The following is a 226,256-nucleotide window of genomic DNA, read 5'->3' as shown; positions in this document are numbered from 1 at the left end:
CCAGAAGCCGAACCCTTTCCCGAAAACCATCTACGAAAACGTGGTTTACGGCCTGCGCATCCAGGGCATCAACAAGAAGCGCGTCCTCGACGAAGCCGTCGAGTGGGCGTTGAAAGGCGCGGCACTGTGGGACGAGGTCAAGGACCGTCTGCACGAGTCGGCACTGGGTCTGTCCGGTGGTCAGCAGCAACGTCTGGTGATCGCCCGCACCATTGCTGTGGAACCGGAAGTACTGTTGCTCGACGAACCGTGCTCGGCACTCGACCCGATCTCCACGCTGAAAGTCGAAGAGCTGATCTACGAACTGAAATCCAAGTTCACCATCGTGATCGTGACCCACAACATGCAACAGGCCGCGCGGGTGTCCGACTACACCGCGTTCATGTACATGGGCAAGCTGGTCGAGTTTGGCGACACCGATACCCTGTTCACCAATCCGGCGAAGAAGCAGACCGAAGACTACATCACTGGTCGGTATGGCTAGTTGAGGCCGCCGCGAGCTACAAGCTGCATGCGGCAAGAAAGAAGCGGTGCGATTCCAGGACTTGTACATAACTGCTTGAAGCTTGCAGCTTGAAGCTTGCAACTTTCGCGGAGCGAAAAAGATGATTAGTAAAGAAGGCCTTACCCACCACATTTCCGCGCAATTCAACGCCGAGCTTGAAGAGGTGCGCAGCCACCTCCTGGCCATGGGCGGGCTGGTGGAAAAGCAAGTCAACGACGCGGTGACCGCGCTGATCGAGGCCGACTCCGGCCTGGCCCAGCAGGTGCGCGAGATCGACGACCAGATCAACCAGATGGAACGCAACATCGACGAAGAATGCCTGCGCATTCTGGCCCGTCGTCAGCCGGCTGCGTCCGACCTGCGCCTGATCATCAGCATTTCCAAATCGGTGATCGACCTGGAGCGCATCGGTGACGAAGCGACCAAGATCGCCCGTCGTGCCATCCAGCTGTGCGAAGAAGGCGAAGCGCCGCGCGGTTACGTCGAAGTGCGTCACATCGGCGACCAGGTGCGCAACATGGTCCGCGATGCACTGGACGCCTTTGCCCGTTTCGACGCCGAACTGGCCTTGTCGGTGGCGCAGTACGACAAGATCATCGACCGCGAATACAAGACTGCCCTGCGTGAGCTGGCTACCTACATGATGGAAGATCCGCGTTCCATTTCGCGGGTTCTGAGCATTATCTGGGTGCTGCGTTCGCTGGAGCGTATCGGCGACCACGCGCGCAATATCTCGGAGCTGGTGATCTACCTGGTACGCGGCACCGACGTGCGGCACCTGGGTCTCAAGCGCATGAAAGAAGAAGTCGAAGGAACAACCGGCGAAAGCGCTAATGTTCCGGGCAAAACTGACGATAAGTAAGGTTGCCCAAGTAAAGCGCCCGGCCTTTTGGCCGGGCGTTTTTGTTTGAGCTTCACGAATTCGAAAAGCAGCACCCCGCGAACGAAAAGTCCGGCGTGACTGAAGGTTTTTGGCAATGTGCCATCAGCAAGGCGGTATGCTGGCCGGGATTTTTTAAAGGGGTTTTGGATGAGTAAGGTCAATGTGTTGGTCGTGGACGACGCGTCGTTCATTCGTGACCTGGTCAAGAAGTGCCTGCGCAACTATTTCCCGGGCATGCGGATTGAAGACGCGATCAATGGCAGAAAGGCCCAGGCCATGCTGGCCAAGGAAGCCTTCGACCTGGTCCTGTGCGACTGGGAAATGCCGGAAATGTCCGGCCTGGAACTGCTGACCTGGTGCCGCGAGCAAGACACCCTCAAAACAATGCCCTTCGTGATGGTCACCAGCCGTGGCGACAAGGAGAACGTTGTCCAGGCGATCCAGGCCGGAGTTTCCGGTTACGTCAGCAAACCGTTCACCAACGAGCAACTGATCACCAAGGTCAAGCAGGCGCTGCACAAGGTCGGCAAACTCGACGCCTTGATCAACGTAGCCGCAACCAAAACCAGCCCTGCCTTCGGTAACGACTCCCTTGCCGCCTTGACCGCTGGCAAGGCACCCGTAGCGACACCAACGGCCGCACCCGCACCGTCCAAAGGCTTGCTCAACAGTCCACCGGTCAAGACGCCTGCGACCTCCTCGGCACCCACCAGTGGCCGTGGCCAGGGTCAACTGCGTTTGCCGAACGGCATCGCGCAATGTGTGATCAAGGCCTTGAGCCTCAAGGAAGCCCTGTTGGTGGTCAAACGCACCGAGACCCTGCCGCAGATCCTCGACAGCGCCGTGCTGGATCTTGAGCAGGGCGACAACGCCGAAATCGCCCGCCTCAACGGTTACCTGCACGCCGTCGTGGCCCACGAACCGAAGCCCGACAGCGACTGGCTGCAACTGACCTTCCGTTTTGTCGACCAGGATGCGCAGAAGCTCGATTACATCTCCCGCCTGATTGCACGGGGTACGGCGCAGAAGCACTTTATTCCTGGCGCTTGATATAGGGCCGCCTGACAGTCCGCTTTCGCGAGCAGGCTCGCTTCCACATTTGTAATGCGTTCTCTTGTGGGAGCGAGCTTGCTCCGGGCGGCGATCCGACGATGGGGTCATCACTTTTACCGCACATCTGCTGAACACCTTTTCTGAAACATCTGCCGGCTACCCGGGTCCATTGCAGCTGCTAGGCTCAATCCCAGATCTCACTCGACAGAATCCTTGCTCATGTTCACGCGCCTGCTGTTTTTATGTGGCTTGTTCATGGTCGCCACCTCGGCCGTGGCCATGACCATCTACAAGTCCAAGGACGCCTATGGCGTGGTTTCCTACAGCGACCGCCCCAGCAAAGGCGCCCATGTGTTCGTTTTTCGCGATGGCATGGTCGAGCACCTTGAGCGTCAGGTGCGCCTCATCATCATGAAGAAGAACGGCGTGCACAGCGTGTACGTGCGCAATGACCTGTATGCGCCAGTAGAAGTCGAATTGAGTTTTGCCGGGGTGAAGAACGCCAGCGGCGTGCCGGGCGGGACGATTCGGCGGGTGATACCGCTACGCAGCAGCGTTCGTCTGGCGCGGCTCACGGCGACTAAAGGCGGGAGGCCCCTCGCATACGTCCCGAAGTTCAAATACTCCCTGGGCGACCCCTCTGGGCCCACGGTGGGCTATCGGTACCCGTTGCCCTGGCGTGGTGGACCATTCCGGATCAGTCAGGGCGCCAATGGCCCCTACAGCCACTTCGGGCCCAAGAGCCGATATGCCATAGACATCGCAATGCCTGAGGGCACGCCGATCATTGCCGCGCGAGGCGGGGTGGTGGTGAAAACCGAGAACAGGCAGAGCGGGCGCGGCACCGACGCTTCCGGCAATTTCGTGCGGGTGCTGCACGATGACGGGACCATGGGTGTTTACCTGCACCTCAAGAAAGGTTCGGTCTGCGTTCGGGAAGGTCAGCGAGTAACGGTAGGTAGTGCGTTGGCGTTGTCCGGCAACACCGGCAACAGTACCGGGCCGCACTTGCACTTTGTGGTGCAGCGCAATACCGGGCTGGGGCTGGTCTCGATTCCGTACCAGTTCAACCAGCCGGTGGGTGCGCTGCCCAACTTTGCGTTGGGCGGGAAGTGAAGTTTTCGGTGATCAACTGTGGCGAGGGGGCTTGTCGGAACGCCGCACTGCCCCGTTCGGCTGCGCAGCAGTCGTAAACCCAACTGCGCGGTATATGGATAATCGAGCTGACTGAATTCAGGGCCGCTTCGCAGCCCAACGGGGGCAAGCCCCCTCGCCACAAAAGGCCCTTCAGCCGCAGATCAATCCAGCATCAACACCTTGGCCAGAACGATCTTCGGCCCTTTCATCTTCTTGATGATGATCCGCAGGCCTTCGACTTCCAGCACTTCTTCCTCTTCCGGAACGCGCTTGAGGCTCTCATAGACCAGCCCGGCAAGGGTTTCGGCTTCGACGTGGTCGAGGTCGATGCCCAGCAACCTTTCAACCTTGAAAAGTGGCGTATCGCCCCGCACCAGCAGCTTGCCCGGCTGATACGCGAGGATCCCGCGTTCGGCCTTGCGGTGTTCGTCCTGGATGTCGCCGACCAGCACTTCCAGCACGTCTTCCATGGTCAGGTAGCCGATGATGTTGCCGTCGGCCTCTTCGACCACGGCGAAGTGCGAGCCGCCCTTGCGGAACTGCTCCAGCAACTGCGACAGCGGCATGTGCCGCGACACGCGCTCCAGCGGGCGGGTCAGTTCGGCCAGGTTGAACGACTCGGGAATGTGGTCCAGCGCCGCCAGTTCCAGCAGCAGATCCTTGATGTGCAGCAGGCCGACGAACTCCTGGCGCTCGCTGTCGTACACCGGGTAGCGGCTGAACTTGTGGCGACGGAACATCGCCAGGATCTGCTTGAGTGGTGCGTTGAACTCCAGGGTCACCAGATCTTCGCGGGAGTTGGCCCAGTCGACCACTTCCAGTTCACCCATTTCCACTGCCGAGGCCAGCACGCGCATGCCTTGGTCGCTCGGGTCCTGGCCACGGCTGGAGTGCAGGATCAGTTTCAGTTCTTCCCGGCTGTAGTGGTGCTCGTGATGCGGGCCGGGTTCACCTTGCCCCGCAATGCGCAGGATAGTGTTGGCGCTGGCGTTGAGCAGGTAGATGGCCGGGTACATGGCCCAATAGAACAGGTACAGCGGCACGGCGGTCCACAGCGACAGCAACTCGGGTTTGCGGATGGCCCAGGATTTGGGGGCCAGTTCGCCGACCACGATGTGCAGGTACGAAATGATGAAGAAGGCGGTGAAGAACGAGATGCCTTTGACCACTTCGGCCGACTCGACGCCGACTGCGCTCAACACCGGCTCAAGAATGTGGGCAAACGCGGGTTCACCGACCCAACCCAGGCCCAGGGACGCGAGGGTGATACCCAATTGGCAAGCCGACAGGTAAGCATCGAGCTGACTGTGCACGGTGCGCAGGATGTGCCCGCGCCAGCCGTTTTTGTCAGCGATGGCCTCGACCCGGGTCGAGCGCAATTTGACCATGGCGAATTCCGCCGCAACGAAAAATCCGTTGAGCAAAACCAGGATCAGAGCAAAAAGAATCATGCCGAAGTCGGCGAAAATTGTAGCGAGGGTCAAGCCAGGGGAAGGGTCCATGATGGAGTTTTGCGGGTTCCGTATATTCGAGAGGGAAGTAAAAAACCGCGCCTGAAAGGCAGGCACAAGTCAGCCAATGTAGCGGCTGACCGGCCCGTTGCCTAGTGGCGCGTGCTGGCCGGTATCAGTCAGCGGTGCTGATAACCCGAGATTTGGTGACCTGGGCCGGGGCAAAGTGGCAGGTAAAGGTACTGCCGTGGCCCGGCACGCTGCTGATTTCCATGCGTGCCCGATGTCGTAACAAGACGTGTTTGACGATCGCCAGCCCCAGGCCGGTGCCCCCGGTGTTGGAGTTGCGGCTGGAGTCGACGCGATAGAAGCGTTCGGTCAGGCGCGGCAGATGTTTGGCATCGATGCCGATCCCGGAATCCTGCACGCTCAGGTGCGCCCCTTGGTCATCGCCCCACCAGCGAATGCGGATATTGCCTTCGGCCGGGGTGTACTTCACCGCGTTGAACACCAGGTTGGAAAACGCGCTGCGCAACTCCGCTTCGCTGCCCTTGAGCAGAATCGTCGGGTCGGCTTCCAGGGTGATTTTCTGGTTTTTCTGGCCAGACAACTGCTGCGCGTCACTCTTGATCGATTGCAGCAAGCCGTCGATCGGTACCGGCTGGTTGTCCGACGGATAATCGGTGGCTTCCAGCTTGGCCAGCAACAACAGGTCGTTGAGCAGGGTCTGCATGCGTCCGCCTTGTTGCTGCATCTGCTGCAAGGCACGACCCCAGCGCGGGTTCACCTCGTCGACGTTATCGAGCAAGGTTTCCAGGTAACCGCAGATCACCGTCAACGGCGTGCGCAGTTCATGGGAAACGTTGGCGATGAAGTCTTTGCGCATTTGCTCAAGCTGATGGATGCGCGTCACATCGCGCACCAGCATCAAGTGCTCGTTGTTGCCGTAACGGGTGATGTACAGCTGGATTCGTACACGGTCGTTGGTCGGCGAAGGGATTTCCAGCGGCTCAGCGTAGCTGTCTTGCTCGAAGTATTCCTTGAAGCGCGGATGACGCACCAGGTTGGTCACCGGTTGGCCGCTGTCCTGTGGCGTCTTGAGGCCCAACAGGGTTTCGGCGGCGCGGTTCCACCATTCCAGGTTGCCGTCGGTGTCGAGCATGATCACCGCGTCTTTCAGCGCGGCGGTGGACTCCTGAACCCGGTCGATCACCGCTTGCAGGCGCCCGCGTACCCGTTGGTCGCGGCGTTGCAGGTGGTAGATGCTGTCGAACACCTCGCCCCACAGGCCGTAGCCGTCGGGTGGTGCTTCATCGGGTTTGTGCAGGCGCAGCCACTCGTGCAGACGCAGCAATTGCTTGAGGGTCCAGGCCAGGTAAAGACCCAGGCCTGCGGCGAGGCTCCAGCCGTAATAGCCGGTGATCAGGCCGATCACCAGGCAGGCGGTGACCAGCAGCAGCATGTGGCGAATCAGGGTGCCATGCCAGTTTTGGTTCACTTGACGCGCGTCCTTGTCAGCTTGTCGGGCGGTAAAGGTCCGGGTCAGGCTTTGGTAGAAAAGCGGTAACCGGTGCCGCGCACGGTTTGTACCAGATTTTCGTAAGCATCGCCGAGGGCTTTGCGCAGGCGACGAATGTGCACGTCGACGGTACGCTCTTCAACGTAGACGTTGCCGCCCCAGACCTGATCCAGCAACTGGCCACGCGTGTAGGCGCGCTCCTGGTGGGTCATGAAAAATTGCAGCAGGCGGTATTCGGTCGGGCCCATCTCGGCAGGACGGCCGTCGATGGTCACGCGGTGGCTGATCGGGTCCAGCAGCAGGCCGCCGACTTCGATTGGCGCCTCGCCATCGGTCGGGCCGGCACGGCGCAGCACGGCCTTCAGGCGCGCTACCAGCTCACGGGGGGAAAACGGCTTGGTGATGTAGTCGTCGGCGCCGACTTCCAGGCCCTGGATCTTGTTGTCCTCTTCACCTTTGGCGGTGAGCATGATGATCGGGATGTCCCCGGTCAATTCATCACGCTTGAGACGACGGGCCAGCTCGATGCCGGACGTGCCGGGCAGCATCCAGTCGAGCAGGATCAGGTCCGGTTTGCGGTCGACGATAATGGCGTGGGCCTGCTGGGAGTTTTCAGCCTCCAGGCAGTCATAGCCGGCCATTTCCAACGCAACGGCGATCATTTCGCGAATAGGCGCTTCGTCGTCGACGATCAGAATGCTCCTGCCAACCATGCCCTTAATCCTCTTGTCATTTAACTGTCTTGCGCCGCATTAGATAACGGAATTATTGCAGTCGTGTGACAGTATTTTAGTCGGTCGGCGATTGGCTGGATCCTGGGCTAAGCTTTAAGTCCGAATCCTGACAACCACAAAAGGAAGGTTTCCATGAAGCAAATCTCGCAATCCTTCAAGGCTCTGCTACTGGTTGCGGCGTTTTCCTTGCCGACCATGGCCTTCGCAGCTGAGCCGGCGATGATGAAAGACGGCATGATGGTCGACCATAAGGGCATGACCTTGTACACGTTCGACAAGGACACTGGCGGCACGTCGGTATGCACCGGTGAGTGCGCAAAACACTGGCCGCCGCTCAAGGCTGAAGCGGGTGCCAAGGCTGAAGGTAAATGGACAGTCGTCCAGCGTGACGATGGCACGATGCAATGGGCCTACGACGGCAAGCCGCTGTACTACTACGACGACGACAAGAAACCCGGAGACAAGACGGGCGACATGAAGAACAAGGTCTGGCACGTCCTCCAAGGGCCGAAGATGTAAGACATCTCATGTAGGAGCGAGCTTGCTCGCGATGAGCGTGAACGATTATGCGGGCCGTCTGGATAACCGCGTCGTCTTCAAATTCATCGCGAGCGGGCTCGCCCCTACACACGATATGGCGTTAACGCACTGCGTAATCCAAAACAATCCCCACAAAAATCGCCAACCCTGCCCAATGGTTGTGTAAAAACGCCTTGAAGCAACGCATGCGGTCCCTGTCGCGGGTGTACCAGAACTCCCAGGCAAAGCAGCCCGCGGCCGCCAGTAATCCAAGGTGGAACCAGCCACCGAGGTCGAACTTCGAACCCGCCAGCAACAGGCAACCCAGCGCCAGCCCTTGCAGGGTCAGGACGATCGCCCGGTCCGCGTCGCCGAACAGAATCGCCGTGGATTTCACGCCGATCTTCAGGTCGTCATCGCGGTCGGTCATCGCGTAATACGTGTCGTAACCCACGGTCCACATCAGGTTGGCGATCCACAGCAGCCATGCGACAGCCGGCAATTCACCGGTTTCTGCGGTGAACGCCATCGGCATCCCCCACGAAAATGCAGCGCCCAGCACCACTTGCGGGTAATAGGTGTAGCGCTTCATGAATGGGTAACTGAACGCCAGTGCCAGGCCGCCCAACGACAACCAAATGGTCGCGGCATTGGTGCACAGCACCAGCAGGAAACTCACGCCCATCAGCAGTGCGAAGAATACCAGTGCCTCTTTGGAGCTGATCTTGCCGCTCACCAGCGGCCGCTGCTCGGTACGCTTCACATGACCATCGACCTTGCGGTCCGCCCAGTCGTTGATCACGCAGCCGCCAGCGCGAGTCAGTACCACGCCAAGGACGAAAATCACAATGTTGGCCAGGGAGGGCGAACCCTTGCCGGCAATCCATAGCGCCCACAGCGTAGGCCAGAGCAGCAGGTAAATGCCGATCGGCTTGTCCATGCGGGTCAGCTGAATGAAATCCCAGGCCCGAGGGTTCAAGCGGTTCAAGGACTTGAGCAGGCTTTGGTACATCAACGGTTCTCCGATTGGGCGCAGGCGGCGTCCCACAGGGAAGGCAGGAAAATTTCGGCCACCAAAACGCTCAAGGCGCCGCGGTCGAAGCGCGAGCGGCGGCCCCACAGTCCAGGCGATTGCACCTCGGCGGGCAGCCACGCTTGCGGATAATGGCAAACCTCGATGGCCCGGCGCTGGAAGGCCTGATCGCAAAACAGCAATTCGCCCAGCGAGCGGCTGCCCAGTTCGTCCATGTGCAAGCCGTCGCCTTGCAATGCACTGCGTGACGCCACGCTGCGCGCAAACACCCACGCCTGGCCATGACCACGCAAATACACCTCGCGGACCCAGCCCTCACTGCCATCGGCCAGGTCCAGTGCTGCGCATTCGTCGGCACGCAGGGGCTGCCAGCCTTCGAACATCGGCGAGACGCTGAAGGCGTCATTCGACAGATGAATCAGACGTCTGGTCAGCGAGCCTTCGTCGAACAGCCAGTCGAGGGTGGAGGCATCGGGGAGGGGCGCCAGTTCGCTGCGCGAGAGCCAGAGAGGAGCTGGAGAGGGGGATTCTGTGTGATGCACAATGAGTCATTATTGGCAGCAAATGAGGCGGCGAGCTTAACATGTCAGCCGCCGATATCGATTGAAATGGCCTGCCGTTGCGCCGAACAGGCTTGCATCCGATGGCTCCGATCAGTACAAAACGCGCTGAGTTGGACGGCAGTGCTACAACCATCGACCGTCCGGCCGGCAAAACGCCTGAACCCTGAGGAAGTACCTGATGAAAAAGTGGCAATGTATCGTCTGCGGCCTGATCTACAACGAAGCCGACGGTTGGCCGGATGACGGCATTGCGCCGGGCACCCGTTGGGAAGACGTCCCGGCAGACTGGCTGTGCCCGGACTGCGGTGTGGGCAAAATGGATTTTGAAATGATCGAAATCGCTGCCTGAATAATTGAGGAGTAAGGAATGAACGCACCTGTCGTAATCATTGGCACCGGCCTGGCTGGCTACAACGTGGCCCGCGAGTTTCGCAAACTCGATAGCGAAACCCCGCTGCTGCTGATTACCGCCGATGACGGGCGCTCCTACTCCAAGCCGATGCTCTCCACCGGCTTCGGCAAAAACAAGGATGCCGACGGCCTGAGCATGGCCGAACCCGGCGCCATGGCCGAACAGCTCAAGGCTGAAATACGCACCCACACGCGCATCAGCGGCATCGACCCGGGCCACAAGCGCTTGTGGATCGGTGAAGAAGCGGTGATCTACCGCGACCTGATCCTGGCCTGGGGCGCCGAAACCGTGCGTGTACCCATTGAAGGCGACGCGGCGGACTGCGTGTTCCCGATCAACGACCTGGAAGACTACGCACGCTTCCGTGCGGCGGCGGCTGGCAAGCGCCGCGTGCTGCTGCTCGGCGCCGGCCTGATCGGCTGCGAGTTCGCCAACGACCTGACCCTGGGTGGCTACGAAGTGCAGCTGGTTGCGCCGTGCGAACAGGTCATGCCGACCCTTTTGCACCCGGCCGCCGCCGCTGCGGTGCAGGCAGGCCTCGAAAGCCTTGGCGCTCGCTTCCACCTCGGGCCGGTGCTCAACCGCCTGCAGTGCGTGGCTGACGGCCTGGAAGCGCACCTGTCCGATGGCCAGGTGATCCCGTGCGACGTGGTGGTCTCGGCCATTGGCCTGCGACCGCGCGTCGACCTGGCGGCTGCGGCCGGTCTGCAGGTCAACCGCGGCATCATGGTCGACCGGCACCTGAAGACTTCCCACGCCAACATCTACGCCCTGGGCGACTGCGCCGAGGTCGACGGGCTGAACCTGCTGTACGTGATGCCCCTGATGAGCTGTGCGCGAGCGCTGGCGCAAACCCTGGCCGGCAACCCGACCGCCGTCACCTATGGCCCGATGCCGATCACCGTCAAGACCCCGGTCTGCCCGTTGGTGGTGTCCCCGCCGCCACGGGGCGCAGAGGGCATCTGGACAGTCGAAGGGCAGGGCGCCGACATCAAGGTTTTATGCCGCGATGCCGCGGGCAAGCTGCTCGGTTACGCCCTCACCGGTGCCGCCGTGATGGAAAAACTGGCCCTGAACAAAGAGCTTCCGGCCCTGTTGGCATAAATACCGGTCGTTCTGTCGGAATCACCCCCCTTTTGCCCTAACAATGGCCGCGCCGATACTGGCGCGGGGCCTCACTGCGTGCCATCCTCACTCCCGTCTGCCGCAGAGTAGAGCACCTGCGGCGCTTTGGGCGCTGCTCCATAGAGAGCAGCACGGACATAACAACAACAAACCGTCAAAGGGGCTTCACTCACATGCGTAAACCAGACCTCGCTGCAGCCATTGCTGAAAAAGCAGACCTCACCAAAGAACAAGCCAACCGCGTTCTCAACGCCGTTCTTGAAGAAATCACCGGTGCCCTGCACCGCAAAGACAGCGTGACGCTGGTGGGCTTCGGCACCTTCCTGCAACGCCATCGCGGTGCCCGCACCGGCAAAAACCCGCAAACCGGTGAACCCGTCAAAATCAAGGCCAGCAACACCGTTGCTTTCAAGCCTGGGAAATCGTTGAAAGACAGCGTTAATCCGTAATCCGTTTTCACCTCCCGCGTAGCGGGGGAGTGGAATAAAAAATGGGCACGCCAACCAGGGTTGGGTGCCCATTTTTTGTGGGTGACGAATCAGCCGAGCCCGCTTTGTTGCTTGGCGAGAATCGCCGCCATTTCCGGCTCATCCAGATGATCCAGTGCCCGCTCTACCAGCAAATGCGCCCCCTCAGCCACGCGACTGATCGCCAGGGCTACTGAGCGGCGTGAGCCGTCTACATCATCGGCCAGGTCAGCGGCGATGGCGCTGATGGACAGCAGATCTTCCGAGGCGTTGGCCAGGAGTGCTTCGGTGTTGATGTCCGGGCAGACGCTGAAGAGTTGGCCGCTGCGTTTCGTTGGTGTTTGTTTTGGTGGGGCGAGATAGTGATCTAGAGCGCGTTCGGCGGCTTCGTGGAGTTTTTTGGAATCGAGGGATTCGTAAGGTGATGCAGCCGGATCTTCTGGCGGATTAGGTGTTGGCTTAGTCATTGGTATATCCCGATATGTGTAGGTGAGGGACTGGCACCGTTTCGCTTGCATTCGAATGTGGTGGCAGCCGTACGCAGGTGTGCAAGACCGGGCATATCGGACCCCGGCAGACCCCAAAGGGACCTCCCACGCACAGCCGCCATATAGCGATCCAAAAAGCTTGTTTATGCTCAAAGGATTGCGAGGCAGTTGCGCGGCGATATGTACCGGACTTGCACGTCCGTGTCACCGTTTTTTGCGGTGGCTGGCAGAGGTTGGCGGTGGGTGTGGAGGGTGCCTAGTTCATGGAGGGCTCGGCATTTCGAAGGAAATGTCTGAGAAGGTTGAGGGGATTAAGGGCGAAGTCGCACTTTCCTTAAACACCCATCGCTGGGAATCAAATCGAGTTCGACCGTCATGCTCCGTATTCTTGATCGACAATGAACTTCACACTGCTGCAGTGATATAAACAGGCAGCAATCGGCCAAATTCTGCCGGTAGAAGCATCCCGCCGGGAGTGACGGCATCACTCTATTTGTTTCGTGACTTGGTAGTCATCAGCGTCAAAAATAACATCATCTCCCGCTAACGATACACAACAGTGGCGTTCTCGTTCGAAGCCGTTAAACTGCCCCAGCCGTTCATTTTTCTTCTGAGGCTTACGCATGAAATTTCGTTTTCTGCTGTGGATGCTGGGTTTGTTGATGGGTAAGGCCAGCCGGACCAATCCGGCGTTTCAGCAGCAGTTGGGTGACAAGGACCTGGTGTTTCAACTGCAGACCCTGGACGGGAAAGTGGCGCGGCATTTCCGCGTGAAGGACCAGCGCATCACCAGTCAATCGGGTGTGCATGCCGAGCCTGCGTTTGCGATTGCCTTTAAAGACGCCGCGTATGGCTTTGCCACGATGCAGGCGAAGAACAAGCAGCTGGCGTTCATGACGGGGATTCAGGACAAGTCGATTCAGATCAAGGGCAACCCGGCGCTGGTGATCTGGTTCCAGGGGCTGACGAAGTATTTGAAGCCGAAGAAGGTGTAGGAGCGAGCTTGCTCGCGAGAAACTCAAGGCCCCCGCGGTTATCCAGGATGCACGCGTCATCGTTGACGACTTTCGCGAGCAGGCTCGCTCCTACAAGGTTTTGGTGATCCTTGTGGGAGCGAGCTTGCTCGCGATGTTTTTCAGCCCTGCGTGAACTGCGACGCCAGTTCACGCAGCAACACTTCAGCTTCCAGCACTTTGCTTACCACGTCGTTGGCTTTTTCGCGGCTCAGGCCGAGGCGTTCAAGCAGGGCGTCGGGGATGTCTTCGTCGGGGCCGGAGCCGATGTTGCGGCTGCGCAGCAGGCGCACGGCCAGGCAGACCAGGTTCGGGTACTCGGCGTAGGCGCCGTCGTAGGCCGGGTCGTGCTGGAAGCGCAGCGCCGTGGACAGTTCTTCGGGCATGTCCCAGTGGCGCATCAGCCATGCGCCGATCTGTTCGCGGCTGATGCCCAGCAGGTGTTGCTCGATGTAGCTGTGGCACAGGTGCGGGTTGACCTCCAGGTGACGGCAGATCAGCGAGAAGTGCGGCGGGAACACATGGGCCAGCAGCAGGTAGCCGAAGTTGTGCAGCAGGCCGGCGAGGTAGGTCAGGCCGGCTTCCGGACGCTGGGCGCGCGGCATGGCGCGGGTCAGGCCTTCGATGACGGCGGCGGTGTAGATCGATTGCTGCCAGTACGGGGTGGAGTGTTGCGGGTGGTCCTTGGGCAGGCTCAGGGTTTTGCCCAGGGCCAGGCCCAGCGCCAGGTTGATCACCAGGTCGAAGCCCAGCACGCGCACGATGGCGTCTTCAACGGAGCGGATCTTGCCCGGCGACGCGTAGTAGGGCGATGCCGCCCAGCTCACCACTTGTGCGGCCAGCGCCGGGTCGGTTTCGACCACGCCAGTGATGTCGTCGATGGTGGCGTTGGGGTCGACGCGCAGCTTGATGATTTTTTGCGCGGTTTCGGCCAGCGGCGGAATTTCGATGGTCGCTTCCAGACGCTGCTGGATACGCCGTGCGGTGAACGCCTGGACGGCCTGGGTGATTTCCTCGCGGTCGTCATCGGGGCGGTCGAGGTTGGGACGGATGCTGGTCAGGTTTTCGCCGAAGTTGGCGGCGCTGGCCTTGGTCAGCATGGTCGCCTTGAAGTCTTCGCTGGTGATTTCCAGCAGCACGCCCGGCTCACCGGAGTTGATCAGCAACTTCGGCTCGCGCAGCAGGCTTTCGTCATACAGGCACGGTGAACTGGTCAGCGCCGGCAAGCCCGGCAGCAAGCTGAGATTGTGCTTGCCGAGCATTTTTGTCAGGCGTTCGGTGGGTACGGCGGCGAGGCGGCGACCGGTGAGCTCGGTCAGGCGATTGAGGTCCAGCAATTGGCTCTGCGGGAACAGCACCATCAATACGCCAATGCTGTCATCCAGGAGAACAGCCTGCACTTTGCGCGCGGCATTGAGACCGTGACGGTCCAGCACCTCTTCGTAGGCAATGCCCAGCTTGCCCAGCATCAGCCGAATAACCGACGGAGCGTGCGGGGTGTCGGGTGCGAAGGCAACGTCGGTCATGGTCTGTATCCGGACTTAAACAATTGCAGGAGTATAACCAGCTTGCTTGGGGCCACGCCTCAGAAACCGTGACGGTTGTCACACTTGGCCGTATTGTTGGCCATGACGCAGCCATCGATCGAGTAGCGGGCTGACGTGGGTCGGCCAGCGCTCGAGCAATGCCTGGGCGGCATCCCGCACGGCGGGCAGCAAATCGGCATCGCGCATCAGGTCGGCGACCTTGAATTGAAGTAAACCTGTCTGCCGGGTGCCGAGCATTTCGCCGGGGCCGCGCAGTTCCAGATCCTTTTCGGCGATGACGAAACCATCGTTGGTTTCACGCATGATGCCCAGGCGCTGGCGGCCGATCTGCGACAGCGGCGGATGGTAGAGCAGCACGCAATGGCTGACGGCGCTGCCCCGGCCGACGCGGCCGCGCAACTGGTGCAATTGCGCCAGGCCCAGGCGTTCAGGGTTCTCGATGATCATCAGGCTGGCGTTGGGCACGTCCACGCCGACTTCGATCACCGTGGTCGCGACCAGCAATTGCAGGTTGCCGGCCTTGAATTCGGCCATCACCGCGGCTTTTTCCGCAGGCTTCATGCGGCCGTGGATCAGCCCGACTTTCAGTTCGCCGAGGGCGGCGGTAAGGTCCTCAAACGTGGTTTCGGCGGCCTGGCAGGTCAGCTCTTCCGACTCTTCGATCAGCGTGCACACCCAATAGGCCTGACGCCCTTCTGCGCAAGCGCTGCGCACTCGCTCGATGACTTCGACCCGCCGGGTGTCGGTGATCAGCACGGTGTTGACCGGGGTTCGGCCGGGGGGCAGTTCGTCGAGGATCGAGGTGTCGAGGTCGGCGTAGGCACTCATGGCCAGCGTGCGCGGAATCGGCGTGGCGGTCATGATCAGCTGGTGCGGGCACATGCGCCCGCCGACGCCTTTCTGCCGCAGGGCCAGACGCTGCTGTACGCCGAAACGGTGCTGTTCGTCGATGATCACCAGTGCCAGGTTCTTGAATTGCACTTCGTCCTGGAACAGCGCGTGGGTGCCGACCACCATCGGCGTGCCGTTGGCGATTTGCTCCAGTGCGGCGACGCGGTTCTTGCCCTTGAGCTTGCCGGCCAACCATGCGACTTCGATGCCCAGCGGTTCGAGCCAGCGCTTGAAGGTGATGAAGTGCTGCTCGGCGAGAATCTCGGTGGGCGCCATCAGCGCAACCTGATAACCGGCCTCCAGCGCTTGCAGCGCGGCAAGGGCGGCGACCACGGTTTTGCCGGCGCCGACATCGCCCTGGATCAGCCGCAGCATCGGTTCGTGCTGGCTGAGGTCATAGGCGATTTCGTTGCCAACCCGCTGCTGGGCACCGGTCGGGCTGAAGCCGAGGTTGGCCAGGTATTTGGCTGGCAGCTTCGTTGCCTTGGGCATCGCTGGAGCACGCAGGGCGCGCATGCTTTCACGAAGGCGCTGTTGCGACAGTTGATGGGTCAGCAGTTCTTCGAAAGCCAGACGGTGCTGCGCCCAGTGGTGACCGAGGGCCAGTTCATCGACGTCGGCATCGGCGGGCGGGTTGTGCAGGTAGCGGATCGCATCGGCCAGCGGCGCCAGTTGGTAGTCGCGGGCCAGTTCGCTCGGCAGCCAGTCGGGCAGGCTGCTGGGGCCGAGCAGGGTGAGGGTCTGCATGCACAACTGGCGCAAGCGCTGTTGGGTCAGGCCCTCGGTGAGCGGGTAGACCGGGGTCAGGGTTTCATCCACTGGCGGCGGTTCGTCGCCGGTGATGGCGCGGTATTCCGGGTGGTAGATCTCCAGCCCCGAAGCACCGGGCCGCGCTTCGCCGTAGCAGCGAATCCGCGTGCCGCGTTTGAGGCCTTCCTTTTGCGCGTTGCTGAAATGGTAGAAGCGCAGGCTGAGTCCGCCGGTGCCATCCTGCAACCGGACCACCAGGCTGCGCCGACGCCCCATGACCACATCGGCACCGCTGACAGTGCCTTCGATGACCGCATCCTGACCGGGCCGCAGTGCGCCGATCGGCACCACGCGAGTGCGGTCCTGATAACGCAGGGGCAGGTGAAACAACACGTCCTGGAGGTTTTCCAGGCCGACCTTGGCCAGTTTCTCGGCCATGGCTTCACCGACACCCTTGAGTGCCGTCACCGACACTTGCGACAACTCGCTCATGACCGTTGCTTAGCCCGCAGCGACTTGCGCCGCTGGCTTGGCCACCGAGCACAGGCGAATGGAGTCGGCGAGGATTTCAATCGCTTTCGGGCGCGGGAAGCTGGCGCGCCAGGCAATGGCCACGGTGCGGAACGGTACGGGTGCCGACAACGGACGCACCTCGATTACGCCGGGGGCGTAGTGATGGCTGTCGACCGCCGACAACGGCAGGATCGAAATCCCGAGACCCGAGGCGACCATGTGGCGAATGGTTTCCAGGGAGCTGGATTCCACCGTGGTGTGCTTGGCGCCGTCGTTGCCTTTGGTCAGGGTCGGGCAGGCTTCCAATACCTGATCGCGGAAGCAGTGGCCTTCGCCGAGCAGCAACAGGCTCTTGTCATTGAGCAGGCTGGCGTCGATGGATTCCTTTTGTGTCCACGGGTGCTGCGCCGGCATCAGCACGTAGAACGGCTCGTCGTAGAGCTGCAGGGTCAGCACGTCGGCTTCATTGAACGGCAGGGCGATGATGATCGCGTCGAGCTCGCCGTTGCGCAGTTTGTCGCGCAGCACGTGGGTGAAGTTTTCTTCGATGTACAACGGCATCTGCGGGGCGACCCGGTGCAGTTGTGGAATCAGATGCGGAAACAGGTACGGCCCGACGGTGTAGATCGCGCCGACTTTGAGTGGGGCGGTCAGCTGGTTCTTGCCGGCCTGGGCCAGTTCGCGGATGCCTTGGGCTTGTTCCAATACCTTTTGGGCCTGGGCCACGATGCCTTCGCCGACCGGCGTCAGGCGCACGGCGCTTTTGCTGCGCTCGAAAATCAGCACACCGAGTTCGTCTTCAAGCTTTTTCACACCCACCGACAGGGTCGGCTGGCTGACGTGGCAACGCTCGGCCGCGTGGCCGAAGTGCTGCTCTTGGGCGAGGGTAACGATGTAGCGTAATTCTGTGAGGGTCATAGCAAGCGTCCATGTAGTTGCGGGCCAAGCATACCGGCTGCAATCGATAGACGCACGTTATCAGACTGAGACTGTCGCGTGACACCGGGTTATACCGGTTTGCCGCTGGCAGATAAGCGAAAGGCACCTTTCGGTGCCTTTTATCGTTGAAGCGTGATCATGGGGGGCGGGCTTGCTCGCGAAAGCGGTGTGCCAATCAACATGGATGTTGAATGTGTCGGCCTCTTCGCGAGCAAGCCCGCTCCCACATTTACCGCCGGCGTTTTTCCAGCGAATAAACAAACGGTGCAACGATTTCGATGGAGCCATTGGTCAGCATGTCGGCCGGTGGCTTGGGCAGCGGTTGGGCGCGACGGATCATTTCCAGAGTGGCCCGGTCCAGATCGGCAGTGCCCGAGGCGCCTACCAGCTCAAACGACAACACATTGCCTTCGGCATCCACGACGAAACGCAGACGGTTCATGCCTTCCTTGCCCCGCGCCTGGGCACTTGCAGGGTACTTTTTGTACTTCTGCAGGTGTGCCAACAGCGTGCCTTGCCAACTGGCCTTGGCCGCCAATTGAGCAGGCGATGGGCCCGGCGCAGGCTGGGCGGATTTCTCCGTTGGTGCCTGAGTCTGTTGCGTTTCGGCAGGCTTTTCCTCGGCCGGTTTTTCCTTCGGCGGTTCGGGTTTTTTCTCTACCGGCTTGGGCGGTTGCGGCTTCGGCTTGGGTTTGACCGGCTTGGGCACGGCAATTTCAGCTTTCGGCGCTTCAGCGAGCTTGGGTATCGGCAGTTCTTCAACCGGAGCCGGTGGCTGCGGCGGGGTGACGACCTTCGGCGGGGCAGGCGGTGGCGGGGCAGGAACCGGTGCCAGTTCGACCATCATTGCCTGAGGGGGCAATTCGATGGGCGGACGGGCGGACCAGTTCAACGCCAGCGCGATGGCCAGCGCGTGAACGCCCAGCACCACGGCCAGGCTACCGCTGTAACGCGTCAGCTTATGGCGCGTCGTGATCATTTCTTGGCTGCCGTCTCGAGTCCGACCAGACCTACCTTCAGGTAACCGGCGGAACGCAGGTTGTCCATCACGCTCATCAGGTCGCCGTAATCCACGCCTTTGTCGGCCTGGAAGAAGATTGTCGTGTCTTTCTTGCCCTGGGTCTTGGCGTCGAGGGTGGCGCCGAGTGCTTCGGCCTTCACTTCGTCTTCACCAAGGAACAGGCGCTGGTCAGCCTTGACGCTGAGGAACACCGGTTTCTCTGGCCGCGGAGCCGGCTTGGCGGTCGAGGCGGGCAGGTCGACCTTGATGTCCACGGTGGCCAGCGGAGCCGCCACCATGAAAATGATCAACAGCACCAACATCACGTCAATGAACGGCGTAACGTTGATTTCGTGGTTTTCGGCCAGATCGTCGTCTGCCCCTTCTTTCAAATGCAGGCCCATGGCCGATTACCCCACTTTCACCATGTGCGGTTGCGAGCTGCGCTCAGGCTGGTGGTCGAGGTCGCGGCTGACCAACAGCAGGACCTGTGCCGACGCATCGGACACCTGAGCCTTGTAACCGGCGATGGAGCGGGCAAAGACGTTGTAGATCACGACCGCAGGGATAGCTGCAACCAGGCCCAGCGCGGTAGCCAGCAAGGCTTCGGCGATACCGGGGGCGACGACGGCGAGGTTGGTGGTCTGGGTCTTGGCGATGCCGATGAAGCTGTTCATGATGCCCCATACGGTACCGAACAGGCCGACGAACGGCGCGGTGGAACCGATGGTGGCCAGCACGCCGGTGCCGCTGCTCATGTTGCGACCGCAGGCCGCGACCAGGCGCTCAAGACGGAAGCTGACGCGTTCCTTGATGCCTTCTTTCTCACGGCTGTTGACCGACAGGCGCATCTCTTCAAGGGCATCATGTACCAGCAGGTTGGCCAGGGTGCCTTCCTTCGCCGCGGTGGCGCTGGCTTCCTTGAGGGAGGTGGATTTTTTCAGTTGAGCGATTTCACCGCGCAGACGACGCTTGGCGCCCATCAGCTCAAGACCCTTGGCGATCCAGATGGTCCAGGTGATGATCGAGGCGATGGCCAGGCCGATCATCACGATTTTCACGATGATGTCGGCGTTCTTGTACATGCCCCACGGCGACAGGTCGTGGGCCATGCCCAGGGTGTTGTCGGCTTCGAGGACTTCAGGGACGTCTTCACCCAACGCTTCTGTCGGTGCGGCCTGGGCAGGATCGGTCGCGACCGGAGCAACGGCCGGGGCGGCGTGATCGGCCGGCGCAGGCGCGGTGGCGGCTGGTGTGGCTGGCGCCTGGGCATCGGCGAAAGCGGCGACTGGCGCGAGCATCAGGCTGAAGAACAGGGCGGCCACCGCGCTCCAGGCGCGAGGTCGTTTGGTTGGCGAAGCGGAGAATTGATTGCGTGTCATGCTGGCCGGACCTGAGAGAAAAAACGGGTGATGTTCTTCCAGGCCTCGAAGGCCGAGAACAAAAGTGGGGAGGCATTATTGCAAGTAATTCTTGTTAACAGAAGTAATAGCGTCTCTTTTTTTCCTGCATTACTAGCCGCCTGTCTGTTGCCGGCGCTAGTCTGTGGCTTTCCGATGGGAGTTTTCTGATGTCTGCGCCTACTGTTTTGATCGCCGGCTGCGGTGATGTCGGCAGCCGCCTGGCCACACAATTGCTGGCGGCGGGATGGGAGGTCCATGGCCTGCGACGCGACGTTTCACGCCTGCCCAAGGGCGTCATCGGCGTGGCCGGTGACCTGTTCAACAAAGACTGCCCGGACACTTGGCCAATCGGCGCCGTGGATTACCTGGTGTATTGCGCGGCGGCCACCGATCACGACGAAGCCGGTTACCGCGCTGCGTATGTTCAGGGTCTGGAGCATGTGCTGGAGTGGCTGGACGACTACGGGCAGATGCCCAATCGCCTGTTGTTCGTTTCCAGCAGCAGTGTCTACGGTCAGCAGAATGGCGAATGGGTCGACGAGGCTTCACCGGCCGTGGCGGCGGGCTATTCCGGACGTGTGATGCTCGAAGCCGAGCAACTTGCCCTCAAGAGCGGCATTCCGGCCAGTATCGTGCGCCTGACCGGCATTTACGGTCCCGGCCGTGAATGGCTGCTGACCCAGGTGCGCCGGGGTTATCGCGTGGCGGTCGAGCCACCGTTGTATGCCAATCGGATTCATGCCGACGATGCCGCAGGGTTGATCGCGTGCCTGCTTGAGGCGGATCGGCGAGGCGTGGCGCTGGATGATGTCTACATCGGCGTCGATGACGCGCCGGCAGCGCTGGCCGATGTGGTGGGCTGGTTGCGCGAATATCTGGGTGTGACCGAATGGGCCGATGACGACAGCGTGCGTCGCACTGGCAGCAAGCGCTGCAGCAATGCGCGGGCCAAAGCGTTGGGCTGGACGCCGAAGTATCCGAGTTTTCGCGAGGGGTATGCGGCGATCATTGAAGGGCGCTGCTGACATTCAGTCACCAGAAACCAAAATGTGGGAGCGGGCTTGCTCGCGAAAGCGGTGTATCAGTCAACATCAACGTTGAATGATAGATAGCCTTCGCGAGCAAGCCCGCTCCCACATTAAAACTTCTTTGCAGCTAGATCCGGGTTATTGCTTCTCCAGCAACCACTTGCGATCACCCGGCGTGTATTGAGGCATCTCGTCCGCCTGCGCCGTGTTCACGGTCTGGAAAATCTCCAGCTCTTTGCCCTTGCGCGCAAAGATCCAGGCGTTGCCCTGGCCATTGAGTTGCAGCCAAATGTTGTCATTGCCGCCGCTCATGGATGCGCAATCGCCGGCCAGGCACAACGCATAGCGGTCGCTGCCCGGCAGGCCGGTCACCTGGCCGTCGGCCTGGAATTGAACCGTGTTGCCTTCGCCCGGGCCGTTGACGATTGTCCAGCCGCCACCCATGTAGGCTGAATACAGGGCACGCTCGAAGGTGGCACCCATCGGTGCGCCATCCGGTACCTGGATCTGTACGCGGTCGAAGACTTGCTCAGGCTCATTGTCGCTGGCGGACTGGCTCAGTTGCTTGCCGTCACGCTTCAGCTCACTGGCCGAGCTGCCATAAAAGTCGACTTTCCAGGCGCCGGAGTCTTCACCCAGCAGCTTGCCATCGACATTTTCAAAACCGTTGGTGTAGCGGGCCTGACCGGCCTTGGTGTTGATGTCCCATTCCAGGTTCGGGCCATAGGCCTGGAGCGCTTCACGCAGGGGGACGCCTTTGGCGGCAGCATCGATCGCCACCTGGTTGATCCAGGTGCCGCTGATGTCACGGTCGGCAGGGTTGCTGGCACATCCGCCCAGGAACAGGGCAAGCAGCGAGAGAACAAGCGCGTTGCGCATGGTGGAATCCTTTCAAGCTTTCTTTACAGCAGAGCAGTCGGCGCAGCCCGAGGCTGCGCCGTACGCATTACTCGATGACCAGGATGGCATCCATTTCGACCTGCGAACCCTTTGGCAGGGCGGCTACGCCGATGGCGGCGCGTGCAGGGTAAGGCTGGTCGAAGTACTTGCCCATGATCTCGTTGACCTTGGCGAAGTGGCTCAGGTCGGTGAGGAAGATGTTCAGCTTGACGATGTCCTTGAACGAACCGCCGGCAGCTTCAGCCACGGCCTTGAGGTTCTCGAATACCTGGACGGTCTGGGCTTCGAAGCCTTCAACCAGTTCCATGGTTTTTGGGTCCAGGGGAATCTGACCCGACATGTAAACGGTGTTGCCAGCCTTGATCGCCTGGGAGTAAGTACCGATGGCGGCCGGGGCCTTGTCGCTGGTGATAACAGTCTTGGTCATGTAGGACTCCTTGTAATTAGGGGCTTAGGCGCGCATGCGGGTGATGCGAATCACCCCGGTCAAGGCGCGCAGTTTCTTGATCACGCGGGCCAGGTGCACGCGGTCGTGCACGCTGACCACCAACTGGACCACGCTGATGCGCCCATCGCGTTCGTCCATGCTGATTTTCTCGATGTTGCCGTCGGCGGCGTTGACGCTGCTGGCCAGCAGGGCGATCAGGCCGCGCTGGTGCTCCAGCTCGACGCGCAGCTCGACGTTGAATTCGCCGGTGACATCCTTGGCCCACGAGAGCTGGATGCATTTTTCCGGGTTGTGGCGGATTTCGCTGATATTGCGGCAGTTGTCCAGGTGCACGACCATGCCTTTGCCGGCGGACAGGTGGCCGACAATCGGGTCACCCGGGATCGGCGTGCAACACTTGGCGTAGCTGAGCACCAGGCCTTCGGTGCCGCGAATCGCCAGCGGGCCTTCAGGGCTTGGCAACTGTTCGCCTTCGCCCAGCAACCGGCGGGCCACTACATAGGCCATGCGATTGCCCAGGCCGATATCTTCCAGCAGGTCTTCGATCAGTTCCAGGCGGTACTCGACCAGCATGGCCTTGATGCGCTCGGCCGGGATTTTCTCCAGCGAGCTGTCGAACCCGTTGAGGACCTTGTTCAGCAGGCGCTCGCCGAGGCTGATGGATTCGGAGCGGCGTTGCAGCTTCAGTGCGTGGCGTATGTGTGTGCGCGCCTTGCCGGTGACCACGAAGTTGAGCCAGGCCGGGTTCGGCCGTGCGCCGGGAGCGCTGACGATCTCGACCGTGGAGCCGCTTTGCAGCGGTTCGGACAGAGGCGCGAGTCGACGGTTGATCCGGCAGGCGATGCAGCTGTTGCCGACGTCGGTGTGCACCGCGTAAGCGAAGTCGACCGCCGTGGAGCCCTTGGGCAGCTCCATGATCCGGCCTTTGGGCGTGAACACGTAGACCTCGTCCGGGAACAGGTCGATCTTCACGCTTTCGATGAATTCCAGCGAGTTGCCGGCGCGTTGCTGCATTTCCAGCACGCCCTTGACCCACTGGCGGGCGCGGGCATGGGTGCCTTTTGGCTGCTCGTCGCCGCTGGATTTGTACAGCCAATGGGCGGCGATGCCGTTGTTGGCCATCTCTTCCATTTCGCGGGTGCGGATCTGGATCTCGATCGGCACACCGTGCATGCCAAACAGCGTGGTGTGCAGCGACTGATAGCCGTTGGCCTTGGGGATCGCGATGTAATCCTTGAAGCGCCCCGGCAGCGGTTTATATAAGTTATGTACAGCACCCAGCACGCGGTAGCAGGTATCGACCTTGTCGACGATGATCCGGAACGCGTAGACGTCCATGATCTCGTTGAAGGCCCGACGCTTGCCGCGCATTTTCTTGTAGATGCCGTAGAGGTGTTTCTGGCGACCGCTGACCTCGCCCTGGATGCCATCGATGGCCAGGCAGTGGCTTAAGGATTCTTCGATCTTGTTGACGATTTCCTTGCGGTTGCCCCGGGCGCGTTTGACGGCCTGGTAGATCCGCGCGGAACGCATCGGGTGCATGGCCTTGAAACCGAGGTCTTCGAACTCTATGCGGATGGCGTGCATGCCCAGCCGGTTGGCGATGGGCGCATAGATTTCCAGGGTTTCCTTGGCGATGCGCCGGCGTTTTTCGCCGGACAGCACTTCCAGCGTGCGCATGTTGTGCAGGCGGTCGGCCAGCTTGACCAGGATCACGCGAATGTCGCGGGCCATGGCCATGGCCATTTTCTGGAAGTTTTCGGCTTGGGCCTCGGCCTTGGTCTCGAAATTCATCTGGGTCAGTTTGCTGACCCCGTCGACGAGTTCCGCCACGGTTTCGCCGAACTGCGCTTGCAGCGCTTCCTTGGCAATACCGGTGTCTTCGATCACGTCATGCAGCATCGCGGCCATCAGGCTCTGATGGTCCATGTGCATGTCGGCAAGAATATTCGCAACCGCGAGTGGGTGCGTGACGTACGCCTCGCCGCTACGGCGGCGTTGGCCGTCGTGGGCTTGTTCGGCGTAGAAATACGCTCGGCGGACCAGGTTGACCTGGTCCTTGCCGAGGTAGGTCGATAAGCGATCGGCGAGGGCGTCTATGCTCGGCATGATGTCTCCTGCCGTAAGCTTTTATCCCGCGCCGTGCTACGTCGACCAGGCATAGGCTTAGACGGCCTCGTTGGACTCGTCCTCGAATGCAGCAAAAAGCGGTTCATCTTCAACGATTTCGGCTTCGGCGATAGCTGCGTAGTCGATCAGGCCTTCAGCGATTTCGCGCAGGGCAACGACGGTAGGCTTGTCGTTTTCCCATGCTACTTTCGGCTCTTTGCCGCCGGTGGCCAGTTGACGGGCACGCTTGGTAGAGAGCATGACCAGCTCAAAGCGGTTATCCACGTGTTCTAGGCAGTCTTCAACGGTTACGCGGGCCATGGTCTTCCTCGTAGCAAATGCAATATGCGCGCTGCCCGGATGGGCGAGCGGACTCGACAGTTTAAAAAATCACCAGCGTTTAGGGAAGCGCTGATTTTTTGACCAAGCCCTTCAACGCGCTGCAAGTACCAATGTAAAGCCCTTGCAGCGGTTTTGGGAAGAGCTGATTAACCGAGCAATTCAGCCAGCAATTTGCCGTGACGCTGTTGCTGACGCTTTTGAATCAGCTGATTGGCGCGGAAAATCGCCTTCAGATCGTGCAGCGCGTGGGCGAAATCGTCGTTGATGATCAGGTAGTCGTAGTCGACGTAGTGGCTCATTTCGCTGACGGCTTCGCGCATCCGGCCGTCGATGACTTCGTCACTGTCCTGGCCGCGATTGGTCAGGCGCTGGTGCAGGGCCTGCAATGACGGCGGCAGAATGAAGATCGAGCGGGCCTGAGGCATCAGCTTGCGCACTTGCTCGGCACCTTGCCAGTCGATTTCCAGAATCAGGTCGTGGCCTTCGTCCAGGGTTTGCTGCAGGTGGCTTTGCGAGGTGCCGTAGAGGTTGCCGAACACTTCGGCGCGCTCGAGGAAGTCCCCGTGCTCGATCATCTTCACGAACTCGCTGCGGTCGACGAAGTGATAGTTCACGCCATTCACTTCACCGGGGCGCATGGCGCGGGTGGTGTGGGAGACCGAGACGCGGATCTCCGGATTTGCGTCGGTCAAAGCCTTGACCAGACTGCTCTTGCCCGCGCCCGAAGGAGCGGAAATGATGTACAGGGTGCCGGTGCTGTGTGTCATGTCGGGGTAGCCTTACTCAATATTCTGCACTTGTTCGCGCATCTGCTCGATCAACACCTTGAGGTTGACCGCAGCCTGGGTGCTGCGCGGGTCGAAGGCTTTGGAGCCCAGTGTATTGGCTTCGCGGTTGAGTTCCTGCATCAGGAAGTCCAGGCGCCGACCGGCGGCACCGCCGGATTTGAGCACCCGGCGAACTTCGATGATGTGAGTGCTCAGGCGATCCAGTTCTTCGGCGACGTCACTTTTTTGCGCGAGCATGACCATTTCCTGCTCCAGGCGCTGCGGATCCATCTCGGCCTTCATGTCGGCGAAACGGTCGAGGACTTTCTGGCGCTGGGTGGCGAGCATTTGCGGGACCAGTTCGCGCAAGGTCACCACGTCTTCTTCGATGGCGCTCAGGCGCTCGTTGATCAGCCGCGCCAGCTCCGCGCCTTCGCGCTCGCGGCCGGCCTTCAGCTCCTTGAGGCCCTGATTGAACAGTGCCAGCGCTTCGGCGTTCAAGGCTTGCGGGTCGGTGGCGTCGCCTACCAGTACGCCGGGCCAGGCAAGGACCTCCAGCGGGTTCAGCGCTGCCGGATTCTTGATCAGGCTGGCGATGGTCTCGGCGGCGGCGACCAGTTGCGCGGCGCGCTCCTGATCGATTTGCAGCGCCTTGCCGGTGTTTTCTTCGGTGAAGCGCAGGGTGCATTCAAGCTTGCCCCGCGATACACCCTGGCGCAGGGCTTCACGAACAGCGCCCTCGAGGTCGCGAAAGGACTCCGGCAGACGCAGATGGGGTTCCAGGTAGCGGCTGTTGACCGAGCGCAGTTCCCAGCTCAGGGTGCCCTGGACGCCGGCTTTCTCGACGCGGGCGAAGGCGGTCATGCTGTGCACCATGGAGGTACCTCGCAAGGCAGATCGGCACAGAACCAAGGTTCCGGGAATCCGATATCAATGAATTAAAGCCGACTGGCAGCAAAGGCGCAGGATTGTAGCGCAGTGGCGCGGATGCGCCCAAACACACAGTGTGACAAAGAGCGGCAGGCCTGCAGCGGCGTGCGGTACAGAGCCCTCGGTCGTCGGCGGATTTTTTTAGAAGTGCCCAGTGGCGGCCGTCGGCTCTATAATGCTCCGCAGTTTTCCGTCCCCAGTACAGGTACTCCCTATGATACGTCCAAGTGGTCGCGCTGCCGATCAGCTCCGCTCGATCCGCATCACCCGCAACTACACCAAACACGCCGAGGGTTCTGTGCTGGTCGAGTTCGGTGATACCAAGGTCATCTGCACCGTCAGCGTTGAACCGGGCGTACCGCGTTTCCTGAAAGGACAGGGCCAGGGTTGGTTGACTGCCGAGTACGGCATGCTGCCGCGTGCTACCGGCGAGCGTAACCAGCGTGAAGCCAGCCGTGGCAAGCAAGGCGGCCGCACCCTGGAAATCCAGCGTCTGATCGGTCGCTCCCTGCGCGCTGCGCTGGACATGTCCAAACTGGGCGACATCACCCTGTACGTCGACTGCGATGTGATCCAGGCTGATGGCGGCACCCGCACGGCTTCGATCACCGGCTCCATGGTGGCGCTGATCGATGCCTTGAAAGTCATCAAGAAGCGTGGCGGCCTGAAGGGCGGCGACCCGGTCAAACAGATGATCGCCGCTGTTTCCGTGGGCATGTACAAGGGTGAACCGGTGCTCGACCTCGATTACCTGGAAGACTCGGCCGCCGAGACTGACCTGAACGTGGTAATGACCAGCGCTGGCGGCTTCATCGAAGTCCAGGGCACTGCCGAAGGCGCGCCGTTCCAGCCTGAAGAGCTGAACGCCATGCTCGAACTGGCCAAGAAAGGCATGAACGAGATCTTCGAACTGCAAAAGGCCGCCCTGGCCGACTGACCGGGCTGCTCCAGACAAGGAGGACACCATGAGTGACGAGCAACTGCCGCTGCCCACGCCGAGCCAAGAGGCGCGTCAGTGGGCCATGTTTTGCCACTTGTCCGCCTTGCTGGGGATCTGGATTCCGTTCGGTACGATCATCGGCCCGCTGATTCTCTGGCAGATCAAGCGCGAGATGGACCCGTTCATCGATGCCCAGGGCAAGGAAGCGCTGAACTTTCAGATAACGGTGGCGATCGCCTCGGCTATCTGCTTCTTGCTGATGCTGGTGATTATCGGGTTCTTCCTGTTTGGCCTGATCGCGATCGGTGCGCTGGTGCTAACGATCATTGCCGGGGTGAAGGCCAATGAAGGGCAGCCTTATCGGTATCCGTTCACATGGCGGTTGATCAAGTAAGCCAAGACACTGCTGTTGTTTGACGCACACTTCAGCGCAATTCAAAACAAATGCCCCGACATGTCGGGGCATTTGTTTTTTTGCAATCAGATTAATCTCTATTATTGCGTGTTTTGTTGCTCGCTATTCAAACTAAGTTAATTCGTGCGCATAATATTTTTTACACGTTTAGACACAAACTGCAAAGCTCAGTGCCGCTTGTAGGCTTGGCAATTGGACTTGGCGGTTGATAAGGTTGGCCCAAGCAATATTTATCAAGAAATATTTCGATATATTCAGACCATTGACGGCTCCTGAATCTAATACCAATCAGTGTTGAGATCCATCAACCTGTTCAAGAGGCGTGTCCAGGTAAAAAGTTCGCCCCTGAATATATAAGCAAGAATATCCAGAATGCTTCAGCTCGATTTTTATGGAACATTAGTAGCGGCCTCTTTAGTACTTTTGCTGGGGCGCGGACTTGTCACGCGTGTCGGTTTTTTACGCGCCTACAATATCCCCGAACCTGTAGCAGGTGGCCTGGTGGTTGCCTTGGTTCTCCTGGTTTTGCGCGGCTTTGATGCTGAGGTCCGGTTCGACACTTCGTTGCAGACACCCTTGATGTTGGCGTTTTTCGCCACCATTGGCTTGAGTGCAGATTTCGCCAGCCTGAAGAAGGGCGGGCGGGTGGTGGGTGTTTTCATACTGGCGGTCACCGGGCTTTTACTGGTCCAGAATGCCATGGGTATCGGTCTTGCGAGTCTCTTGGGGCTCGATCCCTTGATGGGCCTGCTGACAGGCTCGGTTACGTTGGCCGGCGGCCACGGTACGGGTGCTGCATGGGGGGCTACGTTCAGTGAGAAGTACGGTCTGGCATCTGCCTCCGAGCTTGCGATGGCCTCTGCGACGTTTGGATTGGTGCTGGGCGGATTGATCGGTGGGCCAGTTGCTCGCCACCTCATCAAGCGCGTACAAGTACCCGGCTGCGTTGATCAAGAAAAACCACGGGTGCCAAAAGGCTTTGAACAGCCAAACAAAGAGCGCTCGATCACACCCTTTTCGTTTATCGAGACGCTCGCGCTGATCGCCGTCAGCCTGCTGGCAGGTACTCTTCTGAACGAGATGCTCCACGGAAGCGCATTCGAGTTGCCGACGTTCGTTTGTGTCTTGTTCGTGGGTGTACTTTTGCGAAACGGGCTTTCAGCGCTTGGCTTGTATCAAGTGTTTGAGCGTGAAGTCTCCGTGCTTGGGAATGTCAGCTTGTCGCTGTTTCTGGCAATTGCTCTCATGTCACTCAAACTCTGGGATCTGGCCGCATTGGCTTTGCCGATCTTCATCATCCTTGCGGCGCAAACGCTGGTCATGGCACTGTTTGCGATTTTCGTGACGTTCAGGGTCATGGGTAGTAACTACGATGCGGCTGTACTGGCGGCAGGACACTGCGGTTTTGGACTGGGGGCCACGCCAACTGCCATCGCTAACATGCAAGCGGTGACGCAGCGCTACGGGCCTTCGCAGATAGCGTTCCTGGTGGTGCCCATGGTGGGCGCTTTCTTCATCGACATCATTAATGTCATTGTGATCAAGTTGTATCTCGCTCTGCCGTTTTTCGCCGCGGCTTGAAGTTCTGGTCGATGGGAACCTCTGGATAGAGTGCATAAAAAAATGCCCGTATCTTGCGATACGGGCATTTTTTCGACCATCCGTCATACTGCTCAGTGAAAAATCACTTAGATCGTCAGCGTCCAGTCGTAGTCCACGATCAGCGGCGCGTGTTGCGAGAACCGCGGCTGGCGTGGCAGGCGTGCGCTGCGTACGAAGCGGCGCAGGCCCGGGGTCAGCAGTTGATAGTCGAAGCGCCAACCGAGGTTGAGCATCTCCGCCTGTTCGTTGTCCGGCCACCAGCTGTACTGGTCGCCTTCCCGGCTGACTTCCCGCAGGGCGTCGACATAACCCATGTTGCCGACAATCTCGTCCATCCAGGCACGTTCAGGTGCCAGGAAGCCCGGAGATTGCTGGCTGTCGCGCCAGTTCTTGATGTCGAGCTTCTGCTGCGCCACGTACAGCGAGCCACAATAAATGTACTCGCGGCGTTTGCGCCGCTGCTTGTCCAGGTACTTGCCGAAGTCGTCCATGAGCTTGAACTTCTGGTTCAAATCCTCATCGCCGTTCATCCCCGAAGGAAGCAGCAAGGTGGCAATACTGACTTTGTCGAAATCTGCTTGCAGGTAGCGCCCGTAGCGGTCGGCCGTCTCGAAACCGAGACCGCTGATGACAGCCTTCGGTTGCAGCCGCGAATACAAAGCCACGCCACCTTGGGCGGGGACTTCAGCATCGCAGGCATAAAGGAAGTAGCCATCCAGTTGGAAGGCTGGGTCATCCAGTTCAAAGGCGGAGGCACGGGTGTCCTGCAGGCAGATGACGTCGGCATTCTGTGCTTGCAGCCAACTGAGCAAACCACGCTCGACTGCAGCCTGAATACCATTGACGTTCACACTGATGATCCGCATAAATGGCCCCAAAAATCGCGTGCGTGTATGATACACGGCGTCAAGCTAATTAGCTAAATCCGTGGTATTTGGGGTTTTTTCATGCAAGCGTATCAGCGCGATTTCATCCGTTTTGCCATCGATCGCGGCGTTTTGCGCTTCGGTGAGTTCACCCTGAAGTCCGGGCGCACCAGTCCTTACTTCTTCAATGCCGGCCTGTTCAACTCGGGTTCGGCCCTGGCGCAGCTGGGTCGTTTCTACGCCGCCGCCATTGCCGAGAGCGGCATTTCGTTCGACGTGCTGTTTGGCCCTGCCTACAAAGGCATCCCGCTGGCGGCGACTACCGCCGTGGCCCTGGCCGAGCATCACAACCGTGACCTGCCATGGTGCTTCAACCGCAAGGAAGCCAAGGCCCACGGCGAAGGCGGCAGCCTGGTTGGCGCACCGCTGACCGGTGAAGTGCTGATCATCGACGACGTGATCACCGCCGGCACCGCCATCCGTGAAGTGATGCAGATCATCGCCTCCCAGGACGGCGCCAAGGCCGCTGGCGTGCTGATCGCCCTGAACCGTCAGGAGCGTGGCAACGGTGAGTTGTCGGCGATCCAGGAAGTCGAGCGTGACTTCGGCATCCCGGTCATCAGCATCGTTTCGCTGAACCAGGTGCTGGAATTCCTGGCGGACGATCCGCAGCTCAAGCAGCATCTGCCAGCTGTGGAAGCCTACCGCGCCCAGTTCGGCGTTTAATACGCCGACCCTGTAGGAGCGAGCCTGCTCGCGATGGACGTCCCAACAACGCGGGTTGTCAGGCACCCCCGCGTTATCGTTGACGTTTTTCGCGAGCGTGCTCGCTCCTACAACGGTCTTTTTGTTTGTGCTGTCAGTGCAGTCTTCGCCATTTTCCTATCAGTTTTAGTGCCAATCCCAGATTGAATAGCGCGAACACCAGCAGTGCCACGACGACTAGAACGTAAAGCGTGCGGTCCACATCGAAATCCCACAGATCCAGTCTGCTGCCACGCATGATTCGAGCGGCGGCCGGCAGGTTGACGTAAAAAAGTGCTGTGAAGGCGCAGGTCAGGGGCAGGGCGCAACCGAGCAGAACGCCTGAAACCTTCTCTCGGCTACGTTTTCTGGCCAGTGGGCCTGGTTGTTTTTCATCCAGTTCCAACGCTTCATGCAATTTTGGCCATGCCAGGTTGAACATGAAGGTGGTCAGGGTCAGCAGCAAACCACTGACCGCGACGATGTCACTGAACGGCATTCAGGCCCAGTGTCCGGCACAGCAGCGCGTGGGAATCCTCGCTGATTTCGAACTGCCCGGCACTGCCTTTGCGTTTGATGATGGGTTTGAAAGTCGGCTCGTTCTGGGTGATCAGCATGTTCAGTTCATCGCGGATGACGTCCGAGCTGATCACCACCAGATACACGGTCTGCGCGTGCTCCGCAGACTCGATCACGGCTCGCATGCTGTGCTGCAGGATCTCGTCCAATTGATTGCGGAAGCGTGAAACCGTGTTTTTCAGCAAGGTTTTGCTTTGGCTCTGAGTCAGCTGGAAAATCGTCGATATCTGCGATTCGGTTGGCAGGGTCTGCCCGAAGTAGCTTTGAATCAGATACAGCAAACGGTCCTGTTTTGCTTCATCGGCCCGGCTCGGCATGCCGCCCTCAACCAGCATTTTCAAGTATTCAGTCAGGCTCGCCTTGGCTATACGCTGTAAGGCATGAGCAATTTCCGTGTCGGAAATCTTCAGGGTTTTCTTGACCGGTTCCTTCTGCTCCTGCTCGAAAGCCTGGGCGTCGATAGTGAACGAGATCTGCATGGCTCAGTGCCTCCGTGGCTATTTTTTGCTCGCAGGGCTGGTTGTCTCGGCCTTTTTGTTCTCGACGGATTTGTCGGTTTTTTCCGGATACGGGTCATTCGGGGCGTCGCCCTGGCCGGTCAATACTTTCCAGGCTTTGCGCGTGTGAGGGGTCTTTTTGAAATCAGGGCAGGGTGGCATTGATGTTTGCGACGGGCCTGAATACTCAAATCCGCAGTCTACGCAGGCGTAGGTGCCTGCTGAAATGTCACTGCCGTATGGAACATGGTCTTTTTGCATGGGTAGATCTCCTGTGGATGCAGGGAAAATCCTATGCAGATTGATTCCTTAATGATGTCGGACGTTTCGTTATCTGAAGTGAGGCATTTCCTGCACGCATAAAAAAGATCGCAGACTTCGTCAGCACCTACGGAAAATTCATACTTCCGTAGGTGCCGCTGAAGGTTGCGATCTTTATGACGTTCTTGAATCAGTGACGCTTGCGATTGCTGATCAGGGTGCCCACGCCGGTATCGGTGAAAATTTCCAGCAGGATCGCGTTCGGCACGCGACCGTCGATGATCAGCGAGCTGCCCACGCCGCCCTGGACCGCTTCCAGTGCGCAACGGATCTTCGGCAGCATGCCGCCATAGATGGTGCCATCGGCGATCAGGTCGTCGACTTGCTGGGTTGTCAGGCCGGTCAGGACCGTGCCCGACTTGTCCATCAGGCCGGCGATGTTGGTCAGCAGCATCAACTTCTCGGCTTTCAATGCCTCGGCGACTTTACCGGCCACCAGGTCAGCGTTGATGTTGTACGACTCGCCGTTGGCGCCGACGCCGATGGGCGCGATCACCGGGATGAAATCGCCCTTGACCAACAGGTTCAGCAGGTCGGTATTGATGCCGACTACTTCGCCCACGTGGCCGATGTCGATGATTTCCGGGGTGGTCATTTCCGGCGTCTGACGGGTAACGGTGAGCTTCTTCGCGCGAATCAGCTCGGCGTCTTTACCGGTCAGGCCGATGGCGCTGCCGCCATGACGGTTGATCAGGTTGACGATGTCCTTGTTGACCTGGCCGCCGAGGACCATTTCAACCACGTCCATGGTCGCGGCGTCGGTGACGCGCATGCCGTCGACGAAATGGCTCTCGATCGACAGGCGCTTGAGCAGGTCACCGATTTGCGGGCCGCCACCGTGAACCACCACCGGGTTGATGCCCACGGCCTTCATCAGCACGATGTCGCGGGCGAAGCCGGTTTTCAGCTCCTCGCTTTCCATCGCGTTGCCGCCGTATTTGATCACCAGTGTCTTGCCGACATAACGGCGGATGTAAGGCAGCGCTTCGGACAGGACCTTGGCGGTGTTGGCGGCGGCTTCGCGTTCGAGGGTCATTCAGGGCTCCGGGTGAATCAGAACGGTAGTTGGAGATCAGGTGCAACACGCTTCAACTGGGCGTGGAAAACGTCCTTGATGCGCTGCAATTCAGCCTCGTCATCGGCCTCGAAACGCAGCACCAGCACCGGTGTGGTGTTGGATGCGCGTACCAGGCCCCAGCCTTTGGCATAGTCGACTCGCACGCCGTCAATGGTGGTCAGGTCGGCGCCTTCGCCCCACTGCGCATCGTGCAATGCATCAATGATGCTGAATTTGCTCTCTTCGGTCACATGGATATTGATTTCCGGCGTAGAAATATCGTTCGGGAAGGTCGCGAACAACTCTTCGGCCGAGGATTTTTCCTTGCTGAGGATCTCCAGCAACCGCGCGGCGCTGTAAATGCCGTCGTCGAAACCGAACCAGCGCTCCTTGAAGAAGATGTGCCCGCTCATTTCGCCAGCTAGCAGGGCGCCGGATTGTTTCATTTTCTTTTTGATCAACGAGTGACCGGTCTTCCACATTAACGACCGGCCACCGTATTCCTTGATCAGCGGAATCAGGCGGCGGGTGCATTTGACGTCGAAGATGATTTCGGCGCCCGGGTTGCGCGCCACAACGTCGCGGGCGAACAGCATCAGCAACCGGTCTGGGTAGACGATGCTGCCGGTGTTGGTCACCACGCCGACGCGGTCGCCATCGCCGTCGAAGGCCAGGCCGATGTCAGCGTTGGTTTCCTTGACCTTGGCGATCAGGTCCACGAGGTTTTCAGGCTTGCCCGGGTCCGGGTGGTGGTTCGGGAAGTTGCCGTCCACTTCGCAGAACAGCGGGATGACTTCGCAGTTCAGCGCTTCGATCAGTTGCGGAGCGATCACACCGGCCGCGCCGTTACCGCAATCGACGACCACTTTCAGGCGACGGGCCAGCTTGATGTCCTGGACGATTTCGGTGGTGTAGCGGTCGAGGATCTCGACCTGGGTGATGCTGCCCTGGCCGCTGCTCAGGTTGTTGGTCTTGAGGCGGTCGTGCAGGGCCTGGATCTGTTCGTTGGCCAGGGTGTCACCGGCGATGACGATCTTGAAACCGTTGTAGTTCGACGGGTTGTGGCTGCCGGTGAGCATCACGCCGGATTTGCCGGCCAGTACGTTGGCGGCGTAGTAAAGCGCCGGAGTCGGGACCAGGCCGACATCACTGACGTGGCAGCCGCTGTCGGCGATGCCTTTGATCAGTTGCGCGACCAGCTCCGGGCCGGACAAACGGCCATCGCGGCCGACGGACACGTTTGGCTCGCCCTGGGCCAGGCTTTGGGAGCCGACGGCGCGGCCGATCCAGTAAGCGGTTTCGGCGTTCAGGAATTCCGGGACGGTGCCGCGGATGTCGTAGGCGCGGAAGATGCTGTCAGGGAACTTGGGTGCGATTTTGGCCGGGGTGTTCATCTGTGGAAATGCTCCATCTCGAAAGTGGCTGGACAGGCCGCCGATTCATTCGGTGGCAGGTTCAAACTGAAAGGTATGACGGCGTTTTCCACAGAGAGTTCGTGGTGTGAAAGGGCCATGACGCCCCTGACGACAAGGGTTTGACCGGGCAATGCCTTGATTTTCGGAGCTAAACCTTGCAGATGACAATTTGAATTTTGTGGCGAGGGAGCCAGATCCCCCCGCCACAAGAAGAGCAAGGCCGGATCAGCGGGTGCCGGTATGGCCGAAGCCGCCGGTGCCGCGCTCGGTTTCAACAAACTCTTCAACCATCTCGAAGTGAGCCTGCACCACCGGTACCAGCACCAGTTGCGCCAGGCGCTCGCCAACCGGCATGGTGAACTCGGTCTGACCACGGTTCCAGCAGGAAACCATCAATGGGCCTTGGTAGTCGGAGTCGATCAGCCCCACCAGGTTGCCCAGCACGATGCCGTGCTTATGGCCCATCCCCGAGCGCGGCAGAATCAGCGCCGCCAGGTTCGGGTCGCCGATATAGACCGACAGGCCGGTGGGGATCAGCACGGTTTCACCCGGCTTGATCACGGTGTCCTGTTCCAGCATGGCGCGCAGGTCGAGGCCGGCGGAGCCCGGTGTGGCGTATTGCGGCAGCGGGAATTCGGTACCGATGCGGGGGTCGAGGATCTTGGCTTGCAAAGCGTGCATGTAAATTAAACCTGGTTCAGACGTTCGGCGATAAAAGTGATCAGCTGGCGAGCAATCTTGCTCTTGCTGGTCTGGGCGAAAAGTGTGGCGTGAAGCTCGCGGTCGATGACGCTGCAGGCGTTTTCTTCGCTGTTGAAGCCAATGCTCGGGTTGGCGACGTCGTTGGCGACGATCAGATCGAGGTTCTTGTCTTTCAACTTGCGTGCAGCGTAATCGAGCAGGTGTTCGGTCTCGGCAGCGAAACCGACACTGAACGGGCGGTCGGGGCGGGTGGCGATGGTGGCCAGGATGTCCGGGTTACGCACCATCTGTAGCAACAAGCCGTCGCCGTTCGTAGGATCTTTCTTGAGTTTCTGTGGGGCGACGACTTCCGGACGGTAATCAGCGACCGCTGCCGAGGCGATGAACAGGTCGCAAGGGATCGCCGCTTCACACGCGGCCAGCATGTCGCGGGCGCTGACCACGTCGATACGGTTGACGCGATCCGGAGTCGGCAGGTGCACGGGGCCGGTGATCAGGGTTACGCGGGCACCAGCCTCCACAGCGGCTTCGGCCAGGGCAAAGCCCATTTTTCCGGAGCTGTGGTTGGTGATGTAGCGCACCGGGTCGATGTTTTCCTGGGTCGGGCCGGCCGTAATCAGCACGTGTTTGCCGGTCAATGCCTGACGCTGGAAGCAGTCGGCGGCGCACTGGGCCAGTTCAAGGGCTTCGAGCATGCGTCCCAAGCCGACGTCGCCGCAGGCCTGGCTGCCGGAGGCTGGGCCGAAAACCTTGATGTCGCGGCTTTCGAGGGTTTGCAGGTTGGCCTGGGTCGCCGGATCGCGCCACATCGCCTGGTTCATTGCCGGCGCGACGGCGACCACTGCGTCGGTGGCCAGCACCAGCGTGGTCAGCAGATCGTCGGCGATGCCTTGGGCCAGGCGGGCGATCAGGTCCGCCGTGGCGGGGGCGATCAGCACCAGATCGGCCCATTTGGCCAGTTCGATATGGCCCATGGCCGCCTCGGCCGCCGGGTCCAGCAGGTCCAGGTGGACCGGGTGTCCGGACAGGGCCTGCATGGTCAACGGGGTGATGAACTCTGCGCCGCCACGGGTCATGACCACGCGCACTTCGGCGCCCTGATCGATCAGGCGGCGAACCAGGTCGGCGCTCTTGTAGGCAGCGATACCGCCGCCGACGCCCAGAACAATGCGTTTCCGATACAGCCGCTGCATAGGCCTGCCTTTCAATTCGTTGGTGACATACGTGGCGAAACCCCCTCCCCAGGGTGAATTCGCCCGCAAAAAAGATGGGCTACGATATCACAGCGACCGCTACGGAACAGCGGTGCCCACAGACAGGGAGGTGCTATGAGTATTCGTGATTGGCCGGCGGCGGAACGGCCGCGGGAGAGGTTGCTTGAGCGGGGCGCGGGAAGCCTTTCGGATGCCGAATTGCTGGCGATCTTTTTACGCACCGGCGTGGTGGGTAAAAGTGCGGTAGATCTGGCGCGACACCTGTTGAATCAGTTTGGCAGCCTGCGTTTGTTGCTTGAAGCCGATCAGGAAGCGTTCAGCAAGCAGTTGGGACTTGGGCCGGCGAAATTTGCGCAGTTACAGGCTGCGCAAGAAATGAGCAGGCGTCATCTGGCCGAGCGTGCGCGCCATAAATCGGCACTGGAGAGCCCGCACGCGGTTCGCGAGTATCTGAAATCGATGCTGCGCCACGAGCCACACGAGGTGTTTGGTTGCCTGTTTCTCGATTCCAGGCATCAGGTACTGGCGTTCGAGACGCTGTTCCGCGGCTCCATCGACAACACCAGCGTTCATCCGCGAGAGGTGGTCAAGCGCGCCCTGGCCAACAACGCAGCGGCATTGATCCTCTGTCACAACCATCCTTCGGGCAACACCGACCCAAGTCAGTCTGACCGGGTGCTGACCAAGCGCCTGCAAAAGGCGCTGGAGTTGATTGACGTGCGGGTGCTCGACCATTTCATCATCGGCGATGGCGACCCGTTGTCGATGGCGGAGTATGGCTGGATGTAGGCAGGATGTGAGAAGCACGCTTTCCATGTGGGAGCGAGCTTGCTCGCGATGGCGTCGGCACATTCAGCATTGATGTTGCCTGAAAGTCCGCTATCGCGAGCAAGCTCGCTCCCACAGGTTTTGTGTTGTGTCAGATTATTTGAGGTTGACCTTGGAGTAATCCTGCCGGCCGAACGGGCTGACCGAATACCCCTCGACATCCTTGCGCGTCAGCGCGAAGGCTGTCGGGTGAGCCAGTGGTAGCCACAGCGCTTGCTGCTGGATCTGAGCCTGGGCCTGTTCGTAGAGTTTGCTACGCACACCTTGCTCACCGGTGGTCTTGCCGGCGCTGATCAGCTTGTCCAGGTCCTGATTGCAGTAGCGGGCGAAGTTGGTGCCGGACTTGACCGCCGCGCAGGAAAACTGCGGCGTGAGGAAGTTGTCCGGGTCACCGTTGTCACCGGCCCAGCCCATGAAAAGCAAGTCGTGCTCACCGGCCTTGGCGCGGCGGATCAGTTCGCCCCATTCGATCACGCGGATTTCGGCCTGAATGCCGATTTCGGCGAGGTCAGACTGCAGCAGTTGGGCGCCAAGGCTTGGATTGGGGTTAAGCAGGCTGCCGGAAGGGCGGGTCCAGATCGTGGTCTGGAAGCCGTCCTTGAGTCCGGCCTTGGCCATCAAGCCCTTGGCCTTGGCGATGTCGTGAGGGTAACCCGGCAGACCTTTCGCGTAGCTCCAGGTGTTGGGCGGATACGGACCGTTGGCCGCCTCGGCAGTGTCTTCGAACACGGCTTTGACATAGTTGGCCTTGTCGAAGGCAAGGTTGATGGCCTGGCGGACTTCAGGCTTGTCCAGTGGCGGATGCTGACTGTTGATGCCGACGAATGCGGTCATGAACGCGTCAGTCTTTTCGACTTTCAGCGTCGGCTCTTTCAGCGCTTCCTGTACGTCCAGAGGCTTGGGCGACAGGGCGATCTGGCATTCGTTGCGGCGCAATTTCTGCAGGCGCACGTTGGCGTCCGGGGTGATGGCAAAGATCAGCGGATCTACAGAGGGTTTGCCACCGAAGTAGTCGGGGTTGGCTTTGTAGCGAACCGAGGCGTCCTTCTGGAAGCGAGTGAAAACGAACGGCCCTGTGCCGATCGGCTGGCTGTTGAGCTTCTCGGGTGTGCCGGCCTTCATCAGTTTGTCGGCGTATTCGGCCGAATAGATCGAGGCGAAGCCCATGCTCAGGGTCGCCAGGAAGGTCGAGTCCGGGTGGTCGAGGGTGAAACGCACGGTCTGGGGATCGAGGGCGTCGATCTTCTTGATCAGTGCAGGCAACTGCATCGATTGCGCATGCGGGAAGCCGCTCTGGGCGACTTTGTGCCACGCATTGGCCGGATCGAGCATGCGGTCGAAGCTGAAAATCACGTCCTCAGCGCTCAGGTCACGCGTCGGGGTGAAGTACTCGGTGCGATGGAATTTCACCTGCGGGTGCAACTTGAACACGTAGATCAGGCCATCGGGGCTGACTTCCCAGCTGTCGGCGAGGCTGGCGACCACCTTGCCACTGGCTGTGTCAAAGTCCACCAGGCGATTCATCAACACATCGGCCGAGGCATTGGTGGTGGTCAGCGAGTTGTACTGCACCACGTCGAACCCTTCAGGGCTGGCCTCGGTGCAGACGCTCAGGGCGGCGGCAAATGCCTGTGGGCTCAGCAGAAGCGGGGCGAGCAACAGCGGTAGGGCAGCAAGGCGCATGGTCGGCTTCCTATACAGGTCGAAGGCCCATCTGCAAGTGCAGTCTGGAAAAGGCCTACCCTAGTGGGCTCTTTTGCAAATGACTATCCCCTTTTTCATTTTAAGGGGACTATAGGCGACTGATTTTGCTGTGCAGCGGTTGAGCAAACCCCTTGGATGGCTCGCTGAACGATTTTCTGCGACGAGCGGTCGCCATCGACGATAGCCTTTGTCCAAGGCGCTCGGAGCCAGAAAAACGGGGTTTTTGTGAATTCAACGCACACTGAATGTTGTTGCTCTCTAGTCTTTCTGGTATAAAGCAGCGCTCTTTTCTAGGGGCCCGGTTCCTTCACTGTAGGTGTAGCCGGTAAGACCTCTAAAGAAACGCGGCGCCTGGCGCCAAATGACTGAGAGATTAAGCGGCCAACCCATGCCGGGTTGGGCATGTGGTTTTAGAGGGCTGAGGCATGTCTAGAGTCTGTCAAGTTACCGGTAAGGGTCCGGTGACTGGGAATAACATTTCCCACGCAAACAACAAAACCCGTCGTCGTTTCCTGCCGAACCTGCAGCATCACCGCTTCTGGGTTGAAGAAGAGAAACGTTTTGTGCGTCTGCGCGTATCTGCCAAAGGCATGCGTATCATCGACAAGCGTGGCATCACTGTCGTGCTGGCCGAACTTCGCCGCGATGGCAAGGTTTAAGGGAGCTAATCATGCGTGAATTGATTCGTTTGATTTCGAGCGCCGGTACTGGTCACTTCTACACTACCGACAAGAACAAGCGTACTACTCCGGACAAAATCGAGATCAAGAAATATGATCCGGTTGTTCGCAAGCACGTGATCTACAAAGAAGGCAAAATCAAGTAATTGATTTTTCCCTCTTACGAAAAAGGCCCGTATCGCGAGATACGGGCCTTTTTTGTTGCCTGTGGGTTATGCAGTGCCTGTCAGGGCCCTTTCGCGAGCAAGCCCGCTCCCACACTTGATTGTCGCCGGACACAAATGTGGTGTTCACTGAAGCTCGAATGTGGGAGCGGGCTTGCTCGCGAAGGGGCCAGCCCTGACAACGCAAGTCCTCAAGCCTTCTGTTCAAACGCCACATAGATCTTGCGGCATGGCTCCAGCACTTCCCAGGTGCCGCGAAAGCCTGCCGGGATCACGAAGCGATCACCCACACGCAGCGTCTTGGCGTTGCCGTCGAGGTCACGTATCACGGAAACCCCCTGCACGATTTCGCAGTATTCGTGCTCGGTGAAGTTTACCGTCCACTGGCCGACAGCCCCTTCCCACACGCCGGCGTTCAATTGGCCGCAAGGGCTGTTGTAGTGGTTGTACACCACTTGCTCAGGATCACCCTTCAGTACTTTGGTCGGATCCGGGCGATAGCGTTCGGCGGCGGTGGTGGCCTGGCTGAAGTCGACGATATTCTGGATGCTCATTGTTGTATTCCCCCGTCATTGCGTTGGTGTTGCCAAAGTCTATGTTTATTAAAATGAACATCGCAAGGCCGTTTGCCGGCGTTATGTCAAATATATTGAAACTTCACCTGCCGCTGGTTTAGGGTGGTGGTTGCCTTGGGCCGACAAGCAGGCTGGCCGGGCAGAATTCCTGACAGCGCCCGCGAAGAACGCGGGTGTCGTATCAATAAGAGGAGGACACTCGCATGACCACCCTGACCCGTGCCGACTGGGAACAACGTGCCCGCGACCTGAAAATCGAAGGCCGCGCCTATATCAATGGCGAATACACCGACGCCGTTTCCGGCGAGACATTCGAGTGCGTCAGCCCGGTCGATGGCCGTCTGCTCGGCAAGATTGCCAGTTGTGACGCCGCCGATGCCCAGCGCGCCGTGGAAAACGCTCGCGCCACGTTCAATTCCGGTGTCTGGTCGCGTCTGGCGCCGACCAAACGCAAGTCCACCATGATCCGTTTTGCCGGCCTGCTCAAACAGCACGCCGAAGAGCTGGCCCTGCTTGAAACCCTGGACATGGGCAAGCCGATCAGCGATTCCCTGTACATCGACGTTCCCGGCGCGGCGCAAGCCTTGAGCTGGAGCGGCGAAGCCATCGACAAGATCTACGACGAAGTGGCAGCCACTCCGCACGATCAGTTGGGCCTTGTGACCCGTGAGCCGGTGGGTGTGGTGGGCGCCATCGTGCCGTGGAACTTCCCGCTGATGATGGCGTGCTGGAAACTCGGTCCTGCGCTGTCCACCGGTAACTCGGTGATCCTCAAGCCGTCCGAAAAATCCCCGCTGACCGCCATCCGCATCGCTGAACTGGCTGTCGAAGCCGGCATCCCGAAAGGCGTGCTGAACGTGCTGCCGGGTTACGGTCACACCGTCGGCAAGGCCTTGGCCCTGCACAACGACGTCGACACCCTGGTATTCACCGGCTCGACCAAAATCGCCAAGCAATTGCTGATCTACTCCGGCGAGTCGAACATGAAGCGAGTCTGGCTCGAAGCCGGCGGCAAGAGCCCGAATATCGTGTTCGCCGATGCGCCGAATCTGCAGGATGCTGCCGAAGCCGCTGCTGGTGCCATCGCCTTCAACCAGGGCGAAGTCTGCACCGCCGGTTCGCGCCTGCTGGTGGAGCGTTCGATCAAGGATAAATTCCTGCCGCTGGTGATCGAGGCGCTGAAGGCCTGGAAGCCGGGCAATCCGCTGGATCCGGCGACCAATGTTGGCGCGCTGGTCGATACCCAACAGATGAATACCGTACTGTCTTACATCGAGTCCGGTCATGCCGACGGCGCCAAGCTGGTGGCCGGTGGCAAGCGTACGCTCCAGGAAACTGGCGGCACTTACGTTGAGCCGACGATTTTCGATGGCGTAAGCAACGCGATGAAAATCGCCCAGGAAGAAATCTTCGGGCCGGTACTGTCGGTCATCGCATTCGACAGCGCCGAAGAAGCCATCGCGATTGCCAACGACACACCGTACGGCCTGGCCGCTGCGGTCTGGACGGCCGACATTTCCAAGGCCCACCTCACCGCCCGCGCACTGCGTGCCGGTAGCGTGTGGGTCAACCAGTACGATGGCGGCGACATGACCGCTCCGTTCGGTGGCTTCAAGCAATCCGGCAACGGCCGCGACAAGTCCCTGCACGCGTTCGACAAATACACCGAGCTGAAGGCGACCTGGATCAAGTTGTAAGCCGTTAAGGGAGGTCTGTTGTAGAGCAGGCCTCCCGAACGACACAGATCCCTTGTGGGAGCGAGCTTGCTCGCGATAGCGGTGTAACAGTCGACTTCAATGTTGAATGTTGCTCCGTCATCGCAAGCAAGCTCGCTCCCACAATGTTTTGTGTTGTACATAAAAATATCCACAGGAGCGTGGAACATGCGTTGGGCGACTTATTTCGCCGTTTTGGCATCTGTCCTGAGTGTCGGCCTGGCCCTGGGTGTCAGCATGCCGCTGGTGTCGTTTCGCCTGGAAAGCTGGGGCTACGGCTCGTTTGCCATTGGCGTGATGGCCGCGATGCCAGCCATCGGCGTCCTGCTGGGGGCGAAAATCTCCAGCCATCTGGCGGCGCGATTCGGCACGGCCAATCTGATGCGCCTGTGCCTGTGGGCCGGGGCGGTTTCGATCGGTTTGCTGGCGCTGTTGCCGAGCTATCCGATCTGGTTGGTGCTGCGGCTGATGATCGGGGTGATCCTGACCCTTGTATTCATCATCGGTGAAAGCTGGATCAACCAACTGGTGGTCGAGCAATGGCGCGGGCGGCTGGTGGCGCTGTATGGCAGCAGCTACGCATTGAGTCAGCTGGCGGGGCCGGTGTTGTTGGGCTTCCTCGGTACCGAGCATGACTATGGCTTTTGGGTGGGCGTCGGCTTGCTGATGGGGGCTCCGTTCCTGTTGCTGGGCCGCAGTGGCGCGCCGAGCAGTGAAGCCAGCAGCGTGACCCTGCGTGATTTGCTTGAGTTTTGTCGTGGCCTGCCGGCGATTGCCTGGGCGGTGTCGCTGTTCGCCGCGTTCGAGGCGATGATTTTGACGCTGTTGCCGGTTTACTGCCTGCGCCAGGGCTTCACCACGGAGATTGCTCTGGCGATGGTCAGTACGGTGGTCGTCGGCGATGCGGTGCTGCAATTGCCGATTGGTGCGTTGGCCGATCGTTTGTCGCGACGGGCGTTGTTCACCGGCTGCGCAGTCGTCTTGCTGGTGTCGAGCCTGGCGATTCCGATGCTGATCGACACGCTGCTTATCTGGCCGCTGTGGGTCTTGTTTGGCGCCAGTGCCGGTGGCTTGTTCACCTTGTCACTGATCCTGATCGGCGAGCGTTATCGCGACGATGCACTGGTGCGGGCCAACGCGCATATTGCACAGCTGTGGGGGATTGGTTGTCTGGTCGGGCCGCTGCTGGCGGGTGCCGGCAGCCAGTGGATCAACGGCCATGCGTTGCCGTTGCTGATGGCAGTGGGGGCCTTGGGCGTGCTGATTGTGGTGTCGCGGCAAGGGGCGTTTGGCGCCGCTCAGCCAGCCTGATTAGCATCGCAGGACTGTGGCGGTCGAGTCTTACAACATCGTCCCCAGCCAACCGAATTGCTCAGCCAGGCATTGAAGCGCCGCCACCAACTCCGTTTGGCGGCGCAGATAGGCATATGTACGCTGATTCCCGAAGAAAGCTCAGTCGCTGAGCTGATCGTTTTCCGCCAGCAGTCTGATCGCTGTCGTACCGACCTTGCGTACTGCGTCTTCGATCTGCGGTGTTGGCTTGGCAGCGTAGTTCATGCGCAGGCAATTGCGGTACTTGCCCGAGGCGGAAAAAATACTGCCCACGGCAATCTGTACGCCCTGGTCGTGCAATGCACGATTCAGTTTCAGGGTGTCGAAACCTTCCGGTAGTTCGACCCACAGCATGAAGCTGCCCTGTGGGCGACTGGCGCGGGTGCCGGCCGGGAAGTAGCGGGTCACCCAATCAATCATCATGTCGCGATTGCGCTGGTATTGCGTACGCATCCGCCGCAAATGCGGTTCAAAGTGGCCACCTTTCAGAAATTCGGCGATGGCGATCTGTGGTTGTGGCGCGGTGGATCCGGTGCTGATGTATTTCATGTGCAGTACCCGTTCCAGATAGCGACCGGGCGCGACCCAGCCGATGCGCAGGCCGGGTGCCAGGGTCTTGGAAAACGAACTGCACAACAGGACGCGACCGTCCTCGTCGAAGGACTTGATCGTGCGCGGACGCGGGTAGGTGTAGGCGAGCTCGCCATACACATCGTCCTCGATGATCGCCACGTCATAGCGCTGTGCAAGCGTCAACAACGCGCGTTTGCGCGACTCCGGCATGATGTAGCCCAACGGGTTGTTGCAGTTGGGGGTCAACTGTATGACCTTGATCGGCCACTGTTCCAGGGCCAGTTCCAGCGCTTCGAGGCTGATGCCGGTCAGTGGATCGGTGGGGATTTCCAGGGCCTTCATGCCCAGGCCCTTGAGGGTCTGCATCGCGCCGTGAAAGCTCGGCGAGTCCACCGCGACAATGTCGCCGGGCTCGCAGATCGCGCGAACGCTGGTGGACAGCGCTTCATGGCATCCAGTGGTGACCACCAGCTCGCTGGCGCTCAACTGGCAGCCGGAGTCGAGCATCAGGCGAGCGATCTGTTCGCGCAGTTCGAGGTTGCCATGGATATTGTCGTAATACAGGCCGGGCATGTCCTGCCGCCGGCTGATTCGCGCCAGGTCACGCAGCAGCGGTTTCATGGTCGCACTGGTGATGTCCGGCATGCCGCGACCCAGTTGCACCACGTCTTTGCGCGGAACGGCGCGAATCAACTCCAGCACTTGATCCCATTGGGAAATGTCCACCGGCCGTTGGGCCGGGCGGCCGACTGCCGGCAAATCCGGCAGTTCGCGGCTGGCCGGGACGAAGTACCCGGACTTGGGCCGAGGCATGGCCAGCCCGCTGTCCTCCAGCACCCGATAGGCCTGCTGCACTGTGCTCAGGCTGACGCCGTGCTCGACGCTCAGCGCCCGAACCGAAGGCAGCCGGTCACCGGGGCGATAGAAGCCCTGCTCGATACGTGTGCCGAGCAATTCGGCGAGGTTGACGTAAAGGGTCATGGTGCAGCCTCGATAAGGGTGATTTGGTTAACCAGTACAGATCGGGCAAAAAATCGGGATTCAGTGGCGGAATCGGCAAAACTGTATGGAGTTAATACAGCTGTTTTGAATCTGTAATGCTTTTGCGCGCCCACGCATCATGGAACCTCTGGCTACCCAAGTAAACAGGAGCATCCAAGATGAACGGTTTGAGCGATGTGCGGCTGACGTTACACAGTCAGGAGCTGGCGACCGGGCAGAACAACGGCACGCGGGAGGGGGGCATGGGCAATGCGTCGTCCGACCTTAGTCGCTGGGATCGGTTCTGGCGTCGCCTGCACACGCGCAAGGCGTTGCTGGCCCTGACGGTTGACCAGCTCAAGGACGTCGGGCTGACACGGGAGCAGGCGCGAGAGGAGGGGCTGAAGCCTTTCTGGCGGATCTGAGTTTTGCGGTGTTCTTCAGGGCCTCATCGCGAGCAAGCTCGCTCCCACAAGGAACGGTGGTGAACACAAATTTTGTGAACACTGCCAAACACTGTGGGAGCGAGCTTGCTCGCGATGGCGTCGGTACAGGCCCAGCTAAACCTTCAGACCAACTCTTTAAACCGATGCCACAACATCCCCAATGCCAGCAACGGTGAACGCAAATGCTTGCCACCCGGGAATGTGATGTGCGGCACCTTGGCAAACAGATCGAAGCCGCCGCTGTGCTGGCCGCTGATGGCTTCGGCCAGCAGCTTGCCGGCCAGGTGTGTGGCGTTCACGCCATGACCGGAATAGGCCTGGGCGTAATACACATTCGGCTGGTCCTTGAGTCGCCCGATCTGCGGCAGGCGGTTGGCGCCGATACCGATCATGCCGCCCCATTGGTAATCGATCTTCACTGCACTCAGTTGCGGGAAGACCTCCAGCATTTTCGGACGCATGTACGCAGCGATGTCTTTCGGGTCGCGGCCGGAGTAATGGCAGGCGCCGCCAAACAGCAGGCGCCGGTCCGCCGAGAGCCGGTAGTAGTCCAGCGCCACTCGCTGGTCACAGACCGCCATGTTCTGCGGCAACAGGGCGTGGGCCTGTTCTTCGCTCAGTGGTTCGGTGGCGATGATGTAGCTACCGGCGGGCAGGACTTTGCCGCTGAGTTCCGGGTTGAGGTCATTGAGGTAGGCATTGCAACCCAGTACCAGGGTCTTGGCGCGCACCGAGCCCTCGGCGGCATGGACCTTGACCTCTGGGCCATAGTCGATGCGGGTCACGGCCGAGTGCTCGAACAACTGGACCCCCAGTCGTTGTGCCGCGGATGCTTCGCCCAAGGCCAGGTTCAGTGGATGCAGGTGCCCCGAGCCCATGTCGATCAGGCCGCCGACGTAACGCGTAGAGCCGACCACGGTGTGCATCTCGTTGGCTTGCAGCAAGCGGGTCTCGTAGCGATAACCGAGGCTGCGCAGCTCTTCGGCATCCTCGGCGAAACCTTCAAGGTCACGGGGCTTGTTGGCGAGGTCGCAGTAACCCCAGGTCAGGTCACAGGGGATCTGGAAGTGCTCGACCCGTTGCCGGACGATTTCCACGGCTTCCAGGCCCATGAGTTTCATTTGTCGCACGCCTTCGACGCCGATGATGTTGGTGAACTGATCGAGGCCGTGGCCGACGCCGCGAATCAGTTGCCCGCCATTTCGACCGCTGGCGCCCCAGCCGATTCTATGGGCTTCAAGCAACACTACACTGAGGCCGCGTTCGGCCAGCTCAAGCGCCGTGTTCAACCCCGAAAACCCACCGCCCACTACACAGACATCGGCCAGCACTTCGCCTTTGAGCGCCGGAAGTTCGGGCTGCGGCAGGCTGCTGGCGGCGTAGTAGGAGGCGATGTGGTCCGGAGCAGGCTGCTGAGCACGAGGGTTCATGTGCGTGATCCTGGTGTTGATGTTTAGAAAACTTGACGGAGCATAAGCCGGACCTTCCCGGACGGGCAACATTGGTCGGCTGCTGCTGTCTGGATCGGGGCTTTTGCGTCAGAATCGCGCTCTATTCCGCTATTGGTCACCGCTTCAATGAGCTGCAACAGCCAGACAATCCGCACATTGCGACAGCAGATTCCCTCGTTCGAGTGCGTTCCCGGCTGCCATGACTGCTGCGGCCCGGTGACCACCTCGCCGGAAGAAATGTCACGCCTGCCGCGCAAGACCCGCGCCGAGCAGGATGCCGCCATGGAAGAACTCAACTGTGTGCATCTGGGGCCCAATGGTTGCACGGTGTATGACGAGCGGCCGCTGATCTGCCGGTTGTTCGGCACCACCAAGACCCTGCCGTGCCCCAATGGGCGGGGGCCAGTGGAGTTGATTCATCCGCGGGTGGAGAAGCAGGTGTTCGAGTACATGGCCTCGAACCGGCAGGTGTTGGTTTAAGAGAGACCGAGTCGCCTGCATTCGCGAGCAAGCCCGCTCCCACATTCGATCTTCAGTGAACACAGAGTTTGTGTTTGACACTGATCCACTGTGGGAGCGGGCTTGCTCGCGAAAGCGGCCGAATAGACACCGCAATACTCAATCCGGAATCGGCAGAGTCAGGCTCTCTTTCACCTCTTCCATCACGATGTAACTCTTGGACTCGCGCACGTGGGGCAGCTTGAGCAGGATGTCGCCCAGCAATTTGCGGTACGAGGCCATCTCGGAAATCCGCGCCTTCACCAGGTAGTCGAAATCCCCTGACACCAGGTGACACTCCAGCACATGGGGCAATTTCAGCACCGCACGCCGGAACTCTTCGAAAGTATCGCCGGATTTGTAGTCCAGGCTGATCTCGACGAACACCAGCAGACTACCCTTCAGATGCTGCGGATTGAGCCTGGCGTTGTAGCCCATGATGATCCCTTCGCGCTCCAGACGCCGGACCCGCTCGGTACAGGGCGTGGTCGAGAGCCCGACCTTTTCCCCAAGCTCGGTAAAGGAAATCCGCCCGTCCGCTTGCAGGATCCGCAGGATGTTGCGGTCGATCTTGTCCAGCTCACGTTTGGTCTGAGTGTTGGTACGCATAGGGGATGCGCCTCCGTGAAAAGGGTTTTTGCCGAGAATTGTCGCCAAATATAGGCGCTTATATAGTGAAATGCACTGGCAAATCTTTTTTACACTGCGCACATCTGAAGCTCTGAATAACAAACGTCAGCGGTTAGCCGCGATGAGGGATATGAAAATGCGCGTCATGGTCTTGGGTAGCGGCGTCATCGGTACCACCAGTGCTTATTATCTGGCCCGTGCCGGGTTTGAAGTGGTGGTTGTGGACCGGCAGCCGGCCGCTGCCATGGAGACCAGTTTCGCCAATGCCGGGCAGGTCTCGCCGGGTTATGCCTCGCCGTGGGCCGCGCCGGGCGTGCCTCTCAAGGCCATCAAGTGGCTGTTGCAGCGCCACGCGCCGCTGGCGATCAAGGCCACGGCCGACATCGACCAGTACCTGTGGATGGCACAGATGCTGCGCAATTGCACTGCCAGCCGTTACGCGGTGAACAAGGAGCGCATGGTCCGTCTGTCCGAGTACAGCCGTGACTGCCTCGATGAACTGCGTGCCGAAACCGGCATTGCCTACGAAGGCCGTAGCCTTGGTACGACCCAACTGTTCCGCACCCAGGCTCAACTGGACGGCGCCGCGAAAGATATCGCCGTGCTGAAAGAGTCCGGCGTGCCGTTCGAATTGCTCGACCGCGAAGGCATTGCCCGCGTTGAGCCGGCCTTGGCCAGCGTCACCGATATCCTCGCCGGTGCCCTGCGCCTGCCGAACGACCAAACCGGCGACTGCCAGATGTTCACCACCAAGCTCGCCGAGATGGCCGCGAACCTCGGTGTGCAATTCCGTTTCGGCCAGGACATTCAGCGCCTCGACTTCGCCGGTGACCGCATCAACGGCGTATGGATCGACGGCAAGCTGGAAACCGCCGACCGCTACGTGCTGGCCCTCGGCAGCTACTCGCCGCAACTGCTCAAACCACTGGGGATCAAGGCGCCGGTGTACCCGCTCAAGGGCTACTCCCTGACCGTGCCGATCACCAACCCGGCAATGGCCCCGACTTCGACCATTCTCGACGAGACCTACAAGGTCGCGATCACCCGTTTCGACAACCGCATCCGCGTTGGCGGCATGGCGGAGATCGCCGGTTTTGACCTGTCGCTGAATCCGCGCCGGCGCGAAACCCTGGAGATGATCGTCAACGACCTTTATCCTCAGGGCGGCAATCTGGCCGAAGCGAGCTTCTGGACCGGCCTGCGTCCGACCACTCCAGATGGCACGCCAATCGTAGGCGCCACACCGTTCAAGAACCTGTTCCTGAACACCGGTCACGGCACGCTGGGCTGGACCATGGCCTGTGGCTCCGGTCGCTTGCTGGCGGACCTGATGGCCAAGAGAAAGCCGCAGATCAGCGCCGAAGGCCTCGATATTTCCCGTTATGGCAACAAAACCCAGGAGTCTGCTAAGCATGTCAGTCCAGCGCCAGCTCACCAATGAGCGCATGAGTCAGATCGTCACCCATAACGGCACGGTTTACCTGGCCGGACAGGTGGGCGACGACATGAACGCCGGGATTGAACAGCAGACCCGCGAAACACTGGCCAACATCGAGCGGTTGCTCGATCTGGCCGGCACCGACAAGCACAATCTGCTGTCGGTGACGATTTACCTGAAGGACATCGACGCGCATTTCGAAGGCATGAACGCGGTGTGGGACAAGTGGTTGCCAAAAGGCGTCGCTCCCGCCCGAGCCACCGTTGAATCGAAATTGTGCGAACCGGAAATCCTGGTCGAGTTGTCGGTTGTCGCCGCTCTGCCATAAGCCTGTCAGAAAAGATCCCTCTCCCGGTGCTGTTGGTGGTTAACGCTGTCAGCCAGCACCGGTTTTTCTTCCCGATAACCCGACCAGAAGTCTGCCGCCATGCGTCCTGCCCGTGCCCTGATCGACCTTCAAGCCCTGCGTCACAACTACCGGATCGCCCGTGAACTCACGGGGGCTCGTGCCCTCGCGGTGATCAAGGCCGATGCCTATGGCCATGGCGCGGTGCGTTGCGCCCAGGCGCTGGAAGCCGAGGCGGACGGGTTTGCCGTGGCCTGCATCGAAGAGGCGTTGGAGTTGCGGGCGGCGGGAATTCGCGCGCCGATCCTGCTGTTGGAAGGCTTTTTCGAAGCCGATGAGCTGGCGCTGATCGTCGAGCATGATTTCTGGTGCGTGGTGCATTCGCTGTGGCAGCTCGAAGCCATCGAGAAAGCAGCGTTGAGCAAGCCGATCACCGTGTGGCTGAAGCTCGATTCGGGTATGCATCGCGTGGGGCTGCACCCGGCGGATTATCAAGCGGCCTATCAACGGCTGCTGGCCAGCGGCAAGGTCGCAAAAGTGGTACTGATGAGCCACTTTGCGCGTGCCGACGAACTGCACGAACAGGCCAGCGCGGAGCAGGTGGCGGTATTTGAAGCGGCGCGCAAGGGCTTGTCCGCCGAGGTCAGCCTGCGCAACTCGCCGGCGGTGCTCGGTTGGCCGCAGATACCGAGTGACTGGGTGCGCCCAGGCATCATGCTGTATGGCGCCACGCCCTTCGAAGAAGCCAACGAAGTAGCATCGCGGCTGCAACCGGTCATGACCCTGGAATCGAAGGTGATCAGTGTGCGCGAGTTGCCGGCTGGCGAGCCCGTCGGTTACGGCGCCAAATTCATCACCCCCAAACCGATGCGTATTGGCGTGGTGGCCATGGGTTACGCCGACGGCTACCCACGTCTGGCACCAACCGGCACCCCCGTGCTGGTTGCCGGGCAGCGCAGCCAGTTGATCGGCCGGGTATCGATGGACATGCTCTGCATCGACCTGACCGATGTACCGCAGGCCGGTCTCGGTTCGACCGTCGAGTTGTGGGGCAAGAACATTCTCGCCAGTGATGTGGCCATGGCTGCCGGCACGATTCCTTACCAGATCTTCTGCAACCTGCGCCGAGTGCCACTGCTCTATTCCGGGGCTTAGTGAGCAGGGCTCCAGACCGGAAGTCGCCTCGCTGAGCAGGATTCAGGTCAAGGTGTTGTAAATACTGAACGCTGTCGCCATGATAACGCTCACTATTCCAACATTTCTGAATCCTGGAGGCGCTAGCTTTGGACGTCGGTGAACGACTGCAATCCATCCGTAGGCTCAAAGGCCTTTCCCAGCGTGAACTCGCCAAACGGGCGGGGGTCACCAACAGCACGATTTCGATGATCGAAAAGAACAGCGTGAGCCCTTCGATCAGTTCGCTGCGTAAAGTGCTGGGCGGGATTCCCATGTCCATGGTCGAGTTCTTTTCCGAAGAAATCCTGCAGGAAAAACCGACTCAGATCGTCTACAAGGCCAATGAGCTGATCGACATTTCCGATGGCGCAGTGACCATGAAACTGGTCGGCCGGGCGCACCCGAGCCGGGCCATCGCATTCCTCAATGAAATCTATCCGCCAGGCGCCGACACCGGTGACGAGATGCTCACCCATGAGGGCGAGGAAACCGGCATCCTGGTCGAAGGAAAACTGGAACTGGTGGTCGGTCTCGAAACTTTTGTCCTCGAAGCCGGCGATAGCTACTACTTTGAAAGTACCAAGCCACACCGTTTCCGTAATCCGTTCGATGTGCCAGCGCGACTAATCAGCGCAGCCACACCAGCGAATTTCTAAGAAAAGAGGCGTCCTGCCAGCATCGCAGAGGCGCCCGGGCTGTTTTTCCGTCGCGGCCTAAGACCCCTCCGACTTTGGGGTTGTTTCAGTGCGGCGGGCTTACCGCTATACTTGCGCCCGCCTGCGAACCGTGGCCGTAGGCGTGACTAGCCACCATTGAGGGTGAACGCGTGAACCTAATTATGAAAATGCTGGCTGCACCAGCAACCGTATTGGCCCTATGGGCTGTCAGTGTCAGCGCTCAGGCTGCGACCAACGACGATATTGCCAAACGCCTTGAGCCAGTCGGCCAGGTTTGTGTTCAGGGTAAAGAGTGCAAGGGCATGGAAGTGGCCGCTTCCGCTGGCGGCGGTGGTGGAGCGAAAACCCCGGATGAAGTGATTGCAAAACATTGCAACGCTTGCCACGGTTCAGGCCTGTTGGGCGCGCCGAAAATCGGTGATGCCGCCGCTTGGGGCGAGCGTGCCAAGAAAGAAGGTGGTGTTGACGGCTTGCTCGCCAAGGCGATCTCCGGCATCAACGCGATGCCGCCAAAAGGCACCTGCGCCGATTGTGCAGACGCCGAGCTCAAAGGCGCCATCCAGAAGATGTCCGGCCTGAAATAAGGCGCCGCATCGTTCGCAAAAAACCGTCCCAGGACGGTTTTTTTGTGCCTGCAATTCCGCGCTGACCCTTGTAGGCGCGAGCTCGCTCGCGATGGTCGTCAACGATAACGCTGGAAACCTGGCACCCCGCGGTGCTCTCAGGTTCTTCGCGAGCGAGCTCGCTCCTACAAGGTCTTTGTGGCAGCCGATTGGCATTAACGGGCTGTTCATCACAGCGAATCCCCGGCAAGCTCGGTCCAACCCCACGTCATGGAATGTAAGGGAGGACCTGATGGTGCAGCTGTGTTCAATCGAGCAAGCGGTCGATGACGTGTTGGCGAGATTGCCGACGCATATTCACATGGGCTTGCCTCTGGGGTTGGGTAAACCCAATCACTTCGTCAACGCGCTGTATCAACGAATCGCACAGTTGCCCGAGCGACGACTGACGATCTACACCGCGTTGTGTCTGGGGCGTCCACCCTTGGGCGATGGTTTGCAAAAGCGATTTCTAGAACCCTTTGTCGAACGTGTGTTCGGCGATTATCCGGAGCTGGAGTTTCTCGCCGACCTGCGTCGCGAGGGTTTACCGGGCAACATCCACATCCAGCAGTTCTTCATGCAGCCTGGCAGCCTGCTCAACAGTGCTACGGCGCAACAGGATTACGTCAGCAGCAACTACAGCCATGCGGCCCGGGACATCAACGCCGCCGGGTTGAATCTGGTGGCGCAACTGGTGGCCAGCCATGCCGAGCATCCCGACCGCTTGAGCCTCAGTTGCAACCCGGACATCACCCTCGACCTATTGCCGATGATCGCCAAGCGCCGCGCCGCCGGAGAAACCATCCTGATGGTCGGCCAAGTACACAACGATCTGCCTTACATGCCCGGCGATGCGGAACTGGACATCGACACCTTTGACCTGCTGATCGATGAGAAGGACAACACCACGCTGTTTTCCACGCCAAACATGCCGGTGGGCTTTCAGGACCATTTCATCGGCCTGCACGCCAGCACTCTGGTGCGTGACGGCGGCACCTTGCAGATCGGCATCGGTTCCATGGGTGATGCGCTGACGGCGGCGCTGCTGGCGCGGCAAGCCGACAACGACGGATACAGGGCTTTGCTGGCAGACGTAAACCTCAGCCACTGGGCGCAACTGATCGAGCGCGAAGGCGGCATCGAGCCCTTCGCCAAAGGCCTGTATGGCTGCAGCGAAATGTTCGTCAACGGCTTGTTGGTGCTGGCCGATGCCGGGATCGTGCGGCGCAAGGTTTATCCGGACGCGGCGACCCAACAGCAGGCGAATGCCGGCACCCTCGACGAGGCTGCGCAAACCGATGGCATCTCGGTGCACGGCGGATTCTTCCTTGGGCCGCGCAGCTACTATGAACGCTTGCGTGAGTTGCCGCAGAGCAAGCGGCTTGAATTCAACATGACCCGCATCAGCTACATCAACGAGCTCTACGGCCAGGAAGAACTCAAGCGCTTGCAACGTCTCGATGCGAGGTTCATCAACACCGCGTTCACCGTGACCCTGCTCGGTTCCGCGGTGGCGGATCAGCTCGAAGACGGACGTGTGCTCAGCGGCGTAGGCGGGCAATACAACTTCGTGGTGCAGGGGCATGCGTTGCAAGGCGCGCGTTCGGTGTTGCTGCTGCGCAGCTGGCGTGAGTCTGGAGGCGACGTCAACTCGAACATCGTCTGGGAGTATGGTCACTGCACGATTCCGCGGCATCTGCGGGACATCGTGGTCACCGAGTACGGCATCGCCGACCTGCGGGGCAAGACCGATGCGGCGGTGATTGAAGCACTGTTGAATATCAGCGACTCACGTTTCCAGTCGGGGCTGATCGCGCAGGCACAGAAAGTCGGCAAACTGCCCAAGGACTTCCGTCTCGATCCGCGCTTTACCGATAACAGCCCGCAGCGTTTGCAGGAGATTCAGGCGCGGCATCCGCAGCTATTTCCAGAGTACCCACTGGGTTGTGATTTCACCGAGGTCGAGCGGGATGTGTTGCGGGCGCTGAACTGGCTCAAGAGCAAGTTCAAGCTGAGCGAGGTGCTGGAGTTGGGCAAGGCAGCGCTGGATGCGCCGGAGCCTGCGTTGTTTCCAGAGCATCTGGAGCGGATGCAATTGACCGATCCGGAAGGCCTCAAGGAAGATTTGTTTCAGCGGCTGTTGCTCACGGGCCTGAAAGCCACTGCGCAATAACAGCCAACACAAAACAAATGTGGGAGCGGGCTTGCTCGCGAAAGCGATGTGTCAGTCGACATCAACTTTGACTGACACATCGCTTTCGCGAGCAAGCCCGCTCCCACACTGGTTTTGCGGTGTGGCGGATCAGTCGATGAACGTCACGACACCACCGGCCAGCGACTTCACACGGGCCAGGGACTCTACGCGATAACCCTGCGAGTCCAGCTCTGCACGACCACCCTGGAACGACTTCTCGATAACGATACCCAGGCCCGCCACGGTGGCGCCGGCCTGTTTGATGATCGAAATCAGTGCCTGGGACGCCTTACCGTTGGCCAGGAAGTCATCGATGATCAGCACGCGGTCGCTGCTGGTCAGGTGGCGCGGAGAGATGGCCACGGTGCTTTCGGTCTGCTTGGTGAACGAGTACACGGTCGCCGACAGCAGGTTTTCGGTCAGGGTCAGGGACTGGTGCTTGCGGGCGAAGATCACCGGCACGCCCAGGTTCAGACCGGTCATGATCGCCGGGGCGATGCCCGAGGCTTCGATGGTGACGATCTTGGTGATGCCCGAATCCTTGAACAGCGTGGCGAATTCGTCGCCGATCAGCTTCATCAGGGCCGGGTCGATCTGGTGGTTCAGAAAGGCGTCGACTTTCAGGACCTGGTCGGAAAGCACGATGCCTTCTTCGCGAATTTTCTTGTGCAGGGCTTCCATGAAGCTGTCCTCTGTTGGCGCCTTGTGCGCCCTAAGGTTTTAAAAAAGTGGTCAATTCTAGCGCTTTAACATCGCGCGTATATCCGCCAATGCGTTGTTGCCTCGCACGGCTTTGACTTCGGTCGGTGTGTCGTCGTTGCCTTCCCAGGCCAGGTCGTCCGGCGGCAACTCATCGAGGAAGCGGCTCGGCGCGCAATCGATGATCTCGCCGTACTGCTTGCGCTTGGCGGCGAAGGTGAAGGCCAGGGTCTGGCGCGCACGGGTAATGCCCACGTAGGCCAGGCGACGCTCTTCTTCGATGGTGTCGGCTTCGATGCTGGAGCGGTGCGGGAGGATTTCCTCCTCCATGCCCATGATGAACACGTAGGGGAATTCCAGGCCCTTGGACGCATGCAAGGTCATCATCTGCACGCCTTCGGCGCCGTCTTCCTCTTCCTGCTGGCGCTCGAGCATGTCGCGCAGGACGAGTTTGCCGATGGCGTCCTCGACGGTCATCTCGCCTTCTTCGTCTTTTTCCAGGGTGTTCTTCAGCGCCTCGATCAGGAACCAGACGTTACCCATGCGGTAATCGGCGGCCTTGTCGCTGGAGCTGTTGGTGCGCAGCCAGTTCTCGTAGTCGATGTCCATGACCATGCTGCGCAGGGCCGAGATCGGGTCTTCGCCGGCACACTGCTCGCGCACCCTGTCCATGAAGCGCTTGAAGCGCGACAGGCGATCGGTGAAGCGGCTGTCGAGATGCTCGCCCAGGCCGATTTCGTCGGTGGCGGCGTACATCGAGATCTTGCGCTCGGTGGCGTAGTTGCCCAGCTTCTCCAGCGTGGTCGAGCCGATCTCGCGGCGCGGCACGTTGATCACCCGCAGGAACGCGTTGTCGTCGTCCGGGTTCACGATCAGGCGGAAGTAGGCCATCAGGTCCTTTACTTCCTGGCGACCGAAAAAGCTGTTGCCGCCGGACAGGCGATACGGCACCTGGTGGTGCTGCAATTTCAGCTCGATCAGCTTGGCCTGGTAGTTGCCGCGATACAGGATCGCGAAATCGCTGTACGGGCGGTCGGTGCGCAAGTGCAGGCTGAGGATTTCCATGGCCACGCGCTCGGCTTCGGCGTCCTCGTTGCGGCACCGGATCACGCGGATCTCGTCGCCGTGGCCCATTTCACTCCACAACTGCTTTTCGAATTCGTGGGGGTTGTTCGAGATCAGCACGTTGGCGCAGCGCAGGATGCGGCTGGTGGAGCGATAGTTCTGCTCCAGCATCACCACTTTCAAGGACGGGTAGTCGTCCTTGAGCAGCATCAGGTTTTCCGGGCGCGCGCCGCGCCAGGCGTAGATCGACTGGTCGTCGTCGCCCACCACGGTGAACTGGTTGCGTTTGCCGATGAGCATTTTCACCAGCAAATATTGGCTGGCGTTGGTGTCCTGGTATTCGTCCACCAGCAGGTAGCGCACCTTGTTCTGCCACTTTTCCAGGATGTCGGCGTGTTCTTCGAACAGCTTCACCGGCAGCAGGATCAGGTCGTCGAAATCCACCGCGTTGAACGCCTTGAGCGTGCGCTGGTAGTGGGTGTAGACGATGGCAGCGGTCTGTTCCTTGGGGTTGCGCGCGTTTTCCAGGGCCTGGGCCGGCAGGATCAGGTCGTTTTTCCAGGCGCCGATCATGTTCTTGATCTCGTCGACGCCGTCGTCGCCCGAGTATTCCTTCTGCATGATGTCGGTCATCAGGGCCTTGACGTCGGTCTCGTCGAAGATCGAGAAGCCCGGTTTGTAGCCCAGCCGCACGTGTTCCTTGCGGATGATGTTCAGGCCCAGGTTGTGGAAGGTGCAGACCGTCAGGCCACGACCTTCGCCGGCGCGCAGCAGGGTGCCGACCCGTTCCTTCATCTCGCGGGCGGCCTTGTTGGTAAAGGTCATGGCGACGATGTACTGGGCGCGGATGCCGCAGTTCTGGATCAGGTGCGCGATTTTGCGCGTGATCACGCTGGTCTTGCCGGAGCCAGCACCGGCGAGCACCAAAAGAGGGCCGCCGACGTAGCTCACGGCTTCTTGCTGCCGGGGATTGAGTCGGGACATAGGTAAATTCAGGAGTCAGTCACGAAATGGGCCGGCATTTTAACAGGCTCAGCGAATTGTGCTGCTCTGTCCGACTTGTGACGTACCACGCTATCTGTAATTGCCGGTTTTGTTACTTTCACGCAGGATGCGCAACGAATTTGCGGCTAATGTTCGTATTTCCGGATACAAAGGTCTCGTTTTGCTCACCGATGTCATTGTCATTGGTCATCGGAACGGCATAATGCCCGTCGCCTACATCTTTGCAGAGTCTAGGGAGCTAGCTTGTCTACGCCTGTCGAACCCTTGCGTTTGCTGCTACTGGCCGAAGAGCCAGCGTGGGCAGCGTTGTTGCGCGAGTGTCTGGCTCCTATGGGGAGCTCGGCCGTGCTCATCAGCGCGCCGAGTTGGGAGTCGGTCAGCAGCCTGTTCGATGACAACCGCAGCGCGGTGTTATTGACCATCCCGCAACTTCAGCCGGCGCCGGGTCGTTGCAGCCTGCCGACGGTGTTGTTGCTCGACCATGAGCCGCTGATCCCGCCCGACGGCGTGAGTGACTGGCTGGTGCGCGATCATCTCGATCCCGGCATGTTGCGCCGTTGCCTACGCCATGTGCGCGAACGTGGCGTTCTGGAAAACACCCTTCAACGTCTGGCCGAGCAAGATCCGCTGACCGGCATCGCTAACCGCCAGGGCTTCCAGACTCTGCTGACGGCGCGCCTGGCGGAAAACGACGGTCGCGGTCTGGCCCTCGGTCATCTCGACCTCGACAACTTTCGTTATGCCAACGACGCCCTCGGCCATCAGGCCGGTGATCGCCTGATCCTGCAAGTGGTGGCGCGGCTCAAGAGTCAGCTTGAGGCCGGCGATCAACTGGCGCGCCTGGGCAGTGATGAATTCGCTCTGCTGATCGACACCCGTCGTGCTCCCCAGCGTGCCGAGTGGATGGCCGAGCGCATCAGCGAAATACTGGCCGAGCCTTATTGGGTCGATGGCGAAAGCCTGTTGATCGGTTCCAGCCTGGGCATTGCCTACGCCCGGGCCCAGGCCGGTGCGGATCCGCTGATGTGGCATGCACATATCGCCATGCAGCAGGCCAAAAGCACCCAGGGCTGCACCTTTCACATTTTCAACGAGCGCATCAATCGCAATGCCCGCAGCATCGCCGACCTCGAAACCGAGCTGCGTCGGGCACTGCGCCGCGATGAGCTGGAGCTGCATTACCAGCCACGGCTGAACCTCGAAGACGGGCAGATCGTCGGCCTTGAAGCCCTGGTGCGCTGGCGCCATGCCGAGCGCGGTTTGTTGCCTCCGAGCGAGTTCGTGCCACTGGCTGAGCAGAGCGGTCTGATCGTGCCGTTGGGGTACTGGGTAATTTCCCGGGCCTTGCGCGACATGCAGGCGCTGCTCGAGCTGGGATTGCCACCGTTGCACATGGCGATCAACCTGTCATTCCGGCAATTCCAGGACAGCCAGTTGCTTTCGACTCTCAGTCGCCTGATTGCCGAGCGCGGTGTCGAGGCGCAGTGGCTGGAGTTCGAACTGACCGAAACCGCCGTGATGCGTCGCAGCGATCTGGTGAAGCAGACCATGGACGCCCTCGGGCGCCTCGGTGTGCGCTTCTCCCTCGACGACTTCGGCACCGGGTTCTCGTCGTTCGTGCACCTCAACAGCCTGCCGATCACCTTGCTGAAGATCGACAAGAGCTTTGTCGGCGGCATGGAGCAGCGTGAGGAAAACCGCAAACTGGTGCATGCGATGATCAACCTGGCGCACAACCTCAACCTCGAGGTGGTCGCAGAAGGCGTGGAAACGCCGGAGCAACTGGATCTGCTGCGTGGGTTTGAATGCGATCAGGTGCAGGGGTATTTGATCAGCAGGCCTTTGCCGCTGGCCGAACTGGTGGAGTATCTGACGTTTGGCAGCAATCAGCAGCCGATGCTGGAAATCGTGGGCTGAGGTTGCCACAGAGCCCTGTAGGAGCGAGCTTGCTCGCGATAAACCTGAGAACCCCGCGGGGCACCTGCCAACCAGCGTTATCGTTGACGACCATCGCGAGCGAGCTCGCTCCTACAGGGGGCTCAGTCAGGCTGAGCAATCTCGAAACGCTGCACTGACGTCGTGTCGCGCTTGATCATCCGCTTCATCTTCCACTCAAATCCCAGCGTCAGGCTCACCGCCGCACACGCCAGCCCCAGCGCCAGGCCCCACCAGACGCCCGTTGGCCCCCAGTCCAGGTGGAACGCCATCCACCACGCCGCCGGTGCGCCAATCAGCCAATAGCAACCCAGGCCGACCAGGAAAGTGGTCTTGGCATCCTTGAGTCCGCGGATGCAGCCCATGGCAATGGTTTGCGTGCCGTCGAACAGTTCGAACCATGCCGCCACCGCCAACAGGCTCACGGCAAGGTTGATGACATCGCGAAACGCCGGGTCGTTGTGGTCGAGAAACAAACCGACCAACTGGTTTGGCAATAGCCAGAAGACCATGGCGAAACACAGCATCGCCACCGCCCCGAAGGCAATACCGACCCTCCCGGCCAGCCGCGCATCCAGCAATTGCCCGGCGCCGTAGTGCTGGCCGATGCGCATGGTGATTGCATAAGAAATCCCTGCCGGGACCATGAACGCCACCGAAACGATTTGCAGGGCAATCTGATGAGCCCCCAGCTGTGTGCTGCCCATGGTGCCCATGCACAGCGCGGCGAAGGCAAACAGCCCGACTTCCACCGCGTAGGTACCGCCAATCGGCAGCCCCAGACGCCACAGCTCCTTCAGGTACTGGCGGTTCAGCCGCGACAGGCCCTGGCGCAGCGGATAAGCCTCATAAGCCGGATGCCGACGAATGTGCCACGCCAGCGCAAGTGCCATCAGGTTGGCGACAATCGCCGTGACCAGCCCGATGCCCGTCAGCCCCAGTTTCGGCAGGCCGAACATGCCGGTAATCAGCGCATAGTTGAGCAGGAAGTTGGCGACCGTACCGCCAACACTGATGACCATCACTGGCGTTGCACGGCCAATGGCGCTGGTGAACCCGCGCAGGGCCATGAAGCTCAGGTAGCCGGGCAGGGCGAACGGCAGGAAGATCAAAAACTGCCCGGCTGCGTTGACGTTGCTTTCAGTCTGGCCGAACAGCAGCAGCACCGGTTTGAGGTTCCACAACAGCAAACCGGCGACCAGCGCCATCAGCCACGCCAGCCACAACCCGGCCTGGGTCAGTCGAGTGGCCCCGACAATATCGCCGGCACCCTGACGGATCGCCACCAGGGTGCCGACCGCCGCAATCACGCCGATGCAGAAAATCGACACGAACGAATAGGTCGCCGCACCGAGCCCGCCACCGGCCAGGGCCTCGGGACTCAGGCGCGCCATCATCAGAGTGTCGGTGAGGACCATCAGCATGTGCGCCAACTGCGAGGCAATCAACGGCCCCGCCAGCCGCAGGATGGCCCAGAGTTCAGTACGTGCTGGATGCTGCATGGTCATCACGCTCGATTATCAAAAGGGAACAGGAAAGCACCGATTCTCGGCGCTCTGCACGGTTTTCACAAAGGGATAAAAAGGATGGATGGCATGATTCAAACTCATGCTGGAGAGTTTCTGCTAGGGTAGGCGAACCCCGCAGTAGGAGCTTTCCCAATGTCCCGTCGTCTTCCTCCCTTGTATGCCCTGCGCGCATTCGAAGCGGCGGCGCGGCACAGTTCGTTTACCCGCGCGGCCGAAGAGCTGTCGATTACCCAAAGTGCGGTCAGCCGGCATATTCGTACGCTCGAAGAGCACTTTGCCTGCCGCTTGTTTCATCGCAGTGGCCGCAACCTGCAACTGACCGAGTCGGCCCGGTTGCTGTTGCCGGGCATTCGCGAAGGCTTCACCGCGCTTGAACGCGCCTGCAATACCTTGCGCGCCGAAGACGACATCCTGCGCATGAAAGCCCCGTCGACCCTGACCATGCGTTGGTTGCTGGCGCGCCTCAGCCGCTTCCGTCATCTGCAGCCGGGCAACGAAGTGCAATTGACCAGTGCGTGGATGGACGTCGATTCAGTGGATTTCAATGACGAACCGTTCGACTGCGCCGTCATCCTCAGCAATGGGCATTTTCCACCGGACTGGGAGGCGACTCTCCTGTTCCCCGAAGAGCTGATTCCGGTGGGCGCGCCGAATCTTCTGAAGGATCAACCATGGGACGTCGCGCGCCTGGCCAGTACCGAGCTGCTGCACCCGACACCGGACCGCCGTGACTGGCGCAACTGGCTGGAGCGCATGGGCCTGACCGATCAGGTCTCGCTCAAGGGAGGTCAGGTGTTCGACACGCTGGAACTGGGCATGATTGCAGCCGCCCGTGGCTACGGCGTGTCCATGGGCGATTTGCTGATGGTCGCGGAGGATGTCGCGCAGGGACGTCTGAGTTTGCCGTGGCCGACAGCCGTCGCCAGCGGTGAGAATTATTTCCTGGTCTGGCCGAAAACCCGCCCCGGAGGCGAGCGTTTGCGCCGCCTCAGCGATTTTCTTTTGGGTGAGGTTCGGGCCATGGAGTTACCGGCGGTCGAGCACTTGAGATGAATCATCGCGGGCAAGTCGGAACAGTCCCCAAGCTAATCGCACTTGGCATTGCTGGATACTTCCTTGCTCGCCTGTTTCAACAGGTTACTCAACTCAGCCGCATTGGTGCTGTTGTAAACCCGACCTCCGGTGTTTTCAGCGATACAGCGTGACGGGCCGCCAGCACCGATTTTCACCACGTTGACCCGCAGGCGCGGTTGTTCCCTGGCGATTCGACGGGATACCGCGCAAACGTCCTGCCCGCAACCGTCTTCACCGTCGACGAACATCACGATCACCGCATCGTTATTGCGCCCGTCGACGGTACTCGCCGCGTGGGCCAGGCTGTCGGCCAGCGGTGTGCCGTCGTCGGGAACCAGGCCTCGAATCCCGTTGATCAGCCGCGGGCGGTCGCCGAACTTGAACAAACCCTGGTCCGGTGTTCTTTCGCAGCCGGCGAAGGTGATCAGGCGTGTGTCGATCTTCGGGTCCAGCCCGTTGATCATGCCGGCCAGCGAGTCCTTGGCGACGTCCATGCGGCTGGGTTTGGCGGTAAGCCGCATGGTGCGGTTCGGGTCCAGGAGCTTGTTGATGTCAGGACCGAAGAACCAGTCCTCGTCGGATTTCACTGACTTGATGTTCAAATCCATCGAACCCGAGGTGTCGAGCACCACCACGAACTGCGGGACCTCTGACTTCGGCGCTGTTTTGCGGCATGCGAAGTTGTCCAGCGTCGGGGCGGGTGGCGGGGCAGCCACTACCGGTTTTGGTGGTGGAACCGGTTTGGGTGGCGGGGTCGGCTTGGGTTCCGGTGCCGGTGCCGGCTTTGGTGGCGGGACCGGCTTGGGTTCCGCTACCGGCTCTGGCGTGGGTTCTGGTGCCGGAACAGGTTTCGGTTCCGGTTCCACGACAGGCTCGGGGACAGGTTCAACCGGTTTCTCAACAGGCGTCACTACCGGTGCCACAGGCGCTACAGGCGGAACCACGACAACCGGCTCACGGTGCAGGAACCACCAGAGCCAGAGCGCCAGAAGCAGCAACAGCAGCGCGAGCAAGGCTGCCGCGATCCACCAGCCACGACGCGACGGCGGTAGGACGGGCACCACTGGCGGCACGATCGGTTTGGGCGGACGCTGGTTCCACCGCACCACCAAAGGCTCACCGTTGAGGCTGTAGAGTTTGTCCAGCTCAGGCGTACCGAGCAGGCTGCGCAGGTCATTCGCTTCCGTCGTTTGACCACGTTTTTGCAGTTCATCCGCCAGCTGTCCGAGGGACGTCTGACGCACTTCATAGGTTTCCAGCAAACGTCGTTGCGCGTCCTCGTTGAGATCGGCATAAGGCGTGGGTTGGCCACCCAGTTCGGTCCACCATTCCAGCACGTCGCCGCTGCCCATCCGCGGGATAGCAAACAGACTGGCGACGGTCGGCGGAAAGTGTTTCTGGATGAGGGCGACTTTGGCTTGCAGCGCACTCATCCCCTCCGATGTGGCTTGCGCATCCCTGATGACCCGCTGCATGACGACGATTCCTGAAAAAGTGCAGGCATCCATCGGGACGCTTGCGGGGTGAAAAGTTACTCTTCGTAGCCGAGGCTGAATTGCAGCTGATTGACCTTCTTCTGCAACGTTTTCAGCTCTTGCTGCTTGGCCGCGAGTGTCGCGGGTGTTGATTTGGCCGTTGGCGCCGCTTGCGAAGCCTTGAGCTGCTTCTCGAGGTCGGCAATCTGCTTCTGCACCTGGGCCTCATTGCCACGCCGAGCCTTGAGCGAGGTCAGCAGTTGCGCCAGCGACTGATTCAGCGCCGCCTGGGATTTCTGCTGGCTGGCCAGATCGGTCTTGGTGCTGAGCTGCTGGGCCTGAATGTTCTCGTACACCTGACGGAACATTGCGTTTTGCTGTCGGGACTCGCTCAGGGCCAGTTCCTTCTGCTTGACCTGATCGCTGTAACCACCGGAGTAGTCACAGTTCATCTTGGTTAGCAGGCTGCTGTCGCGATTGGTTGCATCGCATTCGCCGGGCGGGGTCGCGCAACCGCTCAGGGCCAGGACGGCAGTGATGACCATTAGTTGTCGTAGCGTCATGTGCTTAACCCAGGGTGATTGCGGAGCGTTGGCTGTACAGAGCGTCGACTTCCTTCTGCAGGCTGACGACTTTCTGGTTCATTCTCTGAATGTTCATGTCCACCTGTCGGATCTCGGCGCTGGTGCCTTGCGAACGCTCGGCGTCTGCCACTTTTCTGTACTCGGTGACCTTGGTACGCATGTTGGCAAGGTCTTTGCGCAGGCGTGCGATGTCCGAGTCGATCCCGGCGATTTGCGCCTGAGCCCTGCTCTTGTCGACTTTCTTGTTGGCGATGTCCTTTTTGATCTGGGCAATTTGCGCATTGTCATCATTGATCACTTGCTGAGCGGTCGCAGTCCGGGCGATCACGTTCTGTGTGTCTTGTTCGACGTCGCTGTTCATCTTCGCCAAGCGGGTGGTGGTGTCGGCGTATTGGGCGCGACGTTGATCCAGGTAATAGTTCGCGCCCATGGCCACGCCACACGCGGTAATACCGGCGGCGATGACGCACACGGTTTTGTTGCTGCTGTTGGACAGCGCGCAAGCGAGGATGCCGACACCGGCGCCGACGGCGCAGGCCTGGTAACCGGACTTGCTGAAGAACTCTGCGTCATTGCCCTGGGTCAGGCGCGGGTCGGCACCGTCGCCTTCGCCTTCGCCCAACATGGAGCTGCCGGTGTTGGCGCAACCGCTCATTAGCAGGCTGCCGGCGACTACGAAAGCGATCTGTAGCTTGAAGCGAGTCCAAAGGCTGCGCGACATGGTGAAACTCCTACGTAACGGTGTTGACGCGTTGTTATTGAGTGACGGTTTTGCAGCTGGTCAGCCAGGCTTCAGTGTCGATTTTCTGCTTTTGCAGGAACGCCTTCTGATTGGCCCAGTGGGTGCGCAAGTAAGGTTTGAGGTCTTGCAGCTGTTTGTTGCGGGTGATGATTTCTTCCATCACCGGGACTTGCGATTCAAGCAGTGGCTGGCCGTACAAGGTAGCCGATTCCACCAGGCTGCTGGCGTAGTAGCGGCTGAGTTTGTGCAGGCGATCCTTTTGCTCGTTGAGCTTGCCTTTACGCATGTCGCAACTGGCATCTTTGTCTGCGCTTTCGCAGTTGAGCTTGTAGTTCTTTTGCAGGAAGTCGACGTACTGGCCGTCGTCGAGCATCTTGGTGCACAGGAACGCACCCAGGTTGAGGCTGGCGCGGATCGCCTGGTCGCGGGTTTCTTCCTGCTGCTGGTTGCTGGCGCGCAGCTGGTTCTCCAGGGCCTGGAGCTTTTCCTTGAGCGCTTGGTCTTCGACACCCGAGGCGAGGCTGTTCAGCGATTGTACGGTGCCTTTGTCGGCGGATTCGGTTTCCTTGCTGCCGGTGCCGAGTTTCTTCCAGCTGCTTTCGATGCTGGCGACCCGTTCGCGAGAGGTTAGGGTCGGGGAGACCAGCACCAGTCGCAGGCCGGTGGTCTTGTTTTTCACCTGGCCTTCGGCGTTGTAATACGCTTCTTCCTTACGCAATGCCGTACGCAGGTCGGCCTGGGCGGTCAGGTAGTTGCCGCCACGGACGACATAGCCGCCGGCCTGACCGTGCTGGCGGTCGAGTTTGTTCAGGCGAAACGGCTCGAACATCATTTCGTCGACGTTACCGAGCATGTCATGCAGGCCCAGCGGGTTGGGCTTTTGCAGGCCGGTCAATTGCACTTTGCCGTTGGACGATTGCGCCCCGGCGAACCACTCGTAGGCGTTGATGCCTTCTGGCATCGGGTAGTGCGTGTCGCGGAATTCAGCAGCACCGACTTCCAGCCCGCCGCGCGCGGCGAACTCCCACTCGACCTCGGTCGGCAGGCGCAGGAATCCCAGGGCGCCGTCTTCCTTTGGCAGCTTGCCGGCGGCGTTTTTGCGCAGCCACAGGTTGTACTTGTCGGCGGCGTCGATGGCTTGCACCCAGCTCACCGCCGTTTGCGGCAAGCGCATTTTGGTGGCAGCGGTGGGGCAGGTCGCTTCGGTCAGCGCGGCGTATTGCAACTGACTCATCTCGTACTTGGCCATCAGGTAGTAGCGGGACTTGTCGTTCCTGGCCCCGGTAAAACTGCCGGCGATAAAGGTCGGGCGGGTCTGCTCGACATAGCCGTATTCCGCGCCGTCCTGACCGATGTTGATCGGGTAGTCATCCAAGGGACCTGCGACCGGAATGAACACTTTGCGAAACACCATCGAACCTTCGCAGGGCATCGGCAGCACGACGTCGCCAGCCTCGGGCATCGGGTTGTAATACTTCTCTTCCCAGCCCGCCGCCGAGGCGTCGAGCAAGTAGCCGAGGCTCAGGGGTAACAGCAAGCCAAAACGTTTATAGCTCACGCAGACTCTCCGCAGGTTGGATGTTGATGGCTCTCAGCGCGCCGATCATGGCCACCAGGGCAGCGACCAGAAAGGTCAGGAGCAGGGCGGCAACGCCGTGCCAGACCGTGATGTGGCAAACGAAGGTACCGGTGGCCTGGCTGCTGCCGAGCAGGGAGTCGAACAAATGACTGCCCACGGTATAAAACCCCAGCCCGCCCACGTAGCCGGCCAAACTCAGCACCAGCGCTTGCAGGACCACGAAACCGCCGACGGACCTGCGCTTGAAGCCCAGCAGACGCAGGACCGCCAGGCTTTTGCGTTTACGATCGATGTTGGCCAGGAACGCGCCAACCATGGACGCCACGCAGCCGATCAGTGCCGCCATGGCGATCACACCGAAGATCAACCCCAGCACATGGTTGATGGCTTTGACGTTGTCGATGTCGGCCAGTCGGCTCGACGTTTCGATGTGTTGTTCGTTGAGCCAGTGTTCCAGCGGCGCGACCTGGTCGATGTCGCGCGCATACACGCGGGCGCGGGCATACAGCGGTTGTAGATTCCCCTGAGGCTTGCCGGTGGTAACGCCGAACTCACTGACCTGATAACCGTCGCGAAAGCGCTCCAGATCCAGTAGCAGCGGCGGGGCGACGAACCCGGCCGCGCGACCGAAGCGGGCACCGTCGAGCACGGCCAGTACCGTCAGCGTCATCTCGCCGCGTTCATTGACACCTTCCAGGCGGCGCAAGGCCCGTAGCTGCACGCTGTCGCCGGCCTTGGCCTGCAAGCGTTGCGCTGCGCTGGCGCTGAGGATCACCTGATTGCCGACGGGGTTGAGGGACGCCAGATTCAGCTGTGGGTCGCCGGGCTCGGTGGCGATGATTTCCGCGCCTTCGACAAAGCGTTGCATGCCGATCAGCAGGTCCGCCTGGGTATTGAGCGAGCGGGTCTGGCCGAGGGCAAAGCCGGTCTCGGGGCGCAGGCGCAAACGCTCGATCCAGGCTGCGTCGTAGTTACCGTTGCTGAGCATCTTCACTTCAAGGTTGCGCGGGTCGCGCAGCAGTTCGTCCTGCAGCTGGCTGACCACCCCGTGTTTGAGCCCGAACAGCAACAACAACGGCGCGATCACCGCCACCAGGGAAGCGGCGATACACAGCGAGACCTTGCGGTCGTGCCAGAGGTCTTGCAGTGCCAGTGAGCCCAGCAGGCGCAAGCGATCAGTCCATCGGTTCAAACAGAGTCTCTCCCAGATGGTTGATAGCACCGAGTCGCGGCAACCCGAAATCCTTCAGCAGGGCCCAGTCATGGGATACAACGAGCGCACTCAGACCCATGCTCGACACCAGGCTCAGGAGCAACTCGAACAAACGCCGGGCACTGTGAGGGTCGAGCGCGGCGGTCGGCTCGTCGGCCAACAGCAGCAGCGGTTCATGGGCAATTGCCCGAACGCAGGCGACGCGCTGGCGCTCGCCAATCGACAAGGCCTGGGGTTGTTTGTCCAACAAGCCTTGCAGGCGCAATACGTCAACGGCGTGGTCGATGTGATCGCTCTTCGCCTGCATCCCGAGCAAACGGCGCGGCAGGCTGATGTTGTCTCTCACGCTCAGGAACGGCAGCAAGCCGCCGCTCTGCAAAATGAATCCCAAGTGCCGTGAACGCACCGCTGCAAGCGCAGGCTGATCGTCAGTGGCCAGCAGTTGGGCGATATCCTGAGCGTGCGTCGGGCCCAACCGGAAGCGCTCGAGTTCTACCGGTGCGAGCAACAGACCGATGGCTTCGAGCAACGTGCTTTTGCCGCTGCCGCTCTCACCGGTGATGGCGAGGATTTCCCCGGCGCGGACCTGCAAGTGCGGCAGTCGCACATGATGAGCCTGTGCGCCTTCACCACGGCGCACCAGCAGGTTCTTGATATCGAGCATCGGCGTCTCGTTAAGGCATCATTTCCAGCGGGACGGGGTAGACGTTGTCCCGCGCATCGCTGTCTTTGGCTAAGGCTACCCAACGGTCGACATCGGCGTTGTAACGCTGGTAATGCCGCAGTTTGGTGTTCAGCGTGCGGATGAATTTTTCTTGTGCCAGACCATCCCAGCTCTTCCAGGTCTCTTCATCCAGGTTCAGCACTTCACTCTGATAAGGCAGGTCTTCAAGGTATTCACCGAGCACGCCCATGTCCGCCAGTTTGGCGTTGCTGTTCTGTTTGAGCTGATTGGGATCGGCGCCCATGGTCGCCGCCACCGAGCGCAGGCGATTGAACATGTCCGTTGGCGAAATCAGGCCCTCGTTGGCGGCATCGAGAATCTGCTTCATCACGTCGCTCAAGTCGCTGAGCTGTGACTTGGTCAGCAGCACCCGCACGTCGGTGGTCGGAATGTTCTGCTTGATCAGGTCGCGGTCGGTGATCCATGCCTTGAACACTGGCGGGGCCTTGCTGTTGGTCCTCTCGCCGAGATAGGCGAGTTGCATGGCGTGGCCGATCAGCGCCGCGTCTTCGAGCATTTTTTTCTCGGCCGGGTCCTGCTTGGCGTTCGCCGCGCTGCCGATGGCGTCTTCGCCCATGTAGGCGGCTTTGACTTGTGTAGTGATCGCTGCGGCCAGTGTGTCGACCTTGCGCCCGAATTCTTGCACATCGCCTGCGTTTACCGGGTAGTACAGCGAAGTGTTGGTACCCGGGTAGGTCGACAGATTCCGGTATTGCGCCTCGGCCTTGGCATGGTCCTTGGCACCGGCCGGGGTTTTCAGGTGCAGCGTGTAAATCGCCACACCCGGGTTGGCGGCTTCGATACGTACCTGTGCAGCGCTCAAGCCGGTCTTCGACAGCTTGTCGTCGCCTTCGATGGCGCCCGCATCGGTGATCAGCACCACGTAGCGTGCGCCGAACTGGCTCCAGTCGACCTTGTCGATGCTCTCCATGACCCCGGCAAACGAGTCTTCATCGAAGCTGCTGCTCGACACGTTAGCCTGTTTGAGGTCTTTGATCCTGGCGAAAAAGTCGGCGCTGTCTTTCACCTTGGTAGGGTCGGCGTACATCTTGGTGGTGTATTCCAGCCCCGGTACTGCCTGGGTGTTGGAGCGGAAAGCCACCAGGCCGAACTTGACCTGCTTGCCGAGGTTCTGCGCTTCGATCTTCTGGTAAACCTTGCGGATCGCCTCGCGGGTGCGGTCGATATAGGGGTCCATCGAGATCGTCGAGTCGATGACAAATACCACGGCCGCGCTGAATTCCTTCAGCTGGTTGGCCTTTTTCTCTTCGGCTTCCTTGCTGCCGGCAGGGCTGTTTGCAGCCCCGCCCTTGGCGTTCTTGTCATCCGGCTTGCTGACGGAGGCCACATTTAGCAGGCGCGTGCGGAAACCGCTTTCGGTCATGACTTCTTCGCCACTGAGCACTGGCAGCAGGTAGAACTGCTTTTGCAGGTCGACGAAGTATTCAGGTTCTTCAGCCAGTACGCCCGGTGCTTGCAGGCCCTTTTTCAGCGTGGCCCGCAGCGGCGCGACTTTGCTGACCGGGTCCGGTGCATCGAGGATGCCTTCGACGGTGGCGCGGTCCTTGAAGAACAGCAGCCGGTCGCGGTTGGCCGGGTTAGTGAAGGCCAGCGTCAGCTGCATCTTCCAGTCGGTGGTGCAGCTGGCAGGCAGCCAGCCAATGGTTTTGCCATAACTGTCGGGACCGACTTTCAGCCATTCGGCATTGTTCGCTTGCGCACGTTCGTACACATAGAAGCGGCTGAAGACCGGTTGTGCTTCACCTTCGGCACCGCCCGCCGTCGAGCTGATTTTGCAGCCCGGTGTGGTCAGCACGCGTTGGAACAGGGTCTTTTTACCGGCCTGGATCAGCGGTTTGTCATCGGCCTGGGACAGCGGGCTGATGCACAGCGCGAGCAAGGCGGCACCGCTCAGCAGGAGTCGACTCATGGGTGAACGCATCACTTCTGCAACTCCTCGAAACGCTGCTTGGCTTCGGCATTGTTCGGGTCCTGGGTGAGGATGGTTTCATACCAGTAGGCGGCGGTGGCGTTGTCCGCAGCCGGGAAGCACTCGCTGGCCTTCAGGTATTTAGGGTCGTATTCACGGGCATAGGCGTTGGCGATCAGCACGTCACCAGCCTGGGCACGGTTGGCGTACAGGCGCTGGGCGACGCCGCAGTGTTTACTGGCCTTGGCCTGGTCGATGATCTCCAACAACCTGGCACTGTCGGGTGCCGCCTTGATGCAGGTCTGGACGAAGGTCAACTCGGGCAGGCTGTTCATACTGTCGAGGGTGCAGGCTTGAGCATTGGCGCCGGCAGGTGCGCTGGCAGTGGCTGCAACCGCAGGCGCTGGGGTGCGTTTGTAGAACCAGAATCCGGCGCCCGCCGCCAGCAACAACACCACAATCAACAGGCCGATCAGACCTTTGTTGCTTTTCTTCACCGGTGCGGGAGGCGGTGTATAGGCGCGCTCGGTGAGTACCGATTCCAACTCCACTTCTGGCTCGGCGGTGGACAGGGTCAGTTCAGGCAAATCCGGGATCTCCGGTGCCGGTGCGCTCGGCGCCGTCAGTTCGGCACCGCCGTAAGTCGAGCGTGTCTGGCCGCCGGCCGTGGACGGCAGCAAGCCGACGCCTGGCCGAACCACGCCTTTGTCGGCGTGGCCTTGGCTCTGTTCACGCAGTTCGATCTGGAATTGCGAGTTGGCGCCGCCTTCCAGCAGTGGGTCAACCACGTCCGGTCCGACCTGGGTTTCCAAAGCTTCGCCGTTGGCCGCGAGGTTGAAACGCGAGACCTTGAACCAGAATGGATTGTTGCTCCAGGCCTTGTGGTCCTGAAGGTAAAAACCGTCCTGGTTGCGCTGAATGGAAAACTCCAGCTGTTCCTCGTCACCCTGCCATTTCTTCACAGTGAGGCGAGCCTGGCCAGGCACATTGGGCTCTAACGCGAGCAGGTCGACACGAATTGGCATTGCTTATCTCGCTGCGAAGGCTGTGAGCACTTGGCCCAGCCGTTCGTTCTGTTCAGGGGTGATTTCACGTCCAGCACCATGGCCAGCATTGTCCTGCGTGATGTAGGCCAGGCCCGAAAGCCAGTCGCCCAGGTACCGTTGCGCCTGATTCGCCGGTTGCGCCGGCAGTACAGGCACTTGTCCAGGGCCAATGTCGGTGTAGAACGAAAACAAGGGCTCCTTGGCACCGGCGCGGCTGTTCGGACGCTCGCTTACCGGTTTCTGGAGGTAGCCGAACCAGGACACGAAATCGCGCAGCACGCGCTGCACTTCCAGCACCTGGCGCTCAACCAGTTGATCGCGCCGCGCGCCACTTTGTGCGCGCTTGAGGACGGCGCGGCTCAGTTGCCCCGGCAAATCCTGGCGATAGCCGGCGGTGATCAGTTCATCGACCACCGCTTCCAGCAAGGCCTTTTCCAGCCCCAGCAGGTTGAGCAGGCTTTGCCGGGTGGTCAGTTCACGCAAGTGCGCGATCCAGGCCTTGAACGCTGCTTTGGCGAAACGGTGCTCGTTGCTTTGCGGTTCGGGCGCCGGGGTGCCGGTTTTGCTGCTGACTGGCGCGTCGTGGCCCGGGTCGTCACTGAAATCGAAATTGAAACCGGTGTCATTGCCGTAGAGGCTCTGGCTCGGTGTCGGGGTGACCGGCTCGTCGTTCACGGCCGGCTCGTCATCGGTTTCGTACACGCCGCTGAGGTACAGGTCGCGCACCTCTTCGCTCGGTATGTCGAGTTGATCGATCAATTCGCCAAGTACCGCCGGGCGACGGCCCAAGCCCGTCAGAATCATTTGCGCTTTGGCTTTCTTGGCGGCTGCGGCGCCGTCGTCGTCAGCGTGGTACCAGGTGCTCAGGCCGTGAGTGGTCAGGCCTTCGAGGCATTCGCTCAATTGCTCGCGGATACGCTGCAATTTAAATTCGATATTGGCCACGCCTTTGAAACTGCCGCTGAAGTGGCTGATGCCACCGTCATCGTTGCGCAGCATTTCTGTCCAGGCGTTGACCGGATTCTTGATGTGTTTGCACACCAGAGCGTTGCTGGCGAAGCTGGTGCCCAGCGCGCTGACACGTTCCTGATAAATGGCATTGAGGCCGGTTTCCGCACCGGTTGCGTCTTGCCCGATGAACGCCGCATCCATACGCGGCTTGCGCACCAGGTAGGTGTTCTGGAACGGTGTACCGGCCCAGTCGTTCATCCAGCTCAGGCTACCGAAACGCTCCAGCATGGTCAGCTTGACCATGCCGTTCCAGCTCTCGTCGTACTGATCGGGTGTCAGACTCAGGGAGTTGGTAATGCGCAGGTCGAGCATGGTCAGCGCCCAGATCAGGCCGGTATCGCGCTTGCTGCGAGCAGCCGAGTCGGCGCCCTGGGTTTTTTCGATCCAGCTGGTCAGCACCGGACCCACGTCGTTGACGTCGCTCTGCTTGGTCGAACTGGTGCAGACCACCAGTGCGTTCATTTCCTGGTTGTCGGTGTAGCGTTCGAACAGGTAGGCGACCTTGCCGCGCAGGATCAGCTGGGAAACGGAGTTGTCCTTGGTACTGGATTGCGGGTCGTTGGAATCGGCGATCTCGTGCAGTTTCTGGCGCCCGCGATAACCGGGGAAATCCAGCAGGTCGACCTGATTGACGATGTCATCCACCGGCGCTTCGATCAGGCGGAAGGTCATTTCGGCGGTCAGTGCCGCCAGTTGCGCGACCGCAATCGCCTGACTGTTTTGCAGGCGATCGCCAACCAGCGGTCGAACATCGATCGGTAAGTCCAGCGGGCTGCCGAAGCGTTCGAGGATGTCGACGTTCATGATGCTGTCGCGCTGGCTGTAGGTGTCGTTGTCGAAACTCACCAAGGCCTTCAACGGTGCGAACACGGTCTCGGGCAGCCCCAGCTTGTGCAGCGCGCCGGCCAGTTTCTGGTACACGCGTGTCAACTCGCTTTGCTCACCCCAGAGGATCGAAAACAGCTCGGCCCGTTCCTGGAAATTCAGGCGTGGCGCCAGCTGCAACGCTTTGGGCCAGAACAGGTGCTCAAGCTTCTTCACCGAGTTGCGAAAATTGTCGCGCAGGTAATCCCACAGCGACACTAGATCGTCGGCGTTGACGCCCGTTTGCAGCGGCCCGGTTTCGCGACCTTCGAACGGTTTGAGCACGCGCTGGATGCGCTCCTCGTCGATCTCGTAGGAAATCCGCTCAAGGTCGAAATCCTTGAACCAGGCGTTGGCGAGAATCTTCGCCAGCTCGATTTCCTTGAACAACGTAAGTTCTACCGGGAAGTCCTTGTCCTGACTTTCCGTCGCCCGACGGCTGAAGCGCGTTACCAGGCCGGTGGCTTCCTTGCCACCACCCACCGGGTTGATGTGCTTGATGAAGTCCAGGCGATGATCGCCGAACTCGGTTTCCAGCTTACCGTTCTGACCGGCGGCGAGGGCCGAAATCAGGTAGGACTTGCCGGCCTGGGACAAGCCGAAAAAGCCAATGGTCATCGGCGTGCAGGCCACGCGACCGAGGCTTTGAGCCAGGTTGCGGGCGCGGTGCAGGCGGATGTTCAGGTTGTCGGCTTCGCTGTCCAGGCGCGGCGCATTGCCGCGCGTCTGGTCAATCCAGTCCAGCGCCTGACCGGCGCCTTCATAAACAGCGGCCCAACTGGCAGAGAGCTGAGTTTGATCGGGGGTCAGGTCTTTCATTTGCGTTTCACACTTCCACTGTCGAGCCAGTACTTGGTCTCGCTCAGGCCGGCGTCGAGCATGGTGTTGAGTTCCAGCTCGAGGTCGCTGCGCGGGTTGAAGTTGACGTTGTTACTGTTGGATTCGATGTCGCGAACCGAGAGGCGGTCGCTGACCAGATCCTGCTTGCGCGTGTATTTGTCCGCCGGTTTGACCTCGAACCGCACCTTGAGCAGCGGGGCGCTGCCGTTTTCACCGGTTGCCCGGGAAAACTTCTCCCGACCCGCCTTGGTGAACCGCAAGGTATACAACGGCGAAGCAGCCCAGCGGTCAGCGGCCAACTGGCGGAAACCGAGGCGCAGGTCGCCGCGCATTTCCAGCTGCGGCGTGTCGGCGGCGTCGCCAACGCCAATTTCCGGTAGCTTGATTTTGTAGTCTTCGGACTGGATGTCGCGGTACAGCACGTCGGCATCCTTGATCACGTTGTTCAGATCGATGACGCCGATGTGCTTGACCGTTGAATACGGCTTGAGCGCCGATGCCCGGAAGTAGAAGTTCGGCACGCTGTGGTTGGCGCACAACAGGCAGAGCATGGCGCCGACCGAGGCGGTGCTTTTCGGGTCGTCGATCCGGCCGTTCTTGTGAAACGGATACCAGCCGCCGGTGCGGTAGTTTTGCAGCGCCAGAATACGCCCCGGTGGCAGCGGCAACAGCTTGCGAATGAACGCCTGGATGCCGGGCAGGCGCGAAGGGCGGCCGGTCAGCAGCAAGACATCACAGGGGTAATGCGCGACCACTTCACACAGCGCACCAAGGATCTTGGTGATGTTGATCTGGTCGTTGAGAAACGCGGCATGGAGCTTTTGCAGGTCGAAGCTGATCGGCGCGTCATACAGGTCGAAACCGCTCTGAGCGCCGACATCGCGACGCACGGCGACATTGACGTAGTCGAGCACGGTCTGGCTGATGGCATTGTCACCGAGCAATTGGCGGTAGCTTTGCGGGATGACTTCTTGCGGGACCTGCGGATCGTAATGCTCATACGCCTTGAGCAGCGCCAGGCCCAGCGGGGCGAACACCTGGAGGTTCAATTGTTGACGCAAGATCATGTCCTGGGCGCTGACCGATTCATCGCCACACAGCCGTGACATCAGTGAATTCGGGGCCTTTACGCCGGCGTTCTGCAAGGCTTTTTCGAAACTCGGCAGGATGAAGTCCTGGATCACGTCCAGCAGGATGTCGTCGCCGGCCACTTTGAAGCCATCGCGAAAACGCTGTTCCGGCACGATGTGCACGTTGCTGCCGCTGCCGGTATTGCCCGCACGGTCGAGGCGATAGTCGGTGATCACCAGGTCGGTGGTGCCACCGCCGATGTCGATGGTCGCGAGGGTGATGCGTTGGCGGTCGACCTTGTCCGGCCGGGCGATGGTGTCAAAAAACTCTTCCGGGTGACCGGCGAAGTTCTCGTTGACCTCAGTGTACAGGTACACCAACTGGCCGCAGGACGCTTCGTCCCATTCCACGCGGATACTCGGGATCGGCGTGCGCGGGCTGACGGCCTGATCCTGATGTGGATCTTCCTCGCCGGCATGCCAGCCGAGGCTTTTCCACACCAGGCCGATGGCTTGCAGCATGCGTTCGTTGAGGATGCTGCGCTCGGCCTGTGGCATGCCCGGTGGCACAGTCAGGGTAATGCTGTTGAGCTGGCGCGGCACGCGGGTGTGACCCTGGCGCGAACGCTGGGCCGGGCTGTTGATTTGCGACAGCGCCTGGGCCAGTACTTCGGCGAGCATGAAGGTCATTAGCGAGCTGCGTGAGTAACGCGGCATGAACACCGGCAGACGATCGTCTTCTTCGAGGCTGTAAAGCGCCTCGCCGGTTTCGTTGATCAGGTGCGAGAACGGCGCGGCGGTGGCGTACGGCTCATTGTCGGTCTTTATATACGAGCAGTTGAAACGCCAGCCGTGGCCATAGGCGTTTTCGTCCCACAGATAGCGTTTCGGGCTGGACAGGCCAGTGGAGCCTTCGGTGCCGCGACGACGACTGGCCAGACGACTGGCCTCATTGCCGACACGGGCAATCGTCGCCCATTGGAACGCGTCGTGGCGACCGCTCTTGACCGAGCAGTGGTCCTTGCCGAAGTACGCCTGGGAGAACTCCACGCGGCTTTCAAACGGCAGGTTATAGGTGTGTTCCGGGGTGATCAGGTCACGCAGTTCCAGCACATAATTCTGCTTCAGTCCGGAGCCGGCCTGACCGTGGTTTTCGATCAGGATGCCGCAGGTGCGCGAGTTGCCGACGTCCAGCACCAGGTCCACCGGTATGGGTTTGACCAGGCCATTGCTGTCGTTTGCGACCACTTTCAGCTCGGGGATTTCAACTTTCGCCCGGGCCTTCGACTCCTGGGCGGCTGACGGTTTGCTCAACAGGCTGAGCAAGTTGAGGTAGTGCGCCAGGTGATGGTTGGCGCGAATATCGATGTCCAGCTCTGCGCGCGAACGGTGGGCATTGCCCTCATTGAACACTTCCAGCAACCACTCGTTGACCCACGGCTGCGCCAGGAACCAGCGGGTTTCGCTAGCCTTGGTCGCCAGTTTGAAAGACACGCCGGAGCTGATGTCTTCATCGTTCGGCGCCAGATAGGCAGTGCCGTCACGTTTGGGCATCACACGGCTGTCGAACGCCATCGTCAGGCGGTGGGTATTACCGTCGATGTCAGGAGTTGCCAATTTCACCAAACGCATGCGCGACCAGTTGGTCGGACCTTCGTCGAAGCGATGCGGCGGCATGAAGCGGAAAAACGGGATCGGCAGCCAGATACCGTCGAGCAAATCGAGGCTGCTTTTCATGTCGACGCTGAACGCAGGTTTGGCTTTTTCGACCTTTTCCGGTTCGGGTTCGTAGAAAAAGAAGTCTTTCTCTTCGTTGTACGCCAGGCGGCAGATCAGCCCGCTGATCATCGGTGCGAACTCGCCCGCCGGTTCCTTGCGGGGATCCAGGCGCAGGGCGAAATCCATGAACTGGATGCCGGTGTCGCTGACCAGTGTGACGGTGTCTTCGAATTGAGTGACTTCAGGCAACATGTCGGGTTATTCCGTTTTTATTCGGCCACTTGCCGCATGGACATGGGGAATTGTTCTTTTCCGTAACCACCGGTGCAGTCTGCGATCGTGGTCGCCCCTGGGCGGCAGCTGACCTTGGGCATGTCGTAAGTGCTGCCATCGCCGCAAACGGCCTGGCCCTGGCTGTCGATGGCCAGGCTGCCACCCTTCATAGTAGCGCTCACCGGCCCGCTGCATTTCGAGCCGTCGGCCTGATGTACGGTGACTTGGCCCTTACCGTCCTTGAGTTGGTACTCCAGACGTAGCGGTTTGCCGGTTCGGCGATCCTGAATCCCGGCGCCTGCGCTGTACTGTCCATCGAGAAACTTGGCGGCACCGTCGGCGGCGTCTGGCGGGATGCTCAGGGGCGGGCCGGGTTTGGCAGCGGCGGGTTTTTCTGCCTCGGGCGATGTGACATCCGGCGGCGCGGTTTTGTTTTCTGGTGGCTCAGTTTTGTTTTCGGGTGGCGCAGTTTTGTTTTCAGCTGCCGGGTCTATGGCCGGGTCTATGGCCGGGTCTTTGGTCAAGTCGGCGGGTGCCATGTCAGCCTCGTTACCCTCGACGGCCGGCGTTTCCACACCATGCGTTCCAGTCACGGCGGTGCCGGTTCCAGTGGTCGAGCCTATAACGGTGCCTGTCACCGGAACGTTGTTGAGTGTCGTGACATTTCCGGTCAGTGGCGGCTCTTCCAGTCGTTTTTCTACTGGCACAACGCCGTCAGGCAGCAAATCTACCGCCACCAGCGGAATCGGTACGCACCCTCGCAGGCCGAGCAACAGCCACAAAAGCAGCAGCAGGAGCGGCAGCAGCAACAGCCACCACCAACGACGCCACCACGGACGAGCAACCACCGGCACAACGGGCGGAACAACAGGCGCTTCGACCTCGGGTGGCAGCGTGAACGCGGGTGGTACCTGATAGAGGCAGTGCAGGGGATCGCCATTGCCGGTGCCGGCATGCTCGAAACCCCAGAAAGTCAGCACCGGTTTGCCTTGCACCAGGTAGACGAAGTTTTCGTCCGGGAAATGAATCACGCGCTTGAGTAGCTTACCGAACACGGCTTTGTCGCCTTGCGGCTGTTCGGCGGAGTCCGTACCCAGGAAACGCTGGCTCAATTCTTCGAGCGCGGTCTTCAGCGCTTCAAGCTGGCGGCGGGCAGGGGCACGTTCTTCTTCGGTCGCGCTGCTCCACGGAATCACATCGCCGTCGAGAGCGCTGTACCAATCGATCTGGTTCCCGAGTTCATCGCTTTGAGGGATGGCCAGATGATCGACCAACTCGGGGTTCTTGCGGCGAATGGCTTCGCGCAATTGCAGGGCTGCTCGGTAGACCGGTTGACCTGTTTCGCCGAGGGCAGTGAATGACCCGCTCTTACCGCTGCGTAATAGTGCCCCGCGCATTCAAACTCCATACGATCCGTTGCGCAAAAATGACAGACAAATGTGTCTGTACTTGCTCCTGCATTTAGCGGGCGACATTAGTGTCATAATGATATCGCCGTCAATCTGCCGGAGGTTCAAACCTTATGAGACTAACGTAAGCGTGCGGAGGTTGCATAAGGTCAAATTTAATTAGCTTGGGAAGGCTCGGGCGTAAGCTTTTTTATGCTTGCTGAATCGTTTCATCAGCGCTATAAAAAATGCACAACTCCAAGAAAGGCTTTCCCCATGTCCCCGCTCAAACTCCTCGTTGTCCTTGGCGCGCTGTCCGCCTCCCACGCCATGGCCTGGGATTACGTCCTGCTCGACACCGACAAAGCCGCGCAAAACTGGCAGATCACCAGCCAGCAACTCGGTGTGAAAACCGACCAACCCTTCTCCGTGACACTTCGTACCTTGCACGGCGGTCGGCAAGAGGGCGTCAGCATCGTCGACATCGATAACGGCACGATGAAACTCTCGGTGGTGCCGACTCGCGGCATGAACGTCTTGCAGGCCTCGGTCGGCAATGTGCGCATGGGCTGGGATTCGCCGGTCAAGGAAGTGGTCAACCCGTCCTTCATCGAACTCAATGGTCGCGGTGGCTTGGGCTGGCTGGAAGGTTTCAATGAGCTGGTCACCCGCTGCGGCTACGAATGGGTCGGCCATCCCGGCATGGACAACGGTGAACTGCTGACCCTGCACGGCCGCGCCGCCAACATTCCGGCCAACAAAGTCACCCTGCACATCGATGAAAAACCGCCATACGCCATCAGCCTGCGTGGCGAGCTGAAAGAGCAGGCGTTCAAGAAAGTCGACTTCTCCGTGGCGACCGAATTGGTCACCGAACCCGGCAGCGTAACGTTCGCCCTCAACGACACCCTGACCAACAACGGTGACTATCCGAAGGAATACCAGGCGCTGTATCACAGCAACTTCAGCACGCCGTTCTTGGAACAGGGCGCCCGCTTCGCCGCGCCGGTGAAACAGGTCTCACCGTTCAACGACAAAGCCAAAGGCGATCTGCCGGACTGGCAAACCTACCGTGCACCGACCAAGGACTACGACGAGACGGTTTATAACGTGGTGCCGTATGCCGATGCCAAGGGCGATACGTTGACCGTGTTACATAACAAGGCCGGCAGCCTGGGGGTTTCGGTCGGCTTCAATACTCAAACACTGCCCGTGTTCTCCCTGTGGAAAAACACCGATACCCAGGGGCAGGGCTATGTCACGGGGCTGGAACCGGGGACGAGTTTTTCCTACAACCGCCGGTATCAGCGCCCATTGAACCTGGTGCCGACGATTGGCCCGAAGGAACACAAGCAGTTCCGCATCAGCTACAGCTTGTTGGCGGATAAGGCAGCTGTGGATAAGGCCTTGAAACAGGTGAGCGAGATTCAGGGTGGGCGGGAGACTGAGGTGCGGCAGACGCCGTTGGTTGACCTCAACAAGGGGTGATGCTGACTAGAGTGTTGTCGGCCGATATTGCAGCGCCTCGGCCAAGTGTTCACGGGTGATGCCATCGACTTGCTCAAGGTCCGCCAAGGTGCGAGCAACCTTGAGCAGTCGATGGGCCGCTCGCAGCGACAAGGTCAGCCGTTCACACGCCGTTTCCAGCCAGGTTTCGTCAACTGTGGACAACTTGCAATGTCTGCGCAGGCCCGGCAAATCGAGGAATGCATTGGCACAGCCTTGGCGCTTTTGTTGCCGTTCTCGTGCATCGGCAACCAACTCGGCGGCGGTGGCAGTATCGTCGCCGGGTTTCAACGCAGGATTTAACGCCGTGGCTTCGCGAGCAACCGTAAGGTGCAGATCGATACGATCCAGCAGCGGCCCCGACAATTTGTTGCGATAGCGCTGAACCATGTCCGGCGTACAGGAGCAACGGCCGCTCGGCTCGCCAAGATATCCACAGGGGCAGGGATTCATCGCTGCGACCAGTTGAAAGCGCGCCGGGAAGCGTACGCGGTCCTTGGCACGAGAGATCACGATGTGGCCGGATTCCAGTGGCTCCCGGAGCACCTCCAAAACCTTGCGATCAAACTCCGGTAGTTCGTCCAGAAACAGGACGCCGTGATGGGCGAGGGTGATTTCGCCGGGCTGCGGTTTCGAGCCGCCCCCCACCAGCGCGGGGCCGGACGCCGAGTGATGCGGTTGGCGAAACGGCCGCTGCGGCCAATGGCTCAACGGCGAGCAACTGACGACCGACTGAATCGCCGCCACTTCCAGCGCTTCATTTTCGGCCAGCGGCGGCAGCAATCCCGGCAAGCGGCTCGCCAACAGGGTTTTCCCCGTTCCCGGCGGCCCGCTGAACAACAGGTTGTGAGCACCAGCGGCAGCGATCAGCAGCGCACGCTTGGCCGCGAGTTGCCCCTGCACTTCATTCAAGTCGGGGTAGGGTTTGCTGGCGTAGAGCAGGCCATTGGAGACATAAGGCTCAATCGGTGTATGCCCATTGAAGTGCGCAACGGCCTCAAGCAGATGATCCACCGCAATTACTTTCAGTCCCGAGGCCAGGCACGCCTCTTCAGCGTTAGCTCGCGGCACCATCAACCAGCGCCCGGCCTTGCGCGCCGCCAGCGCCGCTGGCAAGACCCCACGAACCGCCCGCACGGCACCTGATAACGCCAACTCCCCAAGGCATTCCGCATCATCGAGCGTCAACGTAGGCACCTGCACACTGGCCGAGAGAATCCCCAGGGCAATCGCCAGATCGAACCGCCCGCCATCCTTGGGTAAATCCGCCGGCGCCAGATTCAACGTGATCCGCCGCGCCGGAAATTGCAGCCCCGAATTGATGATCGCGCTGCGCACCCGGTCCTTGCTTTCCTTTACCGCCGCCTCGGGCAGGCCGACCATCGTCAGCGACGGCAAACCATTGGCCAGGTGGACTTCAACGGTGACAGCGGGCGCATCCACGCCAATCTGGGCGCGGCTGTGGACGATGGAGAGGGACATGGTCGTTCCTTGAGATGACGGGAGCCGCTTCCTGCGGGTTTTTGAAGGGTAGTCGTGGAGTCCGGTCGGATAGGAGGGAAACTTTCGCAGAATGTTGCTGAAGCCACGCACTGTAACATCAGCCAAACGCTGAGTTCGGCTGCGCAGCTGTCGTAAAACCTGCTGGCAAAGTCAGCCTGACACACCCCTGCGCATTTATTTCGCGTGTAAATCAAGCAACTTATGTTGAGGCAGCTTGTTTGGAAGAGGTTGTGTCGTCAAACAAGCTATTATCGCCGTCCAGGATTTTGCTGGCGAAGATCTCGGCAATCATCTTCTTTTTACCTTCTGCGACATTCGTAAAGTAGTTGAAGTCTAAATCTATCCAGTGCTTAAGTTTGGCTTCATAGTTGTTTGGATACTGTGCTTGCAGCACCGGGGGCAAACCCTTGTAATGGTCAAGGACACTTTGGGAGAAGTTTGTGAGTTTTCCAGTGCTGTTATATTCAAACTCTGCTTCGGCCACCACTTTCTGTCGCCATGCAAATTCTTGTTTGGCTGACTCTTCCAGTGCTGCCCGCCTTTCATTCACGGTAAAGGTGCCGCTGTCATCGTAAGTAATTAAAGCCAGCTGATCCATGGGCATCCCCGAAAACGGATTTTTGCCGAGTCCGTTTGTATACTGTGTCGCACTTTTGGCGCGCGCTAGTAATGTGGCACTATCTGTGTCGGGAACTTCAGAGTCGTATTTTGATTTGTTGGTAGTATAATTAGTGCCCTCCAATTCGTTGAATGTGTTATTAGCCATCGAACTCAGTTCCGTTCTAGTTAGGCGTGCATCCCGGGCCTGTGCGCGTACTGAGGCTTCGCTCAATTGGCTCGCTAGCGTGGAAACGGTACTGCTATCTCGTGCGTTGCCAAATGGGACTTGGGGTGTGCTTTGGTTGACGCCTGGGTTTTTGCCGGGAGTCGCTGTCAATTTTTTTGTTTCAGCCAGCGCTTGGCCGCTGTTAGCTGCAAAATTGTTTAGTGAGTTAACCATTTTTTGCCACTCCCTGTTCGATGACATAAAATATAATATGTTGCCTAATAAATGTTGATGTTTTGGCAAGATCTTATAAGCCGATTAAGGCGCTACATGCTTTATTTCATGGTGATTACTATTGACCAGGCATAGGTGGACGGATTTGCTTTAGTTACCTTGATAGTGCAGGCGGCCCCACCACTAGGCGTGGCCGTATTATTCCATTTTGGAATTTTACTCGCACCAAAGCCAGGAGTAGTCACAAATGTAGCTAAATAAATACATTTCTTGTTGCCAATTTGATATCGCAAATTAGCATGATTGTAATCAGGTGATATCTGGCTTTGTATGACGTACGTATCTGAGCCATTTGCAATCACGGACGCTTGTGGAGTAGGTGATGCGTTTGCTTTCGTTATAGCTTCGTTGTTTGTTATGGGGGTATACGTAGCAGTCTGTGTTCCAAGGTTCTTGAATGTGACTGTAACAGACGGCCCAGCGACCGCTGAACTTATGTGAAATGCAGTCAATGCGGAAAGCGGCAATTAAAGACTTGGATATTTTCATGGGTGTTGCTCCTTGTGGTGTTGCTAACAGTATTCCATTTAAAAAGTTGTGCTCATCACAAACTATTATCTAAGCCATGTAACATGGGCTTAAACTTTTTCGAGCGAATTGGCGAACCGTAGCCTGCGGAAATACCGGCAGGCCCGAAGGTCTTCCATGCACGGCCGTAATTCGAGAAAGGAATAAATCTCTGGTTCGAACGTGGTCACGGTGCGTCGGGTGCTGTTCGAGTCGCTAAACCCATTGCTGGCTAATCAGTTGGGAGTGAGCTTAGGAACCGGAGCTTTGCGGCGCAATCGGAAGGGGAGTGAGATCTTCGTAGGAAGTTGCCGGGATTCTTGCGGGCTTGAAGAGCGCAGGTTGCGGCAATTCCTACAGGTGAGTCTGAAGGTCGTGGCGACCATTTCGCGAGCAGGCTCGCTCCCACAGTGGATTGGGTTCCACAGTGAGCATTTGCGGTGTTATTCGGTTGGTGGGTTCAGTTTCGCTTCCAGCTCGGCGACTTTCGCTTCGAGGCTTTCGAGGCGAGCGCGGGTGCGTGCCAGTACGACCATCTGGCTATCGAACTCTTCCCGACTCACCAGATCCAGTTTACTGAAGCCGCTCTGCAGCAACATTTTGAACTGGCTTTCGATTTCGGCTTTCGGCAGAGGCGTGTCGCCGCTGAAAAGGCGGGAGGCGGTGCCGGTGAGGGCGTCGAGGAAGTCTTTTGGCGCGAGCATGGGCAATGTCCTGGAAACAATGACGGGCAGTGTATCACGCAGTGTCTATAGTCATTTGCGCGGGCAAGGGATGCACGATTTTCGCGCATGGGGACGGACGCTGTCGCACCGTTGTAGTGCGTATCGCGTCGGGTATTGTTGCGAAGTAGCAGTCATTTGCGGGTAAAGGCTTGAAAACAGTAGTTTTTATGGAGATGGCAAGCTTTCTGCTTAGACCCTGATGACCCATGCACTGATGCAGTCACTGTGACGAACGCAGTGCGCCAAGCGAAGCGGGGGAGTGTTTCGTGAGGGGCGTCGGACGGGCAGGTCAGGGCCGACGATGCGTTACAAAGCCAGGCACTGCGCTTAGACTTGAGACGGGTTTGTTTTCCTGGGGCAAGTCCACCAAATTCGGGAGAGAGTTTTCATGAAGCTAGTCACTGCCATCATCAAGCCGTTCAAGCTGGACGACGTACGCGAGTCGCTGTCCGAGATCGGCGTGCAGGGCATTACCGTCACCGAAGTCAAAGGCTTTGGTCGGCAGAAGGGTCACACCGAGCTGTATCGCGGCGCGGAATACGTGGTCGATTTCCTGCCCAAGGTGAAGATCGACGTCGCCATCGACGACAAGGATCTGGACCGGGTAATCGAGGCCATCACCAAGGCTGCCAACACCGGCAAGATCGGTGACGGCAAGATCTTCGTGGTCAATCTGGAACAGGCGATTCGCATCCGTACCGGCGAAACCGATACCGACGCTATCTAAGCCGCCACAAACCCAACGCCCCAGGAGAAAACAATATGACTCTGCGTAAATTCGCAGGGCTAGGAGCCCTGTTGTCCATCGTAATGCCCAGCCTTGCTCTGGCGGCAGACGAAGTGGCGGCCCCAGTCCTCAACTCCGGCGACACCGCCTGGATGTTGACCTCGACAGCTCTCGTGCTGTTCATGACCATTCCCGGCCTCGCGCTGTTCTACGGCGGCATGGTTCGGTCGAAAAACATTCTTTCCGTGATGATGCAGTGCTTCGCCATTACCGGTCTGATCAGCGTCCTGTGGGTCATTTATGGCTACAGCATCGCGTTCGACACCACGGGCATGGAGCAGGGCGTCGTCAACTTCAACTCGTTCTTCGGCGGCATGGGCAAGGCGTTCCTTGCGGGTGTCACGCCAGCGAGCCTCACCGGCCCGGCAGCGCTGTTCCCCGAGGCGGTGTTCATCACCTTCCAGATGACTTTCGCGATCATCACCCCGGCGCTGATCGTCGGTGCGTTCGCCGAGCGGATGAAGTTCTCCGCGATGCTGATTTTCATGGGTATCTGGTTCACCCTGGTGTATGCGCCGATTGCGCACATGGTCTGGTCCGGCAACGGTGGCCTGATGTGGGACTGGGGCGTTCTGGACTTCGCCGGCGGCACCGTGGTGCACATCAACGCCGGTGTAGCAGGCCTGGTTGCTTGCCTGGTGCTGGGCAAGCGCAAGGGTTTCCCGACCACGCCGATGGCGCCGCACAACCTCGGTTACACCCTGATGGGCGCGGCCATGCTGTGGGTTGGCTGGTTCGGTTTCAACGCCGGTTCCGCCGCTGCGGCCAACGGTACCGCCGGCATGGCGATGCTGGTGACGCAAATCGCTACCGCTGCTGCTGCACTGGGCTGGATGTTTGCCGAGTGGCTCACCCACGGCAAGCCTAGCGCACTGGGCATCGCTTCGGGCGTGGTTGCCGGTCTGGTGGCAATCACCCCGGCTGCCGGCACCGTTGGCCCGATGGGCGCATTGGTAATCGGTCTGGCGGCTGGCGTGGTGTGCTTCTTCTGCGCCACCACCCTCAAGCGCAAGCTCGGCTATGACGATTCCCTGGACGCCTTCGGCGTGCACGGTATCGGCGGTATCCTCGGCGCAATCCTGACCGGTGTGTTCGCTGCTCCGTCCCTGGGTGGCTTCGGCACCGTGACCGACATCGCCGCACAAGTGTGGATTCAGTGCAAAGGCGTGGGCTTCACGGTGATCTACACCGCGATCGCTACATACATCATCCTCAAGGTGCTGGATGCGGTCATGGGCCTGCGTATCAACGAAGAAGAAGAAGCGGTCGGCATCGATCTGGCGCTTCACAACGAACGCGGCTACAACTTGTAAGCAAGCGCGTAAAAAACTGCCCGGCTTGCCGGGCATTTTTTTGTCTGGAATTTGTCGTTGAAGGCCGAGCTGAAAGGTTTTTTCCTACAGGTTTTATGATGTTTACGTCGGGTGTTTTTGTGCAGCCAAAGGCTTACAGGATTGAAGGAATATTAGGGCCTTTGTTTTTTCACAGAGCGCGCTAGAATGCGCCCCGAACGTGCGGAGAACTGTATGTGGCAACAGACTCTGATTACCTTGCGGGCGAGGCCCCGGGGCTTTCATCTGGTAACGGACGAGTTACTCGCCGGCCTGCCTGAACTCAAGGCGTGTCGGGTCGGTCTGTTGCACTTGTGGCTGCAGCATACCTCGGCGTCGTTGACTATCAACGAGAACGCCGATCCGGCGGTACGTCGCGACTTCGAACGATTTTTCAATCGTCTGATCCCACAAGGAACAGACGGCTATGAGCATAACGACGAAGGCCTGGACGACCTCCCGGCGCACTTCAAGGCCAGCGTGCTTGGCTGTCAGCTCAGTTTGCCGATTGCGGCAGGCCGGTTGGCGTTGGGGGCCTGGCAAGGCGTTTATCTGGGCGAGCACCGTGATCATGGCGGTGCCCGTAAAGTCCTCGCCACCGTGCACGGTGAAGGGGCATAACCGCTGGTCAGCAGCGGCTGTTGATTTTTTTCCGGCAGCCTTCGACAGAGGGCAAAGCTGGGCTATAACTAATCTGCTTTTCGCAAGTCATGAGGTAGAACATGAGCGACGATGATCTGGAAAACGACGACCTCGAAGTAGGCGACGACGACGAAACCGAAGAAGGTCTGGAAGCAGCGGCGGAAGACGTCGCTGAAGACGACGGTGGTGATGCGCCGGTTCCGACCGCCAAAGGCAAGGCCAAGGCAGCGGTATCGGTCGATGAGCTGCCGAGTGTCGAAGCCAAGAACAAGGAACGCGATGCCCTGGCCAAGGCCATGGAAGAGTTCCTGGCTCGTGGTGGCAAGGTGCAGGAAGTGGAGGCCAATGTGGTCGCAGATCCTCCCAAGAAGCCTGACAACAAGTACGGCAGCCGGCCTATCTGAGCCTGCTACCCGCTTGCTGAAAAAGCCCGCCGTCGCTGCGGGCTTTTTCATGCCTGAAAAAAAACATGAAACCTGTGGTGATCCCTGTGGGAGCGAGCTTGCTCGCGATGGCGGAGTGTCAGGCAACATTTATTTTGAATGTTAAGCCCTCATCGCGAGCAAGCTCGCTCCCACGGGTTTTTTGTCAGGTCGATACCGAATTCCACCGCGCCAGCAATGCCGGCAAATCGCTCAGGCTGCGAATCTCTGCATCCGGCAACCGTTCGGCTTCCCAGACCTTGCCCGCCGGGTTGAACCAGATCGCCCGCATTCCCGCCTGCTGCGCACCGGCAATGTCATCACCTGGATGATCGCCAATGTGCACCGCCGATTCAGCGGTCGCGCCACCGCGTTGCAAGGCCTCCTGGAACAATCGCGCATCGGGTTTGGCAATGCCGATGTCTTCGGCGCAAAGCGCAAACTTGAAGTAATCCGCCAGGCCCAGCCGACGCACATCGGCGTTGCCATTGGTGACCACGCCGAGGGCGTAATGATTGGCGAGGATTTCCAGGGTCGGTTCGACCTCCGGAAACACTTCGATCTGATGCCGGGCATGCAGGAATACTTCAAAACTCTTGTCCGCCAGGTCCGAGGCTTCGTCATGCCCATAACCGGACTCTTCCAGTGCGTGGAACAGCACCCGCCGACGCAGGGCGCTGATGCGGTGCTTGAGGCCAGGCTCGTTGCTCAATACGCGCTCACGAATGGCCCACAAATGTTCCACCGGCACTGCTCCCAGGTTGGGCGCGTGCTCGGTCAGCCATTCACGCAAAACGGCTTCGGCGCTGACGATCACCGGGGCGGTGTCCCACAGGGTGTCGTCGAGATCGAAGGTGATCAACTGAATACTCATGAATCGTCGCCTTTCATGCGTTTGGCCCGTGGGTGGGCGCTGTCGTAGACGGCTGCCAGATGCTGGAAGTCCAGGTGGGTGTAGATCTGTGTGGTCTTGATGTCCGAGTGTCCGAGCAGTTCCTGCACCGCGCGCAGGTCCTGGGACGATTCCAGCAAATGGCTGGCGAAGGAGTGTCGCAACATGTGCGGATGCAGGTTCTGCCCCAGTTCGCGCTCGCCGGCAGCCTTGACCCGCACCTGGATCGCCCGGGGGCCGAGGCGGCGGCCTTGCTGGCTGACGAACACCGCATCGTCCGCCGGGTTGGCCATGGCTCGCAATGGCAGCCACTGCTCCAGCGCTTCGCGGGCCTTTTTTCCTACCGGCAGCAGGCGGGTCTTGCTGCCTTTGCCGAGCACCTGGACCATGCCGTCAGCCAGATCGAGCTGATCGAGATTGAGCCCCGTCAGCTCCGAAAGCCGCAAGCCGGAGGAATAGAACAGCTCGAGAATCGCTTGGTCCCGACGTGCCAGAAAGTCATCCTCGACCCCACCTTCCAGCAGTTGCAGGGCGCGGTCGGTGTCGAGGGTTTTCGGCAGGCGGCGTTCGCCTTTGGGCGGCGCGAGGCCATTGGCCGGATCGTGGTCGCACAGGCCTTCGCGGTTCAGGTAGTGATAGAGCCCGCGAACGGCTGACAGTAATCGCGCCAGGCTGCGGGACGATTGGCCTTGGGCATGCAGACGGGCAACCAGGCTACGCAGGCGCTGGATATCCAGCGCCGCCCAGCTGCCGATATTCTGTTTGACGCACCAGCCCAGAACTTTATCGAGGTCGCGGCGGTAGGCCGACAGTGTGTGCGGCGACACCTGCCGCTCACTGCGCAGGTGTTCGCAGTAAGCGTCCAGTTGTCGTTCCATGTTCAGCGTACCGAGCGCAGGGAATTGTTGACCCGTGGCAGCACGCGACCCATGACTTCAGCGATGTAGCTCAGGAACAAGGTGCCCACCGAGCTTTTGTAGTGCTGCGGATCACGGCTGGCGATGGCCAGGATGCCGTGGATGCCTTGGTGGCTGATGGCGACAACTGCGGTGGAGCCGATCTGCTTGCGCTGTTCTTCGCCGAACAGGAAGTCCAGTTCATGCTCGCGCAGGCTGCCGCTGACGCTTTTGTCTTCCGAGAGCAAACCGCCGATGGCCACTTGAGCTTCGGCGTGGGTGACCCAGCGGCCCACCGGCATGGCGTTGTCGCCGAGCAGGATGAGGCTGACGAAGGGCACCTGGAACTCCTGGCGCAGGCTGTCTTCGACGCACATCACCACGTCTTCCAGGCTGGCAGCATCCATCAATGCCAGGATCAGGCGACGGGTCTTTTCGAACAGGCGGTCGTTGTCCCGGGCCACGTCCATCAAATGCGACAGGCGATGACGCAGTTCAATGTTGCGGTCGCGCAGGATGGTCATCTGACGCTCGACCAGCGACACGGTATCGCCGCGCCGATGGGGGATACGCAGGGACGGGAGCAGTTCTTCGTGCTCGACGAAGAAGTCCGGATGAGCCTCCAGGTACGCGGCTACAGCCGCCGCCTCGAGGCTTTCGGACGGTGATTCGTCAGCTTGTCGTGCGGGTACCTGAGGCTTGTCGGTCATGGATTTCGCTCACTCAAAGACGCACTTGTCCTTCATATACGCGCACTGCCGGGCCGGTCATCATCACCGGTTGGCCAGGGCCTGCCCATTCGATGGACAAGCGCCCGCCAGGCAGGTCGATCAATAGCGGCGAATCCATCCACCCCTGGCTGATCGCGGCCACTGCGGCGGCACAGGCGCCGGTTCCGCAAGCCTGGGTTTCCCCGGCTCCACGCTCCCAGACGCGCAATTGCGCGCGGCTCCGGTCGATGACCTGGAGAAAACCGACATTGACCCGTGCCGGGAAGCGCGGGTGATGTTCGATTTTCGGGCCCAGTTCATGCACCGGCGCGTTGTTGATATCGCTGACCCGCAGCACGGCATGGGGGTTGCCCATGGACACGGCGGCCAGATCGACCGGGGTGCCGTCGACGTCGACCTGATAACTCTTGGCCTGCTCCGGTGCCTGGAACGGAATATCCGCCGGCACCAGGCGTGGTGCGCCCATGTTGACGCTGATCTGGCCGTCGTTACGCACGTCGAGCTCGATGACGCCGCTTTTGGTCTCGACGCGAATCAGCCGCTTTGCGGTCAGGCGCTTGTCGAGCACGAAACGGGCGAAGCAGCGCGCACCGTTGCCGCACTGTTCCACTTCGGAACCGTCAGAGTTGAAGATCCGATAGCGGAAATCCACGTCCGGGTTGCTCGGCGCTTCAACGATCAGCAACTGGTCGAAACCGATGCCGGTGTGCCGGTCACCCCATTGCTTGGCATGCTTGGGCAGAATGTGCGCGTGCTGGCTGACCAGGTCGAGGACCATGAAATCATTGCCCAGGCCGTGCATCTTGGTAAAACGCAGCAGCATGGTTTTACTCCGGCAGCAGGCTTTCGCCAGCATACAACTCGGCTACCGTTTCACGGCGACGCACTTCAAATGCCTGATCACCGTCCACCAACACTTCTGCGGCACGGCCGCGGGTGTTGTAGTTGGAACTCATGACAAACCCGTAGGCACCGGCCGAATGCACGGCCAGCAGGTCGCCTTCCTCCAGCGCCAGCTGACGATCCTTGGCCAGGAAGTCGCCGGTCTCGCAGATCGGGCCGACGATGTCGTAGGCGCGGGCAGCGGAGGTGCGCGGGCTCACGGCAGTGACGTCCATCCAGGCCTGATACAGCGCCGGGCGGATCAGGTCGTTCATGGCGGCGTCGACGATGGCGAAGTCTTTGTGTTCGGTGTGCTTGAGGTATTCGACCTGAGTCAGCAGCACGCCGGCGTTGGCGACGATGAAGCGGCCCGGCTCGAACACCAGCGCGAGGTCACGACCGTCGAGACGCTCGCGCACGGCCTTGATGTAGTCGGCAGCCAGTGGTGGCTCCTCGTCCTTGTATCGTACGCCCAGGCCACCACCGAGATCGATGTGGCGCAGATAGATGCCGCAATCGCCAAGGCGATCGACCAGGCCCAGCAGGCGGTCGAGAGCGTCGATGAACGGCGGCAGGGTGGTCAGTTGCGAGCCGATGTGGCAATCGACGCCGACCACTTCCAGGTTCGGCAGCTGCGCGGCACGCACGTACACGTCTTCGGCGTCGGCGATGGCGATGCCGAACTTGTTCTCTTTGAGACCGGTGGAAATGTACGGGTGGGTGCCGGCATCGACGTCCGGGTTCACGCGCAGCGAAATCGGCGCGCGAACGCCCAGTTCGGCGGCGACCACCTGCAGGCGTTCCAGCTCGTCGGTGGATTCGACGTTGAAGCAGTGCACGCCGACTTCCAGGGCGCGACGCATGTCGTCACGAGTCTTGCCGACGCCGGAGAACACAATCTTGTCGGCGCTGCCGCCAGCGGCCAGTACGCGTTCCAGCTCGCCACGGGAGACGATGTCGAAACCGGCGCCAAGACGCGCCAGGACATTCAGGACGCCCAGGTTGGAGTTGGCCTTGACCGCGTAGCACACCAGGTGCGGTGTGCCGACCAGCGCATCGGCGTAAGCCAGGTATTGGGCTTCGATGTGTGCGCGCGAGTAAACGTAGGTGGGTGTACCAAAGCGCTCGGCGATGGCAGACAGGGCAACACCTTCCGCGAACAGTTCACCGTCACGGTAGTTAAAAGCGTCCATGAGGTTCCCTTATTATTGGTAGACGTCGTGCTTGTGTGCTTTGGAGGCAGGCTGCTGCTGCGACGACTTGGCTTGCTCCACAGGGTCCTGGTCTTCATCGGGCAGGTACAGCGGGCCTTTTTGACCGCAGGCCGACACAAGGCAGGCAACCGCGAGGAGCGCAGCAAGGGAAGAGATCAGGCGCTTCATGGCGAAATCCTTGAAAATGCATTAATTGCGCCGGAGTATACCGGCCACCCGGCAGCTTGCCTATGCAACGGACCGCCCGTCCGGCGGGGCTCGGCCCGATGCCGGTCGGTATCATGCAATCCTTGTGGAGGAGCGGGCTTGCTCGCGAAGGCGTCGTGTCAGTCGACATCAATGTTGAATGTCAGTCCGTATTCGCGAGCAAGCCCGCTCCCACAGGTCGTTATCCTTTGCAATCACCGGGACTCGCCCGTATCTTGCGGCGCTTGAGCCTGATCAGACACTTTTTGAGGTTGCCGTAATGAGTTTGTCCGAAGCGCGTTTCCATGACCTGGTCGATGCCACCCAGCAAACCCTGGAGGACATCTTTGACGAAAGCGACCTGGATATCGACCTCGAAAGCTCGGCCGGTGTGCTGACGGTCAAGTTCGAGAACGCCAGCCAGTTGATCTTCAGTCGCCAGGAGCCGCTGCGCCAGCTGTGGCTGGCGGCGGTGTCCGGTGGTTTCCACTTCGACTACGACGAAGAAAGCGAGCGCTGGATGTGCGACAAGAGCGAAGAGCAGTTGGGTGAAATGCTTGAGCGTATCGTCCAGCAGCAGGCCGGTGTCGAACTCGATTTCGAAGGCCTGTGAGATCGTGACCCAGCCTGCGCCTGTCCGTGCGCCCAAACCGCTCTACAGCAATGTCAGCCCGGCGGTACCGTCGCCCTGCAGCGGTGTGTGCCGGCTGGACGAGCAAAAAGTGTGTCTGGGCTGCTTCCGTCATGTCGAAGATATTCGTGAGTGGCGTTCGGCCGATGATCAGCGTCGGCGCGTCATTTGCGAGCAGGCTGCCCACCGCAAAGCTTCAGCCTGGTGAGTCATTGTGGCGAGGGGGCTTGCCCCCGTTGGGTCGCGTAGCGGGCCCAAGTTTTTACGGCTACTGCGCAGCCGAACGGGGGCAAGCCCCCTCGCCACAGGAGTTCTCTACAAGTCCATAGCGTCGGTTTGGCCATGACTTGTATATTTTTTGAGCTGTGATAGTGTCCAGAAACGCCTCAACCCATCGAGGCTTGTGAAAACCCCGCCTTTTTCTGGCGGGGTTTTGCTTTTTTCGTGCAGAAGAAAGGAGTCTGCCCAGATCATGACCGCACCTTCCATCACCCTTACCCGTCTGGACGTCCAGCGTCTGGAGCGTCTGATCGACAGCCTGGACGACACGCTGCCGGGCGTTATTGCGCTGCAAACCGAACTGGATCGCGCCGATACCGTGGTCGGCCACGATGAAGTGCCGGCGGATGTCGTGACCATGAATTCCCGAGTGCATTGCCGCGAAGAAGGCAGTGGCAAGGACTACCACCTGACCCTGGTGTACCCCAAGGATGCGAATGCCGACGAAGGCAAGGTCTCGATCCTGGCGCCGGTGGGCAGTGCGCTGCTCGGCCTGAAGGTTGGCCAGCACATCGATTGGCCGGCTCCGGGCGGCAAGACCCTGAAGCTGACACTGCTGGAAGTCGAATCGCAGCCGGCCAATGGCGGCGCGTTCCCGGAGTGACTCCCCCTCAGACCTGATCGAGCGCCTCGTTCAATGCGTGCTCCAGGTCGGCTTTGTAGCGCAGGTACAGATGGGTGGAACTCTGACCTTCACCGAGCAGGCCTGACAGGTCGAGGTCGGTGATGTAGCAGCGGTAGCGTTCGGTTTCCCGGCGCTGCCCGACGATTTCCCGGGCGACCACGCGGAACAACTGGTCGCCATGTTCCAGCTCGGAAAATTCCCGTTGATTGCAATACAGCGTCACCTGCACCTGACCCGGTGCGGCTTTGCCGACGATCGCCTGCACGTCGTAGAACGGCTTGTTCACTGGCGTCTGCGGCACTGGCCGGGCTTCGATGCGGCGTGCGCGGCCAGGGCCTGACGGCAGCAACTGGCAGTACAGGGTGTCGAGGTTCAGCGGGTGGGCTGCGTCCATCGGCAACAAGGCATCGCGACGGTACTGGATCGATTGCAGGAAACGCTGCAGCGGCACCAGCAGGCTTTGCTCATCGTGCCAGGGCAGGCGTTGCTGCCACAGGGCGTTGAACTCATCGAGCACGTACAGATCAGCCTGATCTTCGTTGACCCTATAGAACACTTGAATGCAGTCCGGTTGGCCCGTTGGCAGGAACAGTGCGAGGTCGTGGTCTTCCAGTGCCTTCGGATCGAGGTGCAACGGGCTGTAGCTCGCCATTTCTTCGCCCAGGTAATCGATCAGTGCCGACAGAGTGGCCAGCGCGATGTGCTGGACCTGGCCCGACACCAACTCCAGCACGTGGTAGTGCTGCTGGACCTGGATCAGGTAGCGATGATTGAGCCGGCTCAGCAGCAGGTTCTGCGCGGTATCGAGGATTTCCTCGACCCGTTGGGCAATGAACTGCGCGCGGTTATGGCAGAAGCAACGCACCCGCAGCTTCGGCTGTTGTGGTCCGGCCGGCAGGTTATTGAGGTAGTCGCGGATGCAGTCGAGCAGGGCGTGGGGACCGTCGTAACGGCCAACCAGCACTTCGTTCCAGCTATTGAGCGTGACCTGGTCCAGAGTCAGCACCAGATTTTCCCGGACACCCGCGTAACTCAGGGAGTCGGTGCGCTCGGTGGTCATGAGGATGTTCAGGTCGCGATGGTGCTTGAGCGGATCGATGCCGACATTCACCAGGATCAGCACTTCACTCGGCACACTGGCGCGCAACAGAGGTTCCTCGGCGACGGTGGGCAAGGGCAGGGCGATGGTCTGTTGCAGGCTGCCGAGCAGGTTGAACAGTTCGAATTCGCTCAAGTCGCTGGTGCCGGGGTGCAAGGCCAGGCGGGTACTGCTGTCGATCACGCCATTGCGGTGGCACCAGGTCAGCAGTTCGAGCAAGTGACGGCTGCGTTTGATCGGCGCGAAATGCTCCCACTCCAGTGCCGTCAGGCTGCCGTTGTACAAGCCCCACTGGCTTTGCCCCGGCTCTTTCCTGTTCGGTGCGTACACCAGCGTCAGGGTGTCTTCAGCCAGGTCCGGGGCGATGCCGGGATTGATGAATTCGACTTTACCGGCCTTGCGCTCGAAAGCGGCGTACAGGCGACGGCCGAGGACACTCAGGTCGCGCTTGTTGATGCGGCTGACCGTTTGTTCGTGACGGGCAAACTGCGTGAGGAAGCGGTAGCTGTAGTTCAGCTCGTTGACCAGTGCCCGCCGCTCGGAGCCGACCTGGCGGACTTTCCACTGGCTGCGGCTGTCGAGCAGGGTCAGTTGACGCTGGTCCCAGTGCCATTCATGGGCCAGGCGTTCAAGCAAGGAGCGCTGCCAGCTCTGGGTGCGGCTGTTGCCGGTGAGTTTGCGATTGACCTTCAGGTACAACGCGCGCCGCACCAGTTCCAGCCGTTCCGGTTCGTTGCGGGCGATCAGGTATTCCTCGATGCGCCGATACACCACGACATACGGATCCAGTTCGTCGAGGTCGAGGCGGTTGGCGAACACCGCTTGCTTGAAGCGCAGGCTCAGGCAATGGACCCTGGGGTGTTCACTGGCGTAAACCTCCGTCAGCAGCAGCTTGAGTACCGACTTGTAGGGCGACTCGATGCCCTTGAACAACTGCCAGAGCCCGGCACCGATAAATTCGCCGGGCGGGATGTAGGCCAGGTTGCCGAGGTCGAGGGTTTCATCGGCACGGATGAAGCGTTTGGAGATCAAGGCATGGGTGTAGCGGTCGTAGCTCGACTCTTCGTAGACCGGCACCAGCCACCAGATCGGTGTGCGCCCGGCGAGCCAGATCGCGGTGCGGTAAAACTCGTCCAGCAACAGGTAGTGCTGGGTGGTGCCGCAATCTTCCGAGCTCAGCTGGGTATCGCGCTCACCGCGGACGAAACGGCTCGGGTCGATCAGGAAAAAATGCGCTTCGGCGCCCTGGCTGGCGGCCCAGGCTTCCAGCAACTGGCATTTCTTGCGCAGCTCGGCGAGTTCGTTTTCGGTCAGGTCCGGCCCATGGCAGACCCACACATCCATGTCGCTCTGGTCGGCCTGGGCCAGGGTGCCGAGGCTGCCCATCAGGAACAATCCGTGAATCGGCCTCGGCGGGTTGCTGCCGTGGCGCGGCTTGTAGGAAAACGAGCGGGTCAGGCGCTGGGCTTCAGCGAGGACATTGGCATCCGGCTCGAAATTCGACAGCCCGGCCGGCGTACTGCCGGAAACGTAACCGGGCAACAGCGGGTGGTTAACGTGGAAAAACAGCGGCAGCAAGGTCAGGACCCCTTGCTGGCGGGTCGACAACCCTTCCATGGCGCGAGCCATGCGCCCTTCGTTGAGTTTCAGAAAACGTGCGCGCAGCTGGCTGAGAACCTTGCGGTCGATTCCCTCGTCCAGATCGGGGCGGATTTCGTGGATGCGCGTCATGTCAGCTCAAACCGGCTCGCAGGGCTCGGACGTGGGGCTCTTCGGATGAGGGGCAGTTTAGCGCCTTGAGGCGACGACTTTTAAGCTGATTTTGTTTTTCTGGCGTCAGATTTCTATCGGCTGCAGACAGAAATCAGGGGGATGTGCCCGCGGAAATCCCTGGATCGGGGTCTCCGTGGGCGATGCGGCAGAATTCAGGCTGTTACTTCGGCGTTAAGAATGGTCAGCACGGCTTGCACATTTTGCGCGGCGTCACGACCCAGGCTGGTCAGGTAACCGCCATCAGGCTGGTCGGTCAGTTCTTTTTCAAAGAGGCGTTTGGCGGCGGCAACGTGTTTCGGGGCAGCGGTCTGATGAATTTTCAGACCTTCCTGGGAACTGTCCAGGTTGAAGAGTGCGAGGACTTCCAGTTCGGCAACCAACTCAGGGGTAAGCGACATAAGGACTCCAGACTTTCTAGGAATTGGACGACAGCGCCCCTAAGGTGAACCCGCTTGTCCGGCATGTCCAGTGCTCGCGACAGGGTTTTTTTCCTCTGTAGGAGCGAGCTTGCTCGCGAAGGTCGTCAACGATGACGCGTAAAACCAGATGCCCAGCGGCGCTCTCGGGTTTTTCGCGAGCAAGCTCGCTCCTACAGGGATGTGTGGGCTTACTGCTTTTCCGGCGGCAACTCGGGCAAGGCGCGCAGGGCAGCTTCGTACCATTCGGTGTTGAACGCGCGGTCTTCTTCGAGGATCGCGTCGATTTCTACCGCCAAAACGTGGGCCATCAAGTTGAGGATTTCTTCCCGCTCGTAACCCACCAGCGTCAGCTTGTTGAACGTCGCCTTGGCAGCCGGCGGGTTGTCGCTTTCGATCTGGTTTTCGATGGCCTGGATCAGGGTGGTTTCGGCGAACTCTTCTTCGTCGTTGTCGATATCGGTTGGCTCGCTCATGGCAGGCTCCTCAGGGAAAGGCGGCCAGTTTACCCGCATTCAGCGGCGTGATGCTGCTGGCAAGAATCCCGGCAGCGTTCTATAAACAGGCACTGCCCACCCCGCATGGCCTGGAGGCTTTGTGATGATCAAGCTTTATGGATTCTCCGTCAGCAACTACTACAACATGGTCAAACTGGCGCTGCTGGAAAAAGGCCTGCCCTTCGAAGAAGTACCGTTTTACGCTGGCACCAGCCCCGAGGCACTGGCCATCAGCCCTCGCGGAAAGGTCCCGGTGCTGCAGGTAGAGCAGGGCTTCATCAATGAAACCAGCGTGATCCTCGAATACATCGAGCAAAGCCAGAAAGGCACGCCGCTGCTGCCGAGCGACCCGTTCGAGCGCGCGCAGGTGCTGGCACTGGCCAGGGAAATCGAGCTGTACATCGAATTGCCAGGCCGGGCCTGCTATCCCGAAGCCTTTTTCGGCATGACCCTGCCGGATGCGATCAAGGAAAAAACCAAAGCCGAATTGTTGCTGGGGATGGCTGCGCTGGGCCGGCATGCCAAATTCAGCCCTTACGTGGCTGGCGACAGCTTGAGCGTGGCGGATCTGTATTTCCTGTTCAGCGTGCCGCTGGCGTGTGGGGTCGCCAAGAAGTTGTTTGGCATCGATCTGTTGGCCGAGATGCCAAAGGCCAAGGCGCTGCTGGAGTTTTTGGGGGGGAATCCGAATGTGCAGCGTGTGGCGGCGGACCGGGAGGCCGCGATGCCGGCGTTCATGGCGATGATTGCTGCCAAAAAGTAGTTCTGTGGCGTTCTGAAGTCAGTCATCGCGGGCAAGTCGGATCGCCGCACCGCCGCTCCCACAGGTTTCTTTGTTTGCCATGGATTTTTGGCAAGTACTGGATCCTTGTGGGAGCGGGCTTGCCCGCGAAGCTTTTAGCGGCTGGCGAGGAGCGCCTGACCGCGAGCCACTGCAGCCTTCACCTGCGCCGGCGCGGTGCCGCCGATGTGGTTACGGGCATTGACCGAGCCTTCCAGGGTCAGCACGGCGAACACATCCTGGTCGATCTGATCGCTGAACTTGCGCAGTTCTTCCAAGCTCATTTCCGCCAGATCCTTGCCGCTGTCCACGCCGTACTTCACGGCATGGCCGACGATTTCGTGGCAGTCACGGAATGGCAGGCCGCGACGCACCAGGTAGTCGGCCAGGTCGGTGGCGGTGGAGAAGCCGCGCAGGGCCGCTTCACGCATCATCGCGTGCTTGGGCTTGATCGCCGGGACCATGTCGGCAAAGGCCCGCAGCGAGTCGCGCAGGGTGTCGGCGGCGTCGAACAGCGGTTCCTTGTCTTCCTGGTTGTCCTTGTTGTAGGCCAAAGGCTGGCCTTTCATCAGGGTCAGCAGGCCCATCAGCGCGCCGAACACGCGACCGGTCTTGCCACGCACGAGCTCCGGCACGTCCGGGTTTTTCTTTTGCGGCATGATCGAGCTGCCGGTGCAGAAACGGTCGGGCAGATCGATGAACTGGAACTGCGCGCTGGTCCACAGCACCAGCTCTTCGGAGAAACGCGACAGGTGCATCATCGCGATACTGGCCGCCGAGCAGAATTCGATGGCGAAATCACGATCGGAGACGTTGTCCAGCGAATTGCCGCCAACCGCGTCGAAACCCAGGAGTTGGGCGGTGTATTCGCGATCGATCGGGTAGGTGGTGCCGGCCAGTGCCGCGCTGCCCAGTGGCATGCGGTTGGTGCGCTTGCGGCAGTCGACCAGGCGTTCGTAGTCGCGGCTGAGCATTTCGAACCAGGCCAGCATGTGATGCCCGAACGTCACCGGTTGTGCGGTCTGCAGGTGGGTGAACCCCGGCATGATGCTGGCGGCTTCGCGCTCGGCCTGCTCCAGCAGGCCTTTTTGCAGGCGGGTGATTTCAGCCAGGATCAGGTCGATCTCGTCACGCAGCCACAGACGGATGTCGGTGGCGACCTGATCGTTACGGCTGCGGCCTGTGTGCAGTTTTTTACCGGTCACGCCGATGCGGTCGGTCAGGCGCGCCTCGATGTTCATGTGAACGTCTTCGAGGTCGATGCGCCAGTCGAACTGACCGGCCTCGATTTCACCCTGGATGGTGTTCAGGCCATCGATGATGCTGTCGCGCTCGGCATCGGTCAGCACGCCGACCTTGGCCAGCATGGTGGCGTGGGCGATCGAGCCCATGATGTCGTGGCGATACAGGCGCTGGTCGAAGGTGACGGAGGCGGTGAAGCGGGCGACGAAGGCGTCGACGGGTTCACTGAAGCGGCCGCCCCAGGACTGATTGGTCTTGTCAGTGCTCATGAATTCGCTCGTATCGGCTTGAAGTAAGAAGGCGTGGAACGCTGGCGCGGATAATAACAGGGTTGCCAATCCTGTCGCTGACACTGGTCGATACGTTTTTTTGGGGGAGGGAAAGTCCGGGCCGGGGCAAGAGCCGCGCATTTTTGCCGAACGATATTTTTCAATTGAGCAATATCGTCCCGGCAACCGTCTACAGTTGGACAGTAGGATCAGCGCATTTCTCGGTGCAGCCGCTGACTATAAGAAGAGTGGGGTGTTCATATTGCGTATCAGCAAACCCTGTGGCGATGCATCGCCAACGCGGGCCTGGGCCGCCAATCGCCCGGCAGATGAAAATTTAGCCGCCGGACCAGCGGCACTTTTTGACGCTCGCGCTAGTCTTAGCGTGGATCGCGGTGACGGACGTCACTTCACCTGTCTACGCTATCCTTGTGCGAGACTCACGCAGGAATCCAGCGCAATATGAATGTCCTGATCGTTGATGACGAACCCTTGGCCCGCGAGCGCCTGAGCCGAATGGTTGGCGAACTCGAGGGGTACAGTGTCCTGGAGCCTAGTGCCACGAATGGCGAAGAGGCGTTGGCACTGATCGACAGCCACAAGCCGGATATTGTGCTGCTCGATATCCGCATGCCTGGCCTGGATGGCCTGCAAGTGGCTGCTCGGTTGTGTGAACGCGAAACTCCCCCCGCCGTGGTGTTCTGCGCCGGGCCCGATGAATTTGCCGTGGAAGCCTTACAGGCCAGCGCCGTAGGCTATCTGGTGAAACCTGTGAGAACTGAACAATTACATGACGCATTAAAGAGAGCCGAGCGCCCCAATCGTGCCCAGCTCTCCGCCCTGACCCGCCCTGCTGCCGAAAGCGGCAACGGCCCGCGCAGCCATATCAGCGCCCGAACCCGTAAAGGGATCGAGCTGATTCCGCTGGATCAGGTGGTGTATTTCATTGCCGACCACAAATACGTGACCTTGCGCCACGAAAGCGGCGAAGTGTTGCTCGATGAGCCGCTCAAGGCCCTCGAAGATGAATTCGGTGACCGTTTCGTGCGTATCCATCGCAATGCACTGGTTGCCCGCGAGCGTATCGAGCGATTGCAACGCACACCCCTGGGGCATTTTCAGCTGTTCCTCAAAGGCCTCAACGGTGATGCGCTGATCGTCAGCCGTCGTCATGTGGCTGGGGTACGAAAAATGATGCAACAGCTTTAAAAAGCTGTTCGCAGGCCAATTTCACACCCGATTGCCGGACATCCGGGGCCAGGGAGGCCGAGTAGTATCTGATACAAGTCAAAGTGGATTTGGCTGAGCTGTTATTATCCGTCATATCTATTCAGTACGGATTGATCCATGTCCTCTCGCCAGATCCGCATCGCCACCCGCAAAAGCGCTCTCGCCCTGTGGCAGGCCGAATACGTAAAGGCCCGTCTTGAAGCGGCTCATCCGGGCCTGCTGGTGACCCTCGTCCCCATGGTCAGCCGTGGTGACAAGCTGCTTGACTCTCCGCTGTCGAAAATCGGCGGCAAGGGCCTGTTCGTCAAGGAACTTGAAACCGCGCTGCTGGAAAATGAAGCCGACATCGCCGTGCACTCCATGAAAGACGTGCCGATGGACTTCCCCGAAGGCCTCGGTCTGTTCTGTATCTGCGAGCGGGAAGACCCGCGCGATGCCTTCGTTTCCAACACCTACACCAACCTGGATGAGTTGCCCCAGGGCAGCATCGTCGGTACCTCCAGCCTGCGCCGCCAGGCTCAATTGCTGACCCGTCGCCCGGATCTGGAAATCCGCTTCCTGCGCGGCAACGTCAACACCCGCCTGGCCAAGCTCGACGCCGGCGAATACGACGCCATCATCCTCGCCGCTGCCGGCCTGATCCGCTTGGGATTCGAAGACCGCATCACCTCGGCCATCAGCGTCGACGACAGCCTTCCGGCCGGTGGCCAGGGCGCGGTGGGTATCGAATGCCGCAGCGCCGACAGTGAAATCCATGCGTTGCTGACACCCCTGCATCACCAGGACACCGCCACCCGCGTGACCGCCGAACGAGCCCTCAACAAGCACCTCAATGGCGGCTGTCAGGTGCCGATTGCCTGCTACGCCGTGCTGGAGGGTGAGCAGGTCTGGTTGCGCGGACTGGTGGGCGATCCAGGCGGTGGCCTGCTGCTCAGCGCACAAGCCCGCGCCCCTCGCGGCGATGCCGAGGCACTGGGTGTACGAGTCGCCGAAGACCTGCTCAGCCAGGGTGCCGACGCCATCCTCAAAGCGGTCTATGGCGAGGCTGGTCACGAGTGATCGGCTGGCGCTTGCTGCTGACGCGTCCCGCCGAAGAAGCGGCGGCGCTGAGCGGTTTTTTGGCCGAGCAGGGGATATTCAGTAACAGTCTGCCGCTTTTGGACATCATGCCCATTGAGGCCACTGACACAATGCGCCAGGTGATTCTGGCGCTGGATCAGTTCTGCGCCGTCATTGTGGTCAGCAAGCCGGCCGCCCGGATCGGCGTCGAACTGCTCGAGCGGTATTGGCCAACACCGCCCGGTGTGAAGTGGTTCAGCGTCGGCGCGGCGACCGCGCAGATCCTCGGGGATCACGGGCTGGACGTGAGCTTCCCGGCAGAAGGCGATGACAGTGAAGCCTTGCTCGAACTTTCCCGACTGCGCGAGGCTATCGCACAACCCGATGCACGAGTGCTGATCCTGCGCGGGGAGGGCGGGCGCGAGTTGCTGGCTGAGCGTTTGCGTGAGCTTGGTGCTAGTGTCGAGTATCTGGAGCTGTACCGCCGGGGATTGCCGATTTACCCGCCGACACTGCTGCCGCAACGGATCCAGGCGGAACGCCTGAACGGGCTGGTGGTCAGCAGTGGACAAGGTTTTGAGCACCTGCATCAACTGGCCGGCGATGCCTGGCCGCAGTTGGCGCGGTTGCCGTTGTTTGTACCGAGCCCCAGGGTTGCCGAGCTGGCGCGTGCCGCCGGGGCCAAAACAGTTGTGGATTGTCGTGGCGCCAGTGCCGCGGCCTTGCTGACGGCGTTACGGGAGCATCCCGTACCCGTTTTCTAATGCAAAGGATGGATACGTGAGCGAAACAGCCTTGCCTAAAGATGACTCGCGACCGGTGCTTGATGCACCTGTTGATGAAGTGCCGCCACCGCCACCTGCTGCCGAGCAGCGTCGAGGCAATGGTCTGGCAATCATCGCGCTGCTGTTGGGCGCGGCCGGTGTAGCGGTGGGCGGTTGGGGTGTCTGGCAGGTGCGTCACCTGCAGGCCAATAATCAGCAGCAACTGAGCCAGGTGCAGGCGCTGAATGACCAGGCGCAAAACCTCAAGCTCAATGAGGAGCGCCTGAGCGCACGCCTGGCGCAATTGCCTCCCGCCGATGAACTGGAAGCACGCAGTCGTTTGGTGATTCAGCTGCAAGGTGATCAGCAGCGGTTGAACCAGCGGCTGGAAACCGTTCTCGGTGCCAGCCGCAAAGACTGGCGTCTGGCCGAGGCCGAGCACCTGCTGCGTCTGGCCAGCCTGCGACTGTCCGCCTTGCAGGACATCAGCAGTGCCCAGGCACTGGTCCAGGGTGCCGACGAGATACTGCGTGAGCAAAACGATCCGGGCTCCTTTGCCGCTCGCGAGCAGGTGGCCAAGACCCTGATCGCCTTGCGCAGCACCGAACAACCGGACCGCACCGGGTTGTTTCTGCGTCTGGGCGCACTGCGCGATCAAGTGGCCAGCCTCACCGAACTGGCACCGGAGTACAAGGACCGTGGCGATTCGCTGCTGGGCCTGACTGCCGATGGCGACGGTGCCAGTCGCTGGGCGCAATGGTGGGACCAGATTTCGCGCTACATCCGCATCGACTTCAATGCCGACAAGAACGTTCGCCCATTGCTGGCCGGCCAGAGCCTGAGCCAGGTACGCCTGGCCCTGAGTCTGGCGCTGGAGCAGGCACAGTGGGCCGCACTCAATGGCCAGCCGGCGGTTTACTCCCAAGTGCTGGACGAGGCGCGGGACATCCTCAAGGGCAACTTCAATCCGGACAACGCACAAAGCAAAGTCATGCTTGAACAGGTGGCCGAGTTGAGCGTGCAACCTGTCACCGTCGTCACGCCGGATATGACCGGCACCCTGAGCGCGGTGCAGGGGTATCTGGAACGGCGCAACGTCAACGCCGAGGATTCGGTCAAGCCACTGGTCAGGCCTGCCGCGAGCGCCGCGCCGGAGGCCACGCCATGAGACGCCTCTATGTGATCGTGTTCCTCGTGATCGCCGCTGCCGCTGCGCTGGGACTGGCGATTGCCGAGCATTCCGGCTACGTGCTGATTGCCTACAAGACCTTCCGTTATGAGTCGAGCCTGTGGGCTACTTTGGCGCTGGTGGCTGTGCTCTGGCTGGTGATCTGGGGCATCAGGTCGCTGGTCGAACTGGTGTTGGCTTCCAGTGGCGTGGTCAATCCGTGGTCACGGCGTAACCGCAGCCGTCGAGTGCAGGTGGCGATCGAGCACGGTCAACTGGACCTGGCCGAGGGTCGCTGGGCCAGCGCGCAGCGTCACTTGCATCGAGCTGCCGAAGCCGAGCGTCAGCCGCTGCTTTACTACCTCGGCGCTGCCCGTGCAGCGAACGAACTCGGCAATCACGAAGAAAGCGACAACTTGCTGGAGCGCGCCCTCGAGCGTCAGCCCCAGGCCGAGTTGGCGATCGCCTTGAGCCACGCCCAGTTACAGACCGATCGCGGTGATACCGCAGGCGCCCTGGCCACCCTGCAAGCCATGCGTGAACGCCATCCTCATAACGCACAGACCCTGCGTCAATTGCAGCGCCTGCTTCAGCAGCGTGGTGACTGGTCGGCAGTGATTCGCCTGCTGCCGGAGCTGCGCAAGGACAAAATCCTGCCGGCGGCGGAGCTCGCCGAGCTGGAGCGTCGGGCCTGGGGGGCGAACCTGTCCCTGGCGGCGCAACGGGAAGAAGACGGAACGGTGGGGCTGCAATCGCTGGAACGTGCCTGGCAGCAACTGACTTCGGCACAGCGTCAGGAGCCGCAACTGGTGCTGGCGTATGCCGAGCAGTTGCGGCAACTGGGGGCTCAGGTCGAGGCTGAAGAAGTGCTGCGCACCGCGATCAAGCGCAGCTACGACAGTCATCTGGCACGTCTCTACGGACTGGTTCGCGGCAATGATCCGGCCCGCCAGCTGCAGGCAGCCGAAGGCTGGCTCAAGGAGCATCCGGCCGATCCGGGCCTGCTGCTGACACTGGGTCGTCTATGCCTGCAAAACAGTTTGTGGGGCAAGGCCCGGGACTATCTGGAAAGCAGCCTGCGTGTACAGCGCAATCCGGAAGCCTGTGCCGAGCTGGCACGCTTGCTGGCGCAAATGGGCGATGCCGAGCGCAGCAACCAGCTGTTTCAGGAAGGCCTGGGGTTGTTGGATGAGCGCTTGCTCGCGGCCCCTCTGCCAACGCCAGTCGGCGCTTGACCTACTCGCAGGCACCGGGCTCCGGCGCCTGAGCGATGACCTGCGACGAGGGAGCAATCACCCTCGCCGCAGTGCGATGATTAGTTGAAATTCAGTCGCGAAATTTCATCGCAGACAAAGTCCTACAGAGGACTACATTTTATCCTCTCGCCTGCGTCGGGATTTCCCTACACCTGCGCTGAAGTCTCTGTGGGCACTTGCCTTGAAAGGCTGTCGCGCTTTCCTCTACCGTAATGGTCTGTCACTACTTTTACGGAAAAGCCATGTCTTTGGCCTGCTCACGCTCCTTGTTTTTCATGGCTTTCATTGCGGGTGCCCTGGCGATGGGTGTTTCCTACTACCTGGAATATGCAGTCGGCCTGCGGCCTTGTGGCTTGTGTCTTGTGCAGCGGTTTTGCCTGGCGCTCCTTACCGGCGTCTGCCTGATGGCTTCGGTCCATGGCCCCGGTCGCATCGGAAACGTTCTCTATTGGCTGTTCAGTCTTTGTTGCAGCCTGGCCGGCACTGTCACTGCATGGCGACAGGTCCTGCTGCAAAGCCTTCCTGCGGAACAGGTAGCGGCGTGCTCGACTCATCTGGCGGACCTGTTGGCCAACTCTCCGTGGCTTTCGGTCGTACAGCAAATGTTCAAGGGCGCTGCCGATTGTGTGGAAATTTCCTGGACGCTGTTCGATCTGAGTCTCACCGAGTGGAGCCTGCTGCTCTTCGTCGCAATGATGATTCTGGCCGTTTACCAGTCGCTGCGACTGGTCTGGACCGGCTATCAGCGACCACTCAGCGGCGAGTCGTCGCACCGGGCCTTTGCGGGTGATTAAACACTTGTATGAACTTTATCGCCTGCGTACCTTGAAGCCAGTGTCGTGCGGGCATAATCTGGCCCGCACGTGTCATTGGAATTATGTTGCTCGATGACGCTCTGCCTGACCGCCCACCGACGTTACAAGAGGCGAGCGGGCATAGAGCAGCTGACCCACAAGGGAAGAGAGATCACCATGCTCGAAAGTTGTCAGAATGCTCAGGAACGCTGGGGCGGAGTGCACCTGCTGATCGATCGCTGGTTGCAGGAACGACACGAACTGATCGGGGCCTATGACGCGCTCGGCGCAAAGCCTGAGGCGCTGGGTGAGAACCGCAAGCCCTTGCAGGAATTCTGCGGCGTGCTGGTCGATTATGTATCGGCCGGGCACTTCGAGATCTACGAGCAGCTGACGGGGGAGGCCAAGGCCTTCAACGACAAGCGTGGCCTGGAGCTCGCCGAGACCATCTACCCGCGGATCGACGTCATCACCGAAAAGCTGCTCGCCTTCAATGACCTGTGTGACGCAGGTAAGTGTGTCGCCGAAGAGTTCAAGACACTCGGCGGACTATTGCACGAGCGCTTTGAACTGGAAGACTGCCTGATCGAAGTGCTGCACACCGCCCACAAGGAAGCCGACTCGGTTCAGGCCTGAAGCACTTCTCTGCAAGATCCGGAAACGGCGTGCCAAGGCACGCCGTTTTTCGTTTGCATCGTCAGCTGGTGGCGCCGCGCAGTTCGACTTCGAACACCAGTGGTGTGAATGGTGCGATCACGTCACCGGCACCGTCGGCGCCATAGGCCTGAGCCGATGGAATCACCAGTCGCCATTTCGCCCCGACCGGCATGTTTTGCAGCGCACTGCGCCATCCGGCGATCACGCTGTCGAGACTGAACCACTGCGGCTGACTGTTCTGATCGAACACAGTGCCGTCGGGCAATCGACCGATGTACAGCACCTGCACCTTGCCGTTCGGTCCGGCCTTGGCGCCGGTACCTGGCGTCAACTCGGTCAGCAACACGCCATCAGCCAGTTCGCGCACGCCGGGCCTGGCTTTTTCTGTGGCGAGAAAACGCTGTTCTTTTTCCAGTGCCATTTCGCTTTGCGGCTCGTCGGACTGCATGGCGATGCGGGCTTCATGCTCGGTCAGTATCTGTTGGATCTGCTCGTCCTTCAGCGCCAGCGGTTTGCCCTGATAGGCTTGCTGCAAACCTTCGACCAATGCCTGGAGTTGCAGGTCGGGAACCTCCTGGCGCAAGCGTTCGCCAAGGCTTGCACCCAGGCTGTAAGCGAGATCGTGGGCTTCATTTTCCTGCGTTGTTTCGCCGGCTTGGGCCACCGAAAAAAACACGCACAGCGATAAAAAAAGGTAGCGCGACATGGGCACTCTCCGACCTGAATTGCGGGCGATTATGCCAGCGAGAATGCGCGCAACGGTGAACTGCTTTTGCGCCGAGGCAGAAGTTTTTCAATCCTTTGCAACACAGCGCTTTCGATAGTGTCAACATGCCCTAGCGGCGGTTGCAGCAGAGGTCTAGTATGAGCCGCACTCACTTCAGCCAGGAGGTAAACCATGTCGGCCACCAAGAAGCCAGTAAACACTCCGTTGCACTTGCTCCAACAACTCTCGAGCAGCCTGCTCGAGCATCTGGAAACCGCTTGTTCCGAAGCCTTGGCTGATGCTGAAAAACTGCTCGCCAAGCTGGAAAAGCAGCGCGGAAAAGCGCAAGAAAAACTGCACAAATCCCGCACCAAATTGCAGGACGCTGCGGCGGCCGGAAAAGCCAAGGCTCAAGCCAAGGCCAAGGGCGCAGTGGCCGATCTTGAGGAGCTGCTCGATGCCCTCAAGGATCGTCAGTCGGAAACCCGCGGCTACATTCTGCAACTCAAGCGCGATGCTCAGGAAAGCCTGAAACTGGCCCAGGGCGTCGGTCGTGTACAAGAGGCTGTCGGCAAGGTGTTGTCCTTGCGTGCGGCCAAGCCTGCTGCGGCACCTGCGAAGAAAGCCGCTGCCAAACCGGCTGCTGCAAAAGCACCGGCCAAACCTGCCGCAAAACCTGCAGCTGCCAAGCCAGCAGCTAAAACTGCCGCAGCCAAACCTGCAGCCAAACCGGCTGCGAGAAAACCGGCTGCTGCCAGCGCTGCAAAACCTGCGGCTAAAACCACGGCTGCCAAACCAGCCGCCGCACGACCTACCGCTGCAAGAGCCGCTGCTGCCAAACCAGCCGTGGCTAAAACCGCCGCCGCGAAACCGGCTGCAAAACCAGCCGCTAAACCCGCAGCAAAACCAGCAGCCAAAACTGCAGCAGCGAAACCTGCTGCGAAGCCGGCCGCCAAATCTGTCGCGGCTAAAACCGCTGCAAAACCAGCTGCGAAAACTGCGGCCAAACCCGCTGTAAAAGCAGCGGCCAAGCCGGCCGCTAAACCGGCAGCCAAACCTGCTGCGGCTAAACCTGCCGCTGCTGCCAAACCGGCCACCGCCAAGCCCGCTGCCAAGCCCGCGGCGGCGAAGCCAGCTGCAAAACCAGCTGCAAAACCAGTAGTGAAACCTGTTGCCGCCAAGCCGGCCGCCGCGCCAGTTGCCAAGCCAGCCAATCCGGCTCCGGGTGCACCGTCTGCTTTAGCAGCAGCCACCTCGACAGGCACGCCAGCGCCAACGCCGGCCGCCGCATCGATCGCAGCAACCACCCCAACCAGCGCTTCCTAAGTGCCGGTTACCGCGACGCGCAGCTGATGCAGCGCGTCGCGGTCCAGGTGGGCGGCGCCTGCCGCCACACCATTGAGCCAGGCCGATAGATCGGTCGCCTCACCTTGCGGCCAACTCAACGCCGTTCGTTCCAGTCGTACCAACAGATGTCGCTCGGCTTCCAGTTCGAGTGCCTTCACTTGCTCGCGCAAAGCATTCAGTTCGCCATCGTCGGCGGCAACGACTTTCCAATTCACCCGCAAGGCTCGCAACGGTCGCACCACGTCTGCGTCCCACGGCTCGGCCACGCTACGCAGTTGCTGCAATCGGTGTTCGTTAAAGGCGACGCCACGTTCTCCCAGCCACAGTCCGCAGAGGAGCAAGCACACATTGATGCCCGCCGACTGCAATTGCAGGCATGCGGGTTCAACGCCGGGCTGTGCATAAGTACTTAGGGAAAAGCTCCACAGGTCAGAGGACATAGTGCTACTCGCGCCAGTTGCGAGCGAAGCTGGTAGACTCCGCCGCCATTATGATTCGACTTCAGAACCTGACTTTACAGCGTGGCCCGCAACGTCTGCTAGAAGACGCCGAGCTGACCCTGCACGCCGGCCAGAAAGCCGGCCTCATCGGTGCCAACGGCGCTGGCAAATCGAGCCTGTTCGCCTTGCTTCGGGGTGAGCTGCACCCGGACTCGGGTGATTGCTTCCTGCCGGCCGACTGGCGTATCGCCCACATGCGCCAGGAGGTCGACACCCTCGAACGCCTGGCGGTCGACTACGTGCTCGATGGCGACCTGCGCCTGCGCCAGGTGCAACGCGACCTGGCGGCAGCCGAAGCGGCCCATGACGGTGCCGCTCAGGCCCGACTGCACTCGGAACTCGACAGCGCCGACGGTTACACCGCCGATGCCCGGGCGCGCAAGCTGCTGGCCGGGCTTGGATTCACCAACGAGCAGATGGATCGCCAGGTCGGGGATTTCTCCGGTGGCTGGCGGATGCGCCTGAACCTGGCGCAGGCCTTGATGTGCCCATCGGACCTGCTGCTGCTCGACGAACCGACCAACCACCTGGACCTCGACGCCATCATCTGGCTCGAAGAGTGGCTCAAGAGTTATCCCGGCACCTTGATGCTGATTTCCCACGACCGGGACTTCCTCGATGCCGTGGTCGACCACGTGGCCCACGTCGATCAGCGCAAGATCACCCTGTACCGCGGTGGCTACAGCGCTTTCGAGCGTGCCCGTGCCGAACGCCTGGCCCAGCAACAGCAGGCGTACGAGAAGCAGCAGGTGCAACGTGCGCACATGGAAAGCTACATCGCCCGCTTCAAGGCCCAGGCTACCAAGGCCCGCCAGGCCCAGAGCCGGATCAAGGCACTGGAGCGGATGGAAGAGCTGACCGCTGCCCACGTCGACTCGCCATTCGACTTTGTCTTCCGTGAATCGCAGAAGATTTCCAGCCCGCTGATCGACCTGTCCGATGCCCGCCTGGGTTACGGCGACAAGGCCGTGCTGGAGAAGGTCAAGCTGCAACTGACCCCGGGTGCGCGAATCGGTCTGCTCGGCCCGAATGGCGCCGGTAAGTCGACCCTGATCAAGAACCTTGCCGGTGAGCTCTCGCCATTGGCCGGCCGCTTGACCCGTGGCGAGAACACCGTTGTCGGTTACTTCGCCCAGCATCAGCTGGATTCGCTGGACTCCAAGGCCAGCCCGTTGCTGCACCTGCAACGCCTGGCACCGACCGAGCGTGAGCAGGCCCTGCGCGACTTCCTCGGCGGTTTCGACTTCCGTGGTGCGCGAATCGACGAGCCGGTACTGAATTTCTCCGGTGGCGAAAAGGCGCGCCTGGCGTTGGCCTTGATCGCCTGGGACCGACCGAACCTGTTGCTGCTCGACGAACCGACCAACCACCTGGACCTGGAAATGCGTCTGGCGCTGACCATGGCCCTGCAGGAATTCAGTGGTGCGGTATTGGTGGTCTCTCACGATCGCCACTTGCTCAAAAGCACCACCGACAATTTCTATCTGGTGGCGGACGGCAAGGTCGAGGAATTCGACGGCGACCTGGAGGACTACACCCGCTGGCTGGTGGAGTATCGCCAGCGCAACGCCCCGGTCAGCAATACGCCGGTCAACCCGGACAAGACCGACAAGAAAGCCCAGCGTCAGGCCGCTGCTGCGTTGCGTCAGCAACTGGCGCCGCACAAGCGCGAAGCTGACAAGCTTGAAGCCGAACTCGGCAAGCTCCACGAAAAGCTGGCGAAGATCGATGCCAGCCTCGGCGACAGCGACATCTACGAGCCGGCGCGCAAGAACGAATTGCGGGATCTGCTGGCCGAACAGGCCAAGCTGAAGGTGCGTGAGGCGGAGCTGGAAGAAGCCTGGATGGAAGCCCTGGAGTTGCTGGAAAACATGCAGGCGGAGCTGGAGGAGCTGTCCTGATGGACGCCTTCAAGCTGCCGCTGCCGGCGGTGTGGGTCGAGCCGATCTGGCTCGGCGTGCAAATCCTGCTGATCCTGCTGGCCGGATACATCGCCCAGCGTTTCGTCGCCAAATGCCTGACCCGTCTCGGTGAGCGCTACCCGTTTCCGCCGCAGTTGCTGATGCCGCTGCGCGGTGGTCTGCGCTGGCTCATCATGGGCAGTGCATTGATTTTCGTGCTGGAGCGCCTCGGTGTTTCGGCCACGGTGCTCTGGACCGCGTTGTCCGGTTTCGTCGCAGTCGCGGCGGTGGCGTTTTTCGCCATGTGGAGCGTGCTCTCGAACCTGCTGTGCGCGATCCTGATCTTTACCGTCGGCCCGTTTCGCATAGGTGACGTAGTCGAGTTGGTGGACACCACCGACAAGCCCGGCGTCAAAGGCCGGGTGGTGGCGATCAATCTTCTTTACACCACGCTGATCGAGGCCGAAGAACTCGGCACTGGCAGCGCCATGGTGCAGGTGCCCAACAGTTTGTTCTTCCAGCGTTCGGTACGGCGCTGGCGCGGGACGGATGTGTTTCCTTCCAGCGGGTTTGAAAAGTAAGCGTTCTGCTGTCTGATAGATTGCCTTCGCGAGCAAGCCCGCTCCCACATTTGCTCTTCGGTGGACACAAAACTTTGTGAGCAGCGTAGATCCAGTGTGGGAGCGGGCTTGCTCGCGAAGGGGTCATAACGCCGAGCACGCTGGTCGGCCGTCGCCATGTCCTACAAAAAATCGGTAGTCATCCAATCAAAGCCGCATTAGCTTAGACATCTGTCACGAGTCTGAGTCGAGGTGTGCAATGGAGCTTCAAACATGGCTGGCGTTTTTTGCCGCCTGCTGGGTGATCAGCTTGTCCCCCGGTGCCGGCGCCATTGCGTCGATGTCCAGCGGCTTGCAATACGGTTTCTGGCGCGGCTACTGGAACGCCCTGGGCTTGCAACTGGGCCTGGCTTTGCAGATCGCCATCGTCGGCGCCGGTGTCGGCGCCATTCTCACGGCGTCGGCCACGGCCTTCTACGCCATCAAATGGTTTGGCGTGGCGTATCTGGTTTACCTCGCGATCAAGCAATGGCGTGCGCTGCCCAGCGATATGAGCGATGACGCGGCGCTGCGCCAGATCGGCAAGCCGATGGCCTTGGTGTTCCGTGGTTTTCTGGTGAACATCAGCAACCCCAAGGCGCTGGTGTTCATGCTGGCGGTGTTGCCGCAGTTCATCGACCCCCATGCGCCACTGCTGATTCAGTATCTGATAATCGGTGTGACCATGGTTTGCGTCGACCTGATCGTCATGGCCGGCTACACCGGTCTGGCGTCCAAAGTGCTGCGTCTGTTGCGCACACCGAAACAGCAAAAGCGCATGAACCGGACCTTTGCCGGGCTGTTCATTGGGGCGGCGGCGTTCATGGCGACGTTGCGCAAAGCTGCTGTGTAAAACGGCGATATAAAAAAAGGCGACCCTGGAGGTCGCCTTTTTTGTTTGGAGGAGCCGCTCTCGAAACTGATGCAATTACGAAGAGATATCAACAAAGCTTGAGCGAAACCCGTCTGGCGTTAACAATATGTAACTTCGTATTTCCAATTGAGATTCATTCATGATTGCCCCCTCCCGTTTCCTGGCCTGGCTGTTGCTGCCGCTGTTGGCTGCGTGCAGTTTTCAGCTACTGGCCGCTCCCGCCGAAGGTGCGCCGCAGGCGCTGCACTTGCTCGATTACATCGGCGCGGATTACTCGGACACGGTGCAGGCGGGCAGCATCACGGACCAGGCCGGATTTCGCGTGCAGCAAGACTCGGTCAAGACGCTGGGAAGTCTGATTGCAGCCATGCCGGCCAAGCCGGAAAAAGCCGCTCTGGAGCAAAGCCTCGCCGCGCTGGGAAATTCCATTGACACCCATCAGGACGGTGCCGACGTCGCGCGCCAGGCCCGGCAACTGGGTGCGAAGCTGGCCGTGGCCTATGAAGTCAGTCAGGCCCCGGTCATTACGCCGGACCCGGTGCGTGGTGCGCCGCTGTACGCTCAGCAATGCTCGGTCTGCCATGGCGATACAGGGGCCGGCGACGGCCCGGCAGGTGTCGGCATGGCGCCGCCGCCATCCAATCTGCGTGATACCACACGACTGGACCGACTGAGCCTCTACGCGATCTACAGCACCCTGGGCCTGGGGGTCGAAGGGACTGACATGCCGGCCTTTGCCGATCAACTGGATGATCGTCAGCGTTGGGACCTGGCCACCTATATCGCCAGCTTCAGTGTCGACCCGGCGACGGCCAAGGCTGAAAAGACCTACAACATCGCCGACCTCGCTCGTCAGACCCCGGCCGAAGTACAGGCTGTCGAAGGCCCGCAAGCCGCCGCGACCTTCCGTGCCCAGCGGGCGCAGCCGCCACAGGTCAAGCGTGGCCCGGCGCAACTGCTCGACTACACCGCGGCCACTTTGGACAAGAGCATCGCGGCGTATCGTGCCGGTGAGCATGACCAGGCCTATGACTTATCGGTAGCGGCGTATCTGGAAGGCTTCGAGCTGGTTGAGAGCTCGCTGGATAACATTGACGCCAACGTGCGTAAAGACACTGAAAAATCCCTGATGGCCTACCGTCAGTCGTTGCAGGACGGCTTGCCGGTGAGCGAGGTCGAGCAGCGCCTGGACGTGGCCAAGGACAAGTTGAAGGCATCGGCCGGCCTGTTGGGCAACGAGGGTTTGAGCTGGTCGCTGAGTTACATTTCCGGCCTGCTGATTCTGCTGCGCGAAGGTCTGGAAGCGATTCTGGTGCTGGCGGCGATCCTTGCTTTCCTGCGTAACACGGATCAACAGGCGGCGGTGCGCAGCGTTAACGTCGGCTGGGGCCTGGCGTTTGTGGCGGGGCTGGGCACCTGGGCGCTGGCAGCCTATGTGATTGATGTCAGTGGTTCACAACGCGAATTGCTGGAAGGTGCGACGGCGCTGTTTGCCAGCGTCATGGTGCTGTGGCTGGGCGTGTGGATGCATGACCGTCGTCACGCCGCGGCCTGGCAGGATTACATCAAGACCAGCCTGGTGGGCGGTGGCGGGCGCTTCGGTTTTGCGACCCTGGCGTTCTTCTCGGTGTATCGCGAACTGTTCGAAGTGATCCTGTTCTACGAAACCCTGTGGTTGCAGGCAGGTCCCGCGGGGCACAACGCGGTGCTGGCCGGTGGTGCCACGGCGGTGGTGCTGCTGGTCGGCCTGGCCTGGGTGATTTTGCGCGGTTCGGCGAAGTTGCCGCTGGCGTTGTTCTTCAGCATCAACGCCGGTCTTTTGTGCGCCTTGTCGGTGGTGTTTGCCGGGCATGGCGTGAAAGCGCTGCAGGAAGCCGGGATCTTCGGTACGCGGCCGGTGCCGTTCTTTGACTTTGAATGGCTGGGGATCCATGCCGATGCCTATTCGTTGAGCGCCCAGGCTGTGGCGATCATTTCGATTGTCGTGTTGTACGGTCGTAGCCGGGTGGTTGAGAGGCAGCGGGTGCAGGTTTCTTAAACGGCATTCGCTTCGCTCACTTTCGCGGGCAAGCCACGCTCCCACAGGTTTCGCGTTAACCTGTGGGAGCGTGGCTTGCCCGCGATGCTTTTCAACAGAGGAAAATTCAATGCGTGTGTGGATCGATGCCGACGCCTGTCCTCGGGCAGCCAAGGATCTGGTGGTGAAGTTCGCTCTCAAGCGCCAGTTCGAAGTGGTGCTGGTGGCCGGGCAGCCGCAGACCAAACCGGGGCTGGCACTGGTCAAGCTGATCGTGGTGCCGAGCGGCCCGGATGCGGCCGATGACTACCTGGTGGAACACGCGGTGCCTGGTGAACTGGTGATCTGCAGCGATGTGCCACTGGCCGATCGTCTGGTGAAGAAGGGCGTGGCAGCGCTCGACCCACGGGGCAAGGAGTTTGATGCGCAGAACATGGGCGAGCGGCTGGCGGTTCGCAACCTGTTCACCGATTTGCGCGAACAAGGGCAAATGGGCGGAGGGCCAGCGCCGTTTGGCGACCGTGAGAAGCAGGCGTTTGCCAATGCGCTGGACCGGATTCTCACACGTTTGGCACGCAGTTCTTAAGACCAGTGGCGAACCCTGTGGGAGCGAGCTTGCTCGCGATAGCGGACTTACAGACAACATCGATGTTGAATGTGCTGGCCCCATCGCGAGCAAGCTCGCTCCCACAGTTTTGGAGGGTGTCAGGCGTCGTTTTCGTGGGTCAGTTCCAGTACCCGGTCTACCAGTTTGTTGATGCCTGAAGCCGCTTCACTGATCGATTGCGCCAGCATGTAAGCCGGTGTGCTCACCAGTTTGCGCGCCTTGTCCTCGACGATGTCACTGACCGCGCAATCGGTATGGGTCGCGCCCATCTTGTTCATCGCAGCTGCCGTGTCGGTGTCGTTGCCTATGGTGCAGGTGACGCCAGGGCCGTAGATCTTTGCCGCCAGGGCAGGGGAGATGCACATCAACCCCACCGGTTTGCCGGCCTCGGCAAAGGCTTCGGTCAGTGCCAGGACATCCGGTTGAACGGTGCAGGCGGCGCCTTCGATGGCGAAGCTGGACAGGTTCTTGGCCGAGCCGAAGCCGCCGGGCACGATCAGCGCATCGAACTCATCGACGTTCGCGTCTCGGATATCCTTGATGTTGCCCCGGGCAATCCGCGCCGACTCCACCAGCACGTTGCGCGATTCGGGCATTTCTTCGCCGGTCAGGTGGTTGATCACATGCAACTGCGCGATGTCAGGTGCGAAACACTGCACCTGGGCTCCGCGCTGGTCCAGGCGCAGCAGGGTGATGACGCTCTCGTGGAGCTCGGCGCCGTCGTACACGCCACAACCGGAAAGGATCACTGCAACTTTTTTGCTCATGGGCTTTTCTCCAGATTCATGGCGTTAAATGTCCACTAATTTGTCCTGCGTTGCCATAGGGTTAATTCACGGCTGCACATAGCATCTGTCCTCAAGATTCCGATCAGGGCGCGTCATGGACTTCATTCTGTATGCGGTGCCGTTTTTCTTTGTGCTGATCGCCGCCGAGCTGCTGGCCGACCGTTGGCGCGGGGTGAGCAATTATCGGGTGGCAGACGCGATCAACAGCATCAGCACCGGCGTGCTGTCGACCACCACGGGGCTGTTGACCAAGGGGGTGGGGCTGGTGACCTACGCCTTTGCCCTCAAGCACTTGGCGTTGTTCGAGTTGTCGGCCGACAGCATCTGGACCTGGGTGTTTGCCTTTGTCTTCTACGATTTCTGCTACTACTGGCTGCATCGCATGGGTCACGAGCGCAACATCCTCTGGGCCGCCCATTCGGTGCATCACCAGAGCGAGGACTACAACCTGTCCACGGCCTTGCGCCAGACCAGTACCGGCTTCCTGCTGGGCTGGATCTTCTATCTGCCGATGGCGGTGTCCGGCGTGCCGCTGCTGGTGTTCGTCAGCGTCGCGGCGCTGAACCTGCTGTACCAGTTCTGGGTGCACACGCGGCACATTCCCAAGCTTGGCTGGTTCGAATGGTTCTTTGTCACGCCGTCCAATCATCGGGCTCACCATGCACAGAATGCTCTCTACATGGATCGCAACTACGGCGGCGTGTTCATTATTTGGGACCGTCTGTTCGGCTCGTTCCAGGAAGAAGACGACAACGAGCCGGTGATCTTCGGCGTGACCACGCCACTGGCGAGCTGGAACCCCGTGTGGGCGAACGTGCAGTTCTACGCGCAGTTGTGGGCAGATGCGCGTCGTGCCGAAAGCACCTGGGACAAGCTGCGGATCTGGTTCATGCGCACCGGCTGGCGCCCGGCGGAGGTAGCTGCCAGATACCCGATGAACAAGCCGGACCTGAGCCAGTTTCGCAAATTCGAGGTGGCGCTGGACGGGCGTCAGCAGCTCTACGTCCTCCTGCAGTTCTGCGTCTATATTGCGCTGGGCAGTTACTTGATGAATCTTGAGCCGAAGCTGTCCGTCGTCGCCCTGGCGTTGGGCTGGGGAGCGGTGGCGTTCGGTCTGTTTGTGCTGGGCGTGGCTCTGGAGAATCGCCCGTGGGCGTTGAAGCTGGAGCTGGTGCGGCTGGCGTCGAATCTGCCATTGGTATGGCTGGCCCCGATGGTGGGGCTGTGGCCGGCCAGCGCCGTGGGCTGGGTCGGCCTGTTCAGTTACAGTCTGTTGAGCGGCATCGGTCTCTACTGTTGCAGAAACCGCATCACTCGGCTGGCGTAGTAGGGCCTTCGGCTTTGGTTCGTTCGGCCTTCAGGGCTTGTTCGTCGGCGTAGACCTGCTTGGCCAGGCGGGCATTCTTGAAGCGCCGACGCAGCCACAGCACGAAGCCCAGGACCAGCAGCGCACCGAGCACCCAGAGTTCATACTTCTTCACACTGCCGAGCATGCCTTCGAGCACCGCACCGAAATGGTACGCGGCCGCTGCCAGGGCTGTGGCCCAGATCGCTGCGCCAATGCCGTTGAGCAACAGGTACCGGCCCGGCGGATAGCCCGACAGCCCGATGGCCACCGGCATGACCGTGCGCAAACCGTAGACGAAGCGGAAGCTCAATACCCAGATGTCCGGATGCTTGCGAATATGTTCCAGCGCCCGGTCACCCATCATCTGCCAGCGGGGTTTGCGCGCCAGGAGCTTGCGGCCGTGTTTGCGTCCCAGGAAATACCACAGTTGGTCGCCGGCATAGCTGCCGAAGAAGGCCACGACCACCACCAGGTTGATGTCCATGTATCCACGGAACGCGAGGAAGCCCGCGAGTACCAGGATGGTTTCGCCTTCGAAGAACGTGCCTAGAAAAAGGGCAAAGTAGCCGAAGTCATGCAGAAATTGTTGGAGCATTGTCTGGGTGCTGGCGAAATGAACGCGCAGCCTAACCCTTCGGACACATTCAGGAAAGTGTCCAAATGTGTCTCGACGTGAACATTTCCTACAACGACAATGGAATGCGGCTACCTGTCACAGGGGTGCACACAACTGTAATACGTTCGTCATAATGGCCGCTTATAACTGTCACGCTCGCCCGTAAGCGCGGGCTCAGGAGTCTGCCGTGAGCTTTACCCCCGCCAACCGTTTGTTCCCTGCAACCCGCCTGCGCCGCAATCGTCGTGACGACTTCTCGCGTCGTCTGGTCCGTGAAAACGTCCTGACCGTCGATGACCTGATCCTGCCGGTGTTCGTTCTGGACGGCGAAAACCGTCGCGAAGCGGTGGCTTCGATGCCGGGCGTCGAACGCCTGACCATCGACCTGTTGCTGGAAGAAGCGGCCAAGTGGGTCGAGTTGGGGATTCCGGCGCTTGCGCTGTTCCCGGTGACACCAGCGGAACTCAAGTCGCTGGACGCAGCCGAGGCGTGGAACCCCGAAGGCATCGCCCAACGCGCGACCCGTGCGCTGCGTGCGCAATTCCCGGAGCTGGGCGTGATCACCGACGTTGCCCTGGACCCATTCACTACCCATGGCCAGGACGGCATTCTTGATGAAGAAGGCTACGTGCAGAACGACATCACCGTCGACGCACTGGTCAGGCAAGCCCTGTCCCACGCTGAGGCCGGCGCTCAGGTCGTGGCCCCATCGGACATGATGGACGGTCGCATCCAGGCGATCCGCGAAGCTCTCGAAGTGGCCGGTCACGTCAATGTGCGGATCATGGCCTACTCGGCCAAGTACGCCAGTGCCTATTACGGCCCGTTCCGTGATGCCGTCGGTTCGGCGCTGAATCTGGGCAAGGCCAACAAGGCCTCCTATCAGATGGACCCGGCCAACAGCAACGAAGCCCTGCACGAAGTGGCGGCGGACTTGTCAGAAGGTGCAGACATGGTCATGGTCAAGCCAGGCATGCCGTACCTGGACATCCTGTGCCGGGTAAAAGAAGAATTCAAAGTGCCGACTTTTGTTTATCAAGTCAGCGGCGAATACGCCATGCACATGGCGGCGATCCAGAATGGCTGGTTGGGCGAAGGGGTTATCCTCGAGTCCCTGACCGCTTTCAAACGTGCAGGGGCTGATGGCATCCTGACGTACTTCGCCGTTCGTGCCGCTCAATTGTTACGAGAGCAAAAATAGCCCTCCCAGGAACATTCGATGAATACCGAAGTGCTCACTGAAGTTGCCGTAAAAGACGCTCAACCTGTGGTGGAGCAAGTCGACGAGACCCCGCCGGAGCTGGAGCCAGCTCCGCCCGCGGCGGTCGTCGAAACCGCCGTGACAGCGCCGGCGCCAGCGCTGGCCATTCCCGGCCTGGATGACAGCAGCCTGTACATCCACCGCGAGCTCTCGCAACTGCAGTTCAACATCCGCGTGCTGGAGCAGGCGCTGGACGAGTCCTATCCATTGCTGGAACGGCTGAAGTTTCTGTTGATCTTCTCCAGCAACCTGGACGAGTTCTTCGAAATTCGTGTCGCCGGCCTCAAGAAGCAGATCACCTTCGCCCGTGAACAGGCCGGCGCGGATGGTCTGCAACCGCATCAGGCCCTGGCGCGCATCAGCGAACTGGTCCATGGTCACGTCGATCGCCAGTACGCGATCCTCAACGACATACTGTTGCCGGAACTGGAAAAGCATCAGGTCCGCTTCATCCGTCGCCGTAACTGGACGGCCAAGCTCAAGACCTGGGTCCGTCGCTATTTCCGTGACGAGATCGCGCCGATCATCACCCCGATCGGCCTGGACCCGACGCACCCGTTCCCGTTGCTGGTGAACAAGAGCCTGAACTTCATCGTCGAGCTCGAAGGCATCGACGCCTTTGGCCGCGATTCCGGTCTGGCGATCATCCCGGCGCCACGCCTGTTGCCGCGCATCATCAAGGTGCCGGAAGAAGTCGGCGGCGCCGGCGACAACTATGTCTTCCTGTCGTCGATGATCCACGCCCACGCCGATGACCTGTTCCAGGGGATGAAGGTCAAGGGCTGCTACCAGTTCCGCCTGACCCGTAACGCCGACCTGGCGCTGGACTCCGAAGACGTCGAAGACCTGGCCCGTGCCTTGCGCGGCGAACTGTTCTCCCGTCGCTATGGCGATGCGGTGCGTCTGGAAGTGGCCGACACCTGCCCGAAACACCTGTCCGACTACCTGCTCAAGCAATTCAACCTGAGCGAGACGGAGTTGTATCAGGTCAACGGTCCGGTGAACCTGACGCGGCTGTTCAGCATTACCGGCCTGGACAGCCAGCGCGAGCTGCAATACCTGCCGTTCACTCCGCAGATTCCAAAACTGCTGCAGAACAGCGAGAACATTTTCAGCGTGATCAGCAAGCAGGACATCCTGTTGCTGCACCCGTTCGAGTCGTTTACCCCGGTGGTCGACCTGCTGCGCCAGGCCGCCAAGGACCCGCACGTGCTGGCGGTGCGCCAGACCCTGTACCGCTCCGGTGCGAACTCGGAAATCGTCGATGCGCTGGTGGATGCGGCGCGTAACGGCAAAGAGGTCACTGCGGTGATCGAACTGCGCGCACGGTTCGACGAAGAGTCCAACCTGCAACTGGCCAGCCGTCTGCAAGCGGCCGGTGCGGTGGTGATCTATGGTGTGGTCGGCTTCAAGACCCACGCCAAGATGATGCTGATTTTGCGGCGCGAAGCGGGTGAAATCGTGCGTTATGCGCACCTCGGTACGGGTAACTACCACGCCGGCAACGCCCGCCTGTATACCGATTACAGCCTGCTGACTTCCGACGACGCCTTGTGCGAAGACGTCGGTAAACTGTTCAGCCAGTTGATCGGCATGGGTAAGACGCTGCGCATGAAGAAACTGCTGCACGCGCCGTTCACCCTGAAAAAGGGCATGCTCGACATGATTGCCCGCGAAACCCAGTTCGCCCTCGACGGCAAACCGGCGCACATCATTGCCAAGTTCAACTCGCTGACCGATCCGAAGATCATCCGCGCACTGTACAAGGCCAGCCAGTCGGGCGTGCGCATCGATCTGGTGGTGCGTGGCATGTGCTGCCTGCGACCGGGCATCGCCGGGGTTTCCCACAACATCCACGTGCGTTCGATCATCGGCCGCTTCCTGGAACACACCCGGGTCTTCTATTTCCTCAACGGTGGCGACGAGCAGATGTTCCTGTCCAGTGCCGACTGGATGGAACGCAACCTCGACAAGCGCGTCGAGACTTGCTTCCCGGTGGAGGGCAAGAAGCTGATCATGCGGGTCAAGAAAGAACTGGAGTTGTATCTGACCGATAACACCCACAGTTGGAGCCTGCAGTCGGACGGCCGTTACATCCGTAACACTCCAACCGGCAACCAGAACCCGCGCAGCGCCCAGGCGACATTGCTGGAGCGTTTGGGCAGTCCGATCCTGGCCGTCCGGTAACGACTGCAACCTGTGGGAGCGAGCTTGCTCGCGATGACGGTGTGTCAGGCAACGATGTGTTGATTGACCATCCCCCATCGCGAGCAAGCTCGCTCCCACAGGGGATAGTGGCGTTTGCAGAATCGCATACAAAAAAAGGCCTTCCGAAGAAGGCCTTTTTTCAATTTCAGCGAGCGCTCAACACGATGTCGACCCGGGTCAGCCATTGCGCTTCGATTTCGAAGTCGGCCTGGGTCAGCTGGTTTTCGTCCAGCCAGTTCTCCGGGAACACCACTTCCAGGCTGTTGCCATAGGCATTCAGTTCCACCTGGGGCATTTGCTGGGTGCCACGGATGTGGTGGAACAGGATCGCAAAGCGCAGCAGTACGCACAGGCGAATCAGCTTGGTGCCGTCATCGCCGAACTCGGCGAACTTGTCCTTGGGAATGTTGCGTCGGTGACCGCGTACCAGCAGCGCGAGCATCAACTGGTCTTCGCGGGAGAACCCGGCGAGGTCCGAGTGTTCGATCAGGTAGGCGCCGTGCTTGTGGTACTGGTAGTGAGCGATGTCCAGGCCAACTTCATGGACCTTGGCCGCCCAGCCGAGCAGTTCGCGCCAGACGCCGTCTTCCAGATCCCAGTCCGCGGCCACCTGGTCGAACGCATGCAGTGCCTTGCGTTCGACCCGTACCGCCTGTTCCTGATCGACGTGGTAGCGTTCCATTAGCGAAGTGAGGGTACGTTCGCGCACGTCTTCGTGATGATGGCGGCCCAGCAAGTCATAGAGCACGCCTTCGCGTAGGGCACCTTCGCAGTGATCCATGCGTTGCAGTTCCAGGGAGTCGAAGATCGCTTCGAGGATCGCCAGGCCGGCCGGGAAAATCGCCCGGCGATCCGGCTTGATACCTTCGAAATCGATTTTTTCGACGTCGCCCAGCTTGATCAGTTTGCGCTTGAGCCAGGCCAGGCCCTCGGCGTTGACCTCCCCGGTGCCGTAGCCGCCAGCCTTCAGCGCCAGGCCGATGGCGCGGATGGTGCCCGAGGAGCCGATGGCTTCATCCCAGGTCAGGCGATGCAGGGCATGCTCGATGCTCATGATCTCCAGCCGTGCTGCCGTGTACGCCTGGGCGTAACGGGCCGGGGTGATCTTGCCGTCCTTGAAATAGCGCTGGGTGTAGCTGACGCAACCCATCTGCAGGCTTTCGCGCAGCAGCGGTTCGAAGCGCTGGCCAATGATGAACTCGGTACTGCCGCCACCGATGTCGGCCACCAGGCGCTTGCCCGGGGTGTCGGCGAGGGTGTGGGACACGCCGAGATAGATCAGGCGCGCTTCTTCACGACCGGAAATGACTTCCACCGGGTGGCCGAGAATTTCTTCGGCGCGACGGATGAATTCGGCGCGGTTGCGGGCTTCACGCAAGGCGTTGGTGCCCACGATTCGCACGGCGCCGGTGGGCATACCGCTGATCAGTTGGGCGAAACGCTTGAGGCAATCGAGCCCGCGTTGCATCGATTCTTCGTTGAGGTGGCGCTCTTCGTCGATGCCGGCGGCCAGCTGAACCTTCTCCCCGAGACGCTCGAGAATACGGATCTCGCCGTTCTGGGCCTTGGCCACGACCATGTGAAAACTGTTGGAGCCCAGGTCGATTGCGGCGATCAGGGACAGATTCTTGGCTTTGGATTGCGGCATGGTCAGGGGTCTCGGTCGATAACCTCGACATCGTGCCACGATCAAAGGCTGGCGCCAACGCGTAGGAGCTGTCGAAGGCTGCGATCTTCTGCCGCGGGAATATTTGCGGTGCTGCTAATGGCCTCTTCGCGAGCAAGCCCGCTCCCACATTTAACCGCGTACCTCAGTAACAACGCGGTCAACTGTGGGAGCGGGCTTGCTCGCGAAGGCGGCCTTCCGGTCAACAAAGATCTATCAGCCCGCCGCCTCAACCGTCCCAATAAAATTCGCCAGCTCCGCCGTCTGCGGATTCGCGAACAGAATCTTCGGATCCCCAACCTCATGCACCTTGCCCTGGTGCATGAACACCAACTTATCCCCAACCTCCCGGGCGAAGCGCATTTCGTGGGTGACCATGATCAGCGTCATGCCTTCCCTGGCCAGTTGCCGGACCACGCTCAGTACTTCATTGACCAGTTCCGGGTCCAGTGCCGAGGTGATTTCGTCGCATAGCAAAACCTTCGGCGACATCGCCAGTGCCCGGGCAATCGCTACCCGCTGTTGCTGCCCGCCGGACAGCCGATCAGGGAAGGCATCGAACTTTTCCCCCAGCCCGACTCTTTCCAGCATCTGCCGTGCCAGTTCGGCAGCTTTGGCTTTTGGCACTTTCTGCACCACTTGCGGCGCGAGCATGACGTTCTCGCCGACGGTCAGGTGCGGGAACAGATTGAACTGCTGGAACACCATGCCGACTTTCTGCCGCAGGCTGCGCAGGTCGGCGCGGGCGGCGTCGAGGTACTCGCCGTCAACTTCTATCACGCCGTCGTTGATCGACTCCAGGCCGTTGAGGGTGCGCAGCAAGGTGGACTTGCCCGAGCCACTACGGCCGATGATTGCCACCACCTGGCCTTCCTCGATGCTCAGGTCGATGCCTTTGAGCACATGGTGATCGCCGTAGTATTTATGCAGGGCGGAAATTCTAAGCAGAGGCATGCAGTCTCCTTTCCAGGTATCGCGCACTGAGCGACAAGGGGTAGCAGAGCAGGAAGTAGCCGAGGGCGACGAGGCCGTAGACCATGAACGGTTCGAAGGTGGCGTTGGCGAGCATGCCGCCGGTCTTGGTCAGCTCGGTGAAGCCGATGATCGAGGTGACGGCGGTGCCTTTGACCACTTGCACCGAAAACCCCACTGTCGGCGCCACGGCGATGCGCAGGGCCTGGGGCAGGATCACATGGCGCAATTGTTCCAGCGGGTTCAGCGCCAGGCTCGATGAGGCTTCCCACTGGCCGTTTGGAATCGAATCGACGCAACCGCGCCAGATCTCCGCCAGATAAGCACTGGTGAACAACGTCAGTGCAATCGCCGCGGCCATCCACGGCGAAATCTCGATCCCGGCCAACGCCACGCCGAAAAACACCAGGAACAGTTGCATCAATAGCGGTGTGCCCTGGAACAGTTCGATGTAAGTGCGGGCGAAACTGCGCGGCAGGGATTTTTTCGAGATGCGCATGACCATGATCAGTAAGCCAATCAGTCCGCCGCCAATGAACGCCACCAGCGACAGCGCCAGCGTCCATTGCAGGCCCGTGAGCAGGTTGCGCACGATGTCCCAGAAAGTGAAGTCGCTCATCGGCTGCTCCTTGCGATGAAGCGGTGGCCAAGCCAGTTCAGCAACTGGCGGATCAGCAGCGCCATGCACAGGTACAGCAGTGTGGTCAGGGCGTAGGTTTCAAAGGCGCGGAAGTTGCGCGACTGAATGAAGTTGGCGGCGAAACTCAGCTCTTCCGTCGCGATTTGCGAACACACCGCCGAGCCGAGCATCACGATGATGATCTGGCTGCTCAGGGCCGGCCAGACTTTGCCCAGTGCCGGCAGCAGCACCACATGACGGAACGCTTCGAAGCGCGTCATCGCCAGTGCCGCTGCGGCTTCCAGCTGACCCCGGTGGATCGACTGGATGCCGGCGCGGATGATCTCGGTGGAATAGGCGCCGAGGTTGATGACCATCGCCAGCACCGCCGCCTGCCATTCGGAAATCTGCACGCCCAGGGACGGCAAGCCGAAGAAGATGAAAAACAACTGCACCAGAAATGGCGTGTTGCGGATCAACTCGACGTAGACCGCGAAAATCCCCGCGAAAGGCCGGATGTTCCACGCCCGCACCAGCGCCCCGACGATGCCCAGCCCCACGCCGAGCACAGCGCCGATGGCGGTCAGCTCAAGGGTGAACAACGCACCGCGCAGCAACAGATCGGTGTTGTTCACCACCGGCAGGAAATCGAACTGATAAGCCATAAAACGTCTCCAGCGCGCCGAATCAGAGATCGGCCGGCAGCGGTTCTTTCAGCCAGGTCAGGGCGTTCTTTTCCAGCGCGCCGTCGCTCTTGGCGGTCACAAGAATCTGGTTGACCTTGTCCAGCAGCGCCGACTCGTTCTTGTTCACGCCGACGTAGACCGGTGAGTCCTTGAGCTTCACTTTCAGCGCCGGCACGCGTTTCGGGCTCTTCTCGCTGATGGCGACCATCACCACGTTGCCGCTGGCGATCAGGTCGACTTGCCCGGCCAGGTACGCGGCAATGGTCGAGTTGTTGTCTTCGAAACGCTTGATGGTCACGCCTTCGGGGGCGACCTTGGTCAGCTCGATATCTTCGATGGCACCACGGGTGACGCTGATGGTCTTGCCCTTGAGATCGTCCAGGCCCTTGATGTCGGCGTCTGGCGGACCGAACACGGCAAGGTAGAACGGCGCGTAGGCGCGGGAGAAGTCGATGACTTTTTCGCGCTCCGGGTTCTTGCCGAGGCTGGAGATCACCAGGTCGACCTTGCCGGTGGTGAGGAACGGGATGCGGTTGGTGCTGTTGACCGGCGTCAGTTCGAGTTTGACCTTGAGCTGGTCGGCCAGCAGTTTCGCGGTGTCGATATCGAGGCCGCGGGGTTTCATGTCCGGGCCGACCGAGCCGAATGGCGGGAAGTCCTGGGGCACGGCCACCTTGAGGACGCCGCGCTTGACCACATCCTCCAGACCATCGGCGTGGGCGGGTGCCAGGCTCAGCATCAGGCTGGCGAACAAGGCTGCGAGGAGGGCGCTGTAACGCTGGGTCATGGCAAATCTCCGGATCGGCAAGAAGTGATTTCTGCGGATCGACAGAGCATGGGCCATGCCAACATGGGGTTTTGAGGGCGCCAGGGCACGGTTTTGCTGGCGTCGCACGGTCTTACTGGTCTGAACAGTCAGGTTGCTTTTCGCACCCCGATGGCGCAGCCGTGAAAATCTCCGAACCCCCATGGGGCACGACTTGCCGGACGTCGCGAATAGCTTTACAACTGAGCGCACATTGGCTGGTTCGTCTGGAAAACCATGAACTCGATCTCCCGCGCCGTACCTGAAGTGGCGCTGCAAGCCATCCGCAAACTGATTACCGAACAGGGCTTCGGGCCGGGGGATGCCTTGCCCTCGCAACGGGACCTGGCGGTGCAATTGGGGGTCAGTCGGGCGTCGTTGCGCGAGGCGTTGTCATCGCTGAGTGCGCTGGGGGTCATCAGTATCCAGCCGGGCAAAGGCGTATTCGTGCAATCGCCCGTGGAGCTACCGCGGGGCGATGCGGCGCCGGGCTGGCCGTTCGCGGCGCAGGCTTCGCCGTTGGACATCTTTCAGTTGCGCTATGCGCTGGAGGGTTTTGCTGCGGGGTTGGCGGCCGGAACCTTGAGCACCGACGAACTCGATGCGCTGGAAGACAATGTCGCCGCCATGCGCAATGAGCTGAAGTCCGGCGACTTCGAAGCCGCGGCCCGGCTGGATTTCGAATTCCACCGCCGCATCCTGCTGGCCAGCGGCAATCAGGCGATGCTGAGCATCCTGACCGCCAGCGCCGACATCTTCCTGGAAAGCCAGAAGCTACCGTTCATCCGGGTTGAGCGGGCCATGGAAACCTGGCAGGAACACCGCAAAATCCTTCGTGCGCTGGCTCGCCGAGCGTCTGGCGCCGCGCAAAAGGCCATGCAAGAGCACGTACGTAACGCCGCGTTGCGCACCGGAATCGCGTTCATCGCTCCCGCCACTTCATGACCTGAGCTATACCCAAACTCATGGATCACCATAGCGAGACTCAATCATCTGCACCTTCCTGAACGAGGGAAGGACCGCTATGATGGGCCACGTTTTTTTGCTTACAACCTGGAGAATTCCATGAGCAGCGATCTTATCAAACACGTTAGCGACGCTAGCTTCGAGGCCGACGTACTCAAGGCCGAAGGCGCTGTACTGGTCGATTACTGGGCTGAATGGTGCGGCCCTTGCAAAATGATCGCTCCTGTTCTGGACGAGATTGCCGAGACTTACAAAGGCAAGCTGACCGTTGCCAAGCTGAACATCGACGAAAACCAGGAAACCCCGGCCAAGCATGGCGTGCGCGGTATCCCGACCCTGATGCTGTTCAAGAACGGCAACGTTGAAGCGACCAAGGTCGGCGCACTGTCGAAGTCGCAACTGGCTGCATTCCTCGACGCCAACATCTAAGCGTCGTTGCAAAGTGTCCTGAAAAAGCCCCGCAAATAGCGGGGCTTTTTGCGTATTCAGGGCTAGACGCTCCTAAACTCAGATGGTACATTCGGCCCCGCACTGGTTTCTCCATTGCCCCCTGCTAGCCGTCGCCGACGCACTCCTTTTCGAATAAGTACGCGATCCTGTCGCCTTCTCCGCGGCGCGGCCTCATTAAGCCAAAAGCTTAATTTCCCCCCTCCATAAATGATTACGTCATTCCTATATGAATCTGACTGAACTCAAGCAAAAGCCGATTACCGAACTGCTCGAATTGGCCGAACAGATGGGCATAGAAAATATGGCCCGTTCGCGCAAGCAGGACGTGATTTTCTCCCTGCTCAAGAAGCACGCGAAAAGCGGTGAGGAAATCTCCGGTGATGGCGTGCTGGAGATTCTCCAGGACGGCTTCGGCTTCCTGCGCTCCGCTGACGCTTCCTATCTCGCAGGTCCAGACGATATCTACGTCTCGCCGAGCCAGATCCGTCGTTTCAACTTGCGCACCGGTGACACCATCGTTGGCAAGATCCGCCCTCCAAAGGAAGGCGAGCGTTATTTCGCGCTGCTCAAGGTCGACACGATCAACTTCGACCGTCCGGAAAACGCGAAGAACAAGATTCTCTTCGAGAACCTGACCCCGCTGTTCCCGACCGTGCGCATGAAGATGGAAGCCGGCAACGGTTCCACCGAAGACTTGACCGGTCGTGTCATCGACCTGTGCGCCCCGATCGGTAAAGGCCAGCGCGGTCTGATCGTTGCACCGCCGAAAGCCGGCAAGACGATCATGCTGCAGAACATTGCCGCGAACATCGCGCGTAACAATCCTGAAGTTCACCTGATCGTGCTGCTGATCGACGAACGTCCGGAAGAAGTAACCGAAATGCAGCGCACCGTGCGCGGTGAAGTGGTTGCCTCGACGTTCGACGAGCCGCCAACCCGTCACGTGCAGGTTGCCGAAATGGTGATCGAGAAGGCCAAGCGCCTGGTCGAGCACAAGAAAGACGTGGTGATCCTGCTCGACTCCATCACTCGTCTGGCTCGCGCCTACAACACCGTGATCCCGAGCTCCGGCAAGGTACTGACCGGTGGTGTCGATGCTCACGCCCTGGAGAAACCGAAGCGTTTCTTCGGCGCCGCGCGGAACATCGAAGAAGGCGGCTCGCTGACCATCATCGCCACCGCGCTGGTTGAAACCGGCTCGAAGATGGACGAAGTGATCTACGAGGAATTCAAAGGCACCGGCAACATGGAGCTGCCTCTGGATCGCCGCATCGCTGAAAAACGCGTGTTCCCGGCCATCAACATCAACCGTTCCGGCACCCGCCGCGAAGAGTTGCTGACCGCCGACGACGAGCTGCAGCGCATGTGGATTCTGCGCAAACTGCTGCACCCGATGGATGAAATTGCTGCCATCGAGTTCCTGGTCGACAAGCTGAAAACGACCAAGACCAACGACGAATTCTTCCTGTCGATGAAGCGCAAGTAACATCGCCCGTTGAGTTCAAGAGAATGGCGCCCCGGTGGGGCGCCTTTTTTTTACCTGGGCCATGGGAGGTTTTTGATTGGCCAAGGTCAGTTGGTTAGCACTTCAACCAGCCGCGTTTGCAGTCATCTCCGGGGGCGATGCTCAAGCGCGCTGAAAATAACGATCTGACTGGTTTAATGCTTATGAGCTCACTGGCTTATCGAAGGGATATCGACGGCTTGCGCGCAGTGGCGGTGATTGCCGTCGTGCTGTTTCACTTTGGCGTTCCTGGGTTTACCGGCGGCTTTGTCGGCGTGGACGTGTTTTTCGTGATTTCCGGTTACCTGATCACGTCGATCATCTGGAATCAGCGCCAGGCCGGGCAATTCAGCTTCGTCGATTTCTGGGCCCGGCGTGCGCGGCGGATTTTGCCGGCGTTGTTCGCGATGATCATTGCGGTGCTGGCGGTCGGCTGGTTTTTGCTGGCACCGAAGGATTACGAAGAGCTGGGGCGATCGGTGCGTTACCAAGTGATGTTCGTCTCCAACATCCTGTTCATGCGCCAGGACGGCTATTTCGATGTCGCCTCCGATCTCAAGCCCCTGCTGCACACCTGGTCGCTGGCGGTGGAGGAGCAGTTTTACATCGTCTTCCCGTTGCTGCTGACACTGCTGTCGAGCCGTCTCAAGCATTGGCGACTGGCACTGTTCAGCGTATTGCTGCTGTCCTTTGGTTTGAGCGTGTGGGCTGTCGCCCATCATCCGGAAAAAGCTTTCTTCCTGTTGCCTATGCGTGCGTGGGAGCTATTGGCCGGTGCGATGCTGGCGGTAGCACCCAAGTCTGCATGGCGTCTCAAGCCGATGGCGGCGCAGTGGCTGAGCCTGCTCGGTATGTTGCTGATCCTGTTGGCGGTGTTCGGTTATGACAAGGCCACGCCATTCCCGGGTGTCGCGGCGTTGCTGCCGGTGCCGGGTGTGGTGCTGCTGATTCTGGCCAACGGTCATCGTGAAACCTGGGTTGGTCAGTTTTTGAGCAGTCGGATAATGGTCGGCCTCGGTCTGATTTCATATTCCTGGTACCTGTGGCACTGGCCGGTGTTCGTATTCTCCAGCTATGCCAGCGTCGGTGAAACGAGTGTTTTCGACAGTGTCGGGTTGATTTTACTGACGCTGTTGCTGGGTTATCTGTCCTGGAAATTCGTCGAAACCCCGTTTCGTGAGCGTCGCCTGCTCGCCGGGCGCCGGCAGATTCTGCTCGCTGGTGCCTGCGGCGTCCTGGTGCTCGGCCTGGCCGGACAAGCCTTGCGATGGACCGACGGCCTGCCATGGCGTCTGTCTGACCAGGCCCTGCAATACGCCAAGGGTCGCGAATGGCGGCCAGAGCTGATGGCCTGCCTGGCCGATGACAAGACGCCGGATGACAAGTTGTTCTGCCGTTATGGCGCGCAAAACCGCCTGCCCCCAGCGCTTGTCTGGGGCGATAGCCATGCCACGGCGTTGATTCCGGTTTTCGACGAGGGTGCCAAGGCCCATGGCGTCAATGTGATGCTCGCCAGTTCTGCCGGCTGTTTGCCTGTCGCAGGCCTGGAGCACGATGCGCGTTGTGCGCGGTTCAATCGACGTGTTGAACAGGCCCTGAAGCCGCAAGCTGTCAGCGATGTGGTGCTGGTTGCGCACTGGAGCCTATACCTCTACGGCGATGCCAAAGGTGATCTGGGCCACGCTCTGAAAAACCCTGACGGGCATTACGATCGCGCAATTGCCGAACAACGTCTGGCCGATGGCTTGCGTACCCGAGTCGCGCAATTGCGTGCCGGCGGGCATCGGGTCTGGCTGGTAAAAGAGGCGCCGTTGCAGGCCTTCAGCCCACCGTATCGCCTCACCCGTCTGGCAATGCTGGCCCGTCCGGTCGACGATGTCGGGCTGGCGCTCGCAGAGCATCACAAGCGCCAGGCATTCATCAGTCAATTGTTCGCACAACTGGCGCAGGACCCGGCGGTACAGGTGGTGGACCCGGCGCCAAGACTGTGTGATGCCAGCGGTCTGTGCCGCGCCGAACGCGGCGGTTACTCGTTGTACACCGATGACAATCACCTCTCGGAAGTCGGTGCGCGGTTCGTGGCGCCGATCCTCGAACCGCTGTTTGTCAGTCTGCAAGCCAGGGCAAACCCGGGGAAACCGCAGGTGAATGCATCCAGATAAGCAGCGATAAGCTGCCAGCGGCCGGCAGAGCAGGTAGGATGTACGCCTATTTTTCGGGTGCCATCATCAATGAAATTCAAGGATCTTCGGGATTTCGTGCAGCAGCTTGAGCAGCGCGGAGAGTTGAAACGCATCCAGATCCCCGTCTCTCCAGTGCTGGAGATGACCGAGGTGTGTGATCGCACGCTGCGTGCCAAAGGCCCGGCGCTGTTGTTTGAAAAGCCGACAGGCTATGACATCCCGGTACTCGGCAACCTGTTCGGTACCCCCGAGCGGGTCGCCATGGGCATGGGTGCCGAGTCGGTCAGCGAGCTGCGCGAGATCGGCAAGCTGCTGGCGTTCCTAAAGGAACCTGAGCCGCCCAAAGGCTTGAAGGATGCCTGGTCCAAGCTGCCGATCTTCCGCAAGATCATTTCGATGGCGCCCAAAGTCGTCAAGGACGCGGTGTGCCAGGAAGTGGTCATCGAAGGCGACGACGTCGACCTGGCCATGCTGCCGGTGCAGACCTGCTGGCCGGGCGATGTCGGTCCGCTGATCACCTGGGGCCTGACCGTCACCAAAGGCCCGAACAAGGATCGCCAGAACCTCGGTATCTACCGTCAGCAAGTGATCGGTCGCAACAAGGTCATCATGCGCTGGCTGAGCCACCGTGGCGGCGCGCTGGATTACCGCGAGTGGTGCGAAAAGCATCCGGGCCAGCCGTTCCCGGTTTCCGTGGCCCTGGGCGCTGACCCGGCGACTATCCTCGGTGCCGTGACCCCGGTGCCCGACAGCCTTTCCGAATACGCCTTCGCAGGCCTCTTGCGCGGTAACCGCACTGAGTTGGTGAAGTGCCGCGGCAACGATCTGCAAGTGCCGGCCACCGCCGAAATCATCCTCGAAGGCGTGATCCATCCGGGCGAGATGGCCGATGAAGGCCCATACGGCGACCACACCGGTTACTACAACGAAGTCGACAGCTTCCCGGTGTTCACCGTCGAGCGCATTACCCATCGGATCAAGCCGATCTACCACAGTACCTACACCGGCCGTCCGCCGGATGAGCCGGCAATCCTCGGCGTGGCATTGAACGAAGTGTTCGTGCCGATCCTGCAGAAGCAGTTCCCGGAGATCACCGATTTCTACCTGCCGCCCGAAGGTTGCTCGTACCGCATGGCCATCGTGACCATGAAAAAGTCGTATCCGGGCCACGCCAAGCGGGTAATGCTGGGTGTCTGGTCGTTTTTGCGACAGTTCATGTACACCAAGTTCGTTATCGTCACCGACGACGATATCAACGCCCGGGACTGGAACGACGTGATCTGGGCCATCACCACGCGCATGGACCCCAAGCGCGACACCGTGATGATCGATAACACGCCGATCGACTACCTCGACTTCGCCTCGCCGGTTTCCGGCCTGGGGTCGAAAATGGGCCTCGATGCCACGCATAAATGGCCGGGCGAAACTACTCGCGAATGGGGCCGGGTCATCGTCAAGGATGATGCCGTGACCCAGCGGATCGATGCCATTTGGAATCAGTTAGGAATAGATTGATGCGTGTAACCTTGCAGCCCTCCGGAGCAGTACTTGAGATATTGCCCGGCGAGCGGATTCTCGATGGCGCACGACGTCTGGGCTACGAATGCCCGCAAAGCTGCCGCAACGGCAATTGCCACGTGTGCGCGGCGCTGCTGGTGGAAGGCCGGGTCGAGCAGGCTGGCAATGTGCGTGACCATGGCGAGTTCTACACTTGCATAGCGGAGCCGCTGGAAGACTGCATCGTGCTGTGGGATGGCGTGCTCGCGCTGGGAGAACTGCCGGTGCGCAGCGTGTCGTGTCAGGTCATTGAGTGCAAGGAGGTGGGCGGCGACACCTGGCGCGTGCGTCTGCGGGCTCCGGCCGGCAAACCGCCGCGCTACCACGCTGGCCAGTACCTGATGATCGAACGGGAGAACGGCGAAAAGTCCGCATTCTCCCTCGCCTCGGCACCGCATGCGGGGCGCGACCTGGAAATCCACGTACTGGCGCGCGAATCCAGTGCGCTGAGCCTGATCGAACAGCTCCAGCGCAACAGTATGGTGCGGGTCGAATTGCCGTTCGGCGATACCCACCTGGAGGAGTTGCCGGAAGGTTCTCTCGTGCTGATCGCCGCGGGTACCGGCATGGGCCAGATCCACAGTCTGATCGAGCATTGCCGGGCTTCGGGTTTCAAGCACCCGGTGCATCTGTATTGGGGCGTGCGTCGTCCTGAAGATTTTTATCAGATCGAGCATTGGGACGAATGGCTGAAGTTGCCCAACCTATTCCTGCACAAGGTCGTCAGCGATCAATGCGGTTGGGAAGGGCGGTGCGGCATGTTGCATGAAGCGGTCTGTGAAGACTTCCCTGACCTCAAGCCGCTACACGTGTACGCCAGCGGCTCTCCGGCCATGGTCTACGGCACGCTGGATGCTCTGGTGGAAGCGGGAATGGATGCTCATCAAATGCGCGCCGATGTGTTTGCGTACGCGCCGCGGTCTTGATCTGCCCCGACCACCTTGTAGGAGCGAGCCTGCTCGCGATGGTCGTTAACGATTACTCGGGCAGTCAGGCTACCCGCAGCGTTCTTGATTCCATCGCGAGCAGGCTCGCTCCTACAGGTATATAACTCCACATATAGCCAATCGGCATTTATAAATTTTTATAAATATCGGTAGGTTATATGTTGTCCAGGCAATTCATTAAGAACTGTGCCATGGCATTTAAATTGCCTTAAAACTTATGTGCCTTATTGTTACAGCCGTGCGTTCTATTAAGTAATTCTTCACCCGCGGGGAGCTGAACGCTATTCGCCATGAGCGCCATTGAATCTGCTTTTTTGAATCTGGCTTACCCTCCGCGGCTCGATCTGGGGCCGCAGCTCACTCACGAACAACTGCTCAGCTCGATGCAATCGACCATGGCGCGCCACAAGGGCGGGCCGGTGTGGCTGTTTGCGTATGGCTCGCTGATCTGGCGCCCTGAATGCACGGCGGTTGAGCGGGTTCGCGGCCGGGTGCATGGCTACCATCGCGGGTTGTACCTGTGGTCCCACGAACATCGCGGCACACCGGAAATGCCCGGCCTGGTGTTTGGCCTGGATCGCGGCGGTTCTTGCAGCGGTTTCGCCTATCGCTTGCCCGAAGAGCAACTCGAAGCCTCGCTCTACGCACTTTGGCAGCGCGAGATGCCTTTCCCTTCCTACCGCCCGCACTGGCTCAACTGCCGCCTCGACGATGGCAGCCAGGTTCAGGCATTGGGCTTTGTGCTGGAGCGACACCTGCCCAGCTATGCCGGTAACTTGCCGGACCATGTGCTGAGCCATGTGTTCGAAAACGCCTGCGGGCGCTACGGCACCACTCGCGATTATGTCGAGCAGACCGCGCACGCCCTTCGTAGCCACGCCATGCCAGACCGGAATCTGGAGGCGCGGCTCAAGCGCTGTAAATCAAAGGCCGATCAAGCGAGTGCTTCGCGGCCCTGACTGGCGATTTGTTTGTGCCGTAGTGTCGGGGCCAGGAAGGCCATCGCCAACAGGCAGGCACCGACCAGCAGAACGAAACCGCCGTCCCAACCGAAATGGTCCACGGTGTAGCCCATCGCTGCACTGGCCGCGACCGAACCGCCCAAGTAACCGAACAGACCGGTAAAGCCCGCCGCCGTACCGGCAGCTTTCTTCGGTGCCAGTTCCAGCGCCTGCAGGCCGATCAGCATCACCGGGCCGTAGATCAGGAAGCCAATGGACAGCAGCGCGATCATGTCGACCATCGGATTGCCGGCCGGGTTGAGCCAGTAAACCAGCGTCGCGACCGTCACCAACGCCATGAACACCATGCCGGTCAGGCCACGGTTGCCACGGAAGATCTTGTCCGACATCCAGCCGCACAGCAGCGTGCCCGGGATACCTGCCCACTCGTAGAAGAAGTACGCCCACGAGGTTTTATCCACAGTGAAACCCTTGGCTTCCTTGAGGTAGGTCGGTGCCCAGTCCAGCACGCCGTAGCGCAGCAGATAGACAAAGACGTTGGCCAAGGCGATGTACCAGAGCATTTTGTTGCGCAGCACGTATTTGACGAAGATTTCCTTGGCGCTGAATTCCTCTTCGTGGCTGGCGTCGTAGCCTTCCGGGTAGTCGTTCTTGTATTGCTCGATCGGCGGCAGGCCAACCGATTGCGGGGTGTCGCGCATGGTCACAAAGGCAAACACCGCTACTGCCAGCGCCACGGCTGCCGGTACGTAGAACGCGGCGTGCCAGTCATTGAACAGCCCCATGCCGATCAGGAACAACGGGCCGATCAGGCCACCGCCGACGTTGTGCGCCACGTTCCAGACGGACACCACGCCGCCACGTTCCTTCTGCGACCACCAGTGCACCATGGTCCGGCCACTCGGCGGCCAACCCATGCCCTGCGCCCAGCCGTTGATGAACAGCAAAATGAACATCATGGTCACGCTGGACGTCGCCCAGGGCGCGAAACCGAAAATGAACATCACCCCAGCCGACACCAGAAGACCGAATGGCAGGAAGAAGCGCGGGTTGGAACGGTCGGACACCAGGCCCATGAGAAACTTCGACAGACCGTAGGCAATCGCGATGGCGGACATCGCCAGACCCAACTGGCCACGGGAGTAGCCCTCATCGATCAGATACGGCATGGCCAGGGAGAAGTTCTTGCGCAGCAGGTAGTAACCGGCATAGCCAATGAAAATGCCGGCGAAAATCTGCCAGCGAAGGCGTCGGTAGGTGCTGTCTATTTTTTCTTCAGGCAATGGAGCCTGATGTGCGGCAGGACGAAAGAAAGCAAACATTCAAGAGCTCCAGATTTCTTGTTTTGACTGCGGATACGAATGTTACAGTTTCGTTACCGAAAATAGCACCGGTTCTCATCGGCAAAACAGCGGAAATGTTGGAAGTCGCGCGTTCCTTTATGAACATGTCGCTCAGATGTAAGTGAAGGGCGTTGTAGGAAGCGTTACCTGCTTTCGGTTTTCAGCTGGACCCGCAGTTACCTGACCCACTCGCTTTCACCGACTCAATTGCCGGAAGAGAAACGTCTGGCTCTGATTGCCAAGCTCAATGCCAGCGTCCGTTCGATTGTGCAGCGGTGTAGCGCACATCCGGCGAGTCGGTATGTGCGGTTTTTGCCGGAGGAGATTCGGGTGTTGCTTTGACGGCAATAAAAGCGCGGCTACGTGGCCGCGCTTGTTTGCAGAGAGATTCAGCGAACCTGCACCACCACTTTCCCCACCGCTTTACGCTGGCCAAGGTCATTGATCGCCTGCGCCGCATTGCTCAGCGGATACACCCGGGACACCAGAGGCTTGAGCTTGCCTTCGGCAAACCAGCCAAACAACTGCTGGAAGTTCGCCGCGTTGTCCTGCGGCTGGCGTTGGGCGAACGAGCCCCAGAACACGCCGAGCACTGCCGCACCTTTAAGCAAGGCCAGGTTGACCGGCAATTCGGGAATGCGACCGCTGGCGAAGCCGACCACCAGCAAGCGGCCGTTCCAGGCGATGGCGCGGATGGCCTGGTCGAACAGGTCGCCGCCGACCGGGTCGTAGATCACGTCGGCACCCTGGCCGTCGGTCAGACGCTTGATTTCGTCCTTCAGGCTGGTTTCGCTGTAGTTGATCAGTTCGTCGGCGCCGGCGGCCTTGGCCACGGCGAGTTTCTCTGCGCTGCTGGCCGCCGCGATCACCCGGGCGCCCATGGCTTTGCCGATTTCCACCGCCGCCAGGCCGACACCGCCGGAAGCACCCAGTACCAGCAGGGTTTCGCCCGGTTGCAGGTTGCCGCGCTGCTTGAGGGCATGCATCGAGGTGCCGTAGGTCATGCTGAAGGCGGCGGCGGTGTTGAAGTCCATCGATGGCGGGATCGGCAGTGCGTTGTAGCCCGGCACGGCGACCTGCTCGGCAAAGCTGCCCCAGCCGGTCAGGGCCATGACCCGGTCACCGACTTTCAAGTGACTGACTTTTTCACCCACTGCGCTGACCACGCCAGCCGCTTCACCACCCGGCGAAAACGGGAAGGGCGGCTTGAACTGGTATTTGCCCTCGATGATCAACGTATCGGGGAAGTTCACCCCGGCGGCGTGCACGTCCAGCAGGATTTCATTCTTCTTCGCGACAGGACTGGCGACGTCTTCCAGCACCAGCGATTCGGCAGGGCCGAAGGCTTTGCACAGCACGGCTTTCATCAGGGCTATTCCTTTGGGAGTGATGGCCGATAAGTGTAGGTGTGTGGGTCGATGGGTCAACGAGCATGCCCGGCCCTGATAGTCAGCCATAAGCTTGTGCTTGCGCGGCGGGTCGTTATGCTAGGCCGCAAACCGGATAAGGAGCGAATTTTGAAAGCGTGGATCATGTTGATGCTGGCCCTGTCTCTGCCTGTGGCAGCGGTGGCCGAAGAAGCCAAAGAAGATGCAGCTCCGAAGGTCAGTTACATCACCCTGAGCCCGCCGTTCGTGGGTAACTACGGGCTGGACGGCACGCCGAAACTCAAGGTCTACAAGGCCGATGTGGCGTTGCGGGTGACCGGTGACGAGGCCGCCAAGGCGGTGAAGGCCAATGAACCCTTGATCCGCAATCAATTGGTCGCACTGTTCGCCCAGCAGACCACCGAGACGATGAACAACGTCGAGGCCAAGGAAAAGCTGCGTCAGGAAGCCCTGAAACAGACCCAGCAGGTGATGAACGACGAAACCGGTAAGCCGGTGGTTGAGGATTTGTTGTTCAACAACCTGATCATTCAGTAAGAACTCTGCTGTCCGGGCCGGCCTCTTCGCGGGCAAGCCCGCTCCCACAGGTTTCTTTGGTGTATACGTGATCGTGTTCCAACACAAATCCATTGTGGGAGCGGGCTTGCCCGCGAAGAGGCCGGTACAGGCAATAAATGACTCAAGGCTTTAAAGCAATCACCGCCGCCCACTGCTCCGGGGTTACGGGCATCACCGACAGTCGCGAGCCTTTCTGCACCAGTGGCAACTCGGCCAGCGCCGTCTGCTGTTTCAGATAATCCAGTTTCAGCACTCGGGCAAACGTCTCGACATGCGCGACATCGATCGCACTCCAGGCGTTTTTCTCCGGAGTGGCCTTCGGGTCAAAATAATGGCTCTCTGGCTCCAGCGCCGTCGGGTCCGGATACGCGGCTTCGACAATCTTGCCGATTCCGGCAATCCCCGGCTCGGGGCAGCTGGAATGATAGAAAAAGAACTCATCCCCCACCGCCATGGCCCGCAGGAAATTGCGTGCCTGATAGTTGCGAACCCCGTCCCAGCGCGCTTTGCCGAGCTTTTCCAGCCCTTTGATCGAGAGTTCGTCGGGCTCGGATTTCATCAGCCAATAGGCCATGTCTTTTGCTCCTTGCGTGGTGATTGAGCAGCTTGTCGGCGATTTTATGACAAACCGACAGTCGGTTGACGTCAGCATTTGCGCAGCGGTTCACGTTGTCGCAAAATGCCGGCCTTTAAAGCTTGACGCTGCTGCACGGCCTACAAACGGAAACCGCTGCTGTCATCGTGTTGATGTGCCTTTGGGGGGCAATCGATGAAACGCAAACCGGATTTACTATGGATTTTGGTCATTTTGTTTGGCCTTGGCGTCGTGACCACTGGCTATGCCCAAAGCCTATGGGCCAACAAGACCGATGCGCCGGTCGAACTCGCCCAATTGCAGCAACAGTCGACAGCCTTCAAGCGCTGATCCTGTTGCCTCGGCGCCACTGATCGAAGTGGCGCCTAGCCTGCGTAATACCAGGCCTTGTCCGTCACCGTTCCTTGCAGCGGCACATCCCAGCTCGCCTGAGCCAATCGCGCCACTTTCTGACATTCATGGGCCAGCCCCAACAGCGTCGGCTTGCGCCAGCCATTTCGTCGCGCCAGGTAGGCCAGGCTCCGGTCGTAGAAACCACCGCCCATTCCCAGGCGTCCGCCGACATCGTCAAAACCCACCAATGGCAACAGCACCAGATCCAGCGCCCAGATCTTGCGCTGCCGGGCGAGGTTGGCCCGTGGTTCGAGAATACGGAAGCGGTTGGGTTTGAGTTTTTCCCCGGGACGGATGCGCTGGAACACCATTTTGGTTCGCGGCCAGGCGCTCAGCACCGGTAGATAGGTGGCTTTGCCCCGGCGTTGCGCGGCGCGCAGCAACAGACGCGGATCGATTTCACCGTCGGTGGGCAGGTAGAGGGAGATGTGCCGGGCGCGGCGGAACAGCGGTTGCTGGGCCAATTGCTTGTACAGCCCGCGAGCGGCCTGGCGTTGCTGGCTGGGTGTCAGTGCGCGGCGGGCCTTGCGCAGCATGCGTCGAAGTTGCGGGCGGGGGAGCAGCGCAGGTTCGGTCATGTATTCGGGCTTCAACAATGCGGATACGTGAAGCGTACCCGTAAAAACGCCAATGCCGGTATCAAAACCGGCATTGGACTGAAATCAGGCTCCCCGAATGTGCCGCTGTCGACTTAGCCCTTGAACCCGAAAGTTCAAGGTGGAAGATGCAGTAGGCTTTAAGGCTTTCCGTCTAGCGGACATGCACACCAGCCCAACGTGCAACCTCCAGGGTATAGCAAATCGGCTCAGGGACATCGCCAACTGGCAAGCACCCCAGGGAGTGAGGGGATTATACCGCAAGCGGCGGCGCGAATCAGCCTTTGGTGACATCCGGATCGGTGGCGAGCGCCAGATCGACGCGATCGAGCAGGTCACGCACTTGTTCGCGGGTCGAGCCGCTGGCCTGGATATCCGGCCGTTCTTCCTTGTGCAACAGGTCGTGGGTGATGTTCAGCGCGGCCATCACGGCGATACGGTCGGCGCCGATGACTTTGCCGCTGCTGCGGATCTCGCGCATCTTGCCGTCCAGATAACGGGCGGCGCTGATCAGATTACTGCGCTCTTCCTGAGGGCAGATGATCGAATACTCTTTGTCGAGGATCTGCACGGTGACGCTATTGCTTGAACTCATGAGTCTTGCTCCAGGGCCTTGAGGCGCGAAATCATCGATTCGACCTTACGCCGGGCGATTTCGTTTTTTTCAATGAGGTGCGCGCGTTCCTCGCGCCAGGTCTTTTCCTGAGCTAGTAAGAGTCCGTTTTGACTCTTAAGTTGCTCGACTCGGGTAATCAGCAGTTCGAGTCTGGCCATCAGCGCTTGCAGGTCGGTGTCTTCCATTGTCTTCACTGTCTGATGGGTGTCGGACTGCAGGAGCGAGCTCGCTCGCGATGAACCCGAGAACGCCGCGGGGTGTCAGGTACCCAACGTTATCGTTGGCGACCATCGCGAGCAAGCTCGCTCCTACAGGGGTAGTCGATGTAGGATACAAGGCCTTCATTCTAGACATAGCGCCGTCTGGCGCCTAGCTGCCCATGACCATTCAGAATTCCCCGTACCAAGCCTTCGCCACCCTGCTGACTTCCAGCGGTCATAACGTCTCGCCTGCCGAACTGCATGGCCTGCTGCTCGGCCGCAGCTGTGCCGGCGCCGGTTTCAATGCCGAAGAGTGGTTGATCGACGCCGCCGAACTGCTCGAAAGCGAGCCGCAGGACAACGTTCGCAACGCCTTGATCGGCTTGCAAGAGATGGTCAAGGGCGAGCTAACGGGCGATGACGTGACCGTCGTTCTGCTGTTGCCGACCGATGACGCCCCCCTCACCGACCGTGCTGTCGCACTGGGCCAGTGGTGCCAGGGTTTCCTCAGCGGCTTCGGCCTGAACTGCCGTGACAGCAGCGCCCTGAGCACCGAGGCCACCGAGGTGCTGCAGGATCTGGCGGCCATTTCCCAGGTGCAGGATGCCCTGGAAGAGTCCGACGACGGCGAAAACGACTACATGGAAGTCATGGAATACCTGCGCGTCGCACCGCTGCTGCTGTTCTCCGAGACCAAAAAAGACGTACCGGTCGCCGCCAAACCGTCGCTGCACTAATCGTTTGCCAGGGAACGCCATCTGCCCATGATCCATATCCCGAAATCGGAATACAGCCGTCGCCGCAAGGCCCTGATGGCGCAGATGGAACCCAACAGCATCGCCATCCTGCCCGCCGCCGCGGTGGCCATTCGTAACCGCGACGTCGAGCACGTTTACCGCCAGGACAGCGACTTCCAGTACCTCAGCGGCTTTCCCGAGCCCCAGGCCGTATTAGTGTTGATGCCGGGGCGCGTACATGGCGAATACATCCTGTTCTGCCGCGAACGCAATGCCGAGCGCGAGCTGTGGGATGGCCTGCGTGCCGGGCAGGAAGGCGCGATTCGCGACTTCGGCGCCGACGATGCCTTTCCGATCACTGATATCGACGACATCCTGCCGGGCCTGATCGAAGGCCGTGACCGGGTATATTCGGCCATGGGCAGCAACCCCGAATTCGATCGCCACCTGATGGAGTGGATCAACGTGATCCGCTCCAAGGCCAACCTCGGTGCCCAGCCGCCGAACGAATTCGTTGCCCTGGATCATCTGTTGCACGACATGCGCCTGTATAAATCGGCGGCAGAAGTGAAAGTGATGCGCGAGGCGGCGCGGATTTCCGCCCAGGCGCACGTACGGGCAATGCAGGCCTGTCGCGCCGGATTGCACGAATTCAGCCTGGAAGCCGAGCTCGATTACGAATTCCGCAAGGGCGGGGCGAAGATGCCGGCCTACGGGTCGATCGTCGCGGCGGGGCGCAACAGCTGCATCCTGCATTACCAGCAGAATGACGCGCTGCTCAAGGACGGGGATCTGGTGCTGATCGATGCCGGTTGCGAGATCGACTGCTACGCCAGCGACATCACCCGGACCTTTCCGGTCAGCGGCAAATATTCAGCGGAACAGAAAGCGATCTACGAATTGGTGCTGGCCTCCCAGGAAGCCGCCTTTGCCGAAATCGCCCCGAACAAGCACTGGAATCAGGCGCACGAGGCCACGGTCCGGGTCATCACGGCCGGGCTGGTCAAGCTGGGTCTGCTGCGTGGTGACGTTGACGAACTGATCGCCAGTGAAGCCTACAAGGCGTTTTACATGCACCGCGCCGGCCATTGGTTGGGCATGGATGTGCATGACGTCGGCGAATACAAGGTCGGCGGCGAGTGGCGCGTGCTGGAAGTCGGCATGGCGCTGACCGTGGAACCGGGGATCTATATCGCCCCGGACAACCAGAATGTTGCGAAGAAATGGCGCGGCATCGGCGTGCGCATCGAGGACGACGTAGTGGTTACCAAAACCGGCTGTGAAATATTGACGAGCGGCGTGCCTAAAACCGTCGCCGAGATCGAGGCCCTGATGGCCGCCGCGCGGACACAGGCAGCATGAGTCGAGTCAACCTGGCAATCATCGGTGGCGGGCTGGTCGGTGCAAGTCTGGCACTGGCGCTTCAGGCTGGGGCCAAGGCCCGAGGCTGGAAGATCGTGTTGATCGAACCGTTCGCTCCTGGCGACACCTGGCAACCGAGTTACGATGCCCGTTCCTCGGCGTTGTCCTTCGGCTCGCGGCAAATCTATCAACGGTTGGGTGTCTGGCAGGAAGTCTCGCGCCGCGCCGAGCCGATCAAGCAGATTCATGTTTCCGACCGTGGTCGATTCTCGACGGCGCGGTTGTCGGCAATGGAAGAGGGTGTTCCAGCGCTGGGTTATGTCGTTGAAAACGCCTGGCTCGGCCAATGCCTGTGGCAAGGCCTGGACAAGGACGTGATCAGATGGCACTGCCCGGCGGAAGTCACCCGCATGGAGCCGCTGACCGACGGCTACCGCCTGACCCTCAATGATGAAACCACCCTGGAATGCGACCTCGCGGTGCTCGCCGATGGTGGCCGCTCCGGCCTGCGCGAGCAACTTGGGATCGGCATCCGCAAGCGTCCATACAACCAGAGCGCGCTGATCGCCAACATCACCCCGAGCGAAGCCCACAACGGCATGGCTTTCGAGCGCTTCACCGACGAAGGCCCGATGGCGTTGCTGCCGCTTCCGGATAATCGCTGCGCATTGGTCTGGACCCGCCTGGGCATGGACGCGCAACGCCTGGCAGCCCTCGACGAGCGCAGCTTCCTCAGCGAGTTGCAGGGTGTGTTCGGTTATCGCCTTGGCACATTGAAGCAGGTGGGGGCGCGGCATCTGTATCCGCTGACACTGGTCGAGGCCGAAGAACAGGTGCGCCCGCATCTGGCGGTGCTCGGCAACGCGGCGCACAGCCTGCATCCGATTGCCGGCCAGGGATTCAACCTGTCCCTGCGCGACGCTCAGGCCCTGGCCAATGCCTTGCTCGCCAGTGAAAAACCATTGGGCGACTTCGCCACGTTGCAGGCCTATCGCGAACACCAGCGTCTCGATCAGGACCTCACCGTGGGCTTCTCCGATCAGGTTACGCGCCTGTTCGGCAGTACCCAGCCGCTGGTGTCCCTGGGGCGCAACATCGGCTTGCTCGGCCTCGATCTGCTGCCACCGGCCAAACGCTGGTTTGCCCGGCAGGCGATGGGGCTGGGTACGCGTCCAGATGCGTAACTGGCTGATCCGCCGATTCGGCAAGGCGCGATTGATAAAATGCCTGCCTTGCAGGTTCGACATTCATGACAGCGCCGGCCACTGGGTGGCGCGGGTCGGGAAAACCCTTTACGTGCGGCTCAAGCCGCAAGAGAGACAGGCTTAAAGCATGGAAATGCGCGCAGATCTGCTGATTGTCGGGGCCGGAATGGTCGGCAGCGCCCTGGCGCTGGCGTTGCAGGACAGCGGGCTGGAAGTCCTGCTGCTGGACGGCAGCCCCATGAGCGTCAAACCGTTCAACGCTCAGGCAGCGTTTGAGCCACGGGTGAGCGCCTTGTCGACTGCCAGCCAGCGGATTCTCGAGCGCCTGGGCGTGTGGGACGGCATCGCCGGGCGGCGCAGCAGCCCCTACACCGACATGCAGGTCTGGGATGGCAGCGGCACCGGGCAAATCCACTTCTCGGCGGCCAGCGCGCATGCCGAGGTGCTGGGGCATATCGTCGAGAACCGCGTGGTCCAGGATGCCTTGCTTGAGCGTCTGCACGATTGCGACCTGGGGTTGCTGGCCAATGCTCGCCTGGAGCAGATGCGCCGCTCCGGCGATGACTGGCTGCTGACCCTGGCCGATGGCCGCACCCTGCGCGCGCCACTGGTGATCGCGGCAGATGGCGCCAACTCGGCGGTGCGACGCCTGGCCGGAGTGGCGACCCGCGAATGGGATTATTTGCACCATGCCATCGTCACCAGCGTGCGTTGCGCCAAACCGCATCAGATGACGGCGTGGCAGCGTTTCACCGACACCGGCCCGTTGGCGTTTCTACCCCTTGAGCGGGACGGCCAACAGGATTGGTGTTCGATCGTCTGGTCGACCACACCCGGCGAAGCCGAACGTCTGATGGCGATGGATGAACAAGGTTTCTGCAAGGCATTGGAGCGGGCCTTTGAAGGTCGGCTCGGTGAAGTGCTGAGCGCCGATCCGCGCCTGTGTGTGCCCCTGCGTCAGCGGCATGCCAAGCGGTATGTGGCTGAAGGCCTGGCATTGATCGGCGACGCGGCCCACACCATTCACCCGTTGGCCGGGCAGGGGGTGAATCTCGGATTCCTCGATGCCGCCGTGCTGGCCGAAGTGTTGCTGCAAGCGGCAACACGTGGCGAACGCCTGGCGGATGTGAAAGTCCTCAGCCGTTACGAGCGTCGACGCATGCCCCACAACCTGGCGCTGATGGCGGCGATGGAAGGCTTCGAGCGGTTGTTCCAGGCCGATCCGTTGCCGGTGCGCTGGTTGCGTAATACCGGGTTGAAAATGGTGGAGAAGATGCCGGAAGCCAAGGCGTTGTTCGTGCGTGAAGCGCTGGGGTTGACCGGGGATTTACCGGCACTCGCCAAGGCCTGAGATTTTTGTTGAGGTTAAGGGCCCCTTCGCGAGCAAGCTCGCTCCCACAGGAATTCAGGTGTTAATGCAATTTGTGTGAACGCTGGAGAACCCTGTGGGAGCGAGCTTGCTCGCGATGTCGGCAGTTCGGCCACCCAATATTCCAGCTTGTGCAACATCTGGTAACTCCTCCGCAAGCGGGTTCGATTGAGAAGCTAAATGTGAGTCCTTATCATTTGTCCTCATTTTTCAATCGAGAGACCGCTCCCATGTTGGCACCGAAGCGTCTACTGACTGCACTGGCCTTGACCCTGATCGGCAGCACCGCCGCCCAGGCCGCTGACGAAGTGGTGGTCTACTCCTCGCGAATCGACGAGCTGATCAAGCCAGTATTCGATGCCTACACCGCCAAGACCGGCGTGAAGGTGAAGTTCATCACCGACAAGGAAGCGCCGCTGATGCAGCGGCTCAAGGCCGAGGGCGCGAATACGCCGGCCGACCTGCTGCTCACCGTCGATGCCGGCAACCTCTGGCAAGCCGAGCAGATGGGCATCCTCCAACCGTTCACCTCGAAAACCATCGACACCAATATTCCGCTGCAATACCGGGCAGCCTCCCACGCCTGGACCGGCCTGAGCCTGCGGGCGCGGACCATTGCCTACTCCACAGATCGGGTGAAGCCGGGTGAACTGACCACCTACGAAGCGCTGGCCGACAAGCAATGGGAAGGCCGCCTGTGCCTGCGCACGGCGAAGAAGGTCTACAACCAGTCCCTGACCGCGACCATGATCGAAGTGCACGGCGCCGGGAAGACCGAGGAAATCCTCAAGGGCTGGGTCAGGAACCTGTCCACTGACGTGTTCTCCGACGACACCGCCGTGCTGGAAGCGATCAACGCCGGTCAGTGCGATGTCGGTATCGTTAACACCTACTACTACGGCCGCCTGCACAAGCAGAAGCCAGACCTGCCGGTGAAACTGTTCTGGCCGAACCAGGCTGACCGTGGCGTACACATCAACCTGTCGGGTATCGGCCTGACACAACACGCGCCACACCCGGAAGCGGCCAAGGCTCTGGTGGAGTGGATGACCACCCCTGAAGCGCAGAAAATCTTTGCCGACGTGAACCAGGAGTTCCCGGCGAATCCGGCCGTGCAGCCATCGGCTGAAGTCGCCGCATGGGGCAAGTTCATTGCTGATACCTTGCCCGTGGAAATCGCCGGCAAGCGCCAGGCTGAGGCGATTCGCATGATGGACAAGGCTGGCTGGAACTGAGCCAGCTGTTATGCTGCGCCCCGCCTAGGCGGGGCGTTTGTTTTTGCGTTACGCACCCCTGACGCTGTAGGAGCGAGCTTGCTCGCGATGAACGTCAGGGCGCCGCGGACCGTCAGGCTTCCCGCATTATCGTTGACGTTTTTCGCGAGCGAGCTCGCTCCTACCAGTGTCGATCTCATCCATTAGATAGTAGAGAACCAAGCCTGTGGCCCATCCCGCCCAACGCCGCTGGTATCCAGTCGTCTTCGCCATTGCTGCGCTGGTCCTGTTGCCCCTGAGCGTGTTGCTGCTGTCCTGGCAAACCATCGATCAACAGATCTGGTCTCATCTCTGGGACACGCAGATGCCGCGTTTGCTGGGCAATACCCTGACCCTGGTGCTAGGCGTCGGTGTCGGCGTGACAGTCCTGGGTGTCAGCCTGGCCTGGCTCACCAGCCTTTGCGAATTCCCCGGTCGGCGCTGGCTGGACTGGGCATTGATGCTGCCCTTCGCGATCCCGGCCTATGTGCTGGCCTTCGTCTTCGTCGGCCTGCTGGATTTTGCCGGGCCCGTGCAAACCCTGCTGCGCGAGTGGTTTGGCAGTGGCCTGCGGCTGCCGCGCGTGCGCTCCACGGGTGGCGTGATCGTCGTGCTCGTGCTGGTTTTCTATCCCTATGTTTACCTGCTGGCCCGCACAGCCTTCCTTGCCCAGGGCAAAGGCCTGATGGAAGCCGCGCGGGTCCTTGGCCAATCGCCCTGGCAAGCGTTCTGGCGGGTGGCATTGCCCATGGCGCGGCCAGCCATCGGTGCGGGCGTGGCATTGGCACTGATGGAAACCCTGGCGGACTTCGGCGCAGTGTCGGTGTTTAACTTCGATACCTTCACCACGGCCATCTACAAGACCTGGTACGGTTTTTTCAGCCTGTCGTCCGCCGCGCAACTGGCCAGCCTGTTACTGCTGGTGGTGATGCTCGTGCTCTACGGCGAACGACGTGCCCGTGGGGCGAACCGGGCGAGTAACGAGCGACCACGGGTCAAGGCGCTGTATCACCTGCGAGGCGTCAAGGCACTGGCGGCCACGATGTGGTGCTGCCTGGTGTTCGCCTGTGCTTTCGTTATCCCGATGCTGCAATTGGTGGTGTGGTTCTGGCTGCGTGGGCGCTTCGATCTCGACGAGCGCTACACCGGGTTGATCGTCCATACCTTGTACCTGGGGGCGATGGCGGCGTTGATCACCGTCAGCGTCGCCTTGTTACTGGCGTTTGCCCGACGACTGGCGCCCACCCGGGTCATTCGTTCCGGGGTCAGTCTGGCCAACCTGGGCTACGCCTTGCCCGGTTCGGTTTTGGCGGTGTCGATCATGCTCGCGTTCAGTTACCTGGACCGCGAACTGGTGATCCCGCTCTCGAGTTGGCTCGGTGGTGCGGGCAAGCCGCTGCTGCTGGGCAGCCTGTCGGCATTGTTGCTGGCCTATCTGGTGCGCTTCATTGCGGTGGCTTACGGACCGCTGGAAAGCAGCCTGGCGCGTATACGGCCATCTTTGCCCGAAGCGGCACGTAGCCTTGGCGTCAGTGGGCCACGACTGTTTTTCAAAGTGTATCTGCCATTATTACTACCCGGCACGTTGAGCGCCGCGCTGCTGGTGTTCGTCGATGTGCTCAAGGAAATGCCCGCAACCTTGCTGATGCGCCCGTTTGGCTGGGACACGCTGGCGGTGCGAATCTTCGAAATGACCAGCGAAGGCGAATGGGCGCGGGCGTCTTTGCCGGCATTGACTCTGGTACTGGTCGGGCTGTTACCGGTCATCGGATTGATCCGACGCTCAGCACATCGAAACAGCTAGGTGTCAGTCCTACACCTTGCGGCTACAATGCGCGGCATTCGGTGCGGTCCGTCTGACAGACCAGGTAGCTGAAATCGGTTGAAGGCCCTTTATTTCAAGGCATTCAGTCCGTGCAGCACCAGCCCGCACCTTCGCCACGCCCGGAAGGAGAAACCCATGGGACAGCGTACGCCTCTGTATGACCTTCATCTCGCACTCGGCGCGAAGATGGTCGATTTTGGCGGTTGGGACATGCCTCTGCATTATGGATCGCAGGTCGAGGAACACCATCAGGTGCGCCGCGATTGCGGTGTCTTCGATGTATCCCACATGACCGTAATCGATGTCGGTGGCGCCCAGGCAAAGGCCTGGCTCCGGCATTTACTGGCCAATGATGTCGAACGCCTGCACAGCCCAGGCCGTGCGTTGTACAGCACCATGCTCAACGAGCAGGGCGGGATTGTCGACGACATGATCGTCTACCGTCTCGATGAGGGTTATCGCCTGGTGGTCAACGCCTCCACCCGCGATCAGGACATGGCCTGGATGCAAGCGCATCTCGACGGTTTCGATGTGCAACTTCGCGAGCGTTCCGAGTTGGCGATGCTGGCCATCCAGGGCCCCCACGCCCGGCAGAAAATTGCCGAACTGGTCAGTCAGTCCCGCGGCAACCTGATCCAGCTCCTCAAGCCTTTCGAAGGCCTGTCCGATGGTGACTGGTTCATCGCACGCACCGGTTATACCGGCGAAGACGGCCTGGAAATCATTCTGCCGGCCGATCAGGCGCCAGGCTTTTTCAACGATCTGGTCGGCGCCGGGATTTCTCCCATCGGTCTTGGCGCGCGGGATACCTTGCGGGTCGAAGCCGGCATGAATCTTTACGGTCAGGATATCCAGCAGGATATTTCACCCTTGGCCTCCAATATGGCCTGGACCATTGCCTGGGAACCTGCCACCCGGCAGTTCATCGGGCGCAAGGCGCTGGAAGCCGAGCAGGCTGCCGGTGTACAGCAAAAACTGGTCGGTCTGGTCCTTGAGGAACGCGGTGTTTTGCGCGCTCATCAGGTGGTCCGCATCGCCGATGTTGGCGAAGGGGAGATCACCAGTGGTAGTTTCTCTCCTACGCTAAGCAAGTCGATTGCACTGGCGCGCGTGCCGATGGCAACAGCCGACCGCGCTGAAGTGGAAATCCGTGGCAAGTGGTACCCGGTCCGGGTGGTCAAACCGACCTTCGTACGCCACGGCAAAACCTTGATCTAATCTTTTCTGGCGGACATGACCGCCGACCATTTCCTGAGGACACAGAACATGAGCGATATCCCTGCCGACCTGCGTTTTGCCGAAAGTCACGAATGGGCACGTCTGGAAGCCGATGGCACCGTCACCGTGGGCATCAGCGATCACGCGCAGGAAGCGCTGGGTGACGTGGTGTTTGTCGAGCTGACTGAGGTCGGCAACGTGTTTGCTGCCGGTGATCAGTCGGGTGTCGTTGAATCGGTCAAAGCCGCTTCCGACATTTATGCACCGATCAGCGGTGAAGTGATCGCGGTCAATGAAGCGTTGAGCGCTGAGCCTGAGCTGCTCAACTCCGATCCGTACGGCGCGTGGATCTTCAAGCTCAAGCCAAGCGACACCGCCGAGCTGGAAAAACTGCTGGATGCCGCCGGCTACAAGGCCGCCATCGGCGAGTAAGCCTTCAGCGTCATCCAAAGCCCCGACTCGTCGGGGCTTTTTGTTGTCTGGCGAATTTCCCTTATAGGAGCGAGCTTGCTCGCGATGGTCGTTAACGATAACGCTGCAACCTGAGACCCCGCGGCGCGCTCGGGGTCATCGCGAGCAAGCTCGCTCCTACAGAGTGGCTGCTATGCTGGTTTGATCGTGTTGCATCGACGCTGAGCGCCAGTCAAGAGAGAGCCCGTCATGTCCCAATTGCCGTCCCTGAGCCAGTTACGCGACCCCAATGCCTTTCTACGCCGCCACCTCGGGCCCGATGCCGCCGAGCAACAGGCGATGCTCGACAGCCTCGGCCTGGGCAGTCGGGTCGAATTGATCGAGCAGACGGTGCCGCCGGGCATCCGTCTCAACCGGGCGCTGGACCTGCCCCCGGCACTCGATGAAGAGGCCGCGCTGGCCAAGCTGCGCGGTTATGCCGAGCAGAACCAGGTCTGGACCAGCCTGATCGGCATGGGCTATCACGGCACCCTCACACCGGCGGTCATTCTGCGTAATGTGCTGGAAAATCCCGGCTGGTACACCGCGTACACCCCCTATCAGCCAGAGATCGCCCAAGGGCGACTCGAAGCGCTGCTGAACTTCCAGCAACTGACCATCGACCTGACCGGCCTGGAACTGGCCAATGCCTCGCTGCTTGATGAAGCCACCGCCGCGGCGGAGGCCATGGCCTTGGCCAAGCGGGTCGCCAAGTCCAAAAGCAACCTGTTCTTTGTCGACGAAAACTGCCACCCGCAAACCATTTCCGTGGTGCAGACCCGCGCTGAAGGTTTCGGCTTCGATCTGATCGTCGACACTGTGGATAACTTGAAGCGGCACCAGGTGTTCGGCGCGCTGCTGCAATACCCTGACACCCATGGTGAAATCCACGACCTGCGACCGCTGATTGATCACCTGCACGCGCAACAGGCCCTGGCCTGTGTCGCCACGGATTTGCTGAGCCTGTTGTTGTTGACTCCGCCGGGTGAACTGGGTGCCGATGTGGTGTTCGGCTCGTCCCAGCGATTTGGCGTGCCCATGGGCTACGGCGGGCCTCATGCAGCATTTTTTGCCAGCCGCGATGAATACAAGCGCGCGATTCCCGGGCGGATCATCGGTGTTTCGAAAGATGCGCGGGGCAACACCGCCCTGCGCATGGCCCTGCAAACCCGCGAGCAACACATCCGCCGGGAGAAGGCCAACTCCAACATCTGCACGGCCCAGGTGCTGCTGGCCAATATCGCCAGTTTCTATGCGGTCTACCACGGCCCCGAAGGGCTCAAGCGAATTGCCCAGCGGGTTCATCGGCTGACCTGCATCCTTGCCGCCGGGCTTGAACGCAACGGTATCACCCGGGTCAACCGGCACTTCTTCGACACCTTGACGCTGGAAGTCGGCGGGACCCAGACCGCGATCATCGAAAGTGCCCGGGCTGCGCAGATCAACCTGCGCATTCTCGGGCGCGGCCAACTGGGCTTGAGTCTCGACGAGACCTGCGACGAAGGCACCGTGGCGAAGCTGTTCGACGTGTTCCTGGGGGCCGATCACGGGCTCAGCATCGACGACCTGGATGCCGAAGTCTTGCCTGGCGGAATTCCCCAAGGGCTGGCGCGAACTTCACCTTATCTGCGTCACCCCGTGTTCAGCGCCCATCACAGCGAAACCGAGATGCTGCGCTACCTCAAGCAGCTGGAAAACAAGGACCTGGCGCTTAATCAATCGATGATCCCGTTGGGCTCCTGCACCATGAAGCTCAACGCCACCAGCGAGATGATCCCGATTACCTGGCCGCAGTTCGCCAACCTGCACCCGTTCGTGCCCAAGGAACAGGCCGCCGGTTATGGGCTGATGATCGAAGAACTGGAGCGCTGGTTGTGCGCGATCACCGGTTTCGATGCGATCTGCATGCAACCCAACTCCGGCGCCCAGGGCGAATACGCCGGGCTGCTGGCGATCCGCAAATACCATGAGAGCCGGCAACAGGGCGGCCGTGATATCTGCCTGATTCCTTCGTCGGCTCACGGCACCAATCCCGCGTCGGCGCAAATGGCCGGGATGCGCGTGGTGATCGTCGAGTGCGACGAGGCGGGCAACGTCGACCTGGATGACCTCAAGGAAAAAGCCGCGCAGGCCGCCGAAAAACTCGCCTGCCTGATGGCGACCTATCCTTCGACCCATGGGGTGTATGAGGAAGGCATCAGCGAAATCTGTGAGGTGATCCACCAGCACGGGGGGCAGGTGTACATGGATGGCGCCAACCTCAACGCTCAGGTGGGGTTGGCGCGGCCGGCCGATATTGGTGCCGATGTCTCGCACATGAACCTGCACAAGACCTTCTGCATTCCCCATGGTGGCGGTGGGCCGGGCATGGGGCCGATTGGTGTTCGGGCACATCTGGCGCCGTTCGTGGCCAACCATCCGGTGGTACCAATCGACGGGCCGCACCCGCAAAATGGCGCCGTCAGCGCAGCGCCTTGGGGCAGCGCAAGCATTCTGCCGATCAGCTGGATGTACATCGCCATGATGGGGCCGCAACTGGCGGACGCCAGCGAAGTGGCGATCCTGGCCGCGAATTACCTGGCGCTGCATTTGTCCGGTGCTTTCCCGGTGCTCTACACCGGGCGCAACGAGCGGGTGGCCCACGAATGCATCCTCGACCTGCGACCGCTCAAGGCGTTGACCGGCATTACCGAGGAGGACGTGGCCAAGCGTCTGATGGATTACGGCTTCCATGCCCCGACCATGTCGTTTCCCGTGCCGGGGACGCTGATGGTCGAACCGACCGAAAGTGAATCGAAGGCGGAGCTGGACCGGTTCATCGGGGCGATGCTGAGCATCCGCGCGGAAATCAATGAGGTGCAGAACGGTAATTGGCCGGCTGAAGAAAATCCGTTGAAAGGTGCGCCGCATACGTTGGCCGATATCACCGGCGTGTGGGAACGACCGTACAGCATCGTGCAAGCGGTCACGCCGGACGCGCACACCAAGGCTCACAAATATTGGCCGGTGGTGAACCGGGTGGACAATGTGTATGGGGACCGGAACCTGTTTTGTGCGTGTGTGCCGGTGGATGATTACCGCTGACTTCCCAGGTTGTACATAACCCCTGTGGGAGCGAGCTTGCTCGCGATTGCGGTGTGACAGTCAATGAAGTTTTTACTGATCCACCGCTATCGCGAGCAAGCTCGCTCCCACAGGGGGGCTCGGTGAACATGAGATTTGCGTTCGCCAGGTAAAAAAATGCCGCTCAATTGAGCGGCATTTTTTGTTCGCAACGCTTATTCCGAAGCCACGGCATTCTTCGCCAGGATCGCGTTCGCCAGTTCCATGTCCGTGGCTTGCAGGCCCGGGTTTTCGGCGCGGACCTTCTGCATGGCCGCTTCCAGGTACGGACCGCGGATACCGCCGTCACTGGCGACGAAGCTGCTGGCATCGTCCTGGGCCGCGACGACCAGCTTGTTATCCTTGGATGTCAGATAGCTCGAACCGGTGGTTGCACCGGACGTAAGAACGTTACGCCAAAAAGTATCGGCCATCGCCGAACCGACAGGCAGGGACAACAGCGCGACGGTAGCGACAGCAAGTTTGAAACGCATGACAAGGTGACTCCACTGGGTTGAGTACGCGGTTGGATTGCCAACCCCCAATCGAGTTCCGTGGTCGCTTAATCCGCCGCTTCGACCAGCAGGATGGCGCCTTGCTGGCCGACCACCCGCACGCGGTTGCCAGTGGCTGTGTCCGGCCCGCGGGCCATCCATACACCGTCAGCCACCTTGATCTTGCCGCGACCGTCGACAATCGCTTCATGCACCACGAAGGTTTTGCCGATGAGTTCCTGGCCGCGCAGATTCAGGTGCGGCTGATCACTCGGACGCATTGCCGTGCGCTGACGCCGCCACCAGTACAACGCGGTGGTGATCGACAGCAGGCCGAACAACAGAAACTGCCATTCCCAGGACAGGTCCGGCAGAAGGAAGGTCAAGACGCCCACGGATGCCGCGGCCATGCCGATCCACAGCAGATAACCGCCGGCGCCGAACACTTCGAGAATCAACAGCACCGTGCCCAGCGCCAACCAGTCCCAGAATGAAAGGTGCTGCAAAAATGCCCACATGGCGTGCCTCAGGCTTTCTTGTTATCGAAAGTGGCCTTGACGATTTCGCCAATGCCGCCCACCGCGCCGATCATCGAACTGGCTTCCAGCGGCATCAGGATCACCTTGCTGTTGTTGGCCGAGGACAACTTGCCCAGCGCATCGATGTACTTCTGCGCCACGAAGTAGTTCACCGCCTGCACGTTGCCGCTGGCGATGGCTTCGGACACGACTTTAGTGGCCTGGGCTTCTGCCGCGGCTTGCCGCTCGCGGGCTTCGGCTTCCAGGAATGCGGCCTGGCGACTGCCTTCGGCTTCGAGGATCTGCGCCTGCTTCTTGCCTTCGGCGGTCAGGATCGCTGCGGCGCGCAGGCCCTCGGCCTCGAGGATCTGCGCACGCTTGATTCGCTCGGCTTTCATCTGCCCCGACATCGCCGCCATCAGGTCGGCGGGCGGGCTGATGTCCTTGATCTCGATCCGGGTGATCTTGATGCCCCAAGGCGCGGTCGCTTCGTCGACGGTGCGCAGCAGTTTTTCGTTGATCCCGTCACGCTGGCTGAGCATGGCGTCGAGCTCCATCGAGCCGAGCACGGTGCGGATGTTGGTTTGCAGCAGATTGCGGATGGCGTGTTCGAGGTTGTTGACCTCGTAGGCCGCCTGGGCGGTGTTGACCACCTGGAAGAAGCACACGGCGTCGATTTGCACCGTGGCGTTGTCGGCGGTAATGACTTCCTGTGGCGGAATATCCAGCACGCTTTCCATCACATTCATCTTGCGGCCGATGCGGTCCATGACCGGAATGATGACGTTCAGCCCCGGCTTGAGCGTGTTGGTGTAGCGACCGAAACGCTCGACGGTCCATTCAAAGCCTTGGGGCACGACCTTGAAACCCATGAACAGAATGGCGACCACCAGGCCGACAAAAAGCAAAAGCACACTACCGATCTGCATAACGATTCCTTGTTGATGTGTGGATCTGTGGAGTTGCAATGGCTGAAGTGTAGCTGTGCCGATGCCGGATCAGTACAGCCAGGCTCAGTTCTGCTCGCTCTGGGGAGTCACGCGCAGAATCTCCTCGATAGTCGTCAGCCCGGCGGCGACCTTTTGCGCTCCTGACAACCGCAGGCTGCGCATGCCCTCCTTGAATGCCTGGCGCCGCACGGCCAGCAGATCGGTGTCGGGACTGATCAACGCCTTGATGCCATCGCTCAGTTGCATGATTTCGTAGACCCCGGCGCGACCGCGATAACCGGTGTCGCGGCATTCCACGCAACCGATGGCACGCTGGGCATTGGCCGGCAACGGTGCTTGCCAGGGACGGGTCAGGGTTTGCCAGTCGTCTTCGCCCAGCGTCAGCGGCGCCTTGCAGTGCGGGCACAGGGTTCGTACCAGTCGCTGGGCCATGACGCCAAGCACTGTGGCCTTGATCAGGTAATGCGGCACGCCGAGCTCCAGAAGACGGCTGATGGCGCTGGGCGCGTCGTTGGTGTGCAGGGTCGACAGCACCAGGTGCCCGGTGAGCGCCGCCTGGATCGCCATTTCCGCGGTTTCGAGGTCGCGGATCTCGCCGATCATGATGATGTCCGGGTCTTGCCGCATCAACGCGCGCACGCCGGCGGCGAAGGTCAGGTCGATGTTGTGCTGGACCTGCATCTGGTTGAACGCCGGCTCGACCATTTCAATCGGGTCTTCGATGGTGCAGAGGTTGACCTCCGGCGTCGCCAGTTTTTTCAGGGTGGTGTAGAGGGTGGTGGTCTTGCCCGAGCCCGTCGGCCCGGTGACGAGGATGATGCCGTGGGGCTGGCGGGTCATGTCTTGCCAGCGGCGCAGGTCGTCGGCGGAGAAACCAAGCTGGTCGAAGTCCTTGAGCAATACTTCCGGATCGAAGATCCGCATGACCATTTTTTCGCCGAAGGCCGTGGGCAGTGTCGACAAGCGCAATTCGACTTCACCGCCATCCGGAGTCTTGGTTTTCACCCGGCCGTCCTGGGGTTTGCGTTTCTCCGCGACGTTCATGCGCCCCAGGGTTTTCAGGCGACTGACGATGGCCATGGTGACCTGGGGCGGGAATTGATAGACGTTGTGCAGCACGCCGTCGATGCGAAAGCGCACCGTGCCTTGCTCGCGCCGGGGCTCGATATGGATGTCGCTGGCGCGTTGCTGGAACGCGTACTGGAACAGCCAGTCGACGATATTGACGATGTGTGCGTCGTTGGCGTCCGGCTCCTGGTCGCTGGCGCCGAGGTTGAGCAGCTGTTCGAAATTGCCGAGGGTACTGACTTGCGGGTCGGCGCTGTTCGCCCCGGTGACCGACTTGGCCAGGCGGAAGAATTCGACGCTCAAGCGCTGGATGTCCACGGGGTTGGCCACCACACGCTTGATCGGCAATTTGAGCACGTGGGTCAGGTCAGCCTCCCAGCCGCTGACATAAGGCTGGGCGCTGGCCACGGTTACCGCCTCGCGGTCGATGGCTACCGCGAGGATCTTGTGGCGCTGGGCGAAGGCATAGGACATCAGCGGGGTCACGGCCGCGACATTGATTTTCAGTGGGTCGATGCGCAGGTAAGGCTGGCCGGCCTGCCGGGACAGCCACAGGGTCAGGCTCTCGAGGTCCAGCGGTTTGCCGGGGCGGCTGAGATCGTCCAGCTGTTGGCTGGCAATGAACTCCAGCGGATGCATCTGCCCAAGGGAGGCGTTGCGGCGGCGGGCATTGAGTGCGTGTTCGGCCGAATCCTGGCTGATAAAGCCCTGGGCGACGAGTTCGCGCAGTAGATCATTGAGATCCAGCCAGCGGTCCTGAAGGGCGATTTGTACGGACATGCGGGCTCCTTTTGAACGACAGTGCGCAAAGGATAGCCGTGGCCCGGCTGACCGCTGGGCCACTACCCGACAAAGCCGTTTCGGAGTTTTTCAGCCCGCCGCTTGAACCGCTTCGGTCCATGGGGCATCAGCTTCTTGCAGCTCCACCGAGCAGACGCTGATCAGGTTGCGAAGTTTTTCCGCAATCACTTGCGCGCGGTGCCAGCTCAAACCGTCGATGACAACTTCGATGGTCAGCCAGTCGTCCTGGCGCTGCGCGCTGACCTGCTCCGGCGTGAGCAATTGCAGGGCGAACAGATTGAGGGCGCGACACAGCAGGTCCGGTTCAGCCTCGGCCGTCATTTGATAGCGAACCCGGCAATGGGCGTTGCCGACGTTCCAGACATCGGCGCGGGCAGGTGGGGTGTTCACGGCTTCGAGATACGGCATGGTCAGGCTCCAGAATCATTGGAGAAATGTTTACATCCTGTGCCGGGTATTTCTTCTCTATGATTGGCTGTATTGCAGGAATGAAGAATAATTCAATTCATTTATTACGCGGTTAAGGGTTTTTTTATGCATAGCGAACTGGACAGCTACGACCGCAAGATCCTCGCCTTGCTGCAAGAGGACGCTTCGCTTTCCAGCGCACAGATCGCCGAGCAGGTGGGGCTCTCGCAATCGCCGTGCTGGCGGCGGATTCAGCGGATGAAAGAGGAGGGCATCATTCGCGGCCAGGTGACCTTGCTCGACCGCAAGAAAATCGGCCTGAACACGCAGATCTTCGCGGAGGTGAAACTCAATGCCCACGGGCGTTCGAACTTCACCGAATTCACCGAGGCGATTCGCGGCTTTCCGGAGGTGCTGGAGTGTTACGTGCTGATGGGGGCGGTGGATTTCTTGCTGCGGATTGTCACGGCGGACATCGAAGCGTACGAGCGCTTCTTCTTCGAGAAGCTGTCGATGGTGCCGGGGATTCAGGAGGTCAATTCGATCGTGGCGTTGTCGGAGATCAAGTCGACCACCAGTTTGCCGGTCTGAAATTTTGCGGTGACTGTGCCGGCCTCATCGCGAGCAAGCTCGCTCCCACAAGGACCGCATAAATCCTGTGGGAGCGAGCTTGCTCGCGATGGCGGTATTACAGGCGCAGCAACATTTTCCAGGCGCGGTTCTGATACACCGCAATCGCCTGCTGCTTACGTGCATCCAGGACTTCGTCGGTGATCGACTCGTTGGCCAGTTGCGCCAGCTTGTTCAACTCGCCGTACAGGCGATCCATTTCCGGGATCTCCAGCACGTTGCGCGCATGGTGCAGCCAGACCTGGATGCGTTCGATGCGCGGCAGTTGCTCGGCCAGGTCTTCCGGTTGTTGCTGGTAACGTTGCAGTTGCAACGAAGTGGCTTCTTCGCCCAGCAGGCGCGGCAACCAGCTGCCCAGTTGCGCAGCGCCCTGGCGATTGCCACGGGTGTTGCGGTCGGCGGCCCAGGTGCGGGCCAGCAGCCAGCGCGAGGTGGTCAGGGAGAACAGGCCCCAGCGCGGGTCTTCGAGTTCTTCGAGGAACTGCTCGGGCGCGGCTTTGCGCACGTCTTCATCGTCCAGGCCGGCTTGTACCAGCGGACGCCAGTCTTCCAGCAAGGCATCGAGGGCGATACGCAGATCGTGGGTCGACTGACGCGGAGCGGCCTGGCCCAGGCTGCTGATCAGCGCGCGCATTTCCGCGAGGCACTCGACCCAGTCCTGCAACAGGCGCCAGTGACCGTTGAAGCGATACTGCTCGGCCAGACGCTGGCTGCTGCCCAGCAAATGCCAGCTCAGCGCGGCGAACGCGTCGTCCAGCGGCGTTTCAGCGGTGATCTGCGGTGCCGGCAGGCTCAACGAATAGCTGTGGGCGTCGTACAGGCGATAACCGCGCTCGGCCTTGCTGATATCGCATGGCATCAGGGCCAGTTTCTCGGCCAGCTCGGCGGCCAGTTCCAGCAGGGCTGCCGGTTCGCCTTCGCGCAGTTCCAGTTCCAGCTCGCAGATTTCTTCTTTCTGCTTGCCGACCACGACGTGACCCAGGTCCAGCGCGGCTTCGATGACCACTTTGGTCTTGCCGCGACCCCAGGCGATTTCCGCGCGTTCACGGACGAAATCGGTGGTGAAGATCGGCTTCAGGGTCTTCTTGTCCAGCTCGGCCAGTTCCTCGGGCCAGCATTCGCCGTCGAGTTTCTTCAAGTCGAGCTTGGCCTTGGGCAGGTTCCAGTCGTATTCGTTACGAACGGACAGGCCGGCGACGCTCTGGCCGCGGGTCTTGAGGGTCTGAATCACTTCTTCGCCATCCTTGCGCAGGCGCAGGGCGACTTTTGCCTGGGCCAGGTCACGCTCGGGCGTGTCGAAGTACTGATTCATCAACTCACGGCGTTCCCAGCCACTTTTGTTGCGTTTTTTCAGTAACGGGTGCTCGCGCAGTGCGGCGAGGGTTTCGCGGCTGACGCGGAGTTTGATTTCGGTTTCTTTCTGCATGGCCGGAAAATCCAGGATCGGGAGCGCAGCCGGGGGAATGTGTGGCTGCCAAGGTCGTGCAGTGTACAGGACTCAAGGTTAGTACGCGCCGAGACGGTTTATTCCTGTCATCGGTTGGTTCTATGATGGACTTCAATTCAGGTGCCGGGAGTCAGCGATGCCATTGCCGTCGATGAAAGAACAATTCGCTGCGTTGATCGCTGCACCGTCCGTCAGTTGCACCCAACCCAGTCTCGATCAAACCAACCGCCCGGTCATCGATCTGCTGGCGACGTGGCTCGGTGAGCTGGGTTTTACTTGCGATATCCAGCAAGTCAGCCCCGGCAAGTTCAACCTGCTGGCCAGTTTCGGCTCCGGCCCCGGCGGCCTGGTCCTGGCCGGGCACAGCGACACCGTGCCGTTCGACGGTGCGCTGTGGCAAACCGATCCGCTGAAGCTCACTGAAGTCGACGGTCGTTGGGTCGGCCTGGGCAGTTGCGACATGAAGGGCTTTTTCGCCCTGGCCATCGAGGCGGTCATACCGCTGCTCGATCAGCCGTTCAAACAGCCGTTGCTGATTCTCGCCACTTGCGATGAAGAAAGTTCGATGTCCGGTGCCCGCGCGCTGGCCGAAGCGGGGCGACCGCTGGGGCGGGCGGCGGTGATCGGCGAGCCGACAGGGCTCAAGCCGATCCGCATGCACAAGGGCATCATGATGGAGCGCATCGACATCCTTGGTCAGAGCGGTCATTCCTCCGACCCGCGCCTGGGCCACAGCGCCCTGGAAGCCATGCACGATGCCATCGGTGAACTGCGTGGCTTGCGTTTGTTATGGCAACGCGAATTCCGCAATCCACAGTTTGGCGTGCCGACGCCAACGATGAATTTCGGCTGTATCCATGGCGGCGACAACCCCAACCGCATCTGCGGCCAGTGTTCGCTGGAATTCGATTTGCGGCCGCTGCCCGGCATGGACCCCAAGGTCCTGCGCGCCGAGATCCTGCAGAAGCTCAAGCCGGTTGCCGAGCGGCATCAGGTCAAGATCGATTACGCGCCGTTGTTCCCCGAAGTGCCGCCGTTCGAGCAGGCCGAGGACGCAGAGTTGGTGCGCATTGCCGAAAAGCTCACCGGCCACAGCGCCGAAGCAGTGGCGTTCGGCACCGAAGCACCTTATCTTCAGCGTCTTGGCTGTGAAACGCTGGTGCTTGGCCCGGGTGATATCGCCTGCGCCCACCAGCCGGGGGAATACCTCGAAATGTCACGTTTGCAGCCTACGGTGCATCTATTAAGGCAACTGATCGAACACTATTGCCTGACACCGGTGGCTTGACCCTGTGGGAGCGGGCTTGCTCGCGAAGGCGGTGTCTCAGGCGCCCAGCGTCGACTGACACTCCGCTTTCGCGAGCAAGCCCGCTCCCACAGGGGTCTGTGATTTACCTGACAAGCCGTATAAATTGCCGGTACCCAAACCCGTATTCATGAGGAGAGCGCGCGTGTCGCCAAGCCTGTTCCGACGATAACCATCAGCCCGCTGTGCGTTTTCAGTTTCGCCCTTTTTTCGGCTGCTATTTATTACAGGCCCAGGTTCATGCCCGAATACGTCAATTGGCTTCGTCACGCTTCGCCTTACATCAACGCCCACCGCGATTGCACCTTTGTCGTCATGCTGCCCGGCGACGGCGTTGAACACCCGAATTTCGGCAATATCGTCCATGACCTGGTGCTGTTGCACAGCCTGGGCGTGCGTCTGGTGCTGGTTCACGGTTCCCGCCCGCAAATCGAAGCGCGCCTCGCCGCCCGTGGCCTGACCCCGCATTACCACCACGGCATGCGCATCACCGATGCCGCGACCCTGGAGTGCGTGATCGACGCGGTTGGCCAGTTGCGCATTGCCATTGAGGCTCGCCTGTCGATGGACATGGCTTCGTCGCCGATGCAGGGTTCGCGCCTGCGGGTGGCCAGCGGCAACCTGGTGACGGCACGGCCGATCGGCGTGCTTGAAGGCGTCGACTATCACCACACCGGCGAAGTGCGCCGGGTCGACCGCAAGGGCATCAACCGTCTGCTGGACGAGCGCTCCATCGTGCTGTTGTCGCCGCTGGGCTATTCGCCGACCGGGGAGATTTTCAACCTGGCCTGCGAAGACGTCGCCACCCGCGCGGCCATCGACCTGGGCGCGGACAAGCTGTTGCTGTTCGGCGCCGACCTGGGCCTGATCGACGAACACGGGCGTCTGGTGCGCGAACTGCGTCCGCAGCAAGTGCCGGCGCATCTGCAACGGCTGGGCAGTAACTACCAGGCAGAATTGCTCGATGCAGCGGCCGAAGCTTGCCGTGGCGGCGTGGCCCGCAGCCATATCGTCAGTTATGCCGAAGACGGTGCACTGCTGACCGAGCTGTTCACCCGCGACGGTGGCGGTACGCTGGTGGCCCAGGAGCAGTTCGAAGTCGTACGCGAAGCGGCCATTGAAGACGTCGGTGGTTTGCTGGATTTGATCAGCCCGCTGGAAGAGCAGGGCATCCTGGTGCGCCGTTCCCGCGAGGTGCTGGAGCGCGAGATCGAACAGTTCAGTGTGGTCGAGCGCGAAGGCATGATCATCGCCTGCGCGGCGCTGTATCAGATTGCCGATTCGGATGCCGGTGAACTGGCGTGCCTGGCGGTGAATCCGGAATATCGCCATGGCGGTCGCGGTGATGAATTGCTGGAGCGCATCGAGACCCGCGCCCGGGCTCAGGGTTTGAAGACATTATTCGTCCTTACTACCCGCACCGCTCACTGGTTCCGCGAGCGTGGTTTTGTGCCGAGCAGCGTTGACCGTCTGCCGTCGGCGCGGGCGTCGCTGTACAACTATCAGCGTAATTCGAAGATCTTCGAAAAAGCCCTTTGATCAGGATACGGTCCCTGTAGGAGCGAGCTCGCTCGCGAAAATCGTGAACGATAACGCGTAAACCAGATGCCCAGTGGCGTCCTTGGGTTTTTCGCGAGCAGGCTCGCTCCTACAGAGGTCGGTGGTGTTACTCGGCGACAAACTTCGCGCTGACATACGGCGAGTAATCCGGCAGCACCGTCTCCACCTTCCCTTGTTCCTTCAAGAATTTCGCCGTCTCGCCAATGGCCCTGGCCGTGCCGCCGTCCAGCAGCGCGGTGCTCTGTTGCGCCTTGGCATCCGGGAATGCGGAACCGGCCAGTAACTCCGGCACATCGGCGGCATTGGCACCGGTCAGTTTGGCGATTTTCTGCACCGGTGCCGAGTCGGCAGTCCAGCTGGCTTTATGCGCCGCGTAATCAGCAAAGGCGTCGAGTGTGACCTTGGCGAATCTGGCCACCACCTCCGGGTGCTTCTCGGCGTAATCCTTGCGTGCCACCCAGACCTCGAAGGTGGGTGCTCCCCATTGGCCTACCTGTGCAGCGTCGGTCAGGGTCTTGCCACTCTTGCGGATTTCCCCCAGGGCGGGCGACCAGACAAACGCGCCATCAATATCTCCCCGCTTCCAGGCTGCCGCGATTTCCGCCGGCTGCAGGTTCACCACTTTGACTTTCGAACTGTCCAGGCCCCAGTGCTTCAGCGCACCAAGCAGGCTGTAGTGGGAGGTTGAAACGAAAGGCGTGGCGATGGTCTTTCCGATCAGATCTTGTGGTTTTTCGATGCCGCTGCCATTGCGCACCACCAGCGCTTCGGCGGCATTGATCTGCGCCGAGACAATGAACGCGACAATCGGCAGGTTGCGCGAAGCGGCAGCGGCCAGCGGACTGGAGCCGAGATTGCCGATTTGTACATCGCCGGAGGCAATCGCCGTGACCACTTCCGGGCCGCTGTTGAAGCGTCGCCAGTCGATGGGCTGGCCGATGGTTTTTTCATAAAGGCCATCGGCCTGGGGGACTTTGCTGGGGTCGATTCCGGTTTGATAGCCGACGGTGAGGTTCGCCGCCTGGGCGGTGAAAGAAAATGCGAGAGATACACAAACTGTAACAATTGGTCTGGATAGTGCGCGCTTGGTCGTCATGGGGCTGCCTTTCGGTAAGGATTTGTTTCCGGATTGCGTCAGAAACTAATCGATCTAAAAAAGCAAAAATAAATACCGTTTAGGAATTAGCTTATGAGCCGAACCCTTTGTTCTGGGGGGGCTGGAAATTGAGCGCTAAATTCCTAAACGGTATTAGAAAAGAATCGGGTAATTCTTTTCAGGTTCATGACAAATTCATGACCCGGCAGGGACCAAAAAATCGGGGGTTAGACAAAGGTCGTAGACACACATGGTTACGATTGACTTGTGGGTCACGGTCTGGCGCTAATCGCGCATCTTAGGATTTCGGGCGACGACTCGAGACCAGGAATACAAGAACTAGAATCGAGAGGAGCTACACAATGAACAAGTCCACCTTGGCTTTGGCCGTGGCCGTAGGGGTTTTGGCGCAGCAGGCAGGCGCCGCAGGTTTCCTGGAAGACAGCAAGGCGTCCATCAGTTCCCGGACCATGTATTACAACAACGATAACCGTGAAGGCGGTGCGGATCAGAAAGAGTCCGCAGAAGGCCTGAAATTCGATTATCTGTCCGGTTTCACCCAAGGCACTGTCGGTTTCGGTATCGACGCCCAGGCACTGCTGGGTATCCACCTGGACGGCGGCAAGGGTCACCACCCGGACAACAACACCTTCTTCCCAAGCGACAGCGATGGTTCGGCCGTGTCCGAATGGAGCCGTGCAGCCGCTAACGTCAAGGCGCGCTTCTCGAAGACCGAAGCCCACCTGGGTGGCGCCCTGGCACCCAACTTACCGATCCTGGTCGCGAACGACAGCCGTCTGCTGCCACAGACCTTTGACGGTGGCACCATCACTTCGAAAGAAATCGACAACGTGACCTTCAACGCAGGTCAGTTGGAGCATTCGGCGGGTCGCGCCTCTTCGAACTCCACCGGCCTGGCCGTGGCTGGCGGCACAGAGGACAGCAACAAGTTCTACTACGGTGGTGCTGACTGGAAGGTCACCAAGGACCTGACCCTGCAGTACTACCACTCGAATCTGAAGGACTACTACAAGCAGGACTTCCTGGGCTTGATCCACGTGTTTCCGATCGACGCCAAACAGTCCTTCAAGACTGATATTCGCTACTTCGACAGCAGCTCCGACGGCAAGAACGGTGATCCGGGTTTCCGTTTCAACAATAACAACGGTTTCGCCAAGACCCCGGGCGAGGTCGATAACAAGACCTGGAGCGCCATGTTCACCTACACCCTGGGTGGCAACGCCTTCCTGCTCGGTCATCAGCGCGTCAGCGATGACGGCGGTTTTGTCTACCTGAACCAGGGCAACGTGGTTGATGGCAATGGCCGTCCGGAAGGCAACGGCGGCGCCAGCTTCTACCTGTTCACCGACTCCATGATCAACGGATTTGTTCGTGCCGGTGAAAACACCACCTTCGGTCAGTACTCGTATGACTTCGCCGGACTGGGCGTGCCGGGCCTGAAAACTTCGATCGCCTACCTGCATGGCGACAACATCAAGGCTACCAACGGCAGCGGCCCTGATGGCTCCGAGTGGGAACGCGACATGCGGATCGACTACACCATCCAGCAGGGCGCTCTCAAAGGCTTCGGCGTAACGCTGCGTAATGGTGTCTACCGTGGCAGTGAAGTCTCCAACAACCCTGATGTTGACCAGACTCGTCTGATCTTCAACTACACCTACAGCTTCCTGTAACAAGCCTTGTAAAAAAGCCTCGCCTGCTGGCGAGGTTTTTTTTGTCTGTTTTTTAATATTCCATAAAGATCTTTACTGATTATTTATTATTCTTTTTGGTTTTTAGATATCCCGCTTAAAGTGCGCCTGTCCGGCACTCATCCCTGAGCCCGGATTTGGCGATTTCGTCCCTCGACAATAGGTCAGGTGCAGGAATCGGCCTTGCCGCCGATACCTCGGCTCTGTCGTGGGAAGTCATATTCCTAAGTGATATTAAAAAATATCAAAAAATTCTTTTTGGCTTTAAGGCCATGTATCCTGCGGCCCGCCAAATGACCGGCCTAGACGGTTTGCCGCGAATTTATGCATTCAGGATCCCGGGCAATCGATTCGGGACCAGGAACATCAGAACTAGAAACGAGAGGAGCGAAACATGAACAAGTCCACCTTGGCCATGGCTGTGGCCGTCGGGGTTTTGACCCAGCAGGCAAGCGCCGCAGGTTTTATCGAAGACAGCAAGGCAACATTGGGGCTGCGTAACTTCTACATCAACACCGACTACCGTGACGGAGCCGGTGCCAACAAAAACGAAGAGTGGGGCCAAGGCTTCGATCTGCGTTTCATCTCCGGTTACACCCAGGGCACCGTCGGCTTCGGCATCGATGCGATCGGCCTGTTGGGCGTGAAACTGGATTCGGGCGGCGGTACCAACGGCGCCACGGCGACCTCTTACGGCGGCACGGTTTTCCCGAGCAAATCCAACGGCGAGGCAGTTGATGATTTCTCCAGCCTGGGCCTGACGGCCAAAGCCAAGGTTTCCCAGACCGAATTGAAGCTGGGCACCCTGCAACCGAAAAACCCGGTGATCGTGACCAACGATGGTCGTCTACTGCCGCAAACCTGGCAGGGTGGCCAGATCACGTCCGGCGACATCAAGGATCTGACCCTGGTTGGTGGCCAGATCGAAGCCGTTAAAGGCCGTAACTCCAGCAACAATGAGCAGATGTCGATTTCCGGCGCGAACACTCGCGGCACCAAATTCCGCGACAGCAACAAGTTCATCTATGCCGGTGGCGACTACAAGATCACCAAGGACCTGACGGCCCAGTACTACTACGGCAACCTGGAAGAGTTCTACAAGCAACACTTCCTGGGTCTGGTGCACAACTGGGCAATCGGCCCTGGCGTGTTGAAGTCGGATTTCCGTTATTTCAACAGCTCTGATGATGGTGCCAACGGTCACGACCCGCTGTACTTCACCACTGGCAACTACAACGCGCCAAACGGTAAAGGCAAGGTCGACAACAACCTGTACAGCGGCCTGTTCCTGTACACCGTTGCCGGTCACACCTTCGGTGGCGGTTATCAGGTCAGCAACGGCAGCAGCGATTTCCCTTGGCTGAACCAGGGCGACGGTTCGTCGAACTACACCATCACCGATGCGCAAATCCAGAAGTTCGGCCGTGCCGGCGAGCGTACCTGGCAAGCACGCTACTCCTATGACTTCGCCAAGGTCGGCGTACCTGGCCTGACGGCGGGTCTGGTTTACCTGCACGGCGACAACATCGATACCGTTAACGCCAAGGGCGGCGAGGCGGCCAATGGTGCTTCCGAGTGGGAGCGCGATCTGAGCGTGGCTTACGTCGTTCAGGAAGGTCCGCTGAAAAACCTGGGCCTGGCGTGGAAAAACGCGACCTGGCGCACCGACCTGCCGAACACGCGTTCGCAGGACGAAAACCGCCTGATCGTCAGCTACTCGATCCCGCTGTTGTAATAGCGCTCGCGTAACCGAGACAAAAAAGCCCCGCCCGGTATTGCACCGGGCGGGGCTTTTACAATTTCAAGACGGGTTCACCCCCGTAATCCCGCCTTGAACTTCCCTCTTTGCAGCAACTCAAGGCCTTCTCGAACCTTGGGGGCGATGTTCGGCCGGTTGTGCGGGCGCGTCCAGTGAATAGATATTTAATATTTCTTTATGGTCTAAATAAATCGATATTTATTCTTTTTAATAGATAAAAAACACAGGCACAGTTGAACCCATCAAGCACTCACAAGGAGCAGCACCATGGGTCTCAGACTTGGCGATATCGCCCCCGATTTCGAACAGAACTCCAGCGCCGGCACCATTCGTTTCCATCAGTGGCTGGGCGATAGTTGGGGCGTGCTGTTTTCCCATCCAGCGGACTTCACGCCGGTGTGCACGACTGAATTGGGCTTCACCGCCAAGCTCAAGGATGAGTTCGCAGCGCGCGGCGTCAAGGCCATCGCTTTGTCGGTGGACCCGGTGGAGTCGCACCACAGGTGGATCGAGGACATCAACGAAACCCAGGACACCGTGGTCAACTTTCCGATCCTGGATGACGCCGACCGCAAAGTCTCGGACCTCTACGACCTGATCCACCCCAACGCCAACGACACCCTGACCGTGCGCAGTCTGTTCGTGATCGACCCGAAGAAAAAGGTCCGGCTGACGATTACCTACCCGGCGAGCACCGGCCGCAATTTCAATGAAATCCTGCGGGTGATCGACTCGCTGCAACTCACCGACAACTACAAGGTGGCCACACCGGCCAACTGGCAGGACGGTGATGAGGTGGTGATCGTGCCGTCGCTTAAAGATGAGGATGAAATCAAACAGCGTTTTCCCAAGGGCTATCGAGCGGTTAAGCCTTACTTGCGCCTGACGCCGCAACCTAATCGGTGAGTCATCAATATTTACGGTGTGGCTGATGCCGCCTTCGCGAGCAAGCCCGCTCCCACATTTGTCCGCGTACCCCCTTGTGGGAGCGGGCTTGCTCGCGAAGGCGTCGGGTCAGACACCACATGTTTCACAGTTAACAGCATCCACAAAGCAGGGGATTTCAGGCCGTTTCGACGGCCTGTTTTTTTGCCTGGAAGAAACAGTTATATATATTTCTTTAAGGCATAACCAAATGAATAAATATGATTTATGGATATATAAATCAGCTGTTAAGGTCACTCCATCGAAGCGAGATCGCAAACCGCGAATCGCCAACACCGTGCAAGGAATCGTCTGAATGTTGGTTGTCTCACTCGGTGGCAGTCCCAGTCAGCGCTCTCGATCCGGGGTGCTGCTGGATCGCTCCCAGCGTTGGTTACAGGGGCAGGGCGTGGAAGTGGTGAGTTATCAGGTACGGGACTTCCCGGCCGAGGACTTGCTGCACGCACGCTTCGACAGCCCCAAGGTGATCGACTTGTTGCAACAAATTGAAAACGCCGATGGCCTGCTGATCGCCACACCGGTTTACAAGGCATCGTTTTCCGGAGCACTGAAGGTCGTGCTGGATTTGCTGCCCGAACGCGCCTTGAGCCACAAGGTGGTTCTGCCGATGGCCACTGGCGGCAGCATCGCCCACATGCTGGCGGTGGATTACGCGCTCAAGCCGGTGCTGTCGGCATTGAAGGCCCAGGAAATGCTGCAGGGGATTTTCGCCGTCGACAGCCAGATCGCTTACGGCGAAGGCAGCGCCCTGGCGCAGTTGGCGCCGGAGCTGGAACAACGACTGAATGAATCGCTTGAGCTGTTTTTCAGCGCCATGGCGCGACGGCCCAAGCCGCTCGATCCGAACCTGTTGAATGATCGTTTGTTGAGTGCTCGCTGGAGCATTTAAGCCTCACCGAAAAATTGAAGTACTGGCCTTACTCGCCCGCCAACGGGCAAGCAGGTGCAGCCAAAACCCAACTGCAAAAAGGAGAGCGCCATGCGCCCTGTCATTTTGCGTCGTGGTCTGGTCGCTCTGTTTGCTGCGGCTGTCACCTTCGGCGCCATTACTCAAGCTCAGGCCGAGACTTTACGAATCGGCTATCAGAAATACGGCACCCTGGTGCTGCTCAAAGCCAAAGGCACCCTGGAAAAACGCCTCGCCGCCCAAGGCGTGGACGTGCAATGGACGGAATTCCCCGGTGGCCCGCAACTGCTTGAAGGCTTGAACGTCGGTTCCATCGACTTCGGTGTCACCGGTGAAACTCCGCCAGTGTTCGCCCAGGCGGCTGGTGCTGATTTGCTCTACGTCGCCTACGAACCGCCAGCGCCGCACAGTGAGGCGATCCTGGTGCCGAAGGACTCGGCGATCAAATCGGTGGCGGACCTCAAGGGCAAGAAAGTCGTCCTCAACAAAGGCTCCAACGTGCACTACCTGCTGGTGCGTGCACTGGAAGACGCCGGCCTCAAATACACCGACATCCAGACCGTATTCCTGCCGCCGGCCGATGCCCGCGCCGCGTTCGAACGTGGCAGTGTCGACGCCTGGGTGATCTGGGACCCCTACCAGGCCGCCGCCGAACAACAGCTGCAAGCGCGCACCCTGCGCGATGGCCAGGGCATCGTCGACAACCATCAGTTCTACCTGGCAACCAAACCTTATGCGCAGAAAAATCCCGAGGTGATCAAGACCCTGGTGGAAGAAGTGCGCGCGGTGGGCGAGTGGTCCAAGGCTAACCCGCAAGAGGTGACCCAACAGGTTTCACCGCTGCTCGGCCTGCCAGCCGACATCACCCTGACCTCGGTGAAACGCCAGGGCTATGGCGCGTTGTTCCTGACTCCGGAAGTGGTCGCGGCGCAGCAGAAAATTGCCGACAGCTTCTACCAGCTCAAGTTGATTCCCAAGCCGTTGAGCATCAAAGACGTGATCTGGACGCCGCCGGCCGCCGTTGCCAAAGCCCAATAAATCGATTCCCCAAGGAGACCACTCCATGAGCCTCAATATTTTCTGGTTCCTGCCTACCCACGGCGACGGCCATTACCTTGGCACCGCCGAAGGCGCCCGCGCCGTTGATCACGGTTACCTGCAACAAGTCGCGCAAGCCGCTGACCGCCTGGGTTTTGGCGGGGTACTGATTCCGACCGGACGCTCCTGCGAAGACTCTTGGTTGGTGGCGGCATCGCTGATTCCTGTGACCCAGCGTTTGAAGTTCCTTGTCGCCCTGCGCCCCGGGATCATTTCCCCGACGGTGGCGGCGCGTCAGGCCGCGACCCTGGATCGACTGTCCGGCGGTCGTGCGCTGTTCAACCTGGTGACGGGTGGTGATCCGGAAGAGTTGGCGGGCGATGGTCTGTTCCTCAGCCACGAAGAACGCTATCAGGCCTCGGTGGAATTCACCCGCATCTGGCGCCGGGTACTGGAAGGTGAAACCGTCGATTACGACGGCCAGCACATCAGCGTGAAGGGTGCGAAGTTGCTCTATCCGCCGATCCAGCAGCCGCGTCCGCCGCTGTACTTCGGCGGCTCCTCTGAAGCCGCGCAAGACCTGGCCGCCGAACAGGTGGAAATGGTCCTGACCTGGGGCGAGCCACCGGCCGCCGTCGCGGAAAAAATCGAACAGGTCCGAGCCAAGGCCGCCAAGCTTGGACGCACCGTGCGCTTCGGCATTCGCCTGCACGTGATCGTGCGCGAAACCAACGATGAAGCCTGGAAAGCCGCGGATCGGCTGATCTCCCATCTCGACAACGAGACCATCGCTCGTGCCCAGGCTTCGCTGGCGCGTTTCGATTCGGTCGGTCAGCAACGCATGGCCGCATTGCACGGCGGCAATCGCGACAACCTGGAGGTCAGCCCTAACCTGTGGGCCGGCGTCGGTCTGGTGCGCGGCGGTGCCGGTACGGCACTGGTGGGCGATGGTCCGACCGTGGCCGCCCGCGTGAAGGAGTACGCCGACCTCGGCATCGATACCTTCATCTTCTCCGGTTATCCACACCTGGAAGAGTCGTACCGGGTGGCTGAGTTGCTGTTCCCGCACCTCGATGTCGAGCGTCCTGAACTGCCGAAGAGCGCCGGTTACGTCAGCCCGTTCGGCGAGATGGTCGCCAACGACATTCTTCCCAAAGCCGCGTCCCAGAGCTGAGGCGCAGTCATGAAGAAAATCATCCACAGCCTGGCGCCATGGGCGTTGCCGGTGTTGCTGCTGGCGGTATGGCAGTTGAGTGTGTCGGCGGGTTGGTTGTCGACACGGATCCTGCCGGCACCCATCGCCGTCATCGAGGCCGGTGTAAGTCTGGTGCGCAGTGGCGAAATCTGGACACACCTGGCGATCAGTGGCTGGCGTGCCGCGCTGGGCTTCACCATCGGTGGTGGTATCGGCCTGACGCTCGGCTTCATCACCGGCCTGTCGAAGTGGGGCGAACGCCTGCTCGACAGTTCGGTGCAGATGATCCGCAATGTGCCGCACCTGGCGCTGATTCCACTGGTGATCCTGTGGTTCGGCATCGACGAGTCGGCGAAGATTTTCCTGGTGGCGCTGGGCACGTTGTTCCCGATCTACCTCAACACCTATCACGGCATCCGCAACGTCGACCCGGCGTTGGTGGAGATGGCGCGTAGCTATGGCCTGAGCGGTTTCAGCCTGTTCTGGCAGGTGATTCTGCCGGGGGCGCTGCCTTCGATTCTGGTCGGCGTGCGCTTCGCCCTGGGCTTCATGTGGCTGACGTTGATCGTGGCGGAAACCATTTCCGCGAGTTCCGGCATCGGCTATCTGGCCATGAACGCCCGGGAGTTCTTGCAGACCGACGTGGTGGTGCTGGCGATTCTGCTGTACGCGGTGCTCGGCAAACTGGCCGACCTCGCGGCCCGTGGACTTGAGCGTGTCTGGCTGCGCTGGCACCCGGCCTATCAGGTTGCCAAGGGAGGTGCGGCATGATTGCGGAGCAACCTCCACGCCTGCTGCGCGGCATTCCGCTGGCGGTGCGCAAGCTGCAAAAAACCTTCGGCTCGCGGCAGGTGCTGCGCGAGATCGACCTGCACATTCCGGCGGGCCAGTTTGTTGCCGTGGTCGGTCGCAGTGGCTGCGGCAAAAGTACCTTGCTGCGATTGCTCGCCGGCCTCGATCAACCCACGGGCGGTGAGTTGCTCGCCGGTGCCGCGCCATTGAGCGACGCGCGGGAAGACACGCGGCTGATGTTCCAGGAAGCGCGTTTGCTGCCGTGGAAAAAGATCATCGACAACGTCGGTCTGGGCCTCAAGGGCAACTGGCGACCGCAAGCGCTTGCAGCTTTGGAGGCGGTGGGCCTGGCCGATCGCGCCCACGAGTGGCCGGCAGCGCTGTCCGGTGGGCAGAAGCAACGCGTGGCGTTGGCCCGTGCGTTGATCCATCAGCCGCGCCTGCTGCTGCTCGACGAGCCCTTGGGGGCGCTGGATGCCCTGACCCGAATTGAAATGCAGCAACTGATTGAACGGCTCTGGCAGCAGCACGGTTTCACGGTGTTGCTGGTGACCCATGACGTCAGTGAAGCCGTGGCGATTGCCGATCGGGTGATCCTGATCGAAGACGGCGAAGTCGGCCTCGACCTGCACGTGGAACTGCCGCGCCCTCGGGTTCGTGGCTCCCATCGGCTGGCGGCACTGGAAACCGAAGTCCTCAATCGCGTGCTGGCGCTGCCCGGCCAACCGCCGGAACCGGAACCCGTTTCACCCTTGCCTACGCAATTGCGCTGGGCTCAATAACTCAAGTCTTACCCAACGACAGGAATCAACATCATGACTATCAAGGCCATCAACGTTCGCAACCAGTTCAAAGGCTCCATCAAGGAAATCGTCCTCGGCGACGTGCTGTCGGAAATCGACGTGCAGACCGCGTCCGGCATTGTCACTTCGGTGATCACCACACGCTCGGTGAAAGAGCTGGAACTGGCGGTCGGCAGTGAAGTGATCGCGTTTGTGAAATCCACCGAGGTGTCGATCGCCAAGTTGTAAGCCACATGCGTAAACAACAACCCCGAAGGGTTTGAGCCCTTCGGGGTTTTTCATGTGTGTTTGTCTTGAGCTGAGCGGTGCGGCCATCGCGAGCAAGCTCGCTCCCACAGGATTATTTGTCGTTCACAGAATCTGAATTCACTGAAGATCCTTGTGGGAGCGAGCTTGCTCGCGATGAGGTCAGTGAGCGCACTAGAGGTTCCGCTTGGGCAGATACGGTGGCAAATACAACCCCACATAAGCATCAAACACCCGCATCCCTTCCTCGGCCATGCGCGGCGTAATCTGCCCGTGCTGCTGCACCGAGCGCGCATACACCCGGTCGCCCAGCTCCATGGCCAGGGCGAACACATCGACATCACTCGGCAAGGTCGGCAGCTCGAAGTGATGGTCGAACAGCTTGTGCATCAGGTCGCCCAGTTCGATGTCGTGCTGGCGGTCGGCCTGGGTGACTTCGGTCAGGCCGTGCTGGGCCAGAATGAGTTGGCGGGCGGCAGCATCCTCTGCGTAGATGTCGAGCATGCGTTGTTCCACCAGTCGCGACAGATCGCGCCAGCCATTCAAGGCGTGGTGGTCGATAGGGGCTTGCAGGCAGGCGCGGAAGGCCGCATGGACGTCGGCGGTCAAGGCTTCGAGCAACGCCGGCACGCTGGCGAAGAAGTGGTAGACCGAGGAGGGCGGTATCTCCGCGCGCTCGGCGACGCTGTAGATCGACAGGCTGGCCACGCCCTCGGCAGCCAGCAGCGTGCGGGCCGCATCGAGTATCGAATCGATCCGGGCCTGGCTGCGTGCGCGGGGTTTGCGGGGGGTGGCTACGCGTGTCATTGGAGTCTCCTGCGGGGCTGCGGGCATTGTACGCAGAGCGCGAGGATGATCCATACCCTGTGGCGAGGGGGCTTGCCCCCGTTGGAGGGCGAAGCACTCCCAAACCCGGTAATCGCGGTATGTCTGATACACATGAGGGTGTATTTTTTGGGGCTGCTGTGCAGCCCAACGGGGCGGTGCGGCGTCCCGACAAGCCCCCTCGCCACAGGAGGCGGTGTTGGCCATAAAAAAACGCCGCAGGCTTTTACAGCCGGCGGCGTTTTTTTACTGCAACCGATTAAACGGTATGCAGGTACCAGTTGTACTCGAGGTCGGAGATGGAGTGTTCGAACTCCTCCAGCTCGCTCTCTTTACAGGCCACGAAGATATCGATGTATTTCGGATCGATGTACTTGGCCATGACTTCGCTGTCGTCCAGCTCGCGCAGTGCATCGCGCAGGTTGTTCGGCAGGCTCTGCTCGTTCTGCTCGTAGCTGTTGCCTTCGACCGGGGCGCCAGGCTCGATTTTGTTGGTCAGGCCGTGGTGCACGCCTGCCAGGACCGAAGCCATCAGCAGGTACGGGTTGGCATCGGCGCCGGCTACACGATGTTCGATGCGCACGGCGTCGGCGGAGCCGGTCGGTACGCGAATCGCCACGGTGCGGTTATCCAGACCCCAGCACGGCGAGTTCGGCACGTAGAACTGTGCGCCGAAACGACGGTAGGAGTTGACGTTCGGGCAGAGGAAAGCCATCTGCGCCGGTAGGGTCTCGAGCACACCGCCGATCGCGTGACGCAGTGCGGCGTTCTGCTCGGGATCCTCACTGGCAAAAATGTTCTTGCCGTCTTTGTCGAGAATCGAGATGTGGACGTGCAGACCATTACCCGCCTGGCCTGGGTAAGGCTTGGCCATGAAGGTGGTGTCCATTTCATGGTCGTAGGCGATGTTCTTGATCAGGCGCTTGAGCAGGACCGCGTAGTCACAGGCCTTGATCGGGTCAGCCACGTGGTGCAGGTTGACTTCGAACTGCGCCGGGGCACTTTCCTTGACGATGGCGTCGGCCGGAATGCCTTGCTCTTTGGCACCCTCCAGAATGTCCTGGAGGCAGTCGACGTATTCGTCGAGGTCGTCGATCAGGTAGACCTGAGTCGAGTGCGGACGTTTGCCGGAAACCGGCGAGCGCGGCGGTTGCGGACGACCGTTCACGTTCTCCTGGTCGATCAGGTAGAACTCCAGTTCGAACGCGGCGCAGATGGTCAGGCCCATTTCGTCGAACTTGCGCACCACATTGGCCAGCACTTCACGCGGGTCGGCGAAGAATGGTTCGCCTTCGAGTTCGTGCATGGTCATCAACAGTTGCGCGGTCGGGCGCTTCTGCCATGGCTCGTTGCATAGGGTATCGGGGATTGGATAGCAGATTCGGTCAGCATCGCCGATGTCCAGGCCCAGGCCGGTGCTTTCCACCGTCGAGCCATTGATATCCAGAGCAAATAGAGAGGCCGGCAGGTTGATGCCTTTCTCGTAAACCTTGTGGAGGCTGGTGCGTTCGATGCGCTTGCCGCGCACCACACCATTCATATCCGCAATCAGAAGGTCAACGTACAGAACCTCAGGATGTTCCTTAAGGAACGCGTTCGCTTCGTTAAGCTGAACGGCACGCGGGGGTACCGACATGATGCAACACCTTTGTTGTTAAAAATATCAATCATTGATCTTTTCAGATTCCAGTCAACCCGAACGGCATGCCGAAGTCAAGCGAGGCCTTTTTTGCCCTAAAAAAGCGCCTGTGTGGCTTTTTTGAGGCACTTTGGGGCGTTTTTATGCCCTTGGCCTCTATGGCGCCCGCAGGCTTGAGCGGGCCGTGTTGTATTTTTTACGGGGGTGTTGTGTAAAAAAATGAACAAGGCTAAGCTCGAATCAAACCCATAACAGCAATAATACCGGGGTGCTTCATGTCTCGCCTGCCGATAATCGGCGTCACCGACTGCTCAAGACAGGTCGGTCGGCATGCTTGTCACATCAGTGATGACACGTCCGTCCGTTCCGTGGCCCCGGCGGTTCTGGTGATCCTCCCATCCGTGACGGTTCAACCGTCCCCGTCCGATATTCTGGACGGTCGCGATGGCACCCCCATTACGGTTACTCCATTCAATATAGAACCGATTCACAATAGCGGCCTGACCATTGTTCAGGGCACCGCTCGCGATTCTGCACGCCCGGCCTCTGCAGCCGTGTTGCCAAGCACGATAATCTGCCGCGCAAACGCTCTACAACGCGACGCCGATGCGTCAAACAACGCCTGACCTCAAAAGGGTCAGACAACTCAAGCCTAGAGGCATTTATGAGTAACAACCTCGACCAGCTCACCGATTGGTTGAAAAACCACAAGATCACAGAAGTCGAATGCATGATCGCCGACTTGACCGGGATTACCCGGGGCAAGATTTCGCCGACCAACAAATTCATCGCCGAAAAAGGCATGCGCCTGCCAGAAAGCGTTCTGTTGCAGACAGTGACCGGCGATTACGTCGAAGACGACATCTATTACGAACTGCTCGACCCGGCCGACATCGACATGATCTGCCGCCCCGACCAGAGCGCGGTGTACCTGGTGCCGTGGGCCATCGAGCCGACCGCCATCGTCATCCACGATACCTACGACAAGCAAGGCAACCCGATCGAGCTGTCGCCGCGCAACGTGCTCAAGAAAGTCCTGAAACTCTATACCGACAAAGGCTGGCAGCCGATCGTGGCGCCGGAAATGGAGTTTTACCTGACCAAGCGCAGTGACGACCCGGACTACCCGCTGCAACCTCCAATCGGCCGCTCCGGTCGCCCGGAAATCGGTCGCCAGTCGTTCTCCATTGAAGCCGCGAACGAATTCGATCCGTTGTTCGAAGACGTCTACGACTGGTGCGAATTGCAAGACCTGGACCTCGATACGCTGATCCACGAGGACGGCACGGCGCAGATGGAAATCAACTTCCGTCACGGCGATGCCCTGTCCCTGGCCGACCAGATCCTGGTGTTCAAGCGCACCATGCGCGAAGCCGCGCTCAAGCATGATGTGGCCGCGACCTTCATGGCCAAGCCGATGACCGGCGAGCCGGGCAGCGCCATGCACTTGCACCAGAGCGTCATCGACATCGAGACCGGCAAGAACATCTTCTCCAATGACGACGGGACCATGAGCCAGTTGTTCCTGCACCACATCGGTGGTCTGCAGAAACTCATTCCCGAGCTGTTGCCGCTGTTCGCACCCAACGTCAACTCATTCCGCCGCTTCCTGCCGGATACCTCGGCGCCGGTGAACGTGGAGTGGGGCGAAGAGAACCGCACCGTGGGCCTGCGGGTGCCGGATGCGGGGCCGCAAAACCGTCGGGTGGAAAACCGCCTGCCGGGCGCCGATGCCAACCCGTACCTGGCGATTGCCGCGAGCCTGCTCTGCGGTTACATCGGCATGGTCGAAGGCCTGAACCCGAGTGCGCCGGTAGTGGGGCGTGGCTATGAACGCCGCAACCTGCGCCTGCCGCTGACCATCGAAGACGCGCTGGAACGCATGGAAAACAGCGCGACCATCGAGCGTTACCTGGGCAAAAATTTCATCACTGGCTACGTTGCGGTCAAGCGGGCCGAGCATGAAAACTTCAAGCGCGTGATCAGTTCGTGGGAAAGGGAATTCCTGCTCTTTGCCGTCTGATACGCCGGGCGCCGCCGCTGCCTGGCGGCGCCTTCACGTGATTTTTTTAGGAGATTCGTATGACCAGCAACAATCCGCAAACCCGTGAATGGCAAACCCTGAGCAATGATCACCACCTGGCTCCGTTCAGCGATTTCAAGCAGCTGAAAGAGAAAGGCCCGCGGATCATCACCAACGCCAAGGGCGTTTACCTCTGGGACAGCGAAGGCAACAAGATCCTCGATGGCATGGCCGGCCTGTGGTGTGTCGCAATTGGTTATGGTCGCGATGAACTGGCCGATGCCGCCAGTAAACAGATGCGCGAACTGCCTTACTACAACCTGTTCTTCCAGACTGCGCATCCGCCGGTACTGGAACTGGCCAAGGCTATCGCCGACATCGCGCCTGAAGGCATGAACCACGTGTTCTTCACCGGTTCCGGCTCCGAAGGCAACGACACCATGCTGCGTATGGTTCGTCACTACTGGTCGATCAAGGGTCAGCCGAACAAGAAAGTCATCATCAGCCGCAAGAACGGCTATCACGGTTCCACCGTGGCCGGCGCGAGCCTGGGCGGTATGACGTACATGCACGAACAGGGCGACTTGCCGATCCCGGGCATCGTTCACATTGCCCAGCCGTACTGGTTCGGCGAAGGCGGCGAAATGACCCCGGAAGAGTTCGGTGTGTGGGCGGCCAATCAGCTGGAAGAAAAGATTCTGGAGGTCGGCGTCGACAACGTCGGTGCCTTTATTGCCGAGCCGATCCAGGGTGCCGGTGGCGTGATCATTCCGCCAGAGACTTACTGGCCGCGCATCAAGGAAATCCTCGCCAAGTACGACATTCTGTTCGTGGCTGACGAAGTGATTTGCGGTTTCGGTCGTACCGGCGAGTGGTTCGGCAGCGATTTCTACGACCTCAAGCCAGACATGATGACCATCGCCAAGGGTCTGACCTCGGGCTACATCCCGATGGGTGGTCTGATTGTGCGTGACGAAGTGGTGGACGTGCTCAATGAGGGCGGCGACTTCAACCACGGTTTCACCTACTCCGGGCACCCGGTGGCAGCGGCTGTGGGGCTGGAAAACATCCGCATCCTGCGCGACGAAAAAATTGTCGAGCGCGTGAAGTCCGAAACGGCACCGTATTTGCAAAAGCGTCTGTGGGAACTGAACGATCACCCGCTGGTGGGTGAAGTTCGTGGGGTGGGTCTGTTGGGGGCCATCGAACTGGTCCAGGACAAGGCCACACGCAAGCGTTTCGAAGGCAAGGGCGTCGGCATGATCTGCCGTCAGTTCTGCTTCGATAACGGCCTGATCATGCGCGCCGTCGGCGACACCATGATCATCGCTCCGCCACTGGTGATTACACCGGCGGAAATCGATGAACTGGTGACCAAGGCTCGCAAGTGTCTTGACCTGACCCTGAGTGCATTGCAGGGCTAAGTGCTAGGCTCTGAGCGGAGGTACAAAGTTCTACATAGGAAGTAGAAGCTTTCGCTCAGAACTGTCAGAAAGCGTGGCCGTTTCCTTGAAAGACCGATGTGGATCTTGCCAGACTAGCCGCGGTTCCAGTTGCCCGGGTTCGGTCGCTGAACAAGTGGTTCAAAAAAGAAAAATTTGGAGCATTACGCATGAAGGCACTAGGTAAAAAGCTCGCTGGCAAGACTCTGCTTGCCATGTCCGTAATGGGTTTGATGGCCGGCGCGGTTCAGGCCGATGACAAAGTACTGCACGTGTACAACTGGTCCGACTACATCGCACCTGACACCGTCAAGAAGTTTGAAGACGAGTCGGGCATCAAGGTTGTCTATGACGTCTTCGACAGCAACGAAACCCTTGAAGCCAAGTTGCTGGCAGGCAAGTCCGGTTACGACATCGTTGTACCGTCGAACAACTTCCTGGCCAAGCAGATCAAGGCTGGCGTCTACCAGAAGCTGGACAAGTCCAAGCTGCCTAACTGGAAGAACCTGAACACCGACCTGCTCAAGGCCGTTTCCGTGAGCGACCCGGGTAACGAGCACGCCTTCCCGTACATGTGGGGTTCGATCGGTATCGGCTTCAATCCCGAGAAGGTCAAGGCTGCGCTGGGTGCCGACGCGCCGACCAACTCCTGGGACCTCTTGTTCAAACCTGAAAACGCCGCGAAGTTGAAGGCGTGCGGTATCAGCTTCCTCGATTCGCCAACCGAGATGATTCCGGTGGCATTGCACTACCTGGGCTATCCAACCGACAGCCAGGACAAGAAACAACTGGCCGAAGCCGAAGCGCTGTTCCTGAAAATTCGTCCTTCGGTAGGTTACTTCCACTCGTCCAAGTACATCTCCGACCTGGCCAACGGCAACATCTGCGTGGCCGTGGGTTACTCGGGTGACATTTACCAGGCCAAGTCCCGCGCGGAAGAAGCCGGTGGCAAGGTGAAAGTCAGCTACAACATTCCCAAAGAAGGTGCCGGCAGCTTCTACGACATGGTCGCCATCCCTAAAGATGCCGAAAACGTCGAAGGCGCCTACAAGTTCATGACCTTCCTGCAGAAGCCGGAAATCATGGCTGAAATCACCAACGCCGTACGTTTCCCGAACGGTAACGCGGCTGCAACTGCGTTGGTCGATAAAGACATCACCAGCGACCCGGGCGTTTACCCGCCGGCGGACGTGCTGGCCAAGCTGTACGCGATTGCCGACTTGCCGGCCGCGACCCAGCGAATCATGACCCGCAGCTGGACCAAGATCAAATCCGGTAAATAAGCCGGTTTGATGCAACAACCTGTTGTCGCCACCCGCGCGGTGGCGGCAGCAGGTGTAATTAAATGACAGAAAGTTTTGCTGGAACGGTTTTTCGAGGGTAAGTTGCGCGCCGGTTTTGTTGCCGGGCAACCACGGTTGTCATGTAGCGCGGGGCAACTTGGGCCCAACTAATTTCAGAGGACCTCCACTTGCCTATTTTTTCTATGTTGCGCAATGCCATGCTGGTGGGTGCCGGGCTGACAGTTGCTGTCAGTGTCCAGGCCGCCGGTACCGTGCATATTTATAACTGGTCCGACTACATCGGCGAGACCACCCTGGCCGATTTCCAGAAAGAGACCGGTATCAAGCCGGTTTATGACGTCTTCGATTCCAACGAAACCCTGGAAGGTAAATTGCTGGCCGGGCGTACCGGCTACGACGTGGTCGTGCCGTCGAACCACTTCCTCGGCAAGCAGATCAAGGCCGGGGCATTCCAGAAGCTCGACAAGTCGCAGCTGCCGAACTATTCGAACCTCGATCCAGTGCTGCTCAAGCGCCTGGAACAGAACGATCCGGGCAACCTGTACGCCGTGCCGTACCTGTGGGGCACCAACGGCATCGGTTACAACGTCGACAAGGTCAAGGCTGTGCTGGGCGTCGATACGATTGATTCGTGGGGCGTGCTGTTCGAGCCGCAGAACATCAAGAAACTGCAAAGCTGTGGCGTCGCATTCCTCGACTCCGCCGATGAAATGATGCCGACAGTGCTCAATTACATGGGCCTGAACGCTAACAGCACTGATCCCAAGGACTACGAAAAGGCCACCGCCAAGTTGCTTGCAGTGCGGCCTTACGTAACTTACTTCCATTCCTCCAAGTACATCGCGGATCTGGCCAACGGCGATATCTGCGTGGCGATCGGTTTCTCCGGCGACATCTTCCAGGCCAAGAACCGCGCCGAAGAAGCCAAGAAAGGCGTGAACATCGCCTACTCGATTCCGAAAGAGGGTGGTGCGCTCTGGTTCGACATGCTGGCGATTCCGAAGGACTCGGCCAACGTCAAGCAGGCCCACGCCTTCATCAACTATTTGCTCAAGCCTGAGGTGATTGCCCAGGTCAGCGATTACGTCGGCTATGCCAACCCTAACCCGGGGTCGGACAAACTGATGGAACAGTCCATTCGCACCGACGAAGCGGTTTATCCACCGCAAGAGGTGCTCGACAAGACCTACGTGTCGATCGAGTTACCGCCGAATATTCAACGTTTGATGACCCGCAGCTGGACCAAGGTCAAGTCGGGTAAATAGTTTCAAGGCTCAAACTATCCAAGGTTCGCTCACCTTGAGCGAACTGAAAATTTTGTTGGGAGTTTCGTAAATGGCAGTTGCCTCCGGCGCCTATAAGAAAGCCCTCGAGGGCGACCAGTCACCTAAACAGGTGCTGGTCAAAATCGACCGGGTCACGAAGAAGTTCGACGAGACGATTGCCGTGGACGATGTGTCCCTGGAAATCAAGAAAGGCGAAATTTTCGCCCTGCTCGGCGGTTCGGGATCGGGCAAATCCACTTTGCTGCGCATGCTCGCAGGTTTCGAACGGCCCACGGAGGGGCGCATTTTCCTCGATGGCGTAGACATCACTGATATGCCGCCATACGAGCGGCCGATCAACATGATGTTCCAGTCCTACGCCTTGTTCCCGCACATGACCGTGGCGCAGAACATCGCCTTTGGCCTCAAGCAGGACAAACTGCCGACGTCAGAGATCGACGCCCGCGTGGCCGACATGCTCAAGCTGGTACAGATGAGCCAGTACGCCAAGCGCAAACCGCATCAGTTGTCCGGTGGTCAGCGTCAGCGTGTGGCCCTGGCCCGTTCCCTGGCCAAGCGCCCGAAGCTGCTGCTGCTCGACGAACCGATGGGCGCACTGGATAAAAAACTGCGTTCGCAAATGCAGTTGGAGCTGGTGGAGATCATCGAGCGCGTCGGCGTAACCTGCGTGATGGTGACCCACGATCAGGAAGAGGCCATGACCATGGCCGAGCGTATCGCGATCATGCACCTGGGCTGGATCGCCCAGATCGGCAGCCCGATCGACATCTACGAAACCCCGACCAGTCGCCTGGTCTGCGAATTCATCGGCAACGTGAACATCTTCGAAGGCGAAGTGATCGACGACGCCGAAGGTCACGCGATCATTACCTGCAAAGACCTGGATCGTCAGATCTACGTCGGCCACGGCATCAGCACTTCGGTGCAGGACAAGTCGGTCACCTACGCGATCCGTCCGGAAAAACTGCTGGTCACCGCCGACATGCCGACCTGCCAGTACAACTGGTCCAGCGGCAAAGTGCACGACATCGCCTACCTGGGTGGGCACTCGGTGTTCTACGTCGAATTGCCAAGCGGCAAGCTGGTGCAGTCGTTCGTGGCCAACGCCGAGCGTCGCGGGCAGCGTCCGACCTGGGGTGATCAGGTCTACGTGTACTGGGAAGACGACAGCGGCGTGGTGCTGCGCTCATGAACATGCGCAAATTCAAGCGTCGACTCAATCGAATAATTCCCGGTGGCCGTCAGATGGTCATCGGGGTTCCCTTCATCTGGCTGTTCCTGTTCTTCATGCTGCCGTTCTTCATCGTACTGAAGATCAGCTTCGCCGAAGCGGACGTGGCCATTCCGCCATACACCGAGATCTACAGCTACGCCGAGCAGAAGTTGCAGTTGCTGCTTAACCTGGGCAACTACGCGATGCTGGCCGGTGACGAGCTGTACATCGCCGCTTACCTCGGCTCGTTGAAGATGGCGTTTTTCAGCACCATCCTCTGCCTGCTGATTGGCTACCCGATGGCCTACGGCATCTCCGTTGCCCGCAAGGAAGTGCAAACGGTGCTGGTGCTGCTGATCATGATGCCGACCTGGACCGCGATCCTGATCCGCGTTTACGCGTGGATGGGCATCCTCAGCAATAACGGCCTGCTCAACGGGTTCCTGATGAGCATGGGCTGGATCGACGAGCCGCTGCAGATCCTCAACACCAACCTGGCGGTCTACATCGGCGTGGTTTATTCCTACCTGCCGTTCATGATCCTGCCGCTGTACGCCAACCTGGTGAAGCACGACCAGAGCCTGCTGGAAGCTGCGTCGGACCTGGGTTCGAGCACGTTCAACAGCTTCTGGAAAATCACCGTGCCGCTGTCGAAAAACGGCATCATCGCCGGCTGCATGCTGGTGTTCATCCCGGTGGTGGGTGAGTTCGTGATCCCGGAACTGCTCGGTGGTCCGGAAACCCTGATGATCGGTAAAGTGCTCTGGCAAGAGTTCTTCAACAACCGTGACTGGCCGGTGGCGTCTGCCCTGGCGGTAGTGATGCTGGCGATCCTGATTGTGCCGATCATCCTGTTCAACCGCAGTCAGGCCAAGGAAATGGAGGGTAAAGAATGAAGCGCTTCCGTTTCTCCAGCCTGATGCTGGTACTGGGTCTGTTGTTCATCTACCTGCCGATGCTGATCCTGGTCATCTACTCGTTCAACGCCTCCAAACTGGTAACGGTGTGGGGCGGCTGGTCGATCAAGTGGTACGTCGGCCTGCTCGACAACAGCCAACTGATGGGTTCGGTGGTGCGCTCGCTGGAAATCGCCTGCTACACCGCCATCGCGGCGGTGGCGCTGGGTACATTGGCGGCGTTCGTCCTGACGCGCATTACGCGCTTCAAGGGCCGTACCCTGTTCGGTGGCCTGGTCACTGCGCCGCTGGTCATGCCTGAGGTGATCACCGGTCTGTCGCTGTTGCTGCTGTTCGTGGCCATGGCGCAGATGATCGGCTGGCCGCAGGAACGCGGCATCGTCACCATCTGGATCGCCCACACCACGTTCTGTGCGGCCTATGTGGCGGTGGTGGTCTCGGCACGCTTGCGTGAGCTGGACCTGTCCATCGAAGAAGCGGCCATGGACCTCGGTGCGCGGCCGTGGAAGGTGTTCTTCCTGATCACCATCCCGATGATCGCGCCATCGCTGGCAGCGGGCGGCATGATGTCGTTCGCCCTGTCGCTGGATGACCTCGTGCTGGCGAGCTTCGTGTCCGGCCCGGGCTCCACGACCCTGCCGATGGAAGTGTTCTCGGCGGTCCGTCTGGGGGTCAAACCCGAGATCAACGCCGTGGCCAGCCTGATCCTGCTGGCGGTGTCCATCGTGACCTTCCTGGTCTGGTTCTTCAGCCGTCGCGCCGAAGAAAGCCGTCGTCGTGCGATCCAGCAGGCGATCGAAGAAGCGGCAGCCGACTCGTGGAAGCAACCGGACGTGCGTCGCGCGCAGGCGCCGGAAGCGGCTTGAGCCTGACGTCGGGTTGACCACGCTCTTGTGATCAACCCAATCCAAAATGTGGGAGCGGGCTTGCTCGCGAAAGCGTTGTGTCAGTCAATGTGGATGTAGACTGACACGACCCCTTCGCGAGCAAGCCCGCTCCCACATTTGCTTATGTGCCCCAGGGAGATTTACGAATGACCTCGACGAAGTTCATCGGCTTGAACCCCGGCTCCTGATCCACCAGCACATCAGTCTTCACATTGCCGAACGTGGTCTGCGGACGATGGCGCAAGCCGTCGGCAAACGCGCAGATGATGCACTCCTTGAATCCCTCGCCCCGTGGATGCGCATGCACCACCGCTTCGCGCTGCACGCTGGAAAACGCCGCGTAGTCCATGCCCAGCACGTCCATCTCGACGCCAGCCGTGACCAGTGCCACGGTGGGCCGCAAATGCTGAGGAACGCCCGGCGTGGTGTGCAGGGCAATCGATAGCCAGACCTGTTCGATGTCGTCATCGCTCAGTCCGTAAGGCTTGAGGAACGCCGCTGCCGCGTTGGCACCGTCGACTTCGAAGCGCTCGTTGTCGCTGCGATGACCTTGCACCAGTCCCAGGTCATGGAACATCGCGCCGACGTACAGCAACTCCGGGTTGTAGGCCAGTTGCTTGCGCTCGCCGCTCAGAGCACCGAACAGGAAGACCCGGCGCGAGTGGTGGTAGAGCAGGTCGGACTCGATGTCGCGGATGTATTCGGTGGTGGCCTTGGCCAGTGCGCTGTCGGGGATCTTGATGCCGGCGATGGTGGTGCTCATGGAGTTTTCCTCGTCGTGAACGCCTTGGCGGCGCTGAGGGTTTAAGTCTGTTCCGGCCCCGGAAACCGGACAATCGATCCATGGCTGCGATCCCGGCCAATGAGCGTGCATATCGTGCCAACCTCGCTTGTTGGGCGTGGATTGGCTAGGGTGCATGCAGACCCTGTAGGAGCGAGCTTGCTCGCGATGCACGTGAGGGCACCGCGTACATCCAGCCAGCTCCCGTCATCGTTGACGTCCATCGCGAGCAGGCTCGCTCCTACAGGTGAGCGTTGCAATCGGTGCCATGAGAGGCTCTTCGAACCATGAGTAAAACCGTAGCCATCGTGGTGTTCGCCGGCGTTCAGTCGCTGGATGTCACCGGCCCCATGGATGTGTTTTCCGAGGCCAATCGCTTCCTTGCCCCGCAGGATCACTATCGGCTGGAGGTGATCGGCGTCGAGCGCGGGATGATGGCGTGCTCCAACGGTTTGGCACTCAATGCCCATCGGCATTTCAGCGAAGCGCTGGAGCCGTATGACCTGTTGCTGGTGGCGGGCGGGCCGCAGTTGCCGTTCATGGATTTCGGCATGGCATTCGACGGCTGGTTGCGCGATGCCTGCGCGCGGGCCAAGCGCTTCGGCTCGATCTGCAACGGCGCGTTCATGCTCGCCCGGGCCGGATTGCTGGAGGGGCGCACGGTCACCACGCATTGGCAGGACGCATCGGATCTGGCGGCGCTGTGCCCCTCGTCCCGAGTGGAAGCGGATCGACTGTATGTTGAGGACGGCGAGCTGTTCACCTCGGCCGGGGTCACAGCGGGGATCGATCTGTCGTTGTATCTATTGGGCCGGGATCACGGGCCGGAAGTTGCACTCAGCGTCGCCAAGCGGCTGGTGGTGTTCACCCAGCGTTCGGGCGGGCAGTCGCAATTCAGCCCGTTCCTCACACCCCACGCCGAAGCGGATTCGGCGGTAGCGATGGTGCAGCATTACGTGCTGGCCAACCTGACGGGCGACCTGGCCATCGCCGACCTGGCCAATGCCGCCAACATGAGTGCGCGCAACTTCTCCCGGGTGTTTGCCAGGGAAGCGAAAATTACCCCGGCCGAGTTCGTCGAGCGAGCGAGGGTCGATGCGGCGCGCACGCTGCTGGAAAGCACCCGCGCGCCGCTCAAGACCGTGGCCTATCAATGCGGTTTTCGCGATGCCCAGCACATGCGCAGTGTGTTCAATCGCAGGTTGGGGGTGACGCCGCAGCAGTTCCGGCTGAACTTTGCGGCGATGGTTTGAGCTGAATTTGTAGGCGTCTATCAGGGCCCCATCGCGAGCAAGCTCGCTCCCACAGGTTTCTCTGGTGTTCACATAATTTGTGTTCGACACAGATCCTTGTGGGAGCGAGCTTGCTCGCGATGACGCCAGCCCGGCCAGCAAAAATCTATGGTACAGCCCGCGCCGGCAACAGCTTCAACGTACTGCGGGTATTGGCCGTGATCTCTTCTTCATTGAGATGCGCCTGGAAGTACATCCCCTCGACGTAGGCCTCGGCCTGATCATCATAGTGGCTGTCGAACAGGACTCCGCTCTGGCCGACCGGGTTGATGGTCAGGCTGTGGGCCGGGTCGGAGAAGTCGATCAGGCGCCGGGTCGAAGGGCCGTAGGTGACGGGCCAGGGTGCCGGTCCGATTTTCGCCGAGAGGTTGTTCGGCACTTCATGACTGCCAGGTGCGGCGAAGGGGCCGACATTGAAGAACAGGTCCAGCGGCTTCTGCTGCCCGAGCGGATGGCCATGGGTCAATGTGTGCGCGCTGCCCCACTGCCATTGCGAGGCGTCTGCGCCGAGGGTGCTCTTGAGGTGCGCGAGGCTGGCTTGCCAGGCGGCCTTCACCGTGTCGGCACGGGTTTCCTTGCCGAGGGTGCTGCGGTTGTCCCACCACGGCGAATCGGCGCTGGCGGCCAGGCGGGGGAGCGCGGCGTCGATCACCCGGGTCGAGAGCAGCGTTTCGAAGAAGTCGTTACCCAGTTCATCGCGCATCGTCGCGTCAGTCAGGTTGAACAGGAACTGGTTGAACAGCGTGGCACTGGTCGAGTCGATCGGGTAATCGCCTTTCCACTGGGCCAGTTGCTCCACCAGTTTGAGTTCGGCGGGATCGCTCACCACTTCGCGCAACACCGGCAACAGCGGTGCCAACAGGCGCGGGCCGTAGGCGGTAGTGGTGCCCAGTTGCAGTTTCTGGCTGTTTTCCAGGTCCCATTTGATCGCTTTGTCGCTGAGCTGGCGATTGAGTTGCTGGCCGCGATCGGCAAGGTTGTAGTAGCCGGGAATCTCCATGCCGGTTGGCGACACCGGCTGGAAGTTGGCCGAGACGATGTAGCCCCGGGCCGGGTTTTCTTCCTGAGGGTTGGCGCTGAACGGGTAGAAGCCATCCTTGTCCGCCTCGGCGGTGCTGCCATCGAGGATGAACCACGGGCGTACACCCGCCGGGCGTTTAGGCAATTGTGCCGCCGCCCACCAGCCGATATCTCCCTTGGCATTGGCCCAGACAACGTTCAGGCCCGGGGCCTGGATTTTTGCCGCGGCACCACGGGCCTTGGCCAGGGTGTCGGCGCGATTGAGCTGGTAGAAACCCTCCAGGATCGGGTTCTGGCTTTCGAGAAATGCCCACCACATGGCAATCGGGGTTTTACCGACGCCGCTGCCCAAGGCATCGTTGACGATCGGGCCGTGGGGCGACTGACGCAACACCAGGGTGACTGGCGCCTGGCCCTTGACTGCGATCTGCTGCTCGCTGGTCGTCATGTCCACCCACTTGCCGCGATACCAGACCTGATTGGGGTTGTCCGGGTTGACCTTCTCGGCGATCAGGTCGAGGTCGTCATTCTGGAACATGGTGATGCTCCAGCCGAAGTCGTGGTTCATGCCCAGCGACGCAAACGGCATCAAGGCCTGATAGTGGCCGTAGAGTTCGAAGCCGGGCGCCGAGAGCTGCGCTTCGTACCACACTGACGGCGCGGAAAAACGGATATGCGGATCACCCGCCAGCAGCGGCTTGCCGCTTTGGGTCCGGCTGCCCGCGACGACCCAGGCGTTGCTGCCCTCGAACTGTGGCAGGCCGTTGTCAGCCAGGGCTTGTTCGCTCAAGCGGGCGAGGGCATTGAGGTCTTTCCAGTCGGCGCTGGCCAAGGTGGTGCCGGTCCCGTTGAGCACGCCCTTGGGCTGCCAGTCGAGATCGAAGATGTTCAGGTATTGGGGCCCCAGTTGATCGCGCACGAATGTCAGCAGGGGTTCGGTACGAAATGCCGCAGCAAAACTGTAGGCCATGTAGCCGGCGATGCTGATGGTGTCCTGGGCGGTGAACGGGCGTTTTGGAATGCCCAGCACATCGAACTCCACGGGTTTGGCGTGGCTGTCCTGATACTGGTTGATGCCGTCCAGATAGGCTTGCATGGCGATGAAGGAGGGCGACTGCTTGTCGAGGTTCGCCAGGTAAGTTTCTGCGCGTTCGCGAATGCGCAGGCTGCGCATCAGTTTGTCGGTGTCGAGCAGCTTCGGCCCGAGCACTTCAGCCAACTCGCCACGGGCCAGGCGACGCAACACTTCCATCTGGAACAGGCGGTCCTGGGCATGCACGTAGCCGAGGGCGCGGTACAGGTCGGTTTCGTTGTCGGCGCGGATGTGCGGGATGCCACGCTCGTCGTAGCGCACGGTGACGGAGCCTTGCAGGTGTTGCAGTTCCACCATGCCCTGGCGTGACGGCTGCTTGCTGTAGAGGTACCAGCCGGCTCCGGAGGCCAGCACGACGATCAACAGAGCGAGAGCGGTCAGGCTGCGTTTCATAAGAGTCCTTGTTGTTATTGTGATTCCTGATGCCACTGTGTAACACGGGGTGCCGATTTGGCGCATCGCCCGTAGGAGGGATTCGTATTACCCCGTCTTTCCCTATTTAGTTGGATCGACAGGCCACGGGCAGTAACAACCCACGGCCAGTGTGTGCGTGGCACTCACTGCGCGGCCTTCATCCAGCGCTTGCAGGATCGGCTCGATAAAGCTGTTGCTCGAGTTGCAGGTCAGGCCTTCGCTGTAGGGGCCGAAGTACGCCAGTTTGCCGCTGCGATCCCAGATCGCCACGGCCGGGCTGGCGGGGATCTGCTCTGAGCCGGGCAGGATGTCGATGGTTTTGAGGCTGCTCAAGGTGCTCGGCAATTGGCCGTGGCTACCGGGTTTTTGCACGGCATAGAATTCCACGCCATGGGGTCGGTAGCGCTCGACCAGCTCGGTCAGGTGTTGTTGATTGCCGACATTGCACGGGCAGGCCGGGTCCCAGAAATGCACAAGACGGATGGCGCCAGGGCCGGCGAGGGATTCGGGAAGGCGTAGCGGATCACCGGAAAACATCGCGGTGTGCTCGCTGAACGCCCGCAAGTAACGCCCCTGGAACCAGTCGTAGGCCGCCCACAATACGCCAGCACACACCACGGCGAGCAGGCTGGCAAACAGGGGGGCGCGAAGGGGCGAGCGCATCGGTTCAATCCTCGAAGGGTGGCTAGCTTGCCATGCTTGCCGCGACAGATGAATATCGCAGGCCTATAAAGTCCGTTTCACGTTCTGGAATCGTCCATGCCGGCTACTTTCGACCCTGATCTTCTACGTGCAAGCCTGCTGCCATTGGCTGCCGGGCAGCCGTTGTCGGCGCAGGCGCAGGCTTACCAGCAATTCTACGGGCTGGATTTTGCCTCGCGTCAGGTGCGCAGCGGCCTTGGGCGATTCGAGGTCGACGGTTATGAGCTGGTCAGCCAGTTCTGGTGGCCCGAGCGAGCCAAGGCGACGCTGTTTGTCATCCACGGTTTCTACGACCACACCGGGCTCTATCGGCATGTGATCGAGTGGGCGCTGGACCAGGGCTTTGCGGTGATTGCCTGCGACTTGCCGGGGCATGGCCTGTCCAGTGGCGAACGGGCGAGCATCAAGGATTTCGCCGAGTATCAGGACGCATTGCAAGGGTTGTTCCGCGAGGCGCAATCCCTCGACTTGCCGCAGCCGTGGCACTTGTGCGGGCAGAGCACCGGCGGGGCGATCGTGATCGATCATGTGTTGAATGCGGGGGCGAGCAGCCCGGCCCAGGGCCAGGTGATTTTGCTGTCGCCGCTGGTGCGGCCACGGGCGTGGGGTTGGTCGCAACTGAGTTACTACCTGCTCAAGCCTTTCGTCAAAGCCATCGCCCGGCGTTTCAGCGAGAACTCCAACGACCCGGCCTTTCTGCCGTTTCTGCAGGCCGATCCGTTGCAGCCGCTGCGCCTGCCGACAGCCTGGGTGGGCGCGTTGGCGCGCTGGATCAAACGTATCGAGGCCGCCCCCATGAGTACCCGCCGGCCGCTGATCGTGCAGGGGCAGGCCGACATGACGGTGGATTGGGAGCACAACCTGGAAGTGTTGCGGGGAAAGTTTGATCGGCCGCAGGTGCTGATGCTGCCCGAGGCACGACATCATCTGGCGAATGAGACGCTGGTGATGCGGCAGGAGTATTTCGGGTTTTTGACCAGACGGATAAAAGGCCGTAATTCCTAGCGCCTGTTCTGGCCCCTTCGCGAGCAAGCCCGCTCCCACAGAGGGGCGGTGTGCACAGATCCAATGTGGGAGCGGGCTTGCTCGCGAAAGCGGTCTATTTGGAAACGAAAATCACTGGGTCAGGTTCGAATTGCTCTGCCCCACCGCCAACCCCGCCCGAATCGCCGCCAGCGCCGCTTGATAATAAGCCTGGCCTTCCGCCGATTCGGCAAAGGTCGCGAACTCTTCCAGTTCGTTGTCCGACAGGTCGCGATAGACATACAGCAGTGTGTTGTTAAGGTCGCTACCGATCTGCTCCATCAGGCGCTGGCGCTGGCCGTTGAGCATGCCCTGGGCCTGACCGGCACCGAGCAATCCCGGGATCATCGAGCTCAGGCTGTCGGCGGCAACCCCGGCAATCGCCAGGCTGACTTCCGCGCCGGCCTCGCGTGCGGGCAGGGCTTGTGCCAAATGGCCGATGATCAACATGCGGCTGTCGCTGGCCTGCATCTTCGGCAGACCCTTGGCGTTTTTTGCCAGTTGGTCGCGACGGGTCGCCAGCAACTCGGCGGCGACGATTTTCTTGCCCAGAGGCGACTGGAAAAACGTCAGCGCGGGTTTGGGGTCGGCGAGGTTCTTGCGCAATTGCGCTTCGGCGCGCTGGTCCACGGCCTTGGCGGAAAATCGCTGATTGCTGTTGCTGACCAGTGCCTGAAACACCGCCGGAGGCAGGCTGCCCTGGTAGCGTTGCTGAGCAGCCGAGAGGGCATCGCTGAAATGCGCGCGTTGTTCCGGCCAGCCGGCGACCTTGTACAACTGATCGTGGCCGTCTGCCCAGGCGGGCAAAACGCAGAACATCAGCAGGGATAAAAGCAAACGGCGCATAGGGACTCCAGTCAGCAGGCGACTATTCTCCGTGTGGCACCCCTGCTTGTCGAGAATTCGTATCAACCCGCTGCGCGGCTCTGTCGGATTTCCGGGCACAGGAATACTATGCGCGCCATGCAAATATCCTCTGATCACCCGCTGCTGCTACGAATCGTCGACGACCTGGCCGAGCACGGCTGGTCGCAGCAGAATATTTTCCTGCCTCAGGACTTGACCCGAGAGCTGGCGGCCGAGTGTCGCAAACGTGCTGCAGAGGGTCAGCTGGCTCCGGCCGCCGTGGGCCGTGGGCCGTCATCGGAGATCCGCGAAGGGATTCGTGGCGACCATATCCAGTGGATCGACCCCGGCCAGGCCGAGGCGTGCGACAGCTATCTGAGTTTGATGGACAGCCTGCGCGAGGCGATCAATCGCGGTCTGTTTCTCGGCCTGGAGGATTTCGAAAGCCATTTTGCGATGTACCCGCCCGGCGCCTTCTACCTGAAGCACGTCGACCGCTTTCGCGATGACGACCGGCGCATGGTTTCGGCGGTGGTTTACCTCAATGACGGCTGGCTTCCCGAACACGGTGGCCAGTTGCGCATGTACCTCGACAATGATCGCGCCCACGACGTGCAGCCTAACGGCGGCTGCCTGGTGGTGTTTCTCTCCGGCGAGGTTCCCCACGAAGTCCTGCCCGCGACTCGGGATCGCCTGTCCTTGACCGGCTGGTTCCGTCGGCGCGGCAACGAGCCGTTCTGATCATGCAGAAAATTCTCGTCAGCCGATGCCTGTTGGGCCACCGCGTCCGTTACGACGGCGGGGCCAGCGGGCCGTTCGATCAGCTTCAGCAGTGGCTTGATGAGGGTCGGGTCGTACCGTTGTGCCCCGAGGTGGCAGGTGGATTGCCAACACCTCGGGCCGCGGCGGAAATTCCAGGCGGGCAGGGCACGCAAGTCCTCGATGGCCAGGCGTTGGTGATCACCACCGAGGGCGAGGACGTCAGTGCGCAGTTTCTGTCGGGGGCGTATCAGGCACTGGAACTGGTAAAAAAGCATGGCATCCGCATCGCCGTCCTCAAGGCCAACAGCCCGTCCTGCGGCAATTTGCTGACCTATGACGGGACGTTCAGCGGCGTGAAAGTCAGTGGTGAGGGCGTGACGGCGGCGCTACTCAACCGTCACGGGGTGCAGGTGTTCAGTGAGCTGGAGTTGCCGCAGGCGGCACAGGCTTTATTGACGCTGGACTGACAACCAACACAAAACCAATGTGGGAGCGGGCTTGCTCGCGAAGGGGGCATGTCAGTCGAAAGGGATGCTGACTGATACACCGCCTTCGCGAGCAAGCCCGCTCCCACAGTTGGGTTTCATTGTTCTTTCGGCTTGGGCGTCACACCCGCATCCGCCCCCAGCCACTTCTGTTCCAGCGCTTGCAGTCGCCCGTCATCCTTGATTCGTTGCAATGCGTTTTCCAGGCTGGCATGGAACGCCGGATTACCCTTCTGAAACGGAATCGCCAGGCTCACGGCCGGGTTGGTTTTGGGCTTCTCTTCCGTCAGCGACTGGACCAGCAAAATGGAGCGAGGCTCTTCTTTCTGCGCGATCAATTGCGCATTGGTTTGAATGTAAGGTTCGCTGAAGTCGAAACGATCCTTGAGATCCGGGGTCACTGCTATGTGGTTGATAGCGATGTCGTATTTGCCGCTTTCGACGCCGGTCAGCAGATCGCTGCCGTCGGTGACGACGAAGTCGGCCCGGACATCGAGTTCACTTGCGAGCAGTTGGCCCAACTCGATTTCGAAGCCGGTGAGCTTGTCGTCATCCTTGAAATTGAACGGGGGAGTGTTGGCTTCAACGGCAATGCGCAATTCGCCCCGGTCGTTGACGTCATCAATCAATTCGGCATGAGCCAAAGGGCTCAGAAGGGGTAGCAGGCAGATCAGGCCAGGCAGAAAGCGCATGGTCACTCCTTTGAATTTATTATCGCGATCCTCTGATTCAGGCTCGCTTTGCTATGGTTGTCGAGTGCCTTCGACAACGAATGGCCGTGAAGTTGTCATGGTCACGCGAATTTTACGGAAAAACTGGAGAAGAGAATGAAAACCTTTATGTCACGTGCTGCTTTGGCTGGCCTGTTGATGGGTGTTTCGGTGCTGGCCAGTGCAACGCCGGCTCCGAAGGGCGCCGAAGTGTCTATCGTGTCTCCCAAGGATGGCGCGACGGTTCCACAGACGGTCGTCGTCAAGTTCGCTGTCGAGAACGTTGCCCTGGCACCGGCGGGCAATACCACCAAGAACACCGGTCATCACCACTTGCTGATCGACGTCGACGAACTGCCAGCCGCCGGCGCGCCGATTCCCAAAGATGCCAACCACCAGCATTTCGGCAACGCGCAGACCCAGGCTGAAGTAACGCTCACGCCGGGCAAACACACCTTGCAGCTTGAACTGGGCGATAGCAACCACATGCCGTTCGATCCGCCGATCGTTTCCGAGAAGATCACCGTCAACGTCAAGTAACGTTGTAGCGTGAATGAAAAAGGGAGCCCGAAGGCTCCCTTTTTTGTCGCTCAAGTCGCGATCAGAACAGCACCCGGCTACGGATGGTGCCCTTGACGTGTTGCAGCTTCTCTTGCGCCAGGTCCGAGTACTCGGCGTCGACGTCGATCACCACGTAGCCGACCTTCTCGTTGGTCTGCAGGAACTGACCGGAGATGTTGATGCCGTTTTCGGCGAAGACTTTGTTGATCTCGCTGAGCACGCCCGGAATGTTTTCGTGGATGTGCAGCAGGCGGTGCTTGCCAGGGTGAGCCGGCAGGGCCACTTCCGGGAAGTTCACGGACGATACCGAAGTACCGTTGTCGCTGTACTTGACCAGTTTTTCCGCCACTTCCAGACCGATGTTGGCCTGGGCTTCAGCGGTAGAGCCACCGATGTGCGGGGTCAGGATCACGTTGTCCAGGCCACGCAGCGGGCTTTCGAACTCTTCGTCGTTGGAGCGTGGCTCCACCGGGAATACGTCGATGGCCGCGCCGATCAGGTGCTTGTCCTTGATGGCAGCCGCCAGGTGGTCCAGTTCGACCACGGTGCCGCGGGCGGCGTTGATCAGGATGCCGCCTTTCTTGATGGCGCGGATTTCCTTCTCGCCCATCATCCACTGGGTGGCGGCGGTTTCCGGTACGTGCAGCGAAACGATGTCGGACATCGCCAGCAGCTCGTGCAGGTTGCCTACCTGAGTGGCGTTACCCAGTGGCAGCTTGGTGATGGTGTCGTAGAAATACACCTGCATGCCCAGGCCTTCCGCCAGGACCGACAGTTGAGTACCGATCGAGCCGTAACCGACGATGCCCAGCTTCTTGCCGCGGATCTCGAAGGAATTGGCCGCGCTCTTGATCCAGCCGCCACGGTGGCAGGAAGCGTTCTTCTCAGGGATGCCGCGCAGCAGCAGGATCGCTTCGGCCAGCACCAGTTCCGCTACGGAACGGGTGTTGGAGTACGGTGCGTTGAACACCGCGATGCCGCGTTCGCGGGCCGCGTCCAGGTCGACCTGGTTGGTGCCGATGCAGAAACACCCTACAGCCACGAGCTTCTTCGCGTGATCGAAGATCTCTTCGGTCAGTTGAGTGCGGGAGCGAATGCCGATGAAGTGAGCATCGGCGATCTTTTCCTTGAGCTGGGCTTCCGGCAGAGAACCAGTGAGGTACTCGATGCTGGTGTAGCCCGCCGCCTTGAGGACGTCGACAGCCGATTGGTGGACGCCTTCGAGAAGAAGGAACTTGATCTTGCTCTTATCGAGAGAAGTCTTGCTCATCTGCGTAAACCTGTATCCCGGAGAAAAATGGCAGGAAATGGTCAACAGATGCTGACCCGGACGGCAACTAAACCGTCACCGCAGAACAGCCCTTGGGCACTATCCTGCGGGGTCGTTATGCTAGCATATGCACCCCGCTAAACACTCATTCCTGCGACGTGAAGCGTTCTCAGGATGACCATGAATTGTTCGAGAGTTCTGTCGATGACCAATCCTGCCCTGATTGAAGAGCTGAAGACCCTGGTTGAGCCTGGCAAGGTGCTGACCGATGCCGACTCCCTGAATGCTTACGGAAAGGATTGGACCAAGCATTTCGCCCCGGCCCCGACCGCCATCGTGTTCCCCAAGACCACCGAGCAGGTCCAGGCCATTGTCCTGTGGGCCAACAAACACAAGGTGGCGCTGGTGCCGTCCGGTGGTCGTACCGGTCTTTCCGCAGCAGCGGTGGCGGCCAATGGTGAAGTGGTCGTGTCGTTCGACTACATGAACCAGATCCTCGACGTGAACCTCACTGACCGCACGGCCGTTTGCCAGCCGGGCGTGGTCACCGAGCACCTGCAGAACGTGGCCGAAGAAAACGGCCTGTACTACCCGGTGGACTTCGCTTCGGCAGGTTCGAGCCAGATTGGCGGCAATATCGGCACCAATGCCGGCGGGATCAAGGTGATCCGCTACGGCATGACCCGTAACTGGGTTGCCGGCATGAAAGTCGTCACCGGCAAGGGCGACGTGCTGGAACTGAACCGCGACCTGATCAAGAACGCCACCGGCTACGACATGCGTCAGCTGTTCATCGGCGCCGAAGGCACCCTCGGGTTCGTGGTCGAAGCGACCATGCGCCTGGACCGCGCGCCGAAAAACCTCACTGCGATGGTCCTCGGCACCGCCGATTTCGACTCGATCATGCCGGTGCTGCACGCGTTCCAGAGCAAGCTCGACCTGACCGCCTTCGAATTCTTCTCCGACAAAGCCCTGGCCAAAGTCATGGCCCGTGGCGATGTGCCGGCGCCGTTCGAATCCGACTGCCCGTTCTATGCGCTGCTGGAATTCGAAGCGACCACCGAAGAAGTGGCCAACCACGCCCTGGAAACCTTCGAGCACTGCGTCGAGCAGGGCTGGGTACTGGACGGCGTGATGAGCCAGAGTGAAACCCAGTTGCAGAACCTGTGGAAGCTGCGCGAATACATCTCCGAAACCATTTCCCACTGGACGCCGTACAAGAACGACATTTCGGTCACCGTATCGAAAGTTCCGGCATTCCTGAAGGAAATCGACGCGATCGTCGGTGAACACTACCCGGATTTCGAAATCGTCTGGTTCGGCCACATCGGCGACGGCAACCTGCACTTGAACATCCTCAAGCCGGATAACCTGAGCAAGGACGAGTTCTTCGCCAAGTGCGCCACCGTCAATAAGTGGGTGTTTGAGACCGTCGAGAAATACAACGGTTCGATCTCCGCCGAGCACGGCGTGGGCATGACCAAACGTGACTACCTGACCTACAGCCGCTCGCCGGTCGAGATCGAGTACATGAAAGCGGTCAAGGCGGTGTTCGACCCGACCGGCATCATGAACCCGGGCAAGATTTTCGCTGTTTGATTTTCGAACTTTAAGAGCCAACGAAGCAGGAGTCGGTAATGAGCTATCAGCACCAGTATGTCGACGGTACGCGCATTCACTTCCCGTTGGGGAAAGTGGTGTGCATCGGCCGTAACTACGCCGAACACGCCAAGGAACTGGACAATCCGGTGCCGACCGAGCCACTGCTGTTCATCAAACCGGGCAGTTGCGTAGTGCCGCTGGAAGGCGGCTTCAGCATTCCGACCGAGCGCGGTTCGGTGCATTACGAAGCGGAAATCGCGGTGTTGATCGGCAAGCCTTTGTCGACCAAACCGAGCCGCGAAGAAGTGCTCGACGCTATCTCCGGCTTCGCTCCAGCCCTGGACCTGACCCTGCGCGACAAGCAGGCCGAGCTGAAATCCAAGGGCCTGCCCTGGGAAATCGCCAAGTCCTTCGACGGCGCGGCAGTGCTTGCTCCGTTCGTGTCCGGCAGCACGTTTGCCGACCTGACCGACATCGGCATCCGCCTGACCATCAACGGTGAAGTGCGCCAGGACGGCAACAGCAGCGCGATGCTCAACCCGATCGTGCCGATGATCCAGCACATGGCCGGCTGCTTCTCGTTGCAGGCCGGGGACGTGATCCTCACCGGCACACCAGTGGGCGTTGGCCCGCTGAATGTCGGTGACGAGATCGTTCTGGAATTGCCGGGCGCCAGCAGTTTCACCAGCAGCGTTCGCTAGTCCAGGCACCGCCAAACCCTGTGGGAGCGGGCTTGCTCGCGAAGAGGGCGTGACAGTCGACTAAGTGTTGCCTGGCACACCGCTTTCGCGAGCAAGCCCGCTCCCACATTGGTTTTGTGGTGGCCTATAAATGACTCGCCCTGTCATTTCCCGTTTTTTTCACATCCTGTCTGGATAATTTCAGGGCTTTCGGCCTCTGAGCCGGCCCCAAACTGTGCTATTACCCCTAGCCTGAATTTCTGGAACGCATTCCCCGATGGCCACTTCTCCGCTTTCCACGCTTGAACCTGTCCGCCGTTCGCGCTTCGCCCTGCGTTGGCACACCTGGCTGCTGCTGGTGGCTGTTGTCGCCTACGGCGTTGCATTCGCCATGCACTGGGATTCGCGGGGCGTGCTCTGGGTGAAGGAACAATTCAAGAGCCCGGCCGAGCGCCAGGCGAGCATCTGGCTGCCGGACTATCGTGCGGTGATCGATGCCAAGCCGTTGCCGGGCATGGAGAAGGATGAAGCATCGGACATGGCCTACGACCCTCAGACCAAGACTCTGTTTTCGGTCATGGGCAAGAACCCGTTCCTGGTCGAATTGAACTTGCAGGGCGATGTGCTGCGCAAAATGCCGTTGGTGGGCTGGAGCAACCCTGAGGGCGTCACCGTGCTGGGCGACGGCCGGCTGGCCATTGTCGATGAGCGCGAGCATCTGATCTCTATCGTCAAGGTCGATGCCGATACCCGCGAATTGAATATGGCCGATTTTCCGAAATACGACCTCGGGCCTTCCAGCGACCAGAACAAGGCGTTCGAGGGTGTCACCTGGGACCCGAGCAATCAGCAACTGCTGCTGGGCGAAGAGCGCCCGCCGGCATTGTTTGCCTGGAAAGGTGACGGCAAGGTCCTGACCGGCGACAAGCTGAAGCTGGCCAGCCATGCGCTGGACATGCGCAACCTGTCTGCCTTGGCCGTCGACCCGCGGACTGGCCACATGCTGGTGTTGTCCGCCGACTCGCACCTGTTGCTGGAGCTGGACAAGAAGGGTGAGCAGGTCAGTTTCATCACCCTGCTGCGTGGCTTCAACGGCCTGAAAAATACCATTCCCCGTGCCGAAGGCGTGACCATGGATGAAGCGGGCACGCTGTACATGGTGAGTGAGCCGAACCTGTTTTATCGCTTCGAAAAACAGAAGTAACAAACGCCTGCGCTGATTGCCTGTACGTAAAAGGCCAGCGGCCATTAAGCTTCAGTTCAGACGGGCGTGATATTTCATCCGCCTGTTTTGACCCCGAGCCCACCCGAATGCGTCGATTTGCCCGCCCCAAATCCCTGATCCTGATCCTGTCGGTGATCTTGCTGATCGCATTGATCGCGATCGCCCAGTACATGCGCCTGTTCGAGCGTACCTGGTTCAATCTGCATACGCTGTGGCAGCCGGTGAGTTCCCGGTCCATGGGCCTGGACCAATACCAGGTCGTGACCGAGGCGCAGGTGATCGATGGTCTGGCCGACAACGTTTCAGCGCTGACTTACGACCCGGTACGCAAAAGCCTGTTCACCGTCACCAACAAACGAAGCGAGCTGATCGAGTTGTCCCTCGACGGCAGGATCTTGCGTCGTGTGGCGCTGGTCGGTTTCGGCGATCCGGAGGCGGTGGAGTTCATCAGCGAAGACATCTACGTGGTCACTGACGAAAGTCAGCAGCGGCTGATCAAGATTCGTCTGGAGCAGGACACCACTTTCGTTGATGCGGCAGATGCCGAGCAGATGACCATTGGCGTTCACATGGGCGGCAACAAGGGCTTCGAGGGCCTGGCTTACGATTCAGTGGGCAAGCGCCTGTTCGTCGCCAAGGAGCGCAACCCGATGCTGATCTACGAGGTGCACGGTTTTCCGCGCTTCAATCCTGAAGAATCCTACTCGGTGCACGTGATCAACGACCCCAAGCGTGATGCCGGGATGTTCGTGCGGGATCTGTCGAGCCTGCAATACGATGAGCGCAGCGGGCATTTGCTGGCGCTGTCGGATGAGTCGCGATTGATTCTGGAGCTGGATGTGGATGGGCGGCCGCTGAGCACAATGTCATTGAGCAAGGGGCGCCAGGGCCTGCAAAAAACCGTGCCGCAAGCGGAGGGGATTGCCGTGGACGACGACGGTACGCTGTACATCGTCAGCGAGCCGAACCTGTTCTACGTGTTCAAGAAACCCACGCAACTCTAACTAACACCCCAAAACGACTGTGGGAGCGGGCTTGCTCGCGAAGGGGTCGTGTCAGTCGACAGAGATATCAACTGAGAGACCGCTTTCGCGAGCAAGCCCGCTCCCACAGGTTTTTTCATCTGCCCACAAAAGTGTGGGTGGTCCAGGTTACTCGGCGCGCAGGGTCTTCACGCCTTCGCTGGTCCCCAGCAACAACAGATCCGCCGGACGTGCCGCGAACAAACCGTTGGTGACCACGCCGACGATCGCATTGATCTGTGTCTCCAGCTCCACCGGATTGGTGATCTGCATGTTGAACACGTCGAGGATGATGTTGCCGTTGTCGGTCAGCACGCCTTCGCGGTAAACCGGGTCGCCGCCGAGCTTCACCAGTTCGCGGGCCACGTGGCTGCGGGCCATCGGGATCACTTCCACCGGTAGCGGGAAAGTACCGAGGACCGGCACCAGTTTGCTGGCGTCGGCGATGCAGATGAAGGTCTTGGCCACGGCCGCGACAATCTTCTCGCGGGTCAGGGCAGCGCCGCCGCCCTTGATCAGGTTCAGGTGCTCGTCGCTTTCATCGGCGCCGTCGACGTAGAACTCCAGATCGCTGACGGTGTTCAGTTCGTACACCGGAATCCCGTGGCCCTTGAGACGCGCGGCAGTGGCTTCGGAACTGGCGACGGCGCCGTCGAATGCGCCCTTGTGCTTGGCCAGCGCGTCGATGAAGCAGTTGGCGGTGGAGCCGGTGCCGACCCCGACGATGCTCTTGTCGTCGAGTTTCGGAAGGATGAAGTCGACGGCGGCCTGAGCCACTGCCTGTTTGAGTTGATCCTGGTTCATGCGGGCTCCGGGGTGCCTGGGAGGGGACGAAAGGCCGGCATTATAGGCTTCGGGGCGGGGAAGGTCATTGCCCGATTGGCAGGTTGTGACTGTTCCCTGTAGGAGCGAGCCTGCTCGCGATGGTCGTGAACGATAACGCGTAAAACCGGACAGCCAGCGGCGCCCTCGAGTTTTTCGCGAGCAGGCTCGCTCCTACAGGGTGGTCGCACGCCTGAAAGCCGGGTTAGACTCCTTGGTCCTGCCCAACCCGCTCAGTGATGCTTTCCGATGCTTGAACAGTACGTCAAAAAGATCCTCACCTCGCGCGTTTATGACGTTGCCGTAGAAACTCCGTTGCAGTCTGCCCGCCAGCTCTCCGAGCGGCTGGGCAACAGCATTTGGCTCAAGCGCGAAGACTTGCAGCCGGTGTTCTCGTTCAAGATTCGCGGCGCCTACAACAAGTTGACCCAGTTGAGCGACGAAGAACGCGCTCGCGGCGTGGTCACCGCGTCGGCGGGCAACCATGCCCAGGGCCTGGCCCTGGCGGCGAAGGTGTTGGGCGTGAAAGCGACCATCGTCATGCCCAAGACCACCCCGGAGATCAAGGTCGAAGGCGTGCGCTCCCGTGGCGGCAAAGTGGTGCTGCACGGCGACTCGTTCCCGGAAGCCCTGGCCTACTCGCTGAAACTGGTCGACGAAAAAGGCTACGTCTACATTCACCCGTACGACGATCCCCACACCATTGCCGGGCAGGGCACCGTGGCGATGGAGATTCTGCGCCAGCACCCGCAGCCATTGGATGCGATTTTCGTCCCGGTGGGTGGTGGCGGCCTGATCGCCGGCATCGCGGCGTACGTGAAGTACCTGCGCCCGGACATCAAGATCATCGGCGTCGAACCGGATGACTCCAATTGCCTGCAAGCGGCCATGGCGGCCGGCGAGCGCGTGGTACTGCCGACCGTAGGCCTCTTCGCCGACGGTGTTGCGGTGGCCCAGATCGGTCAGCACACCTTTGACATCTGCAAAGACCATGTCGACGAAGTGATCACCGTCAGCACCGATGAAATCTGCGCCGCCATCAAGGATATCTACGACGATACCCGCTCGATCACCGAACCTGCCGGCGCCTTGGGCGTGGCCGGGATCAAGAAGTATGTCGAGCAGCGCGGCGTCAGCGGCCAGACCTTCGTGGCCATCGACTCCGGGGCCAACGTCAACTTCGATCGCCTGCGCCACGTCGCCGAGCGTGCGGAGCTGGGCGAGGGCCGCGAAGCGATCATCGCCGTGACCATTCCCGAGAAACCGGGCAGCTTCAAGGCGTTCTGCGAGGCCATAGGCAAGCGCCAGATCACCGAATTCAACTACCGCTACAACACCGGCAGCGAAGCGCACATCTTTGTCGGCGTGCAGACCCACCCGGAAAACGACCCGCGCAGCGCGCTGATCGCCAGCCTGAGCGAGCAGGGTTTCCCGGTGCTGGACCTGACCGACAACGAACTGGCCAAGCTGCACATCCGCCACATGGTCGGCGGGCGTGCGGCGCATGTTGTCGACGAAGTGATCCTGCGTTTCGAATTCCCGGAGCGTCCGGGCGCGCTGTTCAACTTCCTCAACAAGCTGGGCGGGCGTTGGAACATCTCAATGTTCCACTACCGCAACCATGGCGCGGCGGATGGCCGGGTCGTCGCGGGCCTGCAGGTGCCCCACGACGAGCGCCACCTGGTGCCGGCGGCGCTGGAAGAAATCGGTTACCCGTACTGGGACGAAAGCGACAACCCGGCCTATCAGCTGTTTCTTGGCTGAACGGCTACGCTGACGGGCAAGGCAATAAGGAAACCTGACAATGGAAACGTTAACTGCTCTGAAAGCGGCGCACATGGTGGCGACAGTTGTACTGCTGGCTTGTGCGCTGGGGCTGGGAGTCTGGGTTTTGCTGGCGCGGCGCAAGGGTGACGCGACGGCGGGTAGTCGCACCTTGCAGCGGCCAAGGGTGTTTGTCTGGCTGCTGATGGGCCTGGCACTGCTGAGCATGCCGTTTACCGGCTGGTGGATGGTGCACTTGGTGGGCTGGCCGCTGGGGCAGACCTGGTTGCTGGCCTCCAGCGTGCTTTACACTGTGGCGGCGCTGGCGTGGTTCTGGCTGCTGGTGCGGCTCAACAAACTGCGCAAGACACCGGGTGGCGTGGGGAAATTCACCTTTGCCTTGGCGTTGTTCAGCTTTGTCTGCTTTGTCGCCATTGCCGGGTTGATGGGCGCGAAGCCTGTGTAGGAGCAGCCGGTCGACGCTCGATTGCTCGCGAAAAACTCAAGATCGCCGCGGGGCATAAGGTGCCCCGCGTTATCGTTAACGACCATCGCGAGCAAGCTCGCTCCTACAGTAAGGGGACATCAGCCACGCAGGCTGATCACCGGCCAGCCACGCTTCTCGGCCTCGGCCCGCAGGTTCGGATCCGGATCGACCGCCACCGGATGGGTCACCTGCTCCAGCAACGGAAAATCATTCATCGAATCGCTATAGAAGTAGCTGTCTTCCAGCGTAAACCCGGTTTCCTCCAGCCAGCGATTCAGGCGCGTTACCTTGCCCTCGCGGAAGCACGGCACGTCGGTGCTGCGCCCGGTGTAGCGGCCATCGACCATTTCGCATTCTGTGGCGATCAGGGTTTCGACCCCCAGGCGCTCGGCAATGGGCCCGGTGACGAAGCGATTGGTCGCAGTGATGATTACCAGTTTGTCGCCGGCATCGCGGTGCTTCTTCAGCAGCTCAAGTCCCTTGGGCAGCACGATCGGTTCGATGCAGTCGCGCATGTAATCGCTGTGCCACTGATCCAGCGTGGCCATTTCGGTGCGACCGAGTACTTCCAGGCAGAAGTTCAGGTAAGCAGCGTTATCCAGTTTGCCGGCCAGGTAATCCTGGTAGAACGCATCGTTGCGAGCCTTGTAGGCGACGGCGTCGAGAAAGCCGCGCTCGCACAGGTAATCGCCCCAGGCGTGATCGCTGTCACCGCCCAGAAGGGTATTGTCCAAATCGAATAAAGCCAGGCGCATTGCAGTTACCCGCTGAAAAGTCAGTAAAAAGGCGACAAGAATACGGTCTTTTCACAAGAGTGCACATAAGGTAGGAACCTTCGTTGCCGCCTTCACAACCTTTGTGGAACAATGCGGCGACATGCGTTTGCGAGGTTGTTGCCGTGATCGACCCCGATGGTTTTCGCCCCAATGTCGGGATCATTCTGACGAATGACGCCGGCCAGGTGCTATGGGCTCGCCGAATCAATCAAGATGCCTGGCAGTTTCCGCAGGGGGGAATCAACCCCGAAGAGACGCCGGAAGACGCCTTGTACCGCGAGCTGAACGAAGAAGTGGGCCTTGAGCGCGAAGATGTTGAAATTCTCGCCTGCACCCGGGGCTGGTTGCGCTATCGTTTGCCGCAACGTCTGGTACGTACCCACAGCCAACCGCTGTGCATCGGCCAGAAACAGAAATGGTTTCTCCTGCGCCTGGTCTCCAACGAGCAGCGGGTGCGGATGGATTTGACCGGTAAACCGGAATTCGATGGCTGGCGCTGGGTCAGCTATTGGTATCCGTTGGGCCAGGTGGTGACATTCAAGCGCGAGGTGTATCGACGCGCTCTCAAAGAGCTTGCCCCGCGCCTTTTAGCGCGCGACTGACGACGGAGTTCGACCCCGAGCCATGCTCAATACGCTGCGCAAGATCGTCCAGGAAGTTAACTCCGCCAAGGATCTCAAGGCGGCGTTGGGGATTATTGTGTTGCGCGTCAAAGAGGCCATGGGCAGCCAGGTCTGCTCGGTCTACCTGCTTGATCCGGAGACCAACCGGTTCGTACTGATGGCCACCGAGGGCTTGAACAAGCGCTCGATCGGCAAGGTCAGCATGGCCCCCAACGAAGGTCTGGTGGGTCTGGTCGGCACGCGTGAAGAACCCCTGAACCTCGAAAACGCCGCGGACCACCCGCGCTATCGCTACTTCGCCGAAACCGGTGAAGAGCGTTTCGCTTCGTTCCTCGGGGCGCCGATCATCCACCACCGTCGCGTCGTCGGCGTGTTGGTCATCCAGCAAAAAGAGCGTCGCCAGTTCGATGAAGGGGAAGAAGCCTTCCTCGTGACGATGAGCGCGCAGTTGGCCGGCGTTATCGCCCATGCCGAGGCCACAGGCTCCATCCGTGGCCTGGGTCGTCAGGGCAAGGGCATCCAGGAAGCCAAGTTCGTCGGCGTGCCGGGCTCACCGGGTGCCGCGGTCGGTACTGCGGTGGTCATGCTGCCGCCCGCTGACCTGGACGTGGTGCCGGACAAGACCATCACCGACATCGACGCTGAACTGGGGCTGTTCAAGACCGCCATCGAGGGCGTGCGCGCCGACATGCGTACCTTGTCCGCCAAGCTTGCCACGCAGTTGCGCCCGGAAGAGCGGGCCTTGTTCGACGTCTACCTGATGATGCTCGACGATGCTGCGCTGGGCAGCGAAGTGACCACCGTGATCAAGACCGGCCAGTGGGCCCAGGGCGCGTTGCGCCAGGTGGTCACCGATCACGTCAACCGTTTCGAATTGATGGACGACGCTTACCTGCGCGAGCGTGCATCCGACGTCAAGGATCTCGGCCGTCGCTTGCTGGCTTATTTGCAGGAAGAGCGCCAGCAAACCCTGGTCTACCCCGACAACACCATTCTGGTCAGCGAAGAACTGACGCCGGCGATGCTCGGCGAGGTGCCGGAAGGCAAGCTGGCCGGCCTGGTGTCGGTACTCGGTTCCGGTAACTCCCACGTCGCGATCCTGGCCCGCGCCATGGGCATCCCGACCGTGATGGGCCTGGTCGACCTGCCGTACTCCAAGGTCGACGGCATCCAGATGATCGTCGACGGCTACCACGGCGAGGTCTACACCAACCCGAGTGAAGTGCTGCGCAAGCAGTTCGCCGAGGTGGTCGAGGAAGAGAAACAACTGGCCCTGGGGCTGGATGCGCTGCGCGATCTGCCGTGCGTGACGGTCGATGGTCACCGCATGCCGCTGTGGGTCAACACCGGCCTGCTGGCGGATGTGGCGCGTGCGCAGAAGCGTGGTGCCGAAGGCGTGGGCCTGTACCGCACCGAAGTGCCGTTCATGATCAACCAGCGTTTCCCGAGCGAAAAGGAACAACTGGCGATCTACCGCGAGCAACTGTCTGCGTTCCACCCGCAACCCGTCACCATGCGTACCCTGGACATCGGCGGCGACAAGTCACTGTCGTACTTCCCGATCAAGGAAGATAACCCGTTCCTCGGCTGGCGCGGCATTCGCGTCACCCTCGACCACCCGGAAATCTTCCTGGTGCAGACCCGTGCCATGCTCAAGGCCAGCGAAGGCCTGAACAACTTGCGGATTCTGCTGCCGATGATCTCCGGCACCCATGAACTGGAAGAAGCGCTGCACCTGATCCACCGCGCCTGGGGCGAAGTACGCGACGAAGGCTGCGACGTGCCGATGCCGCCGATTGGCGTGATGATCGAGATTCCGGCAGCGGTGTACCAGACCAAAGAACTGGCGCGGCAAGTGGATTTCCTGTCGGTCGGTTCCAACGACCTGACCCAGTACCTGCTGGCCGTGGACCGCAACAACCCGCGAGTGGCCGACCTTTACGATTACCTGCACCCGGCGGTGCTTCAGGCGCTGCAGAACGTGGTGCGTGATGCCCATGCCGAAGGCAAGCCAGTGAGCATCTGCGGTGAAATGGCCGGTGATCCGGCGGCGGCGGTGCTGTTGATGGCGATGGGGTTCGACAGCCTGTCGATGAACGCCACCAACTTGCCGAAAGTGAAGTGGATGCTGCGCCAGATCAACCTGAGCAAGGCCAGGGAATTGCTGGCTGAGCTCATGACCATCGATAACCCGCAAGTGATTCACAGCTCGTTGCAGCTGGCGCTGAAGAACCTCGGGTTGGCGCGGATGATCAATCCGGCAGCAATCAAGCCCCTCTAAAACGCTGATGGCCCCATCGCGAGCAAGCTCGCTCCCACACTGGATCTGTGTACGACGCAAATCCCCTGTGGGAGCGAGCTTGCTCGCGATGAGGCCTGTGCTGGCAACACAAGACTAGAGCCTGATCTCCACTTCCCCAAGATGCCCGCCATACGGCCCGAAACTCCTTTCGACCATATGCAGCGCCCCATCCGCCTGCACAATCAACGCGGTACTCGCCCGCGTTCCATAACTCTGGCTGGCAATGAACACGCTCGACAACAACGTTTCGGTGACCAGCCCCACTCCGGTATCCGGCAACTCGGCAAACGGCGCAGTCTGCGCATCGCTCAATAACGCCAGCAGCGCCTGAGGCTGCGGATCATCCAGCACCTCGCTCAATGCAGCCTTGGCCTTGAGCAGCTTCGGCCACGGCGTATCCAGCCCGGCGTTCGACACGCCGTAGACTCCCGGTTGCAGCATCACGGCTTCCGTCTCCCGGGCGTTGAAGTGCCAGAGCTCGTTCCTGTTGCCAACCAGTAGATTGAAACCGCCATATTCAGGCGAATGTCTGACAACGTCGGCCAAATAGTCATCAATCGAGCAATCGCCCTCGAGGAATCGCGCGACCAGCTCCCCACGAGACTTGCGTCCCGGCGGTCGAATGGGATCGCGGATGTTGGTCAGCGCCGCAAATCGTCCGTTGGCACCGACACCGAGCCAGGTGCCACCGGCCTCGAGGTCGCGCCCGGCATGCACATGCGGCGCTTCGGGCCATGGCGCCAGGGGCAGGCTGGGGCGTGCGTAGAATTCATCGCGATTGGCCGCCACGACCAGCGGCTGGGCATGACCCGGTCGCCAGGCAAAAACAATCAGGCACATCAGGCTGTCCTTGTGTGTTTTTTGCTCACTCTACGCAGACATCGCTCATCGATCCATCGCCTTGCGCAGTGGAGCTTGAGGCCATGCATCCGTTACCATGCCGCTCCGGTTTTGGGGATGCGGGCGGGACGACATGGAATTTCTGCTCTATCTGGCGCTCGGCGCCTGTGCAGGTGTACTCGCCGGGCTGTTTGGCGTGGGCGGCGGGATCATCATCGTCCCGGTGCTGGTGTTCAGCTTCAAGGCCCAAGGGTTCGATCCGTCGATCCTCACGCACCTGGCGGTGGGTACCTCCCTGGCGACGATCATCTTTACCTCGGTCAACGCGGTACGCGAGCATCATCGCCGTGGCGCCGTGCGTTGGCCGATCTTCATGTGGATGACCGTCGGCATTCTGGTCGGTGCCGGGTTTGGCGCGCTGACGGCCGAAGCGATTTCCGGCCCCAACCTGCAGAAGCTCATTGGTGTTTTCGCCCTGGTGATCGCCGCTCAGCTGGCGCTTGAGGTCAAACCCAAGGCCAGCCGAACCGTGCCGGGCAAACTCGGTCTGACCGTGGCCGGCAGCGTGATTGGCTGGGCTTCGGCGATTTTCGGCATTGGCGGCGGTTCGTTGACCGTGCCGTTCCTGACCTGGCGCAGTGTGCCGATGCAGCAAGCCGTGGCCACTTCATCGGCCTGCGGTCTGCCGATTGCCCTGGCCAGTGCATTAAGTTTCATGATTCTGGGCTGGCACGATCCGTTGCTCCCGGCCCATAGTCTCGGTTTCATTTATTTGCCGGCGTTGCTGGGCGTTGCCCTGACCAGCATGGTGTTCGCCCGCTTGGGCGCGCGATTGGCCCACAGGTTGTCGCCGAGGTTGCTGAAACGGCTGTTTGCCGCTTTGCTGTTCTGCGTTGGCCTGAACTTTCTAGTCTGAAGCATCTGCTCTGACGGGCAGCGCAATCCTGGCTTAATCCTGAGGTGGCAGCGTCGCCCGGGAATTTTTAAGATTTGAACTCTAACGAGGAGTCGCAATGCTGCCTTACCCGCAGATCGACCCGGTGGCCCTGGCCATCGGTCCGCTGAAAATCCACTGGTACGGTCTGATGTACCTGATCGGCATCGGCGGCGCCTGGCTGCTGGCCTCCCGTCGGTTGAACCGCTTCGACCCGACCTGGACCAAGGAAAAACTCTCCGACATGGTGTTCTGGATGTCGATGGGGGTGATTGTCGGCGGGCGCTTGGGTTATGTGCTGTTCTACGATCTGGGCGCCTATCTGGCCAACCCGACGCTGATCTTCGAAGTGTGGAAGGGCGGTATGTCGTTCCACGGCGGTTTCATCGGCGTGATGTTGGCGGCATTGTGGTTCGGCAAGAAGAACAACAAGTCGTTCTTCCAGCTGATGGATTTCGTTGCGCCGATGGTGCCGATTGGCCTGGGCGCCGGGCGCATCGGCAACTTCATCAACGCCGAGTTGTGGGGCAAGGCAACCGACGTGCCGTGGGCGATGGTCTTTCCGACCGATCCGGCGCAACTGGCGCGTCATCCGTCGCAGCTGTACCAGTTCGCCCTCGAAGGCGTGGCACTGTTCCTGATCCTGTGGCTGTTCTCGCGCAAGCCACGGCCGACTATGGCGGTATCGGGGATGTTCGCGCTGTTCTATGGCATCTTCCGTTTCATCGTCGAGTTCGTCCGCGTACCGGACGCCCAGTTGGGCTATCTGGCCTGGAACTGGCTGACCATGGGCCAGGTGCTGTGCGTACCGATGATCGTCGGCGGGCTGTTCCTGATCTGGCTGGCGTATCACCGCGCCCCGGCGACTCCAGCGGCAGCCGTATAAAATTCGAACCCCGCAGCGATGGTTGCGGGTTCAAGGACACAGGTAATTCATGAAGCAATATCTCGAACTGGTCGCCCACGTCATCAAGAACGGCACCAAACAGGCCAACCGTACCGGCGTGAACACCATCAGTTTTCCTGGTGCGATGCTGCGTTATGACCTGCAGGAAGGTTTCCCGGCGATCACCACGCGCAAAATGGCCTTCAAATCGGCTATCGGCGAAATGTGCGGATTCTTGCGTGGCGTAAATAACGCTGCCGAATTCCGCGCCCTGGGCTGCAAGGTCTGGGACCAGAACGCCAACGAAAACGCCCAGTGGCTGGCCAACCCGTTCCGTCAGGGCGAAGACGACCTCGGCGAAATCTACGGCGTGCAATGGCGCAAATGGCCGGCGTACAAGCAGATTCCGCTCAGCAACCCGGCTGCCATCGAGCAGACCCTGAGCCAGGGTTATCGCCAGATTGCCGAAGACGAGGAAGACGGTCAGGCCTACGTGGTGCTGTACAAGGCCATCGACCAGGTTCGCCAGTGCGTCGACACCATCATCAAGGACCCGGGCAGCCGTCGCATCCTGTTCCACGGCTGGAACTGCGCCCAGCTCGATGAAATGGCCTTGCCGCCGTGCCACTTGCTGTATCAGTTCCACCCGAATGTCGAGACCAGGGAGATTTCCCTGACCCTCTACATCCGCTCCAACGACCTGGGCCTGGGCACGCCGTTCAACCTCACCGAAGGCGCTGCGCTGCTGAGCCTGATCGGTCGTCTGACGGGCTACACGCCGCGTTGGTTCACCTATTTCATCGGTGATGCCCACGTCTACGAAAACCACCTGGACATGCTCAACGAACAGCTCAAGCGCGAGCCCTTCCCGATGCCGAAACTGGTGATTTCCGACCGTGTGCCTGAGTTTGCCAAGACGGGTGTTTACCAGCCGGAATGGCTGGAACTGGTGGAACCGGGCGATTTTTCGCTGGAAGGCTACGAACACCACGCGCCGATGACCGCGCCGATGGCGGTCTGAAAAAACACCACCGACCCTGTGGGAGCGAGCTTGCTCGCGATAGCGGTGTATCAGTCGACATCCATGTTGGCTGAACAGACGCCATCGCGAGCAAGCTCGCTCCCACAGGGTTTTGTGTTGTTTCTAGTGGCCGTGACTGCGGCCCACATGGGAATGCTCCACCTCCGTCGCCACCACCCCGCCGCTCACTTCCAGCCGCTGCAAAATCCCGCATTGATCGATACTTGGCCCTTCGCCGCAGCGTTGGCGCAGGTCGAGCAGTTGCGTCTGCAAGGCCAGCAAGCCGTCGATCCGCGCCTTTACATGGTGGATGTGTTCGTCAATCAGCGCGTTGACGCTTTCGCACTGATCCTGCGGACTGTCGCGAAACGCCAGCAGGCTGCGGATTTCTTCGAGCGTCATGTCGAGGGTGCGACAGTTGCGGATGAAGGTCAGGCGCTCGGCGTGGGCCTGGGTATAGACGCGATAATTGCCGTCACTGCGGGCCGGTTCCGGCAGAAGGTTCTCGCGCTCGTAGTAGCGGATCGTTTCCACGGCGCAGTCCGTGAGTTTCGCCAACTCTCCAATTTTCATGACGCCAATCTCCAAAACTCCAGAAAGGGTGCTTGACCCTATAGTGGCTACAGGGTCTTTACTTGGCAACAGGCACTCTTATGGACGCAACCAATGAGCGATTCCCTGCACTCCCACAAACCCGGGGCTGAGCACGAGCACAGCCACAAGCTCAAGCCCGTGCAAAAACATGGCCACGGCGGTCACGGCGACGCCTGCTGCTCATCTAAAGCGGCAGCGCCTGCGCTGGTAAAACTGAGCGAATCGCCGACGCCCGGAGCCCGACTGAGCAGTTTCCGCATCGAGGCAATGGACTGTCCAACTGAACAGACGCTGATTCAGAACAAGCTAAGCAAACTGACCGGCGTGCAGCAGCTTGAGTTCAATCTGATTAATCGGGTGCTCGGCGTAACCCACGATTTGCCCGGTATCGAGCCGATCGTCGAGGCCATCAAATCCTTGGGTATGCAGGCCGAGCCGATGGACCAGGGTGATGAAACCCCGGCGCCCGCGCCCCGGAAAAAGCCGTGGTGGCCCCTGGCACTGTCCGGTGTTGGTGCATTGCTGGCAGAAGTTATCCACTTCACCGGTTTCGCGCCGAACTGGGTGGTGGCGGTTATCGCGCTGGTCTCGATTCTCAGTGGTGGCCTCGGTACTTACAAAAAAGGCTGGATCGCCCTTAAAAACCGCAATCTGAACATCAACGCGCTGATGAGCATTGCCGTGACCGGCGCGGTGCTGATCGGCCAGTGGCCGGAAGCGGCGATGGTGATGTTCCTGTTCACCGTGGCCGAGTTGATCGAAGCCAGGTCCCTTGACCGAGCGCGCAATGCCATCAGCGGGTTGATGCAGATGACGCCGGACACGGCAACGGTGTTGCAGGCTGACGGTGTCTGGCTTGAGCAGGATGTCAAAAACATTGGGCTCGGCGCGCGGGTGCGGGTGCGCCCCGGCGAGCGTATCGGCCTGGACGGCGAAGTGCTGTCCGGTCGCTCGACCATCGATCAGGCGCCAATTACCGGTGAAAGCCTGCCGGTGGAAAAAACCGTCGGCGACAAAGTCTTCGCCGGCACCATCAATCAGGCCGGGTCCCTGGAGTACGAGGTGACCGCCGCGGCGGATAACTCGACCCTGGCCCGCATCATCCACGCCGTCGAGCAGGCCCAGGGCGCGCGTGCGCCGACCCAGCGTTTCGTCGACAGTTTCTCGAAAATCTACACCCCGGCAGTGTTCGTCCTGGCCCTGGCCGTGGCGGTGATCCCGCCATTGTTCATGGGCGAGTTGTGGTTCGACTGGATCTACCGGGCGCTGGTGCTGCTGGTGGTGGCCTGCCCGTGTGCGCTGGTGATCTCCACGCCGGTGACCATCGTCAGCGGCCTCGCGGCGGCGGCGCGTAAAGGCATATTGGTCAAGGGCGGCGTTTATCTGGAGGGCGGTTACAAGCTCGACTACCTGGCCCTGGACAAGACCGGCACCATCACCCACGGCAAACCGGTGCAGACCGATTACCTGTCGCTGGACCCGACCGCCGACGACTCGGCGCCCGCCATTGCCGCCGCGTTGGCCGGGCGCTCGGATCACCCGGTTTCGCTGGCCATCGCCAAGGCAGCTGTGGATAACCAGGCCGCGACGCTGATTGTGGATAACTTCGAAGCGCTGGGCGGGCGCGGGGTGCGCGGCGAGATCAGCGGCCAGCTCTACCATCTGGGCAACCATCGTCTTGTGGAGGATCTGGGCCTGTGTTCGCCAGCGCTGGAAGAAAAGCTGTTTGCCCTGGAAAAGCAGGGCAAGTCGGTGGTGCTGCTGCTTGATTCGTCCGGCCCGTTGGCGCTGTTTGCCGTGGCGGACACGGTAAAAGAGTCCAGCCGCGAAGCGATCCGTCAACTGCATGACCTGGGTATCAAAACCCTGATGCTCACGGGCGATAACGTCCACACCGCGCAGGCGATTGCAGCACAAGTCGGTATCGACGAGGCCAAGGGCGACCTGTTGCCGGGGGACAAACTGCAGGCTATCGAAACTCTCTATGCTCAAGGGCATCGGGTCGGCATGGTTGGCGACGGCATCAATGATGCGCCTGCACTGGCGCGTTCCGAAATCGGCTTCGCCATGGCCGCTGCGGGCACCGATACCGCGATCGAAACCGCCGATGTCGCCCTGATGGACGACGATCTGCGCAAAATCCCGGCATTCATTCGCCTGTCCCGGCAGACTTCGAGCATCCTCAAACAGAACATCGCCCTGGCTTTGGTCATCAAGGCGATCTTTCTTGGAGTAACCTTTGCCGGGATCGCTACCATGTGGATGGCAGTGTTCGCCGATATGGGCGTGAGTTTGCTGGTGGTGTTCAACGGTTTGCGCCTGCTGCGCAAGTAAAGGATGAGGGACGGTTGTGCTGAGTGCCGAGCTGAAGGCGTTTTACATGGTGGCCCGCCTGGGCAGCATTACCCAGGCTGCCAAAAAGCTCGGCCTGAGCCAACCGACGGTGACGACGCAGATCCGCAACCTCGAAAGTCAGTACTCGGTCGAGCTGTTCTATCGCGGCGGCCGGCGTCTCAGCGTCAGTGAGGAGGGCGCGCGGCTGCTGCCTATGGTCAAGGTGCTGATGCAACAGGAAGCCGACATCGAGTTTTTCCTGCGTAACTGCGGCCAGGTCCAGGGCACGTTGCGTATTGCCGCCACGGCGCCGTATTACATCCTCGACCTGGTGAAAACGTTCCGCGAGCGCCTGCCGCAGGTGGAGGTGTCGGTGGAAATCGGCAACTCCCAGCAAGTGCTCGAAGCATTGGAGGATTACCGTGTCGATGTCGCCGCCTCTTCGCAGTTACTGGAGGATGCGCGGTTGATTCGCCGGGTGCTCGGCAGCGATCCGCTGGTGCTGGCGGTGCATCGCAATCATCCGCTGGCGGTTCATGATCACGTACCGCTCGGTGCCTTGGCCGGGCATACCCTGCTGATGCGTGAACCGGGCTCGACCACCCGTCGCCTGACCGAAGAGTTGCTGGCCAGTGCCGGGGTGTGTTTCGGCCCACTGCTGGAGATCGGCAGCCGCGAATCGATCCGCGAAGCAGTGCTGCGCAACATCGGCATCAGCATCATTGCCCGTCAGGAAGTGCCCCATGATCCGCAATTGCGGGTGCTGACCATCGAGAATGCGCCGCAGATTCCCGAATACCTGTACTGCCTCAAGGAGCGCAAAAACGCGCGGCTGCCGGCGGCGTTTCTGGGGTTGGCGCAGGAAATGTCCCCGGCCTGAGATTTGTAGTGCTTGTTCTGGCCTCTTCGCGGGCAAGCCCGCTCCCACAGGGGACCGCGATTAACTGTGGGAGCGGGCTTGCTCGCGAAGGCGCCAGATCAAACAACACAGGGCTTGAAGGCTTAACCAAAAATCCCGAATACCACTATCGGCAGTTTTTGCCTTACTGCCACATGACGGACTCATTACAACTCTAGGATGGCCCCCATCTGCTCGATGAGGTCCGTCCATGAACAACTCGATCGCAACTGCCCTGACCAACCCCGGCGCACCGATGAAAGTGCGTGGTGTACAGAAGCGTTTTGGCGCCTTCACGGCGCTGGATAACGTGTCCCTCGACGTGGCGGCCGGTGAGCTGGTGTGTCTGCTGGGGCCGTCGGGCTGTGGCAAGACCACCTTGCTGCGCTGCATCGCCGGTCTGGAGAAGCAGGACAGCGGCGAGTTGTACCTGGGCGATCGCAACGTTTCCCACCTGGCGCCCCAGGCGCGGGACTACGGCATTCTGTTCCAGTCCTACGCGTTGTTTCCCAATCTCACCGTCGAAGCGAACATTGCCTACGGCCTCGCCGGCAGCGGTCGTGACGAAGTGCGCCGTCGAGTCGGCCAGATGCTGGAACTGGTCGGCCTGGGCGGCAGCGAGAAAAAGTATCCCGGCCAGTTGTCCGGCGGCCAGCAGCAGCGGGTTGCACTGGCTCGCGCCCTGGCCCCGGCACCTTCGCTATTGCTGCTGGACGAACCGATGTCGGCCCTCGATGCCCGGGTGCGCGAGCATCTGTGCACCGAGTTGCGCCAACTGCAACGCAACCTCGGCATCACTACCCTGATGGTCACCCATAATCAGGACGAGGCCATGCTGATGGCCGACCGTATCGCCGTGATGAACAACGGCAAGGTCGAGCAGTACGCCACGCCGCAGGAAATCTACAACCGCCCGGCCACGCCATTCGTGGCGGAGTTCGTCGGCCAGGGTAACTGGCTACCCTTCCAGCGCAACAGCGACAGCCACGCCCAAGTCGGCGGGATGAACATGCGTCTGGCCGAAGGCAGCGCCAAGTCCGCGTCGGGCCGTTTGTTCTGCCGGCCGGAAGCGATCAACGTCAACCCACTGGTGCACGAGGAAAACCTGTTCCCGGCCAAGGTTCGTGAAATCACCTTCCTCGGCAATCGCTGCCGCATGAGCTTCGAGCTCGATCAGTTGCCGGGGCACCCGCTGTTGGCGGAGTTGGCGCCAGAAGCCATGCCGCGCCTTGGTGCCCAGCAGATCATGGTCGCCTTGCCGCCGCGTAGCCTGCAGGTGTTTGCCTGATGAGCGCGAACATCGCGCTGCCGCTGCCGCACAAGCAGGTTCGGCAGACCACCCGCGCCGAGATCGGTGACCGGTTGTTCGTGGTCGGCGGCAAAGTCCTCATGCTGGTGTTGTTGGGCGTTGCCGTATTGATGCCGTTGCTGGCGATCTTCTGGCGCGGTTTTAGCGCCGAGGCCGGGCAGGGCGGTGGCTGGGTCGCAGCGAAAGAGCTGGTGACCAGCGAGAACTTCCACTGGTTGCTCGGTAACAGCCTGAAGGTTTCCCTCAGTGTCGCGGCCATTGTCGTACCGCTGGCCTACCTGTTTGCCTACGCGCTGCAACGAACCTTGATTCCCGCCAAAGGCATATGGCGTGGCATTTCCCTACTGCCATTGATGGCGCCGTCGATGTTGCCCGGCATCGCGCTGGTTTATCTGTTCGGCAACCAGGGCATGCTGCGTGGCCTGCTCTCGGACAACATCTACGGCTTCTGGGGCATTGTGCTTGGCGAAGTCATCTACACCTTCCCGCACGCCTTGATGATTCTTCTGTCGGCCCTGTCCCTGGCCGATGCGCGCCTGTTCGATGCCGCCTCCAGCATGGGCGCGAGTCCTGCAAAAGCCTTCCGCAGCATCACCTGGCCGGCGACCCGTCAGGCCGTGTTCGCCGCATTCTGTCTGGTGTTCACCCTGACCATCACTGACTTCGGCGTACCAGTGGTTGTCGGTGGCGACTATCAAGTGTTGGCGCTGGAGGCCTACAAGGCGGTGGTCGGCCAGCAACAGTTCGGTCGTGGCGCGTTGATCGGCATGGTGTTGCTGCTACCGGCGCTGTTCAGCTTCGGGGTCGATGCCTGGTTGCGTCGGCGTCACGGTGATTCCATGAGCGGTCGTGCCCAGGTGTTCAAACCCGCGCCGTCGAAGCTGCGCGACAGCTGCTACCTGGCCATCGTCCTGCTGATCTGCGCCGCGTTGCTGCCGGTGTTCGGCATGGCGGTGTTCTCGTCCCTGGTGAAGTTCTGGCCGTACAACCTGTCGCTGTCGCTCAACCATTATCAGTTCAACGAAACCGCCGGCGGTGGCTGGCTGGCCTACGGCAACAGCCTGAAGATGGCCTTGGGCACGGCGTTGATCGGCAGCCTGCTGATCTTCACCGGCGCCTACCTGATGGAAAAAACCAAGGGTCAGCGCGGACTGAACCTGACCCTGCGCATGCTCAGTTTCGTACCGATGGCGGTGCCGGGCCTGGTGCTGGGGTTGGGTTACGTCTTCTTCTTCAACCTCACCGGCAACCCGCTGCACGTGCTCTACGGCAGCATGACGCTGCTGATCGTCTGCACCATTGCTCACTATTTGACCACCGCACAAATGACCGCCACCACCGCGCTGCGTCAACTCGATGCCGAGTTTGAAGCCGCCGCGCTGTCGCTCAAGGCGCCGCTGTACCGCCACTACCTGCGCGTCACCGTGCCGATCTGCCTGCCGGCGCTACTGGACATCGTGCGCTACCTGTTCGTCTCGGCCATGACCACCGTTTCGGCGGCGATCTTCCTCTACAGCCCCGACACCATCCTCGCGGCAGTGGCGGTGCTGAACATGGATGACGCCGGCAACGTCGGCGGTGCGGCGGCGATGTCGACTCTGATCCTGATTACCTCGGCGGGCGTGTCCCTGCTGCTGGCCTGGGCCTCGCGCGGTTTGCTGCGCCGCTCCCAGGCCTGGCGGCAGACCACACCCGGTCATTGAATCTGCACAACCCCTCAACTCAAAAACAGGAAAAGATCATGTTCAAGCCTATGGCCCTGGCCGCTGCTGTCCTCACCGCTTTCAGCCTGAATGCCTTTGCGGCGAAAACCGAGTTGACGGTGTACACCGCTCTCGAAGCCGAACAACTGAAGACCTACAAGCAAGCGTTCGAAAAGGCCAACCCGGACGTCGAAATCAAATGGGTGCGTGATTCCACCGGCATCATCACCGCCAAACTGCTGGCCGAAAAAGCCCGTCCGCAGGCTGACGCCGTGTGGGGCCTGGCCGCTTCGAGCCTGGCGATTCTCGATCAGCAAGGCATGCTGCAAAGCTACGCGCCGAAAGACCTGGGCAAGATCGGCGCCAACTACCGCGACGCCGCCAACCCACCAGCCTGGGTCGGCATGGACGTGTGGGCCGCGACCATTTGCTTCAACACCGTCGAAGCCGAGAAGCAGGGCCTGACCAAGCCCGTGAGCTGGCAGGACCTGACCAAGCCTGAGTACAAAGGCAAGATCGTCATGCCAAACCCGGCCTCGTCCGGCACCGGTTTCCTCGACGTCAGCGCCTGGCTGCAGACCTTCGGCGAGAAGCAGGGCTGGGCCTACATGGACGGCCTGCACCAGAACATCGGCCAGTACGTTCACTCCGGCTCCAAGCCTTGCAAACTGGCGGCTGCTGGTGAATTCCCGATCGGTATTTCCTTCGAGTACCCGGCTGTTCAACTGAAACGCCAGGGCGCACCGCTGGACATCATCCTGCCGAAGGAAGGTCTGGGTTGGGAGATCGAAGCGACTGCCGTGATCAAGGGCACTGCCCACGAGGAAGCCGCGAAGAAACTGGCTGACTTCTCCGCCAGCCCTGAGGCGATGGAGCTCTACAAGGAAAACTTCGCCGTGCTCGCCCAGCCTGGCATCGCCAAGCCACAGACCGAACTGCCGGCCGACTACGAACAGCGCCTGATCAAGAACGACTTCGCCTGGGCCTCGAAGAACCGCGACGAGATCCTCACCGAATGGCGCAAGCGCTATGACGGCAAGTCCGAGAAAGTGGCGGCCAAGTAAGATCTTTATCGGCTGAAAGGGCCTCATCGCGAGCAAGCTCGCTCCCACAGGAGTACGCATTCCAATGTGGGAGCGGGCTTGCTCGCGAAAGCGGTTTCAAATTCAGGACAAGACCCCATGACACAACACAACGACATGCTGATCGTCGGCGCCGGCATCCTGGGTTTGTCCCACGCGTACGCCGCCGCCAAGCGCGGTCTCAAGGTCACGGTTTTCGAGCGCAGCGCAACGCCCCTCGGCGCTTCGGTGCGCAACTTCGGCCAGGCACTGGTCACCGGCCAGCCGCCGGGGCCTATGCTGGAACTGGCCCGCGCCAGTCGCGGAATCTGGGGTGATTGGGCCCAGCTCGCCGGCCTGCAACTCAAGCGTAATGGCTCGTACCTGTTCGCCCGCACCGAGGCGGAAGAACAGCTGCTGCAAGCCTTTTGCGACGGCCGCGCGGTGGAGCACGGTTACCGTGTCGACCTGTTGCGCGGTGCCGCATTGCGCGATTTGTATGGCGGCCAGTTCCGCCATCATCGCGCGGCGTTGCATGGCATGGACGACCAGCAACTGTATTCCCGCGAAGCGATTCCGGCGCTGATCGACTTCCTGCGCCGCGACCTGGGGGTCAAGTTTCACTTCTCCACCCTGGTCCGAGATATCGAACCGGGTCGCTTGTACAGCACCGCCGGCAGCTTCAGTGCCGAGCAGATCATTGTCTGCTCCGGCCACGATTATCAGACGTTACTGGCCGAACAGATCGCTGAGCTCGAGCCGCAAATTTGCCGCCTGCAAATGCTCCGCGCCCGACCGCAAATCCACCTCAACCTGCAACACGCGTTGCTCACCGGTTTGAGCTGCGTGCACTACGGCGCCTTCGCCGACTTGCCGGAGGCCGCGGCGGTACAGGCAGAAATCCTGCAATACGCGCCGCACCTGCACGAAAACGGTATCCACCTGCTGATCAGCCCGACACCCTATGGCGAATTGATCATTGGTGATTCGCACCATTACGGCAGCGATCCGTCACCCTTCAATGCCGAGCAGGTCGACGACTGGATGATCGAGCTGGCTGAGCAGACCCTGGGCTGCAAGGTGCAAGTGGTCGAACGCTGGCAGGGGGTCTATGGTTCACGGGGGCCGGGACCGTTTTCGTTCCTGCGCCCGGCAAAAGGCCTGAGCGTGGCGTTGATGCACACCGGTGTCGGCATGAGCGTCGGGCCGGCGATGGCTGAACGAAACATCGCAGCTGTGTTGGGGGAAATCTGATGGGGCGCAATGAATAAGTCGTCGCCGAAGTATTCAGTCTGTACGAGCGTTTTGGCGACAGCGATTACATCGGTGAACCGGTTTCGCAGATCGAGCACATGTCCCAGGCGGCGGAACTGGCCATGGCCGAAGGCTACGACGATGAGGTGGTGCTGGCGGCGTTCTTTCATGACATCGGGCATATCTGTGGCGAAAGCGCGGAGAACATGGGCGGCTTCGGCGTTGTCAGCCATGAGCGTCTAGGCGCGGATTATCTGCGCCGTGCCGGCTTCAGCGAGCGTATGGCTCGGCTGGTCGAATACCACGTGCAGGCCAAGCGTTACCTGACGCTCAAGGAGGCGGGATACTACGAGCGCTTGAGTGAAGCCAGTCGCCGAACCCTGGAATATCAGGGCGGGGTGATGACGGCTGAAGAGGCTGAGGCGTTCGAGAAGGACCCGTTGTGTGCCGTGAGCTTGCGCATGCGCCAGTGGGATGAGCTGGCGAAAGAGATGCATGTGCCGGTGATTGATCTGGCGGTGTTGAAGGGCAAGGCGGTGCGATTGTTGGCTGCGTAAGTCTCGGCACCGAGTGGCTGCCTTCGCGAGCAAGCCCGCTCCCACATTGGATTTGTGACCGACGCACATCCCCTGTGGGAGCGGGCTTGCTCGCGAAGAGGCCAGCGCTGACACCATGCATCATCAATCAAGCCACTAAAGCTGCTGCGCCAAGGCCTCAACCTGCTCCTGCCGCTCCGCCTGATTCAGTTTGGGATGAGGATTGAGCGACGACCACTGCGGATGTGCCCGTGCCTTGTTCAGGGCCTCGGGCAGTTTGCCTTCGCGCCAGCTCTTGTCCTGGGGCGTGGCCACCTGAATGCTGTCCATCGCCGCATGCCCACGGGCGTTCAACGCTTGCAGCAATTGCCGCTGGCGCAGCGCCAACAGGCGCAACACGTTGTCATCCACCGTCAGTTCGCGCTGGCCCTTGATCTTGCCGAGCAAGCGACTGCCATAACTGCGGGCGGTTTGCAGCGCGCCGCCGGCAATCGCACCGGCCAATGCCGCCGCGCCTAGCGTGATGCCGCCCACCAGCAAATCGACCCCGGCCCCGGCAGCGGCACCCGCTGCTATACCACCACCGACCCGAACGCCCAGTTGTTTCAGGGTTTCCGGGTTGAACAAATCGTCGCCCCAACGACCGTCGAGCAGCGGCAAATCACTGGCCGCGGCATCCTGTAGTCGGAAGGCGTAGAGCTTGAGCAGGGACTCGACGCAACGCTGCTCACGCTGGCGCACGGCTTTGCGCAGTTCGCTGATCGCCTGTTGTTCCTGTTCGGCATCACTGACCACACTGCGTCGGCAAGCCGCGCAATCGATCAACAATTCGGCAATCAATCGCTCTGCGCTTTGTTGGCGAGCCAGACGCTGGGCTTGCTGATCGGCGATCAGGCGTTCGAGTTGCGGCCGGGCAGTTTCCAGTAACAAGGCGAGACTTTCATAGAGTCGACGCTCGCCATCCTCCGGCGGCGCGACGCTGTCGAAGCGCACCAAGGCATGCAAGCCCAGCCGCGCCAGCGCTTCACGCCAGGCCGGTTCGCGGTGGTTGGCGCTGCTGACGAAATTCAGCACCGGCAGCAAGGGCTTGCCGCAACCGGCCAGCACTTCCAGCTCGTCGCGATACTTGGCGAGCACCGGCTCTCGGGCGTCGATCACGTAGAGCCCGGCGTCCGACGCCAGCAACTGGCGCAGCACTTTGGCCTCCTGTTCGAAGCGTTGCCGGGCTTCGCTGCCATCCAGGAAACGCGCCAGCCGCGCCGGGCCGTCGAGGCGTTCGCCAGGCCGCTCCAGGCGTTCGAGGTAGTCGAGCAGGGCGATGGCATCTTCCAGGCCGGGAGTGTCGTAGAGATCGAGCAGCGGCTCGCCGTCCACCGAAAGACGGGCGCCTTCGACGTGCCGTGTAGTGCTGGGACGATGGGACACTTCACCGAAGCCGACGTCGCGGGTCAGGGTGCGCAGCAGTGAGGTTTTGCCGACGTTGGTGTGGCCGACCACGGCGAGTTTCAGGGGATTAGTCATGACCCGTCTCCAGCCAGTTCATCGGTGCACAATCGGCAAACGGCAGCTCAAGCTGTTGCAGCGCCACGTGCCAATCGCCCAGGCGTTCCGCGTCCAGTGCTTCACCGGGGGGCGCCTGCAACAACCACACGCGGGTGGCGCTGGCGCTGCGGGCCAGTTCGGCAATCAGGGCCAGGCTGCCGCGATCCGGCGAGCGCCGTGGATCGCACGCAATGGCCAGGCGTGCCGGTGGAAAGCGGGTCAATTGTTCGAGGAGTTTGTGTCGAGATTCGCGGCTGTCGAGGATGCCAGCGTTGCTCACGTTTTTCGGCAATTGCGGTGGCCACGGGCGGTCGTCGTCCAGCTCGATGGCGACCAATAGAGCACCATCACTTTGTTGTTCGTTGACGCCGCTTTCCACGCGATGCAGTTGCTCAGGCGCCGCATCGCTGATGCCGAGACGCTCGCTGGTGGGCATCAAGCGTTCGCGAAGCTGTGCGTAGCCGGGCAGGTTCAAATCCAGGCGGAGCGCCGTTTGCCCGGATTTCCAGCGCCACAGGCAAAACAGTGCGAGCAGCAGGCGCGGCAAAATCCCATAAACCAGCAGAACGCCAACCAGCCATGCTGCCCAGGCCTGGCGGGCGCTTTCGATACTCAGTGCGGCGTCGCCGCTGGCACGGATCATCTCTTCGGTGGGCACGCTGAATCCGAGCAGGGCCGGCAGGGCGCCAAGCGCCTGGGTTACGGCAATAAAGGTGTCGGCACTGAGGATGGTGGTTTCCCAGACGAAGCCGTAGCGCCGGGTTGCCATCAGTGTCAGCAGAATGACCAAGGCGCTGATCATCGCCAGCAACCACAGGCCGTTGACCACTACGCCGATGGCCCAGCGATTGAGCTTCTGCCGTTGCAACAACAGGAGCAGGGCGGGGGCCAGTTGCGTGGCCTTGGCGTCCCGGGCGAGTTTTTCACTTAGCCACAGCCATAGTCGCCCGAGGCTGGCGCCGTGTTCTCCGGCAAACGCCAGGCCCAGGGCCCAACTCAGCAGCAGGATCAGGTTGAGCCCGAGCAGGCTGCCCAAGGCCCAGAACACATTCACCGGGTGCAGGCCATCGCCCATTGCAGCAAAGGCCAGGCCGGCGCCGCTGATCACCGCCAGCACCGCCATTACGATCAGCGCCAGTCGTGCGCCCTGCAGCCAGTGTTGGAGGGCTGCGGTCAGGCCATCGCGTTCAGCCAGCCACAGGGCCCGGCGTTGAATGCGCGACGGCAAATCACCGCCGACGCTGCGGGCCAGCCGGTTGGCTTCAAGGTCTTCCAAGGGGCCTGCGTGTTCTTCGCGCAGTCGGATGGTTTCTGTCAGCCAGAGGGTATTGAGTTCAGTCACGCGGCATCCCGTCGCTTAATTGAGCTGTGAGCATAACCGCTGTGACGCTTATCGGCGAAAGCGAGGCTCTGGTATCCTCGCCGGCATGACTAAATCACTCCCCCTCAGCCTGATCGCAGCCCTCGGTGAAAACCGTGTGATCGGCGTCGACAACAGCATGCCCTGGCACTTGCCGGGGGACTTCAAATATTTCAAGGCCACCACCCTCGGCAAGCCGATCATCATGGGTCGCAAGACCTGGGATTCCCTCGGTCGCCCGTTGCCGGGCCGCTTGAACATCGTGGTCAGCCGTCAGGCGGATCTGCTGCTGGAAGGCGCGGAGGTTTATCCGTCGCTGGAAGCCGCCGTTGTCCGCGCCGAAGCATGGGCGAAGGAGCAGGGCGTTGATGAGTTGATGCTGATTGGCGGCGCGCAGCTGTATGCGCAAGGCTTGGCACAGGCTGATCGGTTGTACCTGACTCGCGTGGCGCTGAGCCCGGAAGGGGATGCGTGGTTTCCGGAGTTTGATTTGGGCCAGTGGAAGCTGGTTTCGAATGTGCCGAACCCGGCCGAAGGCGACAAGCCGGCGTACAGCTTCGAAGTGTGGGAAAAAGCCTAAAAGCTTCGCGAGCAAGCCCGCTCCCACATTGGATCTGTGAGCGACACAAATCCCCTGTGGGAGCGGGCTTGCTCGCGAAGAGGCCCGCTCAGTCGCTAAAGTACTTAAGCCTGAGCCAACGCCGAATGCTCATCCGCATCCAGCAATTCTTTATCAGTCTGCTGCATTACCTGGCTGGTAATCGCCCCAGCCGTCATCGAACCACTGACGTTCAACGCCGTACGCCCCATATCAATCAGTGGCTCGACCGAAATCAGCAACGCCACCAGTGACACCGGCAAGCCCATCGCCGGCAGCACGATCAGCGCCGCAAACGTCGCACCGCCACCCACTCCGGCCACACCGGCCGAGCTCAGCGTGACAATCGCCACCAGCGTCGCGATCCACAGCGGGTCCAGCGGGTTGATGCCCACGGTCGGCGCCACCATCACCGCCAACATCGCCGGGTACAGACCGGCACAGCCATTCTGGCCGATGGTCGCGCCGAACGAAGCGGCGAAACTGGCGATGGACTGCGGGATGCCCAAACGACTGGTCTGCGCTTCGATGCTCAACGGAATCGTCGCAGCGCTGGAGCGGCTGGTGAAGGCAAACGTCAGCACCGGCCAGATCTTGCGGAAGAAGCGCAGCGGATTGATCCCGGCGGCCGACACCAGCACGCCATGCACCACAAACATCAGGCCAAGGCCGATGTAAGACACCACGACAAAACTGCCGAGCTTGATGATGTCTTGCAGGTTGGAGCCGGCGACCACTTTGGTCATCAGCGCCAGCACGCCGTAAGGGGTCAGCTTCATCACCAGGCGCACCAGGCGCATCACCCAGGCTTGCAGGGTGTCGATGGCGTTGATCACTTTCTGACCTTTCTCGACATCATCCTTGAGCAGTTGCAGCGCAGCGACACCCAGGAATGCAGCGAAAATCACCACGCTGATGATCGACGTCGGCTTGGCCCGCGCCAGATCGGCGAACGGGTTTTGCGGAATGAACGACAGCAACAGCTGCGGCACATTCAGGTCGGCGACCTTGCCGGCGTAATCGGTCTGGATGGTTTGCAGGCGCGCCATTTCCTGGGTGCCGGCCACCAGGCCTTCGGCGGTCAGGCCGAACAGGTTGGTCAGGCCGATGCCGATCAGCGCCGCGATGGCCGTGGTGAACAGCAGCGTGCCGATGGTCAGGAAGCTGATCTTGCCCAGCGACGAAGCGTTGTGCAGGCGGGCCACGGCGCTGAGGATCGAGGCGAACACCAAGGGGATCACGATCATTTGCAGCAATTGCACATAACCGTTGCCCACCAGATCGAACCAGCCGATCGAGGCTTTCAGCACCGGATTACCGGCACCGTAAACAGTGTGCAAGGCCACACCGAATGCCACGCCCAGCACCAGTGCGAGCAGGACTTTTTTCGCCAGGCTCCAAGTGGTGTGGCGGGTTTGCGCCAGGCCCAGGAGCAGGGCGAGGAACACCAGCAGATTGAGAATCAGCGGCAGATTCATTGGAACTCCCATTAGACTTTTGCCAGCTGCCTTCCGGGGCAGCTGCGAACCGGCAAGCCTAACAGCTTGAAAACTAATGAATTAATATCAAAAACGTATGGTATCCGTCGTTTTTGGAATAAGCGGGTGTCGCTGTCAGAAATGCAACTGGCGCGAAAGGGACACAGGCGGTCGCTGACAGGCGGGGACTGTCACACTTATTTGTTAGCGTCGATCTCTTTCACATTCAGGGAGAAACGCCAATGAAGTTCGCACCGAAATTACTGGCTGCAGCACTTTGCCTGGGCCTTGCCGGCCAGGTTTTCGCAACGGATCTGAAACACTGGCCAGCCGACCAGGCCAAGGCGCTGGACGCGATGATCGCCGCCAACGCCAACAAAGGTAACTACGCGGTGTTCGACATGGACAACACCAGTTACCGCTATGACCTCGAAGAGTCGTTGCTGCCGTTCATGGAGAACAAGGGCCTGATCACCCGCGACAAGCTCGATCCCTCCCTGAAACTGATGCCGTTCAAGGACACCGCCGACCACAAGGAAAGCCTGTTCAGCTACTACTACCGCCTCTGTGAACTCGACGACATGGTTTGCTATCCATGGGTCGCCCAGGTGTTCTCCGGCTTTACGCTCAAGGAACTCAAGGGCTACGTCGACGAGATGATGGCGTCGGGCAAACCGGTACCGGCCACTTATTACGAAGGCGACGTGGTCAAGAAGCTCGACGTCAACCCGCCGAAAATCTTCACGGGCCAGCAAGAGCTGTACAACAAACTGATGGAGAACGGCATCGAGGTCTACGTGATGACCGCCGCCTCCGAAGAACTGGTGCGCATGGTCGCGGCCGATCCGAAGTATGGCTACAACGTAAAGCCGCAGAACGTGATTGGCGTGTCGTTGCTGCTCAAGGACCCGAAGACGGGCGAACTGACCACCGCGCGCAAGCAGATTACTGCAGGCAAATATGACGAGAAGGCCAACCTCGGCCTTGAACTGACCCCGTACCTGTGGACCCCGGCGACCTGGATGGCCGGCAAGCACGCGGCAATCCTGACCTACATCGACGAGTGGAAAAAACCGGTGCTGGTGGGCGGCGACACCCCGAGCAGCGACGGTTACATGCTGTTCCACAGTGTTGACGTGGCCAAGGGTGGCATCCACCTGTGGGTCAACCGCAAGGACAAGTACATGACCCAGATTAACGGCATGATGGCCAAGAATGCCGCGGCCCAGGCCAAGGAAGGGATGACGGTGACTGCCGACAAGAACTGGGTGATCGTCAAGCCTGAAGAAATCCAGTAATTGTAGGAGCGAGCCTGCTCGCGATGGTCGTTAACGATGACGCGTGCTGTCTGATTTGACGCGGTGTCCTTGCGTTCATCGCGAGCAAGCTGAACTGGTCAAGTAATCCCGGACACCGGTTACGGTGTTTATGCCGCCTTTTGCTCCATGGCTATTGGCGACAGATAGTTGTTGTAGCTGTGGAGCCTGGTGCGGTTGTAGTACATGAAGAAGCGCACCATATCGGTTTTTGCTTCCTCGATCTTTCTGTAGCCACTACGAGGCACCCATTCTGATTTCAGAGTGCCGAAAAATCGCTCTGTTGGAGCGTTGTCCCAACACTGCCCGCGATGACTCATGCTTTGCAATATGTCTCGACGCTTCAGTTCTTCCTGAAACTTGCGGCTGGTGTACTGACAGCCCTGATCCGAATGGA

The 226,256-nt window shown here is 60.3% G+C and carries 211 protein-coding genes, 1 other RNA gene and 4 pseudogenes (1 of these 216 running past the window's edge); 118 read left to right on the top strand and 98 right to left on the bottom strand.

Annotation, left to right across the window (positions count from 1 at the left end; all coding sequences use genetic code 11):
• From pstB to KGB29_RS21785, 4 genes are all read left to right on the top strand, one after another.
• Positions 1–484, top strand: partial view of a phosphate ABC transporter ATP-binding protein PstB gene (gene pstB, locus KGB29_RS21800; protein ID WP_007971742.1) — the 3' portion only. Its footprint begins 350 nt before the window's first position; the window shows 484 of its 834 coding nt (coding positions 351–834); its start codon lies beyond the left edge, outside the window; the stop codon is at positions 482–484.
• A gap of 121 nt (positions 485–605) precedes the next feature.
• The gene (phoU, locus tag KGB29_RS21795; protein ID WP_057712724.1) at positions 606–1,367 is read left to right on the top strand and encodes a phosphate signaling complex protein PhoU; all 762 of its coding nucleotides are present in this window, start codon (positions 606–608) and stop codon (positions 1,365–1,367) included.
• A gap of 168 nt (positions 1,368–1,535) precedes the next feature.
• Entirely contained in the window at positions 1,536–2,438 is a 903-nt protein-coding gene (locus tag KGB29_RS21790; protein WP_154909776.1) for a response regulator, read from the top strand.
• A 222-nt stretch (positions 2,439–2,660) separates the two neighbouring features.
• A complete protein-coding gene (locus tag KGB29_RS21785; protein ID WP_090452177.1) occupies positions 2,661–3,557 on the top strand; it encodes a peptidoglycan DD-metalloendopeptidase family protein in 897 nt (298 codons plus the stop codon).
• 182 nt (positions 3,558–3,739) lie between these two features.
• Here KGB29_RS21785 and KGB29_RS21780 read toward each other — a convergent pair whose 3' ends face one another.
• The 3 genes from KGB29_RS21780 to phoB form a co-directional block, all read right to left on the bottom strand.
• A complete protein-coding gene (locus tag KGB29_RS21780; protein WP_007975205.1) occupies positions 3,740–5,080 on the bottom strand; it encodes a hemolysin family protein in 1,341 nt (446 codons plus the stop codon).
• Between the two features lie 124 nt (positions 5,081–5,204).
• Positions 5,205–6,491 carry a phosphate regulon sensor histidine kinase PhoR gene (phoR, locus tag KGB29_RS21775; protein ID WP_259674430.1) on the bottom strand — a complete coding sequence of 429 codons (1,287 nt, stop codon included), beginning with the start codon at positions 6,489–6,491 and terminating at the stop codon, positions 5,205–5,207.
• 80 nt (positions 6,492–6,571) lie between these two features.
• Complete coding sequence (gene phoB / locus KGB29_RS21770; protein WP_003229608.1) at positions 6,572–7,261, bottom strand: phosphate regulon transcriptional regulator PhoB; 690 nt, start codon at positions 7,259–7,261, stop codon at positions 6,572–6,574.
• 153 nt (positions 7,262–7,414) lie between these two features.
• Here phoB and KGB29_RS21765 point away from each other — a divergent pair, with 153 nt between their 5' ends.
• On the top strand, positions 7,415–7,801 hold the full coding sequence (locus tag KGB29_RS21765) for a hypothetical protein (RefSeq protein ID WP_090452175.1): 387 nt from the start codon (positions 7,415–7,417) through the stop codon (positions 7,799–7,801).
• 121 nt (positions 7,802–7,922) lie between these two features.
• Here KGB29_RS21765 and ubiA read toward each other — a convergent pair whose 3' ends face one another.
• Together ubiA and KGB29_RS21755 are read right to left on the bottom strand one after the other, a co-directional pair.
• Positions 7,923–8,813, bottom strand: coding sequence for a 4-hydroxybenzoate octaprenyltransferase (gene ubiA / locus KGB29_RS21760; protein ID WP_154909778.1), 891 nt, complete (start codon positions 8,811–8,813; stop codon positions 7,923–7,925).
• Positions 8,813–9,376, bottom strand: coding sequence for a chorismate--pyruvate lyase family protein (locus tag KGB29_RS21755; protein WP_057712730.1), 564 nt, complete (start codon positions 9,374–9,376; stop codon positions 8,813–8,815). The genes ubiA and KGB29_RS21755 overlap by 1 nt, the downstream gene beginning before the upstream one ends.
• Before the next feature lie 199 nt (positions 9,377–9,575).
• Between KGB29_RS21755 and KGB29_RS21750 the strand changes: the two genes are divergently transcribed.
• The 3 genes from KGB29_RS21750 (at position 9,576) to KGB29_RS21740 (ending at position 11,383) form a co-directional block, all read left to right on the top strand.
• Entirely contained in the window at positions 9,576–9,746 is a 171-nt protein-coding gene (locus tag KGB29_RS21750; RefSeq protein WP_007995385.1) for a rubredoxin, read from the top strand.
• A gap of 18 nt (positions 9,747–9,764) precedes the next feature.
• Complete coding sequence (locus KGB29_RS21745; protein WP_154909780.1) at positions 9,765–10,913, top strand: NAD(P)/FAD-dependent oxidoreductase; 1,149 nt, start codon at positions 9,765–9,767, stop codon at positions 10,911–10,913.
• 194 nt (positions 10,914–11,107) lie between these two features.
• A complete protein-coding gene (locus tag KGB29_RS21740) occupies positions 11,108–11,383 on the top strand; it encodes an HU family DNA-binding protein (RefSeq protein ID WP_003195589.1) in 276 nt (91 codons plus the stop codon).
• A gap of 89 nt (positions 11,384–11,472) precedes the next feature.
• Here the strand turns inward: KGB29_RS21740 and KGB29_RS21735 are convergent, their stop codons facing one another.
• Positions 11,473–11,868 (bottom strand): DUF6124 family protein, encoded by a 396-nt coding sequence (locus KGB29_RS21735; protein WP_102669410.1) that lies wholly within the window; start codon positions 11,866–11,868, stop codon positions 11,473–11,475.
• A gap of 505 nt (positions 11,869–12,373) precedes the next feature.
• Positions 12,374–12,514: a hypothetical protein gene (locus KGB29_RS21730; RefSeq protein WP_191626082.1), complete on the bottom strand. Its 141-nt coding sequence runs from the start codon at positions 12,512–12,514 to the stop codon at positions 12,374–12,376.
• On the opposite strand from KGB29_RS21730, the gene KGB29_RS21725 reads away from it, so the two are divergent.
• Positions 12,513–12,884 (top strand): hypothetical protein, encoded by a 372-nt coding sequence (locus tag KGB29_RS21725; protein WP_057395891.1) that lies wholly within the window; start codon positions 12,513–12,515, stop codon positions 12,882–12,884. The two genes, KGB29_RS21730 and KGB29_RS21725, sit on opposite strands and share 2 nt — an antisense overlap.
• Before the next feature lie 140 nt (positions 12,885–13,024).
• Here KGB29_RS21725 and KGB29_RS21720 read toward each other — a convergent pair whose 3' ends face one another.
• The 6 genes from KGB29_RS21720 to exbB form a co-directional block, all read right to left on the bottom strand.
• A complete protein-coding gene (locus KGB29_RS21720) occupies positions 13,025–14,428 on the bottom strand; it encodes an aminoacyl-tRNA deacylase and HDOD domain-containing protein (protein WP_102669407.1) in 1,404 nt (467 codons plus the stop codon).
• Positions 14,429–14,506: 78 nt separating this feature from the next.
• Positions 14,507–16,582 (bottom strand): ATP-dependent DNA helicase RecG, encoded by a 2,076-nt coding sequence (gene recG / locus KGB29_RS21715; RefSeq protein WP_090452170.1) that lies wholly within the window; start codon positions 16,580–16,582, stop codon positions 14,507–14,509.
• A gap of 9 nt (positions 16,583–16,591) precedes the next feature.
• The gene (locus KGB29_RS21710; RefSeq protein ID WP_008047093.1) at positions 16,592–17,521 is read right to left on the bottom strand and encodes a hydrogen peroxide-inducible genes activator; all 930 of its coding nucleotides are present in this window, start codon (positions 17,519–17,521) and stop codon (positions 16,592–16,594) included.
• A gap of 250 nt (positions 17,522–17,771) precedes the next feature.
• On the bottom strand, positions 17,772–18,521 hold the full coding sequence (locus KGB29_RS21705) for an energy transducer TonB (protein WP_015097375.1): 750 nt from the start codon (positions 18,519–18,521) through the stop codon (positions 17,772–17,774).
• A complete protein-coding gene (gene exbD / locus KGB29_RS21700; RefSeq protein ID WP_154860885.1) occupies positions 18,518–18,946 on the bottom strand; it encodes a TonB system transport protein ExbD in 429 nt (142 codons plus the stop codon). The genes KGB29_RS21705 and exbD overlap by 4 nt, the downstream gene beginning before the upstream one ends.
• A gap of 6 nt (positions 18,947–18,952) precedes the next feature.
• Positions 18,953–19,924 (bottom strand): tonB-system energizer ExbB, encoded by a 972-nt coding sequence (gene exbB / locus KGB29_RS21695; protein ID WP_154909784.1) that lies wholly within the window; start codon positions 19,922–19,924, stop codon positions 18,953–18,955.
• Between the two features lie 188 nt (positions 19,925–20,112).
• Between exbB and KGB29_RS21690 the strand changes: the two genes are divergently transcribed.
• A complete protein-coding gene (locus tag KGB29_RS21690) occupies positions 20,113–20,970 on the top strand; it encodes an SDR family oxidoreductase (protein WP_150812725.1) in 858 nt (285 codons plus the stop codon).
• 141 nt (positions 20,971–21,111) lie between these two features.
• On the opposite strand, the gene KGB29_RS21685 is transcribed toward KGB29_RS21690, so the two are convergent.
• The 6 genes from KGB29_RS21685 to KGB29_RS21660 all read right to left on the bottom strand — a co-directional run bounded on the left by KGB29_RS21685 (position 21,112) and on the right by KGB29_RS21660 (position 26,415).
• The gene (locus KGB29_RS21685) at positions 21,112–21,852 is read right to left on the bottom strand and encodes a hypothetical protein (RefSeq protein WP_154909786.1); all 741 of its coding nucleotides are present in this window, start codon (positions 21,850–21,852) and stop codon (positions 21,112–21,114) included.
• A 67-nt stretch (positions 21,853–21,919) separates the two neighbouring features.
• A complete protein-coding gene (locus KGB29_RS21680; RefSeq protein ID WP_003229509.1) occupies positions 21,920–22,300 on the bottom strand; it encodes a RidA family protein in 381 nt (126 codons plus the stop codon).
• 24 nt (positions 22,301–22,324) lie between these two features.
• A complete protein-coding gene (spoT, locus tag KGB29_RS21675; RefSeq protein WP_150812727.1) occupies positions 22,325–24,430 on the bottom strand; it encodes a bifunctional GTP diphosphokinase/guanosine-3',5'-bis pyrophosphate 3'-pyrophosphohydrolase in 2,106 nt (701 codons plus the stop codon).
• 57 nt (positions 24,431–24,487) lie between these two features.
• Positions 24,488–24,751, bottom strand: coding sequence for a DNA-directed RNA polymerase subunit omega (gene rpoZ / locus KGB29_RS21670; protein ID WP_007921129.1), 264 nt, complete (start codon positions 24,749–24,751; stop codon positions 24,488–24,490).
• Positions 24,752–24,918: 167 nt separating this feature from the next.
• On the bottom strand, positions 24,919–25,539 hold the full coding sequence (gene gmk, locus KGB29_RS21665) for a guanylate kinase (protein ID WP_046038947.1): 621 nt from the start codon (positions 25,537–25,539) through the stop codon (positions 24,919–24,921).
• A gap of 12 nt (positions 25,540–25,551) precedes the next feature.
• Positions 25,552–26,415 carry a YicC/YloC family endoribonuclease gene (locus KGB29_RS21660; protein WP_057712739.1) on the bottom strand — a complete coding sequence of 288 codons (864 nt, stop codon included), beginning with the start codon at positions 26,413–26,415 and terminating at the stop codon, positions 25,552–25,554.
• Between the two features lie 268 nt (positions 26,416–26,683).
• Between KGB29_RS21660 and rph the strand changes: the two genes are divergently transcribed.
• From rph to gltS, 3 genes are all read left to right on the top strand, one after another.
• Complete coding sequence (rph, locus tag KGB29_RS21655) at positions 26,684–27,406, top strand: ribonuclease PH (protein ID WP_057395880.1); 723 nt, start codon at positions 26,684–26,686, stop codon at positions 27,404–27,406.
• A gap of 28 nt (positions 27,407–27,434) precedes the next feature.
• A complete protein-coding gene (locus KGB29_RS21650) occupies positions 27,435–27,803 on the top strand; it encodes a DUF4870 domain-containing protein (protein ID WP_057712740.1) in 369 nt (122 codons plus the stop codon).
• A 393-nt stretch (positions 27,804–28,196) separates the two neighbouring features.
• Positions 28,197–29,405: a sodium/glutamate symporter gene (gene gltS / locus KGB29_RS21645; RefSeq protein WP_150812729.1), complete on the top strand. Its 1,209-nt coding sequence runs from the start codon at positions 28,197–28,199 to the stop codon at positions 29,403–29,405.
• Positions 29,406–29,512: 107 nt separating this feature from the next.
• On the opposite strand, the gene KGB29_RS21640 is transcribed toward gltS, so the two are convergent.
• The gene (locus KGB29_RS21640; RefSeq protein WP_003229491.1) at positions 29,513–30,292 is read right to left on the bottom strand and encodes an exodeoxyribonuclease III; all 780 of its coding nucleotides are present in this window, start codon (positions 30,290–30,292) and stop codon (positions 29,513–29,515) included.
• A gap of 81 nt (positions 30,293–30,373) precedes the next feature.
• On the opposite strand from KGB29_RS21640, the gene pyrE reads away from it, so the two are divergent.
• Complete coding sequence (gene pyrE / locus KGB29_RS21635; RefSeq protein ID WP_034147724.1) at positions 30,374–31,018, top strand: orotate phosphoribosyltransferase; 645 nt, start codon at positions 30,374–30,376, stop codon at positions 31,016–31,018.
• Between the two features lie 133 nt (positions 31,019–31,151).
• Here the strand turns inward: pyrE and KGB29_RS21630 are convergent, their stop codons facing one another.
• From KGB29_RS21630 to coaBC, 7 genes and pseudogenes are all read right to left on the bottom strand, one after another.
• A complete protein-coding gene (locus KGB29_RS21630) occupies positions 31,152–31,535 on the bottom strand; it encodes a hypothetical protein (RefSeq protein ID WP_150812730.1) in 384 nt (127 codons plus the stop codon).
• Positions 31,522–32,094 carry a hypothetical protein gene (locus tag KGB29_RS21625; protein ID WP_057712743.1) on the bottom strand — a complete coding sequence of 191 codons (573 nt, stop codon included), beginning with the start codon at positions 32,092–32,094 and terminating at the stop codon, positions 31,522–31,524. Before KGB29_RS21625 ends, KGB29_RS21630 begins: the two co-directional genes overlap by 14 nt.
• Positions 32,095–32,112: 18 nt before the next feature.
• Positions 32,113–32,373 (bottom strand): hypothetical protein, encoded by a 261-nt coding sequence (locus KGB29_RS21620; protein ID WP_057712744.1) that lies wholly within the window; start codon positions 32,371–32,373, stop codon positions 32,113–32,115.
• 190 nt (positions 32,374–32,563) lie between these two features.
• Entirely contained in the window at positions 32,564–33,469 is a 906-nt protein-coding gene (argB, locus tag KGB29_RS21615) for an acetylglutamate kinase (RefSeq protein ID WP_053163877.1), read from the bottom strand.
• A gap of 17 nt (positions 33,470–33,486) precedes the next feature.
• A pseudogene (locus KGB29_RS21610) lies at positions 33,487–34,863 on the bottom strand (phosphomannomutase/phosphoglucomutase); the annotation flags it as partial.
• 267 nt (positions 34,864–35,130) lie between these two features.
• Positions 35,131–35,586, bottom strand: coding sequence for a dUTP diphosphatase (gene dut / locus KGB29_RS21605; RefSeq protein ID WP_007975171.1), 456 nt, complete (start codon positions 35,584–35,586; stop codon positions 35,131–35,133).
• Between the two features lie 5 nt (positions 35,587–35,591).
• Complete coding sequence (gene coaBC, locus KGB29_RS21600) at positions 35,592–36,800, bottom strand: bifunctional phosphopantothenoylcysteine decarboxylase/phosphopantothenate--cysteine ligase CoaBC (RefSeq protein WP_090452162.1); 1,209 nt, start codon at positions 36,798–36,800, stop codon at positions 35,592–35,594.
• A gap of 135 nt (positions 36,801–36,935) precedes the next feature.
• Here coaBC and radC point away from each other — a divergent pair, with 135 nt between their 5' ends.
• A complete protein-coding gene (gene radC, locus KGB29_RS21595) occupies positions 36,936–37,610 on the top strand; it encodes a RadC family protein (protein WP_057712747.1) in 675 nt (224 codons plus the stop codon).
• A 135-nt stretch (positions 37,611–37,745) separates the two neighbouring features.
• Here radC and KGB29_RS21590 read toward each other — a convergent pair whose 3' ends face one another.
• Positions 37,746–39,332 (bottom strand): ABC transporter substrate-binding protein, encoded by a 1,587-nt coding sequence (locus KGB29_RS21590; protein ID WP_150815264.1) that lies wholly within the window; start codon positions 39,330–39,332, stop codon positions 37,746–37,748.
• Positions 39,333–39,778: 446 nt separating this feature from the next.
• On the opposite strand from KGB29_RS21590, the gene rpmB reads away from it, so the two are divergent.
• Positions 39,779–40,012: a 50S ribosomal protein L28 gene (gene rpmB, locus KGB29_RS21585; RefSeq protein WP_007975166.1), complete on the top strand. Its 234-nt coding sequence runs from the start codon at positions 39,779–39,781 to the stop codon at positions 40,010–40,012.
• Positions 40,013–40,023: 11 nt separating this feature from the next.
• Entirely contained in the window at positions 40,024–40,179 is a 156-nt protein-coding gene (gene rpmG, locus KGB29_RS21580) for a 50S ribosomal protein L33 (RefSeq protein WP_003177274.1), read from the top strand.
• 209 nt (positions 40,180–40,388) lie between these two features.
• Here the strand turns inward: rpmG and KGB29_RS21575 are convergent, their stop codons facing one another.
• Complete coding sequence (locus KGB29_RS21575) at positions 40,389–40,751, bottom strand: cupin domain-containing protein (protein ID WP_057395874.1); 363 nt, start codon at positions 40,749–40,751, stop codon at positions 40,389–40,391.
• Between the two features lie 224 nt (positions 40,752–40,975).
• Between KGB29_RS21575 and KGB29_RS21570 the strand changes: the two genes are divergently transcribed.
• Both KGB29_RS21570 and KGB29_RS21565 read left to right on the top strand, forming a co-directional pair.
• A complete protein-coding gene (locus KGB29_RS21570; protein WP_150815262.1) occupies positions 40,976–42,469 on the top strand; it encodes an aldehyde dehydrogenase in 1,494 nt (497 codons plus the stop codon).
• Between the two features lie 186 nt (positions 42,470–42,655).
• Positions 42,656–43,798, top strand: a complete 1,143-nt coding sequence (locus KGB29_RS21565; protein ID WP_150815261.1) for an MFS transporter — start codon at positions 42,656–42,658, stop codon at positions 43,796–43,798.
• Positions 43,799–43,939: 141 nt separating this feature from the next.
• Here the strand turns inward: KGB29_RS21565 and KGB29_RS21560 are convergent, their stop codons facing one another.
• Positions 43,940–45,373, bottom strand: a complete 1,434-nt coding sequence (locus tag KGB29_RS21560) for a PLP-dependent aminotransferase family protein (protein ID WP_154909787.1) — start codon at positions 45,371–45,373, stop codon at positions 43,940–43,942.
• A gap of 179 nt (positions 45,374–45,552) precedes the next feature.
• On the opposite strand from KGB29_RS21560, the gene KGB29_RS21555 reads away from it, so the two are divergent.
• On the top strand, positions 45,553–45,798 hold the full coding sequence (locus KGB29_RS21555) for a DUF1127 domain-containing protein (protein ID WP_154909788.1): 246 nt from the start codon (positions 45,553–45,555) through the stop codon (positions 45,796–45,798).
• 143 nt (positions 45,799–45,941) lie between these two features.
• On the opposite strand, the gene KGB29_RS21550 is transcribed toward KGB29_RS21555, so the two are convergent.
• Positions 45,942–47,249 (bottom strand): NAD(P)/FAD-dependent oxidoreductase, encoded by a 1,308-nt coding sequence (locus tag KGB29_RS21550; protein ID WP_150815258.1) that lies wholly within the window; start codon positions 47,247–47,249, stop codon positions 45,942–45,944.
• A gap of 147 nt (positions 47,250–47,396) precedes the next feature.
• Between KGB29_RS21550 and KGB29_RS21545 the strand changes: the two genes are divergently transcribed.
• Positions 47,397–47,750, top strand: a complete 354-nt coding sequence (locus KGB29_RS21545; protein WP_057398678.1) for a YkgJ family cysteine cluster protein — start codon at positions 47,397–47,399, stop codon at positions 47,748–47,750.
• A 138-nt stretch (positions 47,751–47,888) separates the two neighbouring features.
• On the opposite strand, the gene KGB29_RS21540 is transcribed toward KGB29_RS21545, so the two are convergent.
• On the bottom strand, positions 47,889–48,377 hold the full coding sequence (locus KGB29_RS21540) for an Lrp/AsnC ligand binding domain-containing protein (RefSeq protein WP_007975155.1): 489 nt from the start codon (positions 48,375–48,377) through the stop codon (positions 47,889–47,891).
• A 157-nt stretch (positions 48,378–48,534) separates the two neighbouring features.
• Here KGB29_RS21540 and dadA point away from each other — a divergent pair, with 157 nt between their 5' ends.
• The 6 genes from dadA (at position 48,535) to KGB29_RS21510 (ending at position 54,813) form a co-directional block, all read left to right on the top strand.
• A complete protein-coding gene (gene dadA, locus KGB29_RS21535) occupies positions 48,535–49,839 on the top strand; it encodes a D-amino acid dehydrogenase (RefSeq protein WP_057716537.1) in 1,305 nt (434 codons plus the stop codon).
• A complete protein-coding gene (locus KGB29_RS21530; RefSeq protein ID WP_090452150.1) occupies positions 49,811–50,164 on the top strand; it encodes a RidA family protein in 354 nt (117 codons plus the stop codon). The genes dadA and KGB29_RS21530 overlap by 29 nt, the downstream gene beginning before the upstream one ends.
• Before the next feature lie 99 nt (positions 50,165–50,263).
• Complete coding sequence (gene alr / locus KGB29_RS21525; protein WP_154909790.1) at positions 50,264–51,337, top strand: alanine racemase; 1,074 nt, start codon at positions 50,264–50,266, stop codon at positions 51,335–51,337.
• Between the two features lie 128 nt (positions 51,338–51,465).
• Entirely contained in the window at positions 51,466–52,014 is a 549-nt protein-coding gene (locus KGB29_RS21520) for a cupin domain-containing protein (protein WP_008023455.1), read from the top strand.
• A 182-nt stretch (positions 52,015–52,196) separates the two neighbouring features.
• Positions 52,197–52,619 (top strand): c-type cytochrome, encoded by a 423-nt coding sequence (locus KGB29_RS21515; RefSeq protein ID WP_150815265.1) that lies wholly within the window; start codon positions 52,197–52,199, stop codon positions 52,617–52,619.
• A 271-nt stretch (positions 52,620–52,890) separates the two neighbouring features.
• Positions 52,891–54,813, top strand: a complete 1,923-nt coding sequence (locus tag KGB29_RS21510) for an acetyl-CoA hydrolase/transferase C-terminal domain-containing protein (protein WP_154909792.1) — start codon at positions 52,891–52,893, stop codon at positions 54,811–54,813.
• Between the two features lie 129 nt (positions 54,814–54,942).
• Here KGB29_RS21510 and KGB29_RS21505 read toward each other — a convergent pair whose 3' ends face one another.
• Positions 54,943–55,515, bottom strand: coding sequence for a xanthine phosphoribosyltransferase (locus KGB29_RS21505; protein WP_102669385.1), 573 nt, complete (start codon positions 55,513–55,515; stop codon positions 54,943–54,945).
• Positions 55,516–55,572: 57 nt separating this feature from the next.
• Positions 55,573–57,582, bottom strand: coding sequence for a DNA helicase Rep (rep, locus tag KGB29_RS21500; protein WP_007989511.1), 2,010 nt, complete (start codon positions 57,580–57,582; stop codon positions 55,573–55,575).
• A gap of 264 nt (positions 57,583–57,846) precedes the next feature.
• Here rep and KGB29_RS21495 point away from each other — a divergent pair, with 264 nt between their 5' ends.
• Positions 57,847–59,520, top strand: a complete 1,674-nt coding sequence (locus KGB29_RS21495; RefSeq protein ID WP_150814534.1) for a putative bifunctional diguanylate cyclase/phosphodiesterase — start codon at positions 57,847–57,849, stop codon at positions 59,518–59,520.
• A 122-nt stretch (positions 59,521–59,642) separates the two neighbouring features.
• Here KGB29_RS21495 and KGB29_RS21490 read toward each other — a convergent pair whose 3' ends face one another.
• Positions 59,643–61,040: a NorM family multidrug efflux MATE transporter gene (locus KGB29_RS21490; protein WP_150814535.1), complete on the bottom strand. Its 1,398-nt coding sequence runs from the start codon at positions 61,038–61,040 to the stop codon at positions 59,643–59,645.
• Between the two features lie 159 nt (positions 61,041–61,199).
• Here KGB29_RS21490 and KGB29_RS21485 point away from each other — a divergent pair, with 159 nt between their 5' ends.
• Positions 61,200–62,120, top strand: coding sequence for a LysR substrate-binding domain-containing protein (locus KGB29_RS21485; protein WP_057712762.1), 921 nt, complete (start codon positions 61,200–61,202; stop codon positions 62,118–62,120).
• 32 nt (positions 62,121–62,152) lie between these two features.
• Here KGB29_RS21485 and KGB29_RS21480 read toward each other — a convergent pair whose 3' ends face one another.
• The 11 genes from KGB29_RS21480 to KGB29_RS21430 are packed head-to-tail and all read right to left on the bottom strand — an operon-like array spanning position 62,153 to position 78,608.
• Positions 62,153–63,616 carry a vWA domain-containing protein gene (locus KGB29_RS21480; RefSeq protein ID WP_150814536.1) on the bottom strand — a complete coding sequence of 488 codons (1,464 nt, stop codon included), beginning with the start codon at positions 63,614–63,616 and terminating at the stop codon, positions 62,153–62,155.
• 56 nt (positions 63,617–63,672) lie between these two features.
• Positions 63,673–64,179 (bottom strand): hypothetical protein, encoded by a 507-nt coding sequence (locus KGB29_RS21475; protein ID WP_150814537.1) that lies wholly within the window; start codon positions 64,177–64,179, stop codon positions 63,673–63,675.
• Positions 64,180–64,183: 4 nt separating this feature from the next.
• Positions 64,184–64,921 (bottom strand): hypothetical protein, encoded by a 738-nt coding sequence (locus KGB29_RS21470; RefSeq protein WP_057712765.1) that lies wholly within the window; start codon positions 64,919–64,921, stop codon positions 64,184–64,186.
• Between the two features lie 34 nt (positions 64,922–64,955).
• Positions 64,956–66,500, bottom strand: a complete 1,545-nt coding sequence (locus KGB29_RS21465; protein ID WP_150814538.1) for an SUMF1/EgtB/PvdO family nonheme iron enzyme — start codon at positions 66,498–66,500, stop codon at positions 64,956–64,958.
• A complete protein-coding gene (locus KGB29_RS21460; RefSeq protein ID WP_090452132.1) occupies positions 66,490–67,713 on the bottom strand; it encodes an ABC transporter permease in 1,224 nt (407 codons plus the stop codon). The genes KGB29_RS21465 and KGB29_RS21460 overlap by 11 nt, the downstream gene beginning before the upstream one ends.
• Positions 67,697–68,398 (bottom strand): ABC transporter ATP-binding protein, encoded by a 702-nt coding sequence (locus tag KGB29_RS21455; RefSeq protein WP_218543887.1) that lies wholly within the window; start codon positions 68,396–68,398, stop codon positions 67,697–67,699. Before KGB29_RS21455 ends, KGB29_RS21460 begins: the two co-directional genes overlap by 17 nt.
• A 10-nt stretch (positions 68,399–68,408) precedes the next feature.
• Entirely contained in the window at positions 68,409–70,388 is a 1,980-nt protein-coding gene (locus tag KGB29_RS21450) for a vWA domain-containing protein (protein WP_057716539.1), read from the bottom strand.
• 11 nt (positions 70,389–70,399) lie between these two features.
• Positions 70,400–71,413 carry a hypothetical protein gene (locus KGB29_RS21445; RefSeq protein ID WP_150814540.1) on the bottom strand — a complete coding sequence of 338 codons (1,014 nt, stop codon included), beginning with the start codon at positions 71,411–71,413 and terminating at the stop codon, positions 70,400–70,402.
• Between the two features lie 3 nt (positions 71,414–71,416).
• Positions 71,417–74,128, bottom strand: coding sequence for a putative virulence factor (locus tag KGB29_RS21440; RefSeq protein WP_150814541.1), 2,712 nt, complete (start codon positions 74,126–74,128; stop codon positions 71,417–71,419).
• Entirely contained in the window at positions 74,125–77,190 is a 3,066-nt protein-coding gene (locus KGB29_RS21435) for a virulence factor SrfB (protein WP_102669372.1), read from the bottom strand. The genes KGB29_RS21440 and KGB29_RS21435 overlap by 4 nt, the downstream gene beginning before the upstream one ends.
• A 17-nt stretch (positions 77,191–77,207) precedes the next feature.
• Positions 77,208–78,608, bottom strand: a complete 1,401-nt coding sequence (locus KGB29_RS21430; protein ID WP_150814542.1) for an SrfA family protein — start codon at positions 78,606–78,608, stop codon at positions 77,208–77,210.
• 267 nt (positions 78,609–78,875) lie between these two features.
• On the opposite strand from KGB29_RS21430, the gene KGB29_RS21425 reads away from it, so the two are divergent.
• The gene (locus tag KGB29_RS21425) at positions 78,876–80,087 is read left to right on the top strand and encodes an aldose 1-epimerase family protein (protein WP_150814543.1); all 1,212 of its coding nucleotides are present in this window, start codon (positions 78,876–78,878) and stop codon (positions 80,085–80,087) included.
• A gap of 6 nt (positions 80,088–80,093) precedes the next feature.
• Here KGB29_RS21425 and KGB29_RS21420 read toward each other — a convergent pair whose 3' ends face one another.
• From KGB29_RS21420 to KGB29_RS21410, 3 genes are all read right to left on the bottom strand, one after another.
• Positions 80,094–81,587, bottom strand: a complete 1,494-nt coding sequence (locus KGB29_RS21420; protein ID WP_057712774.1) for a YifB family Mg chelatase-like AAA ATPase — start codon at positions 81,585–81,587, stop codon at positions 80,094–80,096.
• 220 nt (positions 81,588–81,807) lie between these two features.
• Positions 81,808–82,608, bottom strand: coding sequence for a hypothetical protein (locus KGB29_RS21415; protein WP_223543933.1), 801 nt, complete (start codon positions 82,606–82,608; stop codon positions 81,808–81,810).
• A gap of 1,010 nt (positions 82,609–83,618) precedes the next feature.
• Positions 83,619–83,879, bottom strand: coding sequence for an accessory factor UbiK family protein (locus KGB29_RS21410; protein WP_046038993.1), 261 nt, complete (start codon positions 83,877–83,879; stop codon positions 83,619–83,621).
• 409 nt (positions 83,880–84,288) lie between these two features.
• Between KGB29_RS21410 and glnK the strand changes: the two genes are divergently transcribed.
• The 4 genes from glnK to sutA all read left to right on the top strand — a co-directional run bounded on the left by glnK (position 84,289) and on the right by sutA (position 87,064).
• Positions 84,289–84,627, top strand: coding sequence for a P-II family nitrogen regulator (gene glnK, locus KGB29_RS21405; RefSeq protein WP_002555808.1), 339 nt, complete (start codon positions 84,289–84,291; stop codon positions 84,625–84,627).
• A gap of 35 nt (positions 84,628–84,662) precedes the next feature.
• The gene (locus tag KGB29_RS21400) at positions 84,663–86,000 is read left to right on the top strand and encodes an ammonium transporter (RefSeq protein ID WP_057712776.1); all 1,338 of its coding nucleotides are present in this window, start codon (positions 84,663–84,665) and stop codon (positions 85,998–86,000) included.
• A 213-nt stretch (positions 86,001–86,213) separates the two neighbouring features.
• Complete coding sequence (locus KGB29_RS21395) at positions 86,214–86,639, top strand: secondary thiamine-phosphate synthase enzyme YjbQ (RefSeq protein ID WP_150814544.1); 426 nt, start codon at positions 86,214–86,216, stop codon at positions 86,637–86,639.
• A gap of 101 nt (positions 86,640–86,740) precedes the next feature.
• Positions 86,741–87,064 (top strand): transcriptional regulator SutA, encoded by a 324-nt coding sequence (sutA, locus tag KGB29_RS21390; RefSeq protein WP_007980816.1) that lies wholly within the window; start codon positions 86,741–86,743, stop codon positions 87,062–87,064.
• Between the two features lie 184 nt (positions 87,065–87,248).
• On the opposite strand, the gene KGB29_RS21385 is transcribed toward sutA, so the two are convergent.
• From KGB29_RS21385 to lptM, 6 genes are read right to left on the bottom strand one after another with little or no spacing between them, the layout of a single operon-like run.
• On the bottom strand, positions 87,249–87,956 hold the full coding sequence (locus KGB29_RS21385) for an HAD family hydrolase (RefSeq protein ID WP_150814545.1): 708 nt from the start codon (positions 87,954–87,956) through the stop codon (positions 87,249–87,251).
• On the bottom strand, positions 87,953–88,852 hold the full coding sequence (xerC, locus tag KGB29_RS21380; RefSeq protein ID WP_057398701.1) for a tyrosine recombinase XerC: 900 nt from the start codon (positions 88,850–88,852) through the stop codon (positions 87,953–87,955). The genes KGB29_RS21385 and xerC overlap by 4 nt, the downstream gene beginning before the upstream one ends.
• Positions 88,853–88,854: 2 nt before the next feature.
• Positions 88,855–89,580 carry a DUF484 family protein gene (locus KGB29_RS21375; protein WP_015097340.1) on the bottom strand — a complete coding sequence of 242 codons (726 nt, stop codon included), beginning with the start codon at positions 89,578–89,580 and terminating at the stop codon, positions 88,855–88,857.
• A gap of 13 nt (positions 89,581–89,593) precedes the next feature.
• Complete coding sequence (dapF, locus tag KGB29_RS21370) at positions 89,594–90,424, bottom strand: diaminopimelate epimerase (protein WP_046039004.1); 831 nt, start codon at positions 90,422–90,424, stop codon at positions 89,594–89,596.
• Positions 90,425–90,428: 4 nt separating this feature from the next.
• The gene (lysA, locus tag KGB29_RS21365; RefSeq protein WP_057712781.1) at positions 90,429–91,676 is read right to left on the bottom strand and encodes a diaminopimelate decarboxylase; all 1,248 of its coding nucleotides are present in this window, start codon (positions 91,674–91,676) and stop codon (positions 90,429–90,431) included.
• Positions 91,677–91,688: 12 nt separating this feature from the next.
• The gene (gene lptM, locus KGB29_RS21360; RefSeq protein WP_007980804.1) at positions 91,689–91,865 is read right to left on the bottom strand and encodes an LPS translocon maturation chaperone LptM; all 177 of its coding nucleotides are present in this window, start codon (positions 91,863–91,865) and stop codon (positions 91,689–91,691) included.
• Between the two features lie 298 nt (positions 91,866–92,163).
• On the opposite strand from lptM, the gene cyaY reads away from it, so the two are divergent.
• From cyaY to rnk, 3 genes are all read left to right on the top strand, one after another.
• Positions 92,164–92,496 carry an iron donor protein CyaY gene (gene cyaY / locus KGB29_RS21355; protein WP_090452113.1) on the top strand — a complete coding sequence of 111 codons (333 nt, stop codon included), beginning with the start codon at positions 92,164–92,166 and terminating at the stop codon, positions 92,494–92,496.
• A gap of 4 nt (positions 92,497–92,500) precedes the next feature.
• The gene (locus KGB29_RS21350; protein WP_150814546.1) at positions 92,501–92,722 is read left to right on the top strand and encodes a DUF1289 domain-containing protein; all 222 of its coding nucleotides are present in this window, start codon (positions 92,501–92,503) and stop codon (positions 92,720–92,722) included.
• Between the two features lie 264 nt (positions 92,723–92,986).
• Positions 92,987–93,397 (top strand): nucleoside diphosphate kinase regulator, encoded by a 411-nt coding sequence (gene rnk / locus KGB29_RS21345; RefSeq protein ID WP_007980800.1) that lies wholly within the window; start codon positions 92,987–92,989, stop codon positions 93,395–93,397.
• A gap of 7 nt (positions 93,398–93,404) precedes the next feature.
• Here rnk and KGB29_RS21340 read toward each other — a convergent pair whose 3' ends face one another.
• The 3 genes from KGB29_RS21340 to KGB29_RS21330 form a co-directional block, all read right to left on the bottom strand.
• Positions 93,405–96,248: a class I adenylate cyclase gene (locus KGB29_RS21340; protein ID WP_150814547.1), complete on the bottom strand. Its 2,844-nt coding sequence runs from the start codon at positions 96,246–96,248 to the stop codon at positions 93,405–93,407.
• Positions 96,249–96,442: 194 nt separating this feature from the next.
• Positions 96,443–96,688, bottom strand: coding sequence for a TIGR02647 family protein (locus KGB29_RS21335; RefSeq protein ID WP_150814548.1), 246 nt, complete (start codon positions 96,686–96,688; stop codon positions 96,443–96,445).
• A 209-nt stretch (positions 96,689–96,897) separates the two neighbouring features.
• Positions 96,898–97,182, bottom strand: a complete 285-nt coding sequence (locus KGB29_RS21330) for a hypothetical protein (RefSeq protein WP_057712786.1) — start codon at positions 97,180–97,182, stop codon at positions 96,898–96,900.
• A gap of 124 nt (positions 97,183–97,306) precedes the next feature.
• On the opposite strand from KGB29_RS21330, the gene KGB29_RS21325 reads away from it, so the two are divergent.
• Positions 97,307–97,966 (top strand): glutathione S-transferase family protein, encoded by a 660-nt coding sequence (locus KGB29_RS21325; RefSeq protein ID WP_150814549.1) that lies wholly within the window; start codon positions 97,307–97,309, stop codon positions 97,964–97,966.
• A 134-nt stretch (positions 97,967–98,100) separates the two neighbouring features.
• Here the strand turns inward: KGB29_RS21325 and argH are convergent, their stop codons facing one another.
• On the bottom strand, positions 98,101–99,495 hold the full coding sequence (argH, locus tag KGB29_RS21320; RefSeq protein WP_008001478.1) for an argininosuccinate lyase: 1,395 nt from the start codon (positions 99,493–99,495) through the stop codon (positions 98,101–98,103).
• Positions 99,496–99,838: 343 nt separating this feature from the next.
• On the opposite strand from argH, the pseudogene KGB29_RS28985 reads away from it, so the two are divergent.
• From KGB29_RS28985 to KGB29_RS21285, 8 genes and pseudogenes are all read left to right on the top strand, one after another.
• A pseudogene (locus KGB29_RS28985) lies at positions 99,839–99,961 on the top strand (sensor histidine kinase); the annotation flags it as partial.
• Positions 99,958–100,704, top strand: coding sequence for a LytR/AlgR family response regulator transcription factor (locus KGB29_RS21315; RefSeq protein ID WP_057712788.1), 747 nt, complete (start codon positions 99,958–99,960; stop codon positions 100,702–100,704). The pseudogene KGB29_RS28985 and the gene KGB29_RS21315, both read left to right, overlap by 4 nt.
• Positions 100,705–100,842: 138 nt before the next feature.
• A complete protein-coding gene (gene hemC / locus KGB29_RS21310) occupies positions 100,843–101,784 on the top strand; it encodes a hydroxymethylbilane synthase (protein ID WP_090452109.1) in 942 nt (313 codons plus the stop codon).
• The gene (locus KGB29_RS21305; RefSeq protein WP_057712790.1) at positions 101,781–102,548 is read left to right on the top strand and encodes a uroporphyrinogen-III synthase; all 768 of its coding nucleotides are present in this window, start codon (positions 101,781–101,783) and stop codon (positions 102,546–102,548) included. The genes hemC and KGB29_RS21305 overlap by 4 nt, the downstream gene beginning before the upstream one ends.
• 16 nt (positions 102,549–102,564) lie before the next feature.
• Positions 102,565–103,716, top strand: a complete 1,152-nt coding sequence (locus tag KGB29_RS21300) for a uroporphyrinogen-III C-methyltransferase (RefSeq protein WP_150814550.1) — start codon at positions 102,565–102,567, stop codon at positions 103,714–103,716.
• A complete protein-coding gene (locus KGB29_RS21295) occupies positions 103,713–104,951 on the top strand; it encodes a heme biosynthesis protein HemY (RefSeq protein WP_150814551.1) in 1,239 nt (412 codons plus the stop codon). Before KGB29_RS21300 ends, KGB29_RS21295 begins: the two co-directional genes overlap by 4 nt.
• 263 nt (positions 104,952–105,214) lie before the next feature.
• Positions 105,215–105,766, top strand: coding sequence for a disulfide bond formation protein B (locus KGB29_RS21290; protein WP_057712793.1), 552 nt, complete (start codon positions 105,215–105,217; stop codon positions 105,764–105,766).
• Between the two features lie 177 nt (positions 105,767–105,943).
• Positions 105,944–106,402 (top strand): Rsd/AlgQ family anti-sigma factor, encoded by a 459-nt coding sequence (locus KGB29_RS21285; RefSeq protein WP_057712794.1) that lies wholly within the window; start codon positions 105,944–105,946, stop codon positions 106,400–106,402.
• A gap of 61 nt (positions 106,403–106,463) precedes the next feature.
• On the opposite strand, the gene KGB29_RS21280 is transcribed toward KGB29_RS21285, so the two are convergent.
• Complete coding sequence (locus KGB29_RS21280) at positions 106,464–107,129, bottom strand: FKBP-type peptidyl-prolyl cis-trans isomerase (protein ID WP_102669349.1); 666 nt, start codon at positions 107,127–107,129, stop codon at positions 106,464–106,466.
• A 192-nt stretch (positions 107,130–107,321) separates the two neighbouring features.
• Between KGB29_RS21280 and KGB29_RS21275 the strand changes: the two genes are divergently transcribed.
• Positions 107,322–108,455: an AlgP family protein gene (locus tag KGB29_RS21275; RefSeq protein WP_223616481.1), complete on the top strand. Its 1,134-nt coding sequence runs from the start codon at positions 107,322–107,324 to the stop codon at positions 108,453–108,455.
• Here the strand turns inward: KGB29_RS21275 and KGB29_RS21270 are convergent.
• The gene (locus KGB29_RS21270) at positions 108,452–108,916 is read right to left on the bottom strand and encodes a TIGR02444 family protein (protein WP_150814553.1); all 465 of its coding nucleotides are present in this window, start codon (positions 108,914–108,916) and stop codon (positions 108,452–108,454) included. The two genes, KGB29_RS21275 and KGB29_RS21270, sit on opposite strands and share 4 nt — an antisense overlap.
• A 50-nt stretch (positions 108,917–108,966) precedes the next feature.
• Between KGB29_RS21270 and KGB29_RS21265 the strand changes: the two genes are divergently transcribed.
• The 5 genes from KGB29_RS21265 (at position 108,967) to KGB29_RS21245 (ending at position 114,953) form a co-directional block, all read left to right on the top strand.
• The gene (locus KGB29_RS21265) at positions 108,967–110,877 is read left to right on the top strand and encodes an ATP-binding cassette domain-containing protein (protein ID WP_057712799.1); all 1,911 of its coding nucleotides are present in this window, start codon (positions 108,967–108,969) and stop codon (positions 110,875–110,877) included.
• Complete coding sequence (locus KGB29_RS21260) at positions 110,877–111,458, top strand: mechanosensitive ion channel family protein (RefSeq protein ID WP_150813724.1); 582 nt, start codon at positions 110,877–110,879, stop codon at positions 111,456–111,458. The genes KGB29_RS21265 and KGB29_RS21260 overlap by 1 nt, the downstream gene beginning before the upstream one ends.
• Before the next feature lie 238 nt (positions 111,459–111,696).
• Entirely contained in the window at positions 111,697–112,329 is a 633-nt protein-coding gene (gene rhtB / locus KGB29_RS21255) for a homoserine/homoserine lactone efflux protein (protein WP_057712801.1), read from the top strand.
• A 160-nt stretch (positions 112,330–112,489) separates the two neighbouring features.
• The gene (locus KGB29_RS21250; RefSeq protein WP_150813725.1) at positions 112,490–114,388 is read left to right on the top strand and encodes a cytochrome c/FTR1 family iron permease; all 1,899 of its coding nucleotides are present in this window, start codon (positions 112,490–112,492) and stop codon (positions 114,386–114,388) included.
• Positions 114,389–114,497: 109 nt separating this feature from the next.
• On the top strand, positions 114,498–114,953 hold the full coding sequence (locus KGB29_RS21245; RefSeq protein ID WP_090452091.1) for a YaiI/YqxD family protein: 456 nt from the start codon (positions 114,498–114,500) through the stop codon (positions 114,951–114,953).
• A gap of 119 nt (positions 114,954–115,072) precedes the next feature.
• Here the strand turns inward: KGB29_RS21245 and elbB are convergent, their stop codons facing one another.
• Positions 115,073–115,741 (bottom strand): isoprenoid biosynthesis glyoxalase ElbB, encoded by a 669-nt coding sequence (gene elbB / locus KGB29_RS21240; protein WP_057712804.1) that lies wholly within the window; start codon positions 115,739–115,741, stop codon positions 115,073–115,075.
• Between the two features lie 115 nt (positions 115,742–115,856).
• Here elbB and KGB29_RS21235 point away from each other — a divergent pair, with 115 nt between their 5' ends.
• A complete protein-coding gene (locus tag KGB29_RS21235; RefSeq protein ID WP_150813726.1) occupies positions 115,857–117,089 on the top strand; it encodes a sterol desaturase family protein in 1,233 nt (410 codons plus the stop codon).
• On the opposite strand, the gene KGB29_RS21230 is transcribed toward KGB29_RS21235, so the two are convergent.
• Positions 117,073–117,705 (bottom strand): DedA family protein, encoded by a 633-nt coding sequence (locus tag KGB29_RS21230; RefSeq protein WP_057712806.1) that lies wholly within the window; start codon positions 117,703–117,705, stop codon positions 117,073–117,075. The two genes, KGB29_RS21235 and KGB29_RS21230, sit on opposite strands and share 17 nt — an antisense overlap.
• Before the next feature lie 208 nt (positions 117,706–117,913).
• Here KGB29_RS21230 and hemB point away from each other — a divergent pair, with 208 nt between their 5' ends.
• Together hemB and ppk1 are read left to right on the top strand one after the other, a co-directional pair.
• Positions 117,914–118,927, top strand: a complete 1,014-nt coding sequence (gene hemB, locus KGB29_RS21225) for a porphobilinogen synthase (RefSeq protein ID WP_218543888.1) — start codon at positions 117,914–117,916, stop codon at positions 118,925–118,927.
• Positions 118,928–118,945: 18 nt separating this feature from the next.
• Positions 118,946–121,174, top strand: a complete 2,229-nt coding sequence (gene ppk1 / locus KGB29_RS21220) for a polyphosphate kinase 1 (RefSeq protein ID WP_150813728.1) — start codon at positions 118,946–118,948, stop codon at positions 121,172–121,174.
• Positions 121,175–121,340: 166 nt separating this feature from the next.
• Here the strand turns inward: ppk1 and ppx are convergent, their stop codons facing one another.
• From ppx to KGB29_RS21195, 5 genes are all read right to left on the bottom strand, one after another.
• On the bottom strand, positions 121,341–122,843 hold the full coding sequence (ppx, locus tag KGB29_RS21215; RefSeq protein WP_150813729.1) for an exopolyphosphatase: 1,503 nt from the start codon (positions 122,841–122,843) through the stop codon (positions 121,341–121,343).
• A 234-nt stretch (positions 122,844–123,077) separates the two neighbouring features.
• Positions 123,078–123,815 (bottom strand): amino acid ABC transporter ATP-binding protein, encoded by a 738-nt coding sequence (locus KGB29_RS21210; RefSeq protein WP_150813730.1) that lies wholly within the window; start codon positions 123,813–123,815, stop codon positions 123,078–123,080.
• On the bottom strand, positions 123,802–124,452 hold the full coding sequence (locus KGB29_RS21205; RefSeq protein WP_057712811.1) for an amino acid ABC transporter permease: 651 nt from the start codon (positions 124,450–124,452) through the stop codon (positions 123,802–123,804). Before KGB29_RS21205 ends, KGB29_RS21210 begins: the two co-directional genes overlap by 14 nt.
• Complete coding sequence (locus KGB29_RS21200; RefSeq protein WP_150813731.1) at positions 124,449–125,117, bottom strand: amino acid ABC transporter permease; 669 nt, start codon at positions 125,115–125,117, stop codon at positions 124,449–124,451. Before KGB29_RS21200 ends, KGB29_RS21205 begins: the two co-directional genes overlap by 4 nt.
• 22 nt (positions 125,118–125,139) lie before the next feature.
• Positions 125,140–125,925 carry a transporter substrate-binding domain-containing protein gene (locus KGB29_RS21195; protein ID WP_150813732.1) on the bottom strand — a complete coding sequence of 262 codons (786 nt, stop codon included), beginning with the start codon at positions 125,923–125,925 and terminating at the stop codon, positions 125,140–125,142.
• A 255-nt stretch (positions 125,926–126,180) separates the two neighbouring features.
• Here KGB29_RS21195 and KGB29_RS21190 point away from each other — a divergent pair, with 255 nt between their 5' ends.
• From KGB29_RS21190 to KGB29_RS21160, 7 genes are all read left to right on the top strand, one after another.
• The gene (locus KGB29_RS21190; protein ID WP_150813733.1) at positions 126,181–126,888 is read left to right on the top strand and encodes a FadR/GntR family transcriptional regulator; all 708 of its coding nucleotides are present in this window, start codon (positions 126,181–126,183) and stop codon (positions 126,886–126,888) included.
• A 120-nt stretch (positions 126,889–127,008) separates the two neighbouring features.
• Complete coding sequence (gene trxA, locus KGB29_RS21185; protein WP_003206727.1) at positions 127,009–127,338, top strand: thioredoxin TrxA; 330 nt, start codon at positions 127,009–127,011, stop codon at positions 127,336–127,338.
• A 247-nt stretch (positions 127,339–127,585) separates the two neighbouring features.
• The gene (rho, locus tag KGB29_RS21180) at positions 127,586–128,845 is read left to right on the top strand and encodes a transcription termination factor Rho (protein ID WP_057712815.1); all 1,260 of its coding nucleotides are present in this window, start codon (positions 127,586–127,588) and stop codon (positions 128,843–128,845) included.
• 182 nt (positions 128,846–129,027) lie between these two features.
• A complete protein-coding gene (locus KGB29_RS21175; protein WP_150813734.1) occupies positions 129,028–131,025 on the top strand; it encodes an acyltransferase family protein in 1,998 nt (665 codons plus the stop codon).
• Positions 131,026–131,094: 69 nt separating this feature from the next.
• Positions 131,095–132,561: a 4-hydroxy-3-polyprenylbenzoate decarboxylase gene (gene ubiD / locus KGB29_RS21170; protein ID WP_008048693.1), complete on the top strand. Its 1,467-nt coding sequence runs from the start codon at positions 131,095–131,097 to the stop codon at positions 132,559–132,561.
• On the top strand, positions 132,561–133,529 hold the full coding sequence (locus tag KGB29_RS21165; protein WP_090452076.1) for a CDP-6-deoxy-delta-3,4-glucoseen reductase: 969 nt from the start codon (positions 132,561–132,563) through the stop codon (positions 133,527–133,529). The genes ubiD and KGB29_RS21165 overlap by 1 nt, the downstream gene beginning before the upstream one ends.
• A gap of 311 nt (positions 133,530–133,840) precedes the next feature.
• Positions 133,841–134,509: a gamma-glutamylcyclotransferase gene (locus KGB29_RS21160; protein WP_090452075.1), complete on the top strand. Its 669-nt coding sequence runs from the start codon at positions 133,841–133,843 to the stop codon at positions 134,507–134,509.
• Here KGB29_RS21160 and glpT read toward each other — a convergent pair.
• Positions 134,485–135,834 (bottom strand): glycerol-3-phosphate transporter, encoded by a 1,350-nt coding sequence (gene glpT / locus KGB29_RS21155; RefSeq protein WP_008048696.1) that lies wholly within the window; start codon positions 135,832–135,834, stop codon positions 134,485–134,487. The two genes, KGB29_RS21160 and glpT, sit on opposite strands and share 25 nt — an antisense overlap.
• A 410-nt stretch (positions 135,835–136,244) precedes the next feature.
• Positions 136,245–137,222, bottom strand: coding sequence for an NADPH:quinone oxidoreductase family protein (locus tag KGB29_RS21150; RefSeq protein ID WP_150813735.1), 978 nt, complete (start codon positions 137,220–137,222; stop codon positions 136,245–136,247).
• 150 nt (positions 137,223–137,372) lie between these two features.
• Here KGB29_RS21150 and KGB29_RS21145 point away from each other — a divergent pair, with 150 nt between their 5' ends.
• Positions 137,373–137,780: a flagellar basal body-associated protein FliL gene (locus KGB29_RS21145; protein ID WP_032829534.1), complete on the top strand. Its 408-nt coding sequence runs from the start codon at positions 137,373–137,375 to the stop codon at positions 137,778–137,780.
• 142 nt (positions 137,781–137,922) lie between these two features.
• Here KGB29_RS21145 and KGB29_RS21140 read toward each other — a convergent pair whose 3' ends face one another.
• On the bottom strand, positions 137,923–138,375 hold the full coding sequence (locus KGB29_RS21140; protein WP_150813736.1) for an EVE domain-containing protein: 453 nt from the start codon (positions 138,373–138,375) through the stop codon (positions 137,923–137,925).
• Between the two features lie 195 nt (positions 138,376–138,570).
• On the opposite strand from KGB29_RS21140, the gene KGB29_RS21135 reads away from it, so the two are divergent.
• Complete coding sequence (locus tag KGB29_RS21135; protein ID WP_007982896.1) at positions 138,571–138,726, top strand: hypothetical protein; 156 nt, start codon at positions 138,571–138,573, stop codon at positions 138,724–138,726.
• Between the two features lie 35 nt (positions 138,727–138,761).
• Here the strand turns inward: KGB29_RS21135 and KGB29_RS21130 are convergent, their stop codons facing one another.
• The 4 genes from KGB29_RS21130 to KGB29_RS21115 form a co-directional block, all read right to left on the bottom strand.
• On the bottom strand, positions 138,762–139,367 hold the full coding sequence (locus KGB29_RS21130; protein ID WP_150813737.1) for a 5-formyltetrahydrofolate cyclo-ligase: 606 nt from the start codon (positions 139,365–139,367) through the stop codon (positions 138,762–138,764).
• Positions 139,368–139,453: 86 nt separating this feature from the next.
• Positions 139,454–139,632, bottom strand: a non-coding RNA gene (gene ssrS / locus KGB29_RS21125) — 6S RNA.
• A 30-nt stretch (positions 139,633–139,662) separates the two neighbouring features.
• On the bottom strand, positions 139,663–139,980 hold the full coding sequence (locus KGB29_RS21120; protein ID WP_057712821.1) for a cell division protein ZapA: 318 nt from the start codon (positions 139,978–139,980) through the stop codon (positions 139,663–139,665).
• Complete coding sequence (locus tag KGB29_RS21115) at positions 139,977–140,186, bottom strand: TIGR02449 family protein (RefSeq protein WP_007982902.1); 210 nt, start codon at positions 140,184–140,186, stop codon at positions 139,977–139,979. Before KGB29_RS21115 ends, KGB29_RS21120 begins: the two co-directional genes overlap by 4 nt.
• A 194-nt stretch (positions 140,187–140,380) precedes the next feature.
• On the opposite strand from KGB29_RS21115, the gene KGB29_RS21105 reads away from it, so the two are divergent.
• From KGB29_RS21105 to gcvP, 10 genes and pseudogenes are all read left to right on the top strand, one after another.
• The gene (locus KGB29_RS21105) at positions 140,381–140,938 is read left to right on the top strand and encodes a YecA family protein (protein ID WP_150813738.1); all 558 of its coding nucleotides are present in this window, start codon (positions 140,381–140,383) and stop codon (positions 140,936–140,938) included.
• A gap of 27 nt (positions 140,939–140,965) precedes the next feature.
• Entirely contained in the window at positions 140,966–142,300 is a 1,335-nt protein-coding gene (pepP, locus tag KGB29_RS21100) for a Xaa-Pro aminopeptidase (RefSeq protein ID WP_150813739.1), read from the top strand.
• Complete coding sequence (gene ubiH / locus KGB29_RS21095) at positions 142,297–143,484, top strand: 2-octaprenyl-6-methoxyphenyl hydroxylase (protein WP_150813740.1); 1,188 nt, start codon at positions 142,297–142,299, stop codon at positions 143,482–143,484. Before pepP ends, ubiH begins: the two co-directional genes overlap by 4 nt.
• 49 nt (positions 143,485–143,533) lie before the next feature.
• A pseudogene (locus KGB29_RS21090) lies at positions 143,534–143,629 on the top strand (tetrameric acyl-CoA thioesterase); the annotation flags it as partial.
• 9 nt (positions 143,630–143,638) lie between these two features.
• Positions 143,639–144,856: a 2-octaprenyl-3-methyl-6-methoxy-1,4-benzoquinol hydroxylase gene (locus tag KGB29_RS21085; RefSeq protein ID WP_191626106.1), complete on the top strand. Its 1,218-nt coding sequence runs from the start codon at positions 143,639–143,641 to the stop codon at positions 144,854–144,856.
• 248 nt (positions 144,857–145,104) lie between these two features.
• Entirely contained in the window at positions 145,105–146,109 is a 1,005-nt protein-coding gene (locus KGB29_RS21080) for an extracellular solute-binding protein (protein WP_057712826.1), read from the top strand.
• Between the two features lie 205 nt (positions 146,110–146,314).
• Positions 146,315–147,931, top strand: coding sequence for an ABC transporter permease (locus tag KGB29_RS21070; protein ID WP_150813742.1), 1,617 nt, complete (start codon positions 146,315–146,317; stop codon positions 147,929–147,931).
• A gap of 156 nt (positions 147,932–148,087) precedes the next feature.
• Positions 148,088–149,170 carry a glycine cleavage system aminomethyltransferase GcvT gene (gene gcvT / locus KGB29_RS21065; RefSeq protein ID WP_102669327.1) on the top strand — a complete coding sequence of 361 codons (1,083 nt, stop codon included), beginning with the start codon at positions 148,088–148,090 and terminating at the stop codon, positions 149,168–149,170.
• Between the two features lie 48 nt (positions 149,171–149,218).
• On the top strand, positions 149,219–149,602 hold the full coding sequence (gcvH, locus tag KGB29_RS21060) for a glycine cleavage system protein GcvH (protein WP_150813743.1): 384 nt from the start codon (positions 149,219–149,221) through the stop codon (positions 149,600–149,602).
• Between the two features lie 228 nt (positions 149,603–149,830).
• Positions 149,831–152,704: an aminomethyl-transferring glycine dehydrogenase gene (gene gcvP, locus KGB29_RS21055; protein ID WP_150813744.1), complete on the top strand. Its 2,874-nt coding sequence runs from the start codon at positions 149,831–149,833 to the stop codon at positions 152,702–152,704.
• A gap of 194 nt (positions 152,705–152,898) precedes the next feature.
• On the opposite strand, the gene KGB29_RS21050 is transcribed toward gcvP, so the two are convergent.
• The 5 genes from KGB29_RS21050 to KGB29_RS21030 form a co-directional block, all read right to left on the bottom strand.
• Positions 152,899–153,216, bottom strand: a complete 318-nt coding sequence (locus tag KGB29_RS21050) for a DUF2388 domain-containing protein (RefSeq protein WP_057712831.1) — start codon at positions 153,214–153,216, stop codon at positions 152,899–152,901.
• A 68-nt stretch (positions 153,217–153,284) separates the two neighbouring features.
• Positions 153,285–153,734, bottom strand: coding sequence for an NfeD family protein (locus KGB29_RS21045; protein WP_150813746.1), 450 nt, complete (start codon positions 153,732–153,734; stop codon positions 153,285–153,287).
• Positions 153,735–153,742: 8 nt separating this feature from the next.
• Entirely contained in the window at positions 153,743–154,663 is a 921-nt protein-coding gene (locus tag KGB29_RS21040; protein ID WP_057712833.1) for an SPFH domain-containing protein, read from the bottom strand.
• Positions 154,664–154,747: 84 nt separating this feature from the next.
• The gene (locus KGB29_RS21035) at positions 154,748–156,532 is read right to left on the bottom strand and encodes a GspE/PulE family protein (RefSeq protein ID WP_090452058.1); all 1,785 of its coding nucleotides are present in this window, start codon (positions 156,530–156,532) and stop codon (positions 154,748–154,750) included.
• 90 nt (positions 156,533–156,622) lie between these two features.
• Positions 156,623–156,961, bottom strand: coding sequence for a hypothetical protein (locus KGB29_RS21030; RefSeq protein WP_150813747.1), 339 nt, complete (start codon positions 156,959–156,961; stop codon positions 156,623–156,625).
• 126 nt (positions 156,962–157,087) lie between these two features.
• Here KGB29_RS21030 and KGB29_RS21025 point away from each other — a divergent pair, with 126 nt between their 5' ends.
• Complete coding sequence (locus tag KGB29_RS21025; RefSeq protein WP_007978926.1) at positions 157,088–157,552, top strand: Lrp/AsnC family transcriptional regulator; 465 nt, start codon at positions 157,088–157,090, stop codon at positions 157,550–157,552.
• A 97-nt stretch (positions 157,553–157,649) separates the two neighbouring features.
• Here the strand turns inward: KGB29_RS21025 and KGB29_RS21020 are convergent, their stop codons facing one another.
• Entirely contained in the window at positions 157,650–159,017 is a 1,368-nt protein-coding gene (locus tag KGB29_RS21020; protein WP_090452052.1) for an inorganic triphosphatase, read from the bottom strand.
• Between the two features lie 157 nt (positions 159,018–159,174).
• Here KGB29_RS21020 and argE point away from each other — a divergent pair, with 157 nt between their 5' ends.
• Both argE and argA read left to right on the top strand, forming a co-directional pair.
• Positions 159,175–160,326: an acetylornithine deacetylase gene (gene argE, locus KGB29_RS21015; protein WP_150813748.1), complete on the top strand. Its 1,152-nt coding sequence runs from the start codon at positions 159,175–159,177 to the stop codon at positions 160,324–160,326.
• A 258-nt stretch (positions 160,327–160,584) separates the two neighbouring features.
• The gene (gene argA, locus KGB29_RS21010; RefSeq protein ID WP_057712838.1) at positions 160,585–161,883 is read left to right on the top strand and encodes an amino-acid N-acetyltransferase; all 1,299 of its coding nucleotides are present in this window, start codon (positions 160,585–160,587) and stop codon (positions 161,881–161,883) included.
• Between the two features lie 127 nt (positions 161,884–162,010).
• On the opposite strand, the gene tauA is transcribed toward argA, so the two are convergent.
• The gene (gene tauA / locus KGB29_RS21005) at positions 162,011–163,000 is read right to left on the bottom strand and encodes a taurine ABC transporter substrate-binding protein (protein WP_218543889.1); all 990 of its coding nucleotides are present in this window, start codon (positions 162,998–163,000) and stop codon (positions 162,011–162,013) included.
• Positions 163,001–163,362: 362 nt separating this feature from the next.
• Here tauA and KGB29_RS21000 point away from each other — a divergent pair, with 362 nt between their 5' ends.
• From KGB29_RS21000 to KGB29_RS20960, 9 genes are all read left to right on the top strand, one after another.
• A complete protein-coding gene (locus KGB29_RS21000; RefSeq protein WP_150813751.1) occupies positions 163,363–164,694 on the top strand; it encodes an OprD family porin in 1,332 nt (443 codons plus the stop codon).
• 412 nt (positions 164,695–165,106) lie between these two features.
• Entirely contained in the window at positions 165,107–166,447 is a 1,341-nt protein-coding gene (locus KGB29_RS20995; protein WP_154860928.1) for an OprD family porin, read from the top strand.
• Positions 166,448–166,738: 291 nt separating this feature from the next.
• Positions 166,739–167,377 (top strand): peroxiredoxin, encoded by a 639-nt coding sequence (locus KGB29_RS20990; protein ID WP_057712843.1) that lies wholly within the window; start codon positions 166,739–166,741, stop codon positions 167,375–167,377.
• A 334-nt stretch (positions 167,378–167,711) separates the two neighbouring features.
• The gene (gene ssuE / locus KGB29_RS20985) at positions 167,712–168,305 is read left to right on the top strand and encodes an NADPH-dependent FMN reductase (protein ID WP_007993145.1); all 594 of its coding nucleotides are present in this window, start codon (positions 167,712–167,714) and stop codon (positions 168,303–168,305) included.
• A 90-nt stretch (positions 168,306–168,395) separates the two neighbouring features.
• Positions 168,396–169,361: a sulfonate ABC transporter substrate-binding protein gene (locus KGB29_RS20980; RefSeq protein ID WP_057712844.1), complete on the top strand. Its 966-nt coding sequence runs from the start codon at positions 168,396–168,398 to the stop codon at positions 169,359–169,361.
• 25 nt (positions 169,362–169,386) lie between these two features.
• Positions 169,387–170,535, top strand: coding sequence for an FMNH2-dependent alkanesulfonate monooxygenase (ssuD, locus tag KGB29_RS20975; RefSeq protein ID WP_057712845.1), 1,149 nt, complete (start codon positions 169,387–169,389; stop codon positions 170,533–170,535).
• A gap of 9 nt (positions 170,536–170,544) precedes the next feature.
• Entirely contained in the window at positions 170,545–171,327 is a 783-nt protein-coding gene (gene ssuC / locus KGB29_RS20970; RefSeq protein WP_057712846.1) for an aliphatic sulfonate ABC transporter permease SsuC, read from the top strand.
• Entirely contained in the window at positions 171,324–172,130 is an 807-nt protein-coding gene (gene ssuB / locus KGB29_RS20965) for an aliphatic sulfonates ABC transporter ATP-binding protein (protein ID WP_090452038.1), read from the top strand. Before ssuC ends, ssuB begins: the two co-directional genes overlap by 4 nt.
• Before the next feature lie 33 nt (positions 172,131–172,163).
• A complete protein-coding gene (locus KGB29_RS20960; RefSeq protein WP_007967989.1) occupies positions 172,164–172,379 on the top strand; it encodes a molybdopterin-binding protein in 216 nt (71 codons plus the stop codon).
• 192 nt (positions 172,380–172,571) lie between these two features.
• Here the strand turns inward: KGB29_RS20960 and KGB29_RS20955 are convergent, their stop codons facing one another.
• Both KGB29_RS20955 and KGB29_RS20950 read right to left on the bottom strand, forming a co-directional pair.
• Positions 172,572–173,204: a TetR/AcrR family transcriptional regulator gene (locus KGB29_RS20955; RefSeq protein ID WP_057712848.1), complete on the bottom strand. Its 633-nt coding sequence runs from the start codon at positions 173,202–173,204 to the stop codon at positions 172,572–172,574.
• A gap of 277 nt (positions 173,205–173,481) precedes the next feature.
• Complete coding sequence (locus KGB29_RS20950) at positions 173,482–174,858, bottom strand: glutamine synthetase family protein (protein WP_053163627.1); 1,377 nt, start codon at positions 174,856–174,858, stop codon at positions 173,482–173,484.
• Between the two features lie 667 nt (positions 174,859–175,525).
• Here KGB29_RS20950 and KGB29_RS20945 point away from each other — a divergent pair.
• The 7 genes from KGB29_RS20945 (at position 175,526) to KGB29_RS20915 (ending at position 183,912) form a co-directional block, all read left to right on the top strand.
• Positions 175,526–176,884, top strand: a complete 1,359-nt coding sequence (locus KGB29_RS20945; protein ID WP_150813754.1) for a glutamine synthetase family protein — start codon at positions 175,526–175,528, stop codon at positions 176,882–176,884.
• A 59-nt stretch (positions 176,885–176,943) separates the two neighbouring features.
• Positions 176,944–178,308, top strand: a complete 1,365-nt coding sequence (locus KGB29_RS20940; RefSeq protein WP_150813755.1) for an aspartate aminotransferase family protein — start codon at positions 176,944–176,946, stop codon at positions 178,306–178,308.
• A gap of 188 nt (positions 178,309–178,496) precedes the next feature.
• Positions 178,497–179,609 (top strand): polyamine ABC transporter substrate-binding protein, encoded by a 1,113-nt coding sequence (locus KGB29_RS20935; RefSeq protein ID WP_090452031.1) that lies wholly within the window; start codon positions 178,497–178,499, stop codon positions 179,607–179,609.
• Positions 179,610–179,797: 188 nt separating this feature from the next.
• The gene (locus KGB29_RS20930; RefSeq protein ID WP_150813756.1) at positions 179,798–180,895 is read left to right on the top strand and encodes a polyamine ABC transporter substrate-binding protein; all 1,098 of its coding nucleotides are present in this window, start codon (positions 179,798–179,800) and stop codon (positions 180,893–180,895) included.
• A gap of 70 nt (positions 180,896–180,965) precedes the next feature.
• On the top strand, positions 180,966–182,108 hold the full coding sequence (locus KGB29_RS20925; RefSeq protein ID WP_150813757.1) for an ABC transporter ATP-binding protein: 1,143 nt from the start codon (positions 180,966–180,968) through the stop codon (positions 182,106–182,108).
• 35 nt (positions 182,109–182,143) lie between these two features.
• Positions 182,144–183,025 carry an ABC transporter permease subunit gene (locus KGB29_RS20920; protein WP_173677919.1) on the top strand — a complete coding sequence of 294 codons (882 nt, stop codon included), beginning with the start codon at positions 182,144–182,146 and terminating at the stop codon, positions 183,023–183,025.
• Positions 183,022–183,912: an ABC transporter permease subunit gene (locus tag KGB29_RS20915; RefSeq protein ID WP_057712854.1), complete on the top strand. Its 891-nt coding sequence runs from the start codon at positions 183,022–183,024 to the stop codon at positions 183,910–183,912. The genes KGB29_RS20920 and KGB29_RS20915 overlap by 4 nt, the downstream gene beginning before the upstream one ends.
• A 142-nt stretch (positions 183,913–184,054) precedes the next feature.
• Here KGB29_RS20915 and KGB29_RS20910 read toward each other — a convergent pair whose 3' ends face one another.
• The gene (locus KGB29_RS20910) at positions 184,055–184,696 is read right to left on the bottom strand and encodes an HD domain-containing protein (protein ID WP_150813758.1); all 642 of its coding nucleotides are present in this window, start codon (positions 184,694–184,696) and stop codon (positions 184,055–184,057) included.
• Positions 184,697–185,001: 305 nt separating this feature from the next.
• On the opposite strand from KGB29_RS20910, the gene KGB29_RS20905 reads away from it, so the two are divergent.
• Entirely contained in the window at positions 185,002–185,967 is a 966-nt protein-coding gene (locus KGB29_RS20905) for a GlxA family transcriptional regulator (protein ID WP_057712856.1), read from the top strand.
• A gap of 145 nt (positions 185,968–186,112) precedes the next feature.
• Here the strand turns inward: KGB29_RS20905 and KGB29_RS20900 are convergent, their stop codons facing one another.
• Both KGB29_RS20900 and KGB29_RS20895 read right to left on the bottom strand, forming a co-directional pair.
• Positions 186,113–188,512: a penicillin acylase family protein gene (locus KGB29_RS20900; protein WP_150813760.1), complete on the bottom strand. Its 2,400-nt coding sequence runs from the start codon at positions 188,510–188,512 to the stop codon at positions 186,113–186,115.
• A 102-nt stretch (positions 188,513–188,614) separates the two neighbouring features.
• Positions 188,615–189,196 carry a DUF6436 domain-containing protein gene (locus KGB29_RS20895; RefSeq protein WP_090452017.1) on the bottom strand — a complete coding sequence of 194 codons (582 nt, stop codon included), beginning with the start codon at positions 189,194–189,196 and terminating at the stop codon, positions 188,615–188,617.
• Between the two features lie 96 nt (positions 189,197–189,292).
• On the opposite strand from KGB29_RS20895, the gene KGB29_RS20890 reads away from it, so the two are divergent.
• A complete protein-coding gene (locus KGB29_RS20890) occupies positions 189,293–190,240 on the top strand; it encodes an alpha/beta hydrolase (protein ID WP_150813761.1) in 948 nt (315 codons plus the stop codon).
• Positions 190,241–190,351: 111 nt separating this feature from the next.
• Here KGB29_RS20890 and KGB29_RS20885 read toward each other — a convergent pair whose 3' ends face one another.
• Positions 190,352–191,104 carry a DUF2059 domain-containing protein gene (locus KGB29_RS20885; RefSeq protein ID WP_057712860.1) on the bottom strand — a complete coding sequence of 251 codons (753 nt, stop codon included), beginning with the start codon at positions 191,102–191,104 and terminating at the stop codon, positions 190,352–190,354.
• Positions 191,105–191,212: 108 nt separating this feature from the next.
• On the opposite strand from KGB29_RS20885, the gene KGB29_RS20880 reads away from it, so the two are divergent.
• A complete protein-coding gene (locus tag KGB29_RS20880; protein ID WP_150813762.1) occupies positions 191,213–191,845 on the top strand; it encodes a 2OG-Fe(II) oxygenase in 633 nt (210 codons plus the stop codon).
• 2 nt (positions 191,846–191,847) lie between these two features.
• Complete coding sequence (locus tag KGB29_RS20875; RefSeq protein ID WP_150813763.1) at positions 191,848–192,333, top strand: DUF523 domain-containing protein; 486 nt, start codon at positions 191,848–191,850, stop codon at positions 192,331–192,333.
• Between the two features lie 116 nt (positions 192,334–192,449).
• On the opposite strand, the gene KGB29_RS20870 is transcribed toward KGB29_RS20875, so the two are convergent.
• Positions 192,450–193,043, bottom strand: coding sequence for a transporter substrate-binding domain-containing protein (locus KGB29_RS20870; protein WP_150813764.1), 594 nt, complete (start codon positions 193,041–193,043; stop codon positions 192,450–192,452).
• 135 nt (positions 193,044–193,178) lie between these two features.
• On the opposite strand from KGB29_RS20870, the gene KGB29_RS20865 reads away from it, so the two are divergent.
• A complete protein-coding gene (locus tag KGB29_RS20865; protein ID WP_057712864.1) occupies positions 193,179–193,601 on the top strand; it encodes a DUF4399 domain-containing protein in 423 nt (140 codons plus the stop codon).
• Between the two features lie 61 nt (positions 193,602–193,662).
• On the opposite strand, the gene serA is transcribed toward KGB29_RS20865, so the two are convergent.
• Positions 193,663–194,892 carry a phosphoglycerate dehydrogenase gene (gene serA / locus KGB29_RS20860; RefSeq protein ID WP_007976393.1) on the bottom strand — a complete coding sequence of 410 codons (1,230 nt, stop codon included), beginning with the start codon at positions 194,890–194,892 and terminating at the stop codon, positions 193,663–193,665.
• A 204-nt stretch (positions 194,893–195,096) separates the two neighbouring features.
• Here serA and KGB29_RS20855 point away from each other — a divergent pair, with 204 nt between their 5' ends.
• From KGB29_RS20855 to KGB29_RS20840, 4 genes are all read left to right on the top strand, one after another.
• Complete coding sequence (locus KGB29_RS20855; protein ID WP_150813765.1) at positions 195,097–196,491, top strand: FAD-binding oxidoreductase; 1,395 nt, start codon at positions 195,097–195,099, stop codon at positions 196,489–196,491.
• A gap of 38 nt (positions 196,492–196,529) precedes the next feature.
• Positions 196,530–197,195, top strand: coding sequence for a fumarylacetoacetate hydrolase family protein (locus KGB29_RS20850; protein WP_056726437.1), 666 nt, complete (start codon positions 196,530–196,532; stop codon positions 197,193–197,195).
• 256 nt (positions 197,196–197,451) lie between these two features.
• Positions 197,452–198,378 carry an SdiA-regulated domain-containing protein gene (locus tag KGB29_RS20845; protein WP_150813766.1) on the top strand — a complete coding sequence of 309 codons (927 nt, stop codon included), beginning with the start codon at positions 197,452–197,454 and terminating at the stop codon, positions 198,376–198,378.
• Between the two features lie 107 nt (positions 198,379–198,485).
• Entirely contained in the window at positions 198,486–199,403 is a 918-nt protein-coding gene (locus KGB29_RS20840; protein ID WP_150813767.1) for an SdiA-regulated domain-containing protein, read from the top strand.
• A 147-nt stretch (positions 199,404–199,550) separates the two neighbouring features.
• Here the strand turns inward: KGB29_RS20840 and rpiA are convergent, their stop codons facing one another.
• Complete coding sequence (rpiA, locus tag KGB29_RS20835; protein ID WP_046039153.1) at positions 199,551–200,225, bottom strand: ribose-5-phosphate isomerase RpiA; 675 nt, start codon at positions 200,223–200,225, stop codon at positions 199,551–199,553.
• 267 nt (positions 200,226–200,492) lie between these two features.
• Between rpiA and ilvA the strand changes: the two genes are divergently transcribed.
• Entirely contained in the window at positions 200,493–202,007 is a 1,515-nt protein-coding gene (gene ilvA / locus KGB29_RS20830; RefSeq protein WP_057712867.1) for a threonine ammonia-lyase, biosynthetic, read from the top strand.
• Positions 202,008–202,047: 40 nt separating this feature from the next.
• Positions 202,048–202,473 carry a DUF2269 domain-containing protein gene (locus KGB29_RS20825; protein WP_057712868.1) on the top strand — a complete coding sequence of 142 codons (426 nt, stop codon included), beginning with the start codon at positions 202,048–202,050 and terminating at the stop codon, positions 202,471–202,473.
• Between the two features lie 119 nt (positions 202,474–202,592).
• On the opposite strand, the gene KGB29_RS20820 is transcribed toward KGB29_RS20825, so the two are convergent.
• Complete coding sequence (locus KGB29_RS20820) at positions 202,593–203,249, bottom strand: HAD family hydrolase (RefSeq protein WP_150813768.1); 657 nt, start codon at positions 203,247–203,249, stop codon at positions 202,593–202,595.
• A 143-nt stretch (positions 203,250–203,392) separates the two neighbouring features.
• On the opposite strand from KGB29_RS20820, the gene KGB29_RS20815 reads away from it, so the two are divergent.
• Positions 203,393–203,872, top strand: coding sequence for an RNA pyrophosphohydrolase (locus KGB29_RS20815; protein WP_053163553.1), 480 nt, complete (start codon positions 203,393–203,395; stop codon positions 203,870–203,872).
• Between the two features lie 22 nt (positions 203,873–203,894).
• The gene (gene ptsP / locus KGB29_RS20810) at positions 203,895–206,174 is read left to right on the top strand and encodes a phosphoenolpyruvate--protein phosphotransferase (RefSeq protein WP_057712870.1); all 2,280 of its coding nucleotides are present in this window, start codon (positions 203,895–203,897) and stop codon (positions 206,172–206,174) included.
• Between the two features lie 114 nt (positions 206,175–206,288).
• Here ptsP and KGB29_RS20805 read toward each other — a convergent pair whose 3' ends face one another.
• Positions 206,289–207,035, bottom strand: a complete 747-nt coding sequence (locus KGB29_RS20805) for an NRDE family protein (RefSeq protein ID WP_150813769.1) — start codon at positions 207,033–207,035, stop codon at positions 206,289–206,291.
• 133 nt (positions 207,036–207,168) lie between these two features.
• Here KGB29_RS20805 and KGB29_RS20800 point away from each other — a divergent pair, with 133 nt between their 5' ends.
• From KGB29_RS20800 to KGB29_RS20790, 3 genes are all read left to right on the top strand, one after another.
• A complete protein-coding gene (locus tag KGB29_RS20800; protein WP_057712872.1) occupies positions 207,169–207,951 on the top strand; it encodes a sulfite exporter TauE/SafE family protein in 783 nt (260 codons plus the stop codon).
• Positions 207,952–208,048: 97 nt separating this feature from the next.
• Positions 208,049–208,855, top strand: coding sequence for a prolipoprotein diacylglyceryl transferase (gene lgt / locus KGB29_RS20795; protein WP_057712873.1), 807 nt, complete (start codon positions 208,049–208,051; stop codon positions 208,853–208,855).
• 49 nt (positions 208,856–208,904) lie between these two features.
• Positions 208,905–209,876, top strand: a complete 972-nt coding sequence (locus KGB29_RS20790) for a thymidylate synthase (RefSeq protein WP_150815361.1) — start codon at positions 208,905–208,907, stop codon at positions 209,874–209,876.
• A gap of 123 nt (positions 209,877–209,999) precedes the next feature.
• Here the strand turns inward: KGB29_RS20790 and cadR are convergent, their stop codons facing one another.
• Positions 210,000–210,449, bottom strand: a complete 450-nt coding sequence (cadR, locus tag KGB29_RS20785) for a Cd(II)/Pb(II)-responsive transcriptional regulator (RefSeq protein WP_057712875.1) — start codon at positions 210,447–210,449, stop codon at positions 210,000–210,002.
• 93 nt (positions 210,450–210,542) lie between these two features.
• On the opposite strand from cadR, the gene KGB29_RS20780 reads away from it, so the two are divergent.
• The 7 genes and pseudogenes from KGB29_RS20780 (at position 210,543) to KGB29_RS20750 (ending at position 219,586) form a co-directional block, all read left to right on the top strand.
• Entirely contained in the window at positions 210,543–212,804 is a 2,262-nt protein-coding gene (locus KGB29_RS20780; RefSeq protein ID WP_150815360.1) for a heavy metal translocating P-type ATPase, read from the top strand.
• A gap of 16 nt (positions 212,805–212,820) precedes the next feature.
• Positions 212,821–213,684, top strand: coding sequence for a LysR family transcriptional regulator (locus tag KGB29_RS20775; RefSeq protein ID WP_150815359.1), 864 nt, complete (start codon positions 212,821–212,823; stop codon positions 213,682–213,684).
• Between the two features lie 229 nt (positions 213,685–213,913).
• On the top strand, positions 213,914–214,990 hold the full coding sequence (locus KGB29_RS20770; protein ID WP_150815310.1) for a putative 2-aminoethylphosphonate ABC transporter ATP-binding protein: 1,077 nt from the start codon (positions 213,914–213,916) through the stop codon (positions 214,988–214,990).
• Positions 214,990–216,714: a putative 2-aminoethylphosphonate ABC transporter permease subunit gene (locus tag KGB29_RS20765; RefSeq protein ID WP_150815311.1), complete on the top strand. Its 1,725-nt coding sequence runs from the start codon at positions 214,990–214,992 to the stop codon at positions 216,712–216,714. Before KGB29_RS20770 ends, KGB29_RS20765 begins: the two co-directional genes overlap by 1 nt.
• A 38-nt stretch (positions 216,715–216,752) precedes the next feature.
• Positions 216,753–217,778 carry a putative 2-aminoethylphosphonate ABC transporter substrate-binding protein gene (locus tag KGB29_RS20760; protein ID WP_057712880.1) on the top strand — a complete coding sequence of 342 codons (1,026 nt, stop codon included), beginning with the start codon at positions 216,753–216,755 and terminating at the stop codon, positions 217,776–217,778.
• 117 nt (positions 217,779–217,895) lie between these two features.
• Positions 217,896–219,029 carry a TIGR03364 family FAD-dependent oxidoreductase gene (locus tag KGB29_RS20755; RefSeq protein ID WP_150815312.1) on the top strand — a complete coding sequence of 378 codons (1,134 nt, stop codon included), beginning with the start codon at positions 217,896–217,898 and terminating at the stop codon, positions 219,027–219,029.
• A pseudogene (locus tag KGB29_RS20750) lies at positions 219,029–219,586 on the top strand (phosphonate degradation HD-domain oxygenase). The gene KGB29_RS20755 and the pseudogene KGB29_RS20750 overlap by 1 nt, the downstream one beginning before the upstream one ends.
• A 135-nt stretch (positions 219,587–219,721) precedes the next feature.
• Here KGB29_RS20750 and KGB29_RS20745 read toward each other — a convergent pair.
• Positions 219,722–221,086: a GTPase/DUF3482 domain-containing protein gene (locus KGB29_RS20745; RefSeq protein WP_150815313.1), complete on the bottom strand. Its 1,365-nt coding sequence runs from the start codon at positions 221,084–221,086 to the stop codon at positions 219,722–219,724.
• Entirely contained in the window at positions 221,079–222,449 is a 1,371-nt protein-coding gene (locus KGB29_RS20740; RefSeq protein WP_150815314.1) for a DUF2868 domain-containing protein, read from the bottom strand. The genes KGB29_RS20745 and KGB29_RS20740 overlap by 8 nt, the downstream gene beginning before the upstream one ends.
• Before the next feature lie 85 nt (positions 222,450–222,534).
• Here KGB29_RS20740 and KGB29_RS20735 point away from each other — a divergent pair, with 85 nt between their 5' ends.
• The gene (locus tag KGB29_RS20735) at positions 222,535–223,047 is read left to right on the top strand and encodes a dihydrofolate reductase (RefSeq protein WP_150815315.1); all 513 of its coding nucleotides are present in this window, start codon (positions 222,535–222,537) and stop codon (positions 223,045–223,047) included.
• Positions 223,048–223,151: 104 nt separating this feature from the next.
• On the opposite strand, the gene KGB29_RS20730 is transcribed toward KGB29_RS20735, so the two are convergent.
• Positions 223,152–224,543 (bottom strand): L-cystine transporter, encoded by a 1,392-nt coding sequence (locus KGB29_RS20730; protein WP_150815316.1) that lies wholly within the window; start codon positions 224,541–224,543, stop codon positions 223,152–223,154.
• 242 nt (positions 224,544–224,785) lie between these two features.
• Between KGB29_RS20730 and KGB29_RS20725 the strand changes: the two genes are divergently transcribed.
• Entirely contained in the window at positions 224,786–225,841 is a 1,056-nt protein-coding gene (locus tag KGB29_RS20725) for a haloacid dehalogenase-like hydrolase (protein ID WP_150815317.1), read from the top strand.
• A 128-nt stretch (positions 225,842–225,969) separates the two neighbouring features.
• Here KGB29_RS20725 and KGB29_RS20720 read toward each other — a convergent pair.
• Positions 225,970–226,256, bottom strand: a 287-nt coding sequence (locus KGB29_RS20720; RefSeq protein WP_223507699.1) for an integrase core domain-containing protein, incomplete at its 5' end; no start/stop codon positions are given.

It is taken from the genome of Pseudomonas sp. BF-B-30 (assembly GCF_019956305.1).
GTDB lineage: Bacteria > Pseudomonadota > Gammaproteobacteria > Pseudomonadales > Pseudomonadaceae > Aquipseudomonas > Aquipseudomonas jessenii.
Note: the sequence above shows the minus strand (reverse complement) of the source record. Positions and strands in the feature narration are given on the sequence as shown.

What these genes read in the sequence shown, in the direction of transcription:
- phoU (WP_057712724.1), top strand. Translation starts at nt 606, where the DNA reads ATGATTAGTAAAGAAGGCCTTACCCACCACATTTCCGCGCAATTCAAC.
- KGB29_RS21790 (WP_154909776.1), top strand. Translation starts at nt 1,536, where the DNA reads ATGAGTAAGGTCAATGTGTTGGTCGTGGACGACGCGTCGTTCATTCGT.
- KGB29_RS21785 (WP_090452177.1), top strand. Translation starts at nt 2,661, where the DNA reads ATGTTCACGCGCCTGCTGTTTTTATGTGGCTTGTTCATGGTCGCCACC.
- KGB29_RS21780 (WP_007975205.1), bottom strand. Translation starts at nt 5,080, where the DNA reads ATGGACCCTTCCCCTGGCTTGACCCTCGCTACAATTTTCGCCGACTTC.
- phoR (WP_259674430.1), bottom strand. Translation starts at nt 6,491, where the DNA reads ATGCTGCTGCTGGTCACCGCCTGCCTGGTGATCGGCCTGATCACCGGC.
- phoB (WP_003229608.1), bottom strand. Translation starts at nt 7,261, where the DNA reads ATGGTTGGCAGGAGCATTCTGATCGTCGACGACGAAGCGCCTATTCGC.
- KGB29_RS21765 (WP_090452175.1), top strand. Translation starts at nt 7,415, where the DNA reads ATGAAGCAAATCTCGCAATCCTTCAAGGCTCTGCTACTGGTTGCGGCG.
- ubiA (WP_154909778.1), bottom strand. Translation starts at nt 8,813, where the DNA reads ATGTACCAAAGCCTGCTCAAGTCCTTGAACCGCTTGAACCCTCGGGCC.
- KGB29_RS21750 (WP_007995385.1), top strand. Translation starts at nt 9,576, where the DNA reads ATGAAAAAGTGGCAATGTATCGTCTGCGGCCTGATCTACAACGAAGCC.
- KGB29_RS21745 (WP_154909780.1), top strand. Translation starts at nt 9,765, where the DNA reads ATGAACGCACCTGTCGTAATCATTGGCACCGGCCTGGCTGGCTACAAC.
- KGB29_RS21740 (WP_003195589.1), top strand. Translation starts at nt 11,108, where the DNA reads ATGCGTAAACCAGACCTCGCTGCAGCCATTGCTGAAAAAGCAGACCTC.
- KGB29_RS21735 (WP_102669410.1), bottom strand. Translation starts at nt 11,868, where the DNA reads ATGACTAAGCCAACACCTAATCCGCCAGAAGATCCGGCTGCATCACCT.
- KGB29_RS21725 (WP_057395891.1), top strand. Translation starts at nt 12,513, where the DNA reads ATGAAATTTCGTTTTCTGCTGTGGATGCTGGGTTTGTTGATGGGTAAG.
- KGB29_RS21730 (WP_191626082.1), bottom strand. Translation starts at nt 12,514, where the DNA reads ATGCGTAAGCCTCAGAAGAAAAATGAACGGCTGGGGCAGTTTAACGGC.
- KGB29_RS21720 (WP_102669407.1), bottom strand. Translation starts at nt 14,428, where the DNA reads ATGACCGACGTTGCCTTCGCACCCGACACCCCGCACGCTCCGTCGGTT.
- recG (WP_090452170.1), bottom strand. Translation starts at nt 16,582, where the DNA reads ATGAGCGAGTTGTCGCAAGTGTCGGTGACGGCACTCAAGGGTGTCGGT.
- KGB29_RS21710 (WP_008047093.1), bottom strand. Translation starts at nt 17,521, where the DNA reads ATGACCCTCACAGAATTACGCTACATCGTTACCCTCGCCCAAGAGCAG.
- KGB29_RS21705 (WP_015097375.1), bottom strand. Translation starts at nt 18,521, where the DNA reads ATGATCACGACGCGCCATAAGCTGACGCGTTACAGCGGTAGCCTGGCC.
- exbD (WP_154860885.1), bottom strand. Translation starts at nt 18,946, where the DNA reads ATGGGCCTGCATTTGAAAGAAGGGGCAGACGACGATCTGGCCGAAAAC.
- exbB (WP_154909784.1), bottom strand. Translation starts at nt 19,924, where the DNA reads ATGACACGCAATCAATTCTCCGCTTCGCCAACCAAACGACCTCGCGCC.
- KGB29_RS21690 (WP_150812725.1), top strand. Translation starts at nt 20,113, where the DNA reads ATGTCTGCGCCTACTGTTTTGATCGCCGGCTGCGGTGATGTCGGCAGC.
- KGB29_RS21685 (WP_154909786.1), bottom strand. Translation starts at nt 21,852, where the DNA reads ATGCGCAACGCGCTTGTTCTCTCGCTGCTTGCCCTGTTCCTGGGCGGA.
- KGB29_RS21680 (WP_003229509.1), bottom strand. Translation starts at nt 22,300, where the DNA reads ATGACCAAGACTGTTATCACCAGCGACAAGGCCCCGGCCGCCATCGGT.
- spoT (WP_150812727.1), bottom strand. Translation starts at nt 24,430, where the DNA reads ATGCCGAGCATAGACGCCCTCGCCGATCGCTTATCGACCTACCTCGGC.
- rpoZ (WP_007921129.1), bottom strand. Translation starts at nt 24,751, where the DNA reads ATGGCCCGCGTAACCGTTGAAGACTGCCTAGAACACGTGGATAACCGC.
- gmk (WP_046038947.1), bottom strand. Translation starts at nt 25,539, where the DNA reads ATGACACACAGCACCGGCACCCTGTACATCATTTCCGCTCCTTCGGGC.
- KGB29_RS21660 (WP_057712739.1), bottom strand. Translation starts at nt 26,415, where the DNA reads ATGGTGCACAGCATGACCGCCTTCGCCCGCGTCGAGAAAGCCGGCGTC.
- rph (WP_057395880.1), top strand. Translation starts at nt 26,684, where the DNA reads ATGATACGTCCAAGTGGTCGCGCTGCCGATCAGCTCCGCTCGATCCGC.
- KGB29_RS21650 (WP_057712740.1), top strand. Translation starts at nt 27,435, where the DNA reads ATGAGTGACGAGCAACTGCCGCTGCCCACGCCGAGCCAAGAGGCGCGT.
- gltS (WP_150812729.1), top strand. Translation starts at nt 28,197, where the DNA reads ATGCTTCAGCTCGATTTTTATGGAACATTAGTAGCGGCCTCTTTAGTA.
- KGB29_RS21640 (WP_003229491.1), bottom strand. Translation starts at nt 30,292, where the DNA reads ATGCGGATCATCAGTGTGAACGTCAATGGTATTCAGGCTGCAGTCGAG.
- pyrE (WP_034147724.1), top strand. Translation starts at nt 30,374, where the DNA reads ATGCAAGCGTATCAGCGCGATTTCATCCGTTTTGCCATCGATCGCGGC.
- KGB29_RS21630 (WP_150812730.1), bottom strand. Translation starts at nt 31,535, where the DNA reads ATGCCGTTCAGTGACATCGTCGCGGTCAGTGGTTTGCTGCTGACCCTG.
- KGB29_RS21625 (WP_057712743.1), bottom strand. Translation starts at nt 32,094, where the DNA reads ATGCAGATCTCGTTCACTATCGACGCCCAGGCTTTCGAGCAGGAGCAG.
- KGB29_RS21620 (WP_057712744.1), bottom strand. Translation starts at nt 32,373, where the DNA reads ATGCAAAAAGACCATGTTCCATACGGCAGTGACATTTCAGCAGGCACC.
- argB (WP_053163877.1), bottom strand. Translation starts at nt 33,469, where the DNA reads ATGACCCTCGAACGCGAAGCCGCCGCCAACACCGCCAAGGTCCTGTCC.
- dut (WP_007975171.1), bottom strand. Translation starts at nt 35,586, where the DNA reads ATGCACGCTTTGCAAGCCAAGATCCTCGACCCCCGCATCGGTACCGAA.
- coaBC (WP_090452162.1), bottom strand. Translation starts at nt 36,800, where the DNA reads ATGCAGCGGCTGTATCGGAAACGCATTGTTCTGGGCGTCGGCGGCGGT.
- radC (WP_057712747.1), top strand. Translation starts at nt 36,936, where the DNA reads ATGAGTATTCGTGATTGGCCGGCGGCGGAACGGCCGCGGGAGAGGTTG.
- KGB29_RS21590 (WP_150815264.1), bottom strand. Translation starts at nt 39,332, where the DNA reads ATGCGCCTTGCTGCCCTACCGCTGTTGCTCGCCCCGCTTCTGCTGAGC.
- rpmB (WP_007975166.1), top strand. Translation starts at nt 39,779, where the DNA reads ATGTCTAGAGTCTGTCAAGTTACCGGTAAGGGTCCGGTGACTGGGAAT.
- rpmG (WP_003177274.1), top strand. Translation starts at nt 40,024, where the DNA reads ATGCGTGAATTGATTCGTTTGATTTCGAGCGCCGGTACTGGTCACTTC.
- KGB29_RS21575 (WP_057395874.1), bottom strand. Translation starts at nt 40,751, where the DNA reads ATGAGCATCCAGAATATCGTCGACTTCAGCCAGGCCACCACCGCCGCC.
- KGB29_RS21570 (WP_150815262.1), top strand. Translation starts at nt 40,976, where the DNA reads ATGACCACCCTGACCCGTGCCGACTGGGAACAACGTGCCCGCGACCTG.
- KGB29_RS21565 (WP_150815261.1), top strand. Translation starts at nt 42,656, where the DNA reads ATGCGTTGGGCGACTTATTTCGCCGTTTTGGCATCTGTCCTGAGTGTC.
- KGB29_RS21560 (WP_154909787.1), bottom strand. Translation starts at nt 45,373, where the DNA reads ATGACCCTTTACGTCAACCTCGCCGAATTGCTCGGCACACGTATCGAG.
- KGB29_RS21555 (WP_154909788.1), top strand. Translation starts at nt 45,553, where the DNA reads ATGAACGGTTTGAGCGATGTGCGGCTGACGTTACACAGTCAGGAGCTG.
- KGB29_RS21550 (WP_150815258.1), bottom strand. Translation starts at nt 47,249, where the DNA reads ATGAACCCTCGTGCTCAGCAGCCTGCTCCGGACCACATCGCCTCCTAC.
- KGB29_RS21545 (WP_057398678.1), top strand. Translation starts at nt 47,397, where the DNA reads ATGAGCTGCAACAGCCAGACAATCCGCACATTGCGACAGCAGATTCCC.
- KGB29_RS21540 (WP_007975155.1), bottom strand. Translation starts at nt 48,377, where the DNA reads ATGCGTACCAACACTCAGACCAAACGTGAGCTGGACAAGATCGACCGC.
- dadA (WP_057716537.1), top strand. Translation starts at nt 48,535, where the DNA reads ATGCGCGTCATGGTCTTGGGTAGCGGCGTCATCGGTACCACCAGTGCT.
- KGB29_RS21530 (WP_090452150.1), top strand. Translation starts at nt 49,811, where the DNA reads ATGTCAGTCCAGCGCCAGCTCACCAATGAGCGCATGAGTCAGATCGTC.
- alr (WP_154909790.1), top strand. Translation starts at nt 50,264, where the DNA reads ATGCGTCCTGCCCGTGCCCTGATCGACCTTCAAGCCCTGCGTCACAAC.
- KGB29_RS21515 (WP_150815265.1), top strand. Translation starts at nt 52,197, where the DNA reads ATGAAAATGCTGGCTGCACCAGCAACCGTATTGGCCCTATGGGCTGTC.
- KGB29_RS21510 (WP_154909792.1), top strand. Translation starts at nt 52,891, where the DNA reads ATGGTGCAGCTGTGTTCAATCGAGCAAGCGGTCGATGACGTGTTGGCG.
- KGB29_RS21505 (WP_102669385.1), bottom strand. Translation starts at nt 55,515, where the DNA reads ATGGAAGCCCTGCACAAGAAAATTCGCGAAGAAGGCATCGTGCTTTCC.
- rep (WP_007989511.1), bottom strand. Translation starts at nt 57,582, where the DNA reads ATGTCCCGACTCAATCCCCGGCAGCAAGAAGCCGTGAGCTACGTCGGC.
- KGB29_RS21490 (WP_150814535.1), bottom strand. Translation starts at nt 61,040, where the DNA reads ATGCAGCATCCAGCACGTACTGAACTCTGGGCCATCCTGCGGCTGGCG.
- KGB29_RS21485 (WP_057712762.1), top strand. Translation starts at nt 61,200, where the DNA reads ATGTCCCGTCGTCTTCCTCCCTTGTATGCCCTGCGCGCATTCGAAGCG.
- KGB29_RS21480 (WP_150814536.1), bottom strand. Translation starts at nt 63,616, where the DNA reads ATGCAGCGGGTCATCAGGGATGCGCAAGCCACATCGGAGGGGATGAGT.
- KGB29_RS21475 (WP_150814537.1), bottom strand. Translation starts at nt 64,179, where the DNA reads ATGACGCTACGACAACTAATGGTCATCACTGCCGTCCTGGCCCTGAGC.
- KGB29_RS21470 (WP_057712765.1), bottom strand. Translation starts at nt 64,921, where the DNA reads ATGTCGCGCAGCCTTTGGACTCGCTTCAAGCTACAGATCGCTTTCGTA.
- KGB29_RS21455 (WP_218543887.1), bottom strand. Translation starts at nt 68,398, where the DNA reads ATGCTCGATATCAAGAACCTGCTGGTGCGCCGTGGTGAAGGCGCACAG.
- KGB29_RS21450 (WP_057716539.1), bottom strand. Translation starts at nt 70,388, where the DNA reads ATGAGTCGACTCCTGCTGAGCGGTGCCGCCTTGCTCGCGCTGTGCATC.
- KGB29_RS21445 (WP_150814540.1), bottom strand. Translation starts at nt 71,413, where the DNA reads ATGCCAATTCGTGTCGACCTGCTCGCGTTAGAGCCCAATGTGCCTGGC.
- KGB29_RS21440 (WP_150814541.1), bottom strand. Translation starts at nt 74,128, where the DNA reads ATGAAAGACCTGACCCCCGATCAAACTCAGCTCTCTGCCAGTTGGGCC.
- KGB29_RS21435 (WP_102669372.1), bottom strand. Translation starts at nt 77,190, where the DNA reads ATGTTGCCTGAAGTCACTCAATTCGAAGACACCGTCACACTGGTCAGC.
- KGB29_RS21430 (WP_150814542.1), bottom strand. Translation starts at nt 78,608, where the DNA reads ATGCGCGGGGCACTATTACGCAGCGGTAAGAGCGGGTCATTCACTGCC.
- KGB29_RS21425 (WP_150814543.1), top strand. Translation starts at nt 78,876, where the DNA reads ATGTCCCCGCTCAAACTCCTCGTTGTCCTTGGCGCGCTGTCCGCCTCC.
- KGB29_RS21420 (WP_057712774.1), bottom strand. Translation starts at nt 81,587, where the DNA reads ATGTCCCTCTCCATCGTCCACAGCCGCGCCCAGATTGGCGTGGATGCG.
- KGB29_RS21415 (WP_223543933.1), bottom strand. Translation starts at nt 82,608, where the DNA reads ATGGTTAACTCACTAAACAATTTTGCAGCTAACAGCGGCCAAGCGCTG.
- KGB29_RS21410 (WP_046038993.1), bottom strand. Translation starts at nt 83,879, where the DNA reads ATGCTCGCGCCAAAAGACTTCCTCGACGCCCTCACCGGCACCGCCTCC.
- glnK (WP_002555808.1), top strand. Translation starts at nt 84,289, where the DNA reads ATGAAGCTAGTCACTGCCATCATCAAGCCGTTCAAGCTGGACGACGTA.
- KGB29_RS21400 (WP_057712776.1), top strand. Translation starts at nt 84,663, where the DNA reads ATGACTCTGCGTAAATTCGCAGGGCTAGGAGCCCTGTTGTCCATCGTA.
- KGB29_RS21395 (WP_150814544.1), top strand. Translation starts at nt 86,214, where the DNA reads ATGTGGCAACAGACTCTGATTACCTTGCGGGCGAGGCCCCGGGGCTTT.
- sutA (WP_007980816.1), top strand. Translation starts at nt 86,741, where the DNA reads ATGAGCGACGATGATCTGGAAAACGACGACCTCGAAGTAGGCGACGAC.
- KGB29_RS21385 (WP_150814545.1), bottom strand. Translation starts at nt 87,956, where the DNA reads ATGAGTATTCAGTTGATCACCTTCGATCTCGACGACACCCTGTGGGAC.
- xerC (WP_057398701.1), bottom strand. Translation starts at nt 88,852, where the DNA reads ATGGAACGACAACTGGACGCTTACTGCGAACACCTGCGCAGTGAGCGG.
- KGB29_RS21375 (WP_015097340.1), bottom strand. Translation starts at nt 89,580, where the DNA reads ATGACCGACAAGCCTCAGGTACCCGCACGACAAGCTGACGAATCACCG.
- dapF (WP_046039004.1), bottom strand. Translation starts at nt 90,424, where the DNA reads ATGCTGCTGCGTTTTACCAAGATGCACGGCCTGGGCAATGATTTCATG.
- lysA (WP_057712781.1), bottom strand. Translation starts at nt 91,676, where the DNA reads ATGGACGCTTTTAACTACCGTGACGGTGAACTGTTCGCGGAAGGTGTT.
- lptM (WP_007980804.1), bottom strand. Translation starts at nt 91,865, where the DNA reads ATGAAGCGCCTGATCTCTTCCCTTGCTGCGCTCCTCGCGGTTGCCTGC.
- cyaY (WP_090452113.1), top strand. Translation starts at nt 92,164, where the DNA reads ATGAGTTTGTCCGAAGCGCGTTTCCATGACCTGGTCGATGCCACCCAG.
- rnk (WP_007980800.1), top strand. Translation starts at nt 92,987, where the DNA reads ATGACCGCACCTTCCATCACCCTTACCCGTCTGGACGTCCAGCGTCTG.
- KGB29_RS21340 (WP_150814547.1), bottom strand. Translation starts at nt 96,248, where the DNA reads ATGACGCGCATCCACGAAATCCGCCCCGATCTGGACGAGGGAATCGAC.
- KGB29_RS21335 (WP_150814548.1), bottom strand. Translation starts at nt 96,688, where the DNA reads ATGTCGCTTACCCCTGAGTTGGTTGCCGAACTGGAAGTCCTCGCACTC.
- KGB29_RS21330 (WP_057712786.1), bottom strand. Translation starts at nt 97,182, where the DNA reads ATGAGCGAGCCAACCGATATCGACAACGACGAAGAAGAGTTCGCCGAA.
- KGB29_RS21325 (WP_150814549.1), top strand. Translation starts at nt 97,307, where the DNA reads ATGATCAAGCTTTATGGATTCTCCGTCAGCAACTACTACAACATGGTC.
- argH (WP_008001478.1), bottom strand. Translation starts at nt 99,495, where the DNA reads ATGAGCACTGACAAGACCAATCAGTCCTGGGGCGGCCGCTTCAGTGAA.
- KGB29_RS21315 (WP_057712788.1), top strand. Translation starts at nt 99,958, where the DNA reads ATGAATGTCCTGATCGTTGATGACGAACCCTTGGCCCGCGAGCGCCTG.
- hemC (WP_090452109.1), top strand. Translation starts at nt 100,843, where the DNA reads ATGTCCTCTCGCCAGATCCGCATCGCCACCCGCAAAAGCGCTCTCGCC.
- KGB29_RS21295 (WP_150814551.1), top strand. Translation starts at nt 103,713, where the DNA reads ATGAGACGCCTCTATGTGATCGTGTTCCTCGTGATCGCCGCTGCCGCT.
- KGB29_RS21290 (WP_057712793.1), top strand. Translation starts at nt 105,215, where the DNA reads ATGTCTTTGGCCTGCTCACGCTCCTTGTTTTTCATGGCTTTCATTGCG.
- KGB29_RS21285 (WP_057712794.1), top strand. Translation starts at nt 105,944, where the DNA reads ATGCTCGAAAGTTGTCAGAATGCTCAGGAACGCTGGGGCGGAGTGCAC.
- KGB29_RS21280 (WP_102669349.1), bottom strand. Translation starts at nt 107,129, where the DNA reads ATGTCGCGCTACCTTTTTTTATCGCTGTGCGTGTTTTTTTCGGTGGCC.
- KGB29_RS21275 (WP_223616481.1), top strand. Translation starts at nt 107,322, where the DNA reads ATGTCGGCCACCAAGAAGCCAGTAAACACTCCGTTGCACTTGCTCCAA.
- KGB29_RS21270 (WP_150814553.1), bottom strand. Translation starts at nt 108,916, where the DNA reads ATGTCCTCTGACCTGTGGAGCTTTTCCCTAAGTACTTATGCACAGCCC.
- KGB29_RS21265 (WP_057712799.1), top strand. Translation starts at nt 108,967, where the DNA reads ATGATTCGACTTCAGAACCTGACTTTACAGCGTGGCCCGCAACGTCTG.
- KGB29_RS21260 (WP_150813724.1), top strand. Translation starts at nt 110,877, where the DNA reads ATGGACGCCTTCAAGCTGCCGCTGCCGGCGGTGTGGGTCGAGCCGATC.
- rhtB (WP_057712801.1), top strand. Translation starts at nt 111,697, where the DNA reads ATGGAGCTTCAAACATGGCTGGCGTTTTTTGCCGCCTGCTGGGTGATC.
- KGB29_RS21250 (WP_150813725.1), top strand. Translation starts at nt 112,490, where the DNA reads ATGATTGCCCCCTCCCGTTTCCTGGCCTGGCTGTTGCTGCCGCTGTTG.
- KGB29_RS21245 (WP_090452091.1), top strand. Translation starts at nt 114,498, where the DNA reads ATGCGTGTGTGGATCGATGCCGACGCCTGTCCTCGGGCAGCCAAGGAT.
- elbB (WP_057712804.1), bottom strand. Translation starts at nt 115,741, where the DNA reads ATGAGCAAAAAAGTTGCAGTGATCCTTTCCGGTTGTGGCGTGTACGAC.
- KGB29_RS21235 (WP_150813726.1), top strand. Translation starts at nt 115,857, where the DNA reads ATGGACTTCATTCTGTATGCGGTGCCGTTTTTCTTTGTGCTGATCGCC.
- KGB29_RS21230 (WP_057712806.1), bottom strand. Translation starts at nt 117,705, where the DNA reads ATGCTCCAACAATTTCTGCATGACTTCGGCTACTTTGCCCTTTTTCTA.
- ppk1 (WP_150813728.1), top strand. Translation starts at nt 118,946, where the DNA reads ATGAATACCGAAGTGCTCACTGAAGTTGCCGTAAAAGACGCTCAACCT.
- ppx (WP_150813729.1), bottom strand. Translation starts at nt 122,843, where the DNA reads ATGCCGCAATCCAAAGCCAAGAATCTGTCCCTGATCGCCGCAATCGAC.
- KGB29_RS21210 (WP_150813730.1), bottom strand. Translation starts at nt 123,815, where the DNA reads ATGCCTCTGCTTAGAATTTCCGCCCTGCATAAATACTACGGCGATCAC.
- KGB29_RS21205 (WP_057712811.1), bottom strand. Translation starts at nt 124,452, where the DNA reads ATGAGCGACTTCACTTTCTGGGACATCGTGCGCAACCTGCTCACGGGC.
- KGB29_RS21200 (WP_150813731.1), bottom strand. Translation starts at nt 125,117, where the DNA reads ATGGCTTATCAGTTCGATTTCCTGCCGGTGGTGAACAACACCGATCTG.
- KGB29_RS21195 (WP_150813732.1), bottom strand. Translation starts at nt 125,925, where the DNA reads ATGACCCAGCGTTACAGCGCCCTCCTCGCAGCCTTGTTCGCCAGCCTG.
- KGB29_RS21190 (WP_150813733.1), top strand. Translation starts at nt 126,181, where the DNA reads ATGAACTCGATCTCCCGCGCCGTACCTGAAGTGGCGCTGCAAGCCATC.
- trxA (WP_003206727.1), top strand. Translation starts at nt 127,009, where the DNA reads ATGAGCAGCGATCTTATCAAACACGTTAGCGACGCTAGCTTCGAGGCC.
- rho (WP_057712815.1), top strand. Translation starts at nt 127,586, where the DNA reads ATGAATCTGACTGAACTCAAGCAAAAGCCGATTACCGAACTGCTCGAA.
- KGB29_RS21175 (WP_150813734.1), top strand. Translation starts at nt 129,028, where the DNA reads ATGAGCTCACTGGCTTATCGAAGGGATATCGACGGCTTGCGCGCAGTG.
- ubiD (WP_008048693.1), top strand. Translation starts at nt 131,095, where the DNA reads ATGAAATTCAAGGATCTTCGGGATTTCGTGCAGCAGCTTGAGCAGCGC.
- KGB29_RS21165 (WP_090452076.1), top strand. Translation starts at nt 132,561, where the DNA reads ATGCGTGTAACCTTGCAGCCCTCCGGAGCAGTACTTGAGATATTGCCC.
- KGB29_RS21160 (WP_090452075.1), top strand. Translation starts at nt 133,841, where the DNA reads ATGAGCGCCATTGAATCTGCTTTTTTGAATCTGGCTTACCCTCCGCGG.
- glpT (WP_008048696.1), bottom strand. Translation starts at nt 135,834, where the DNA reads ATGTTTGCTTTCTTTCGTCCTGCCGCACATCAGGCTCCATTGCCTGAA.
- KGB29_RS21150 (WP_150813735.1), bottom strand. Translation starts at nt 137,222, where the DNA reads ATGAAAGCCGTGCTGTGCAAAGCCTTCGGCCCTGCCGAATCGCTGGTG.
- KGB29_RS21140 (WP_150813736.1), bottom strand. Translation starts at nt 138,375, where the DNA reads ATGGCCTATTGGCTGATGAAATCCGAGCCCGACGAACTCTCGATCAAA.
- KGB29_RS21135 (WP_007982896.1), top strand. Translation starts at nt 138,571, where the DNA reads ATGAAACGCAAACCGGATTTACTATGGATTTTGGTCATTTTGTTTGGC.
- KGB29_RS21130 (WP_150813737.1), bottom strand. Translation starts at nt 139,367, where the DNA reads ATGACCGAACCTGCGCTGCTCCCCCGCCCGCAACTTCGACGCATGCTG.
- KGB29_RS21120 (WP_057712821.1), bottom strand. Translation starts at nt 139,980, where the DNA reads ATGAGTTCAAGCAATAGCGTCACCGTGCAGATCCTCGACAAAGAGTAT.
- KGB29_RS21115 (WP_007982902.1), bottom strand. Translation starts at nt 140,186, where the DNA reads ATGGAAGACACCGACCTGCAAGCGCTGATGGCCAGACTCGAACTGCTG.
- KGB29_RS21105 (WP_150813738.1), top strand. Translation starts at nt 140,381, where the DNA reads ATGACCATTCAGAATTCCCCGTACCAAGCCTTCGCCACCCTGCTGACT.
- pepP (WP_150813739.1), top strand. Translation starts at nt 140,966, where the DNA reads ATGATCCATATCCCGAAATCGGAATACAGCCGTCGCCGCAAGGCCCTG.
- ubiH (WP_150813740.1), top strand. Translation starts at nt 142,297, where the DNA reads ATGAGTCGAGTCAACCTGGCAATCATCGGTGGCGGGCTGGTCGGTGCA.
- KGB29_RS21085 (WP_191626106.1), top strand. Translation starts at nt 143,639, where the DNA reads ATGCGCGCAGATCTGCTGATTGTCGGGGCCGGAATGGTCGGCAGCGCC.
- KGB29_RS21080 (WP_057712826.1), top strand. Translation starts at nt 145,105, where the DNA reads ATGTTGGCACCGAAGCGTCTACTGACTGCACTGGCCTTGACCCTGATC.
- gcvT (WP_102669327.1), top strand. Translation starts at nt 148,088, where the DNA reads ATGGGACAGCGTACGCCTCTGTATGACCTTCATCTCGCACTCGGCGCG.
- gcvH (WP_150813743.1), top strand. Translation starts at nt 149,219, where the DNA reads ATGAGCGATATCCCTGCCGACCTGCGTTTTGCCGAAAGTCACGAATGG.
- gcvP (WP_150813744.1), top strand. Translation starts at nt 149,831, where the DNA reads ATGTCCCAATTGCCGTCCCTGAGCCAGTTACGCGACCCCAATGCCTTT.
- KGB29_RS21050 (WP_057712831.1), bottom strand. Translation starts at nt 153,216, where the DNA reads ATGCGTTTCAAACTTGCTGTCGCTACCGTCGCGCTGTTGTCCCTGCCT.
- KGB29_RS21045 (WP_150813746.1), bottom strand. Translation starts at nt 153,734, where the DNA reads ATGTGGGCATTTTTGCAGCACCTTTCATTCTGGGACTGGTTGGCGCTG.
- KGB29_RS21040 (WP_057712833.1), bottom strand. Translation starts at nt 154,663, where the DNA reads ATGCAGATCGGTAGTGTGCTTTTGCTTTTTGTCGGCCTGGTGGTCGCC.
- KGB29_RS21035 (WP_090452058.1), bottom strand. Translation starts at nt 156,532, where the DNA reads ATGTCCGTACAAATCGCCCTTCAGGACCGCTGGCTGGATCTCAATGAT.
- KGB29_RS21030 (WP_150813747.1), bottom strand. Translation starts at nt 156,961, where the DNA reads ATGCCGTATCTCGAAGCCGTGAACACCCCACCTGCCCGCGCCGATGTC.
- KGB29_RS21025 (WP_007978926.1), top strand. Translation starts at nt 157,088, where the DNA reads ATGCATAGCGAACTGGACAGCTACGACCGCAAGATCCTCGCCTTGCTG.
- KGB29_RS21020 (WP_090452052.1), bottom strand. Translation starts at nt 159,017, where the DNA reads ATGCAGAAAGAAACCGAAATCAAACTCCGCGTCAGCCGCGAAACCCTC.
- argE (WP_150813748.1), top strand. Translation starts at nt 159,175, where the DNA reads ATGCCATTGCCGTCGATGAAAGAACAATTCGCTGCGTTGATCGCTGCA.
- argA (WP_057712838.1), top strand. Translation starts at nt 160,585, where the DNA reads ATGCCCGAATACGTCAATTGGCTTCGTCACGCTTCGCCTTACATCAAC.
- tauA (WP_218543889.1), bottom strand. Translation starts at nt 163,000, where the DNA reads ATGACGACCAAGCGCGCACTATCCAGACCAATTGTTACAGTTTGTGTA.
- KGB29_RS21000 (WP_150813751.1), top strand. Translation starts at nt 163,363, where the DNA reads ATGAACAAGTCCACCTTGGCTTTGGCCGTGGCCGTAGGGGTTTTGGCG.
- KGB29_RS20995 (WP_154860928.1), top strand. Translation starts at nt 165,107, where the DNA reads ATGAACAAGTCCACCTTGGCCATGGCTGTGGCCGTCGGGGTTTTGACC.
- KGB29_RS20990 (WP_057712843.1), top strand. Translation starts at nt 166,739, where the DNA reads ATGGGTCTCAGACTTGGCGATATCGCCCCCGATTTCGAACAGAACTCC.
- ssuE (WP_007993145.1), top strand. Translation starts at nt 167,712, where the DNA reads ATGTTGGTTGTCTCACTCGGTGGCAGTCCCAGTCAGCGCTCTCGATCC.
- KGB29_RS20980 (WP_057712844.1), top strand. Translation starts at nt 168,396, where the DNA reads ATGCGCCCTGTCATTTTGCGTCGTGGTCTGGTCGCTCTGTTTGCTGCG.
- ssuD (WP_057712845.1), top strand. Translation starts at nt 169,387, where the DNA reads ATGAGCCTCAATATTTTCTGGTTCCTGCCTACCCACGGCGACGGCCAT.
- ssuC (WP_057712846.1), top strand. Translation starts at nt 170,545, where the DNA reads ATGAAGAAAATCATCCACAGCCTGGCGCCATGGGCGTTGCCGGTGTTG.
- ssuB (WP_090452038.1), top strand. Translation starts at nt 171,324, where the DNA reads ATGATTGCGGAGCAACCTCCACGCCTGCTGCGCGGCATTCCGCTGGCG.
- KGB29_RS20960 (WP_007967989.1), top strand. Translation starts at nt 172,164, where the DNA reads ATGACTATCAAGGCCATCAACGTTCGCAACCAGTTCAAAGGCTCCATC.
- KGB29_RS20955 (WP_057712848.1), bottom strand. Translation starts at nt 173,204, where the DNA reads ATGACACGCGTAGCCACCCCCCGCAAACCCCGCGCACGCAGCCAGGCC.
- KGB29_RS20950 (WP_053163627.1), bottom strand. Translation starts at nt 174,858, where the DNA reads ATGTCGGTACCCCCGCGTGCCGTTCAGCTTAACGAAGCGAACGCGTTC.
- KGB29_RS20945 (WP_150813754.1), top strand. Translation starts at nt 175,526, where the DNA reads ATGAGTAACAACCTCGACCAGCTCACCGATTGGTTGAAAAACCACAAG.
- KGB29_RS20940 (WP_150813755.1), top strand. Translation starts at nt 176,944, where the DNA reads ATGACCAGCAACAATCCGCAAACCCGTGAATGGCAAACCCTGAGCAAT.
- KGB29_RS20935 (WP_090452031.1), top strand. Translation starts at nt 178,497, where the DNA reads ATGAAGGCACTAGGTAAAAAGCTCGCTGGCAAGACTCTGCTTGCCATG.
- KGB29_RS20925 (WP_150813757.1), top strand. Translation starts at nt 180,966, where the DNA reads ATGGCAGTTGCCTCCGGCGCCTATAAGAAAGCCCTCGAGGGCGACCAG.
- KGB29_RS20915 (WP_057712854.1), top strand. Translation starts at nt 183,022, where the DNA reads ATGAAGCGCTTCCGTTTCTCCAGCCTGATGCTGGTACTGGGTCTGTTG.
- KGB29_RS20910 (WP_150813758.1), bottom strand. Translation starts at nt 184,696, where the DNA reads ATGAGCACCACCATCGCCGGCATCAAGATCCCCGACAGCGCACTGGCC.
- KGB29_RS20905 (WP_057712856.1), top strand. Translation starts at nt 185,002, where the DNA reads ATGAGTAAAACCGTAGCCATCGTGGTGTTCGCCGGCGTTCAGTCGCTG.
- KGB29_RS20900 (WP_150813760.1), bottom strand. Translation starts at nt 188,512, where the DNA reads ATGAAACGCAGCCTGACCGCTCTCGCTCTGTTGATCGTCGTGCTGGCC.
- KGB29_RS20895 (WP_090452017.1), bottom strand. Translation starts at nt 189,196, where the DNA reads ATGCGCTCGCCCCTTCGCGCCCCCCTGTTTGCCAGCCTGCTCGCCGTG.
- KGB29_RS20890 (WP_150813761.1), top strand. Translation starts at nt 189,293, where the DNA reads ATGCCGGCTACTTTCGACCCTGATCTTCTACGTGCAAGCCTGCTGCCA.
- KGB29_RS20885 (WP_057712860.1), bottom strand. Translation starts at nt 191,104, where the DNA reads ATGCGCCGTTTGCTTTTATCCCTGCTGATGTTCTGCGTTTTGCCCGCC.
- KGB29_RS20880 (WP_150813762.1), top strand. Translation starts at nt 191,213, where the DNA reads ATGCGCGCCATGCAAATATCCTCTGATCACCCGCTGCTGCTACGAATC.
- KGB29_RS20875 (WP_150813763.1), top strand. Translation starts at nt 191,848, where the DNA reads ATGCAGAAAATTCTCGTCAGCCGATGCCTGTTGGGCCACCGCGTCCGT.
- KGB29_RS20870 (WP_150813764.1), bottom strand. Translation starts at nt 193,043, where the DNA reads ATGCGCTTTCTGCCTGGCCTGATCTGCCTGCTACCCCTTCTGAGCCCT.
- KGB29_RS20865 (WP_057712864.1), top strand. Translation starts at nt 193,179, where the DNA reads ATGAAAACCTTTATGTCACGTGCTGCTTTGGCTGGCCTGTTGATGGGT.
- serA (WP_007976393.1), bottom strand. Translation starts at nt 194,892, where the DNA reads ATGAGCAAGACTTCTCTCGATAAGAGCAAGATCAAGTTCCTTCTTCTC.
- KGB29_RS20855 (WP_150813765.1), top strand. Translation starts at nt 195,097, where the DNA reads ATGACCAATCCTGCCCTGATTGAAGAGCTGAAGACCCTGGTTGAGCCT.
- KGB29_RS20850 (WP_056726437.1), top strand. Translation starts at nt 196,530, where the DNA reads ATGAGCTATCAGCACCAGTATGTCGACGGTACGCGCATTCACTTCCCG.
- KGB29_RS20845 (WP_150813766.1), top strand. Translation starts at nt 197,452, where the DNA reads ATGGCCACTTCTCCGCTTTCCACGCTTGAACCTGTCCGCCGTTCGCGC.
- KGB29_RS20840 (WP_150813767.1), top strand. Translation starts at nt 198,486, where the DNA reads ATGCGTCGATTTGCCCGCCCCAAATCCCTGATCCTGATCCTGTCGGTG.
- rpiA (WP_046039153.1), bottom strand. Translation starts at nt 200,225, where the DNA reads ATGAACCAGGATCAACTCAAACAGGCAGTGGCTCAGGCCGCCGTCGAC.
- ilvA (WP_057712867.1), top strand. Translation starts at nt 200,493, where the DNA reads ATGCTTGAACAGTACGTCAAAAAGATCCTCACCTCGCGCGTTTATGAC.
- KGB29_RS20825 (WP_057712868.1), top strand. Translation starts at nt 202,048, where the DNA reads ATGGAAACGTTAACTGCTCTGAAAGCGGCGCACATGGTGGCGACAGTT.
- KGB29_RS20820 (WP_150813768.1), bottom strand. Translation starts at nt 203,249, where the DNA reads ATGCGCCTGGCTTTATTCGATTTGGACAATACCCTTCTGGGCGGTGAC.
- ptsP (WP_057712870.1), top strand. Translation starts at nt 203,895, where the DNA reads ATGCTCAATACGCTGCGCAAGATCGTCCAGGAAGTTAACTCCGCCAAG.
- KGB29_RS20805 (WP_150813769.1), bottom strand. Translation starts at nt 207,035, where the DNA reads ATGTGCCTGATTGTTTTTGCCTGGCGACCGGGTCATGCCCAGCCGCTG.
- KGB29_RS20800 (WP_057712872.1), top strand. Translation starts at nt 207,169, where the DNA reads ATGGAATTTCTGCTCTATCTGGCGCTCGGCGCCTGTGCAGGTGTACTC.
- lgt (WP_057712873.1), top strand. Translation starts at nt 208,049, where the DNA reads ATGCTGCCTTACCCGCAGATCGACCCGGTGGCCCTGGCCATCGGTCCG.
- KGB29_RS20790 (WP_150815361.1), top strand. Translation starts at nt 208,905, where the DNA reads ATGAAGCAATATCTCGAACTGGTCGCCCACGTCATCAAGAACGGCACC.
- cadR (WP_057712875.1), bottom strand. Translation starts at nt 210,449, where the DNA reads ATGAAAATTGGAGAGTTGGCGAAACTCACGGACTGCGCCGTGGAAACG.
- KGB29_RS20780 (WP_150815360.1), top strand. Translation starts at nt 210,543, where the DNA reads ATGAGCGATTCCCTGCACTCCCACAAACCCGGGGCTGAGCACGAGCAC.
- KGB29_RS20770 (WP_150815310.1), top strand. Translation starts at nt 213,914, where the DNA reads ATGAACAACTCGATCGCAACTGCCCTGACCAACCCCGGCGCACCGATG.
- KGB29_RS20765 (WP_150815311.1), top strand. Translation starts at nt 214,990, where the DNA reads ATGAGCGCGAACATCGCGCTGCCGCTGCCGCACAAGCAGGTTCGGCAG.
- KGB29_RS20760 (WP_057712880.1), top strand. Translation starts at nt 216,753, where the DNA reads ATGTTCAAGCCTATGGCCCTGGCCGCTGCTGTCCTCACCGCTTTCAGC.
- KGB29_RS20755 (WP_150815312.1), top strand. Translation starts at nt 217,896, where the DNA reads ATGACACAACACAACGACATGCTGATCGTCGGCGCCGGCATCCTGGGT.
- KGB29_RS20745 (WP_150815313.1), bottom strand. Translation starts at nt 221,086, where the DNA reads ATGACTAATCCCCTGAAACTCGCCGTGGTCGGCCACACCAACGTCGGC.
- KGB29_RS20735 (WP_150815315.1), top strand. Translation starts at nt 222,535, where the DNA reads ATGACTAAATCACTCCCCCTCAGCCTGATCGCAGCCCTCGGTGAAAAC.
- KGB29_RS20730 (WP_150815316.1), bottom strand. Translation starts at nt 224,543, where the DNA reads ATGAATCTGCCGCTGATTCTCAATCTGCTGGTGTTCCTCGCCCTGCTC.
- KGB29_RS20725 (WP_150815317.1), top strand. Translation starts at nt 224,786, where the DNA reads ATGAAGTTCGCACCGAAATTACTGGCTGCAGCACTTTGCCTGGGCCTT.